Genomic DNA, 230686 nt, shown 5'->3' on the forward strand with positions numbered 1-230686 from the left:
CGCTCTGTTATTGAAACAATTAACGATGAATTAAAGAATATGTGCCAAGTTGAGCATTCAAGGCATAGATCATTTGGCAACTTTATAACCAACCTGATATCAGGGTTGATTGCTTATTGTTTCTTTCCCAAAAAGCCTGCCATCAAATTTGAAACAAGTAATACAAATCAAATTACTCTATTTTAAAATCGAACTCAGGTTAGTAGCGTTACAAAATTAAAAACTAAACTTGGTTTTGTTGCATATTCATTCGAACTCTCATCGACTGCCCCTTCAATTCTATACGATTGGCATGCTGTAAGATTCGATCCATTATGGCGTCACCCAGCGTTGACTCCGCCAAGTAATCATACCATTTGTTGATTGGTAACTGCGAAGTAATAATGGTCGCAGATTTAGCGTGCCTGTCTTCTATGATCTGCATGATGGCCATTTTAGCATGATTATCCAAAGGTTGCAATCCCCAGTCATCCAGGATCAGTAAATGCATCCTTTCAAGCTTGGCTAATTCCTTGGCATATGAACCATCGGCCTTCGCAAGATGAAGTTTTTGCAATAGTTTGGGTAAAGAAAAATAGGCCACCCGTAGGCCCATTTGGCAGGCCTGGTACCCTAATGCCGTGGCGATAAAACTTTTTCCACAGCCCGTAGCGCCCGTTATCAGGACATTTTCACTTCGGGTAATAAAACTTGTATCAGCCAGGCGGAGCATCAGATTTTTATCCAGATTTCTTTCAGATTGGTATTCAATCTCTTCCACGGCAGATTGGTACCTGAACTTGGCTTGCTTGATGGCGGTTTGCATCTTTCGATGTTGCCTGTGCTCCTGTTCGGCGTGGATTAGATGCGCGACCAATTGATCACTGGTGAGCTGTTTGTCGGCCGGTAAGCTGATGATCGTTTCAAAAGCCTGAGCCATCCCGGAAAGGGATAATTGACGCATCTGGTCAAGGGTTGCCTGGTTGTTCATTTTTTTATTCGTTTGATTATTAATTATTTATACGGATTAATACTGAGTAATCATTTATTTTTTATTTGGCTGTTTACTGGTAAGATTCAGCCCCTCTAATATTATCATGAAGCGGAATAATGGGACGCGGGGCTCCATCCGGATCAGTAACAGTGATTTCTTCATCTATTAACTGAATACGATCCAGTTCACGGTCCAGAATGGATTTGATCAGCGTTACCGAGATATGTTTATAGTATAAAGCTCTTTCGCAAGCATCTTCCAGTCGCTGAGCGGTGTAACGTTTAGCAAGGCTCAACACGCCAACACAGGAACGATAAGCCTGTTCCGGGTAAATCCTGAGTCGTAGGATCTCATCAATAGCCAGGCGGGTATTAGGTCCAATTTTATCTGCCTGCTCTTCAAAAAAGATCGGCGACCAGCTATTGATCCATTGATGGCTGGGATGTAAATGTTCTTTTAAAGCGGCCGCCGCGCGGTGGTATAACGGCCTTTGGTAATCAGTCTTTCGTGACATGCAACCCGTTGATGGTTATGGTAGATCTCGACAGATTCATGTGTATAAATCAATTTTACTTGCTTGCCGGTCAACCGGTATGGGACAGAATAATAATGTTTATCTTCCTTCAGCGTAGCATGTCCGTTGGGGTGGACTTTGGATAAAGAGAACTTTTTTAGTTGATAATGCTGTGAAGGCAGCGGCATTAAAGCACCTTGTTCAAGCTCAATAAACCGCTCACGGCGCGAACTTTCTTTTCCCTTTTGTTGAGCATCATTATGAATCTCCAACAGATCTCGAACGGCAGCATTGATTTCTTCAAGGGAATGGAAAATACGGTTACGTAACGGCGCATAAATACGTCCATACAGAATATTGACTGCATTCTCCGCCAAGGCCTTATCTTTTGGTTTTCGGCTGCGGGCGGGAAAAATACAAGTACCGTAATGAGAGGCAAAATCAGCAAGGGTTTGGTTAATCTCAGGTTCGTAACGATCTGCTTTGGTGACGGCTGCTTTTAGATTATCCGGGACAATAGCTTGGGGAACACCACCGTAATACGCAAGTGCATTACTCAGGGCCAGGATAAAATCCTCTTTTCGCTGACTCGATACACATTGAGCGTAGGTAAACTGAGAACAAGGCAGTATGGCCACAAAAAACTCCACTGGTATCAGCTGGCCTGTTTCGATGTCAGTCAGATAAAGTTTATCACCTGCAAAATCTACAAAGAGTTTATCGCCGGCCTTGTGTTCAAGATGCATCGTAACTTTTTGGGAAGCCTGCCACAGGCGGAAGTGGTGGCAGAAGTGACGATACCCAAGCCCTGCCGGGTGCTTTAAGCAATATTCTGTCCACAATGTCATCCGGCTTACACCTACCCGGGCAAGTTCCTTAGGGTAGTCAGGAAACAGAGCATAAAGTACACGGTGAGATGCCGGAACTTCTATTGATGGCGGATTAAGCAACTGATTCAGTTGCTCTTCTGTCCAGGATGAAAAGCTTGACAGGTCTGAATTGTGGCTCGATAACTGTTTCAGGTAGCTATCAAGTGTATTGCGGGAGATCCCCAGGATCCTGGCAATAAAGCGGTTGCTCTTTTTAGAAGCCCGCAGTTCAATGATACGTTTGACTTGGAACATTTGGATTCGCTGGTTGGCCATCGTTTATCTGGCAACGACCGCTATGTTTCAGGTCAGTACCACACAAACTTCAGCAATTACAGCTACCCAATCACACCTCTCAAAAGTGGCTCAGTTTGTTCCTCCGGGAGTGGCTCAGTTTACTCCTCCGAGGGTGGCTCAATTTGCGCCTCTTTTCTCAATTTCGTAAGAAATGAATGAACAGCTACTTCTAAAAAATCCGGTAAATCATCAGGCCAATTAATGTCAAGAATATGTTGAACCGAGCTTGATTCAGCGATAAAAACAGCTTTTTGAGAATCAAAGGAAAGATAGCCCTGCTTGAAAAATCTTTCATCAAAAATCCCACTCGAATTCATGGACACAAAAGTAAGGGGTGTAACTTTCAGCGTATCTTTATCAACTCTTAACCACCTGTAAAGCGCGGATTTATCCGCATTTTGTCCCAAATCCATACGGCGGACTTCGAAAATAAACATTTTATTATTTTCAAAAAAGTAAAGACATTTCAAAGGTACCGGCATATTTCAAAGTAGTGTTTAAAGGGCAAATTAATTAAGATCACAGAAAAACGAAAAAAGCACGAAAGAACTCTTGATACAGAATCATTCCGACATCATGACAATAAGTATAATTAATTACTGAACGGACTCCTTGATTTGATTCACTTGCTGCTGCAAATCTAAAAGCACCTTCATAATCTGGTCCTGATTTGTTGAACTATTGGGAAGCGCCTGACTATGAAAGCTGCGATATTTCCAGATTTCAATAATCTCCTCTGCTTCAACACTGTAAGGTTCATACACAGGATTCAACGAGCGCAGAAGCACACTTGCATCCTGGTTAATAGTCACCTGCTTAAAAACAAAATCCTGTTCCCCTTTTAAAATAACAATGCAGAGCGTACCGGGTTTCAGACTTTTCCAATCCTGTACGTACTCTGTTATCATATCACTTTTCTCGGGAATCGGAAGCATCGAGTCACCCACGGTGGGAAACATACGGAATGTTCCTGATTTTGGTAGATTGGGCAAATTATACCGTGGCAGTTTTGCAAGGTATTCAGGATCACTGTAACCACTGCGGTAACCCGCTTTGGCCTTTACAGGTACGTACTCAACATTTTCCTTGTTCTGCTCATTCAATGTGATGGCAAGAATCCGGATGTTGCTTCCTGTCATGTACACATCATTTCCCGCTTCAAGCTCGCGAAGTTTGAGCTCAGAGAGTTTTGCCAGGTTCACCCGCAGCAGACTATCGACACTGATTTTAAAAAAATCCGAGTAGCGCAGGTAATCATCCGGCTGCGGTGCTTTAGTATGCCCGTTCTCCAGGGCATTAAGCTTCGAGCGCGTTAAAGACAGCTTTTCCGCCAATGATTCCTGGTTCATTTTGCGCCTTTCCCTGAGGAACTTGATGTTGCTTCCGAAAAATATTTTTTGACTATTCATTTTTAGTTTGTTATCATTACAATCATCACATTGATACAAATCGTATCAAATGTAAATTAAATATATCAGTTATGAAACAGATAGCCTTTAAAAACGACATTTTTGACTCCCTGCAAAAGCAGATATTCTCTTTGCAGGGGTTCACCGCTCCTACCCAGGGCAAGCATGTCAATTTTGGGCTGGGACCCGTTGAGGAATGTTTCCCGAACCGGGTTTTTCCGACCGGGGCTGTTCATGAGCTCGTCAGCAGTTCCCCTACGGATGCTGCGGCCACCACCGGATTTATGGCCGGAGTGTTAGGGAAACTGATGCAGGGAGGTGGTTTGTCTCTTTGGATCAGTCAAAAAAGAACCCTTTTTCCACCGGCCCTGAAATTTTTCGGTATCGACCCCGACCGCGTTATTTTTATTGATGTAAAAAGTGAGAAGGATCTTCTTTGGATGACCGAAGAAGCCCTTAAATGCCAGGCGCTGTCTGCGGTTATCGCAGAAATTAAAGACCTGGATTTGACAGCCTCCCGGCGCCTTCAGCTTGCCGTAGAACATAGCCGGGTTACGGGGCTTCTTCACCGCATCAATCCAAGGACCCTTGGAAATACCGCCTGCTCAGCAAGATGGAAAATAACACCTGTTGCCAGTTTTTTGGAGCAGGACATGCCCGGGATGGGCTTCTTCCGCTGGGACGTGCAGCTTTTGAAAGTGCGCAACGGCCAGAGCGGGCAGTGGCAAATCCAGTGGACATCGGGCACCTTTGATCAGGTAGAAAAACAGGCTCAATCGGTACTGGATAAGGATCTATTAAAAACCGGGTAATATGCACAGGCGCTATGTTTCAATCTGGTTTAGACATCTTCTCACCGACCGGTGGGTCATCCGTCATCCCCAGCAAAAGGATACAGCTTTCGTTCTGGCATCGCCGCAGCGTGGAAGAATGGTCATTACAGCCTCTAGTGCCGATGCACAGAAGTTAGGGATTTTTACAGGCATGGTCCTGGCCGATGCCCGCGCTGTGCAGCCCGGTTTACAGGTGTTTGAAGACCGCCCGGAACTGGCAGCAAAACTACTAAACGGACTGGCAGAATGGACTCTCCGGTATTCGCCGGTCGTGGCAGTAGACATGCCTGATAGTCTGATTGTTGATATTACAGGCTGCGCGCATCTTTGGGGAAGCGAAAGGGCTTATTTGAAAGACATCACAAGCCGCCTGCGCGGTTCGGGTTATGACGTGCGGGCTGCCGCCGCAGATACGATCGGCACAGCCTGGGCCATTTGCCGGTATGGAAAAATCACGCCTGTGATTGAGCCCCACACCCAAAAACAGGCATTAGCCCCACTGCCGCCTTCCGCGCTCAGATTAGAACAGACCGTTCTTGACCGGATGAATAAGCTTGGATTCTACCAGATCGGAAGCTTTATAGACATGCCCCGCTCAGTACTTCGCCGCCGCTTCGGTCAGCAGCTATTAATCAGGATCGATCAGGCGCTTGGTGTGATGCAGGAAAATATCGATCCGGTCTGCCCGATCGAGCCTTACCAGGAGCGCCTGCCCTGTTTGGAGCCTATTCGAACAGCACCGGGCATTGAAATCGCCCTTAGAAAATTACTGGAAGCACTCTGCGCCCGGCTTGCCAAAGAAAACAAAGGGCTAAGAAAAGCAGTTTTCAAAGGCTTTAAAATGGATGGTGGTCAGCAGATGATTGAAATCGGCACCAACAGTGCCTCTTGCAACACTGAGCACCTGTTTAAACTTTTCCAGCTTAAAATCTCAAACCTTCGCCCTGATCTGGGCTTTGAGCTTTTTATATTAGAAGCACCCGTGTGTGAGCAGCTTGATGCCCAGCAGGAAACGCTTTGGAATATTTCAGGATCTAGTGATCTGACCCAGATCTCAGAATTGCTTGACCGGCTTACCGGACGCGGCGGTATGGATATCGTTCATCGGTATCTGCCCGATGAGCATTACTGGCCAGAGCGCTCGATTAAAGCTGCTGTTTCACTAGCCGACAAACCCCAGAGTCGCTGGAGAACCGACCGGCCAAGACCTGTGAGTCTGCTACCAACCCCTGAACTGATTCAGGTGGCCGCGCCCATTCCGGATTATCCGCCGATGCTTTTCCGCTATCAAGGGGAAGTTCATCATATTAAAAAAGCAGACGGGCCTGAGCGTATTGAGCAGGAATGGTGGATTCAGGAAGGACTTCACCGTGATTACTACTGCGTGGAGGATCAAAGCGGTGCCCGCTTCTGGATCTTCCGACTGGGTCATTACGGTGAGCATAACCCGGATTGGTTTATACACGGATTTTTTTCATGATAAACACTTGGACGTTATGGGCTACATTGAATTACAGGTAACCTCAAATTTCAGTTTTCTACGAGGCGGATCGCATCCTGAAGAGCTTGTCGAGCAGGCAGCCGAGCTTGGCTTTGAGGCTGTTGCCATCACCGATCACAACACGATGGCTGGTATCGTGCGCGCGCATGCGGCAGCCAAGCTTAAAAATATCAGGCTCATTGTAGGCTGCCGTCTCAATCTTTTAGACGGCCCAAGTCTTCTGGCTTACCCGGTCAATAAAGACGCCTACGCCAGACTTTGCGGTCTTCTCTCTCTGGGCAATCTTCGGACTGAAAAGGGAAAATGTGACCTGTACAGGGCCGATGTATATGCGCACGCAGAAGGGATGCTTTTCATTGTGCTGCCGCCAAATAGTTTGAACGAACGTTTCGAGCTGGATCCTTCCTTTGAGCTGAATCTAATCCACTACAGCAAAGCGCTGGGTGAGAGTTTGTATCTCGGGACAAGCCGCTCTTATCTGGGCGATGACGCAAAAATACTTCACCGTCTAAGCCAATTATCACAGCGGCTTGCTATTCCTATGGTCGCCACCAATGATGTCTATTACCATCACCCGGACCGGAGACAACTTCAGGATGTGATGAGTTGTATCCGGGAAAAATGCACGATCTATAACGCAAGGTTCCTACTGCACCAGAACGCGGAACGTCACTTGAAGACCAGCCAGGAAATGAAGCGGTTGTTTCGCCGTTATCCCGATGCAGTTGCCCGCACTCAGCAAATTGGCCATGCCTGCCAGTTTTCTTTGGACTCGTTAAAATACGAGTACCCGGTTGAAATTACCAGTGAAGGAAGAAGCCCGATGCAGGAGCTTCTATATCTTACCTGGAAAGGGGCAAAAGAATTTTACGGAGAACAGATCCCTGAAAAGATTGTCGCCTCGATCAACCATGAAATGAGCTTCATTAAAGAAATGGATTATGCCGCCTACTTTCTAACGGTATATGATATTGTCCGTTTTGCCCGAGAGCAAAAGATCCTTTGTCAGGGGCGTGGTTCGGCGGCCAACTCGACCGTCTGCTTTTGTCTGGGCATTACCTCGGTAGATCCGACCAAATTTGATCTTCTTTTTGAGCGTTTTATTTCCTCGGCCCGAAATGAGCCGCCGGATATTGATGTGGATTTTGAGCACGAAAGACGCGAGGAGGTCATCCAGTATATTTACAGTAAGTACGGCCGTGACCGCTCAGCCATTGTGGCGACTGTTACACAGCTGCACCAGAAAGGTGCAATCCGCGATGTGGCCAAAGCGATGGGCATGTCGGTTGATGCCATCAACCGGCTATCGGGCTCGATCTGGGAGTTCACCGATGAGTGGTTCGATGGAAAAAAGATCAGCGAGCACGGGTTTAACCCGGATGATCCGCATTTAAGAAAAGTGCTGGATCTGACTGCCCAGTTCATGGGGTTCCCACGGCAGCTTGGCCAGCATACGGGCGGCTTTGTAATCACGCAGGGAAAGATCACGGATCTTTGCCCGATCATTAATGCGCGCATGCCCGACCGAACCAACATTGAATGGAACAAGGATGATATTGATGCGCTGGGCTTTTTAAAAATTGATGTGCTTGCCCTGGGTATGCTGACCTGCATCCGCAAGGCCTTTGATCTGGCAAAAAAACATTATGATCTGGATCTGACTCTAGCCAATATCCCTCAGGATGATTCAGTAGTCTATGACATGATCAGCCATGCCGACACGGTCGGGGTATTTCAAATCGAAAGCCGCGCGCAGCAGTCGATGCTGCCCAGACTACGGCCCAAATGTTTTTATGATCTGGTCATTGAAGTGGCAATCGTTCGCCCCGGACCCATCCAGGGAGATATGGTGCACCCGTATCTTCGCCGCCGAAACGGCGAGGAAGCCATCGAGTACCCCTCCAAAGAGCTGGAAGATATCTTGGGAAGAACCCTGGGCGTGCCGCTTTTTCAGGAGCAGGCTATGAAAATCGCCATCGTGGCCGCAGGCTTTACGCCGGCAGAAGCAGACGGGCTGCGCCGCAGCATGGCGACCTTCAAAGCCAAAGGACTTGTGGCGCAGTATGAGAAAAAGCTGATGGATGGAATGACTAAAAAAGGGTATAGTCCAGAGTACGCACGGCGCATATTCAAGCAGCTTGAAGGCTTTGGAAGCTACGGATTTCCAGAAAGCCACGCGGCCAGTTTTGCTCTGCTGGTTTATGTATCGAGCTGGATTAAATGCTACTACCCCGAAATCTTTGCAGCAGCGCTCCTAAACAGCATGCCGATGGGGTTTTACCAGCCTGCCCAGATTGTGATTGATGCCCAAAAACACGCGGTTCAAATCAGGCCTGTGGATGTTAACTTATCCCAGTGGGATAATATTCTCGAAGAAAAATCCGGGAAATACTACGCTCTTCGTCTTGGTTTTCGCCAGATCAGAGGCCTTCGGGAAGATGAGGTTTGGACGCTGCTTGCCTGCCGGAGCAAGCCCTATCAATCCATTCACCAGATCAGAGATGCAGGTGTTGCGCAGGCTACGCTTGAAAAACTTGCCGATGCGGATGCTTTCCGCTCGATGGGCATGGACCGAAGAAAAGCGATGTGGGAGGCATCTGCATTAGCAGACAGACCCGTTGGACTTTTTGAAGGGCAAAAATCGCAAAGCGAATTTGAGCCGGCCGTGCAGCTTCCACAGATGAGCGCCTCAGAGCACGTAGTGCAGGACTACGCCTCTACCTCTCTTTCTTTAAAAGCGCACCCGGTAAGCTTTGTACGCGAAAGACTGTCAGCGGAGCGTGCCGTCGCTACCGGGAACCTACCGCATTACAATGACGGGATGATTATCCGGGTAGCAGGACTCGTGCTCGTCCGGCAGCGGCCGGGCACGGCCGGTGGGGTCTGTTTTATAACCATTGAAGATGAAACGGGTTTTGCCAATCTGGTTGTTTTTAAAAATCTTTTTGAAACCTACCGAAAAGAGATCCTTCGTGCAAAACTTTTGATGGTTGAAGGTAAACTGCAAAGAGAAGGAGAAGTTACCCACGTGATTGTCCGCAGGTGTTATGATATGTCCTATCTGCTTCGGGAAATGAACCAGACCAAAGCCGATCCACCTGTGCAGACCCTATCACGGGCAGACGAGAAAGACGAGTATGCGTCTCAGGCTATAAACCGCAAAACCCAGGTCCGAAAGGCAGTGCAGACTGAGATATTTCCTTCGGGCCGAAACTTTAAATAATAACAGGACTATCCTTAACACAACTGTATTACTGGTTTAAAAACGAAAAACAACCGCTAGTTTTTTTTCTAAAATTTGATTTTACTATTTAGCCCGCCCCAGTTATTTCAGTTCCCTATAATCCATTTGAGCTTTTGAACTTGCCGCTTCTAAAAGACCCGCTACGAAAACGCAGCTATTTCCTGGTGGTTCAGCGCTTTAATTGGCCGGGTGTCGCGGCCAGCAAAGGATTTATGGTCACACCCTATCAGCAGCAGAAGCCATCACTAACACATGCACAGACGCTGGATGCGAAACAAGGTCGCATGCTTGATCTACGAGCTGAAATAGAGAAGATCACAAAGTTAATCGATGATCCCAGGTACTTTCTTTTTTTAAATACCTTCCGCGATGCAGACTGGAAAAGTAAAGTTTTGAATCATTATCACAGAAATATTGAAGCGAATGTAAAGATGCATGCTCCGCTTGACGCTCTCGAAGAAATCAGTATTGAACTGACTTTTGATAAGGGGGAATTAAAGGCGATTATCCAAATGCAGGAATCTATCCGGGAATTTAACTTGTGCGATTTAATTAAATAAATCACCTCTCAGATAAATATGCTTCCCAACTGAGCCCAGTCACTATGCACCATCAGGTTAAGGTTAAAAGGATAATAAATGAAAAATTTTGTAATTGATTGATCGATGCCTTTTTCCTAGAGCAATACAAACATCTTTTAACTTCTCAAATAGAACTATATATTAGTATACCTTCATCAGACCCTGAGAAAATACAAGCCGGTTTTATTAATTGAAAATAAGATTGAGAAAAAAAACTATTTTGCACTAATAAATAATACTCAACGAAAATTGCCAAAAAAATGAATGATAGCGGTTTTGAAACTTCCAGTATTCGGCAATTAATAATCAGGGTTACTGGAATTGATATTTTAGGTATTGAAAATTATGAAAAAGACGATTTTAACCAGGATGATCATCAGAAAATTTTGATTCATTTTACTTCCGCAACGTATCCAGACGCTAACTATCAGATGATCATCAGCAGGATTGAATTTGACACGCTCTGTCAATCGAATTTAACTGTTTTTAAAGCTTATTTTGAAAAATTTGCCTTGAATGCTAATCGGGGCCAGGCAAATTAGCCCGCTATTTTTCTATTATAAACCAGATGATGCTACATTTGCCGGGTAATAAACGTAAGATTGAAGATGACAAAGGCGGACACCATTCAAAAAATTGTTGAGAAAACAGGAATTCAAAAAGAAGACGTTGAAAAAACATTGGCATCATTTTTCCTGACCATAAAGGATACGATGAGCAGCGGCGAAAACATTTATTTTCGCGGTTTTGGAAGTTTCACAAATAAAAAAAGAGCAGCCAAGACTGCCCGCAATATTTCTAAAAATACAACAATTATTGTCCCTGCTCATGTGATTCCTCATTTTAAACCTTCTGATGATTTTGTTAGTCAGGTTAAAGAAGGAAATCTTCAGCTGGTGTAAGCGTCAACTTTAAGATTTGGTTTATAAGCCCCGGCGATAGTTCGTCCGGGCTTATATTTAATGATCTTGAATAAGATTGCCAGATTTATTGCCGTGTCCAAATTTTTCTTTGTAACATTTGTTTGCCTCCAAGATTAGAGCTCATACTAAACCGGGAAGTCCAGTGCCAAAAACAGATTGAGTTCTTAGATAAATCGGATTTCATATAATTAAAGTTATTTCTGAGTATCTCAAGATTATCTACTGAGCTAATCTGCGGAAATAAAACTTCCTATTTTATTAGGTCTAACCTTTTATGCCAATGCTTGTCCCAGGTCGTCAAGAAGATCCTGAATATCTTCAATTCCAACTGATAGTCTTATTAAAGATTCATCAATTCCCATTTCTGCCCTTCGTGCCGCTCCCAATTCATGAAAAATTGTTTGGGCCACTGGAATAGCCAGCGTTCTGTTCTCACCTAAATTACTGGATTTGATAATAAGTTGTAATTTGTTCAAAAATGTGATGCTATCAATACCTTCTTCCAAAACAAAACTCATCAGCCCCCCGTAGCTTTTGAATAACTTCGAGGCTAAAGTATGTTCGGGATGACCGACCAAGCCTGGATAGTTTACTTCTTTTACCCCCGATAAACTTTGAAGAAATAAGGCAACCCGCATTGCGTTACTACAAATACGATCCAGCCTCAATGCGATAGTCTCCGATCCGACAGAAATGCTGTGAGCGGCTTCAGGTGATAAAGTTCCACCTCCGTCTCTAAGTCCCCTTTTTCTTATCTGTGTGATTCCGAGCAATTCCGGTTTGATTTGTAGACGCATAGTTTCTGTTATGTTTGCATAGTCAGACCAACGAAAAAGCCCGGTGTCTGTGACGCTGCCCCCCAGAGCATCTCCATGTCCACCTATGTATTTTGTCAAAGAGTTAATAACCAAACCAGCACCTACCAATACCGGCCTGAACAGATAAGGAGAACTCATGGTATTATCAACGATATATAAAATAGACTTCTCTCTACTAAATGATCCTATCCGTTCAAGATCAGCAATCTGCGTTCCAGGATTAGCAATAGTTTCAACAAAAACAATCCTGGTATTTTCCTTGTAAACTGCCTCTACATTCTCAACCGAGGTTGCATCAACATAAGAAATTTCGACTCCCATGTCACTGAATGTGTGTAAAATATTACGTGTATTACCAAACAAGAATTTACTGGCAATGATATGATCACCCGCTTTTACTAAAGCAAGCATTACCGAAGTAATTGCTGCCATACCAGTAGAGAATGCTACGGTTGCCATCCCTTGTTCCATCTGGGTTATCTTATGCTCCAGTGCGATAACCGTTGGGTTTCCCTGTCTTGAATAAGCGAAACCACCAGCTTTGTTTTGAAATACATCCAAAAGACCTTTGACATCTTCATAGCCCCAGGTGACAGAAGTATGAACTGGTTGATGTAAAGCTCCAAATTCCGGTTTTAAATTTCTGTCCGAATGCAGAATGGTGGAAGTAAAACCCTTTTTATTGCTCATTCTTTGATATTTAAGTGGGATTATCTTTATGCACGAATTACTTCGGTATTCTAATATAGAATCTGACAGGTCTATACTAATCAACCTAAGTATTCAACTATTTACTGTATCAATTCCTATTGCATCACAAAACGCAATAGTACAACAAACCTGATAATAATTGCATGCAAAAAGGCGGGATTTATACGGACGATCAGCAAAAGCCAGAAGAGGGAGGAGCCAATAAGATATAACTACGAGTATCAGAAATAATCCCTGTCTGGTTGTCACAATCGACATAATGAGGCAGATGAACCAATTCATAGAGAGATATGGGCGGACAAGAAACTTCCGGTTGAAAAATATACAACTGCTCATAAAACTAAAATAAAAAATAGGCTAGTCTCGATTTTGCAATCGGAATTAAGTTTTCATAAAAGTGCCCCCAGAAAGTGTAATACTTTTGGAGGCACCACAAGTTTTGATAGGTTTTTGCTCTGTCGACTTATTATTTGGTGTTACTAGTCATGCGTTAACTTTTTGGATATTTCTGTAATTAATTGAAAATGAACTATTTAGAATGAAATTTACGTTTTTTGATTTCTTTTAACATAAATTTCTCTGCTATTAAGGCGAGATTACCAACAGAATAAAATGTGTTTTTCGTCAGCTTTTCCTTTTAAAAACCTTTACAAGTTTGAAAATTGGTTCTTCTGCATAACCATGACCAAATAAAATTAATTGAGTGACGAGCATATTTAACGATTTCAACTTAACGCATCAGCAGTAATTACAAATGATTGATTAATAAAGAAATATAATAGGGTTAAACGATTTCTCCAAGTGGTCATTCTACCGCGGAATCCAGTGGTCCGTGTATCCGAATTCTCCCACACTAAGAGAAGTGTGGTTTATAGAATTTAAGGGTCCTGTTAAAATGAGATAACTTTTCAGGTTAACACATTTTAACAGGAGATTAAAAACCTTTTGCCAAAATTCAAAAAGAAAGGCATAAATTTAATCCTGGACTTGTTTTTCAACATAGAAGCACCCTTTTAAAAGTTAGGATGCTTCCTGGAGTCGTGTTTTAAGGGCCTTCATATCCTCGCTAATTTTTTCTTCGACGATTTTGGCATAATCCTGGGTTTGCTTAATTGAGGCATGTCCAAGCATTTTCGACACAGTTTCAATGGGTACCTTATTAACAAGAGTGACTGTGGTGGCAAACGTGTGACGAGCAATGTGGTAAGTCAACGGTTTATCAATACCACATAAATCAGCGATTTCCTTTAAATAGCTATTCATTTTCTGATTACTCAGCATTGGTAGCAATGCTCCAGAATTTTGGCACTGGGGATGGTGCTTGTAAATGGTGAGAATTTCTAGCGCTTTGGGAAGAAGCGGGATATTGGTATCACCATCTGTTTTCTGGCGGCTGGATAAAATCCAGAGCTCACCATCAACACCTGGACCGATATCCGAGGATTTTAATTGCTTGGCATCAATATAGGCAAGACCGGTGTAACAACTAAAAAGAAAAATGTCCCTGACCTGAGAAATTCGGTCAATTGTGAAAGTTTTGTCTTCAACCCGTCGTAATTCCGCGCTGGATAAGGCCATTTTTTTTACCTTATTTTTCTTAAATTTAAACTCAACGAAAGGATCTGACACCAGCCACTTTTTCTTCACACATGCAAGGACAATTTTTTTAAAATTCCCCAAATATTTTACTGTTGTATTGTTACAACAATTCTGGACTGTTCTGAACCAAAATGAATACTGCTCAATAAATTCATAATCCAGTTCTTTGATGGAGATATCGTTTTTCTGGTATTTCCACTGAATGAAGGAGCGCGTGTGCTGAAGACTGGTCTCATATCGTTCATGCGTCCCCTTAGCATACTCCTTTCCGATTAGATCCCGCATCTGATCATTATGAAACTGAAAAAGCTCAATTATCATTTTATTGTCGATCCAGTTACCAGTCAAAATATCCTTGATTGCGGCGGCCGATATCTCATGGCCCCCGTCGATCAATTTCTGTTTGGCTTTGTATACAAGCGCGGTAAATGATTCTAAAAAATTATTAAGTGATTTAGATTCTTCCTTACTTCCCGTAGCCTTACCTGCCACCGCATTCCATTTGTGTGGGTGCCAGAGTCTCTTGGTTGATATTTCCTTGGAACTACCATCGACGGTCAGTCTGAGGTATACATAGCGCATACCCTCCGTGTTTTCTGTTTTGGGTTTCTTTAGGAAAAAGAAAATCCCGAAGCTTTTTTCCAGCATAATACAAGCGTTTTAAGATGAACAAAGTTCGAACTGCCGTGCCTGCAAATCAAGATGTAAATCAGATAAACATCTTTACTGTCAATTAGTTACAGTCATTTGATCGCGTCTTTTTTTCAGAACTAAAGACGCCACGAATGACGCGATTGAATTTTGTGAATTTATGCAAGTTTTGATACATGAATAAAAACAAAAAACCCTGTAAACGATTAATTTACAGGGTTTTAATGATTTTTGATATTGTATTCTGCAGAGAGAGAGGGATTCGAACCCCCGGTAGGTTACCCTACAACGGTTTTCAAGACCGCCGCATTCGACCACTCTGCCATCTCTCTGTGTGTTTCAGCGTATCCGAAACGTGGTGCAAAGGTAAACAGATTTATTTCACCTGCAATAGATGGTTAAAAATATTATTCGAATTTATTTTCTAATTTTTTTATCCATACCAATAACTACTTCTTTCTTAGGCTCTTGGTAGGCTACTGCCCAATAAAAAAATAATACGATTATAAAAATGTTACACGCCGTATTTATAAATTTAATAAGTCTGACTTATTCCTTCATATCAATCTCAATAATTTCCTGGCTCATGTCCGTTACCTTATACTTTTCATCGGTTCGCAAACCAATCACCCACATAATATCCCCGTTGCCATTACTTAGAATTTTCACTTTTTGCTTTTGATTTATATTTATTTTCAGATCTATTAATAAGTCGCTAACCTTTTTTCTTTTCCCCTTCATTCCAAATGGGCAAAAAGTATCTCCTTTAACCCAGTTTCTGATTGTTATAGGGAATATTATTTTACTGGCATCGAAAAAGACTGAACGTGTTTTCTTATCAATATTGAGTTCTTCTGTTTTTAAAATTTTTCTTATTTCCAAAATTAACCCGCCGGTTTTAAATATTCCTTTCGGATGATCAATTATTAATTCATGCTCATCCACAGAATTTTCTCTTTTTGAAACTACAAAAGAATATCTGTCTTTCAAAACCTGATGCGACAAGGAATAAAACACTTTCCCGGATATTCCTTCGGCGGCCGAAAATATTTCCTGTACCTGTGTGTAACTAAAATCGAAATCCTGTAATATGAACCATAGCCTGTAAGTTGGTTCTGGCGAATTTAAAAGCTCCTTTATAGAAATAACCAAACCTTCCCCGGCATTTTCGGTAACACTATTTCGCCAGTCTTTTAGGAAATGGTTCAGCAATATATCCGCCGATCTGAGTCGCTGGGACGTTACACCAAATGTCTTTTCAAGAGATGGGTTCATTTTCTTCAAAACCGGAATGACTTCATGCCGTATCATATTCCGTTTATAATTGTCACTTAAATTGGAGCTATCTTCCCGATAAGTAAGATGATTATCAATGATATATCTCAAAATATTTTCTTTGGAAGCAAATAATAAAGGGCGTATGACCTGTTGATTCAATACCGAAATACCATGTAACCCGGCGAGCCCGGTTCCTCTTGTTAAATTTAGCAGCACCGTTTCAAAAGCATCATTGGCGTGATGTGCTGTGGCGATAAAATTTATATTTTGAGATTTTCTCAATTCTTCAAACCATTCATAACGTAATTCCCTGGCGGCCATCTGTGTGGAAATCCTTTGTTCAGCAGCAAATTTTTTCGTCTCAAACCGGGTTCGAAAAAATGGAAAAGCATATTGTTCAGCAAGTTTTTTTACAAATAATTCATCCTCATCCGATTCTTGATCTCTAAGTCCAAAATTGCAATGCGCAATGGAAGCAGAAAAACCAGCCCTGTAAAACAAATGAGCTAAAACGATTGAATCCGCTCCTCCGCTCACTGTTAAAAGGGTTGATTTCTCAGATATATCCAACTTTTGTTGGTTAATAAAAGTTAAAAAAGACTCCAACATGATCTGAAGAGATGTATTTGGTGTAATTTTGGCAAAATATCAACAGATATCTTTTACCGCAAGCACAATGAAAAAGGTACAATTACCGGTTTCAAAGGTAAAAGAAACCATAGCAACATGAAGAAAAAATTATTTATAAAAGTTTGCAACCCTTTTAAACTTTTACGCGTCATATCTATCAAAGATCAGATAATAAGATTGGCGTTCTTTGCTATATTATTTGCTTCGCCTTATGTAATGGCGCAGCAGGTTTCACCCCAGCCAAAAACCGGGCAACAATCTGATATTGTGGAACTTTTGAAATCTGATGAACTTGAACTGATCAGTGAAAACGGAGTAGATAGCCGCCGTGTAACGAATGGGGTTTTCAAACACAAAGGTGCGTTGATGTATAGTGATCTTGCCATACAAAATGTTAGTACCAATATCATTGAAGCCTACGGAAATGTCAGGATTGTTCAGGGTGACACAATCACAGTAACAGGCGATACCCTTCATTATTTTGGTAACACAAGGTATGCAATCGTAAGCGGCCGTAAGGCCGTTTTGAAAGATAGAAAAAGTACGCTGACCACCCGTAAAATTGAGTATGACATGGCAAACGGCATTGCATACTACAAAGTTCCGGGACGCACCGTGGATGTAGAAAACGTCCTTACCAGTAATGAGGGGATTTATAATACGAATACGAAAGAATTCAGGTATTATAAAAAAGTAAAACTGGTCAATAAAAAATATACACTCACGACCGATACTTTACTTTATAATTCCGTCACAAAATGGTCTTATTTCAATGGCCCAAGTAAAATTGTGAATAAAGACGGGACGCTGTTTAGTAAAAAAGGGCAATATAATTCCTTAACCGGGGAATCTGTCTTCCAGACAAGGACCACCGTTGATAACGATACTTACACACTAACAGCAGATTCGCTTTTTGTTGAAGGGCAAAAAAATAATGGTCAGGGCAAAGGAAATGTTGTCATGGTAGCCAAAAAAGATAATACAATTCTGAATGGAGACCATGGTTTTTACCGCAAGGCAGAGGGTTTTTCGAAAATATACGGCCATGCCTACGTAAGGAATGTGGTTCAGAATGATACATTGTACATACGAGCTGATACTTTGTATTCTTTTGAAAACAAAAGGGACAGCACACGAAGGCTCGTAGGTGAGAAAAACGTCTATATATATAAATCAGATTTTCAGGGAAAGTGTGATTCAATAAGTTATAACACAGCCGATTCCACAATTTTGTTTTTCAAAAAACCAATTCTGTGGAGTAGCCAGCATTATCAAATGGAAGGTGATACCATTAGTGCTTTTCTTGTCAATAATGCGATACACCGGATGTTATTGAGAAGTAAAGCATTTGTCATTACAGAAGATACCCTGGTTTCACAGTTTAATCAGGTAAAAGGGCGAACGATCAATGCTTATTTTGCTGCTGAAAGTAAGTTAAAACAGGTTTTAGTAGATGGCAATGGCGAAAGTGCCTACTATGCAATTGACGATAAAGAAAAAATGATAGGCTTGAATCGAGTGGAGTGTGGAAAAATGAACCTTCTTTTCGTGGACAACCGTGTAAACAGGATTGCTTTTATCACAAAACCAGATGGAAAGTTAATTCCGCCACGGCAAATTAAGCCCGCAGAAAGGCAATTAGACGGTTTTAACTGGCGAATCACGGACAAGCCAACGAAATTACAAACATTATGGCTCGAATAATTTAATATAAGCTAACTAGCCAATTTCAGGCACGATTATTTTAAATTGAAAAATAAAAGTGCCCAGTCAAACAATATATTTTGAAGTTCCAATTTTTTCTCTATATTTTTGTAATGTACTTTTTAATGAGCGTGAAAGAAGTTATTAAAAGTATTCTGTTTTACAGCTATGAAAAGAACTATACTCTGTCTTACTATATGCATTTTATTTGCCTGGACCGGAATTCAGGCACAATCTACCGCTAACGGTAGCAGGCTAAACATGTCTCCGAAAAAGAAAACCTTAACAACCGGACAATTGAAATTTTCTCATGTCCCTGAGGTGCTTAATTATAAACCGCTTTCCGTTCAGAAGCCTATGGCACTGAATAATTTTTACAGGACACTTTTATTTTCAAACACCGCGTCTGTTGAAAGTACGGCTGTATCTACAACCGAAGTTGTTGAAAAAAATGTTGAAAGGCGATCTCCCGGAATTGAATCATCAACACGTGCAGAAGAACAATTATATACAAGTGACAAAATTACAGTATCAAATGTATACCCCAATCCGGCCAGTGAATACGCCGAGGTTGACTATACAATTTCTGCTGATTTAAGAGACGCCAAATTAATTGTTTACAATGTACTTGGGTCGCAAATGGCTGAATATCCACTTGTAAAAAATGATAACAAACTTCGTATAAATACCCGCGAAATGTCCACAGGCTTATATTTTTATCAACTGGCACTGGAAGGAAAAAAGGTTGCAACAAAAAAAATGCTTGTTCGCCATCAGCAATAGAATTAACAATACTATAATCGGCTACACATTCGTTAAGGATGTTGTAGCTTTTTTATTATCTTTGCAGCTATTATGCTAAAAAACAATTTTGCAAGTTACTTCTTGCTTATTTTTGCCGTACTTTTCATTACTTCCTGTAGTAAATTTTCGAGATTACAGAAGACTGGCACAGACCAACAAAAGTATGACGCCGCCATGACTTATTATAAGAAGGGCGACTTTTACCGTGCGGGACTTCTATTTGAAGAACTTATTCCCTTACTTAAAGGGAGTAACGAATCTGAATTAGCGCAGTTTTATTATGCCTATACCCAGTATCAGCAAGGCCAGTATAATACAAGTCAGTTCCTATTCAAAAAGTTTTACGATACGTATGCCAGAAGCGATTTCGCTCAGGAAGCATTATATATGCATGCGTTTTCGTTGTATAAAGATTCTGCTCCGCACAATCTTGACCAGGCTAGTACATTTACCGCTATTTCAGCAATGCAGGATTTTGTAAACGCATATCCTCAGAGCACATTCCGTGACGAATGTACACGATACATCCTTGAACTTCGTCAAAAATTGGAATTGAAAGCATATGACAAGGCGAAATTGTATTACAAAATTAGTGAGTTCAATATGATGTCTCTCAAAGCGGCCGTTATTTCAATTGATAATTTCCGCAAAGATTTTCCGGATTCTCAATATAATGAAGAATTATCTTACCTTAAAGTGGAATCGCAGTATAATCTGGCAACAAACAGTCTTAACCAGAAGCAAAAAGACCGGTATACAGATGTTGTAAAATATTATAAAGAGCTTGTCGACAAATACCCGACGGGAAAATATCTTCGAGATGCTGAGAAAATGTATGATAACAGCATAAAGGAACTTGGAATCATTGCCGCAGCAGAAAAAGAACGCCAGAAATTACTGGAAGTTCAGCCAGACTCAGGTTCGAAGCCAACCAAAGTTACAGCTTCAACGGCTCCTGAACAAAAACAGAACTAAAACAACCGGTTTACCGGTTCTATATAAAGATTTTCAAACTATATCATCAAAGTAAGCATGGCAACGAATCCATCCATCATTACCCGCGACACGGACAAAATAGCTGACGTAACGGGGAATTTATATGAGTCGGTATCAATAATCTCTAAAAGAGCTCGTCAGATATCAAGTAAAATGAAAGAGGAACTCAATAACAAGCTTGCTGAGTTTGCATCCGGCGTTGACAATCTGGAAGAAGTTTTTGAAAACCGTGAGCAAATAGAAATCTCTAAATTCTACGAACGTATGCCAAAGGCTGGCAGTATGGCTATCGATGAATTTATTGATGGAAAAACGTATCACAGTTATAGAGATACTACCGAAGAATAAGATTTATTTTTCTGATAATAAAACCAGTCGTAAACATTAATTTTGTTTGTACGACTGGTTTTTATGTTTGTCAAAAAACTACTCTCCTATTGTACTTAACATAAACGTGCTTTTGCATTTAACAGGTTGGATTTAAAAGGCAAAAAAATATTGCTTGGTGTTTCTGGCAGCATTGCTGCGTATAAATCAGTTTTACTGGTAAGATTACTTGTAAAAGAAGGAGCAGATGTACAGGTAATCATGACAGATTCCGCACATCAGTTTATTACTCCCCTTACACTTGGTACACTTTCAAAACGTCCCGTATTTACGACTTTCACCCAATCAGAAAACGGCACCTGGAATAATCACGTCGAACTAGGCTTATGGGCCGATATGATGATTATTGCTCCCGCAACAGCGCGAACTCTTGCCAAATGTGCTACTGGAAATTGTGATGATCTATTAACAGCCACATATCTTTCTGCCCGCTGCCCGGTATTTTTCGCACCGGCAATGGACGTAGATATGTATCGTCATCCGTCGACACAAAAAAATATTGAGACTCTTTTGAGCTATGGAAATAAATTAATTGAAGCAGAATTTGGTGAGCTCGCAAGCGGTTTGGTTGGAGAAGGGCGATTGGCAGAACCTGAAAAGATCCTTTCTCGTATCGTCAGTCATTTTGCAGCAAGTCCGGTTGCTAAAACCAAAAATGTACTCATCACAGCTGGCCCGACAGCCGAACCCATAGATCCGGTTCGTTACATCAGCAACCGATCTTCGGGAAAAATGGGATATGCTATCGCCAAAGCGTTTTCAGATGCGGGAGCAAAAGTAAGATTAATCAGCGGCCCAACCAATTTACCCGTTCCTAATGGCGTGTCAATTACAAAAGTTGGAACTGCCAAAGAGATGTTTGAAGCAACTCAAAAATATTTTTCTCAGTTTGATCTTGTCATTTTTTCCGCAGCTGTGGCCGATTATACTCCCCTATCTGTTGCAGATCAAAAGATAAAAAAACAAGGGGAGGAGATGAAACTTGAATTGATCAAAACCACCGATATAGCCGAAACTCTTGGAAAACAAAAAAGAAACGGCCAGCTCCTGATCGGATTTGCATTGGAAACCGAGCATGAAATGGATTATGCTCTGGACAAATTACGACGCAAAAATTTCGACTATATTATTTTGAATTCCTTAAACGATGCGGGATCAGGATTTGCACACGATACCAACAAAATTACCGTTATTGATAAATCAGAAAACGTTCTTAGTTTTCCATTAAAATCAAAACAGGAAGTGGCACAAGACATTTTAAATATTATTCTGAATAAATGGAGCGAAGTATGAAAAGGTTATTATTTCTTTTTTGTTTTACAACGGGTATTTTTTCAGGACGTACCTATGCTCAGGAACTTCAATTTACTGTTAGTCTTAATTATGACCAGCTCGTAGCGCAGCAAAAAACAGATCCTGCGTCCATGACAAAGCTTCAGAGTTATATCAGCGATTTTTTAAATAATACCAGCTGGACAAGAGAAACATTTAAAAAAGATGAAAAAATAAAATGCAAACTGAACATCAATCTGACGAGGTCAGTGACTCAAGGTGCTTATGAAGGAACCGCACAATTAGTTATTGCGCGCCCGGTTTTTAATTCCAGTTATGAAACTGTACTTTTCAATTATGTTGACAGAAGTTTCACTTTCAATTATTTGCCTACTGCTCAGTTATATTTTAACGAAAACAGCTATACGGACGAACTGCCTTTCATTCTGGCTTTCTATGCCTATACCGCATTGATTTTTGATTTTGATTCTTTCAGTAAACTGGGCGGCTCTCCCTATATGCAAAAAGCATTCAATTTGGCGAATCTGGCTTCCAACGCTTCGTCTCCCGGGAGAGGCTGGGATACCCGTAAAAGTGCTGATTCAAGAAACAGATATTGGCTGATCGAAAATTTGATGAGCCAGCAGTTTATTCCTTTTCGTGAAGGATTATATGCCTATTATCGTCAGGGGCTTGATGTCGCAACCGAAAATCCTGCTCAAACGCGAACAAAAACAATGGAGTTGCTTACTTCTATCAAAACGGTTGCCCAGCTCAGGCCAGGAAGTGTTGTTGTAAATTCATTTTTCGATTCCAAATCTGATGAAATATACAGTATTTTAAAAGAAGCAAATCCGGAAGAACGCAAAACCGCACAAACAATACTCGTGAGTTTGGATCCGTCTAAAACACAGCTTTATCAAAAACTTTCGCAGTAATACAGCCATTATTATTTCATATCAAAATCGATAAGCATGAGTAAACGCCTGATTCGAATTGCTTCAAAAAATATAGCATCCGAATTAACAAACCTTGCAGGACTCAATCTTAATGCGATATTGCAAACTGGAAATACCTATTTTGGGAAATTAATTTCCGTTACAAATGAGCATCTGACCATATTGGATACCCGCCAGCATACGCATAGGCTAGCCATCCGGGATTTGTTTGAAGTAGTTTATGATCAAAAGAACCAGAAGTAAATACGGTTCCATTGCAATTTTTATCTTTGCCATGGGTGTCACTACATTAAAAAAACGTTCAAGAACTACTTCCGTTTCCTATTTGTTGATAACATAACTATATTCGTGTCAAAGACGAACTATTTCGAATCTATTCGGTCTTGTTCTCACCCACTTTGACAATCTGCTTACAAAGGCATGCTCTCAAATTTACTTATTAAAAATTACGCCCTGATCAAGCAACTGGAAATGTCGCCTGATCCGGGATTAAATATTATTACAGGAGAAACGGGCGCAGGTAAATCCATTATGCTTGGCGCGATTGGTCTTTTACTTGGCAATCGTGCCGATGTGAAATCTCTTTATGATCCGGCTGAAAAGTGTATCATTGAAGGCAGTTTTGATTTATCAGGCTATGACCTGGCTCCGAATTTCGAAGAAGAAAATCTTGATTTTGCTCAGGAATGTATTGTGCGGAGAGAAATTTCCGTCGCAGGAAAATCACGCGCCTTCATTAATGACACGCCGGTTAACCTGGATACGCTGAAAAGAATCAGCAGTCAGCTTCTTGACATACATTCACAGCACGATTCGATTTTACTGGGAAGCAATGAATTTCAATTGCAGGTAGTGGATACTTATGCCGAAAATTATGGTCTGCTTCACGCTTACCGTAAACATTTCCAGGCTTACAGGGAAGCTGCAAAAGCATATGATTCTTTGCAGAAAGAAGCGGTTCAAATGCGAAAAGCTTTTGACTATGACCAGTTTTTACACCAGGAATTAGCCAATGCAGACTTGCGTGGCGATGAACAAACTCAGCTGGAACAAGAGTTAACGATACTTGAAAATGCTGTTGAAATCCGTGAAAAGTTGCAATTAGCCTACTCATATCTTGACAATCCAGATGGTTCGATTCTGGATTATCTCAAAAACACTGTCACTGCAATTTCCCAGGCAAGCCGTCTCGTACCGGCTTATGATTCCTTGAGAGAAAGGGCTCAGAGTTGCCTGATTGAACTGCGTGATTTAGCTGATGAAATTGACGGAGTAAGTTCTTCCGTAGAAATCGACGCAGGCAGAAGCCAGCTTGTTCATGAACGTCTGGATCTTATTTATACCTTACAAAAAAAGCATCATACAACCACGGTTAGTGAACTTCTTAAAATTCAGGAAGAACTGGAAAATAAAGTTGGTACTGTTTTAAATCTTGATGAAGCTTTACTAAAAGCAAAACAAAAAGCAGAAAAGACAGAAGAAGTCATGCTGAAAAGTGCGGCTAATTTGTCCAAAGAACGCCAGAAAGTCGTCAAAACCATTGAGAAATTAATTATTGAACGACTGATAGAATTAGGTATTCCTAATGCTGCTTTATCAATAAAAATCATAGAAATTCAACCAACAAACGACGGTATCGACTCCATCGCTTTTCTGTTCAGTGGTAATAAAGGTACGCCATTGCAGGAATTGAGACAGGTAGCTTCGGGTGGTGAATTTTCTCGTTTGATGATGGTGATCAAGTATATTCTGGCAGACAGGCGAAAACTTCCTACCATTATTTTCGATGAAATTGATACAGGTGTTTCCGGAGAAATAGCCAAAAAAATGGGAAAAATGATGATTAAAATGTCTGATAATCATCAGATTATTGCCATCACGCATTTGCACCAGATTGCCAGCAGCGGCAAAGCACACTATTTTGTTTATAAAGATCATTCCTCTGCAAAAACAGTTAGTAAGATAAAAAAATTATCTGTTGACGAACGTGTAATGGAAATTGCACAAATGATCGGCGGGCACAATCCGACAGAATCCGTCATAAATAATGCCCGTGAAATGATTTCAAAAGATTAATAATTATCGGATAACCCTCATAAATTTAACATCATGAAACAATATGTACTCGCGTTAGGGCTTGGATTTTCTCTTTTGTCCTGTAATAAAAATGCCGATAAAGTCCTCGAACTTGAAGGCGAAGTGATGACCATCCACGATGCTGTGATGCCCCAGATGGATGATATCATGACCCTCAAATCCAAACTTTCCAAAAAAATTATACACATGGATAGTTTACAAAACGAAGGAGTTGCCGGCAATACAATCGCGGAAGAACGTATCAAAGCCACGGAAATTAATCAGAAACTGAACGAATCTGATAAGCTGATGATGGATTGGATGCATGAATACCGTGGAGATTCAGCAAAAAAACTTAAACCGGAAGAAGCAATTCTCTATTTCGAGTTGCAGAAAAAAAAGATTATTGACGTAAAAGAAATTACTTCCAAAAACATACAGGAAGCAAAAACATTTTTAGATTAAAATATATGAGAAGCTTGGGAAATATTGGTTATAGCAAATTAGTTGTCCTATTTGTGGTATTGGGGTTGATGTCAGGTTGTGATAGTGGCAACAAGAAATTACCAATATTGGGAGAACGGGATTGGGTGACCAAAAAAGTAGATGGAAAGGAAGTGACAGATACGATTTATAACGTAATTCCTACCTTTACTTTTACAAATCAATATGGAGATACAGTAACTGAAAAAATTGTTAAGGATAAAATTTACGTTACCGATTTCTTCTTTACTTCCTGCCCCACCATTTGTCCCGTTATGAAAAGACAAATGTTGAAAGTTTATAAAGAATTCAAGGACAATCCGGACGTGATGATTCTTTCCCATACCATCGACCCGGAACATGATACGCCTCAGGTTCTGAATAAATTCGCAAAAGATTTGGGCGTTGAAGGTAAGCAATGGCAATTTTTGACAGGCCCGAAAGAAAAAATATATGAGATTGGACAGAAAAGCTATTTGTCAGCAGCTCAGGAAGACAGAACTGCGGAAGGAGGCTTTTTGCACAGCGGAGCTTTTATTCTGATCGACAAAGAAAAACATATACGCGGCATGTATGATGGAACAACCGAAGAAGGTACCCAGAAACTGATTCAGGGGATTAAATCGTTATTAGAAGAATATAAAAAATAGAGTGCCCTGCGACACCTTAAATTCATGATAAAGAAATTAATATTTTCCCTATCCGTCTTCACCATTTTTTCATGTCAAAGTGAACAAGAGCTGAAAACCGAACAGTATTTTGCCGAAGGGTATCAAATCTACACGATGAATTGTGCAAATTGCCATCAGGCCGATGGTAAAGGAATGGCAAATTTGTACCCTCCATTGGCTGGATCAAAAATAATTCAGGACAAGCCTGCAATGGCCTGCATTATGCGATATGGTATGAAATCAACAATTGAAGTTAACGGAAAACCGTTTAATCGGCCGATGCCTGCAAATCCAAAATTACAGGAGTTGGAAATTGCCGAAGTAATTACATATGTTAATATGAAGTGGGGCAAAGACAGCATTTATACACCTATTGCCACGGTAACAAAAGCGCTCATCGATTGTGTTGAACGTTAAATTTCTTTGAACTTCATTTTAAATGTACCTTTCCTAAATTTTATGTGCGAAAAATCCTGATCGGCGTCCATTCCGTTTCCGTTAATTATATCTTTTGTTACGGTATTTTTCACGGAAACGAATTTATCCGTAAACACCTTTCTGGTATCAGGGCTCCAGGTTAATTCAGTTGTAGTTAGCAATTCCTTTGTTAAGGACTTTACAACTCTAACATTTCCCTTGACAATATAAACGTTTTTCCGCTGATCAAACCGGCCGGAATCCGCCCGTAAACGTGTAACGACTGTTACACCTAAAGGATCATAAAAGTTGATATTGATTGTGTCGGGAAAAATCTTGTCATTATTTTCATATCGAAGCTGCTTCGGTGTTTTCAGTAAAACCTTCATCAAGCCCTGTTCGCTATATTTTAGTTCAACACCATTTGTTATTTCAACAGGACCTGTGTAGGGTTTTCCTTTTTTCTTATCACTGGGTTCACAGGCAATGAAAAAAAATCCGGCAAGTGCCAGAATACAAAAAGGAGATATAAATCTATCTCCTTTTTGAAAGTACCGTACTATTACTTTAATAGCCAACATGCGTATAGGCTTATTGTTAATCAAGTTTTTGTTTTTCAAACCATCTTTCTCTTAGCGTAAGCCCGAGAACAACCTTTCCATAACGCTCACGCACCATACCAGTCCCAAGTACTCCGCGTTGGCCACCGACAAATGAAAGTGTAATAAAATTCTGATACCCGCGCCCCATCGGTAAAGTAAAACCAAGACTCACATTGGTATCTTTTATATTTTTTTCATTAATTGTATAAGGTGTATTTCCATGACTGAAACCGGCGCGATATCTTACATTATCCAAGTAACTCAGAGAACCAAATTTAGGTGTATACTCAACGCCAACATGAACGCGGTTTACATCTTTCAATCCATCATTACCAAGAGATTTGTCATAATTTCTGTATCCGGTCCATCCTTCATGGCTGAAATCGGCTGCGAGGGTAAGTTTGTAAGGCCATTCAAAACTAAATCCTACCTGATAATTTGCAGGGAGTGTGACACTTCCTTTTCTGTTTTTAACAAGCGTATCGGGTGCAATTACAGGAAATGAGCTCTGTAATAACTCAAATGCTGTGGTTCTTTCGGCATTCAGTTTTGTCCCAACTCCATAAACACCTCCAAGATTTAAATTCAGCTTGTTGTTCTTTTTAAGCGGAAGCCTTAAAGCTGCGCCACCACGGAAAGAAATATCCTTATAAACTGTCCGATCGCTTACACTTACAAGATATCCGGATCCATCACCAATACTCGCTTCCGACGCCGTTCTGACATTACCAAAAAAGTAAGAGGCCTCTAAACCCAGGCTAAGATACTTACCTATTTGTACAGCATTGGTAAAGGATGCTTTATTTACACCGCCTTTTCCGCTCGTTGCATAATCGGCAAATAAATTCGTACCGGCAACATTTCTTACATCTGTATTTTTAAAATCAACAAAACTGTAAGGTTTAACACTGATACCCAAAGTCCAGCGGGGCGCTACCGGAAAAGCCAAAGCAACATACGCCAGGTTTCCTCCTGCATTACGCTGGTTATTAGCACCGGATACAATCTTTTTATATTGCCCGATTCCACCAAAATCAAGGGTAGTATATTTGTTTCTAACCCATAATGCAGGGTTAAGGTTGTTAATTTCAAAACTGCTGGCAGAACTTACATTTGCCTGCCCCATACCTGAGGATGATGCAAATGCATCTGTATAAAGTTCGCCCATACCAAGAGATGAATATGGCGAATTTCCTAATCCCTGTGCATTAACTTTTGAAATTAAGGCCGAACAATTGCATCCGAGCGTGATGGCTATCGTGAGTAATCCTATTCTATTGTAGAGCGACATTATATATTAAAATTCTGTTCAGTCCTATTAATACCAGTTCCGGCACTGCAAATATGGGCGGTTTCAGGCTACTTTCAAAAAAAGGTACATCTCCGCCGCATATAACTACGCACAAAGATGGTATTTCGTTTCGGTACCTGTTAATTATTCCTTCAATCTCAGCCAAAGTACCATTCATGACTCCACTTTGAATAGCATTTTTTGTGCTTTTCCCAACGAATTCAGGATTTTTTTCGGGATCAAATAATGGAAGTCTTTTGGTAAACGTATGAAGGGCGTTAAATCGCATCCTTACGCCAGGAGAAATTAATCCTCCCCTGAAAATTCCGTCCCGATCTACCAGGTCATAGGTAATACTGGTACCCATATCAACAACCAGTACATCTTTTCCCGGAAACATCCAATTGGCACCACTAGCAGCTGCAATTCTGTCGGCTCCCAACGTATGCGGTGTCTCATAATCCTTTTGTATGGGTACCGGCAAAACACCAGTCAGATTTAAAACATCCACATCCACATCGCGATCCAAGGCTTCCAGAAATTCATTTAACGGCCTGTTTACCGACGAATATATAATACGTTCAGGCAACTCAGCACGTATCATATCAATGAGTACTGTAAAACTCAGACGTGTTTCATAACGGATTAAATTATCCCCCAGAAACCATCCAATTTTGGAATACGTATTACCAGAATCGACTACCACATTCATATTCCCACAAAAGTCCTCTTTTCTTGGCAGAAATACTAACGTTCTCTAAAAGACCGGCGGCCATTTACCTAAATTTTAACATGAATTAACGTTTTTCACCAAATAGAGGGTAAAACGATTTGGAAATAACAAAAACACTTTGTACCTTCGTTTTAAGTAAAAAAACACCCCTGTATTATTCCGTTATGTTTGGCTTCCGTTAGCTCTCAAAACTAGCGAGAAAAATACTCTGAGAAATTATTACACACTACTTTTTCTATTAAATTGCAGAATTTCCTGGTTGATCCATCATAATTTTATCCTGTTTGGCTCGTCTTTTATTAAGACTTGGCAAATAAATATATCCACGCATTAATGACCATCACGTGACACGAGACCTGCGTTCTCCTATCAATTTTCCATCTATATTCACTATCCCATTAATCATCTGGTAAAGTTTATCTTTACTGTATATCTTCTGTATGCTTACAATTGATGAATTGAACCTTAAGCTTTTATCTGAGCTGAAAGAAATAGCGGGACAAAGCGGCATTCAAGACTATGCCAAACTCCCCAAAAAAGAATTAGTGTCAAGAATTATTGCACAGCAAAACGTTGCTCCAGAGTCAGAATTGACAAGTGAAGCAAACCAGACTGACGATTCTGCTGGTGATGAGCCTAAGAAAAAAAGAGCCAGACGTACTGAAACCCCCGTTTCTGTCAAAGCGATCAATGTTCGTACCAATAAGCCGCTAAAAGAAACTAACCGTCCTTCACCCGCTCCTCTTTTTGACACCACACCAAAAACGAGCGAACAACCGACCATAACCGAAGAAGCTCCTGCTATTATTGCTGAGCCAGCTAAGAAGTATGAAGCGCCAGCAAGGAAATTTGATAATTCAAGAAAATCCGAAGTTTCTAAAAATAAGGATTCAGGTCGTGAACTGGATTCGGTTGAAGATACACTGGATGACCTGGGGCGTGAAGATGTGACTCCAGTAGCTGAAAGTACGTCGCAGCCTGAAAATTCTTCTCAGGCTGATAACACGGAAGCTGCCCAAAGCGCTCCTGTAAATACCGGTTCAAGTGAAGAAACACCAGCACAGCAGGCCGGAGAGAATAACGAACGCCAACCACAGCAAAATTCTTCTCCAAGAGAAGATCCATCGAATAAAATCAAGCGCAACTATAACAATTATGTCCGTGAATTTGACGGTCTGATTATCAATGAAGGCGTTTTAGAGATTATGCAGGATGGCGGTTATGGTTTCCTGAGATCCGCTGATTACAACTATCTGGCCAGTCCGGATGATATATATGTTTCGCCTTCGCAGATTAAATTATTTGGTCTTAAAACCGGTGATACTGTAAAAGGCCAGATTCGTCCTCCGAAAGAAGGAGAGAAATATTTCGCTTTACTTCGTGTTGAAACGGTTAACGGCAAAACAACAGAAGAAATCAGAGACCGTATTCCATTCGAATACCTTACTCCTCTTTTCCCTGAAGAATGTTTAAGATTGAGCAGCCGTCCTGATCAATATTCAACGCGTATTCTTGATCTTTTTGCGCCGATTGGAAAAGGACAGCGTGGGATGATCGTTGCGCAGCCAAAAACGGGTAAAACGGTTCTTTTGAAAGAAATCGCCAACGCCATTACACGTAATCACCCTGAAGTATTTTTATTAATCCTTTTGATTGATGAACGTCCGGAAGAGGTTACAGATATGCAGCGCAGTGTACGTGCTGAAGTTATTGCTTCTACTTTTGATGAGCAGGCTGACCGTCACGTGAAAGTAGCGAGCATTGTGCTTGAAAAAGCGAAAAGAATGGTAGAATGCGGACATGATGTGGTTATCCTTCTGGATTCGATCACGCGTTTAGCCCGTGCATATAATACCGTGGTACCTTCTTCCGGGAAAATTCTTTCCGGTGGTGTGGATGCCAATGCTTTGCATAAACCAAAACGATTCTTCGGAGCAGCAAGAAATGTTGAAAATGGAGGATCGCTTACGATCATTGCAACAGCATTGATTGATACAGGTTCCAAAATGGACGAAGTTATCTTTGAGGAATTCAAAGGAACAGGTAATATGGAATTGCAGCTGGATCGTAAACTTTCAAACAAACGTGTATTCCCTGCGATTGACGTTATGGCATCAGGAACGCGTCGTGAAGATTTACTGCTTGACAAGGAAACACTTAAAAAGGTCTGGATTTTAAGAAAACATATGTCTGATATGAACGCCATGGAATCCATGGATTTTTTACTCGACCATATGAAGGGAACCAGAAACAATGAAGAGTTTTTAATATCAATGAACAGATAAAAAAAATAGCCCTGATTGCATTGTGTCAGGGCTATTTTTTTATTTAATCGTTTGTTGCATACAGTTGTAGAGGAATTATATTGTGACCGAATAGATTTTTTCAGTCAAAAAGTAAATTAAATCCCTACAACACATATGTCAAACAACAAAACAATCTGGTGGTTATTACTTATTGGCTGGATGGCTGGCTCGGCCTACTGGCACGTTTGTAAAATTAAGCTCCTCTGCGATGCACCACTTACAAGCTCAACTGTTATTTCAACAACAGCCCCTGCGATTTCACCATTAACAATCGTTGATGGAACCGAGCTCAATCTAACTTCTTCCGGAAACTTCGGGTTTGCAAAATCTGGTGCCAATGCCAATTTTAATGGCGTACAAGCAGAAATTGATTCCCTGGCTTTATTTGCTGCTGCTAATCCTGGAAAAATGATTACGATTACCGGCTCGTATTCGTCACAGGAAACCAATGCAACCACTTTCCCTAATCTGGGAATTGCCCGTGCAGCGGCTATTAAAAACTATTTTACCAGCAAAGGTCTAGCTGATTCTATTTTTGTTTTGAACGGTCAATTAAATGACGGTATCGTTTTTAGTCCCGACTCACTTCACGGCGGCATTGATTTTACTTTTGCCAAAAGAATTGCAGTTACTGAAAACGATCTTGCGAATGAACAGAAATATGAAAGTATTTTTAAACCGCTGGATCTGTATTTCCCAACCGCAAGCACAGAATATATTAAAACCGGAGAAAATCAGAAATTCCTGATTGAGGCTAAAAAGTTTTTATCTGAAAATAAAGACAAAAAATTACTTTTGACCGGTTATACCGATAGCGACGACAGTGCAGAATGGAATTTGAAACTTTCTAAAAAGAGAGCGGAAATCGTAAAGGCAAAATTTGTTTCGCTGGGAGTTCCTGCCGACAGGATTTCAACCGATGGCAAAGGCGAAGCTGATCCTAAAGCTTCCAACAATACACCGGAAGGTAAACGTGCCAATCGCCGTGTTACCATTGTTGTCCAATAGCTATTTTATTACTCAAAACACATTATAACATGTTTCAATTAAATCCTCTTGCAAATCCTGACGCTTTGTGGCAGCATATTTTGATGCTCGTTGTGGCGGCAATTCTCGGATATATTATTGGCTATCTAACGGGTAATTCTGTTATCACCCAACTTGAAAATGAACTTGGCCGATTGGACAGTGATCTGGAATATTGTAGAATTCAGAAAAAGGTACAAAAAACGGCTTCTAATACAACCCGTGAAGGTTTTACCGGCATTGCTGTTGCAACTGAAAAAGTACAGCATGATGACTTGAAGATTATCGAAGGTGTGGGCCCAAAAATCGAAAGTGTTTTGAATACTGCGGGAATCTATTCATTTTATCAATTAAGTCAGAAAACGCCTGAACAGATCTCGGCAATTCTTTCGAGTTCTGATTCCCGTTTCCAGGTACACGATCCCGCTACATGGCCACGTCAGGCTGAACTGGCTTCCAAAGGAAGTTGGGATGAATTGAAGGCATGGCAGGATATCCTCAACGGCGGCCGCGAAGAATAGTCTAACTGATCAATCTTTTAAGATAACGATATAAGAAATCATGATGCTTTTACAACTCAATCCATTCAGTAAGCCTGTGGCTATTTCTGAAATATTAATTCTGCTGATCATCGCAGCTTTTGTCGGGTGGCTTATTGCCCGACTGATTACAAACGGACGTATACGAGTACTCCGTGAATCAATTTCTGAAAGGAAAATTGAACTTGCCGACTGCCGTGCTCAGCAGCTTGAATTTAAATCTGTTGAAACAACACTGGTAGGTAAGGCTTCCAAAACAGTTTATCCAACTGCAATACAGGCAGATCCTGCAAAAGCGGAAGACTTCAAAATAATTGAGGGAATTGGACCTAAAATTGAGGAGCTTATTAATAAGGAAGGTATTTACACGTACGAACAGTTGTCGAATACCAATCCTATAAGAATATCCAATATTCTTAAAAATGCCGGACCACGTTTTCAAATGCACGATCCAAGCAGCTGGCCACAACAGGCAAAGCTTGCAAATGAAAAAAGATGGCAGGAATTGCAAATCCTGAAAGACAAATTGATTGCAGGGAGACAGTAATAAAATTTTCTCTTAAAACAAAAAATCCGCTCTCGTTATGAAAGCGGATTTTTTCGTTAAAAATTATTTCAATTATAAACCAACAACTGTACGCTGGATGAATTGAGTCAAATCACTTCCAATTAGGAGTCCCTGCGACAAAAGTGCAAGATCATAAACTTGTTTTGCCAGCGATTTTTGTTCTTCTTCATTTTCAGTATTCAAAATACGTCCGATTATCGGATGGTTTGCATTTACTGAAATTGTGTACATCAAAGGCATATTTCCAAACATCGACGGCTGTCCCGAAGAAGCCTGCATATCCGTCATACGACGCATAAATTCAGGGAAAGTAATTACTACCGGCAATTCATCGACCGGCATTGCCTCAATCTGAACATTACCTGCTTTGCTATTTACAACAGCTTCAAAAAGCGTTTTAGCCTTGTCAGATTCTTCTGTTGACAGAATGCTCTCCAGCGTTACGTCTTTTTCGATCAGCTTGTCAAGCGTATCCGCATCCACACGTTTAACCTGGATTTTTTCAACCTTTTGTTCCAACGCATTGATAAAATGAGAATCAATTACGCTTGTCAAAAGAAGAACGTCATAACTGCGTTTTTTTGCTGACTGAATGAAGGCATCCTGTTTCTTTTCATCCGTTGTATACAACCAAACCTGCATTTCATTTTTGTCGGTCTGATTTTCTTTAACGGCCTCTTTGTATTCTTCAAAGGTGAAATATTTGCCGTCAACATTTTTTAACAAGCAGAAATCCTTCGCTTTTTCATAGAATTTCTCATCGCTGATAATTCCGTATTTTACGAATAATCCAATGTCATCAAATTTTCCTTCAAATCCGGCGCGGTCATTTTTGAAAATTTCAGATAATTTATCCGCTACTTTACGCGTAATATATCCGTTAATTTTCTTTACATTCCCATCAGCCTGAAGATAACTTCTTGAAACGTTCAAAGGAATATCCGGAGAATCGATTACACCGTGTAATAGTTGAAGGAAATCAGGAACGATATCTTTTACTTCGTCCGTAATGAATACCTGACGACTGTAAAGCTGGATTTTTTCGCGTTGCCCCTGGAAATCGTTTTTCAATTTTGGAAAATATAGAACTCCCGTCAGATTGAAAGGATAATCCACATTCAAATGGATCCAGAATAACGGATCCTCGCTAAAAGGATAAAGTTCTTTGTAGAAAGAAATATAATCTTCATCTGTCAGATCCGATGGATTTTTTGTCCAGATCGGGTTTGGATTGTTGATGATCTTGTCTTCAAATTCAATCTCGATCGGTAAGAATTTACCATATTTATCAAGAATTCCTTTCAGGCGATCTTCTTCTAAAAATTCTTCCGAATCGGCAGCGATATGAAGAATAATATCTGATCCGCGATCCGCCTTTTCGGCTGATGTTAATTCATATTCGGTCGATCCGTCACATATCCAGCGAACAGCTTCCGAGCCATCTTTGTAGGATTTGGTAATAATCTCAACATTTTCCGCAACCATATAGGCCGAGTAAAATCCAAGACCAAAGTGACCTATGATTCCTTTGTCACCTTTCCCGTCCTCACCTTTGTCTTTATATTTTTCAACAAATTCGGTAGCTCCTGAAAAAGCGATCTGATTGATATACTTTTTAATTTCATCGGCAGTCATACCGATACCGTTATCGCTGATAGTAATGGTTTTAGCTTCCTTATCAAGCTTAACCACAACTTTCAGATTTCCAAGTTCACCATTGAACTCGCCATAAGAAGCAAGTTTTTTGATCTTCTGACTTGCATCAACAGCATTTGAAACTAATTCACGCAAAAATATTTCGTGGTCCGAATAAAGGAATTTTTTAATGATCGGGAATATATTTTCGGTATGAATGCTAAGATTTCCTTTTTCCTGAATCACTGATTCCATAATTTTTATGTTTATTGAATATTATATTTTAGAATTATTTTCTCGTTTGCAATACTGTATAAAAATTTGCGTTCCAATAAGAATTATGACGAAACCAGTATGACAGATTGTCAGCACAGAAGCACATTTATTGATATCTGTTTGAAGTTGGTTACTGCGAGGCTTTTTAGTAATTTTGCATTCTCTACATTTTATAAAAAGAAAAACATTTTGACAATCAGTTAATACTGAAACACGAATTAAAAACCATGAATCTAATTAAAAAACTATTTGTCGGTCTGGCACTTATCGCAGCAGTATCGGGCTGTACAACCACGAATTCAATTCCATTTACAAACTATACTGTTTTTACTGAAGACCTGCGCAAGGATCTGGAAAATGCGGGAATTCCATTGAGTAAAGTTCAGTTTTTCAATGACAAGGCAATTACAATCCGCAGGGAAGTGAGTGACCCGAATGATATCAAAGTAAATCCTGAGGGGAAAATCAGTATTAATAATGGTAAAAGTATCCAGACTATTAACGTGCGTCTTTTCACTCCTGGTGTAGCACTTGGATCAAGCAGCGGAGCTATTTCTGTTTCCTGGGATGATACTCAGACTGATAAAAAAGGTATGAAATTCAATTTGAGCGGACAGAATTATTTCCTTGATATCCTGCCTAACAATAAATTTAGCTACAAAGACCGCACGTTTGATCTTCAATCCGGAAACGGAGCTCGTCTTTTTGTTAGCAAAGATTTATTGAAACAGGTAAGCAATCAGCGTGAAACATTGAAAGGCCGTAAAGTAGGTCAATAAGAATATCAGGATTAAAATAAATAAGACGGATCGTTGAGCTCAAAGCTTTTCGATCCGTCTTTTCTTTTGTTTTATACTATCAATTCATATGAAAGTTTTGGCCCTTTGTTTTTAAAATTTTAGGGTCATTAATAATCCTTGAATTTTTGATCAAAACCAGAATAATCAGTCCTAAAACCACCGCAAGTGCAATCTGTAAAAATGAAAGCATAGCAAAACCCGAAAAATCAGTTTTAGATTTTAGCATTAATTTACTCCCTACGTCTGACTGGATTTTGGCAAGTTCGTTAAGATGAATAACTGAATTTTGAAAGGCAACAGCTCCTTCTCCCTCAAAAATTTGTTTAGCCAACACGAGATTACCGGCTTTCTGATTTTCTATAATTTGCTTTTCCAGTAAAATATACGTGCTGAGTTTATTTTTCAAATCTGAAAGAATTATGGCTTCCTCCTATACCAGATACGTTTTTTCAAATGCTTTGGTCAACGAATCCAAATTTTTATCGTACTGAATTAAATGGAATAAAATAGCTGGATGCTCCGTAACGTCTTCCGAAAAAAGATATTTTTCCAGGGAAAGCCGTTTGTTATAAACATTTTCAGTGAGGTAAATAATCGTTGTAGCCGGAATAAGCCTGTCCTCATAAATGGAGGATAACGATTTATCAATTCCGTTAATGTTATTTCTGGATAAAACAGTTCCCAGAACTATGACAACCATAATTCCGCCCAGAAGCAAACTGGCTTTGAGTTTTTGCTGAATAATAAATGACCATTTCATTGCTGAGAAATTCAGATGAATAATTAAACTTTCAACTTAAATCTACAAATTTATTGACATATGACGAGATCTAAACTATTATATTAAAGAAAGAAAAATCATAAACAAAAAAAGACCAACCTGAAAGTTGGTCTTTGATATTATGCCTTATAAAAATCCTAGTTATTTTCACCTCCTCCTTTTACATCTGAATTGGAAACCGAGCGCGTTTTACGCTTGGGCGCGTCGAAACTCATTTTCCCAATGGTATAGCTAAAAGTTATCTTAAAATTTCGATTGTAAAGTTGCGTTTGACTGGTTTGCCCAAAAATCGGTGATTGAAGATCCGAAGTAAATCTTACACCTTTCGTCATGAAGTTTTCAGCACCAAAGCCAATACTTCCTTTTTTGTTATTGAAATCTCTTTTGAAGCCAAGCGAGTACATATAAAATCCGGTTCTTGAACCTTGCAATTGCACTTCCTTACCCCGATAAAAAGCAAAAGCCTGTAATCCCCATCCCTTTTTCAAGGAAATCTGAGACATGATCCTTCCACCATAATTGAATCCGGAGTTACTAACCGGTACAGAAATACCAGATTCATTTGTAGTTTGTCCCTCCATATGTGATTGCAATAAATCAATACTTCCATTAACTGTCCATTTTGAAGTCAGATAAACGTTGGCAAAAACGTTGGCACCGTACGCACGCTGCTTACCAATATTTTCATAGGTGGTAACAATGGCACCGGCAAGTGTATCAATGGTAGTCCGAACCTGCGTGATCGAATTATTTGTATTACGGGCGAAAACGGAAATATTCAGATAAGTCTTTTTGATGTTGGTGCTCAAACCCGCTTCAAAGTTGTTGGTAAGCTCAGGACTTAATGATGGATTTCCCATGCTGATGCTTTGCGGATTTGCAATGTTTACATTTGGATTTAGCTGCTGAATACCGGGACGCTGTAATCTTCTGTTATACGCGACTTTAATTGTAGTGGCATCCGTAACATTTTTAGAAAGATTTATACTCGGAACCAGGTTTCCATAACTTGGGATTGATATCTTCCCCTTATCGCCCATATCGGCACTAATTCCGGTATATTCGTAACGTGTTCCGGCTTTGATCGTGTATTTATTTTTTGTTGTCAAAGTGTAAGAAACGTAACCGGCAGCAACATTCTGATTATAATTCAAAGTACCGGAAGGGTTGTTCGGATTGATTGTAAAATCGCCTGACTCACTTGCCATCAGATATTTATAATCACTGTTTACCTTACGGAAAATTCCTTTTGCACCAAATTCCAGTAACTGGTTTTTCTTAATTGGTGTTTGGTAATCCGTTTGAAGCGTAAATTCGTTGTTAGAATTCCCGTTGACATTTTTCAGTCGGCTACCTACATTTCCACTCGTATTTAGAATATCGGTATTGAAATTATTCGTCAGATTAGTACGACTGTAAAGTGTGGAAAAACTCCATTCCTGCTGAGGTTTGAACGTACGTACATAATCTACGTTCATGTCAATAGTTCCCGAAAGGTCTTTGCGGTCCACTTTACGTTGTGAACTTGCAGTAGCAACCGAATTTGTTAACTGATCGATAAACAGATTTTGCTTTTGGATAAAGTTTCGGGTTCCATAACGTACACCGGCTGAAAGTGCCTGATTTTTGCCCAGGTCATAATCAAAACCCAAAGAATATTGTCCGAATATACCTCGGTCCTTGGCATTCGAATTTTGTTTGGTAGAAAAAATATCACTTCCAGATTTTGTATCCTGATCCAGTACCGATGTAGCTTTATTATAAAATGCCCGACCAAATCCTCCCAAGGTAAAACCCATTTTTCCTTTACGATAACTTCCATTCAAACCAAGATTAGTACCGCGGTTTCCAACTCCGGAATCAACATTGAGCGTCAGTCCTTGTAAGTTATTTTTCTTGGTAATAATGTTGATAATCCCGCCTGATCCTTCCGCATCGTATTTTGCGGAAGGTGAAGTGATCACTTCTACGGATTTAATCATATCGGCCGGAATCTGTTTCAGCGCATCGGCCACATTGCTGGCAATGATTGTTGAAGGCTTATTATTAATCAAAACACGAATGTTGGAACTTCCGCGTAACGAAACATTTCCATCCAAATCAACCGATAACATTGGCACTTTTCTTAAAAGATCTGATGCGTCGCCACCTTTTGAAGTAATATCTTTTTCTGCGTTATAAACCAGTCTGTCTACTTTTTCCTCCACCATTGACTTTTCACCGGTAATCGTTACTTCGTCCAGAGTTTTAGTATTTGCCGACATTTTGATCGTTCCCAAATCAACATTTTTACCGCTCTCTACGACCACAGTTATAGATTTATCTTTAAATCCGATGAATGAAAACAACAATTTGTATTTTCCAGCAGCAACGCCCGTTATTTCAAATTTTCCTTTGTCATCCCCTACTGCTCCGTCAAGCACTTTGTTGTCTGAAAAATTAACCAGAGCAACACTTACAAATTCAACCGGTTTCGCAGCCGCCGAATCTGACACTAATCCCGAGATTTTAGAATTACCCATGGGTATGACAGCAGTCTTCGAAATATTTGAAGGTGCCAACGGACCCTGTGCATTACTTAAATGTGCCTGTAAAAATAAAATTAAGACAAGAGCTGTTACTTTAAAACGCATTAAAAAAAATCTTCTCATGGTTGAATAATTAATTGTCAGGAGGGTCAGTTTTGTTCTTGAACACATTTCCCGACACAAAGAAATAATATGCATTTCACATCTATTCAGGAAATAGACCAGCAACTCGATTTTGTCTACCAGTAGTACTTTTCGCCTGACTAATTTTGCCATTCACAAAAAGGAAACGGCCTCGAAAACCCTGAAATATAATTTTACCAGTACTGGCACAATATTAATAAAGAGAGGTTTATCTCGAAGTGTGTTGCAGACCAGAACACTTTTGTTCTTATTTTTGAGAAAATTAATTTTTAACCCAGGTCTTTTTTACTCCTATTAAGATTTTCTTTCAATGAATGATGTTATCATAGATTTCAGCAAAGTTCACCAGATAAAACTTTTTGGCATTACCATTCTGGAACCTTCAACTGTTATTTCCAGCCTGTTGATGGCTATTGTCTGCTTTTACGCGTTTGTGCAATTGGGCAGACTTGCGCGTGTGCACCGGATGTATAGTCAGATACGATATTTCTTTCTGTTTATGGGAATTGCCACAGTAATTGGCGGTGTTTTGGGACACGGATTTCTGTATATAACCGGACAACCCGGTAAAATCCCCGGATGGTTTTCCAGTATGATAGCGGTGGCCTTGTTTGAAAGAGCTGCAATCTGGCATATTAAACCCCTTTTAAAACCAAAATTCGGCTCCTGGCTCGGATATCTTAATTATTTCGAGTTAACGCTGTTCTTTGTTTTGACATTAGTTACGCTCAATTTCGTAGTTGTTGAAATCCATGCTTTTTACGGGCTGTTTCTGATGTTGTTTATGATTGAAATTTATGTTTACAAACACAAAAAAGATCCGGGAAGTGTCAACATTTTTATAGCAACCGGGCTTGGTGCATTGGCAGCAGGCTTTCACGCACTAAAATTTAGTTTCGGACCGTGGTTTAACTATAACGACATCAGCCACATTCCAATGGCTGCTTCAATCTGGTATTATTATCAGGGAGCCAAACACATGACCTTTTACGGCACTCCTGTGATTGAGCCGGAAGAAATTGAAAAGTCGGAAGTGGAAAACTAGAATTGTAAAAAATAAAAATCCTCCAATTTTATCATTCCTTCTAAGGATAAAATTGGAGGATTTTTATTTGGGGGCCGCCTTAACCTATTATTTATTAGGCTGCGGCGTGTAACGAAGATATGGTTTTACAATACGTAAACCTTTTGTAAATTTCTTTTCTGCATCTTCTGTACTTACAGAAGGAACAACGATCACGTCTTCCCCATCTTTCCAATCTGCTGGTGTAGCCACAGAATAGTTTGCAGTTAACTGAAGTGAATCAATTACACGAATAATTTCATTAAAATTACGTCCGGTTGAGGCCGGGTAGGTAAGCGTAAGTTTAATTTTTTTGTCCGGACCGATAATAAATACCGAACGAACTGTTGCTCTTTCGCTTGCATTTGGGTGAATCATATCATACAATTCAGCGACTTTGCGTCCCTCATCAGCAATGATTGGAAAATTAACAACGGTATCATTTACTTCATTAATATCCGGAATCCAGCGGTTGTGAGAATCTATATCGTCAACACTTACAGCTAATACTTTAACATTACGTTTCTCAAATTCACCGCTTAAAAGTGCAGTTTTACCAAGTTCAGTGGTACATACCGGCGTAAAATCGGCAGGGTGAGAAAATAATAGTCCCCAGCTCGTTCCTAACCACTCATGAAATTTTATTGGTCCTTGTGTAGTATTTGCCTCGAAATCCGGGGCAATATCTCCTAATCGAAGTGACATAACTAAATAGGTTTAAAATTGAATTGATAATCTACTAACATTATAGACTTTAACACAAAAGTAGATAATAAGTTTTAAATTAAATACTTATTCTTATCGTGCGTCAAAGGGAAAATCCTATTAAAATCAAAAACAAAAATTAGCGAAATCCTTAAAAGATCCAATTTTAACCTCATTTTAAGCTAGGTTTAATTGTGTTTTAATTAAATTGAGGCTCCTTTGATATTGAAATAACAAAGGATTGTAAGAAGAAATTTTCTTATCAGGAAAAATGGTTCGGTAAGATTCAAGTAGGAAAAATTATGTTAATCTGTCAATATTAAAATGCAACAAGTTGTAATTAAAAACGGCCACTAATTAGAGGCCGTTTTTTTTATTCAACACAAAATCTTAGTGAATATTATATTCTTCCAATTTCCGGTAGAGCGTTGCAATTCCAATTTCGAGTAATCTGGCGGTTTCTGCCTTATTTCCTTTGGCGTAATTCAGGACTTTCTGAATATGCAGTTTTTCAATACTTTCCATTGAAAATGCAGAAAGCTGACCGTTTTTCGCAGCCGGTTCGGATTGTTGGATTTCGAAAGGTAAACTTTCTATATCAAGCTGATCATCACTTAAAATCACGGCCCGTTCAATTACATTTTTCAATTCACGAATGTTACCAACCCATTTATAAACTTCCAGTTTTTTGAGAAATTCATCCGTATAAGTCAACTTTTTTTTATTCATTTTTGCTGAAAACTGATGGACAAAAAATTGAAGTAACGGTTCTATGTCCTTCACTCTTTCCCGAAGCGGCGGAAGCTGAATCTGAAAAACATTTAATCTGAAATACAAGTCCGACCGGAACCTCTTTTCTTCACTCTCTATCTTCAAATCGCGATTCGTAGCCGCTATTAACCGAAAATTAGATTTTGTTGTTTTCGTATCTCCAAGTTTAATAAATTCATTTGTTTCCAATACCCGGAGAAGTTTAGCCTGTAATTCGAGCGGCATTTCTCCAATTTCATCCAGAAATAAGGTGCCGTTGTTGGCTTCTTCTATTAACCCTTTTTTATCTTTATTGGCACCAGTAAAAGCGCCCTGTTTGTATCCAAACAATTCACTTTCGAGAATATCTTTCCCAAAAGCTCCACAGTTCAGAGCAACAAACGTTTTTCCAGCCCGCTGACTGGCTTGATGAATTCCCTGTGCAAAAACTTCTTTTCCCGTCCCCGTTTCTCCTGTAAGTAACACGTTGGTGTCATTAGGAGCCACTTTTTGGGCTAACTCAATGGCTTGCTGAATTGATTTTGATTTACCAATCACCGACTGAAAAGAAAATTTATCTTCAACCCTTTTTTCCAGTTCTTTAACACGCTTTTGTAATTGTACTTTTTCGATAGCGCGGTGCAAGAGTGGAATAATCTTGTCATTATCATCTCCTTTTACGATGTAATCAAAAGCACCGTTTTTCATGGCCTGCACGCCATCTGCAATGTTCCCATAGGCCGTCAGCAAAATCACCTCAACCTGAGATTTTTTCTGTTTGATTTTAGAAACCATATCCACTCCGCTTCCGTCAGGAAGTTTTACATCACATAAAACAACATCAATATCATTTATTTCAACGCTTTTTAAACCTGATTTACAATCTCCTGCTTCAAGTACATCAAAGCCTTCTGATTTCAGAATTCTAGCCAAAAGAGCACGAAGTTTTTCTTCGTCGTCAATAATTAATACAGTTTTCAAGGCGTTTTTATAGGATTGAGTAAGAGATCAAATGTAAGATGAATTCGGGAGTGTGCCTATTAAAATCCTGGTTTGCTAATAGGGATTTCTTATATTTTTAAAACAGAAAAGGGAAAGACACTTAGAATAGCGTCCTTCCCTATTTATATTTTTATAGAACAATTATGCTTTTAAACCAGCTGCCGCAGCTTCGTCAATAAACCAGAGAAGTTGTCCTTTTGCTGGTTTGATAACCTGTGAAGGATACTTATCAGGTTCAAATTCTCCTTCCAAAACATGCTTCAAAGTTTCTGCTTTTCCTGTCCCAACAGCCAAAAACACAACTGCGGCTGATTGATTGACAACGGGAGCCGTAAGCGTAATACGGTACATATCCTGAGCCGGTAAGAAGAAAGAAGTTACCCACGCATCTTTTTCATGTATCACAGAGGTCCCCGGAAATAAAGACAAAGTATGTCCATCATCTCCCATGCCCAGTAATACAAAATCAAACGTTGTTTCCTCGCCTTCAAAATACTGCTTTAATATTTTTTCATATTCCGCAGCAGATTCTTCCGCTCCGATATCCGTACGCATCACATGGATATTTTCAGCTTTCACACCTACTTTATCCAGAAGCTCATCGTACGCCATTTTAGCATTATTACGTGAATCTTCAAAAGGAACGGCTCTTTCATCACCCCAGAAAAAATGAATTTTTTCCCATGGAATACTTTCATTGTATGGTTTGGCGGCGAGTAAAGTATAAAGAAGCTTCGGCGTGCCGCCACCTGAAAGAACAAAAGTGAACCGATCCTTTTTCGTCAATACTTCGTTTATGTAATTACTGATCCATTCGGCAAGCTCTGTGCTCAACTGTACGGAGTCATTGGCAATATGAAGTTGTCCCATAGTTTGATATTTTTAAGCTGACGGTGTATTAATCCATGCATGCCCTTCGCGCGCAATTAACTGATCGGCTGCATCCGGGCCCCATGATTCCGGCGCATAATTTGGAAAATCAGCTGGTTTGTTATTTTCCCAGTTTTCCAAGATCGGCATAATAACTTTCCAAGCCGCTTCAACCTGATCGCCACGCATAAATAGTGTTGCATCGCCTTCCATTACATCCAGAAGTAAAGTTTCATAAGCCTCAGGCGCATGATCTTTTGACGCATCGTCATAACTGAAAGTCATATTAACCGGATCAAGTGTCATCGTCTGACCAGGACGTTTCACCTGAAAACTCAGGCTGATATCCATTTCAGGTTGAATACTGATCGTAAGTTTATTGGAATGCCAGATATCCTCAGCTTCTGACGGGAATGCATTATGCGGGGCAGATTTGAACTGCAAGGTAATGTGGGTAGCTTTCTGATTTAAATATTTCCCGGTACGGACGTAAATCGGAACACCCTGCCAGCGCCAGTTATCAATATAGAATTTTGCAGCAGCAAAAGTATCAATTGCCGATTCAGGATTAACGCCTTTTTCCTCACGGTACCCAACTACTGCTTCGCCTTTTTTGGTACCGCTTGAATACTGTCCGCGAACCGCATGCTCATGAACTTTGTCCGGAGAAATCCTTCGAATTGCATTAAGCACATCTACCTTTTTATTCCTGATCTCATTAGCATCGAAAGAAACCGGAGCTTCCATCGCTACCATGCACAGGATTTGCAAAATGTGGTTTTGAACCATATCACGCAACGCACCAGAATTTTCAAAATAGCCACCACGACCTTCCAAACCTACACTTTCCGCAGCTGTGATCTGAATATGATCAATGTAATTCCGGTTCCAAAGCGGTTCGAACAAAGCATTTGCAAAACGCAAAGCCAGGATATTCTGTACCGTTTCTTTTCCCAGATAATGATCAATCCTGAAAATCTGCTCTTCCTTGAACATGCCGGAAAGCAGTGCATTCAATTCATGTGCACTTTTTAAATCATGTCCAAAAGGTTTTTCAACCACAATTCTGGTACAATGAATATCACTGCAAAGATTAAGTGCACCAAGTTTGGTCGCAATAGAAGGTACTAGCTGCGGAGCAACGGCCAGATAAAAAATCACATTGGGATGCTGGCCCCATTCTGCTTCTTTTTCTTTTACAAGATCCGTTATTTTATGATAAGCTGCTGCATCATCTCCATCCATTTGAAGATAGGAAACATGCTGGCTGAAATCTTCCCAATGCTCATTTTGCTCATCTTTCCGTCTGGAAAACTTCGTAATTCCATCCAGCAAATGACCGTGGTATTCTTCATTACTATAAGCACTCCTCCCGATACCTGCAATTGCAAATTTTTCGGGCATCCATTCGTCAAGGAAAAGATTATAAAGCGCTGGTGTTAATTTTCTATAATTTAAATCACCGCTGCCTCCAAAAATAAATAATATAGAAGCAGGCGGCCTCTTACTAGTTTTCATAAAAGTTACTTTTTAATGATTCCATTCCGTGTGGAAAGAGCCTGAAATATCAGTGCGCTGGTAGGTGTGAGCTCCAAAATAATCACGTTGCGCCTGAATAAGATTTGTCGCCATACGTTCAGTACGGTACGCATCAAAGTAAGCAAGTGACGACATAAATGCCGCAGCCGGAATACCACTCAAAGCAGCCTGCGCAACTACCGCACGTGTGTTGCCCTCAGCAGATTTCACAAGAGATGCAACACCTGAATCCAATAAAATGTTAGACAAATCCGGCGACTGTTTGTAAGCCTGTGTAAATGTTTCCAACAAGGTTGAACGGATGATACATCCACCACGCCAAACACTTACTACTTCCGGCAAAGGAATATCCATAGCAAGTTCTTTCGATGCCTGATAAAGCATGGCCAAACCTTGGGCATAACTTAATATCGTAGCAAAATATAATGCATCATGAACCTGCTTAACCCATTCCTCAATCGAAACGTTAAGCGCTGCGCCCGATTCATTATACAATGCTGAGGCTTTCACTCTTTCATCTTTATAACCTGAAATTGTACGCATCGCAACAGCAGTATCAATCACTGGAACGGCAACAGGCAATTCCATAGAATCTTGTGAAGTCCATTTGCCGGTTCCTTTTGAACCTGCTTTATCCGAAATCACATCCAGTAAACGTGCACTTGTTTTATCATCATTTTGCAGGAAAATATCGGCGGTAATTTCTACCAGAAAAGATTGAAGCGCACCTTCATTCCATCTTTTGAAAGTTTCATGAAGTTCGTCATTGCTAAGTCCTGCATGTTTCAATAAGGTATATGCCTCACTGATCAACTGCATAATAGCATACTCAATACCATTATGAACCATTTTGACATAATGTCCGGCACCTTCTTTTCCAAGATATGCCACACAAGGCTCACCATTTACTTTGGCCGAAATTGCTTCAAGCAAAGGTTTTACATGGCCATACGCTTCAATATCACCACCAGGCATAATGCTTGGACCGGTACGCGCACCCTGCTCACCGCCGGAAACACCAACGCCCATGAAATGAATGTCTTTTTCACGCAGATATTTAACCCGGCGTAAAGTATCCGTATAATGCGAATTTCCACCATCAATTATTATATCACCTTTTTCAACCAAAGGCAATAAAGATTCTATCACATCGTCAACCGGCTTTCCGGCTGGCACAAGCATCATAAGCTTGCGCGGACGTTGTAACTGCTGCACCATATGTGCAAGATCCGGAACTCCTTTTACGGTAGTGCCTTCTGTTGCCGCTGCTTCCAGCGCAGCAGTTTTGGTTTCGTCCTTATCAAAACCAATAACAGAAAAACCGTGATCAGCTGTGTTCAGTAGCAGGTTTCTACCCATTACTCCCAACCCAATCATTCCAAAATCGAAGAGGTTATTTGACATAAATTAAGATCTGTTGAAACAAGAAGCCGTAAAAATAGGCTTTTTTCATACTGGTTTTACGATTTTAGAGCTTCTTTGGTTCATGATCCAGGAAAAGGTTTGTTTTTAATATTATTAACAGGTCTAAATTTTTCGGTTGGATATCAAAATTGAAATACTAATAACAGTTTAAAATATTGATATACAAATGTTTGCAATTTCTGAATTTGAGTATACTATTTTGCAAGTAAACAGGCTAGGTCAAAATTCAATTTATTTCTATTAAAGCAAATATTGGTTGAGATTATGTCGCCCTGCGCGGGCCTCCCTTTAAGGGTTAGGCATCACTAATTTTTTCATTTCTATAATAATGTCATCCCTTCGGGATTTTTACTTCGGTTATATCTTGATGCATATTATCGCCTCACCGAAAAAAGCACTTAAAAATAAAATCATTCAAGGAAATAAATTTTGAATACCAGGGATCCAATCCCGACGGGATGACAGTATTATAGCAAAAAAACCTCAATAATCTGCGCCTAAACCCCAAAGGGGTGACATAATTATATTAATAAATTCCTGAACCCCGACCAGCGGGAAATATTAATTCCTGACATTCCAATTGTCAAACAATCCACATAAAACAAAAAAAGCGAAAACCGGAGACTTCCCAATTTTCGCTTTTCTAATTATTTCAAACAAAAGACTACTTTTCTTTCAGAAATTCTTTTTGTTTTAATATTCTTTCAAAAACTTTAACATCATGTTCCGAAGTAAAAATTGAAAATGGAAGCTGTACAAACTGACCTCTTGAAATGATCATAATGTAAGAATCCTCGTTCTTATAAACTTCCTGAATTTGTTCCCATTTCATGATGCTGCCTTCTTTTGCATTCATTTTCATCAAAATCTGACGGTTGTCAATTTCGTATGAAAACTTTTCAAACATGGGCTTATACTGAGCAAGTTGTGTAATCCCCGTGAATTGAACAACCCAGAACAAAACGTAAAGTAGAGAGGCAACAACAATAACAATATAAATCCAGTAATTTGGATAAACATCTGTAAGACTTACAACTGCGTTTATAAGAAGCAAAGCAACAGGCAATAACACCCATTTAATCTGCGACTTAAAGAAATGCTTCATGGCAATGGTAATATATGTCTTCGTTGGCAACGCATACCTTTTCGTGCGAACCGCTGCCGGATTCGTAGGCATTTGATAAACAGGCTGGTGTTTGTTCACCGATACTTTGGCCATAATTCCTTTAAAAATTAATCAATTTCTTTATTTACTAAAAATTGCTGCACGTCGTGACGATTTAGCAACCACTAAATGAATTACAAAGTTAGAAAAAAGCTGTCGACTTATCAGAAAGCAGACGAAATAAATAGCTTGGAGAGCTTTTAGGTCTTAGTGATTAGCTTTTGGAGGTGGCACTAAGTAATAAAAAGCAAAAGTTTATCATCCGATATTTGAAAAATTTACGTTCTTTAAGATATCAAATTCCTATGAGCCCAAAACTGACAGCCGATTGCCGAAAGCCGACTGCTAAATAAACATTCAATCATAAATGAGTTTTCTTTTTCCGTCATTCTTGTGGGGTTTACTGGCCATATCGGTTCCGATAGCCATTCATATATTTAATTTCCGGCGTACAAAACGTGTTTATTTTACCAATGTCGCTTTTCTAAAAGCGGTAGAAACACAAACACGCTCGATCCGCAAAATAAAACACTGGCTGATTCTGGCTGCTCGTACTTTGGCAATTATTTGTTTGGTACTTGCCTTTGCCCAGCCTTTTTTGCCGGGTAAAAACGATGCCGCGGTAGACCGAAAAGGGATAACAAGTTTGTATCTTGACAATTCGTTCAGCATGCAAAATGAATCGAACAGCAAACGGTATCTTGATATTGCCACAACAAGACTGAATGATTTGCTGGGATTATTTAAAAATGCCTCATCATTACAGCTTGTTACAAACGATTTTTCGTCTCAGGAACAAGGCCTTTATCCGGCTGAAAAAATCAGAGATCGGTTTACAACAATCGGACTTTCGCATACATCCCGTACTTTGGAGCAGATTTACAAGCGTCAGGAAAATCTGGTTACAAAACATCAGAGCACAGGTAAAAACCAGTTTTTCTGGTTTTCTGATTTTCAGAAAAGTACAGCAGGCGATTTGTCCAAATTAAAAACCGATACGGTGAACAGGCTTTTTCTGGTACCTGTGCAGGCCGTTGCAGAGAAGAATGTATTTGTAGATTCCGTCTGGCTGAATACGCCTTTCATCCGTGAATTACAGAACAATATTCTTTTTGTAAAAGTGAGCAATTCAGGTAGTGAAGAGGCAAAAAAGATTGTTTTGAAATTAAGTCTGGATAATACGCAGTCGTCAACAGCATCGGTTAATGTGCCAGCCAATGGAAGTGCAATTGCTAAATTTAATTTCAATCTGAAAGGAAAAGGCTACAAAAAGGGAAGAATCACTTTTGACGATTTTCCGGTGACTTTTGACAATGACTATTATTTTGTTTTAAATGCTTCTCCGCTTATTCGTATTCTTCATATATATGGACAAAAGCAGGAAGGTAATTATATTGATAATGTCTATGCAAATGACAGTTTGTTTGCGCTTCAAAGTTATTCAGCACAAAATGTAGATCCCGGCCTGATCAAAAATTCTGATATGGTAGTGCTCGAAGGTGTTGAACAGCCGGGTGGTACTTTGGCTCAGGAGATTCAGGATTTTGTACGAAAAGGTGGCAGCCTTACCGTAATTCCTCCTTCCCTGCCCAATGCAACAAGTTATGTTTCATTGCTGCAAAGTTTTGGAGTTAATGGGTTGACCTCCGAAAAGAATACTTCTCATGAGCTAATTGCCATAGCAGCGCCCAACCGGAATAATCCATTTTTTAGTGACGTTTTTGAAGAATCGGTCCGGCAGGAAATAAATTTGAATTTACCTTCCGCATCGCCAACCTGGAATTGGACGAATGCGGGACAATCACTTTTGTCGCTACGCAGCGGCCAGCCTTATCTCAATCAGATTTCGGGAGGAAAGGGGAAAATATATTTATTTTCGGCTCCGTTGAATCCAGAGTTCGGATCCATGGCGCAGCATGCGATTTTTGTCCCGATCATGTATAAAATGGCGGCGTTAAGCGTAAGAGCTCAACGCACGGCTTTCACATTTGATGAAAATCCGATTGCGCTGACTGTTACCAACGAAAGTCAAAATACGGTTTACAAATTGAAGCGAAACAAAACGGAACTGATTCCTTCCCAAAAAATCGTAGGAAATCAGCTTTTACTGGAAATCCCACAAGGCGACCAGCTTGGAAACGGACTGGATGCAGGTTATTTTGAATTGATCAAAGACAATAAAACGGAGCAATTAATTGCCCTGAATCATAGTAGTGGAGAATCCCGTCTTGATTACTATTCACCGGCTGAACTGAGAAATATTTTTTCAGGCCAAAAAAATGTACAGGTTTTTGACAAAATTGATGATGATGCTTTTGCAAAAGAATTTCAACAGCAAAATTTTGGAACCAGTCTCTGGAAATATTTTTTATATGCCGCACTTTTGTTTTTGCTAGTCGAAATCGGCTTAATCAGGTTTATGAAATGATTTAAAGTAGGCTAAGTAGCTTATCCAATCGCGATTATTGGTGCAAACAGTTTTAAGTTCGCAGTTTTTCCACCAATTTTGCACAAATACAATCGAACTACTAAATGCTTTCATCCCGAATAGGTATTCTTGGCGGTGGTCAATTAGGACTTATGCTTTTGCAGGCCGCCATAGACTGGAACCTTGATATTCACATTTTAGATCCTGACGCAGAAGCGCCCTGCCGCAAAATTGCCCCGAAATTCACACAAGGTTCTTTGCAGGATTATGACACTGTTTACCAGTTTGGTAAGAATCTTGACGTTATCACCATTGAAATAGAAAAGGTAAATGTTGAAGCGCTGGAAGCTTTGGAAAAAGAAGGAAAGAGGATTTATCCCCAGCCTTCGGTAATCCGCAAAATCCAGGACAAAAGAATCCAGAAACAATTTTACCTTGAAAAAGGACTTCCGACTGCAGAATTTGTCTTAACAGAAAATCGCGAGGATGTACGAAATTTCATTGATTTCCTACCTGCTTTTCACAAACTTGGACGCGATGGTTATGACGGTCGCGGCGTGCAACGTGTGACATCCGAAGCCGATATTGAAAAAGCGTTTGACCAGCCCGGATTACTGGAAAAAGCGGTTGCTTTTGAAAAAGAGCTGGCCGTAATCGTTGCCAGAAATCCGTCAGGAGAAATTAAATGTTTTCCTACCGTGGAAATGGTTTTCCACCCTGAATTAAATCTCGTCGAATATCTTTTTGCACCTGCGGAAATCAACGCAGAAACCGATCAGAAAGCACAGGAAATTGCTAAAAAAACAGCAGAATCTTTTGGGATTGTGGGTTTGTTGGCAGTTGAATTATTTTTAACAGCTGATGACGAAGTACTTATTAATGAAGTGGCTCCACGCCCGCATAACAGCGGCCACCACACAATCCGCGCCAACGCAACTTCACAATATGAACAACATTGGCGGGCTATTCTGGATCTGCCTTTGGGTAGTACCGAAACCTATGCGCCGTCTGCAATGGTGAATTTATTGGGTGAAGATGGTTTTGAAGGTCCGGCAGTATATGAAGGAATGGAAAAGCTACTGGCAACGGATCAGGTTTTTCCGTTTTTATATTGGAAAGCGATCACCAAACCTTTCCGGAAAATGGGCCATATAACCATCATGGATCACGACCTGGCTTCGTTAAAAGCTAAGGTAGATTTTGTTAAAAAGAATATCAGAGTAATAAGCAGTTCTCAAATTGAAAAATAATAATTGCCGTTTTAAAAGGTGATTGATAAAATATAAAAAAATGGTAGGAATAATCATGGGAAGCCTGTCGGACCGGAAGGTAATGCAGGAAGCAGCAGATGCACTAAACGAGCTTGGAATAGCGTTTGAAATGGAAATTGTTTCCGCGCACCGTACACCTGAAAGAATGCTTGAATATGCTGCCAGTGCACGTCAGCGGGGTTTGAAAGTAATTATTGCCGGTGCTGGCGGAGCAGCGCATTTACCCGGAATGGTAGCTTCACTTACCTCTTTGCCCGTTATTGGAGTACCGGTTTTGTCGAGTAATTCCATTGATGGCTGGGATTCTGTTTTATCGATTTTACAAATGCCTTCGGGCGTTCCGGTTGCCACAGTAGCCCTGAACGGTGCAAGAAATGCAGGAATTCTTGCGGCACAAATAATCGGAGCGAGCGATACTAATGTTGCTAACCGACTGGATATCTTTAAAGAAGGATTGAAAGAGAAAGTCGCTGCGATGAATAAGGAATTAAAAAATGAAGTTGTAAAGTAACGTTGGTTTATTATTTTCGTATCAAGTAAAGTCACTGTCAATTGAATCATCAATAAACTATGGAAGACGAAAGCCCAAAAAAACGAAACATACGTCCTACCGAAAAATCCAACCTGCCAATTATTACTTTATTTGTGTTGGTATTGTTGGTTTTGGCAATGCTTTATGTAGGCTATGAATACGTTTCTGATGATTCCACAAATTCCGAAGAGCTGACTTCAACAGTTAAGGATACCACTGAGGATAAAACAGTTACCGAGGAACCCGTTGCAGAAGAAGAATCCGAAGATCCCGTAATCAGGAAAAAACCGAAAGCAACCGAAGAAAAGGATAAAGAAAAAACGAAGGAAAAAGAGAAAGACAAAAAAGAGGAGCCTAAGAAAATGGAAGATGCCAAAGTAGTGGCTTCAAAAATTGGTGGCCGGGAAATTACACGCACCGTAAAAGGTGGTGAAACTTTCTCTTCTCTTGCCAGTCGTTATAATCTTACGACAGAAACGCTAAAAGCTTTGAATCCATCAATTACAGAATTAAAATCAGGAGACAAACTCAAAATCCGCGTGAAGGCAGTGCATACCGTTGGCGCCGGTGATATTTTAAAAGTGGTTTCCGGAAAATATGATGTAAGTAAGGAAGCTATCATGAAGGCGAATGGAAAAACAAAAGATATAGCCAGTCGTGGTGAAGAGCTTGTCATTCCTTTTCCTACGAAGAGATAAAAAAAATGACCCCGATTGCTAAAATCGGGGTCATTTTGAACATCAATTTAAAAACTTCCTGGTCCTCCGCCTGGTCTCGCTCCACCGCCTCCACCTGGAAATCCGCCACCCATTCCGTCAAATTCACGACGTCTTTCAGAATTATTATTCGCTGGCGCTTTACCAAAATTTCTCAATGTGTAAGTGAAGGTAAGCATCGCATATTGTGTCAGAACACGGCTTGTAACATCCTGCACGTAGGTTTCTGTTACGTTACGGGCGATACTGTTGTTTTGTTTCAGAATATCAAAAACTGTAAGTTTCAATTCACCAGCGTTATTTTTCAGGAATTTCTTACCAAAACTTGCATTCCATAAGGTAAAGTTCTGATTATAACCGGCTCCCAAACCGCGATACGACTGGTTGTTAACATCGCTTTGAAAAAGAAAACCTTTACCAAAAATCCAGTTAACGCGGCCCGTAATACTTGACGTGAAATAGTTATTGTTAAGCGTAGGCTGAATTGAGTTCCGAACTACGTTATAATTACCTGAATACGAAGCCGTAAAATCCAGTTTCTCACTAATATTACTACTCAAAACCAATCCCTGGCTGTAAGCATACGTGTTGGAAAAATTAGAAACATTGTTGATCATACCCGGAGCACGCACGTAATTAAAACCCGAAGTCAGGTTAACATTCAGTTTAATTTTAGAGATCGGTTTACCGTAAGCGATTAAAGTTCTTGCGTTCCAGCTTCCGTCCATGTTGATCGGCGCCGTCAGTTTAGCTCCTTGTTCCAATACAATCCCACTTGGCAAAGTTGTCGGCTGCTGTGCTATCAAAGTCGAATTTACGATGGCGTTATTTGTTTGGGTAACAAAAATCATTGCATTCAAGCTGTAAGGATGATTCGCACCGGCAATCGAATAACGCATATTCATAGTATTGCGATATTCCTGTTTCAAATTTGGGTTACCCGCTGTCAACGAAAGCGGATTGCTGTTATCCACTACATTTTGCAGCTGGGAAATTGATGGCTGATTGGTAGAGCTGCGGAAAAATGTTCGGAATTGCGTACCCGATTTCGACCGGTACGTAAGCATTAAGTTTGGCAGAAAATTAGTGAAAGTATGATCCACTTTTTCATTGATAGGCGATAATTGCTGACTGTATAATCCGGTATTCTGGAAATCAATCCCAACATTTCCAGACCAGTTATTTTTTCGGTAACGATAACTCATACCGGCACGGTTCGTTGTATAACGATTGTCAAAACTGTTTGACAGCAAGGAATCAAGTTGTGTGTAAGAGTTTCCGTCCGGCAGGATATTATTGTAAGTTTCCTTATCCGAATTGCTGTTACTTACCGTTAAACCATAATTAAATTGCAATTGTCCGGTACTGCTGATTGGCTCGGTATAGACCAGATTTCCACCCAAACTCACTGCATTAGAAGATGTGTAATTCTTCTGATCAATTGTGTCACCAGGCATTTCCAAATTCGTAAAATACTGGTTTTTAGAATATAATTGCCCGTTTCCACTCTTATCGTTTATCTGTGTATTGAAGTTGAATGAAAGCGTTCTGCCTTTTTTTTCAAAAGAATGACGGAACAAAAGATCGTTTGTGAAATTATATCCGTGATTTTTATTGGATTGATCCGTAGCTGTACTATTGACCGCTGAACCGTTACTTAAAGAAGTAAATCCATCTTTTAACGTTCCGGATTGATTGTTCTGAAAACTCAAACGAGGAGTGAAAATCAACATATTCTTTTTGTCGATCGTATACTCGACTCTGAAATTCATACGATGATTTGTGTTTGTTGAACCAGAAGTGTTTGATTCTTTATATAGTTGTTTACCGTAATAATCCTGGTTCGTATTCTGAAAATTGTTGTTACTCGTCCTGTTGAAAAAATAGCTTCCGGTAACATCAACTTTATTCCCAAATTTGTTGGCATAATTTAATCCGAAAGAATTCGTCCCGGTCAATCCGCTCTGGTTTCCTACCAGAAAGTTACTGGACGCTCCACCAGCTCCTCCTCTTCCTCCGCCACCACCGCTACTTCCCGACACACCAAGCAAATCCTGGTTTGAAAAGTTTTGAACATTTATATTATTGGTAAGACCAATAACCGAGATTCTTTGATTTTTATTAAAAAAGCTCATATTTCCACCTGCCTGATAGCGGTCGTCCAGGCCATATCCTGCATATACTTTCCCAAATTGTCCAACTCGACTGTTTGCTTTTGTTACAATATTAATTGTTTTCTGGCCAGTGCCGTCATCAAAGCCAGTAAATGCAGACTGATCACTTAACTTGTCAAAAACTTCAATTTTGTCAACAATTTCGGCGGGCAATGATTTTAAAGTTAATGCAGCATCATCTCCAAAAAACGGTTTTCCATCCACCAATACTTTATTAACCGTTTCACCGTGTGCCGTAACCGTTCCGTTTATTACGGTTATACCAGGCATTTTCTGAATTAAATCTTCCGTGGTTGCATCCGGATTTGTTTTGTAAGCGGCGGCATTGAATTGTGTGGTATCACCTTTCTGCTCCGTTGCCGCAACCTGACCAACAACTTTCACCTCTTTCAAATTCGATACCGCTTCTGAAAGCAAAAATGTACCGGTATTTTGAACGTCATCAGAAATTTTAATCACTCTTTCGGAATCCTTATAGCTCAGATAAGAAACCTTAACGCGATAAGATTCTTTGACAAGACCTGAAACCAGAAATTTTCCGTTTACATCCGTCGTTACATACTCCGGTTTCGCATCCGGAGTATTACGGCTTACTGCAACATAAGCTCCAACAACCGGCGAACGACTGGTGCTGTCAAGTACAGTCCCTGTGATTTGAGAAGTTTGCGCCTGAACAAAACCTGGCAGCGCCAAGTTGAGTATCAATAATACGGATGCAAATATAGTTTTCATGATTTCTGGTAAAGGTTTCTGAAACGTTAGAGCCACATTTATTTAAAAAGTTTAACCGTCCGCTCCGCAAACCTAAACCAATCTGCAAAAAGGTTATTTCAACCGATGATTGGGCCGAATTTATCGACGGAATTAAATAGAGATTTTTGAAAAAATCTCACAAATTCTAAATACAATTTACTTCAACCATCTCATGTGGAAACATAAATGTCAAAAAAACGTTATCTTGGAATAAAAAAATAACATTATGCAAGTAACCTACACACTGCCTGCCGACTCTTTAAACGAAAACTTTCTTGAACAAGTTAGAGGTAATTTTGCTGGCAAAAAGGTCAATATAATTATTGAAGATGTTACAGACCCTATACATCAGGATCAGTCTGAGCTTTTCAAAAGAATGGAAGCTTTACGTAAAAAAATGGAACATGTTAAAGTTGCTCAGGACTTAGATCTATCTTCAAGATGTTGAAGGTTACAATATTTTAACTCACTTCACATATATAGATATTTCTAACTTTATTACGAAGTACTAAAACTAATTTCCACGCCCAATCATCGATCTGAATGATCAAAATTGACCGTCCAAAATTAGAAGACGCGCCGTCCTGGTATCCTTACTTCTTCAATCTTGCCACCAGGGATGATTTGATTTCAGCTTTACAAAAAAATAAAGAGGATATAATCGAATTAATAAATTCAATTCCTGTGGAACGCGAAGAATTTAAATATGCCGAGGATAAATGGACAACCCGGCAGGTTTTTATTCACCTTGCAGACGATGAGCGGTATTATGCGTATAAAGCATTTTGCTTTTCCAGACAAGTCGATGTATTTCTGGAAGTGCCTCAGGGAAAAGACTACAATAAAGATTTTAATGCAACAGGCAGAACCCTAAAAGATATTGCGGAAGAACTGATTTGTGTCAGAAATGCCACAATCACTTTGTTCAGCCATATGACCAATGAAATGCTGAATTTTAAGTTTCCAAATCAAAAAGAACAATATTCCGCCAGAAGTTTAGGCTGGATGACAGTTGGCCATGCCGTGCATCATTGCAATCTTATACGCGAAAAATATTTGATATAAAGGCACATTCCCCTACTCCACAAAAGAATTTACGAAAATTCCCAATGCCCGATTGATTTGTTGAGGAATGTGCCAAAATGATGTTTTATTTATTTCAACCAGTCTTTCAATAACGCTTCATAATTGTCAAGGAATCTGCGATAGGCCTTTTGTAGTTGAGGCAAAGCCTCAGCCAAAGTACTTGTATCATCTGTTTTTAAGCGCCATTCCGCATCCTTGGCTATTTCTGCCACCTGGGACACGCCCACAGTTCCGGCACTTCCTTTCAACGTATGAAGATTACTTTTAACCGTGGGGATATCTCCGGTTGCAAAAGCCGTAACTGCGCCTTCAACCAGCTCATCTGATTCCATGACAAAATCTTCAAAGACAGATAAAACAAGATCTGCACCGCCAATTCCTTTTAGCTGATCAATAATTTCCTTGTCCAGAATGGGTAAGGAAACTTCCTGAGCAATTTCCTTTTGTTTTGATTCCAGTTTTCGACCTTCCACATTACCCAGTAATTCTTTTACTTTCCATATCAAGTGCTGGGCACGAATTGGTTTGGCAATATAATCATCCATTCCCTGACTCATAAACCGGTCGCGGTCTTCCTTCATCGAATAAGCAGTCATCGCTACAATTGGCGCCGTAAGTTTTGGAAAACGCTTTTTCAATTCCTGCGTTGTTTCAACACCATCCATATCCGGCATCTGGATATCCATGAAAATGATATCATAGTTTTCACCGGAAAGCGTGAGTTTATTTTCAACTTTTTCAATTGCTTCAAAACCACTTTCCGCCAGATCAACAATACATCCCGATTTTTTCAAAATTTCATTCGCAACTTTCCGGTTTACTGCATTATCATCCACCAATAAAATCACCGGGTGAAAATCAGAAAAGACGTTTTCAATAGGCACTTCCTGTATTTGAGCGCTCGAACTAACCTGTGCAATAGAAGTACTTTTGGTTTCAAAAGTAAACCAGAATGTACTACCCTGCCCTACGGTAGATTCAACACCAATTTCTCCATTCATCAACTCACAAAGTTGTTTGGATATAGCTAATCCAAGACCTGTCCCACCGAATGATTTACGTGAAGAATTATCGAGTTGGGTAAAAGAGGTAAATAAAATCTGCTTGTCGATCGCGCTGATACCGATTCCCGAATCCTGAACTTCTACTTTAATCTTGTAAAGTTTACCGTCATTTTTCACCAAAGAAAGGAAGATTTTAACCGCTCCTTTTTCTGTGAATTTTATTGCGTTTGAGGTCAGGTTTGATAAAATTTGTAAAAGGCGCGTCTGATCCGCGATGATGAACTGGGGCAGATCAGCTGCTATGTGGTATGATAATTCATCTCCTTTATTTTTCGCTGTTTGTCCAAACAATGAAACCAGTTTCACCATCAATTCTTCCACAGCAAGCGGTGTTTCATGCAACACCATTTTACCCGCTTCAATTTTAGACAAATCAAGAATATCATTCAAAATATCCAATAAGGTTTCGGAAGAACGCTTGATGGTCATCACATAATCCCGTTGCTCCGGATTCAGTTGAGATTCACCAAGCAAATCAATCATACCGATTACACCATTCATTGGCGTCCGGATTTCATGGCTCATATTTGCCAGGAAGCCCTCTTTTACCTTTAATGAATGCTCTGCATGTTCTTTTGCTTTTAATAATTCCAGCTCATTGCGTTTCAATTCCGTAATATCTCTGGCCAGAACCGCCACTTCAATCGTTTTACCCTTCTCATTCGTAAACATCAACATATTGACCATAAACTGACGTTCTGTCCCGTCCTTGCGATTGATACTTATTTCAAAATTTCGTAAACTTTTTGTTTTCCGAAGGCGGATGAGCGCGGAATGAATTTTTTTCCGATCCTTAAAGAATTCCGTTATTTCATGGCCTATCACTTCATCTGGTGTATAACCCATTCTTTTGAAAACAGACTGACTGACCATCGAAATCCGTCCCTGACGGTCGACTCGGCAATAAATATCCTGTAAGTTTTCAAAAATCCCGCGGAACAATTCTTCACTATGGCGCAGCGATAATTCCGCTTCTTTTCTTCTCGTGATATCACGGGCAATACCGGAAACTTCCTCAATAACACCGTTTGAATACTGGATCGGGTTAAGGTAAAATTCCAGCCACATTTCCCCGCCATTTGCACGATCAATCTTAAATTCAAAATATTGAGGTTCGCCACGCAGTGCCTGACGGTATTTGGTTTCAAGTGCTCTTCTGTTTTTCTGACCAACAATTCGCCAGCCAAATTTTTCCGCATTAATATTTAAAGAAGGACGAACGCCAACCTGGCCTTCAACCAGATCTGCATAATTAAGGTTGAAAGAAGTAAGCTGCAAACTTTTATTAACCGACCAGATAAGGTGCGAACTACTATCAAAAATAGCGTTCAACCGCGCCGCATATTTACTTAACTCTTCCTCACTTTGCTTACGAGCAATCGCCAAAGCAACCTGACCAGAAATAAATTCCAGCAATTCCAGATCACGGGCATCGAACATATTCGGATCGTCATATGATTTTACACCAATGATTCCCGTAACCCGATCACCAATCCTGAGCGGTACGCACAAAAGCAGTTTTGGCGTAACACCATATAAATGAAGACTATTCGTTTTCGCCAGATTTTCAATATCTGTATCAGAAAGAAATAGTGGTTTGTTCGATGCTATGGCATATTCCGTAACGCCATTCCCTAATCTACGTCTTGTAAAACGGACATTTCCCTTGAAATACTGATCGACATAATATGGGAAATACAGATAGCTTTTACTTTGATCATAAAGCGCAATAAAGAAATTCTGAACATCAATAATCTTACCGAGTTCCTGATGAATGGTATGATAAAAATCATCAAGATTTTGCGTATTAACCGTCCAATTGGCAATACTATAATAAAGACTTTGCGCTTTTTCAGCCCTTATTTTTTCGGTATAATCATTTAAAATGCATCGAAAAGCGGTCGGTTTTCCATTATCGTAACGGCAATTAACACTTCCTCCTACAAAAACTTTTTTGCCTTCTTTACTTAAAAAAACAGTTTCAAAATTGGCATTGGCTTTTCCTTCACGGATCAAATCAAGCTGTGCAATCGCCGCGTCTTTATATTGCGGATGCAGAATATCCTGCATGCGCATGGAGGCGGTTTCATCCAGCCGATAACCCAAAACTTCACGCCAGGCTTTGTTAACAAAAATGAATTTCCCATCGATCGCAACGAGTTGAATCAGGTCACTTGTGTTATCAACCAGATCCTGAAGCTGCGCGTTGGATTTGGTGATGGAAGATTCCATCCGACGTTTTCTGGTAATATCATCACCAACCAGCGTGATGTACAAAATCTTGTCATCTTCATTCTGGATCAATACCGAATTAATCGAAAAAGTACGCAGCGTACCCTTTTGTGCCAAAAACGGTACTTCGCGCTGTTCGAGTTTTCGCTTGCCCTGGATACCTTCTTCCAGCATCTGGCTAATCTCGTCCTCTTCATCTTTTGGTACCAGTTTGTCAAAAATACTTTCCCCTATCAAATCAGATTCAAGCCAGCCGGTTTTCTGTATAGCATAGGGACTAATTGCCCGGATTATAAAATCCGGCGTAAAAGTTACCCCGATCAAATTCAAATGTTGCAGTGTGGTGTGTATTGACTGCCAGTCAGTCAGTGATGAAATCATTTCCATAATTTGCCGGAAACCGTATTTTTAAGATTACTTCCTATTCTTTATTCGATAAATCTACGAATTAAGACGTAATTTTGACTCGTGAAAATAAATTATAAAAAACAGAACGATTCGAAAGTTCGTGCCAAGAAACATTTGGGACAACATTTCCTGAAAGACATGAATATCGCCAACAAAATTGTTGACGGTTTGAGTGGACATGGAGGATATAGTAAAGTATTGGAAATAGGTCCGGGAATGGGTGTATTGACGCAGTTCTTGCTTCAAAAATCATCGTATTCAACCTATGTTATTGAGATTGATACAGAATCCGTCGTCTATTTGAAAAAACATTACGAGGAACTGACTCCCCGTATTATTGAAGGTGATTTCCTTAAATACGATACGTCCGAAATATTCCCGGAGCCTTTTGCGATCATTGGAAATTTCCCGTACAATATTTCTTCCCAGATTTTCTTCAAGGTATTACAAAATCCTGATCAGGTTCAGGAAGTAGTTTGTATGCTGCAAAAGGAAGTTGCGCAACGCATTGCTTCTCCTCCCGGAAATAAGGATTATGGAATTCTGAGTGTTTTGTTGCAGGCTTTTTATGATATCACGTACCTGGTATCGGTTCCGCCTGGTGCTTTTGATCCGCCTCCGAAGGTACAATCGGGTGTGATTCGTCTCGCCAGAAATTCAACTAAGTCACTTGACTGTGATCAGAAATTGTTTTTCAGAGTTGTAAAAACAGCTTTTAACCAACGCAGAAAAACACTTCGCAATGCTTTGAAACCGATTGGGGAATTTACCGATCATCCTTTACTTACCAAACGTGCCGAACAACTTAGTGTTGCTGATTTTGTTGAATTAACAATCCTTGCGGAAGGTGTAATAAATGCAAGTCAGCAAGAAAATAACTTGTCGGAAGAATCGTTTTAGATACGTTTTTTCCTACATAATAATTTAACCTCATCACTTTTCCATTACCCCTTTGCCAGTAAAGATTTATGAATTTTGAGTTAACCAAAGAATACGTTGAACAAGTTCAGGAACTGATCGTCACTGAAAATCCCGAAGCCATTCGTACCAAAATGGCCGAGCTTTTCCCTGCCGATATAACGGGTTTGTTGTATGAATTGGATACTAAGGAAGCCAGATATCTTATTAATCAGCTTGATACTGAGCTAGGCGCGGAAATTTTAGCGGCGCTGGATCCCAATGAAAGACGGGAATTTCTGGAAGCTTTTACTTCCGAGGAAATCTCCCGTTACGTCAATCTTTTTGATTCAGATGATGCCGTGGATTTGTTGAACGAACAACCAATCCGCGTTCGGGAAGAAGTTATTGCCTTACTGGAAGACCGGGAACATGCACGTTTCATTCTTGACCTGCTTCATTACGACGAAGATGTGGCGGGTGGTTTGATGCAGAAAGAATTGATAAAAGCCAATGTCAACTGGAACGTAAATCAATGTATTGAAGAACTCAGGAAACAGGCGGAAGATGTTGAAAAAGTATATGCCGTTTATGTTATCGACGATAATGGAATATTGCTTGGAATACTCTCTTTGAAAAAAATCGTACTGGCAAACAAGGATACAAAAATTGAAAGCCTTTATGATAAAGATCTCATTTTTGTTGAAACCTACCGTCCGGCTGAGGAAGTTGCAGAACTTATGCAGCGTTATGACCTTGACGCTTTACCCGTTGTAAATGTTCAGGGAAAACTTTTGGGACGCATTACTATTGATGATATTATCGATGTAATTACAGAACAGGCAAATTCGGATACGTTGGCCATGGCTGGTATTACCGGTGATGTTGAGGAAGATGATACCATTTTCCAGCAAACCCGTGCCCGTTTACCCTGGCTTTTAGTCGGAATGATGGGGGGAATTCTGGCAGCAAAATTCATTAGTTTTTTTGAAGGCGATCTAAAAATAATTCCGGCTATGGCTGCCTTTATCCCCATTATTGGTTCAACGGGCGGAAATGTTGGTATCCAGACTTCTTCGATCATCCTGCAAAGTATTGCTGATAAAACCGGTTTGGATATTAGCGTATGGAGCCGTTTAATCCGTATGTTCGCCGTTGCTTCCATCAATGGACTTATTATCAGCGGAATTGTTTTTGGATTTAATTTATTGATAGGCAATGAATTGCAACTTGCCTTGGTTGTTTCCGCTGCACTTTTATCTGTTGTTTTCCTCGCCTCTTTTACAGGAACCGTTACACCCATTGTTTTGGACAGAATTGGTATAAATCCCGCCGTCGCTTCCGGACCTTTTATCACAACCGCTAACGATTTGATCGGTTATGGAGTTTATTTCGGTTTAGCACATTTGTTATTGCATTTGTAAAAAATGCAAAATTAACATTCACTCAGACTTATCGGAATATTAATTGCCAATCCACCCTCAGAAGTTTCCTTATAGCGAAAATTCATATCCAATGCCGTTTCCCACATCGTTTTGACGACGTTGTCTAATGATACTTTTGCATTTTCAGGATTACTCTGCATGGCAAGTTGTGAAGCTGTGATTGCTTTAATTGCACCCATGGTATTTCTTTCGATACAAGGGATTTGTACCAAACCACCGACAGGATCGCAAGTCATACCCAAATGATGTTCCATGGCAATTTCCGCAGCCATCATACATTGTTCCACTGTGCCGCCAGAAACTTCTGTCAGACCTGCCGCAGCCATGGCTGATGAAACGCCAATTTCTGCCTGACAACCTCCCATCGCAGCCGAAATGGTCGCTCCCTTTTTGAAAATACAACCGATTTCACTTGCAGTAAGCAGAAACCGGATAATATCATTTTCTGTGCCGTTGCAAAAAATAAGATAGTATTGTAAAACCGCCGGAATTACGCCAGCTGATCCGTTTGTCGGTGCGGTAACAACACGGCTGAATGAAGCATTTTCTTCATTAACCGCCAACGCAAAACAACTCAACCAATCCAATGTATATTTAAATCCATGGCCGTTAGAACGAATCGCGGCGATCCATTCATCATAACCGGAATATACCTTTTCGTTCAAAAGTTTCTCGCTTAATGATGCCGCACGGCGTTTTACATGTAATCCCCCAGACAAAATCCCTTCATTATGACAGCCTTCATAAATGCTTTCTTTCATCACCCGCCAGATATTCAGCAGCTCGCTTTTTATTTCCTCTTCACTTCGCCAAACCTTTTCATTCTCATAAATGATATCCGAAATAGCCATCCCGGTTTGTTGATGCCAGTTTAACAGATCCGAAGCATGATCAACCGGGTAAGGCAATCTCACACAAGGACCAACTTCTTCCTGATTTTCTTCCTGAATTACAAAACCTCCACCTACTGAATAATATGTTTCGCGTAGTATTCCATTTTCAGTTATTTCAGCTGTAAAAGTTAATGCGTTGGGATGAAACGGCAGTGACTCCTGCATTTTAAATATGATATCCGTTTTAGGATTAAAATCAATTTCAGAAGTACCGTTCAGAATCAATTTGTTACTATCAGCGATTTGGAATTTGATAGTATCAATTTGTTTCGTATCCATCGTAACCGGATCATACCCACATAATCCCAACTGAACGGCCAGGTCAGTTCCATGACCTTTTCCGGTTTTGGCCAGCGAACCGTACAGATTAACTTTAACAGAAATGACTTGATCCAGACTTGTTATATTTTCCAATAACTTCACAAATAGTTGTCCCGCCCGCCAAGGTCCCAGCGTATGAGAACTCGACGGTCCAACACCGATCTTGAAAATATCAAAAACTGATATTCGCTCTTCTTTCACGGTTGATTTTCCAGCGTTTGATCTATCTGTTACAATCATTGGATACTATTTTTTTTTCAGTTCAAGTAAATCCTTTCTACAATATACAACCGTTAATACGCTGTTTCAAGGTGTTCAGTATTATTTCCTGTTAAATTTGATAATGAAATAAAATTTACTGAAATGTATTCCTGTTTTATTTATCGTTATTTTGCCAGTGCAAGATTTTGTTTGTCAAAGGGAAAAATTTCAGTTTGACATTTCATTTAATAATTCATTTATGATCGCAGTAATTCAACGTGTAAGCGAAGCATCCGTAACCATTGAAGGAAAAGTTGAGGGCAAAATTGATGCCGGATTTTTGGTTTTACTTGGTATAACTCATGAAGACACCAAAGAAGATATCGAATGGCTTGGCAAGAAGATAATCGGAATGCGAATATTTGGTGACGAAGAAGGAAGGATGAATCTCGATTTGAAATCTGTAAACGGGAATATTCTTTTGATAAGTCAGTTTACACTACATGCAAGCACAAAAAAAGGAAACCGACCTTCCTTCATTGATGCTGCAAGACCGGAAGTTGCCGTTCCATTATATGAACAAATGATTGATTTTTTGAACAAAGAGCTTGATAATCCAATTCAAACGGGGATTTTTGGCGCCGATATGAAAGTGGCATTACTAAATGACGGACCGGTAACGATTGTTATTGACTCAAAAAACAGAATTTAATTTTAAGAAATCATGACCCTTGACGAAGCACAACAACAAGTAGATAACTGGATAAAAACCTACGGCGTCCGTTATTTTTCAGAGCTTACCAACATGACCATTTTGACCGAAGAAGTTGGTGAAGTAGCACGGATTATGGCCCGAACTTACGGAGATCAGTCATTCAAAAAGTCTGATATGGATAAAGATCTGGGAGATGAAATGGCGGATGTCCTTTGGGTTTTGATCTGCCTGGCTAACCAGACAGGAATTAATCTTACCGAAGCGTTTGAGAAAAACCTGGCAAAGAAGACTGATCGGGATAAGGATCGGCATAAAGAAAACGAAAAATTAAAATCGTAATCCCAATGAAATCCCGGTCAATCCGGGTTTCACATAAAATCCGACACTCTTTTTTCTCAAACTGATATGCTGGTTGTAATCAGTTACAGCTTTGTTTTTTATCTTTTTGCCGAGAATAGTTTTAATAAAACCTCCAACGACTAAACCTCCACCCAGTGCAAACAAAGCTATTAATGTGCCATCATCGGAGCTCTCATTGACATTAGGATTCCCAATATCATTTACCGCAGAACCAATTGCAACAACATCGGCAATCAAAAATAATCCAACACCACCCAAGGCTATTGCCACACCAGTTTTTTGATCCTTTCTTCCTTTTTGATAAAGCTTATAATCACTGGAATCAACACAACTGAGGCGATCCAGAATTTCCGGGGTTCTTAGATTCCTTCCCTCAATTCTGTATTTATTAAAATGACGATAAATATTTTGAGCGTTCCCAATATTAGTCTTTTCTTTCAAACTGTCTTGCAATATTCTTTTTTCAACAGATTGAGCAGAAATTACATTTTCGAATAAAAGAATAATAGTAAAACATATCAGGAGGGAGTAAAAAGTTTTATTCATTTTTAACGTTGAGGTTATTGATTAGAGGATACAAAAAAAAGCCCATCTTTCGATGGGCCTAATATATTGAAATATTACAGGATTACATATCAAGCAATAATCTCATTGGATCTTCAAGCAACTGTTTTACACGAACAAGGAAGCTAACCGAATCCTTTCCGTCAATCGTACGGTGATCGTAAGAAAGTGCAAGGTACATAATTGGACGAATAACGATTTCTCCGTTTACTACCACAGCACGTTCCACTATATTATGCATTCCCATAATAGCAGATTGTGGCGCGTTGATAATCGGTGTAGAAAGCATTGAACCGAAAGTTCCACCATTTGTGATCGTGAAAGTTCCGCCTGACATTTCATCCAAGCCTAACTTTCCATCACGGGCACGAACAGCCAGACGAACAATTTCTTTTTCAATAGCGGAGAAAGAAAGATCTTCTGCATTTCTGATCACCGGAACGACCAAACCACGTGGTGTAGAAACAGCGATCGAAATATCAGCGTAATCATTGTAAACCAATTCTTCGCCGTCCAGATATGCATTCACAACAGGGAAATCTTTCAAAGCAACCGTAACTGCTTTTACAAAGAATGACATAAAGCCAAGACCAACTTCATGTTTTTCCTTGAACTTATCTTTGAATTTGTTACGAAGATCCATTACCGGCTTCATATCAACTTCGTTGAAAGTTGTAAGCATCGCTGTTTCATTTTTCACAGCCACAAGACGCCTTGCGATTGTCTTACGAAGCGACGACAGTTTTTCACGACGCTGTCCACGTTCACCAGGAGCTGCAACTTTCGCAGGAGCCGATGGTGCCGCAGGTTTTGCTGCTGCCGGAGTAGGAGCTGCCGCAGGTTTAGCACCCGCTTTTAAAGCGTCGTCTTTCATTATTCTTCCACCTGAACCAGAACCGTTCACATCCTTAGGATCGATTCCCTTTTCTGCCAAAATTTTGGCAGCAACAGGAGAAGTATGTTTTTCTGAGTAACCCTTATCAGCCTCAGCGCCATTTGCAGCAGGAGCTGCCGCTACTGGAGCAGCCGGAGCAGAACTTCCGGCACCTACTTCAATCGTACAAATTACTGCTCCAATTGCAAGTGTATCACCTTCATTTCCAACAATCCTCAAAGTACCGGCCGCTTCAGATGGCAATTCAAAAGTTGCTTTATCCGATTCAAGTTCGCAAATGATTTCGTCCAGTTCTACGTGATCTCCGTCTTTTTTGCTCCATGAAGCGATTGTAACTTCTGTGATTGATTCTCCAACCGCAGGAACTTTCATTTCATAAATTTTCACCTCAGCAGCTGGCGTAGGTGCAGCCGGAGCCGCAGCTGGCGCTTTTTCCTCAGCAGGTGCCGGTGCTGCAGGAGCAGCCGCAACTGGTGCAGGCGCCGCCGCAGCAGCACCATTTCCTGATGGATCAATCGTAGCGATCAATTCACCGATATTTAATGTGTCGCCTTCCTGTGCTTTAATATGCAAAACACCTTCCGACTCCGCAGTAAGTTCAAACGTCGCCTTATCAGAATCAAGTCCGCAAATTACCTCGTCCAACTTCACAAAATCACCGTCATTTTTGAACCAGTTCCCTATCGTAACCTCAGTAATTGACTCGCCAACCGGCGGTACTTTTATTTCAATTTCAGCCATTTTTACAGCAATATGATGAACGAATTATGTCTTTTATAACCTGTTGAATACCTATTCAAATGCTCTGCGAATAATCTCTGCCTGTTCCTGGGCATGGATTTTCGAGAATCCTGTTGACGGCGAGGCACTTGAACGACGGGCAATAACCTCCAATGGTTTAGCACCGGCATACATGCGAAGCATGAAAGTCCATCCACCCATGTTAAAAGGCTCTTCCTGTACCCAAAATACTTTCGCATTTTCATAAAGTGCAAGATGTTCGTCGATTTGTTTCTGCGGGAACGGATGCATTTGTTCCAAACGGATAATGGCAACATCATCACGTTTGTCTTTTTGCTGTCTCTCGTACAATTCATAGTACAATTTCCCTGTACACAACAACACTTTTGTAACCTTTTTAGGATCAACAAAAGTATCACCAATTGTTTCCTGGAATGATCCTTTCGTCAAATCTTCAAGCGGAGATACACACAACGGATGTCTTAACATCGACTTTGGTGACATCACGATTAAAGGCTTACGGAATGGGAATGCCAACTGACGGCGCATCATGTGGAAAAAGTTAGCCGGCGTGGTAACGTTCGCAACGATGATGTTATAATCAGCAGATAATTGCAGGTAACGTTCAGGTCGCGCATTTGAATGTTCTGGTCCCTGACCTTCATATCCATGAGGAAGAAGCATCACAAGGCCGGTCCAACGGTCCCATTTCGTTTCACTTGCCGTTACAAACTGATCAATAATTACTTGTGCACCATTGGCAAAATCTCCAAATTGAGCTTCCCAGATTACTAACGCATTTGGATTTGCCATCGAATAACCGAATTCAAAACCCAACACCGCGTATTCTGACAACAAAGAATTATAAATCATGAAAGGCCCCTGGTCTTCCTGAATATGCTCTAAATTGCTGTAAGAAAAATTAGTTTCAACATCATGTAAAACCGCATGACGGTGGGAGAAAGTACCACGCTGAACATCTTGTCCGCTTAAACGAACAATATTTCCATCAACCAGAATTGATCCATAAGCAAGCAACTCAGCGGTAGCCCAGTTTACTTCCCTCTTCTCAAAAATCATTTGTTCCCGATCTTTAAGAAGTTTGTCAATTTGTTTCAATCGCTGGAAATCTTCCGGCGTATTGATGATGGCTTTTCCTATTTTTTCCAGAACTTCAAGAGGAACACCGGTTTCAGGTGATTTCTCAAAATCCGTTGGCGTCGATTTTCTCAGACTATGCCATTCCTGTTCAAGTTTTGGCAGAACGTAAGGCAAAGCCTTTTGTTTTACCATATCAAGACGCTCCTGAAGAAGAGTCTTGAATTCCTTGTCCATATTAGCTGCCAGCTGTGCATCAATATCACCGCGATCTGCCAAAATCTTTTGATAGATTTCGCGTGGGTTCTGATGATTTTCTATTGATTTGTAAAGCGTTGGCTGCGTAAATTTAGGCTCGTCGGCTTCGTTATGGCCATGACGGCGATAACAAACCATATCAATAAAGATATCCTTGTTGAATTTCTGACGATATTCAACAGCAAGTCTCATACAGAATACAACAGCTTCCGGATCATCACCATTTACGTGAAGAACAGGCGCATCAACCACTTTGGCAACATCCGTACAATAAATACTGGTACGTGCATCAACAAAATCCGTTGTAAAACCAACCTGGTTATTAATCACAAAATGGATTGTTCCACCTGTGTAATACCCATTTAGGCCAGACATCTGTGTAACTTCATAAACAATTCCCTGGCCGGCAACCGCAGCATCTCCGTGAATAATCACCGGAAGAACACGGTCGTAATCCGATTCGTACATGCCATCAGCTCTTGCGCGGATATATCCTTCAACTACCGGATTTACTGCTTCAAGATGTGACGGATTAGGAGCAAGTTTCAAATGAACCTGGCTTCCGTTTTCAGCAGTGATCTGGCTTGCGTAACCCATATGGTATTTCACGTCGCCATCTCCCCAAACCTGATCAGGCAAATTACCTTCAAATTCATTGAAGATCTGTCCGTATGTTTTCTGCATCACGTTAGCAAGTACGTTCAAACGACCTCTGTGCGCCATACCGATCATCACTTCCACCACACCCATTTCTGCCGCTTTGTTGATCATCGCGTCAAGAGCAGGAATTGTTGTTTCTCCACCTTCAAGTGAAAAACGTTTCTGACCAAGGTATTTTGTGTGAAGGAAATTTTCAAAAACTACCGCCTCATTCAATTTCGAAAGAATATGTTTTTTCTCATCAATCGAAAAAGACATGTTCAACGCCTCTTTCTCAATTTTCTTCCGTAACCAGTTTTTCTGTTCCCGGTCGCGGATGTAGAGATATTCAAATCCGATATTTCCTGTATAAATCGTTTTTAAAGAATCGACAATTTCACGTAAAGTAGCAGGACGTCCAAAAACTTCGGTTCCTGCTTCAAAAACTGAATCAAGATCCTCAGGTCCCAGACTAAAATCGCTCAATTCCAATTGTGGCTGACGATCTTTTCTCTTCTGTATCGGGTTAGTAGTGGCCAATAAATGACCTCTTGAACGATAACCACGGATCAAATGAACCACCTCCATTTCCTTTCGGATCTGCGATGCATCAACCTTTCCAGGCGTTGCAGTTGCTTTTCCATTGGTGGCGCCATTGGCATGTCCATTGCCGTTGGCGGGGAACTTCTGATAGAAATCGAACCCTTCAAAAAACTTTTGCCAACCTTCGTCTACGGAGGTTGGATCTTGCTTATAGGAATTGTATAATTCCTCTATGTAAGCGGCGTCGGAATTTGCTATATATGTGTATTTATCCATCACAAATGTGATTATTTCATTTACCGCACAAAGTTACGAGACTTATGTAAACAAAACGCAAAAAATCTCCTTTTTACTAAACATGTTCGGAGATATTCACCTTATGTTTACTTCAATACTTCTGGAAGCCATTCGGGTTGGGAACAAACTTCAGCATTAGCTCGTGAATTCCTTTGGGCGCATTGGAAACTATGTTAATTTGTTCAATTTGTCGTGTACTGTAAAAATATCCCAACCTTATATTCTTACCCACCTGAGCCTCAGCAGATAATTGCAAATAATTAATATTCGACCCTCCATATGAATATGCGCCGCCAGCGTGATAAGTTGCACCGATCCCGACTTTCTCACTAAACCAGACACGTCCTCCAAAATCTACCCTCAGTTTGTAATCCTTTTCCTGGACAACAAGAAGATTTGGCAATAACTTCACATCTTCCGCCAGAGGATAACTTCCTCCAAGCATCACGTAAAGAGGACGACGGTAAAAATTAGCAATGCTCTGCTGCCCAAATTTCTGAGATAAAATTTCTGGTTTTGAAACGCCTATAAAAAAATCATCCGAATGAAGCCAGGCACCCAATCCAAAACTACCTAACGCTCTGTTAGTACTGCTCAGCGCTGATTGTGTATCAAAAACAGGTAAAACATTTATGCCACCCTGTCCACCCAAAGCCAATTTCCATTTATCATTTATTCCTAAGTGATAAGCAAAAGAGGCAGAAAAAGCGGTTGTGGTGAAATAACTTGTTTGATCATTCAGTGCCTGGAAACCGATACCAAATTTTCCGTTTGAAATCGTACCATCACCTGCAAAAGTCTGACTGGAAGGAGAATTGGGAATAGTAAACCACTTTCTACGAAACATCGCTGTCATATTAAATGTCTCGCGAACGCCTGTAAATGCCGGATTTATAGCCATCGGATTTTGCAGATATTGCTCATATAAAACTTCCCGCTGAGCAAAAACATTATGATCGTTCAAAAAAAGAAAGGAAACAATCAGCACAGATGATAAAATACTGTTTCGAAAACTTGTTATCATTTTTACTTAAATAAAAGGTTCGGGTTTTGTAAAAAAAATGGCACGAGAATCAATCTCCTGCCATTTCAAATTTCTTTCAAATTATAAAATAACTTGACAAATTTTAAAAATCATATCCCAAAGTAACATAAGGAATCGCTTTGTTTGTCGAGCCGTTATCAACGCCCCATGCATAATCGAATTTAACATAAATACCGAAAACCGTTGTGCGGGCTCCAATACCGTAGCCCATCAAATATGGATTTCTATAATTGGTAACGGTTGCTTTGAAAGGATCTTCAACGCTTCCGATTATTTCTGTATTCAAACTGTTCTTCTCACTGAAAGGTCCTTTTCCTGTCCAGGCTGTACCAATATCACCAAAACCAACAATCTGGAAATTCCTTAAAGTACTCGAAGTGATGGCCCCACGGTATAAATATTTAATCAAAGGGATCCGCAACTCAGCATTTGCCAGCATGTAACTGGTCCCCGATAAACGGTTCAGATTAAATCCTCTCAGGTTTGTAGCAAAGTCAGTAAAGAAAATATCTCGGTTATCTTTTGAGAAATCCAGGGCATTAACACCCGTTGTACGAGAATCTTTTTTGTTTCCAATCCAGTTTTCCATACCTCCCAAAACACTTTGTTTCGCCGCTTTTCCTCCGGAATGACTTGCTGCAACTCTTACCGCAAGTATCAGATCACGGTGGATTTTTTGATAATGCCTGAAATCCAGACTTACTCTGTTGAAACTTTCATTGCTGTTAGATAAACCCATATAGGTGTCATAACGAACTTTGAACCGGGTTCCCTGCATCATATTAAGTCCGTTTGTACGCGTATTATCAAATACATATTCCATTCTTAACGCACCGTAATTTGATTTCAAATCAGGATTTGTCAGAATTAGATCGATATTTCTTGTTGATGCGAACATCGGAGCAAGCGTAAAGCGGCTTGTTGTAGAAAATGGATAGGAAGCTGAAAGTGTTACCTTATTGAAGCGATATTTCTGAGGCGCCACTTCCGAATCAATATACAAAGCTTGTCTGTCGATTCTTACCCCAAAGTCAACACGGCGTGCGTTGTAATTATATTCTGCAAAAAGATTACTGTTCCGGAAATTCGAAGAAATAAACAGCCCTGCTTTGATCACATGATTTTCAAGTAAATCATTCATTGAAATGGTTTGTGCATATCCAAAACCACGAACCGGATCGATGCGCCAGTCTGAACTTGCATCATTGGTAATAAACAACCCTTTGTAATTGTAAGGACCTTTTATAGCAATATTTTCACGTGTTGCCTTAGTTCTTGTCAGTGCCGGGGTAGTTGGGAATGTTCCTCTTTTCTGGCGTGACTCAAAAGTTTTCAGAATTTCTTCATCAAATTCGTAATTATCCGTATCCACTTCACCCTCTTTCAAAGCGAGTTTAGAAGGTTCTTCCTTCACAGGAGCAGAGACAGAATCAGGTTTGGCAACAGCCGAAATAACAGGTTTTGTTTCACTCCCTCCTACCACATCACCTCTAATAAGCGAAGGTGTCTGAAGCGATGCGTTTGCATCAAATCCATTTTTAAATGCCGCGGTGTAATAACCGTCGTTCAAATAAGTATAAGCAATAGCTCCGCCTGATTTCAAAGAAATATCTGCACTTCTGATGTTATAGATATAATTGGTTAACTGCGAGCTTGCATTGGCTGCCTTGTTATATTTGAATACATTATTTACGCCTTTGATATTTGACAAATAATAAACGTCATTTTCATCTGCATATATCGGCGCAACTTTCACCTTTGGATCCAGTGCTGTCAATCTCGTTATAACTTCCGCTCTTGGCGTTCCGTCGTGTTCGAAAAGAGATAAACCGGAAGACATGGTTTTAAAATTCCCTTTATCCGTTCCAAGAGAATCTGTTGGGCGGTTTGAAGCAAATACCACTTTTCTTGATGAACCCTGAACAAATCTTGGCGAAACATCATCATATAAGTCGTTGGTAAGGCCTGTCATTGAAGCACGGGAAACACTTACCAGAAATAAATCATTTTGTCCGTTTTTATCCGCGCTGATCGCAAGCATTGTGCCGTCGTTCGAAACATCCATATCGCTCACCTGATCCAGGCTGCGAAGAACCCGTCTCAGCTTTATTCTTATCTTTTTAGAATCAAGATTTTCATATTGATAAAAATTCTGATGTCCATTTTCGGACGCAAGTATCGAAAGCGTATTATTTCTGGACCAGCCTAAAAGAGGTGCCTGAGTTCTTAACCTGCCACCCATGAAGTCAAGTTTCCCCTGACGAATCAATTTTTTAGAGCCAGATTCGCTATCAAATAAATACACCCTGTAACGGCCGTTCTTCATTTCACTTACTGCCGTCCACTTTTTATCCGGAGAAAGTTTGATTACCGCGTTGGCATCATTGGCAGTCAGTTCGTTCAGTTTGTATTTCCAGACAGGAGCCGGATCTGTGTAAAACTGCTCTGCTTTTTTATTGATATTCAGGTAATAAGCACGCCAGTCTCTTAAAAAACGATTGTAAGAAGGGACGCCTAGTGTGCTGGTAATACTGGTTTGTTCCGTGCGAATGATTCGGGTAAGATTAAGGATATCCGACATTTTATCGCGTCCGTATTTTTCAGCAATATAATTCCAGATCGAGTGCCCGATCAGTGTTGCATCGTTTCCTGTAAGTAAAGTTGGTTTTTTGACATTGCGGTTTTTCAAAAAATCACGCATATAATCGTTAAGTTCCGGCGACCATCCTTCTGAAATATAGGCGGCAGCACCGGTCATAAACCATTCAGGAAGTGTAAGAAGTAGCGAACTTTGAAGCGCTTCTTTCATATTTCCGCCATAAAGCATGTCGTAAACAAAAAGAAGACTGATATCTTTTACCAGTTTTTTCTTGAATCCAATCTGATCACCTGTATACGCAACCTCAACCCGGGACTGTCCCAGGTCCAGTTTTCTTTCATCAAGATTATCAATTTTTGATAACCCCATGTTGCTTTGTTCGAGCTCCTGCGGAGAATTGTAAAGAAATATTTTGACACGGGTATAAGGCGTCCACCCTAAAACATCAGTAATTCTATCGAATTCATTTTCAGCATATTGAGCCGTAAGTTTGGCTATTGCTGTTCCACCCTGATAGTGATAAATTTCGAAATTTGTTGTTCTGAAAATCTTCCAGGTGAAGGTTTTGTTCTGCACGCGGTTTTTGCCGAATACTTCCTGGGAGGGATAACGTTGTGCAATACTTTCGACGCTTACCAAAAGTAACGCGAAAATAGAACCCGATATAGCTAGCTTGTGTATAAATTTTATGCTCATTTTTCTCCTGCTTACTTCAACGGAAATATAACGAAAAATACCTCTTAATATTCACTGCCTCACTCAATTCTTTATGATGGACCAGATATTCTGCTAACTCCTTCGCGAAAAACGGAGCTAATGTGACACCTTTTGTGCCCAGTCCGTTAAATATTCCAAGCCTCGGCTGATCCGGGTGAATTCCCAGCATAGGCCTTCTGTCATGGGAAGAAGGCCGAATTCCGGCAGACTGCCCCGAGATTTTATATGGTACTTTTAATATCGGTTTCAATTTTTCCTCCAACTCCTCCCGTGCGATTTCCGTAATTTCCCAATTCAGGTTTTCCCAGGAATATGTCGCTCCTACCCTGCATGCTGTCCCGGAAACAGGAAGAATAAAAATACCCTGATTGACGATCTGATCTCCCGTTATGTTTTCAATTTCCACTTCGAGAATTTCACCTTTAACGGGTGTAAACGGCAGCCAGCTGAAATACTTATTGTCCTTGGCCAAATATCCCTGACAAAGGATTACTTTATCAAACGTTTTATCTTTCCAAATTACATGTTCTTCTGAAAAAATTAAATCTTTCGCGTCGAACGGTGCTTCTAAAAGCAGATTATTTTTCGTGAAATATTCTGTGCTTTTTTCAAGTAAAACGGGCAAATCGACCCAGCCGGATTGAATTACTTCCATTCCGCCATAAGGCGTATGAACATGTTCAGGAATTATTTCACGTTTAGTATCCTGTATATATGAAGCAATTCCGGGATCTGACGTCCGGGATAAATACGAATTCTGCTCTTCTATGGATCGAAAAGGTCTGTAAATTGACGTTTGATGAATGATTTTAGCATCCAGCTTTTCTTCAAGCCCCGAATAAAAAGTCTGGGCATAAGGAAAAATATCATCCGCCAGCCAGGTTTTCACAAGCTTTTTTCCCGTCAGCGGATTGAAAATACCTGCGGCCACTTTTGAAGAAGATGGTAATGAAGAATCATTAACCACCAGTATTTTTTTACCTGAATTGTGTAAATGCCAGGCCAGTGAAGTTCCTGCAATACCTTGTCCTACAATTAAATAATCATAAAACGAATCGAGATTTTCTGTCATGAAATTTTACTTTGTTTCACGACCACGAAGTACCAGACCAATTTGCTCGTCAGCCAGCCGGACAACCATTTCTACTTGTTCGTCCAATGTCATCAAAGAATTATCAATATAAATCGCATCATCGGCCTGCCTTAATGGACTTTCCGTACGCGTGGTATCGATATGATCTCTCATTTTCAAATTGTCAGCGATTTCCTGCAAGCCAATCAGTTCTCCTTTTTCCAATAATTCAGTCTGGCGGCGCTGCGCGCGGATCATCGGGTCAGCAGTCATGAAAATTTTAAGTTCTGCCTGTGGAAAAACAACCGTTCCGATATCACGGCCGTCCATGACAATTCCTCTGGTTTTTCCCATTCTCTGCTGCTGGGCAACCAATGCGTGACGCACTTCTGCAACGGCACTTACGGTACTCACCTGCTCTGAAACGTACATTTTGCGTATTTCATTCTCAACATTTAATCCGTTGAGATACGTGTCGTTAGTACCTTTTATTTTATCTCTGCGAAAAGTAATATGGATATCGCTTAACGCCTTTTGTATTTCTTTGGGATTGGAAACAGCAATATGATTCTGGATAAAAAACAATGTTACGGCACGGTACATTGCTCCCGTGTCTATGTAGGCATAGTTCAGTTGTTTTGCAACTTGCTTGGCGGTGGTGCTTTTGCCGCAGCTTGAATAGCCGTCAATCGCAACAATTATTTTTGGCATACTTTCAAAGTTTATTAGTTGGCCCAATTACGCAGCCAAAGCAAAAAATGCAACTGGTAATATCTGCAAAAATATAAGAAAGTAAGCGGCAGACGAACTTTTTTACAGACTAACTTTAAAACTATCCTGATATTAATTGATAACTAATTCTCCACTAAAAAGATAACCATACTTCTGGCACCATGCGCACCGATCACCAATGATTGCTCAATATCGGCTGTTTTGGAAGGACCAGCGATAAAACATCCCCAGCCGGTTGTATCCGTTAATCTTTTATAAGCGTCGTGCATGTTATTGACCAGGGCATTTCTTGGAATGACAAATGCCAGATTTTGTGTAATAAAAGGCAGTGCACGGTGTTGCAAATGATTATCAGAAATCCATACCGCGCCGTTTTCTGCTACACCAAACTCCGCCTGCAAAATCGCAACTTCAATCATTTCCAGTTCATGCGGGTCAGCCATTTGTAAGCTAAAATCCGCCCAGTCCGCCAGCTCAGGAATTGTTGTCGCCTTATTGACAACACCCGCATACATTTCGTCAACTTTTATTTTTAAATCAGCAAGCGAATCCACCACGATCACTTCTGTATAAATCGCTTCCAGAATTTCTTTAAACTTTGCTTCTGTATTTTCATAATCACTTTCGTAGGTATATTGAAGCGGCAGAACCGATCCAGTCGGTTTGTTCAGCTTTATTTGCTGAAGAATTTTTTCACGTGAGCTCATAATCTTATCCATGCTTTACTTATTCGCGGTTTCGCACATACCAATCTCTGAAACTTTCCTTCGGCGGCTCCGGCATTTCTCTTTGTTTGAACCAGGGGTTCAAAGAATTGTTTACCATAAAAGGTAAAGTCCTCATCACCGAACGTCCTAACCTGCCTGACCATTGATAAAATCTCGGCTGAGACAAAACCATAGACATTGCTTTCACACCAATTTCTTTCACCTGCGGCACATGTCCGCCTTGAACCAAAACCTGTCTCCATTTATAAAGCTGGTCATGAATGTCGATTTTCACAGGACAAACATTGGTGCAGCTCCCGCATAAAGTACTTGCAAATGGAAGATCTGCGTTTTTAGTCATATCCAGATTGGGCGCCAGAATTGAACCAATCGGGCCAGCGACAGCATTATGATAACTATGTCCGCCGCTTCTTCTATATACCGGACAAGTATTCATACAAGCACCGCAGCGAATACATTTCAACGAATTCCGAAAATCGGCACGGCCAAGCTGCGCACTTCTGCCGTTATCTACAATGACCAAATGCATTTCCTGGCCTTCCCGTGGTGATTTAAAATGACTGCTGTATGTAGTTACGGGTTGTCCGGTTGCACTTCTTGCCAAAAGTCTGAGAAAAACGCCCAGGTGCGCCTGCAACGGAATCAGTTTTTCAAAACCCATGCAAGCAATATGCACATCAGCCAGATGCGCGCCCATATCCGCATTCCCCTCATTGGTACAAACCACAAAACCACCCGTTTCTGCAATAGCAAAATTGACGCCGGTTAAGGCAGCTTTTCTTGTCAAAAACTTATCACGCAAATGTTGTCTGGCCGCTTCCGTCAGATATTGCGGATCGGTTGCTCCGGCATCTGTTCCCAAATGCTCATGAAAAAGGTCACCGATATCTTTTTTCTTTAAATGTATAGCAGGCAAAACAATATGACTTGGCGGCTCATTACGAAGCTGTACAATCCGTTCGCCCAAATCTGTATCGATCACTTCAATTCCGTTTTTAGTAAGAAAATCATTCATATGACATTCCTCGGTAAGCATGGATTTGCTTTTGATCATTCTGTCAACATTATGCTGTTTCAGAATTGCCAATACAATTTCATTATGCTCGGCAGCATCAGCTGCCCAATGCACATGGATTCCGTTTGCTTTGGCATTTTTTTCAAATGTTTCCAGCAGCTCGTCCATATGAGACAGCACATAATTTTTTATCTGAGACGCAGTTTCCCGTAAATTCTCCCATTCAGGCAATAATTTCGAGGATTTATCACGTTTTGTTCGGACAAACCAGAGCGTTTCGTCATGCCAATCTACGTACGATTCATCCTTATTAAAGACGTCCGCCGCGTCCGCATGTTCCATTACAGCTTTTGACATGGTTTTGTTAACAATTAGATAATAGTATTTTATAAAGAATAAGAATTGTACTTTTCACATTCATTGTATTATTTCAAGTTTGCAAATTATTTAATAAACAACTTTTACAAAATCTCAAAATTGCTATTTTATTGTATTGCAATATGTTATACTTTTGAATCACAAAGTTTTTTGATCGGGGCAACAGAGTCTGATCAAAGTTTTATTTAACTTTTTTTAGACACAATTTAATTTTCACTCCTTATGAAAGCCAAAAACACTCTCTTTACAGCTGCCTTGATTGGTATGCTTATATCAGGTTCAGCATTTACAGTGAATGCACAAACCGCCATCGCAACTTCAGATAAAACTGAATCAGCTTCTAACAAGCTTACAGTGCTGCAAGTTAAACCAATGCAATTCAGAGTAGCCTATATAAATCCGGTATCAAATCTTGTAAGTGTACGCATCCTTGATACTGATAAAAATATCCTTTTTTCAGAAAGTCACCGTCCTGAATCAAGCTACGTGAAATATTTCGACCTTTCGACTCTTTTGGATGGTACTTATACATTCGAAATTACGGACGGAAAAGAGAAGGCTTCACAAACGTTTGATATCTTGACTAAAACGAGCCGTGTCGTTTCTTCAATCAACTAAACGACTGACTCTTCTCAGATTCTGATTTCCGTAAAACTTTGTAAAATGCCGGTGCTCAATGATTGGGTACCGGTATTTGTTTTTTAACAGCACTGTTCAAAATCTCGGCAATATGTTTCACCTGCACCGGAGAATTTTTTCTTTTCAAAATTCCTTCCAGATGTAAAAGGCAGCTCATATCAGATCCTGTAATATATTCAGCATGATGTCGGATATGATCTGAAACTCTATCCTTACCCATTTTCACAGACACAGCTTCTTCAGCCACACAAAAAGTCCCGCCAAATCCACAGCATTCATCTTTTCTATCCAGATCAACCAATTCCAAACCATTTACTTTTTTCAAAAGCGTTTCTGGTTTGTTAAAGGGTGCCGCATTCAGCTCAGACATCTGTGAAAGATGCAGTCCACGTTGTCCGTGACAACCCTGATGCAAACCTACACGATACGGAAACTCAGCCTCAATTTCATCGATTTTCAAAACATCGGTTATAAATTCAACCAGTTCATAGACTTTTTTACGAAGTACTTTTGAATCATTCTCCTGGTTTTCAACCTTCAAATGCTCTTTGATATGTAATACGCAACTTCCAGAGGGTGAAACAACATAGTCAAATGCTGCAAATGAATCATAAAAAAGACGGTTGCAATCTTTGGTAAGATGCTCAAATCCCGAATTTGCCATGGGTTGTCCGCAGCAAGTCTGGTTTAGAGGAAAACCAACTTTACAGCCTAATTTTTCAAGTAATTCCAATGTTGCTATCCCAACCTGTGGATAAAACTGATCCACATAACAAGGAATAAATAATCCGATTTTTAAATGAGAATAATCCATGTGTTTTACCAAAATTCAATGGTGGCCATTATTGGATAGTGATCCGAAACTTCGGGATGATTTTTAATCACCTTATATCTTTTCACGCGTACCTTATTATTCATTAATACAAAAATATAATCCATCCGATCGCCGGGTAAGCCTTCATTCCAGGTTTCCATTTGTGATCCCCGAGCTGCATCCTGCCATTTTTTTCGAAAAGAAAAATACGGCTGCTCGTTCGGCCGTGCTCCCATATCCATACCAATTACTACCGGCTGAATACTTCCCTGTAACATCTGGTTTACAAAAGCGGCTTGCAAAGCTCTGTCAACTACGGACGCATATTCCAAACGCGCATTACAAAACCGAAAAGTCAGATTTTTGGTAGGATGAATCAGTCCGCATTGCAAGACCCGCGCATCCGAACCTTTTGTCATTGGCAAATTGAACTTTTGCGTTTTTTCAAAAGGCCATTTAGACAATAGACCAACTCCCTGAGAACCGTGTTCCGTACTATCTGCAACTCCATAGGCGTAATACATGCCGGTTTGAATAGCAAGCTGACGCAACTGAAACTGTACTTTCCCGTTATTTTTTAAACTATCCACCGCCTGTAAGGCAATGAGCTGAGGTGAGTTTTCTTTTATTACTTTCAATATCCCCATCAGATTTGACTCGTCGTTCAAATCCAATCCATGACGGACATTGAAACTCATCACTTTTATCTCAAACGGCCGACGAGGCTGAGAGGATAATAAAGTAATGGCCAAACTTATTAAGCTGATAATCAGTACTAACTTTTTCAATCTATCAAATAGCTAAGTAAAAGGACTCCGGTCAAACCATAATTTAAAACCATTGGGCTGAAAATTGTAATCTGTCTTTGATTTTTTCCAGGAAGTTTCTCCTAACTGTGGTTGAGTATGCTGGTTTTGCTAGTTTTAAAAGTTACTTTTCAATCGGCTAATTCTATTATTTTAAGCTTTTATTTTTATACCAAAGCAAAAATCTGTTCCATTAAGATCCATTTTTCACCTTCTTTTGCTGACGGAAGTGCCTGCTGGTATTTCCAGACAAACTGCTCCCATTCCTGTACTTTTGGATTTGCCGCATCCATGGCATCCTTGTTTTCAAAACTGAAATCATCTTCCGTTTCCATGATCATGAAGAGACGGTTTGCAATCCTGAATATTTCCATTTGTGTGATCCCGGAATCCAGAATACTCTTTGCGATTTCCGGGCGAATAGCTTTATGAAGCGCTTCGTATTCCGCGATCATTTCTGCATCATTTACCAAATCCAGTGCCAGACAATATCTTTTCATTACAACTATATTTCTTTAATCAAGAGAATAAAATTTCACAGCGTTATCGCCCCAGATCTTCTTCTGTTCGTCTTTTGATAACTTAGCAACGTAAGTTGCAAGAATATCTTTCATTGCTCCATATTCAGCAGCAACCAGACAAACCGGCCAATCGGATCCAAAAAGTATACGATTTGATCCAAAAGCTTCGAAAACTGTATCCAGATAGGGAGTAAAATCTTCGTTTTTCCAATTGTACCAATCCGCTTCCGTTACCATTCCGGAAACTTTGCAGGATACGTTTGGTAGTTCGGCAAGTTTTTTGATATCTTTTGCCCAACCTTCAATTTCTCCTTTTTTGATAAAAGGTTTTGCGATATGATCCAACACAAAACGAACGTTCGGCAATTGTTTTACAAAAGTATAGCTGGCTTCCAGCTGCGTTGGATAAACCAGAATATCGTAGGTAAAATTAAAAGCCGCCAGTTGTCTTACGCCTTTGATAAAATCCGGCTGTTCTAAAAAACCTTCAGGTTCACCTTGTACCACATGACGGAAACCTTTTAGTTTTTCAAACTGAGAACAAACTTCAAGGCGATCGTACAAATTATCTGCTCGTAAATCGATCCATCCTACAACTCCTTTGACAAAATCATTGGATTCTGCCTGTTGAAGCAAAAACTCAGTTTCCTGATTTGACTGATCAGCCTGCACTGCCACACAGCCATCAACGCCATTTGCTTTTAATACAGGTTCAAGATCTGCCGGGAGGAAGTTTTTACGTATTTTCTCCATTTCCGGTGTGATCCAGGAATCCCGTTCCTCGTCATAAACCCAAAAATGCTGGTGCGAATCGATTACCATTTTTTATATTTTGATGTAAATTTCGAATGAAGTTTTTGTCAAAAATTCATTCGAAATTCTGAAATTATAATGCTTTCCAGGCAATTGCTTCTTGTCTTTGTTCTCCCAAACCTTCAATTCCAAGTTCTACAATATCCCCTGGTTTCAAATAAAATGGTGGTTTCATACCCAGACCAACACCAGCTGGCGTTCCTGTTGAAATGACATCACCCGGAAGCAAAGTCATGAACTGGCTTAGGTAGCTTACCAAAAACGGCACATGGAAAATCATATCCGAGGTTGTACTATCCTGGATCTTCTTGCCATTTAATGACAACCAAAGGTTAAGATCATTCGCATTTGCAACTTCCGAAGCAGGAACGAAATAAGGTCCGATTGGAGCAAAAGTGTCATTACTTTTTCCCTTCACCCATTGTCCACCACGTTCCAATTGAAATTCACGTTCCGAATAATCGTTGTGAACAGCATATCCAGCAACATAATTTAAGGCATCCGCTTCTTCAACATAACTTGTTTTTTTGCCAATGATCACCGCCAATTCTACTTCCCAATCCGTCTTCACAGAATTGCGTGGAATAATCACCTGATCATTCGGCCCTACCAAAGCAGAAGTCGATTTAAAAAATACAATCGGCTCTTTTGGAAGTTCCGTCGCACCGGATTCATATGCGTGTTTTGCATAATTCATTCCAATACAAACTATTTTGGATGGTCTTGCAATGCATGATCCAAAGCGAAAACCTTTTTCAACACGTGGCGCTGATTCTGAATTGGTTGTAAGCCAATCTGCCAGGCGATTTAATCCATCTGTTGCAAAAAATTTCTCGTTATAATCTTCACCAAAAGCAGAAACATCCAGCAATTCGCCGTTTGTTAGTTCTACACCAGGTTTTTCTTGTTCGTATGCGCCAAAGCGGAAAAGTTTCATAGATTTCTAGGTTTTGTTGTTACACAGAGGAAATAGGAGTTGAAAAGGAGGTACACAGAGTTTTTATAAAAAAATTTACTCAATAAAATAAAACTCTGTGTAACTCTTTTTTGCTCTGTGGTTCTCTGTGTAACCTATAAATAATTAGTTATTTAATTTTTCGAATCCTCCGTCAATCAGGTAATCACAGCCAGTGATAAATGATGCTTCGTCTGAACAAAGATAAAGTGCCAGCGCACCAATTTCCGAAGGTTTTGCCATACGACCAATTGGCTGGGTTTTTGACAGTTTTTCAAACATTTCAGCTTCCTGTCCCGGATAATTTTTTGATATAAATCCATCAACAAAAGGCGTATGAACACGGGCTGGAGAAACGCTGTTACAACGAATTCCATCCGCCAGATAATCACGTGCAACGGATAAAGTCATGGAAAAAACAGCTCCCTTTGCAGTAGAATAAGCAAAACGATCAGGAATACCTACCGTTGCAGCAATCGATGCCATGTTTAAAATGACGCCGCCACCTGCTTTTTTCAAATGCGGAATTGTAGCGAAAAGACAATTGTAAACGCCTTTTACATTGACATTGATGACACGGTCAAAATCTGTTTCTGCCGTATTATCTGCTTTGCCAATATGTGCAATTCCGGCGTTATTTACCAAAATATTGATCGTTGCTTTTTCAGCAATTCCGTCAATAACTCTTACTACATCAGCCTGTTTTGATATATCAATGGCGTGCGCTTCTGCACTTCCACCCTCACTTTTAATATCAGCTACAACCTGATTGGCAAGATCAATATTAAGTTCAAGAATATGGACATGTGCGCCCTGCTTTGCAAAGGTTTGGGATATTGCTAACCCGATTCCGCTTGCGCCGCCGGTCACCAATGCTACTTTACCAGTTAAATCAAACATGTATTTTACAATTTAATAAAAGATCAAGAGTCTATTTGAAAAGACTTTTGATATATAACTTTACTCGATACTTAACGTAACACTCCGGAGTAAATCCCGATCTTCCCAAGAGATATTTCTGGCCCCAAGGTTAAAACCTTGGGTTAATTATATCCACAATCAAATCACACTCAGAAATTACAGAGAAACCCCTCTTTTCCACGGAATAAAATCATCCTGACCTAATTGCTGCGCTTTCGTAAGTTCTCCGCTGGCGACTTTGATCACATATTCCAGTAAATGATCTGCATTTTCTTCCAGTGATTGAGAGCCGTCAACGACTGGTCCGCAGTCAAAATCAATTACATCAGGCATACGGTTGGCCAAAATTGTATTGGTCGCCACTTTCGCTACCGGACAGATCGGATTACCTGTCGGCGTTCCTAATCCGGTTGTAAACAAAATGATATTCGCCCCCGCAGCTGTTTGTCCCGTAGTCGCTTCCACATCATTTCCGGGCGTACAAACCAGCGCCAAGCCGGGAACTGTTGCTCTTTCTGTATAATTTAAAACATCAGATATATAAGCATTCCCACCTTTTTTGGCAGCTCCGGCCGATTTAATCGCATCGGTAATCAAACCATCCTTAATATTTCCAGGCGAAGGATTGAAGGCAAAAGCTGAACCCACGGCTTCGGCTTTTCCTGCATATTCACGCATTAGTTTTTCAAACTTGGCTGCTTTTTCCTCTGTCACACAACGGTTAAGCAATTCCTGTTCAACACCGTTAAGTTCAGGAAATTCCGCCAAAAGCGTTTGTCCACCCAAACCCACAATGATATCCGACAAATGACCTAAAACCGGATTTGCTGAAATTCCTGAAAAACCATCGGAACCTCCGCATTTCAATCCAACATTAAGTTTGGACAGAGGAGCGTCTTCACGTTCCTGTTTGTTCATTTCTGTCAAACCCAAAAAAGTAGATTTAATCGCTCCTGAAACCAAAGAATATTCAGTACCTTTTTGGTGCTCAAAAGCGTAAAACGGTTTATTGAAATTCGGATCACGTTTTTTGATTTCGTCTTCCAAAGTCTGCAATTCCGAATTTTGACAGCCTAAACTCAAAACCGTAATTCCAGCTACGTTCGGGTGCACTGCATACGCTGCAAAAAGTGCACAAAGCGTGTTTGCATCCGTACGTGTTCCACCGCAACCGCCTTCATGTGTCAGAAACTTAATTCCGTCAACATTCGGGAAAGGGCGATTTTTCGTTTGCTGCTCTCTTGTTGGCTCAGAAAAACCACCCAGATTTTGCATCTTCGACATATCACCCGACTGATATGCTTTCAGAAATTCCGCAACCTGTCCGCGGTACATATCCGTTTGTGCATAACCAAGTTCACGCTCAAAAGCGTCTTTCATGATCAGCACGTTTCTGTTTTCACAAAAAACAAGCGGCAGAACCAGCCAGTAATTGTATGTTCCTACGCGGCCATCGGCGCGGTGATATCCTTTAAAAGTACGACCTTCCCAACGGCTTACATCCGGTTGGGTATATAAATAAGGTTGACGATTGGCAGTGCTGTAATCCTGAGAATCGTGTTTTAAATTAAAAGTTGTGATCGGTTCACCACGTTTGATCGGCTGCTTTGCACGACCCACCAAAACGCCGTACATAATAATGGCACCACCTGTTTCTATATCTTCTGTTACGAATTTATGTTTCGAAGAAACACCGTAAGGAAGCTGATAACTTACCCCGTTCCACTCCGCCTCTGCCCCGGTTGGCAAATCCCTCAACGCTACAATAACATTATCAGAGGGGTGAATTTTTAAAAGATTGGACGCCATAGTACTCTCAAGAGAAAATATGTATTAATAAAGTTCATGATTGGTGAATTTGAAATAACCCAACGTAGAAGAATATTCCAGACTGCAATTACACAGACGAAATAATCAGCTTTTACCCGGTTTACCAAAAGCAGCGATCAATTATATATACTGCAAAAGAGCTGAAATAGTACATCCTATTATTCAAAATAAAAATACCAATATTTTCTATTGAATTTTTATACAAATGAATAGAAATATTACAAGGCCATGTTTCACTATTATAGCATATTTTTCAATAATTTTGGCATAAATTAAGTAATTAGTTCAAAAATCCTGACATTATAACTGTGAAACCGCAATTATTGAAAGTACCAAAAGGTTTGCAGCAATCTTTTAGCATCAGAAGAGACGTTGTGCTGTATTTCTACAACCGCTGGCATTATCATCCGGAAATGGAACTGGTTCATATTGAACAAGGATCGGGCACTCAATTTGTGGGCGACAATATTCAGCATTTTCAAAGCGGAGATCTTCTTTTGATCGGATCAAATCTGCCTCATTACTGGCGTTGTGATGAAAAATATTTTCGTGGAGATTCTAAGTTATATGCTCAGGCTACGGTTCTACATTTTTCCGCTGAATTGTTCGGTGACATTTTTAGAAATCTGCCGGAGAATAAATCCATCAATGAATTGCTGGAAAAGGCAAAGTATGGGATGAAATTATCGGGTCAGGAAAACCATCTGGTAAAATCACTATTACAAAATCTGCTCGATCAAAAAGAGGGAAATCCGGTTATTTCCCTTCTCCAGATATTGGAAACCCTGGCGCAAAGCAAGGATGTAAAATTACTTTCCAATAGTCATTACCAGGAAGAATATGACCAATATGACACCGACAGGATTAATCAGATATATAAATATTCACTGGATAATTTTCAGCGAAAAATAACAATTGAAGAAATCGCAGAAGTTGCCAGTATCAGTCCGCATTCCTTTTGCCGGTATTTCAAAAGTCGCAGCAGAAAAACATATTCTCAGTTTTTGCTGGAATTACGTATCGGTCGCGCCTGTAAATTATTGATTGACGGGAAACTGAGCGTGGCGCAAATCTGCTATGAAAGTGGATTTAATAACTTTGCCAATTTTAATAAATATTTCAAAATCCATACTGGGAAAAGTCCGTTGCAATACCAGAAGGGGTACCGGACGAGTCCGGTGCTTTTGTGAGATTTTGTTTTCGAATATTTTTTATAGTGTGACAGTCTCATTACCCGTCCGACGGTAGAAAAAACCGTCGGACGGGTCGCACGCTCCAAAATCTGGTTGGCGAAAGTTGTCTAAAGAATATCAAGTTTTAAAGATGAGGTTTGAGCCATCCGTTGGACGGCTTTTTCCGCCGTCCAACGGGTATTAAAAGCTTCAAAAAGCCATAATGGAAATTCAATAAACCAAAGCATCAAAAATACCCTATTTAAATATAATATCTACCTTGTGCCACCAAAGCCAAACACCAGGACTTAACAGCTAAAATCAACCAATGAAAGCCAACCTTATTAATATATTCGAAAAATCCGTTCAGGAAGCTGAGATTACTATTCAAAACAAAATCATTTCCAAAATCCATATAATAGCAAAAGAAAACCCATCCTTACCCTATATCTTACCCGGATTTGTGGATGCACACGTGCATGTCGAAAGCTCCATGTTAACGCCTTCACAATTCGCCAAACTTTCCGTAGTTCACGGAACCGTGGCGACCGTTTCTGATCCGCATGAAATTGCTAATGTCATGGGTGTTCAGGGAGTGGAATACATGATTGAAGATGGAAAAAGAGTTCCGTTTAAATTTTGTTTCGGAGCTCCGTCCTGCGTTCCGGCTACGATATTTGAAACCGCAGGAGCAGTGGTCGATCCCGAAGATGTCAAAAAATTACTATCCAGCGATGATATCGGTTATCTCGCCGAAGTCATGAATTTTCCGGGTGTTTTGAATGGCGATCCGGATATGATCGCCAAAATAAACTGGGCAAAACATTTCGATAAACCTATTGACGGCCACGCTCCAGGACTTCGCGGTGAAGCAGCGAAAAAATATGCGGAAGCCGGTATGACCACCGATCACGAATGTTTCACTTATGACGAAGCAAAAGAGAAAATTGGCTACGGCGTAAAAATCCTGATCCGTGAAGGAAGTGCCGCACGGAATTTTGATGCATTGATTCCACTTCTTTCAGAATTTCCTGAAATGATCATGTTCTGTTCTGATGATAAACATCCGGACAATTTGGTAGAAGGACATATCAATGTATTGGTAAAAAGAGCACTTGCGCTGAATCATGACATTTGGAATATCCTTTTGGCGGCTTGTGTCAACCCCGTTCAGCATTATAATTTACCTGTTGGATTGCTTCGTGTAGAGGACGCAGCGGATTTTATCGTCATTGATAATATGACTGATTTTAATATTCTGCAAACTTATCTGGATGGAGAATTGGTAGCAGAAAGCGGAAAATCTTTACTTCCGGATCTTCGCAGTAGGCATATTAACCAATTCAACTGTTCTGTTAAAGAAGCAACTGATTTTGCAGTTCCGGTTTCTTCTGTCGAAGGTGATAAAATCCGGGTGATAGAAGCCTTGGAAGGACAATTGATTACACAACTGTTAATTGAAAATTACAAATCAGATGGTGAATTTATTTTATCCGATACTGATCAGGATATTTTAAAAATTGCAGTAGTTAACCGTTACCAAAATACGGCACCCGCGGTTGCATTTATCAAGAACTTTGGGATTAAAGAAGGAGCCATTGCTTCAACTGTCGCACATGATTCTCATAATATCATTGTAGTGGGTTGTGATGACCAAAGTATTTGTGATGCAGTCAATTTACTAGTGGAAGCAAAAGGCGGAGTTTCTGCTGTTGGGTTTGGAGAAAAACATATGCTGGCTTTACCGATAGCCGGACTTATGTCTGATCTTGACGGATACGAAGTGGCAGCAACTTACACACAGCTGGATCAGTTTGTAAAAACGAGACTGAAATCAACTTTGATGTCACCTTATATGACTTTATCTTTTATGGCTTTATTAGTAATTCCTTATATTAAACTAAGTGACCGCGGACTTTTTGACGGCGAAAAGTTTGAATTTGTACCTTTATCTATACAATAGGTTACTAATTGGGGGTTTATAGAAAGATTAACCTATCGGATGTAATTTTTTCTGGAAAATATTTTTTTTATACGTTTTTTTATAAATATATTTACAAGTGTAAAAATGACCCTTATTAAAATTTATATTCCTAACCCCAATTAAATTCCTAACCTTACAATGGCTCACTTACGCTACAAACAAGAAGAAGAACTTTGTTTTTGGGATCAGTTCAGAAAAGGAGACGAGAACGCTTATGCCTGCCTTTATCGCTCGTACGTTCACATCCTTTATCAATACTGTTCACAGTTTACGATTGATAAGCCACTGATTAAAGATTGCATTCACGACTTGTTTGTGGAATTATGGAAAAACCGGGCAACTTTGGGTGACACCACTTCTGTTCGGTTTTATCTTATGGCGTCTATCAAAAGAAAATTGGTACGTCATTTGAACGCGCAACAAAAACATACAAGCAACGAAGATATCCCGGTAGAATATTGGCATATCCACACGCCGTCTCATGAAAATCATATGATTTCTGAGGAGGAATTTGATTCAACCAATCAGCATTTAAATGTTGCGATCAACGGACTTCCGCGCCGTCAGCGTGAAGCTATATTTTTGAAATTTTATATGAACCTTAATAACCACGAAATTGCTGATTTGATGAAAATCAACATCCAGTCGGTATATAATCTGGTTTTTGGTGCATTAGGAAATCTTAAAAAACAAATGACACTGGATCGCCTTACTTTTTGATCTGAAATAATATTATCTGTTTGAGAAAAGCGTAGCATCTGTTACGCTTTTTTCCTTTTTAGGCTTAACAAAAAATACAAATTTTTGATTGTCAATTTGTTATCAATCCAACAAATACAATATTGAATGCTTCATGAACAAGATTTGTTATCTTCATACAACAACAAGCTGAAAAACCTTATTCTCGATTATGATATCACAGATTGCCACACCTCTTGCCGAAAGACTAAGACCACGCATACTGGATGACTATATCGGACAAGAAAAATTGCTGGGCAAAAACGGATCTCTGCGAAGAGCGATTTTACAAAATACAATTCCTTCCATGATTTTATGGGGGCCTCCCGGTGTTGGAAAAACAACGCTCGCGCTTATGCTGGCTGATGCGACCAAGAGGCAATTTTACAATCTTAGTGCGATCAATTCGGGTGTCAAGGAATTAAGAGAAGTTTTGGCCAGACCTTCCGGCCTTTTCCCAGCCATTCTTTTCATTGATGAAATTCACCGTTATAATAAAAATCAGCAGGATGCCTTGCTTGGTGCCGTTGAAAAAGGTCAGGTAACGCTTATTGGCGCAACAACCGAAAATCCATCTTTTGAAATTAATTCTGCCTTACTATCACGCTGCCAGGTTTATATTCTTGAAGCATTTGGTGAGGAAGAGCTAAAAGCACTTATTGATCGGGCACTTACAAAAGATGAGTGGCTGAAAAGTAAAAAAATAACATTCACTTCCTATGATGCATTATTCAGGCTATCGGGCGGCGACGGGCGGAAATTGCTGAACTTACTTGAACTGGTTGTTTTAGCAAAAGGTGATGTCTCAGAAATGGAAATTACCGACGATTGGGTGACAGAAGTTGCGCAGCAAAATATTGCGCGTTACGACAAATCCGGTGAACAGCATTATGATATTATTTCCGCTTTTATAAAATCTTTGCGAGGAAGTGACCCAAATGGGGCCGTTTATTGGATGGCACGAATGATCGTGGCCGGAGAAGATCCTTCCTTTATAGCCAGGAGAATGCTGATCATGGCGTCGGAGGATATTGGAAATGCCAATCCTACGGCTATGATTATGGCCAATGCATGTATGCAGGCGGTGAATGTGATCGGATATCCGGAATGCAGAATTATTTTATCACAAGTGGCGATTTATCTGGCCACTTCTCCAAAAAGTAACGCGAGTTATCTGGCAATTGCTGACGCGATGGAAGCGGCAAAAAACACGGCACATTTGCCCGTTCCGTTGCATTTACGAAACGCACCTACTAAGCTAATGAAGCAAATTGGTTACGGAAAAGAATACAAATATTCCCACGACTTCCCGGGAAATTTTGCCAAACAGAATTTTTTACCGGATGAACTTAAAGGGAAGAAATTTTTCGAGCCTGGTATAAATGCCCGTGAAGAAGAAATTCGCCGGAAATTGCAGCAATGGTGGCCCGACTGGTATAGTTATTGACGGTAATTGTGGATGGTAAGGGTTGATTATCAAGATCTAAGACCTGGAATCACGTTCTTTGGCAAGCTTTTCAGCAAGGCTGGTTAAGTACTGATGATTTTCTGTACCCTGCCCTGATGAAGATTTTAAAATCTCGGTAATCTGTTCAATATTCAAATCATCAACCAATTCTACCAAGTTATCGTAAGTCAGAATCTTGTGACTCTCCAAATTTTCCTTTCGAGAAATTTTAACCACGGGCTTTACCAGAGGTAATTCATTTTCAACTTTTTTAACTTTTAAGTTTTCAGATGTTTTTGTTTCCAGTGGCTCATCTGAAAGTTCTGCTTTTGGAAATGCGTCTTCCAGGCTCTTAATATCGGCATCTGTCTGTTTCCAAATATTCTTGAGTGCCTTGGCTAGCTTTTTCATATTTTCTTTGGTTTCCATTTCCCGGAGCGATTCTTCCAGTTTCTTTTCACCAAAATAACTATTTCTAAGCTCTGTTAGAAATAGTTCCTGGTATTTTATTTTCTTTAAGTTCTTGTCCATAAAGTGTATGACATAATTTGCAATCCAATAAATTCTACAATTGTACAAAAAATTACTATTCAATAACAGAACTAGGACGTTAATATTGTTCACTATTATTGACGAAGAATAGTGCAAAAAGTCATCATTTATCAATATTTTTTTACAAAATAAATTTTATCGCACTCGGGAAATATATCCACAGGTTCCAAAATCCAGCTCTGATGCCAACCAGCGTCTTGTCAGAAATGGGATTTAATAAAAATACCAGTAAAAAACACGTTACATTTAATATATTAATGTGTACGGCTCCTGCTTTTATTGTCGGGAACAATATTGGTATAACATTTAATGATTACGCGTTTTACAATCTTATTTTTAAAAGTTGATATCTATGCCTAACTTTTTTCATCTCGAAGGTCAGAATTTCGCCTTCAATATTGACCGTGTTGATTATTTTATTAGATCTCAGGAAGAACCAACAGAAGAAGGATTGGTTAAGTATGTGATCACGTTTTATTCAAATGAAATTAAAGTCGGAATTTGGGAATACGGTTCGGCAGAAGCCAGGGATAACCAGTTTATGAATCTTGTCACCAAGAAATTCCAATCGTCAGCTACAAAAGATCTTAATATTTTTAAAGGGCAGGTTCCTGCTTTATGATTAGTGTCTTTTCATAAAAAATGGAGTGAAGCAAATTGCTTCACTCCATTTTTTATGAAATGCCCATTAACGGCTCTTCTGAATCTTGTCCTGGTAATGGTTCAGGGCTGATTTCCGGTGCATCCGGCATATATGGTGGCAATTCCGGTTCAGGCACCACTGGTGGTGTTTCAGGTTCGTTTTCCCATGGTGGCGTTTCCGAAGGTCCTTCCGGCTCAGGATATTCCGGCCGTGGTTCCAATGGCGGTGCTTCCTGCGGACTCAACGGATCAGGATATTGATGTCCCTGGCTTACAACAGATTCTTCCGCGGATTCATCAGTCGGATCATATGTCTTTTTCATGGTATTTCAATTTAAAAATGCACTGAAGTATTTCAATGTATTCCATAAAATAACCATGCCCTTTCAACATTTTTTATTCGTTGACTAAGTTATTTTACATGCATTCTAAAAAGATTGTAAAGATTAAATACAGATAATATCTAAAATTCATCTTTTCGCAGCCCAGAAAATTGCATTTTTAAAAAGTCTGGTATATGCCTCATTCTCAAACAAGTCAGGTGAATGCCCCATAAAAATATACACATTTTTCGCCGCGATTTTCGGATTTGTCCATATCACCGGATGATCTCCCATTTTAACCTTTGTGGAATCAGGTATATAAGTGGATTCGTCCACGCGCGCAATCACATGAACATTCGGACGCGGACTCTTATCGTAGGTATACCATTCTTCCGTTTTGATAAAAAAAGAATCCGGAACACCTTTCATGACTGGATGTTTTTTGTCTTCAATTTTCACTTTACCGGAAGCAAAAGTGGAAATGTAGCTCTGGAATCTGATACTACCCATAAAATCATAAAACCAGTTCCACATCGGATAACCGTCAAATTCGCCCAGCAAAGTCGCATGATGGAAACCAATCCAGCCACCTTTTCCCTCTTTTATATACTTTTCAAAAGCAGCGGCAGCGGTTGGCGTCCAGGCGTAAGGAGGAAAATCCAACTGGATAAAAAGCTGGTAATCATTTAGAAATTCATCATTGATTTTTTCTGTATTTTGAATATAATCAACGGTAAAATTATTTTCAGCCGCCAATTTATCCAACCACACTTTTGCAGCTTTTGAATAGGCAATATGATGACCGCCATTTTCAGCAATTGCAAGCACTTTAAAAGTGCCGGATTTTGATTGGGAAAAAGAATTCAGATTAAAAACAGCAGTCAGAATGAAAACGAGAGAAATCAGCCAGATTTTAAAAGATATTTTCATAGTAAAATCAATAGCTTATTTCAGGGATTTATTGATTTCATTCAGCAAATAACCTTTTGGATCTGAGTTATATTCCCAAAACATAACACCCGCCAATTTATTATCAAGCACGTATTTACATTTCTCTGCCACCGATTTTTCATCATCATAACCAATAAAAACTTTCGTTTTTTCATTGTATAAATAAGGCGCATGTGCAACGTTATCGCGATATTCCTTATAGCCTTTTTTATTAACCAGACTGTCCTTGATGTAAGTATAACCATCAATGTATTCCTTGGCAACAGACGTTTCACCAAGTACAGTTTTGGAATCCTTACCCAAGGTAAATGCGCGGCCATAAAATGGAAGTCCAACAACGATTTTACTTGCCGGAACACCTGCTTTCAGATAAGCTTTCACGCCACTATCGGTAGAACGGTTTGATTTAAAACGATCCGTTGGATATAAACCGGCGTGATGCACAACCGTATCGCCCGAAAAAAGATCATAAGTCATCAGGTTCACAAAATCCAGATATTCCTGTGCCTTACCCATTTCAGAATGAGGAATAAATTCTTCCCAACCGGCAACGGCAGTCGTCAAAAGTTTTTCCTGTCCGTCTTCCTTTTCAAAAATATCCAGCTCTTTTCTGATGGCTTCAAACATCAAAGTAAAATTCTGCTTGTCTTCCGGACGATACACATTTCCCGAATCGCCAGGCATTGCCGGATATTCCCAATCAATATCAACGCCATCCAATTTATATTTCCTGATAATATTAACCGAACTTTTAGCGAATTTACCTCTTGAACTCTCCGTCAGAACCGCATCTGAAAAACGTCCGCTCCATGCCCAGCCGCCGATGGAAATCAATATTTTCAAATCCGGATTTACCTTTTTCAACAAATTTAGCTTCCTGAAATTGGTCGAATCCGTTTTTTCATTCGTAAGAAACGCCAGGCCATTTTCGATATTTACAAAAGCGTAATTAATATGCGTCAGTTTCTTGACATCAATTTTATCGGTATCAACAAGCCCGTGAAAACCACCAACGTACCCGATGACGACCGGCCGGGATTCTTTTACTTCCTCTTTCTTTTTAGAGTCGCAGGAAGTTATTTCAAAGCTTAAAAAAGCAACTGCAAAGAGAAAAAGTAAAGCTTTGGGAATCCTGGTTTTTTTAGAAAAAAAATTCATTTGTAACGGGTTTAGAATATGTTATTAAAAAAGAAGAACTCAAATTAAAGAAAAACAACGACAATACTTGCCGTTGTTTTCTTCCTAAATCAGTATTTGTATCGGATCATCCCAAACTCAATGATGGCCATAATTCTTTTCGCCGGCGGTAACTTCTAACGCGAGCTGGTTTTGTTTCGGGGGCAGCGGGCAAGTAGCGTATGGTGTGAACGCACAAGGCGGATTGTAAGCTTTGTTGAAATCCAGTACAACATGGCCATCCGCATCGGGCAGGCTGGTATAAACAAATCTTCCGCCGCCATATGTTTCTTTCTTATTGGTTTTATCACCAAAAAGGATAAAAAAAGTTTCACCTTCACTTAGCGCATCCAATCGATATTCTTTGCCTTTCACATAAAAAACCAATACACCCGGAGATTCCTGCTCGCTAAGCCTTCCAGTCACATCCAGTATCGAAATTTTTCTACCAACTGTCGGTTCAAATTTTGCCTTTACTTTCCAATATTCTGTAATCGGAAAACTTTCGATTCCTTTAAAATCTTTGAGATACGGACTATCCAGATCTTTTAAACGTACCGCATATTTTTCACCGCGCTGGATTACAAACCATCTTAGCGTTTTATGTTTAAGCACAATTTCTTGATCTGAGGGGAAAATTTTCAGCTTGGTGACCAGCTCATTATTCGCATAGATTTCTGCTTCCGGTTTTGCGATCAAAGTTACCTGGCCGTTTTCCAGAATAAATTCCCCCAGGCTTGCCGGACTTCTGTCGGATGGAAAAATAAATTTATTGGAAGCGTCACCACCAAAAGAATTTTTACCATCTTCCAGCCAGAACAGGCCTGCGAGATTGAGATAACCCTGCTCTGATTTAAGCTCGGCAATTCTACCCTTTCTCCATTCCTTTATCTCATTTTCATAAACAGAATCACTTGTGAAACTGGATAATCCCAAACCAATAAAAAGCGCCGAAACAACTTTTAGCAACCGAAATCTTATTTTATATTTCATTTGATCAGGTTTTATATTTCAAATATAAGAACATAAAAACCAATTATTTCCGGCGACTGGCGAATAAATTCTGCCAAATAGGCCTACCGATTTGGGTGCAGTTTTTATCTTTACTGAATTACAAAATTAATTCTATCCACTCCTGTGTTTTTCGTAATCTTATCATAACCGTACACCTGGATTTCGTACATCCCGAGCGCGTTAACATCAAGTATACCTTCAAAAATATTGTCAACCGAAGTGATTCCCAACGTTACATCCTTGTATTTGATCCCATCCTTTTTCACAAGAGCCTTCACCTCAATTTGTTCAGAATCCCAAACACCACCTTTGGTAACTGCACACCCGCAAAGCATAGTCAGGTTAATTTTAATTTTCACTTTTTTCTCCCCCATTTTTTCCAGAATTAAAATTCTGTGTGTCTGCGGTTCAAGGATGTCGAGAATAAAACCCGGCATATCCAGCACAATTCCTTCTTCATCGATATCCTTACCAGGAATTAGCCAGAGTTGTGTGCTGGCTTTTATTGCAGAACTTTTTCTATTAACTGGTGCAATCACCTCAACCGTTACAAAGGTTGGTTCCAGAATATTTATAGAAGCTTCAAATTTTGCAGTTTTATCATCCGTCAAACGATCATTTCTTTTGTGAGGCATTTTCAAAATCAAATCCGTATTTCCCGAGGTGCCGGTTGTGAGGCCCTTCGCGAGAATTTCGCCGGTCATTTCATTTTTTACAATAACGTGTGCACCACCAATTCCGGTACCAATAAACTTGGCATCTTTCGCTTTGGCACGTATTACCAATTTTGTAGGTTGAGCAATTCCGTAAAAAGATAAAAAAGACAGACTGATAAAAAGAAGAATTCGACTGGATTTCATTGTACAGTAAGGTAGATAAAAGATGTATTTCGAGGTGGCGTCCTGATAAAAATACACATTTCATTTTTGTTTACTCATCGCAGTCATTCTTTCTGATTTATATCATATTCTTTCCTTATTTACTCAAATACGGACTAGAAATTATTCGGTATTACATCGACTTTTAATCACAGAAATTTCAATTATTTATTCCCAATAGAAATCCCGAAAGTGATTCGGGAATCATCACGCTTCCGCGTCGCTTCCACAACACTTTCATAAGAATTTTCGAAACTGGTTCTTAAAACCACCCATTTGTTAACTGGAAATTCGAGCGAAATCACTGTATTCCATCGCAAATTGGAAAAATCTGTAATCGCAGGCTGCAAATACGTTAAGTGATTAATTCGGAAACGATCCTTTGCAAATGAATGTCTTCCCTTAACACGGAACGAATTTCTTTGAATTCCAATCGTCGGTAATTCACGAAAATTGGTTGATTCATGCACAATTGCGTTGGTCAGCACCAGTCTGTTTTTACTTGAATTAAGTACGCGATATCCAATTCCGCCACCGGCCAATACCCGCAGTGTAATACCACGTAAGTTGCTCGTTTCCAGATTTCCCAAAGCAAACACATAGGTTTTTCTTTTCTTAAAAACATCTACGAACAAATCCAAATAAGAATCTCTTTCAGCCAGAATACCGTTTTGTTTACCATATGTAAAACGCGGATTTGACGCTATGGAAATGACAGGACCGGTGGCAACGATCTCTGCACGTAAAACCATCAACGTCCGGTTTACATTACCACGCGTAAAATTTCCGTCGCCGATGAACCGATAAGTTAGCGTATCCAGTTTTAAGTAATCCGGCTTTTTTAATGAATCAGGTACTATTATTTTTACAGAATCTGCAATTGACGCACTGTCCCGCGCTGTCTGCTGAGCAAATGAAAACGAATTTACAAGTAGTAAAGCATAAAAAAGCAAACCTGAAAACTGATAGAAAATTATTTTTTTCATAAAATCATTTTTACTAAACGTAATCGCCCAAAGTGCCAAAAAATTATTCCCTCACAGCTCCGGACATTAATAACCTGGCAGATTTGGTTTTCCGGAATTGAAAATATCTCTTCAAACGGAACTAGAAATATGAGCATATTTCTCTAAAATAAGGTTATTTTCACCATCAGAAATTAAACTCCCAGGTTTAATTAATCCCAAGAATTGAGAATAGAATGCTGAAAAAACCAGGCATAAGCGAACGGATCAGTGCGTTAAAACACCATGAAAATGACTATGTATTTGAAGATTTTAATGTTTCAGAACTGAGTCATAATTTTATTTTGAAATACAGTTCTTCCCTCACCGAAACGAGCAGAAGAGGTTTTTTTGATATTCAACCCAAAGTTATTGAGGTTAATTTCGCCACATTTTTGATTACCTCCGGAATTTCCGATCAGTTTATTGTTACTGTCAAACAAACGGAAACCGCACTTCAATTGTCCTGTCCGTGCAGTGCCGATAAAAAAACTCCGTGTGAACATCAGGTTCAGGTTTTATACAACCTGATGGACCGAAGGGATTTGCGAATATTTTTTGATAACAATCTAAGATACAATCAAATAAAACTGGTAGCCAATGACTACGGGCTGGAAAATGAAGGCAGACCAGATGATTATTTCCAACTTGAATATGCCAACAAAACGGTTGATATAAAACCCAGATTAAAGCATCTTTTTGCCGTAAATGAAAGTACAAAAGCGTATTTAAAAGACAATTTAATCCCCAGGCAAAATCCGGTCTTACCAAAAAAAGCAAATCCGAAAGACATTTCAAAAAGGATAATTGTTTTTGGTCAGCATAAATATTACGACCATTTTTATGTAGAGCTTTTTGAAGCGGCCACAACCAAAGATGGGAAATTAAAAAATCCTTTGACCTCTGTCAACCCGCTTGATCTGATATGGAAACTGGAAAGTCCCGAAGAGTTAAAGTTTTATACAGGCGTTTCGAAATTTAGTAACCAATACCGATCCGGGAAATCGGATTCGGATATGGACGGGTTAAAATCACTTGTGAAAAATCCTCTCAAACTGGATGTATTTTACCACGATACCAAAGTGTCCGAAAGTATTTCCGCTGCTTCCCTGATACCTGTTCAAATCCGGACTTTGCCTGTTGATCTCACTTTATTGGTGGATGTAAAGGATAAATTTCACGAGGTTTCCGGACAACTTATTGTGGACGGGAGACCATTTGCTCTGGAAATTCTAAAAATCCGATACAATTATTTCGTCATGATCAATGACACGATGCATTTGGTAGATAATCCCGATGTGCTTCGTGTGATCGATTTTTTCAAGCAAAACAATAATAAAATCCTCGTTCACGAAAGCAAATTTGACGAATTCCAAAATACAATTCTTTCAAAAGTTGAGGATAAAATTCGGGTAACTTATGCTTATCTGAAAACTGCTACGCAAACGCAGCTTAAAGAAAATGGTTTTGAAAGAGAAAATCAACAACTCATTTATTTGTCTGATCTGGATAATTATGTTCTGATTACGCCCGTAATGCGTTATGGAAATATTGAGATTCCAGTTCTGTCCAAAAAGCAAATTTATTCTACTGATAGCAAAGGAAAACCTTTCACGGTCGAGCGAGACGACGAGCTTGAAGTGCAGTTTACTTCAACATTATTAAGGCAACATCCCGATTTTTACGATCAGCTTGGTTCCGATCATTTTTATCTGAGCAAAGAAAGATTTCTGGACGAAGGCTGGTTTCTGGATGCTTTTGAGGAATGGACTAATCAGAATATTATAGTTTTAGGATTTAATGAATTGTCTAATAATAAGTTAAATAAAAATAAAGCAACCGTTTCATTAACTATAAATAGCGGAACGGATTGGTTTAATACCAGCGTTCAGGTGAAATTCGGGAAGGAAATTGCTACACTTAAACATCTTTCAAAATCTATCAGAAACAAGAGCAAGTTTGTAGAACTTGGCGACGGAACGCAGGGTATTTTACCAGAAGAATGGATCGTAAAATTTGCAAAATATTTTGAAGCAGGTGAAATTGCGGGAGAAGTAATTCGTACACCTAAAATAAATTTCACCAGTATTCTGGAACTGTATGAGGATGAAGTGTTAAGTCAGCCCGTGAAAAATGAACTGATGCTGTATACTTCTAAGTTTTCTGATTTTGAATCGATTAAGCATATTGAAGTACCAAAGGAATTAAAAACTTCTCTCCGTGACTATCAGAAAGATGGTTTAAACTGGTTGAATTTCCTGGATGAATTTGGGTTTGGGGGTTGTCTGGCTGATGATATGGGATTAGGAAAAACCGTCCAGATCATCGCATTTATTCTATCCCAAAGAAATAAAGGACATCAAAATACCAACCTGATCGTTGTGCCCACTTCACTGATTTTCAACTGGCAGGCGGAAGTTGAAAAGTTTGCTCCATCGATAAAAATCCATACGGTTTATGGCTCTAACCGTGTTAAAGATCATCAGGATTTCGACGACTACGAGATCCTATTGACATCTTACGGAACGCTGCTTTCTGATATTAAATTCTTAAAAGAATACCGTTTTAATTATATTTTCCTGGATGAATCCCAAGCCATAAAAAATCCTGAATCGCAGCGTTACAAAGCGTCACGTCTGCTTCAATCAAGAAATAAAATTGTGCTTACCGGTACTCCAATTGAGAATAACACTTTCGATCTGTACGGTCAGCTTTCCTTCGCATGTCCGGGATTACTGGGTAGCAAAATTCAATTTAAAAATCACTATGCGATACCAATTGACCGTTTTGAAGATAGCAAACGCGCCAGGGAATTACAGAAAAAAGTAAATCCGTTTATTCTTAGAAGAACGAAGCAACAGGTTGCAAAAGAGCTTCCTGAGAAAACGGAAATGGTTATATATTGTGAAATGGGCGCAGAACAGCGGAAAGTTTACGATTCATATTCTGATGAATTCAGACATTTTTTACTTACCCATAAGGAGAGAGATTTACCAAGGGAGAGTTTGAATATTCTGGCTGGATTAACAAAACTTCGTCAAATTTGCGATTCGCCAGCGCTGATTAATGACGAAGAATATTATGGTGATTCTTCCGCTAAAATCGAAGTGTTAATTGAACAAATTGAAAGTAAAGCACCGCAGCATAAAATCCTGGTATTTTCACAATTTGTAAAAATGCTGGATTTGATAAAAAAGGAACTTGTAGCCCGAAATATTTCTTTTGAATATTTAACCGGACAAACCAGAAACCGGTCAGAAAAAGTACAATCTTTTCAGAATGATGATGGCGTTCGCGTATTTTTGATCAGTTTGAAAGCCGGTGGTGTGGGATTAAATCTGACGGAGGCTGATTATGTTTATCTGGTGGATCCATGGTGGAATCCAGCTGTTGAAAATCAGGCTATTGACAGAAGTTACCGTATTGGACAAAAGAAAAATGTAGTTGCTGTTCGGTTGATTTGTCCGGATACGATTGAAGAGAAAATTATGAAAATGCAAGATTCCAAAAGAGATTTGGCTAACGACCTGGTGAAAACTGATGTGTCGATTTTGAAATCGCTATCCAAAAGTGATTTATTGGAATTGTTATAAAGCTCCGTCAAATGGTTGTGCAGTGAAATACTATGGTGCTCCGCACCTTTCAAAAAAGTCGATTGGAATTTCTTTCTACCGCTCGGCGGACCATATGCAAAATCCGGATAGAATGAGTAAGCATCAAAATTAAAAAAACCTGTCAAAACGGATCATGTAAATCCATCTAAACAGGTTTCCTGTTTTAATAAATTCAATACTTAATCATACTCCACAAATGAATCATCCACGTAACACCACATCCATTTTTCACCCGGTTCGGATGAAATAATTACCGGATGTTCCGTTGCATGAAAATGTTTTGTCATATGCTGTGAAGGCGAATCATCACAACATAATGTGATGCCACAAGTCTGGCAGGTACGCAAATGAACCCATCTACCACCGGTTTTCACACATTCTTCACACTCCCGTTTTTTAGCCGTTTTTATCTCAGTAATCGCACTGATGTGACTACAAATTCCGTCTGCCATTATATTTCGCTTAAATATTGATGAACCATATTGATTGACATAGAACCTTCTCCCACCGCAGAAGTTACCCTATTCATAGCACCCGCACGAACGTCACCGGCAGCAAAAATTCCGGGCGAACTCGTTTCCAGTAAATAGGGATCTCTATCCACTTTCCACACACGTTTGAATTCTTGATAATTATTCATTTCACGACCGGTTTCAATAAAACCTTTGCTATTTTTGATAATTTCCAGACCAACCCAATCCGTATAAGGTTTTGCCCCGATGAATATAAATAAGGCATCAGCCGAAACGGAACGCTGCTCACTTGTATTCAGATCCACCAGCTTCAAACCTTGCAAATGATTTTCTCCGCAAGCTTCCAAAATTTCGGTACAACCCAGAATTGTTATATTTTCTGTTGTTGAAATCTGGTCAATAAGATACTGCGACATTGAAGAACTCAGGTCCGTTTTACGCACAATAACATACACATGATTTGCGAATTTGGAAAGATACATGGCCGCTTGTCCGGCAGAATTTCCTCCTCCTAAAATATAAACTTCCTTATTTCCACAGGAAGTCGCTTCCGTATTGGCTGCACCGTAATAAACTCCTTTACCTGTAAAATCTTCAATTCCTTGCGTTTCTAACTTACGGTAATCTACACCAGTAGTGATCACAACCGCTTTTGCAGTGATTTCCGTGCCATCTTCCAGTACAATAGTTTTGTACTTATCTTTCACTTTTATTTCCTTGACCGAATGCGGCGAAAGAATTTCTGTTCCAAATCTTGTGGCCTGCGTTACAGCTCTTCTCGTCAGATCCGCACCACTTAGTCCTGATGGGAAACCGAGATAATTCTCAATTCTTGAACTTGTTCCTGCTTGTCCACCCGGCGCTTTTCGCTCGATCAAAAGCGTACTCAAACCTTCCGATGCCCCATAAACCGAAGCCGCCAATCCTGCCGGACCCGCTCCGATAATAATCACATCATAAATTTGCTGCTTAACGGTAGCGTTCAAACCAATTTTTGAAGCAATATCAAGTACGGCCGGATTTTTCATCAAGCTTCCATCTTCCAGAATTACAACGGGAAAATCAGCAGTCTCAAATTGATTGGTTGAACAGATCAATTTCCCCTGCTCGCTTGTCTCGATATCCATCCAGGTGTAAGGAATAAGATTCCCGTAAAGAAAATCCTTGATCTGATGAGATTTTGGTGAAAACTGGTAACCAATAACTTTAATCCCTTTAAAATCAGGACGATAATCCGCCTGCCAGTCATTTAGCAAATCATCAATTGCGGGATATAATTTTTCCTCCGGCGGATCCCATGGTTTCATCAGATAATAATCCAGCTGAACGTCATTGATCGCTTTTATTGCCGCGTCCGTGTCCGAATATGCGGTTAGCAAAACACGTTTTGCATCAGGAAATATCTTTTTTGCTTTTTGTAAAAAGTCTACGCCCTGCATTTCCGGCATGCGTTGATCAGAAATAAAAATCGCTACTTCCTCTCCTTTATTTTGAAGATCCATCAAACTTTCCAGCGCCTCTTTTACAGAATCCGTACTCAGAACACGATATGTGTCGCGGTACTTTGTTTTTAGGTCGCGGGTGATGGCCCTTAAAACCTGCGCATCATCATCAATTGAAAAAATAATTGGCAACCCCATATGATCTTATTTACTTAGTGAAGGTTATTATCCATTAATCGGGAAGCAAACGATGAATTCGGTTCTACCCGGCTCCGACGTAACGCTTATCGTTCCTTTGTGTTGTTTTACGATTCTTGTAACAACATCTAATCCTAATCCGGTACCCTGTCCGATCTTTTTTGTTGTAAAAAACGGATCGAAAATTTTCGACTTAACATCTTCCGGAATTCCGGGTCCATTATCAATCACAGACACACATACAAACTCCCTGTCCTGTCTCGTTTTCAATATCAGCTGCGGATTTTCTCTATTTTCCAATGCATCTGTGGCATTGTCAATGATGTTGGTCCAAACCTGGTTCAGCTCTCCGATCATCGCTTTTACAGGAGGCAGAGTTTCATCAAAATCCTCAGTAACCGTAATATTTGCTTTTTTGATCTTATAATTCAGCATTGTCATCGTATTCTTGATGCCCGTCCGGATATCGGCAAATACCTTGTCGCCTCCCCCATCCATGTGGGTAAACGTTTTAACCGAATTAACCAGATCTGAAATCCTTTTTGAAGCGATTCCTATCTCGGAAACCATTCTTTCGGTGGTAAAACTATTGTTGATCCAGATTAATAACGGAGACAGTTTCCCTTCCGGAATATGACTTTTTATTTCTTCAAGATCCTCAATCGAAAGGCCAAATTCAACAAAATTCTCAGCCATGTCATAAACATTTTTGAGACCTGGCTGATCGTCAAGCCAATCTGTAATTTCATCCTCCTTATCGGCCCGTTCCATCATCGTCAAAACCGGACGCTCTTTGTTATCCAGAGCCTTATGAATTTTATCATTCACCTTATTAATATCATCCGTATCCAGACGAATGGAGATCAACTGTTTGAACGCATCAGGAAGGCATTGTAAATGTTTTTCAAGAGAAACCGACCCTCTCACAATTGCTGCGGCCGGATTGTTTAACTCATGCGCCAGACCCGCCGAGAGTTTTCCCAGCGCCATCATTTTCTCATTTTGTTGTTCCAATTCGGTAAATTCCCTGATCCGGGAAGCCATCACATGAACAAGCACCTGAGTCAGTTCATAATGCGTCTGGATCAGCTCACGCATTTTCTCTCTCGGTAGTGACAGAAGCTCAGTCTCTTCCAGACAAACTGCACTGGCAGGCATAACCTTCGCTCTTGAAAAAGGCAAAATTCCAGTGATGTTGCCAGCAACAAGATCGGCTATTTTGGATTTATTATTGTTCTGTAAACGGTAGAGTTCAATTCGTCCGCGAAGTATGATATGAGTATAAACGACAGGTTCATTCAATTTTGCGAAAACATCTCCCTCTTTTAATATCCTGTGTTCACTTTCATCTATAAACCATTGCAATTGACAATCAGGAACTTCCTTTAAAATTTCAATCAATTTCAGGTCTTCAACTGTAACTTCGTTAGTGGCGACTTCCATGACAATTGTATTTTGGATTTGGTTTACAGAAAGGTTGTTGGCAACGCATAAACAGTTAACACCAAAGTTAACAAATCTGTTAGCTGAATTAGAAAAATCGATAATATCGACAACATATACATTGAAAAAGGCTTCACTATTTAAGCAAAGCCTGATTTATTATCCAAGTAAATTTAGAAATTATTTGGTCCACAAACTATCCGTAAAATAATGTTTGCAATCCAGAAAATGTTCAACCAGTTCAAAGCCATTTGTACCGGCCAGTTTTTCAATTTCTGCAATTGTATATTTTTTAGACAACTCTGTCCATATCAACTCATTTTGACGGAATGAATATGTTTTATCAATATTGGAAATGTACACTTCCTGCTGTTTTAAACTAACAAGATAACTTCGAACTTCACCATTGATCGGATTGTAATGCGAATAAAAATCAAAAAACTCTTTCTTGAAATTTGCTCCCAATTCCCGGTTCATTCTTTGTAACAGATTCATGTTGAATGCCTTGGTAATTCCCTGACTATCGTCATAAGCATTTCGGATCGTTGCCGGATTTTTTTGAAGATCAAAGCCAATCAAAAGCTTATCACCGCTTTTCATATGGCTATTAAATTGTTGCAAAAGGTCGTTTGCATCATCTTCCAGATAATTACCGATATTACTTCCTAAAAATAGAAACAACCCCGGCTGCTCCATTTCCGTCAATTCCTCAATCACTGAAAAATAGTTACCCACAATGGATTTGATTTTTAATCCTGGCAGATAACCCAACATATTCGCTTCCAGTTCTTCAATTGCTTTTTGCGAAATATCAATAGGAACATAGGTAAAATCCACATGATTTTCAATAAGCTTTTTTAATAGCTGACGTGTTTTAATACCATCACCGGCACCAAACTCAACGATATTAAATGGCTCGTCAAAGTCGAGTTTTTTGATAATATTTTCTCCCTGAAGAGACAAAATCTCAAATTCACATGGCGTAGGATAATATTCAGGCATTTTCATAATGTCCTGAAAAATTACACTGCCCAAGTCGTCATAGAAATATTTGGATGAAATATTTTTCAAAGGCGCACTTAGTCCTTCGTCAATATCCTGTTCAAAAGTAGAAATAGTGCTGATTGTAGTGGTTTCCATATTTAAGTAAGTTGATGGATAGCTTTTGGCTGTCAGGGGTTGGCTGTTAGCGAAAAAATTGGTTGGGATTAACAGCTAATCGCTAAAAGCCAACCGCTAAAACCTATTTTACCAACCGAATTCCGGTGTATTGCCAGCGTTCGTTGGTGTGAAAAAAGTTACGGTATGTTTTTCTGCTGTGGTCCGGTGATGTTGCTACGGAAGCTCCTCTCAAAACCATGCAATTGATCATAAATTTGCCGTTGTATTCTCCCACAGCGCCTTTTGCTTTGGTGAAATTAGGATAGGCCAGATAAGCACTGTTTGTCCATTCCCAGCGTTTGCCCCAGGAGAATTGGTCCGCAGCAATTTCCCATTCAAATTCAGTAGGCAAGCGCATTTCTTTCCATTGCGCAAAAGCCCAGGCCTCGAAATAACTTACATGTGAAAGAATTGCTTTTGGATTCAATTTTTGCAAACCATCCATGGTGAAATAAAACCACTCTCCGTTTATTTTATGCCAGTACATTGGAGAATCAATAGCATTTTCATTCACCCATGACCAGCCTTCATCCAGCCACAAATTAAAATCCTGATATCCACCCGCATCAATGAATTCTATATACTCCTCATTGCTAACTAGCGCTTTACTAATTTCAAAATCCTGTAAATAAACCTTATGTCGTCCTAACTCATTGTCAAAACTGAAACCTTCGCCTGTATGTCCAATTTCATAAACGCCTTCGGATACATGAGCAAAACCTGTTTCGGTATTAATGTCATCCACCAGATTATGCCCTGGTTTATAAACCGGGAAAGTCGGATTATGACCTAGAATATATTTGATGTCTGTCACCAGCAATTCCTGATGTTGTTGCTCATGATGCAGCCCCAATTCAATAAGCGTCAGCGACTTTTCATCATCAAGCGTTTCAAGCAAGGCATTCATATGCTCATCCACATATTGACGGTATGCGTACACATAGGAAACTTTCGGGCGTGTAATATTTCCCCTGTCCGTGCGCAGTACACGATCGCCTACATTGTTGTAATAACTGTTAAATAAAAAGTTGAAAGTTTCGTCAAAAACACGATACTCAGAAAGGTGATTTTTTAGAATAAAGGTTTCGAAAAACCATGTAGAATGCGCCAGATGCCACTTCGGCGGACTTACGAAAGGTACTGGCTGCGGTACATAATCTTCTGTTTCAAGAGGTTGACAAAGCTGTTCAGTATACTTTCTGACGACATTATATCTTTCCCTAATGTGGGTGGTTTTCATTAGACAAATAAAGTTTTAAATCTGTAATGGTCTGTATATTCAAGGATTGTGCCTGACTTCTGCGCATCATCAGCGCATAGGCATTATTAAAACCAATCGGTTTCAGCCAGCTTAATTTATATTGATTTGAGAATTCTTTTTGAACGTAATTGAAAACCTTGTCCCGGCTGTCAATCATTCCGTCGAGCGTTTTTTTGTCCGGTTTAAGGATCACAAGCAAGCCCGTTCCAGTGTATTCCGGGTACATGTCGATCTCATTATTTGTTAATGCATCAAAGCAAATTTTCGTTCCCCCAAGGCCGGTTCTGGTTACAACTTTCAGTTTTGTATTTCCTTCAATCAGCATTTTGTACATGTTGATCAGGATATATTGCTCGGCAAAAATCTTTGACCCTAATCTTATTACATGCTCACTTGTGGTACTTTGCGGTTTTTTATACAAACCTTTTTCCAACATAAAATCCAACGCAACTTTTTCAGGCAACTGCTTCAAATAATCGACCTTATAGTTTAATTCCGTCATAATGGAATCATTAATTACACCCGAAAGAATATCAAGCGCGGGCTGCAATTCCGGATATTTTTCCAGAACATCCTGCCGAACTAATGGTGCTGCATAATAGGGAGGGAAAATTGATTTGTCATCTTTTAAAGTGACCAGATCGTAAGCCTTTAATCTTCCATCCGTACTATAACCGCTGATCACATCAAGTTTATTTTCAAAAGCCGCTTTATACATCACCGCATCGCTGATCACAACGGTTGGGATGTCCAGTTTGTATTTTGATCTAAGTCCAAGGTATCCATCTTCCCGCCCCATAAATTCCGGCGTAAAACCAGCCAGTACTTTTACCTGAGCGCGCGGAATAATATAAAAAGAAGAACATACCAGCAGAATTATGGGAAGCACAACCGACACTTTCCGCATCGTTTTCAACTTTGCTTTTTGAAATAATGAAAGCAAAAAATCCAGAGTAATAGCCAATAACGCAGATGGAATAGCACCGGCCAGAATCATATTTGTATTGTTCAGCGCAATGCCGCCAAAAATAAATTCACCCAAACCACCTGCAGCGATGTATGCCGCCAGCGTTGCGACACCCACATTAATAACTGTCGCAGTTCTAATTCCGGCCAGAATCACCGGCATAGCCAGTGGCAATTCTACATTGAATAAAATTTGCCATTTATTCATACCCATACCACGCGCCGATTCCGTTATGCCCTGATCAACACTGGTGATCCCGGTATAAGTATTTCGAATTATCGGTAATAAAGCATAAAGAAAAAGCGCTGCAATTGCTGGAAATGCCCCAATTCCCAAAAGTGGAATCATAAAACCAAGTAAAGCAATACTGGGAATGGTTTGCAAAATACCTGCAATACCCAGCACAGCCCAGGCCGCTTTCTTCTTTTCTGAGATCCAGATTCCGAGCGGCAAACCCACGGTAACGGCAATGAGAAGAGAAATGCAGGTTAACCCAATATGCGTGACGGTTTGAGACAGCAATTTATCGGATTGCTGCATCATAAACTGCCAGAGATTTTGCTGCTCCGTCATCGCTTTCTTTTTATTTCCAGGTAAACAGACTGAATTGTCTGTATTGTAATTTCTTTTAAAGAATTACTTTCTTCATCCTTTACACAAAGCTTGTCCTGATTCTTTTCAGATAGCAATTCCATCCCTTCCCACAAACTTTGAGTACTATTTAAAGAAGCAATGGAATACGGTTGAGCATCTGCCAACTCATTCCATATTTTACTGAATTTCAGCGCACTTAATTCAAGCTGTAATCTTTGATGGTTGAAAAAACTTTTGGAAAAATCATTGGTTGGATTGAATATTAATTCGCTGGGCGTGCCGGTTTGCACGATTACACCTTTATCCATCAGGCAAATCTGATCACCTAGTTCAAAAGCTTCCTGCACATCGTGCGTCACCAGAACAATCGTTTTACTTTTCAATTCTGGCAATTCCTGAAATTCTTTTCTGATTCCGGCTCTGGTAATCGGATCCAGCGCGCCGAAGGGTTCATCCATCAGCAAAACCGGCGGATCAGAAACCAGTGCGCGCGCAATGGCAACTCTTTGCTTTTGTCCGCCGCTCAATTCATCAGGATATTTATTGGCGTACTCTGAAACCGGCAGTTTTAGTTGCTCCAACAAAGCCTCCGATCGCGTCCTGATTTTCTCTTTATCCCAACCTAAAAGATTTGGAACAACCGCTATATTTTCAGCAACTGTATAATGAGGAAAAAGTCCATTATTCTGAGAAACATACCCGATACTTCGCCTTAGAATCTCCGGTTTGGAAGAAAAAATATCCTGCCCATTGATCGTAATATTTCCTGACGAAGGCTCAATAAGCCTGTTCAGCATTTTCAGCGTTGTGGTTTTTCCACAGCCGCTTGTACCCAGGAAAACCATAGTCTGGCCTTCCTTTACTTCAAAGGAAATATTTTTGACTGCATGAATACCGTTGAATTCTTTACTGATATTTTGGGCAATGATCATCAGGGCTGTTTAGTATCCGTTTATCATTCCAATAATGAGAAAATTATTTATCCAATGACATAAACAAATTGTTAAGCGATTCGGCATACGTAGGATGCGCAAAAACACCGTTTTTTATTTGTTCATATGTAACGCCGCCAATCATTGCCATTTGAAGGATCGTGACCACTTCCCCTCCTGCCGCTGCCAATACTGATGCACCAAGAATTTTACCCGAATCGGCATCAACGACTGCTTTCATCATACCGCGCGTATCACCCGTTTCAATGGCTCTGGCTACGCTTGTATTCGGAATTGTTGCGACGATAACATTTTTTCCAATCTTTTTAGCTTCCTGTTCCGTAATACCAACACGTCCAAGCTGGGGATCAATAAACATGCAGTAAGGAACAAGGCGATCTTTTGTGGACGCATCACCTTTGTTAATTACATTTTCCTGAATTATCCGATAATCATCATACGCGATATGCGTAAATGCCGGTCCGCCTTTTGCATCTCCCAAAGCAAAAATTCCTTCTTTTGATGTTTCCAGCTTATCATTAACCTGAATGTATCCTTTTTCATTTATTTCAACACCAGTAACATCCAAACCCAAATCGGCCGTATTTGGTTTTCTACCAATTGCTACCAAAACATGTGAACAGGAAATGTTTTTCGAAGTCTCCGCAACACTTAAAAAGAGATTTATACTTCCCTCTTCCTTCTTAATTAATTCGACTTTACAATCGGTTATAATTTCAATTTCTTCTTCCTTAAATATCTTTACAATTTCATCCGCAATATCTTCATCTTCTCGGTGTAATATTCGTTCTGATTGCTCCAAAATCGTCACTTTGCTACCAAAACGACGATACATTTGTCCAAATTCCATTGCGATATAACCGCTTCCAATAATCACCAGATGTTCAGGAATTTCCTGCAATTCCATAATAGTGGTGGAAGTCAGGTATTCAATTTCTTCTATGCCTTCTACCTCTGGAATCGAGGGATATTCACCAACATTCAAAAAAAACTGATCGGCCGTCAAAACCTGAGTTTCGCCCGTATTTAGCTTCACCGTGATCTCTTTGTCTCCAGTAAAAGTGGCTGTCCCATAAATCAGATCCAGGTTTTCAGTTTTCAGAATTCCCTTTTCAGAACCACCGCGCATTCTTAAAACAACCTCATTTTTTCGTCCAAGAATTTCATGGAGATCAACCGTGTAACCACCAACATGAATACCAAGTTTTTCGCTGTTAGCAACTGACCAGGCCAGTTTTGCAGAAGAAATCATCGCTTTTGTAGGCGAGCATCCGTCATTTACACAGGTTCCGCCTACCCATCTTTTTTCAATCAAAGCAGTTTTCATTCCTGCTTCGGCAAGCTTTTTCGAAAGTGGCGTACCTGCCTGGCCGGAGCCGATTACAATTGCGTCGTATTTCATAATGGTGTGGTTCAGGCTTCTATTTTAACACCTTTCCAAAAGGCGATGTAATTCTTAATATTTTGAGCTGCATCTTTTGGCTGAGGATAATACCAGGCGGCATCAGGATTTGATCTGCCGTCAACTTCCAAAGTATAATAAGAAGCTTCGCCTTTCCATGGGCAGGTTGTGTGTGTGGCCGACTCAATCAGATATTCTTTGTTGACCGACTGCAGGGGGAAATAATGGTTATTTTCGATAACGATCGTCTCGTCACTTTCTGCAATTACTTCGTGGTTCCAGATTGCTTTCATGGGAATTATTTTATTGACAGATTTCTAAAATTTGGTAACAACATTTTCAATGATAACATTAAAATTGTGCCTGATAAATTATAAAAAAAGGCAGTATGCTTTAAAGCTTACTGCCTGAACAAATTTTTTCTATCTGCAATTTTTACTATTTCCCCTATCTAGTCTGATAACTTCCAAAAAGTTTGATCATGCGGTCTGGCTGATTTGTTATAATTCCATCCACACCATAGGCAGCCAGCTGGGACATATCTTTTTCTTCATCAACCGTCCACGGCAAAACCAGCACTTTATTTTCATGTGCTTTTTTCACTAACTCTTCATTCACAAGCGTGTAATATGGACTATAAATATCCGGCTTGAAGCCAAGTTTTGTAATATTGTCATCAAAACTATCTTTGTTCATCAACAAAAACGCGAGCTTTACTTTTGCATTTTCCTTGTGTAAAATCTGCAAGGTGCGTGGATCAAAAGACTGAATTGTTGTACGGTTTTCGATTTTCTTCTTTTTGATCACATCCATTACCAGGGAAACAAAAACATCCGGGGCCGGATTAAAAATGCCATCTCCCTGTGGGGAAATTTTGGTTTCCATGTTGTAATAAACAGGTTTCAGTTTATTTTTCTTTACATACACCTCAACACTATCAATTAAATCGGAAAGCAATGGCTTGTAAGTTTTCATTTTCTTTTGCTCCGGAAAACGTGGGTGTGGCTTACTGCCGCCATCAAACTTACGGATGCTATCGTATGACATTTTAAAAAGCGACAGACTTTTTTCTTCACTTTTTGAAATAGAGGAACCGTCAGGCTTCAACATAAAATCCGACGACATATAGGAATCATGCGAAACCACGACCTTTCCGTCGGCGGAAATAACACAGTCAAGTTCCAGCGTTTTGGCACCAAGTTTTACCGCATTGATCATGGATGTTACGGTATTTTCCGGATACAAAGCCATACCGCCGCGATGCGCCTGAACATCCAGTTTTTGTTGAGCGAAAGCGGTTGTGGAAAGTAGGGTTCCGGTAAGTAAGGTTAATAGCAGGTTTTTCATTTTGAATGATTTGATCGATAATTTATTATGGATGGATAATTCGTTACCATAAAATATTGCGGTGCTCCGCACCTTATGAACCATAGGGAATTGCGGCCTTCTACCGCGCGGCGGACCGCAAGTATTTGAGTGCTCTGCACCTATTTCGTTAAGCTATTCTTGATTGAAATTAATAAAGCCGGATCATCGGTATAAATACGTTCAACGCCAACTTTTAGTAATTTTTCCAAAGTTTCGCGGTCATTGACGGTCCAGGTACCAATATGAAGTCCGGCGGATTTTACCTTTTGAACTGTTTCTTCTGTTATACCTTTGTAATGAATGACCAACGTTTCAAATCCCTTTTCCTTTGCGATTTTAATATCTTCTTCCACATTCGTAGTCGGAAGTCTGTCCCAGAACACAGGAATTTTCGGTGCTATTCTTTTTACATCAGACATATATTTCAAGCTTCCATCGTTAAAACCAACCATATTTTCAGCTTTTAACTTTCTCACAATTTCAATTGCTTCCGCAACGCAATCCGCTTTTGGCTGAATAGACAAGTGTGTCTGTTTTTGTTTCATGATCAGTTTTACGGCATCTTCCAGAAGCGGCATATGCTCCGCCGGACATTCCGCTAATGTCTTTCCGTTTCGTGTACGAAAATCAGTAGCGATATCCACTTTTTTCAATTGTTCATACGTTGAATTGGCAATCGCAAGATCGATATCTCCTACCCTTTTGGTTGTCGGATCGTGCAGGACGACGATTTCATTATCCTTTGTTTTGTAAATATCAAGTTCAACCCAATCAACACCCAGATCAATTCCGCTTTGGAAAGCCTGCAACGTATTTTCAGTATACTTGATGGAATTTCCACGATGGGCAGTTACACCACGATGCAGGGAATCGGCTGGGAAATTATCCGCATTCACGGTCATTGAAAATGTAAAAACCGATACTAAGGCCAGAAAAAGTGCTTTATTTTTCATTTGGATTTCAAATTAGTATCCCGCAGATTTTACCGTTGGGTAAAATCTGCGGGATTTATTTTTATTTCAACAACCACATGATACCGTTTACGTCATCGACATTATTGTATTGGGTAATGGCTGAATTGTAATTCGCCGTATTAGCCGACTGTTCTGCCGCCTGATACTTGTAGCGCATAGCGATTTTACCATTATTACCTGTCCCTACACCCGTTTTGAAAACCGGAATGCCCGTTCTGCGCCAGTTGAAATAGGCCTCCAAACCACTGTTCAGATAAAAGGCGATGTATTTTTGCTCTAAAATCTGTTTTAAACCAGCATCATTATTTCCTGCATATTTAACTGTTGCCTGAGCATAATACGCATCATAATCAACATTAACCGTTGAAGAAACATAAGGACCAGCAACGGGCACACCCAACGGAAGAGAATAAACCGTCATCGAGCCTTTTGCCGGGATCGAATAAAAACTCATTGATGCTTTGATACCTGCATTATAATATGCTTCCGCATCTCCCAAAGGTCCTTTTGTAATCCATCCATGGTTAATGGCTTCGGCGATATTAAAACACATTTCTGTGAATCCGATGATCGCGGTTGTTTCTCCCGTATATCCTGAATAATACCGGTACCGGTTGATATAACTCAAAACACCACCGCCATTCTGGCTCGCCAAAGCGCCCATATCCAGTCCGATATCTCCACCTTTGAAAGATGAAAAGTCGGTAGGACTTCCACCGGCTGTAACCAAACCCGGAGCAGGATCCGTGGTAATAAAAACGCGTGGATCTTTGCGATCCGTCAATAAACTTACATAAGTAGAAGTACTGTTGTTCAAGGCACCGTTTGCAAAAGTTTCCTTATTTAGCGGATAACGATTGGTAGGGTTCAGCCACGTATATTTCAATTCATTGGCACTTGTCAGCATGATAGGATATTTTACCGGATCGTTGATGATCATGGCAAATTGCTGAGTAACATTCAAATCAGCGTCGGTAGTCGCCTTTTTGCTCAAATGAATCAGCAAACGCAGACGGAAAGTGTTGACCACTTTTTGCCATGCTGCCAAACTGTTTGAGAAATACATATCACCCGTTAAAGTCACATCGTTTTTTGCGATTAATTGGGTAAGATCCGCATTTGCTTCTTCCAACATTGTCAGGCTGTTTTGGAAAACAGTTTTCTGAGAATCATATTTCGGCATCAAAGCCGTTGCTCCCTGCAAGGCTTCCGACATAGGAATATCTCCCGTTTCAAGGCTCATTTTTGTAAAATAATAAGCTCTGAAAAACTTGCCTAATGCGTGGTATGGATTCAAATCAGCTGCTCCGGAAACCGTCGCCTGTTTTTCCATATTGACAACATTGGTCAGCGTACCGTACAATTGGCTGCCCGCTCCAAAATTGTATTGATTATTTCCAAAGTAGGAATTGTTCTGTAACTGATACTGATTCGTGCGGTCAAGCTGTCCACCCGGCGATTCAAGCATCGTGTTCAAAACCTGGTTGAACAAAAGGGATGCAGGTACATCCGTTGGTTTGTTTGGATTAACGTAGAGATCATCAAAACTTTCCTGACAACCTGTTCCCAGCGACACCAGCAATGCCAATGTTACTATTTGCTTTATATATCTTTTCATTTTCAAATCTTAATTAAAACACAATGTTTAAGTTCACTCCGTAACGGCGTGTCGTAGGCGTTTGCAGGCCGGATGCCGAACTTGCTCCGTTAAATTGCTCTACATCAATACCTTTATACTTATTTCCTTTATAAAAATACAAAAGGTTACGTCCAAGAACTGAAACAGAAACTTTATTGATAAACGTGCCTTGCAACCAGCTTTGTGGCAGGTTATAGCCGATAACGACTTCACGAAGTTTCGCGTAGGTTTTGCTCGTCAACATACCTTCCTGAATTTGTCCATAATACTGAGTCGCCCAGGTTTGTACGGTACTGGTTGATGTATTTTTTGCAAATTTCAAGTCCGAATAGTTGGTTACATTTCCAAGGTTATCGTATTTAATCGCCACTTCATTGGAAACCTGGACACCATCACCAACGTAAGTTCCTTTGTAATTACTAACCCCTGCATTTGTATCATCATCCAATCGTGATTTCCCCAGAGCTCCCTGAACTGTTGCTGCGTTCGCACCACCCTGCATCGTCAGAGAATACAGACGGTTTGAAATAATACCACCTACGCTTCCGTCAAACTGGAAACTCATGGTCATGTTTCTGTATTTGAATCTGTTGTTGACCGACCACATGTAATCCGCATTCATATATCCCAGAAACTGGTTGATCGGATTTTTCAAAGGTTTTCCACCCGCGTCATAAACAATTTGTCCATCCGGCGATTTTACGAAACCTGTTGAATAAAGTTTATCGGTACGATCACCTTTTTTGAAGAAAGTATTGTAGTTGCTCTGTCCCGGAGGCAGTTCACTGTAAACTTCTTTAAACGTTGACCAGTTTGCCATCACATCCCAGGAGAAATTTTCTCTTTTAACCGGCGTACCGTTCAAAGAAATCTCAATACCATTTTTCTTTGTTTTCAATGCATTGATATAATACGAAGCGTAACCAGTTGAAGGAGAAATGGCATTGGCCAAAATTCTCGGCCCGTCGATATACTGGAACACCGTAGCACTCAATCCTAAACGGTTTGCAAGAAAACGCATGTCAATACCTTCTTCAAAAGTTTTACGGTTGAAAGTTTTGATATTCGGATCATAAATACTTCCAGAAGAATTTGCGGCTGTAACGTTATTGTAAGGCTTGCTGGTTGAATAAACAGCCTGCAAAGAATAATCCGGACCTCCGTATGGGCTCAAATAATTGTTTCCATATTGAGAAAATGCAGTGGTTAAAGTTCCTGCTGTTGAACCCGATAATGTGGTATACACATTGAAAGGCGTTGCGCCAATCTGGGTTGCGGTAGCATCACCGTGAACGGTTGCGAACGATCCGCGCACTTTCAGGAAGGAAATAATTTCAGGAATTTTGATATAATCTGAGATCACAGAAGCTCCTGAAACGCTTGGATAAAAATATACATTGCTTCCGTTTGGCAAAGCAGACGACTTGTCTACCCGGCCCGTTGCCGAAATCGTTGCGTATTTCCCAATCGAGGCATCCAAAGAAGCGTAAGAACTGATCACACGCATTTTTGAATTAAAATTGTTTGTCATCAACTGGTTCAAACTGTTGTTGAAGTTGTAGACATTCGGAATAACCAGGTAATCCGTCGATGTAAAGTTTGAGTTGTAATTAAAGTTACGAAGACTACCTCCCACCAAACCGGAAAGGTTGATCAAACGGCCAATGTTATAATTGTAGTTAACCTGCACATCCGTATTGTTCTCAAACATATTACGTCTGTCTTCACGATAATCGCCCTGCCCCAAAGTTCTTGCATAGGTAAATGCACCCCATGGCATTTTCTCAGAACGGAACAGCGAATAAGTTGTGATTTGCGAGCGACCGGTAACGTTTAAATGTTCATCCAGCTTGTAATTCAGCGACATATATCCGTTAATATCCGTTTTGTCATGACCGCGTTTCCAGTCTTCCACCATCATCCACGGGTTGTTATAATGCACGTGCTCAGGGAAAACGATTTTTACATTTTTCTGGCCTGGCTGCCATTTTCCACGAATATCCGGCGCATCCACATTCCATTCATCACCTGTCCATACCGATAAATTGTAAATCAAACTATTGGGTCCGTACGTTACATCCGGCACATTGTCTGAATATGTTTTGTTAAAATTCACGTTGGCATTGAAAGTCAGACGTTTGCTTAACTGATAGGAAGCTGTTGTATTGAAATTCAAAACACGCACGCCGGTATTCGGTACAATTCCTTTTTGATTGGAGTGCGACAAAGAAAAACGCAAGGCATATTTATCTCCCGAAGCGGATAAGTTGATATTGTTTGTCGTCTGAAATCCTGCACGTAAAAAACGATCCAGATTGCTTTTTCCATCCAGATAACCACGGTTTACATAAGGCTCAGGTTTGATATGACCTTTGTATGTTAAATCACCAAAAGTAGTTGTGTAAGTCTGATCCGGCGTGTAGGCTCCGTCATATTGTGGAAGCAACTGACCTTTGAATTTTGGCCCCCAAAGCTGATACTGAGCATCTTGCAAACCTCCGCCAAAACCATCTGCAAAAGCATATTGTCCGTACATACCGCCACCATATTCATGCTGTGTATTCGGAACCGCGATAAATCCTTTATCAACCGAGTTCGTAGAATTGAATTCAACGGTGAAACCTTTCTTTTTTCCGGCCTTTTTTGTGGTGATCAAAATCGCACCGTATTGTGCGCGGCTACCATATAATGCAGCGGCGGCCGGTCCTTTCAAAACTGTATACGTTTCAATATCATCCGGACTGATATTCCAGGTATCCGAGCTGATTGGCACACCATCAACTACATAAAGCGAAATCTGATTTCCTCTCAATAATAAGGAAGGTGAACCCAATAATTCCGGGTTCATGGCTACTGAAAGTCCGGCTACTTTTCCAGTCAAACCTGTGATCGGATTTGAATCTCTGGCTTTTACTAAATCTTCCCCTTTCACTTCCTGAACCGCGTAACCAATACGTTTCACTTCTTTTTTGACCCCCAAAGCTGTCACCACAACTTCTTCCAGATTTGCAGAAGACGGATTTAGTTTAACATCCAGTTTATTATCAGTAGCCGGGTGGATCAAAAATCCATTCACTACCTGCTTTTCAAAACCGATATAACTAAATGTCAAATCGTAAGCCGATCCTTCACGAAGATTATTAAAGATAAAATTCCCGTCGATATCCGAGGTTGTACCACGCGTTTCAGCATTGACAGCTTCTTTCAAAATGATAGAAACACCGATAAGCGGCTGTCCTCTTTCGTCCAGAACGCTCCCTTTCATTTGGGACGTTTGAGCAAATGCAGAAAATGAAGAAACCAGAGCCAACGCACTGATCCACCACTTAAACTGACTTGTAAATTTTTGTAAGGTTTTTTTCATAAAATGTTTTAGTGAAAATTAGGGCAATACTTTTCCAGCCCACATTTTGTGGGGTAAAAATTATTATTTCAGATTTAGGTGAGTAATGTCCGGGTTTTACCGAACACGCTTTTTGAATGGTGTCTTGCCTTTTAAAAGAATGGTTTTACTTTTTTACCGCCAGATTATTTTGAGGAATTATCAATATGTAACCATGTTTAACACGGTGCAAATGTACATGTTTGAACATGTGCAAAATGTTAAAATCGTGCCGGAAATGTTATGAAATTGTTAGCAAAAAAAGCTCATTCAAATAAGTTAAATGATACCTTTAAATAATCCAAAACAAGCAATACTGACCCAAAACCCTAATATTGGATTTAAAATAATTAGTAAAACGGTGGATTACAGAATTTTTACTTTATCTATATAAAGCCGAAAATCAAACCCAAATTGAGTATGCGTATTACCAAAACATTTACTGTTATATTTCTTTTTTGTCTTGTTGTCACTTTTGTAAGCTGTAACAATTCTGCAGGTGACGCAAAAGAGGCGACGGAAAGATTACTTAATACGGACAAATGGCTAATAAGTGAAATTGACGCCAATGATGCGCCGGTTTTTAAAGACGGAAAACTGGTTCAACAATTCGGCGGACCGAGTTTTGAAAGATATATGGAAAACGTGCGGTTTAATAAGGACGGCACTTTTACAGGTTATTTCAAAGGCGAAACAAACCCGATGACTTTGAAGTGGAAAACAAATGACAAAAATATTACCGTTTTTTCAGCTGATTCAGCTGCGGCAAAAGGTGGAGAATGGACGATTGATCCATCCGACGTTTTCAAAGGTTCATTCAGTATGAAAACACAGAGCACGGCTTACAACTATCCGCAAATGACAAGAGTTGAACTGAAATTTAAAAAGGCAGAGTAAGGAAAAGTCAGAGTTCCTGGATCCAAAGATCCTTATAAGCAACCTGTGCTTTCCCGCCGCCATGAATTTGCAGACCTATCAGTCCGCTTTGAGGTATGGATTGATCTTGTTCCGTATAATCTACGGTTTGCGTTCCATTCAGCAGAATCCGGATATGGCGGTTTTCACATTTAACTTCATACTCATTCCAGTCGCCAGGTTTTAATATTTTTTTTATCAGTATTGAATCCGGAGCGATCAGCGTTTTGTTCCGGCGGGATTCGTCATATAAACTTGCCCAGTATCCGTCTCCCAAATCCGCCTGGTAACCGACCATTTCATAATCCGGTTTTTCAGCATGTTTGCTTCTGAATTGTACGCCGGTATTAATAAATCCTTCCGTTCCGGTCAGTTTGAATTTAACTTTCAGATCGAAATTGGCGTAAGTTCTTTTTGTACAAAGAAAAAAATTATGCGGAACAGTTTCCGTTAAAGATCCTCCAATGATGGTTCCGTTTTCGATGCGCCAGGTTTTTGCTGTATCACCTTCCCATCCGTCAAAATTTTTACCATTAAAAAGATTCTTCTGTTTCGCTTCCGGAGAAATTATGAAAGCGGCCAGGAACAAAAAGGCGAAAGGAAGAAAATATCGGATCATAAATTCAGTCGATTGTCGGTCAGCTTATAAAAGCATCAACGATAACATGTTATACCGTTTTGAAACTGGAAATTTCGAAATCCATTTCGCTGTGAATTGGGTAGACCGTCAAAAATTTTAATAATCTCAAAAATCTGACAGCCGAAAGCCGACTGCCGAAGTACCGTTTAAACCAAAAAAAAGGAAGACATGTATCCCCCTTTTTTCTCCCGTCTAAAATTACTAGCCTTCCCTCCGAAGGCCGTACTCAAAATTACTTTTTTGAATCGCTTTTCAATTTAAGCTCTACAATGTTTGCTTTTTGTGGCGCAGTGTAGTTATCGTTTTTAGTAACAATCGCTTTTTGTGGAGCTGGTGTTTCCAACGTAGGAACTGATTCTGGTAAAGCTTTACCAATTGTTGCAACAGTTGCTTTGTCTTCGTTAACTACGATATTTGAAGTTGCATTTGCATAACTAGTGATGGTCATTGCAATCATTGCAGCAGCCAAGATATTTTTTGTATTTTTCATTGTTGTATCTGTTTATTTTATTTTGATTGTGTGACTGTTAAATCATGCACAAATATAATACAATATTCTGATACAATGCGTTCATTGTACATTAGAACAAAATTAAATTCCGTTTGACATATTAAAACCAACTTAAAAATAAAAGTATCTGGATTATTAATAATTGTACTAATCTAATATTTTTAATCTAAAAGAGCCATTCACGATCCACTGAATTCTGCGACGTTCTTCTGTGTTTGATATAAATACTTTTAGCTTCAATTTCATGTCTAGTTTAAACCATTGATCATTGCATATTTAGTACGTAAAACAGAATATTCTATGGCTGTCATGTGGAAGACAATTGTTTGGAGAAAATAAATTGAAAATATTTTTAAAAAATTTTAAAAATATGATTTAACGGTATTTACGCCGTCCATTTTTAGGTCACGAATCAGAATTATCGTAAAAAATATCTTAATTTCGAAGCAAGAGAAATCTGTTTATTTAAACTACTTTACAAAATATTTATCGACTTATTGGGATATCGGGATTTTCCGATATAACTTTGTATTATGGATCAGGTAGAAATCTTCAAAGCGCTATCAAACAAGTCCCGACTGGAAATTCTTAACTGGCTTAAAAATCCGGAATTGCATTTCTCAGCTGAACATCAGAATTCTTCGGGCGTTTGTGTGGGAATTATTCAGGAAAAATCAGGATTGACACAATCCACCATTTCTGAATACTTAACCATCTTAAAACGAGCAGGTTTGATAGAAGCGACGCGCTCGGGACAGTGGACTTATTACAAAAGAAATGAAGAAGCTTTCGCCGCTTTGAGCAAATTGATCGAATCCGAAATATAACTTATCATAAATCGAAAAGTATGAGTTCTGAACAATTATTCAAGCCATTCAGCTTGAAGTCTTTAAATATTAAAAACCGCATTGTGATGGCTCCAATGACGCGTTCTTTTTCGCCAAATGGCATCCCTACTGCCGATGTTGCATCTTATTATAGTAGAAGAGCTGCAGCACAAGTTGGATTGATACTTTCAGAAGGAACTGTAATTGACCGTCCTTCTTCTTCCAATGATGCAAACATTCCTCATTTTTATGGCACAGCAGCATTAGCTGGCTGGAAAAATGTTATTGATGGTGTACATGCGGAAGGCGGAAGTATGGGGCCGCAGATCTGGCACATGGGTGTGATGGCAAATCATCATTCGGGATGGAAGCCATCGGTGCCTTTTGAAGGACCTTCGGAATACAATAACCCGAATCTTAAAAACGGTGTCGCCATGACCGAAGCTGATATTGCTGATACAATTCTGGCATTTGGCCGCGCTGCTGCCGATGCGAAAAAACTTGGGTTTGATTGTGTAGAAATCCATGGTGCACACGGATATCTTATCGACCAGTTTTTCTGGGACGCGACAAATAACCGAACCGATCAATATGGTGGAAAAACATTGGCAGAACGCAGTCGTTTTGCTGTTGAGGTTGTAAAAGAAGTAAGAAAACAAGTAGGTGAAGATTTCGCCATTATCTTACGTCTTTCTCAATGGAAACCGGCTGATTATAATTTTCAACTCGCAAAAACGCCGGAAGAAATGGAATCTTGGCTGCTACCGCTTTCAGAAGCCGGTGTAGATATTTTCCATTGTTCGCAACGCCGTTTCTGGGAGCCTGAATTTGAAGGATCTGACTTGAACTTTGCGGGCTGGGCGAAAAAAATTACAGGGAAAGCTACGATCACGGTAGGTTCAGTTGGCTTGAATGGTGAATTTCTAGCCGCGTTTGCCGGAGAAAGTTCTCAGCCAAGTTCACTGGATGAATTGTTACGTCGCTTCGATAGAGGAGATTTTGATCTTGTGGCTGTTGGCCGCCCTATTTTGGCTGATCCGCATTGGGTTGAAAAAATTAAAGAAAACAAAACAGAAGAACTCGTAGGATTTTCGAAAGAAGCACTTGGTGCTTTGTTGTAAATCTTTTTGAATAAATTTAAAAATCCCGGCCCTACAAGGCTGGGATTTTTTGTGCCTTCGCACCGAATTGCAATCGGGTCGGATATGGTTTAGCACCGATTGCAAATCGGAGTTAACCCTTACCAATCAACTCCAACGGTAGGTGTGATAATTATTGGTAAAAGATCCATCTGAAAAGAGATCAATGACGGCATAACCTGCTTTCGTTTCCTGCGTTTTTCCAAACCAATAATCTCCGCAAACCGCTCCATTGCAGCAATACGCTATATCATTATACACAACCTGATCCAGCAAATGAATATGCCCGCTGATGGCCAGTTTGATATTTTTATGCTTATGAAATAGTTTAACCAGAGCAGCACAATCCGTATGCATCCAACTTCCGGGAACGCGCCAGCTGCCCTCTTTCACATTTTCTCCATCCAAAAAAACACAAGCGGACAAAATTGGAATATGAGAAACAACCATTACAGGTGTTTCTGATGACGTTTTTTTTAAATCTTTTTCCAGCCAATCCATTTGCTCTTCACCAAGCATAGCCGTGTACGGCGATCCATCCGGCTTCAACTGTACACTATCCAAAACGATAAAATGCCAGCCATTCTGGTCAAAACTGTAATGTGGTTTTGTCAATTGCAGCTGATCCATGGCTCTGGTTTTTCCGCTTTCGAAGGCAGAAACACTATGATCCTGACACCAGATATCATGATTTCCCACGCAGGTATATACGGGCAGGGAATTTTCATTTTGTAATACTTTATGATACAAAGCCCACTCCTTCTCCGACTTATCTTTTGTAACATTACGAGAACCCATCACAACATCGCCGCCATTAAAAATCAGATCAGGTTTTATTTCCAGATTTTGAAGTTGGTGCAAACATTTTGTCAGCCCGTGCGCAGCCAGAATATGCGGCTGAATATGGATGTCCGTAAGATGAGCGATGCGTAAGGCACGTTTTGGCGAAGTCGCTACCAGTGATTCTCCCTTTGACAGTACCGGCAAAGAAAATCCGCCGGCCAGTAATCCTATGTTTTTCAGTAAACTTCTACGCTGCATGCCATTCAGGGTTGGTTATACAAAAATCGATAACCAGTATTTCCCTGACGTTTTGTTAGGGTTAAGTTATTGTTATTTAACCTTCTATGATCTTTATGATTAAAAAGTTTCCAACTCTTGTAATATTGTAGTCAATCCCGCGACTAATTATTCAAACACTAGTCCAAGCAAAGTATGGAAAAAGAATTTGTCAGGCTCCTAAATCAACATCGCGGAATTATTTTCAAAATCTGCAAAATTTATTGTCAAAAGGAGGAAGATCGCCAGGATCTGTTTCAGGAAATTGTGCTGCAATTGTGGAAAGCCTTTCCGGCATTTAAACAAGACGCTAATGTGAGCACCTGGATGTACCGGATTGGAATGAATACTGCCATTTCCAATTACCGGAAAGAAAAAATCAGAAAATCACCGGTTTCCTTTTCAAACCTGCCTTACCCCCTGCCCGATTTTTCAGAAACGGACGATTTCATTATAGAAACAGCTCCGCTTTACAAGGCTATTGATCAATTATCGCAAATTGAAAAAGCGTTGGTTTTGCTCTATCTCGATGATAAAAGTTATGAAGAAATGGCTGAAATTCTCGGAATTACGAAATCAAATGTAGGAGTAAAATTAAACCGCATAAAAGCAAAACTCGAAAAATTAATTAAATCATTCCAAAATTAAATCCTTATCAATCATGAATTTAGACGAATTAAAAACGAACTGGAAAACAATAGACGATAAATTTTCTGCCACGCAAAAACTGACTGAACAAATGGTTTTATCTATGATAAAAGAGCAGTCAAAAAGTACGGTAACTAAAATTAAGAACAAGCTTGAAAGCACTTCATTCTTTTTCGGTGGCCTGTTGATTCTCTTTACAGCAATACTTACCGGAAATCCATTCGATTTTGTTCATTGGTTTGAATTTATTCCTACAATTTTATATACGTTTCTGGTCTTTGCAGCACTTAAAATCCTGTTTCAGGAAATTATTTCCATAAGGAAAATCACTCTGACCCAGAGTAATCTCCGTGAAAGTTTACAGAAAATCATAACATTGCAGGAAAGATTTAGGATTGTGATGAATATTATTTGGAAGATCAGTATATGCACCGGTTTTTTGTTTGGAATATCATTAATGATCAAAAACTTTGAAAAATATGGCTTAGCCAAATCTGCCTTATTAATTGGGGGTTTTGCGTTATTCGTTTTTGCCATATTTATTACAGCAAATTCCATTTTCAAAAAACTCCCTGACGCTAGTACAGAAGAATTAAAAATAAATCTCGCCGAACTGGATGCGATTTGAAAAATAATAATTCCTAAAAATTCCCGACCTTTGCAATCCGAAAATTTATCAACAGTAAAAATCAGAATCCCCCAGATGACCGGTTTTAATTAAGGAAATCTGACCTCAAAATATGAAAGTTTGCATTGCTGAAAAGCCAAGTGTAGCGAAAGATATTGCCGAAGTACTCGGAGCAAAGCAGCGAAAAGATGGTTATTGGGAGGGCAACGGCTACCAGGTAACCTGGACATTCGGACATTTTTGCACACTAAAAGAACCTCACGATTATCACGAACGCTGGAAATTCTGGCGTTTGGAAGATCTTCCGATGATTCCTTCCAGTTTTGGCATTAAACTTATCGACAACCCCGGCGCGCTCAAACAATTTGCAGTGATTGAATATCTGGTCAAAAACTGTGAAGAAGTAATTAATTGTGGTGATGCGGGCCAGGAAGGGGAACTGATCCAGCGTTGGGTTTTATTGAAGGCTAAATGTGCAGTTCCCGTAAAAAGGTTATGGATTTCGTCCCTGACCGAACAGGCGATCAGGGAAGGCTTTGAAAAGCTAAAAGAAAGCGATCAGTATAACAATTTATACGCAGCAGGAAGCGCCAGAGCTATCGGCGACTGGTTGCTGGGCATGAATGCAACCCGGCTTTTTACGAAAAAATTCGGGCAAGGAAAAGTCGTCTTGTCTATCGGACGAGTGCAAACGCCAACTTTGGCTGTTATTGTTCAGCGACAAAAAGAGATCAATGCTTTTGTTTCAGAAGAATATTGGGAGCTGAAAACCATTTATCGGGAAACGGAATTTACTGCAACCATTGACCGTATTAAAAAAGTTGAAAAAGCAGAAAAAGGACTTATATACCTTGGTGAACATCCTTTTGAAATTACTTCTTTTGAAAGAAAAGAAGGAAAGGAAGGAAATCCCCGGCTTTTCGATTTGACTTCCTTACAGGTTGAAGGGAATAAAAAATACGGTTATTCGGCGGAAGACACATTAAAATTTATCCAGAATTTATACGAGAAAAAATTCGTCACCTACCCCAGGGTTGATACTACTTATCTTTCCGAAGATTTGCACCCGAAAATCGCCGGAATTTTACAGGATTTGAAACCCTATGCGAACCTGACGGCGGTGCTTCTGGAAAAGCCGATTCCAAAATCCAAAATGGTTTTTGATGACAAAAAGGTAACCGATCACCACGCCATTATCCCGACGGGCGTATTTCCAAATCACGTCAGTCAGGATGAAAAACGGATTTATGATTTGATTGTCAGACGATTTATTGCTGCTTTTTATCCGGAATGTAAAGTCGCGAATACAACGGTTTTGGGGAAAGTTGGTCAGGTTGAATTTAAAGCAACCGGAAAGCAGATTCTGGAACCGGGCTGGCGGGAAGTGTATGCCAATGATGCCTCCGCAAGAAAAGAAGCTGCCGACGAAGAAAGGATTATGCCGGATTTTGTCGTTGGCGAAAGCGGGCCACATGAACCTCGGATTCACCATGGAAAAACATCGCCGCCAAAAGCATTTACGGAAGCAACTTTGCTTCGGGCTATGGAAACTGCCGGAAAACAGGTTGAAGATGAGGAAATGCGGGAAATCCTGAAAGACAATGGAATTGGTCGCCCGTCCACGCGCGCTAATATCATTGAAACCCTTTTCAAGAGAAAATATATTGAAAAGAAAAAGAAGAATTTATTCGCAACCCAAACCGGAATTGACCTGATTGATACCATTCAAAATGAGCTTTTGAAAAGTGCAGAACTTACCGGAAACTGGGAACGAAAACTGCGCTTGATCGAAAAAGGCGAATATTCGATGGAAACCTTCAAGCAGGAATTGATCCAGATGGTTGTTGAACTCACGAAAGAGGTTATGTCCAACCGTGGTGGAACGATCAGCATTGCGCAGGATATTCCTGTTGTTGTTGAAAAAGAGGAAAAAGTAAAAAGAGAGGCCAAACCAAAAGAGCCAAAAGAAGAAGTTTCCATTGAAACACTAACCTGTCCAAAGTGTAAGCAACATTTGTTAAAAAAAGGAAAAACAGCCTATGGATGCAGCAATTTCCAGGCTTGCGGATTTAAAATTCCTTTTGAATTAATGAGCAAAAAATTAACAGACAAACACGTTTTTGATCTTTTGAGCAAAGGAAAAACAGCAAAAATTAAAGGTTTAATCATTCCTGGAAGTGACGCACCTATTGATGCAAAACTAGTCATGAATGGCGATTTCAATATCGGAGTTGAATAATATTTTTTATTAAAATAATATTATTTAAATAAGGATAATCAATAGCAAATTTATTTAGAAACTCCTTCTACATTCTGTTTTGAAGCTTTTTTAAATTCAGTTATTCCCTATACGATTAATCACTACCGGATACTTATTTTTTTCTAAAAAAGTAAAATACCGTTAACTAATTCACTGTTGTTTAACAGGTTAAAACGAAGTACTTTGGATGAACACACAAATCCAGAGCACATTGCACACTTCATTCTACATATTCTTATTATTTTTTCTTCACATTTGCACCTTGTGTTTTGCACAAGTGCGACTTCAAAAAATACTGGTCAATGGAAAGGAAATTTCAGTTGCCAAACGCCCCATTTCCCTGACCGCAGGAGCCAATGATCTGATCCTTGAATTCACTTCTGAAAAAAGAGATTCTATAACCTATTTATATCGACTAAAAGGACTTGAAACTTCATGGATAGCAACCAAATATCCTGTGGCCAGATATCAGGATTTAACCGGAGGGGCATACACATTTGAGATCAAAAGTCTGATTGACAAAAAACTGATTTCAACTTCCAAAATTGGAATTATAAAGAAAAAAGCTTTTTGGAATGAAATATGGTTTATTCCCGCAATCATTTTGTACGCGTTGGTTGTGATTGGTGTTGGTATTTATTTATTTCTTCTATATGATTTTCGGCAGAAACTCAGGATGCAAAGTGTCCGGAATCAAATTGCGGCCGATTTGCATGACGAGGTCGGCTCCAACCTGAACAGTATTGCCATTTTCGTAGAAATTTTACGAAAAAATGCCCCGGCTAATATGTTGCCTATCCTCGAAAAAATAATCGAGAATTCTACCGAATCCGTATCGCTTATGCAGGATACTGTCTGGACGATTAATCCCAAAAACGACAGTATTTACAAACTTTTCGACCGGATGAATTCCTTTGCGTCACAGCTTTTAGCAGGAAAAGATATTGCTTTTGACTTTTCCGTACGTGCCGACCTGAAAAAGATAAACTTCACGATGGATCAGCGAAAAAGTGTCTATCTGATTTATAAGGAAGCCATCAACAACATTGTTAAACACGCCGAAGCAACAAAAGTCAATGTTACGATTGACTGGCTAAAAGATACGTTGGAAATACTGATTGAAGACAATGGCAGGGGTTTTGACACTTCTACAAACTTTGAAGGAAATGGATTACACAACTTTAAAGAAAGAGCTTTGGAATCGGATATTGGGTTAATTATTGAATCGGAAAAAGAAAAAGGAACCCGAATTAAAATGTCTGTCGAGCCCTGAAAAAGGAATTTGGTATCCATAATATTATTGATTTTCCAGGCAAAAAAAACCTGCGACTTTTGAGGCATAGTAAGCGTGTACATTTAAATACCTCCCTGAGGTTTAGCTATGATCCGAGTTGTGCTGTTTGAGGATAATAAAAATCTTAGAGAAAGCCTCGCGCTTTACCTCTCAGGGACTGAAGGGATCTGGTTTTCAGGCGCATTTCCAAACGCAAAAGAAGCGTGGCCACTCATAAAAAAACATAAACCGGATGTGGTACTGATGGATATCCAGATGCCTCAAAGATCTGGCATAGAGGCCATGACGGAAATAAAGAAAAATTCACCGCAAACAAAAGTTTTAATCCAAACCGTTTTTGAAGACGATGATAAAATTTTTCAGTCTATTTGTTCCGGTGCGTCCGGATACCTGATCAAAAGCCCCGATCCTGAAATTTATGTGCAGGCAATCCGGGAAGTTTATTCCGGCGGATCACACCTGAGCCCATCCATTGCCCGCCGGGTGTTGGAAATGTTTCAGCATCAGTTTGTAAAAAGCGAACACACCTACGTAGAACTTACCCAGCGCGAAAAAGAAATTTTGAGCTGTATGGTAAAAGGCCTGAGCTATAAAATGATCGCAGATACCTGCGGCATTGCATTCAGCACGGTAGCAACACACGTGAATCACATTTACGAAAAACTACATGTCAATTCTGCGCCGGAAGCTGTTGTGAAGGCGTTGGAGTGGCGGTTGGTTTGAAAGAAAATTAATAACAAATTTCTAAAATGAAGTCGATAATCAGCTTTCTGTTACTTTCTATTTTTTTTCTTTTCCAACCGTGTATTGCTCAAAATAAGAGTAATATACACAGAGATTTTGCAAAAATTGATATTGCTACAACTCACCGACTTCCCTTTTATTCAGGGCCGTCGAGAACGATAAAAAATATAAAGAACATTCAATTAATTCCCCAGATAACATCCAGGCTCTGTTGGGCGGCGGGAATAGAAATGATTCTAAAACTGTATGATCCTACCATATCAATCCAAAAAATACTAGCCGCCAGAGACAGCTCCTATGTGTATGGTAGCGCCCCTGAAAATTGTAACACACTATTATTTAGTAGTAATGACACGTTATCCCGTGATTGGAATACCCCAATAGATGAAACAGATGAAGAGCCTTTTAAACAAAAAGAAATAGAAACTACTTTGTCCAAATTAGGTTATTTCTCGAATGAAGATGCGCCGGTTCTTGAATGGCCACTCGTAATAAGGCAAATTGATAACTGTCATCCTTTTTTAATATCAATTTACGATTCTGGTCCAAAGGGAGATGATTCAAAAAGACACATTGTTGTGGTCAAGGGATATTGGATTGGACGACGAGGCAATAAGAATCTTATTGTGTATGACCCCTACGGTAATTGTGTGGGGCAGGTTTATTCATTGGATTTTAAATCATTATCAAATCCTGGCAGTTGTAACATGCTTTATAATTATGTTATAAACATAGATAAAAAAACGAATAATCAGTGTCTTGCTTGCAATACACTGATTGTAAACCAAACGACAGAAGAAAGAGACCTATATTTAAGAACAGCATTTAGTCTAAACTCAGATTCCTTACTAGCTAGTAAAAATTCTAATGAATTATTACTCAAAAATGAAATCCCCGTTAAGATAATTTCAGAAAAAAAACTTGAATCCGCAAATGAAATTTCTGATGATATATATGTTGACTTTAAAATTAGAGACATAGTCTTAGATAAAAATACCGTTATTCGGATACAAAAAATCAACAACGCTAAATGGGAAATCCTCAGAGTGATGGAGAATTTTTATGCAACAGAGTTGACTGAAAAACTTCCTAAGGAATATATTATTTCTCCTTCCCTGAATGAAGGCTTTTTTAAATCAAAAATTGATGGAAATCTAACCCCACAATATAATATTAGTGAGAAGCTCAATACTGAAACAATTCTTAAACCTAACGAATTTCAAAAGATAATTAAAGAACAGAATCTCATTAATGCTAACAATGATTCCAGATTCAAATTACAAAGAAATATTTTAATAATTCAACAAAAAGCAACCGATTTGAATGGTTTGATTTACAAACCCCAGTTAGAAGTGTTAAAAGAAAAACTAAACCAGATAATAACTAAATCATATTAAACTTTAAAACTCATCACAACTATGGCACATTTAATAGGAGAAGACCCGCAAGCGATTTTCAGATTTAACATTCTTAAAGCGGAGGTGTTTGAATATTGGGGAGGAGAAAACGAAGAGATAGGCCATCCAATTTACTCCCTTTTACTTATCCGAATGATGTATGAATCTCCAACAAAACACGTAGCGCTTCGAGTCGAAAATTTTGAAGACAAAACCCGGGTAACTGCAAGCTGGATGACTATCGACATAAACCATTTGCCTGCTGACTCGGAAGCCTTAAATGTATTTTATGCCATTCTTGATGAGGCTACCATTGGCTTTATTACTGCAAATAAGAATTTCCCGATCATAAATGCACGATTTGGGAGACATTCTAACGGAAACCAATTTTATGTTTTCTTTAATAAATCGAGCATTAAAGCAAAACTAGGAGGTAGTGGAGCTGATACGGATGGAAGTGGAGCAGTAGTTCGATAACTCAGTTTTATGAATTACTTATCGCCAGAAGAGCAATATTACAATCAGATATTAATTTTTTTCGATGGGGTTAGCCTATTATTTTGGCTAATCCCACTGCCTTTTATTTTAATAAATTGGAAGTATCTCGGTGAACCGTTGAAATTATTTGGCAAATATCTTATCACTACACTCGCATTACATGTTCTGGAACAAATTCATATTTGGACAGTTTTAAAATATGATCCTTATTGGGAGTTTATGAAAAAACTCGACATAACTGATACTAATTTTCTAAATATATCCTATCGTCTCGCATCATACATATTTCTGAGTTTTTTTTATTTCAAAATACTCAATTCCAGAACAAAAGTATCTGTTAATACACTTATCGTAATTCAATGTTCATTTGTAATTATAATCTACTTTTTTATAGACGGCTACAATAAGTTTGGTACAGTCAATTCAACCCTAAATCGAACATTTCAAATAGTACTGCCACTTATTTACCTTAGAAAAATATCAATCTCCAAATTAAATTCCAACATCTGGGAAAACTCATTTGTGCTGATTACAATTGGTCTTTTGGTAACCAATATTTTATCGCTTTGTTTATCTTTTTTTAGCTCAGGGCTTCATGAAGCAAATTTTATTTTATATGTTAAAACAGTTATATTCAGAAATGTAATAAGCCTAATTGGCGAGGTTTTATTTGCCAATGCGTTCATAAATTACAAAACAACCTCGAAGCTAAATAAGAGATAATAAATATAACGAAGTCCAACAGCCAATAATTTACAACTGGCAACTTGTAATGATAAATGATTTTGAAACTTATTTTAAAATCTCTATTTAATTTTACGTATCCCTCCCCAAAATTGTCTATTTCCCCTTCCCCAACTTCTCCCGAAATTTGACCTGTTAAATCAACAGAGTCTCTAAATCATACCATTACAGCCTAAAACGAAATCCGTATTTCCCATGGTTGGAATCCCTATGTCTTTTCAATATCCTTTCTCATTCTCTACACTTTCCAAAATCTCAGACCAATGAAAACGACAATCAAACTTTTCCATGCATTTGCAGTATTCATCCTGCTAGCCTCACTCGCTTCCTGTAACAATGACGATCCGGATCCGGTGACTAAAAATTCGTCAAAAGCAATCAGTTCTTTTAGTTTGGGCTCTTTGAATCTGTCCGTAGCAGCGGTTATTGACGAGTCTGCCAAAACGATAAAAGCGGATTTACCATCAGGAACCGATCTTACCAAGCTGGCGCCAACCGTTACTGTCTCGGATAAAGCTACTGTTTCACCTGCCTCAGGTGTTGTTCAGGATTTTACCAAACCAGTAGTGTATACCGTTACCTCAGAAGACGGAGCCTCACAGGCCTACACGGTTACACTTAAAATCATCGATAACGGTACTGTATATATCGGGAACCTGGATGGTAACTTCTATGCACTTGACGCATTGACAGGTACAAAAAAGTGGGAATTTAAGACAGGAGGAGCCGTTCAAAGTACGCCCACCGTCATGGACGGCGTTGTCTATTTTGCAAGCTGGGACAAAAAGATTTATGCGTTGGATGCAGCTACCGGCACACAAAAATGGGAATCTGCGCCGGGCCTTTTGCAGCCATTTGCAGCTCCTGCAATAGAAAAGGGTTTATTATATTACGGGGGAGAACACTATCTCTTCGCTCTGGATGTAGCCACCGGTGTAGTCAAATGGAAATTTCAGGACGATGAAGTATATGGTTGGGAGGCATCGCCAACAGTTGTAGACGGCATTGTTTATGCCAGTATACGTGGGGGCGGAAGTAAGGTTGGCATTTATGGTCTTGATGCTTTAACAGGAGCTTTAAAATGGAAAGCGGCCAAAACCCATATTACGGAATCTTCGCCGGCTATTGCAAATAATTTACTTTATGCAGGATCTGAATATGAAGGTTTTAATGCATTTGATATTAAAACCGGAGCCACAAAATGGGAATACCCGGATGCCAGTGTTGTCAATTCGTCTCCTACAATATCTAATGGTACTGTCTATTTCGGCAGCGGATTGTTTGGAACGGGAACCAACAAAATTCTTGCACTTAACGCACTGACCGGTGCAAAAAAATGGGAGTATGCCACAGACGAAGGCACGGTATACTATTCGTCTCCATTGGTTGCCGACGGGCTCGTATATATTGGTGGCAAATCAAAACTTTATGCCCTTGATGCCACTTCCGGCGCAAAAAAGTGGATTGTGGAGCCAGAGCAAAATACACTGATTTATTCCGGTCCGGTTATAGCTAACACGCTTGTTTACATTGGTATCGGCAAGAAAGTATATGCTTTCGATGCCCTTAACGGTACAAAGAAATGGGAATATGAAACATCACGGACCATTGATCTCTCCTCTCCCTGCGTGACGGATAAAAACGGCAAAGTTTTTCATGCCGGGATTAGCGGAATGGTGCAGTAGGTATCCATATAATTGTTGATTTTCCCTTCCTCAACTTCTACCGAAATTCGATCTATTGAATAAGAATACACTTTAAATCAATACACTTTATAATCCCATCATCATGTCAACAAAAATCAAACTTGGACCGACACATCTGCTGTGCAGTGATGTGGTTCCTATGAATGATCGCATCGATCATGTTCGTGAAGTTCAATTCAGGCTTCCGAAATTCAAAAAACCACCTACGGTTTCAGCCACCATTTACAGTATCGACAGCCCTGGAAATGTAATTGTAATCTGGAGTATTGAAAAAGATATCAGTGGAATTGAGACCATCATTACCATCTCGGCAACAAGTCCTGATGGCGTTGCTAATCCGTTTAAATATTTCTGCGACTATGTTGTCATTGGTGAAATATAACCGGAATTGAAATACTCCATATAACAATCAATTTTTCATGAACTAAACAATCAAAAAAATGGCAAAGCAATCAGAATTTGAACAGTTACAAGAAAAGTATTATGCAGGCATCGCCCTGGTCATGTTGGGAAAACAATCGAAAGAATTAAAAGTAACCCAGGAATTAATCAAAACCGGCTTTACTTTGATCAACGAATCACAAGGAAAGTTATTGACAACTTACTTTGATGATTTTTGTGGAACACACCCGAAATTCCCCTGGCCGGGAGGTCCATTTGGTCCAGGACCGGATCCTGGACCGATAAAATTATTACTAGGTGCAGAAATCCTTGGTAAGATTGAACGACTAAAAACAGAGATGATATCTGTCGATCTTAATTCTAAAATCGGTGGTATAGCTTCTTATACTATGAATATTTTAATAGAAAAAGTTTGATAGCAATACCACAATTCATCAAGAACTCCTCCCTTATACTTTGAGAAATCCGGAGGAGTTCTTTTTTACTAAAACAGTAAGATTTGATCGCACTCGACCGGTAGTCGAATCAATGAAAATTCTTCATCCAGCGCACTGTTGATCAATATTCCAGCAATCTAAAAGTCAAAAAAAGGTACTGTTTTTCATGTCGGAATAAGTGGATCTCTGCCCTAGTCCATCCATACAATTATTGATTTTTTCGATCATTCATTCTCCTCAATTTTGATATATAAATTATTAACTATCAACACAGTTTATCCATCACTAAACAAACGTAAAGATGAAAAAGCTATCCAGATTAATCGTTGTATTTGTTTTTATTCTTCTGACTACTTCCTGCCACAACGACAGCGATAAGGTTGTAGCGGTTGACAACACACCTGACTACCAAAAGGCCATCGATGCAAAATTTGTTGCGATGGGCTGGGACAAAGATGGGCACGTTCCTCTGACTGGATCGACAACCTCGGCTACTGCTGCAAAAAAAGGCTATGTTCAATATTACACTTATGGAAATGAAAAAACAGCCATTTTTTATTTCGCTGGTAAAGGTGCATTTGTAATGAACGCAGCAGAGTTAAAAACCTATGAAGCAGCAAACCAGGATAAATTCGCAATCATTACCTCAGATCCCAAATCTTGCGGAACAGGCTGTGGTTATAATGACATGATTACGGTGTCCGATAATGCAGAGGGTATTATTCTGCTGGACTTTATAGTTTCGGGTGACTTTTACAAAAAATATAAATCACTTAACCGTTGGGAGGGCGTGTTGGGAGTTCCGTCAGCAAATCAATACAACTGGTCAACGAAAGAGTTTTTACAAACATATAAAAGCCAAAAATTTTCAAAAGGAACTCTCACAGTCGGAATAACCTATCCTACTAACGAAGGACCGGTTGCTATTGACCAACAGTTTTACAGCATTTGGGAAGAATCTATGAAAACCGAAGGCGCACGTTTTTTCGCTGACTGGCCTTTGGGCGACTCACAAGTTTCTCCAACCGGCAAGAGATATCAGCGGTTTAGATGGTTTACAATGTATCAGGCTCAAAATACCGCCTACACGTCAATTTTCCTTGCCGGAATTTATGACAACTACTTTAAAACCGTGGGATATGAAAACAGTAGCTATGGCTCAGCTGTTTCAGGATGGCCAACCTGGTCAGAAGCGAATAAATCCTATCGGCAAAATTACGTCAATGGTAAATGGATCCGGTATAACATGGATACTCAAAAATATGATTTTAGCGGATAAATCATGAAAGTGCTTAAAATATTTGTTGTTTTATTGTTCCTGAATAACGTTCGTTCCACCTCCTGCACAGCACAAAATCAATTCCACTCGGACGTTATTCAGGGTTATGAGTTACAGCTTTCGAACATCACATTTGATTCTACAAGTGGTGATGTATATAGTATTCCGTTACGTAAATATGGGCTGCTGAAATCTAATTATTCGGTCATCGTATCGGTTACTTTAAAAGGTGATTCGACTGAATACCACATTCCAGGCTTGGTAGCAAATCACGATCAATTTAGCCTCATACTTAAAAATGGCAGAAATCATGTAGGTGATACATTGAAGATTATTCGAAAAACGGGAGAAAGACCCATCATCTTTTCTAAAATAAAAATGGTCGCTTTTCGTGGAATAACCACCCGTGGTATTCTCCCTTACAACAAAGCCTTTATTCAATTTGTTGTAAACAAATATTTTCAATCAAGCCCGCCGCCACTGCGTTTGTCCGCTACCTACTATATGTCTGACAATCAATGATAAAATCAGTATTGAAGGCAATCTTATTTGTAAACGGCATTCAACTTTTCAAGTGATGAAACGTACTTTTCTCTGTGCTCATCACTTGAAATTTAAAATCACTAATTGAAATACTTACCACTGATCACTTCAAATCATCTTCCAAATGGCAAACCAAACAACAGATCAGGAGCCGAAAAGGGATATAATTCCCTGCTCCATTAAAATGCTACCCGAAGAAGACTGGATAGCCGCTGCCGCAACGGCGATCAAAATCAACCCATTCAACGCACCTGCCGCAGGTCAATTCCGACAAGCTATTCCTGATGGTGTCATGCCTCCCGAACATTTAGCTGTGCTCACAACCAAGTACTGGGGATTAAACGGAGTACGGCTATCGGTTGGATTTATGGATACCAGCGACACTGCATTGAAAGCAAAGATTCTGTCACACATGAATGCCTGGGGACTTTTCTCAAATGTTCAGTTTTATGAATCGCAGGTGAATCCACAAGTGAGGATCAGCAGAACTCCCGGAGGTGGATATTGGTCTTACCTGGGAACAGATATCTTCCATATCCCGCAGGACAAAGCCACAATGAACCTTGATAGCTTTTCTCTTTCCACGCCCGATTCCGAGTTTTTCCGTGTCGTTCGGCATGAAACTGGCCACACGCTGGGATTCCCTCATGAACACATGCGACAGGAAATCATAGACCTGATAGACCGGGAAAAGGCCATTGCTCTTTTTATGAGTACCCAAGGCTGGAGCAGAGAAATGGTCATTGCTCAGGTACTTACCCCGTTTGACAGTTCGGCATTAATTGCTACCGAACATGCGGATCCCAATTCTATCATGTGTTACCAGCTTCCGGCTTCCATTATGAAAAATGGTGTTGCCATTCCTGGTGGAGTTGATATCGATCAACAAGATGCTGCTTTTGTTGCTAAATTATATCCGAAACGTTCGGGCCCTACATTTTACACATGGAGAGGGTCAGGAACAGTTCAACTCAATATCCCGAACCCTCTGATACATGCAGGCTCAAATGTCAATGTAGCCATTAGCGAGTTCTCCACCGATCCCCGATCAACCCGATTTATTGGTTCTGCCAGAATGGGGGTTTTCAACAGTGCTCCATACGAAGGCGGTGTGAAAGTATGGGCAGAAATTAACTGGTCTAGTCCTATTAATATTTGTTTTGACCTTTTAATTTCTTAACGATCAAAACGGTACCCTCGATTATTTTCAATTTATTGATCCAATTTAAATCTTCAAAATTATGAGCACAACATACCAAGGCAGCAATTTGCCTGTTCAAAATGGTCAAACAATAGATGCTGCACAAATAACTGGCTCCGGAGCTGCCTCGTCACCTGGCCTTGATGTCCAGTTCGCACCAAATTCGGATTGGTTTTTGGTTTGGAAGGGCAATGGTATCATTCGTTTGAATATCAACGTCCCAATCATCCATGCGGGCTCCACTGTTCTGATCAGTCTAAGCGAATTTTCGGACGTTAGCAAGCCTGCCGCAAGTCGCTTTATTGGTTCTGCCCGTTTTGCTATCTATAACATTGCACCAAGAGAAGGCGGAGTTCAAATCTGGGCAGAAGTAAACTGGCCAAATCCTATAAACATTTATTTTAGTATTCTGGTCAGCTGAATTTTATAACGATTTCTGACTTGCCTGGTAGGCGTACAGGAAAAGAAATCGGTGTCGACAGCAAATAATTCATCACCAAGCTAAAATCAATTCCTCATAGAAGGTTCGGAGCTAATGCTTTAAATCTTTTATAAGGTTTTCAGGCATTTGTTTTTTTTTATTTTTTGTTTCCCTGCTTCGCCATTAATACGACTCATACCAACAACAAGGAAACGGTTTCCTTTCAAGTGCTATCAGGGTGAATCGTTTCAAATACCGAGAAAATCACCAGCCAACCCAACTCGAATTATCAACAATTTAAACAAATACAAACATGGAAAAGAAAGCAGAAAACCAGTTTTTAGTATCATTGGACGGCTTACATCTGAGTGAAGACCAGAAGAAAAGGATCAATACGGGGATTCAGGAAATTGTAATGAAAGAGCTCGCGCATATGGATGCTCTGAAAGAATACGGAGTAGGAAAGAAAAAGGGGCCATTTGATTTTGGCGGCCTTCATCCATTTATCTGGGGAATATGGTGGGATGACGCAAGAAACAGAATTATCCAGATTGGAAATGGATTCTGACCAATTAGCAGAAAATTCTCTGGACTGCCCAAGTTACATCGCCAAACCAGGCGCTGATCTGTTTGGTATCCTAAGTGAAAACGGAAAGGTTAACTACTTGCCCGAAAAGATCAGGATCGACAAGACTTTCGTAGAGGAATCACAAAAAGGCAGACCTGCGGAGGAACGTTTCCGGTTTTCAGGTAAATGTATTCAACACGGATGCAACCAATGGGAAAACGGCAAATGCGGATTAATTGAGAAAGTTATTTTTCTTCACCAAAATCCTGTGAGCGCTTCTCTACAAAACTGCGCAATCAGAAATTCCTGCCGGTGGTATGCTCAGGAAAAAGAGCTAGCCTGCGCAAACTGTTCAGGGGTATTCAGAAATAGTGAAACGATATTTTTACAAACGTTGTAAATCTATTTTGTGTCAGAAGGATGCAAAAGATTTCCATCTCTGCGTTCTTCTGACAAATTAAAATATTCATATTTCTCTTTCCGGTCAATAAGTTTTTAATTTTTTTTTAATTTCCATTACAACCTTTTGCGATCATTAACACTCTTTGTATTAGATTTGCATTAGTTTACAACTGTAAATTAAATTTTAGCTATGAAATCATTATTTACAACACTTATTGCAGTGTGCCTGTTTGTATTATGTCTGTTTGAAAAAGAGGCAAAACAGCAAGCGCTTGAAGCACAAAAACTAAGAGAAAAATCATCTGGAAATCAAGTGGTTAGTACTAAAAAAACGTCACTTCCTATTTTCGCAAGTCTCCAAAAAAACAGTTTCATACAAAGTAAGTTTCAGCTTGCAGAGTTCGTTGCGTCTGATTCATTGAGTACAACAGCTCACACGTCCGAATCTCTCTAGATTATATATCCACTTCATCAAATCTATAAAAAGTACCAGATCTGGTCTCAGATTTAGTACTTTTTATATTTTTTTGTTTTTAAACTTCAACTTTTTTATTTTATCACTCACCTAAACACAGGTGGCATATTTGATAAAGTACAAATTTATTTTTGTCCGGTTTGTATCAAATAAATCCAGTCATTTTTAAAGTTATTTGAATTTATAAACTGCTTTTCCCAGAAAAAAATCCAATAATCAATTTTAAACAAAAGTGCCCTAACATAAATAGCAGCCCTTTCGGTTACAATAAATAGTCCTAAAATTGAGAAAAAAATGAGCGTTTATGAGACCTATTAATTCGCTCAGGCTTTTATTCTTTTCCAAACGCGATAATATCTTTTCCTTCCAGTATTTTCTTACTATATCCTTCTGTTGCGGAATTGATCATGGCTAATCCAAGTTCTTTCATTGTACAAAAGCCGGCCGGATAAATTGCACGTCCAATCGGAAATAGCCAACCAATATATTTGTAGAATTTATGAGTGTATTTCATACCCTTGGTAGGTTTGATAAATCCCGGACGAAATGCATAGCTAGCTTTAAAAGGTAATTTTGCCAGGTCATTTTCAGTTTTCCCTTTAATCCGTGCCCAAGCCAACCGGCCATTTTCAGTACTGTCGGTCCCTCCACCGGAAATATAACCAAAAGTCATATCATGGTTAAGTTTGATTAACGTCTCAGCAACGTGCATCGTAAGTGTATACGTCATTTTGTAATAAACTTCTTCTGTAATTCCTACGGAAGTAACACCTAAACAAAAGAAACAGGCATTATACCCGGACAGCTGATTTTCAATGGCCGAAAAATTAAAGAAATCCTGGTGGATTATTTCCTTGATTTTGGGATGTATTATTCCGATTGTTTTTCGGTTTATGATCAAAACTGATTCGACCTGCGGATGAAGCAAACATTCGTGTAACACACCTTCTCCCACCATTCCGGTAGTTCCGGTAATTATTACCCTGATTTTCTTACCACTTGTTTCCATAGGAAGGTTTAGTTTTTTGTAATCATCTGCCAGATTAAAACAAAGGTTTCATCAATTATTTCTTGTTGCTTTGTTGATGACAAATCATTACTGACCAAATATTTGTGGACGCCGTACAGATGACTTCCAAGCAAAGTCGCAATTAAATCAACGGAGAGCGACTTGAACATATCATTATTAATTCCTTCCATTAAAAGACAGGCATATAAACGGGTCTGCTTTTCTTTATCTTCCTCGGAAACTTTTGAGACATGCGGTGAAAAATTAAATTGTTGAATAAAGAAGAATTCATCACGATGGATCAGAGCCCAGTACAGAGATTCTGAGTAAATCGTCTTCATTCTCATTTCCAACGCGTCCTCGTCCTTCACTTTTGACAAAAGATAATAATTTAGATTTTCCTTGATGCCGTTGTATAACGCTACAATCAAGTCTTCCTTTGTATTAAAATAGTGAAACAAGGTTCCGTTTGCAACGCCTGCTTCTTTTGCAATTTTACTGGTTGGCGTACCATGAAAACCAAATTCTACAAAGAGCTTTAACGCAGCTGCCAATATTTCTTTTTCCTTATCCATTTTAAAGACTGACTGATCACTCTATAAAAATAGACAAATAATACATGCTTACAAAATATAAATGAAATAATTCGTAAGTATGTTGATAACGATTTAACATAAACAATTAATTACTCACCCGCTCTTTCTCATCATCCGTTCCATTATTATTATACTTACGTTTTCTGGCAAAAGTATCCTTTCCAAAACGGTAAGTAAAGGCAAATCCGATGCGTTGGGTATCTGTTTTTGTGATCTGAGAAAAGTCGGATTGTTTCAGGCTTACGGATCTGTTGTGATAAACCCATGAGTGAAAAATATCTTCGGCTGAAAGTCGGATACTTCCCTTTCCTTTCCAGATCTTTTTCTGAACCGAAGCATTAACACGATACATTCCGCCCGTTATTGCCTGGCCCGTTATATCACGACTGGCAAAATAACCGCCCAGTTCTGCGTTCCATTTTTTACCCAAAGTCAGGTAATTATTGAATTCAAATCGTACCAGATTTAATTTGATATTCAGATTTTCAGTGTAAACCGCCCCCTTCGTTGTGATGCGCGATAGGCGTAGTGTTGGATTCATATACCACCATTTCGTTGGAGAAACAGACAAGTTAGTATTCAGCAACACCATATAACCCTTGGCAATATTTTCTGGTCTGCTTGTAAAAATACTGTCTACCGCCTGGGTTGTCTGGAAAATCAAATCCGTAAAACGGTTGTAACTCAGCCCCATATTCAGGAATTGTTTGTGCTGATATTTTAACTCTATTCTGTCCTGATACTGCGGCGTTAGTCCAGGATTTCCGGAACTGTATGTATACTGATCTTTGAAAAAGACAAACGGATTAAGTAACTGATAATTAGGACGATTAATTCTCCGAACTGCCATGATCCCAAACGTATTGATTCCTTTATCACCCAGTTTGTAATTAAAAAAAACACTTGGAAAAAGTACCGTATAATTTTTCGTAAAAGTCATTTCTTCAACTACCTCATTTCCCAGTTGTCGGCCACGCGCATGCGTATTTTCAACTCTTACTCCCACTTGCGCACCAAATTTTCTCCAGGCCTTTTGACCATTTAAATAAGCGGCATTTACATTTTCTTTGTATCTGAAATGATTGGATTTACCATTATCCATCGTTTGGGAATTACCCTTGATATCGTAATAATTAAATATAAAATCATTATCAACAATGCTGGATTTGAGCCCGACTTCCATTTTCATTTTGTTTTTAAATGGATGAACATAATCAGCCTTCGCAGTATAAATGTTGATATCAGAGGGAATTTCATACAAAAAACGGGTTCTGCTATTCAATAATCCATCGGGCAAAAAAGCGGTGTTTTCCAAAACCTGATTTGCACTTGTCTTGTATTTCAAATAGTTAACATCAGCCGAAAATTCCCTGCCCGTTGTGTTAAGTTTATGCAGTAAATTCAGGTTAATTCCTGTGTTCGTTCTCTTATCTGTACTTTCAGTGTTTCCTGCCCCTCTTCCATTTAGTTCATTGTCGGCATTGTAATTGGTACTGTTATAATCAAAATCACCATTCCTTGTTCCCCCGTTCAGGTTCACAATTACGCCCAAAGTAGTTTTCGCAGTAGCTGCAAAATCCATCCCGAAATTCGCGTTTCCCAAACTATTTTTATTGATCAGCTTATTGACCAGATTGACTTTCGAAGTGAGTTGATTGGAAGTGTCATAAAATCGTCGGTCATATGTATCCAGACTATAATTCTTTTCAAAACCATATCCCAGATTGACAAACAGGTTCACCTTTTTGTAATTGTAATTCAGGTTAAGCACATCATTGCTCCTGGCATATCTCCCCACGCTTATCCCGGCCGAAACATTTCCTGTAAACCCGCCAGTCTTATTTTTTTTCAAACGAATATTGATAATCGCATTTCCCGAAGCATCATACTTTGCTGACGGATTGTCCATAAGCTCTATCTTATCCAGCATCCCGCCAGGCAAAGATTTTAAATATGCAGCCAGATCCTGCCCGGACATGTACGTGCTCCGACCATCAATCAAAACCAGAACACCACCTCTCCCATTCAGACTTATTTCACCATTACTACCCACCGAAACCCCGGGTGTTTTTTCCAAAACTTCCAGCGTATTGCTCGTAGCGCTGCTGATCATGGCCTCCACATTAATCGTAGTTTTATCAATTTCCTGCACCATAAGAGGTTTTCTTGCCTTTACGGTCACCTCATTCAGCTCAACACTTTTGGCCGGGAGCATGATAATCACAGGCAAGGAAATCATAGGATGAATACTATCAATTGTGAGTGCAACGCTCGTAAAAGGTTTTTGACCAATAGCCGTGATGGACAGTAAATAACTATTGTATTCAAGATTAACAAACTGAAATTTCCCGTTTCCATCTGTAATTTCACCTTTAACCAAACTCGAATCGGCGGCTTTTAGTAAGCGCACCGTCGTTCCGGGAAGTACCTCGTTTTTTGTATCTTTAATTGTCCCGGAAATGGTTCTTTCGGCAGTTTGTGCCCGTACCAAATTTGCAAAAAAAAGAAGCAGGAATACTGTTTTGATCATTTTCATGGCTAAGTGATTTGTGTTTTTCAATTTTGATAAACAAATATTGAATACACGGTCCGCTACATGAAATATTTGTGTTGTACCTTCCCAAATCACTGACAGAATGTGGTTTTTACGTGTCAAAACGTTTTGACATTCTCAGGCTGCTTTCCGTCATGAATTCAGACCATTTCGGCCCATTTATTGATAAGACCAAATTTATGGATTCAGTTTTGCAAGAAGTTTAAACTGAGGCAAACACATTTTACATGAAAAATAGTAAACTTACTGACGACAAAGATCTGATCAGAAACAGTGCATATTTTGTGCTTTCCACCATTGTATCTGTCCCCATTTTTCTGGCTATTGATGCCTTCATAAATGCTATGCACCTCAATGAAGACGAGGCAATTTCCGCGGCAGCTACGGGTTGTTTTCTGGGAGGCGTTTTCCTTGGCCGTTATTGTGCAGAGATCTTGCTGGAACAAATTAAAAAGATTTCAAACCTGCATCTCGTTGCTCTTTTTATAGTGATCGTCGTCAACATCATATGGATCTTTTACCATGCCGATTTCCCCTTTGAAAATCATCCCGCACTCAATTTGCTAATGTATTGGATTCCGTTTTTGGGTGTAAGCGTATTAACGGGAATCCTGATCAAATTTATTCGATTCATGTCGCAAAATGAATTGAAAGAAGCGCAAACTTCCGCAGCAAATAGTCAAAGTGAATTGCATCTTTTGCAGTCGCAGTTAAGTCCTCATTTTTTGTTCAATACGCTGAACAACTTATATGGATTGTCAATTACGCAACATGAAAAAATACCACCTTTATTGCTTCGTTTGTCAGATTTACTGCGTTATTCCGTATATGAGTCCAATCAGAGTTTTGTGCCGTTAAAAGAAGAACTTTCTTATATCGATAATTATATCGAGTTTGAAAAAATCCGGATCGGTGACCGTTTGGTATTAAAAACCGATATAGAAAAAATTGACAATCCAAACATCAAAATTGCACCGATGCTTTTGATCGTTTTTATTGAAAATGCTTTCAAACATTCCAAAAACACGGCGGAAGAGAATATATTTATTGATATATCCCTGAAAACATGGAGCAATTATATTCTATTTTCAATTAAAAATTCTCACAACAAAGCGGCAGTTGAAGAAGGAACAACGATCAATCAAAATAGCGGATTTGGATTAGCAAATGTCAAAAAACGGTTGGAACTTTTATATCCAAACGAGTTTGAATTGACCATTGAAGAAGAGGAAATAACGTACAATGTCAACGTACGATTGAAAATAAAATAATACAGAAGTGTCGGTTATCAAAAAGCCAATCGCCAATACCTAACAGCTCAAAGCCAACAACAAATGACCACATTCAACTGCCTGATCGTAGATGACGAGCCAATTGCAAGGGACATTATCAAAAATTATTGCGGGCATTTACCTTATCTGAATATCGTCGCGGCCAGTGGAAATGCTTTGGAAGCGAAGGCAATTTTGAACCAGCAAAAAGTGGACATATTGTTCCTGGATATCAATATGCCCATTATTGACGGTATTTCTTTTCTGAAAACATTGAAAAATCCGCCTCAGGTTATTTTCACAACGGCGTACAAAGAATATGCTTTGGATGCTTTTGATCTTTCCGCCTGCGATTATTTGCTGAAACCATTTTCGCTCGAACGTTTCCTCATCGCGGTTGATAAAGCAACAGAAAAATTGCAGAATCATTCATCGACGGGTTTGGAAAATAATGAAGTAAAAACAGAGGATTTTATTTTTATCAAAACGGATGGAAAGATTTTCAAAATCCTTTATCCGGATCTTTTATTTGCCGAAGCCAACGGTAACTATACAAAAATCGTCACAACTCAGAACACATTACTTCCTGCTATGAGTTTTTCTGCGATGGAAGAACTTCTCCCAAAATCACTTTTCCTTAGAGTACACCGTTCGTTTATCATCAACAAATCCAGGATCGATCACATTGAAGGAAACCGTGTTTTTATCAACAATATTGAAATACCAATAGGAGGAAATTACCGCGAATCATTTCTGAAACAATTGGGGTTTTCTTCCTGATGTTCTGTTCGATTTGCTAAAAACTATTATTCTGAGTAGTACTTTTCCATCCGGTTTAAAACCAACCAATCTCATAAAGAATGTTAACAGGCTGTAAATAGAGTATCTGAGCAAAACACTATTACTAAATTTAGCACGAACACAAGAAAAGTCAAAAAAGGTTTCTGCGAAAATGTATAATGATCAACTCAAATTTATTAGCCGTTATGAAAAAGTATGTTTTGCTCTGGTGCTTGTTTTTATCATCGACTGCCCTGTTTGCGCAGGAATTGAAAAAAGACAGCATTTCAAAAAAAGTATTGATTGAGAATAAAGATTCTGATAATCCGGGAATTTTATCAGGATCAGATTCTTCCAAAAAGAACAAGTCCAAATTCATTCCTATTCCTAAAAAAGCGGCAATTTTCGCAGCACTTTTTCCCGCTGGCGGACAAATTTATAACCGGGATTACTGGAAAGTACCGCTGGTACTTGCTGCCTTGGCAGGCGGAACATGGACGGCCATTTATTGGCGAATCCGTTACCAGGATTTTCTTACCGGTTACCGTTCTTTCTATAATTTGAGCGATACGGATGATCCAAATTATGGTAATTTAAAAGACGGACTTAATGCTGATTCCCAGTTGCCGGTTTTTTACCGGGGAGGAATTTTAAATGGTGAACGTAACGAAGCGCGGCTTTATAATATCAATCAGGTTCAAAAAGTAAAGAACGATTATCGCCGTTATTTTGAAACATCCGTTGTCGTCACCGCTGCGATTTATGTACTGGCCATTATTGAGGCCAACGTGGCCGCACATTTGAAAACTTTTGATATTTCAGATGATATCAGTTTTCGGATTGAACCTAAAATGAGTCAGCCGCTGATCAAGCAACCAGTTCCGGGAATCAGGCTTGTATTTTCATTTCGCTAAGTCGTAATCTCCTTGGCGAACATAGGTTTATGAATCTTTAAAATTGATAATAATTTTGGAACGATTATTCAATTATACCCGTTTTTCTATTGTAACTATACAAATAGTATAACTTTTTTATAAGTAACAATTGGTTACATATTTATTTTAACAAAGGTTATGAATGTCTTCCAAAGACTTTTCAACAATAAAAAAGGCTTAAAAATGGATATCAAAGAATCAAAAAACATAGCTTATTCTGTACTTGATCTTGCTACTGTTATCGAAGGAAAAACGCCTGCCGATACTTTCAAAAGAAGTCTGGAATTAGCACAAGAAGCAGAGAAACTTGGTTATAATCGATACTGGTTTGCTGAACATCACAATATGATCAGCGTTGCGAGTTCTGCAACTTCGGTACTTATTGGCTATGTAGCTGGTGGTACTTCTACAATCCGGGTGGGCTCCGGAGGAATCATGCTGCCAAACCATTCGCCGCTCGTGGTTGCAGAACAGTTTGGAACGTTGGCTTCCTTATATCCCGGAAGAATTGATCTGGGTTTGGGCCGTGCTCCGGGTACAGATCAGATGACAGCAAGGGCAATCCGGGGTGAAAATTTTAATGCCGTTCATAATTTCCCAACCGACATTGAAACGCTTGAGACTCTTTTCTCAAAAAATAATCAAAATGGTAAAATCCGTGCAATTCCTGGTGACGGGCTGGAGGTGCCGATATGGATTTTAGGATCAAGTCCGGACAGTGCGCGGGTTGCCGCTGCGATGGGTTTGCCCTATGCTTTTGCCAGTCATTTTGCACCGGCCTATTTTCTGGAAGCCATTGAATTGTACAGGAGAAATTTCAGGCCGTCGATCTACCTGGACAAACCTTATGTGATGGCTTGCGTCAATGTAGTAGCAGCCGAAACGGATGCAGAGGCCGAAAAATTATCGACTTCTGTTCTTCAATTTTTCCTTGGCGTGGTTAGTGGAAGTCGTAAACTTTTACAGCCTCCGGTTGACAACATGGATGCTATCTGGAGTATGCAGGAAGAACATGCAGTCAATCAAATGCTGGCATATTCCTTTATTGGCGGACCAGCAAAGTTAAAAAAGAAACTAACCGCATTTTTCGATAAAACGCAGGTTGATGAAATCATGGTAACGTCGCATATTTTTGACCATCAGGCAAGAATTGAATCGTATCAGCTTTTCTCACAGATTGTTCAGGAAATCAATTCGGTTGAAGCTTAAAATATTTGCAGTGAAAAATCAGGGTGCCTCAACAATTGTTAGAGTGCCCTGCTTTTTTATTTTATTTCAAATCAGGAATATACCGTCTGTTCTGCCGTGTAAAACTTATTTTTTGCAGTCTTTTTAATATAGACCAAAAGCAAAATAAACTGGGCAAGTGTTATGCCAATCACCATCGAATCAAAGTCCATAAAACCCTTTTCAACAACTTCTTTTTGATCCCCCGATAAAAGGAAACTAACAAGGAAATTATTCACAAAATGTACTCCGCTTATAAAAGCAAGGCTCTTCCTTTCGAGTACAACAATAGAAGCTAGTACCCCAAAAAGTGTAATTAAAAAGACAGCTTCCAGACCATACTCTACATGTAAAATTCCAAATATTGCCGATCCCAAAAATATCAGGACGTAATAATTCTTTATTCTCAAAGAAAAGCTTTGCAGCAGATAACCGCGAAAAATAACTTCTTCTGCATACGATTGTATGGCTACCGTGACAATGGATACCGGAACTAAATAAACCAAAGTAGTATCAATTCTATTTTCTAAAAAGTATTTCCAGTCATCTTGTTGATTGATTAAAGAACCAAGTATTACCAGGGTTCCCCAAACTAATATTCCTTCCAAAACTTCATTCCTGGAAAAAAAATCAACAAAATTCAATGTTGAAAAATTACGCTTGTGAATTATTCTTATTGCAAAATATATTCCTGTCAACACCAGAAAAAATGCGAAACCTTCCTGAAAACCATTTATTATAGCTTCAAAAATGCTTCCTTTCAGAGCAGTCTGGTCAATAAAAAACGGATCATCTGCGTCAATTATAATATATGAAAGGAATAGCAAGCCTATCAGGACAGTATTGAAGATTAGAAATCTCCACCATTCATTTTTTCCTTTTTCAGCCTGGGCCAAAAATTGATTATCAGATATAAACCCCATTAACACTTGCCTTAAAAAACTATATTAAAACTATTTCTTCATCAGATTTTCAAACAAAAAAACACCATGTTTATTCGCTACAACAATATCCGGCTTGCTATCTCCATTCATATCTTTTACCGTAATGTTTAACCCGGAACCGGAATCACTGTCAATAATATGTTGGGTATAATAAGGTTGTTTGGCGGAATTAAACTCAAACCATAACAAAATCGGTGGGTCGCTGTCACCGGGATCATGGCCGTGATGTGCCAAAAATCTTTTTCCGGTAATGTAATCCTTTCGCCCATCACCGTTCAGATCCGCCATGATTGAAGAATGCGTTTGGGCAGTCGTTTTGCTCATTAAATGGGATACAAAATACAACCGGCCTTTCACATCTGTAATTTGTTCATGCCACCAAACGCCCATAGAATGCGCCGAAGCACTCACCACATCGTTTTTTCCATCGCCATTCACATCCATAATCTGCATATGTGAGCAAGGTTCACCGAGATTTGCGTTATGAAAAACCCAGTTTCCTTCCTTCGGATCTTTTTTCCCTTCAAACCAGCCTTCCATAACCGTGACATCGTTGATGCCATCTTTATTCACATCACCAAAGCCGATTCCATGCGAAAAAGGTTCTGTTCCCGCTGCATTTTCCTTGCTGATCGCAAAACGTTTCCATTCTGTTTCACCTTTTTTCAAAGGCGCCTGCAACCAGATCATTTGTTTTTTAACCTTATCACCACAAAGAATATCAAGCCTGCCGTCGCCATCTACATCAACAAAATTTGGCGACTCATTGGTAATTCCGACACTATCGGCAATGATATGTTTTTTCCAGGTGCCCGGTTTGTTTTGTGGATTTTCAAACCAAAAACCAGGTTTTCCGGGAAAATCAACAATGACAACATCATCCCAACCGTCCAGATTAACATCCATTCCAAGATTCAAAAAGGAATTGCTGTACTCCGTCACAGGATCGAAGTTACGCGAAGGAGCCATTTCATGGCGTGTCCAGTTTGGCGCTTCAAACCAGTAGTAACCGGCAATGATGTCCATTTTTCCGTCCTTATTTATGTCAGCCACAGCAGCGCCTTCTGAAATAAAATCGCCGGTTAATTTTGTCTTTTTAAAATCCTTTGAAGTATCCGGTACTTTCGTTTGGCCATGCGAAACAGGAACACAAAAACTTAAAGAAAGCATTAAGACAACTATATTCCGGCAAATTCCGGTGTATGTGATTCTCATATTTCCCGACTTAATTTTGTTTTTCAAATCCATTTATTTCTCCAAAACCTTACTGATCAGCATCTGGCTTTCATGATTTTCATGAGAGCCGGATTTACCCAGTTTCTCATTCAAATCTTTCAAAACCTTTTTTGATTCATCCGTCCCAATCGCGGCAACACGCTGAATGGTATAAGGCAAAATATTCGGAAGTTTTGCTTTTTCGGCAATTTGTAAAGCGCGTTTCATATCAATAGCGGCCAAAGGTTCGGCTGCATACCAAACCATCAGAGGCAGGTTATGATCGTCCTTATCTTCAACTTTTTGAGAAAGTGCTTCAACAACATCCCAGCGCTGCGCAGGGTCCAGTCGGAGCATAGCGGAAGTCAGGTACAATCTTACTAATGAAGAATTGTCATTTTGTGCCAATGCGGCAAATCGTTTTAAGGTTTCAGGAGACACATTTTTACTTTCTGTCAAAAGCTGAATCGCCCAGCTTCTCACATATTCATTGTCGTTGGCGAGTAAATCTGTTAAATCTTTTTCGGTTAATCCTTTCGTTACGTGAAGTGTCCATAAAGCGCGAAGTTTTCTTGTAGGATCAGGATTTTGGGCCAGCATTTCTTTTAATGCTTTGTGTACTTTTTTATTCGGGCCTCGTTCCTGTAAAATCGTCCGGGCTTGTCTTACGTACCACTCGTTTTTATTAAGCTGATAATTAACCAGTTCCATATCCGAAGCTTTGGACAAATCTACTTTTACCCACTTATCATTTTCATGGGTAATTTTAAAAATCCTTCCCATCGTTTTGTTATGAACATCCGGATTTGGACTGTGACATTGATTTTTATCATACCAGTCGATCGCAAAAACGGAGCCACTTGGGTCATATTTAAAATTCAGCCACTGCGACCAGGAATCGTTCATCGATAGAAAATCATTTCTGTGCGTCGCCTGATATCCTGATCCTTTGCGTTCAAGATGATCGATATTGAGTTTTGCCCCGTTGATATTGTTCATAAAAATCTCGTTACGATATTCCTGCGGCCAGCTATCGCCGCCCAGATAAATCATCGCTCCTGCATGCGCATGACCGCCACCAGCAGAACCCGAGCGGAAATTCCCCGCATGTGGACCGCGCTCTCCTACCCAATGAACGTGATCGGCGATGGTTTTGATATCATCATATGTATACGGATTGAAATGTTTCCCCGCCTGACGCTGATACCGCGCGCCCTGGATAATATGATACATATGCGGGATCACGCAAACGGTAATAAACGGATGCCCGTAATCATTGAAATCAATTCCCCAGGGGTTACTCGAACCTTCCGCAAAGACCTCAAACTCATGAGAAGTCGGATGAAATCTCCAGACACCGGCGTTAATTTTGGTACGTTCGGCATCCGAAGCACCTGGCTTTCCTACATTGGAACGGGTAAAAACACCGTGGGTTCCATAAAGCCACCCATCCGGTCCCCATCTTAAATTGTTGAGAACTTCATGCGTATCATCCACACCCCAGCCATCCAGCAATTTTTGCGGCGGACCGGCAGGTTTGTCATTTTTTGCATCAATCGGGATAAACAATAAATAAGGTGCAGCACCCAGCCACACACCGCCCATTCCAACTTCAATACCACTTACGAGATTTAATCCTTCGGTGAAAACTTTCCTTTTATCCAGTGTTCCGTCACCGTCGGTATCTTCAAAAATCAGAATTCTGTCCCTGCCCTGTCCTTCCGGCGCGGGTACGGGATATGTGTGCCCTTCCACCACCCAAAGTCTGCCGCGGGAGTCAATTGTAAAACTGATCGGGCGAATAATATCCGGCTCAGCCGCTGCCAATGTTATCTTAAAACCTTTGGGAAGTGTCATCGCTTTGGCTGCTTCTATACCCGAAAGTCCTGCATTCAGTACCGGATCCAAAGGCGGCAAAATGATGATATCTTTTTGTTTCAGCTCGTTTGGAAAGTCTGGCCGACTTGGATAAAATAGAAATTCATCAAAATTAATATGCGCCCATTTATCATTTGGTATGTAAGGAATTTGTGAAATCCCGGTTTCGTTATCGATGATACGAATGAATATTTCTTTGTTTTGATAGGCTTGCAGATCAACCACGGCTGGCTGCAAAGTTGCCCTTCCCTGCCCGGTAATATGAAAAATCACACTGTCCGCTCCTGCCAACACAAGTTCCACACGCGTATCCTGCAAAGCCCCACCTGAAACTCTGAAAGCTGCAAAGGGCTGTATCACCTTGAAAGGGACAGAAGTTAAAGTACCGGTAAGTTTGTAATTCGTGGTTCCACCGCTGCTCACGAAATATTTCCCCTCATAGCCGATATGCATTTCTTTTTCATGCACGGGAGACGGATCCTCTGAAAAAAGCGGATTCGTAAACGCATCGCCTGTTGCCGTCCAGTCCTTCAAAGTACCGGTTTCAAAATTAAGGTTTAGTGGCTGCCCATCTTTTGTGGGTAATTTCCCGGCCACTGTTTTATCAGAAATTACACCTTCCACAACTTCAAAACTTCCAACCATACCTGCCGCACGGTGACCCGGAACTGAACAGAAATATGTATCATTTTCCACAGCTTTGAAAACCAGACTTGTGCTGGTTCCTTTTTCAATGATCACTTTACTTTTCAGACCCAATTTTTCAAGAGAAATATCATGCGTCATCAGCTCACCATTGGTAATTTTGATTCGGACGCGATCGCCCTTATTTGCTTTTAAAGTGGGGTTACGGGAGCCATCCGGTGCAAAAAAACCAAGCATGGTTGCTTCCAGCGCGTAATCTCTATCGAAATGTGCGGTATCAGCGAAAGCAGAAGTTTTAGTTTTCTGGGCGCTGCTAAAAGGTTTTGGAACAATAAAAAAGATCGAAAGCAGCAGTGTAAGTAAACGAAATGCAGACATAATAGCGGACTGTAAAGGTGTTAGGAATATTCACTTTCTGATTATTCAAAAAAGTGGATACTAAACAGAAGCTACCCGTCCGATTTGATATAATATGTTAAGAATCAATTTAATGACTAACTAATTAAACAGCTAAAACTAATCGATATTAACATTTTGAGATAAAATATAAGTAAATTATTATTGACAAAACAAAAGATAACCGGCTGTTAATCAGAGACAAAAGTCTAAAAATAACAGCCGGCTAACTTTTAACAGAGATTATTAATTACTTAATCCTCTTCCCGTTTTATGTTGAAGTTCATCGATTCTTTTTGACGCGTCCGCCTTGCTCAGCTTTTCGTCAAATTCCACACCTGCCTCGTCAGAAAGTGTTTTGAGGTAAGAATGCTGCGCACCAGTCATTGGCTCGCTTCCGGTAGTCCATTCGTCCGGATCTTTTACGGTATTGTCTCCACGAATTACCTGGTTTTCAGTTGATGGATTTTCGTTCTCATCTCCCGCTTCTTTATGTGTAGTTGCCATTTTAGTTATGTTGATTTCCTAGCGGGTATAAAAAAACTGAGCCACGATTTTGTACCCAAGACAACCAATTTCCGAAAATTGTGTCCATTAAGTATCCTCTCTTAACTTATATCAAAATGAATCGCATTCAAACAGGATTTTTTGTCATTTTCCTATCGCTATTATTTTCAGGATGTAAAGATCCTGAATCTCAAACTAACGAACCTATCAATGAACCGGCGGGAGGTTCCTATTATTATGTAAAAAACGAGACAGATCTGGATTTGTACGCACAATTTCCGGTACCAACTTATGACAGCAGTATTGACAAAATGATTGATATAGATAGCACAGTTACAATTCCACGACTTGTCACCACAAAACTTTTTGAAGATCTTGGTAACTTTGGGCTGAACCCAATGCCGACTCATACTTTTAAGAATATCAAGTTTTTCAAGCAGACGGATGGAGTAAAAAGTCTGGTTTTTGAAATAAACCCGGTTAAAAACGATCGCTGGATTTCTAAAATTCTTAGTAGAGAAGATTCAGGATATGGCCTGACGGAATATCAGTTTGTGTTGAGAAAAGAAGATTTGTAATGTATTATTGCAAACAAAATCTTAATACCTCCACACTTCTTATACTTTGGTATGAATGAATAAGTTTACAACCGTACAGTTTCATGTTCATTATTAACAGAAAAGGGAACAATCACCGAAATGATTGTTCCCTTTTCTGTTAATAAATTCTGTAAGTTACTTCACCGCATTTCTTGGATCCATAACATTATGCAACTGATATTCTTTCGGTGGTTCGGCACCTAATAAGTGACGAACGAAATAATCCCAGCGACGTCTCATCATATATGGACCAAAGTTCGCATATCCATGGCGACTGTTTGGGAAAATGATCAGGTCATAATCTTTATTCGCTTTTTCCAGTGCTTCAATCACCAGCAAGGTATTGTAAGGTGGCACATTATCATCCATCATTCCGTGTGCGAGCATCAGTTTTCCTTTCAAATTTTTGGCATAAATCTGATTTGCCTGTGCTTCATAATTTGATATTCCCTTTCCATCCTTTTTCAACAAACCAATGTAACGTTCGCCCCAGTCGTCCTCGTAATTCCGGTTGTCCTGGTTGCCCGATTCTGAAATTCCAACTTTGAAGAAATCCGGATAAGTGAACATTGCACAAGCTGTGGCAAATCCGCCTCCGGAATGTCCGTGCATACCAACGCGTGTGGTATCGATCCAGTTATATTTTGCTGCAAGCTGCTTAATTCCCGAAACCTGATCGGGCAAAGTATTCTCAGCCATTTGTCCATAATTCATATCATGGAAACTTTTTGACCGCAACGGATTACTCGTACCTTCCAGTTCAATCACAACAAATCCAAGTTCTGCCAAAGCCTGATTGTCTCTTCTGGATGCAGAAAATGCCCATGATCCAACGCTGCCGCCTTGCGGACCAGGATAAATATAATCTACAAGAGGGTATTTTTTAGTTGAATCCAGTTTTGTCGGCGTGTACATCAATCCGTAGACATCCGTTTTTCCGTCATGTGCTTTTACTGAAAAAGGAATTGGCGCTTTCCAGCCGATGGTTTTTAAACGGCTAACATCTGTTTTTTCCAATTCAGTAACTAATTTCCCACCCATAGTACGCAAAACCGTAACCGGGGCAACATCAGGCTGAGAATAAGTATCGATGAAATAATTTTCCGAAGTTGATAAAGACACTGTATGAAAACCAGCCTCAGGCGTCAGCAGAGTCAATCCTGAACCGTCGAAATTGATTTTGTAAAAATGGCTGAAATACGGGTTACCGGATTCTTTTCCATTTGCCATGAAATAAATCTGACGGCTTTTTTCATCCACTTTTATCAATTGCGTGACTAACCAATCCCCTTTGGTAATCTGGTTTTTAGGCTTTCCCGATGTTGCGTCGTACAAATACAAATGTCCCCAGTTATCCTTTTCCGAATACCAGATTATTTCTTTGCTTGCCGACAAATACCGCCAGCTGATTCCTCTTTGCCCTGATTCAAACTGCGTTGGAGAAGTTTCTTCAAAAATTTCTTTTACTGCACCTGAAACAGCATCAGCCATTCTTACTTTTTCCTCTTTATGATCACGAGACGTTGAAACAAACACTACCTGAGTACCATCCGTGCTCCATGAAACGTCATTTAGCACGCCACCACGGCTGATATCATCACCCATAGTTGACCTGTGAACATCCGCAGGAATTTGCAAACGTATTACTTTGGGCGTTTCAACATTAATAATAACACGATGAAGCATCGCCACAACGCTATCACCCGGCAATGGATATTTCCATGCTTCCAGTTTCGGATGACCTACGTTCGTAGTCACCAAAAACATATCGCCTACTTTCCTTTCATCCTGCTGATAGGTAAAAATCTTTTTGGAATCTGGCGACCAGGATAAAACCGGCTTGTCGCTATGACGCCAGCCGGCATTATCCGTGGCATAACCAAAATCCTTGATTCCGTCGGTAGTTAATTGTATGAGCTGATTTGAAGCTACATCACGAAGCCACAAATTATGCTCTTTGATCAAAACGGCTTTTTTACCATCCGGCGACAAAGATTCACTTCTCGGTTCTTCGTCCGTTTTTACTTTTGTTGAAGCATCTTCTGTAATTTGATATGTTTTCAAATCACATTTCCATTGTTTTCCATCCGCTGAGAAAAGAATCGATTTTTCATCCTTTGAAAAACTAAAACTTTGAAAAGGAAGCATAAAAGCGGTAAAACTTTTTCCGCTCGCAGCCGAAAGAGACTGTGCCAGTTTTGCCTGGTTAAAAGCAGGTAAGCGCGTTCCTTTCAACGCATTTACCAAAATAAATTCACTGCCTTGTGCCGTTAAGGTGCGATACCAAAACCGCTCTCCTGAAATCCATGCAGGTTTCCCGGAAACATTGTCGATGTACTTTTGGGTGTTAGAAGTTAGAAAACTTTCTGCTTTTTGGTAGTCGTTTGCAATCAGCACCGCTTGCTGGGAAAATGCGGAACCGGCTATTAAAACGGGCAAAAAGATTGTAATTAATTTCTTCATATAGGTTAATGCCTGGTAATAGGATGTGAGGTAATTTATTTCAGGACTGCAAAATAAGGATTTTCAGCACGTAAATTCAGGCATACAACAAAAATCGTTTGTACGACAATCATATTTATCACAATTAAAGGTTCTAAACAAAAAAACTAAAACCATTCAAAACGAATAGTCTTAGTTCTGTTAAAAAAAATTGACAAAATAATCCGAAAAATCAGATTCCCATAATGAATGGTTTGTCTTTATTTTCAAGAATCAGGTTTACATTATAACTTTATTCAGGCCAAAAATCCAGTAGAACTTTGGTCAGCGTTTGGTCATTGATATACCCCCTGACCACAAGGCTACCGAATAAATAAACGCAATACAAAACGACTATTAATCCAATCGTTTCTGAAAGTGTTTTCCTAAGAGATTTACATTTTTCATTTCCTCTTTCACGGGTTGTGTTCATACGTTTTCCTAATTAAATATACTTGGTTTAGGTGTTTTTTATTGCTGCATGTAATCCTGGATTTGATCACACGCAGCAATATGAAATTTAATTTTACGACTACATTATGCCGTAATTAAACACATCTTTAAGGGTAGAGAGGGCATATTAATTTCTAAGCAAAACAAGGCACGAATTTGTCAATTACCAAAAAATGAGCATAGACAAAGTGTGTACAAACAAAACGAAAACCGCGATTTTTGAATAAAAACCGGGGTTTTGATGAAATTCCAATAAAATTGTTGCTATATCCGATTACTTACCGTCATCATTCAAATCGCCTTCCTCAACCATTGCCATTTTTTTGTAAAGCCTTGTTTTGGCACGGCGCACACTGGCAGGATCAATATTGAGTAAGGCCGCAATTTCCTTGGTGGAAAGGTTGATATGAAAATAGGCATATAGCCGTATTTCGTTTTTAGTAAGTGAAGGATATTTGGCCAGCAGATTTTCAAAAAAATGAGGATGGACCTGTTCAAAGTGCAATTTAAATTTTCGCCAGTCACCATCCAGGTACAGGTTGCTTTGCAGGATGGATTCTATACTTTTTAACTCCTTATGTTTGCTGTCCGGATACAATTTATGAAGTTCCTGAATCTGTGTTTTTAAACTGGCAAGCAGTTCGTTTTTCTGAACCATATATAAAGTTGTTGAAGCCAGTTCACGCTGGTTTAATTCCAGGCGTTCTTCTAATAATTCGTTTTTTGTTTTTTCGAGCCGGATATCGACATTGATTTTCTGGTTTTCCAATTCGATCAGTCTCTGCCGCAATCCAATTTCTTTCAAATCAAATTCCAACTGACGCGCTTCTATTTCTTTTGCTTTAAGATTTTTGTGAACCGATTTTGTGCGGGCTACCAAAGCTACTGAAAAAGCGAGTGCCTGCGAAATGATAGAAAAATCAGGCATTAATGAATTATTGGTTTCACTAAAACTTACGAAGACATGATACAAAGTGGTCCCCAGCATGAAAATCAATGGCAAAAAATTAGCAACTAAAAAGGGCGTAGAAGCCGGAAGTTTCCGGAGGTAACCTACGACACTGGTGCTCAAAATAATCGCAATCAACAGCAGCGCAAGAATATTATGATAAAGCAAAGTATAATCTTCCAGATAGGCTACAAAGACATTTAATAGTACGATTATCACGGTAACCAGCACATAAACCCATAACCCGATCCTAAGGGCTAAGTCCATTACCGGAAGTTTTTTTCTTGTATTCAGAAAAGCCCGGGTTAATTCTACTACGCCGTACATGATCAATAAAATGCTCCCATGCATCAGCAAATTAGTCAAATCAAAAGAATGCAGCTGTCCGTTTGGCGATACGGTAGAAGTAAAAAGCGGACTTTGAAAAAATATGCCATAAAACCGTTTATAAGCCGTGATATAAAACATACCTCCCAACTGCGCGATCAGATAAAATAATACTGTTTTATCCCTCAGCCCAAAATAAATGTACAAATTGTTTAAAAAGAAAAGGATCAATACGGTTATGGAAGTAACCCAGGACAACCAAACAATATGCTCATTTCTATCAAAATAATCACCTTTTTTTATTTTTATTAAGGGCTCTACCGCGTGTCCAAATGTCCGCAGCACACTTGCATCCATGTTAATATAAATCGCATTTTCAGTTTTCCCTTGTAATACACAGGCCAACTCATTAAGGTTACGCTTACCAATATACGGCGACAGCATACCATTTCGACTGACTACCCACTTTTGGGTATTTTCGTTAAAATAATATAAAGCGTTATCCAGGTTAAAATTTAAGGATATGCTACATCGCTCAGCGTAGTGAAAAGGATTATTGATGCGAATTTTCAACCAAAAGTGAGTTGCATCACCAGATTGCAACGAATCGCCATCAATGAAAACGAGTGAAGTATCCGAAAGTATTTTTTCAAAAGTATAGCCACGATCGGGCAATACTGCGTACCGATTTATTGTAGCAGCAGAACTATCATTGAGAATATAAACAGGTTGTGTAAAAGCTACAACCGGCAAAAGTAAAATGATCAGGAAAATAAAAATCTTATTCAACGCCCGGTGTTACATTTTTTTGAAAAGGTACAAAATAAACTTCGAAAGTTACAGATTTCATACTTTGCGGTCACATTTGGACTTGTATTGAATTTAAAAAGCAACCCTTCCCGAATAATTCCCGTATCAGCTTATAGTGATTAACCATTCTTTTTTTTCAAAATATAATTGAAAATGTCATGAACAAATCAACGGTAACCATCATACTTTATTTGATAGTGACAGCATTAATATTGGACTTATGAAAACATTTCACTTCTAAATTTTTCGTTTCCCAGGTCAAAAGTGACTGGATATTGTTAATTTTGCAAGTGTTTTGCACATGCACAGCCATTGATAAATTTAACATCCCTTTTGACACAGCCTATCTCCACCACAGATACAATTTTCAGCCCTTTTAAAGAATCACTGGGTGCGTATTGCTTTCCCGAGAAATTCACCTTTCCATTTGATTACGAACCACATCCTCTTTCATTACTGGCTGTGGAAAAGCTACAATCACATCTGGCTGATCAGGAAGAATGGGATCATAATTTTGGTTTAAAAGTTGATCAGGAAGGCGCTGTTATTGGAAAAATGTTTGGCGTTTTGGTTGTAAGAACGGAGAACGATGAAATCGGATATCTATCAGCGTTCTCGGGGAAACTGGCTGGCGGAAATCATCACACTAAATTCGTTCCGCCTATTTTTGATGGCATGGCTGACGGCGGCTTCCTGAATACAGGCATGGAAAAACTTTCGATCATCAATCAGCAAATCAAAGTATTGGAAGATAAAAATTCAGATGTACAGAAGGAGGTGGATGCTCTGAAAACAATACGAAAAGCACATTCCGTTTCTTTGCAAAAAGAGATTTTTGACCAGTACAATTTCCTGAATCAGGGCGGTGATAAAAAAAGCCTTTGTGAGATTTTTGAAGATGCGTCCTATAAAAATCCGCCTGCCGGAGCCGGAGAATGTGCCGCGCCAAAATTGCTACAATACGCTTTTCAGCAAAATATGCAGCCGATTGCCATGGCTGAATTCTGGTGGGGGTTATCTCCAAAATCTGATTTCTGGAAACATGGACATTTTTACCCCGCCTGTCGCGAAAAATGCGGGCCCATTCTGAGACATATGCTGGCAGGGATTGAAATGGATGAAAAACCGTTTTAAATTTTTTATTAAATAGATCTGTCTGTCTTCTGAAAATTAAAATGGGTAAAACAAACCCTTTTATCACCTTTGTAAATATCGGCAGATAAACATCTCAATGTATGTGGGCAGAAACATTTTATCCACTTTCCCAAAAGCAAAAATGGAAGCTGGGATTCGGGTTTGCGATTATTTATGTACCCATCCGTATCTACATAAATATTACTTTTTATAGTCAGTCAATTGTAGTCAACAAATTTCCACTTTGGATTATAGAGCTAATCGTGAGTGGCCTATTTTACACATTATGGCTAAATTTTATTGAATGGGTCCAATATTACGTTGTCAGATTCCCCAGAAGTAAATATGTAAGTCATGACAAATTGCTGAGCCAGCTATTGACTTTATTCATTGCCATTGGCCTCGCAGCAATTTTCAATATCGCTTTCCGCGTATTTTGGCACTGGATGGAATCAATCTGGGATCCCCAGCTTTTTCATACAAACTCTCCGGTTGAGTTATTAATGATACAGCAGAAACGGCGTTCAAACAATGGATTGACCGCTATGGCACTCATGGCTGCCTATTATCTGGCCTCAAATGTCCGGGTTTACCAGCACTTGCAGCAAGTACACATTAATGCCGAAAGACTTGAAAAAGAAAATATCAAGGCTCATTTCAATGCTCTGAAAAACCAGGTAAGTCCTCATTTCTTGTTTAATAATTTTAGTGTGTTAAGTACGCTTGTTGAATCAGATAAGGAATTATCCATAGAATTTATCAGCAGACTGTCACAGGTCTATCGCTACATACTCGAACAGTCTGATTTTGACCAGATAAAACTACGCACCGAAATTGAATTTATGGAAACGTATATGTACCTGCTTAAAACCAGATTTGAAGAAAAGATAAATCTGGAAATCCACCTTTCCGAAGCGCAAATAGACACTTATTTCATCGTACCGCTAACCTTACAATTACTGGTTGAAAACGCGGTAAAACATAACCAGATGTCGGTAACTTATCCGCTGGTTATAACAATTTGCATTGAAGACGATTTTTTGGTTATCCGGAATCCGATTCAGCTGCGGGCACCAACCGAGGTCTCGACAGGAATTGGTTTAAACAATATTATTAACCGATATAAATTGCTTGTCAATAAACCCGTTTTGGTAGAAAACCTGCAAAATTTGTTTGTTGTTAAAATCCCTCTTATTTCATGAACGTTCTTATTATTGAAGATGAAACGCTTAGCGCAACAAGACTGGAAAATCTCGTATTGAGGTATGATCCTTCCGCCAATATACTGGCCAAAATACCTTCCGTAAAGGAAAGTATTGCTTGGTTAGAAAACGATAATAACGCCGAACCGGATCTTATTTTTCTGGATATTATGCTGGAAGACGGTATGGGATTCAACATCATTGAACAGCTGAATCTTAAAATTCCGATCATATTTACGACCGCTTATAACGAATATTCCCTGAAAGCATTTAAGGTAAACAGCGTTGATTATCTTTTAAAGCCAGTTCAGCGGGCCGAGCTGGATAGCGCGCTTAGTAAGTTTAAAAATGTGCATTATAACAACAAATATTTCCCGGATCTGAATTTGATCAAATCTTTGCTGCAATCACCACATCAGCATGATAATTATAAAGACAGATTTATGGCATCTGCCGGAACCCGGCTTTTTTGTATAAAAACTGCGGATATTGCGTATTTTACCATCGAACAAAAGGCTACTTTTCTCAGAACCTTTGACGGAAAACATCTGACTATGGATTATAGTCTTGATAAACTGATTCAACTGCTGGACCCAAGCCAGTTTTTTCGGATCAACAGATCGCTGATTATTTCACTTGGCAGTATCAGTTCGATCAATACCTTATCGGCAGGCCGACTTAAACTCGAACTTTCGCCAATAGCCCAGCAGGAAATTTATGTAAGTACAGATCGTATTTCTGATTTTAAACAATGGCTTGGTAAATAATTCCCGATTTTCATTCTTCCCCAAAAAAAGCCCGTTCGACTTCCAAAAGCCGTCATTAAGACTTTTTTATTTTTCCTAAAGCCTCCTTTTAAACACTTTTGACTGAACGTTGTCCGGTATAGAAACCAGACAATTTATTAGTCCATTTATTTTCATTTTGCCTGCTAAATTTTGGAAAAGCTAAACATACATAACAAGTGCATCCTGGCAAGCCTGGAAGCCAATGAGCTGGAATTGCTTTACCCATATAGTGACCGCCTGAGAGTAATCGTGATCCTGGAAGGCAGTGGAAAAGTGACGTTGGATACAGTCTCATCCAGTTATCAAAAAGACAGTATATTCATCCTCCGTGCACAGCAAAATATTAGTTTTCAGACGTTTGTGAAAACAAAAATATTTACCATTATTTCCGGTTCATCACCAAAATCAGCTTTAAAAGACAAACCTTACATAACGACTTTTTCAACGATGTTCGGTCAGATTGAATCGTTGGTTTCCAATAAATCTTTTGTTCAGGGTAAGGTGATGGAGCGGAGTATTGACAGAGAATCTGCAAACCAGATCATTAAACTTATTACGCATGAAATGCAAAACCGGCCGGATTCTAATAAGGAAATTATCAGAAACGGTGTTTTTACATTCATTCACATACTTGACAGAAATATACAATATGTCAGAAAACACATTCCAGTCCTGCAATTTCATCCTGAAACAGACCAAATTCTGGAATACATCAAGCGACAGCTTCAACTTAATAATAAATTTGATATTCAGGAAATTGCTTCCAGTTTTAAAGTATCCGAAGATTGCATCAGTGAAATCCTGATTGCGCGCACAGGTTTTACATTTAAAAAATTTATAGTGAAATATCGTACTGATCTTTTCAAAAGCAAGCTTTTGAAATGGGTGTAGAAGTCCGATGGCTGACTACCAAAAGACAAGGTAAAAAGCTTTACATTAAACCTGTCATTCAACGTTTTGCTATTTCAATTTGCGTACCGATTTCAGGCAAATGCAGGGTTAAACCAGCTTTTTTAAATTCTGCTATCGCCTCGGATTTGTCCAGTTTAATAAATCCGAATGTGTCATAGTGAACACCCAGAATCTGAGTTGTTTTAACAAAATTTGCTGCTTCAATCGCATCCTCCACGCCCATAGTCAAAACATCACCTATTGGAAAAACGGCAAAATCCAGATCAGCCCATTTTGGAATCAGCGTCATATCCAGTGTAAGTGCAGTATCACCGCTGTAATAAAAATTTCCATCAACAGTTTTCAGTACAAATCCACTGGCTACACCAGCATAACTTCCATCTGAAAAACTGGCGGAATGTTGAGCTGAGACCGCTTTTACACTACCAAAATCAAAGGTTGTTTTGCCACCCGGATTCAATGGAAAAACATTTTCGACGCCCTGTGCATTAAAATAATTGTACAATTCCCAAATTCCTACTACCGTTGCACCTGTGCGGTTTGCGATGGGTACTACATCAAGCATATGATCAAAATGGCCGTGGGAGACAAAAATATAATCAGCTTTTATTTCTTCAATGTTAACGTCCTTCGCCAATTCATTTCCTGAAATGTAAGGATCAAATAGAATATGTTTTCCACCTGCAAATACAGAAAAACAAGAGTGGCCGTAATAGGTAATTTCCATAATCTGTTTATTTTAGTTGATTGATTTTAAAACAGCTAACAGCAAATTCCAGACAAATGAGAACGTTGTTAAGTACAAATATAAGTGATTGATAAACTTAAATAATACGAAGTCTAATCCGTTTTCATTTTAGCGAAACAAAATTATCTCAGGGAATACTACCTGAGCTGAAAATCGAAATTTGGTCAATGTATACCGCTCCGCATTTTTTTTAATTAATCAATTATTATACACGTCTCAGAAAAATGTGACTTAATTTGAAGAAATATTAGAATTTTATTCTTTCCAAAAAATTATTGGTAATCTTCGGGTCAAATACTCAAAATCATGGCGGAACTACAACTTACCGGCCTCCAAAGACGGGCTGAAAAATATATCAACAAACAAATAACCTATGCAAAAATGCCAGGCGAGTTTGTTCGTGGCAATTTTATAGGTTATGATAATGAGTCGATAGACCGGGCAGTGATTCAACTTTCCAACGCGGCCGACAGAATTACGATTCCGCTAATGTATGTTGTCAATTATTTCGAGGAGCAGGATGATCTGAAAAGAGATGATGTCAGCAATGAAGGTTACGAAAAACGGCCTGCTTACAAACCGCATAAAAAGTCTTCTTCCATGTAAGATTAAAATAATTTTGCTGTAAAACGATTAACTTCTGAACGGCGAAGAAAGATAATGATGCCATAAAATCATAGTCGCTACGGTCCTATATGGTTTCCAAAACGCAGCCACTTCTAACAGATTTTCACGGGGTGTTTCCTTGGGCAGTTTTTTAGCTCTTTTTAAAGCATTCACTGCCGCCAGGTCACCTACCGGAAAAATATCCGCTCTTTGTAAAACAAACATCAGATAAACATCGGTCGTCCAGTTACCAATTCCTTTCAACGCGGTAAGCTGGCTTCTTACGTCATCATTCGGCAACCTTCCTAAAACATCCAGATCCAGTCTTTTTTCAACCAATGCCAAAGCAAGACTTCTTAAATAAATCGTTTTTTGCCTACTAACATAACAGGCTTTCAACTCTTCATCGCTTAGTTTAAGAATATTTTCAGGCGTTAATGTTATCGTTTTTTCCTGCAATTTCTTCAATGCTGCAAGTGCCGAAGCCAGGGAAACCTGCTGTTCGAGAATGATGTGTACCAGCGTTTCATAGGTGTTAGGCCGCGTCCACATGGGCGGATAGCCGTGGTCCTTTATGATCGCACCCAAATCACTATCCATATCAGCCAGTTGATCACAAATGGTGTGAAAATTCTCTGATGAAAATGTTTCGAAGAACGAATCATTTGCTGGTTTCTCTATTCCCATAAGGAGGTTTGCTTAAAAGTTTTTTCCATGTCTAAAAGAATTGTTTTGTTCGCAATTCCACCGCCAAATCCCACCAATTTACCGGTGGCTCCGATCACACGGTGGCAGGGAGCGATAATGGAAACAGGATTTTTATTTGCTGCTCCGCCAACGGCGCGCACAGCCTGCGGATTCCCGATTTGTTTCGCAATTTGTCCGTAAGTTCTTGTTTCTCCAAAGGGAATTGTAAGTAACGCTTCCCACACTTGCTTTTGAAATTCCGAGCCCTTAAAATCAAGTTTGATAGAAAAAACTTTCCGTTTTTTGGCAAAGTATTCAATCAGCTGTTTTTCAGTTTCCAGAAGAATCGGGTGATTACTATCCTCCAAACCGAAAGTTATTCCGGTCCTTCCAGAATCGTCTTTTTCCCACAAAATCGCAGAAAGGCCTTTTTCACTGGCCACCAATGTTAATTTTCCAACTGGTGATTCTATTGTTTTCAAGTAAGATTCCATTGATTTGCCTTTTAATAAAATAAGAGCAGTTTTAATTTTCCCGATCTTATAAAGCCATTCTGTCCATTTAAAACCGTAATATCAAAAAAATTATTCACTTCAGGTCTTTTGTTTTATATTGAGCTGACTTTCAAATTACCATGTGGCGTTCAGTTTTTGATAAGAAATGGTTACTCGGCTTTGCCTTGGCCGTTATTTACATTCCGCTAAGAACATTCATTAATGTCCAGCAGGATATTTGGTACATTGTCCTGACCAAGCTGCCACTCTTTCTGATTGAAATTCTGGTTAGTACTATTTTTTATACCGGCTGGATTTACATGATTGACTGGGGACTAAAAAAGCTTGCGCAGGTTACCGGCAGCGATAAATCCTCGGAATTTAGTCTTTCCACTCAGCTCGTTACATTGATACCGGCAGTTTTGCTGGCATTACTATTCAACCGGATACTGATTTTTACATGGGCGTTTATGGAATCTTTCTGGGATCATATACCCATGACATTCTCTCACGCTCCCAGGCATTCATTTCCTGTATTAAGTAGCAGATATAAAGCAAATCAGGCTTTGACAATACTTGCCCTGATCTCGGCCTATTATTTATGTGTAAGCAATCAGGTACAGGAGAATTTGAAAAAGGTGCTTGTAGATTCACAAATACTTGAAAAGGAAAACATTAACGCCCGATTTCTGGCTTTAAAAAATCAGATCAGTCCGCATTTTCTGTTTAATAATTTAAGTGTCCTCGCTTCACTTGTAGAATCCCATCCTGAAAAATCAAGTGAATTTATCCATCAGCTTTCCATGGCGTATCGATACATTTTGCAGCAGGCAGAATTGCGGCAGATTAGCCTGAAAGATGAAATGAATTTTCTGGAAACGTATACCTTTTTATTAAGAACCCGGTTCAAAGAAAAGGTCATCATTGAGGCAAATTTATCAACAAAAGATTTGGAAACTTTTTCGCTTATCCCGTTAACATTACAGCTTTTAATTGAAAATGCTATTAAGCACAATACGATGTCGCTCGCGAATCCGCTTCTTGTCAAAATATATATTGAAGAAAAAATGCTGGTAGTAAGTAATCCACTGCAAATCCGCATACTGAGTGAACCGACTACACAACTTGGACTAAAAAATATTATCAATCGCTATAATCTACTTTTGAATAAACAAGTTCTTATCGAAAAAACGACTGAAAATTTTGTCGTAAAAGTTCCTTTAATCGCATGAACATACTTATTGTAGAAGATGAGGAATTGAGTGCAGAGCGGCTTCATAAGCTGATTATGACAATAGATCCATCCATTCATTTACTTGGAATATTCCCATCCGTTTTGCAAACTATTGGTTATTTTGAAAATGAATCGTCCGTAAAACCCGATCTGATTTTTCTGGACATACATCTTGAAGATGGTGACGGTTTCAGGATCATCGAACATCTGAATTTAATGATTCCCATTATTTTCACTACCGCTTTTGATGAATACACGCTCAAAGCATTCAAGACCAATAGTATCGATTATCTTTTGAAGCCTGTCAGTCCGTTGGAGCTACAAGCATCGCTATCCAAATTCAAAAAACTATCAGAGGCTGCTGAAAATAAACGAACGATTATTGAGCAAACATTCGATTCTGAAAAATATAAAGACCGTTTTTTGTGCACAGCCGGCTCACGGTTTTTTACTTTTAAAACGACAGAAATAGCCTATTTTACGATAGAGCAAAGAGCTACTTTTTTACGATTATTCGACGGACGGCATTTTGCCATAGAATATAGTCTCGACAAATTATGCCAGATGATTGATCCGGGACAGTTTTTTCGTATCAACCGGACGATGCTGATCTGCTTTGCTGCCATTAATAATATTCAGATTATTTCGGCAGGCAAATTGAAATTGGAGCTAAATCCGGCTCTTTCAAAAGAAACATACGTAAGTCCGGACCGCATTACAGAGTTCAAAATCTGGCTCGGCAAGTAAACTGACCGGCAATTCTGCGAGTAAAAACAGCTTCTTGAACACTGAAAAATGACATTCAGACAATTCCATTTTTTACCCGTTAGTTTATTTATAAACTTGGTTACAAACAGAATTGTCAGCACAATGCCAGCTATAAAATTTAACGCCCTGAAAAGGTTTCATCTGCTTCAAAGTAAAACCCGAATCTGGGAATCATGCGGCGAGCAGCTCGAACATTACCGGATTATTTTCATTTTGTCGGGACAAGGTAAATTTATCCTGAACGGTGAAATATGCTGTTATTTTCAAAAAGGAGTTATTTTCTTAAAACCAGGACAACAGCCCATTTTCCAGGAAGACAAAGAAACTGAAATATTTGTGGTTGCTTTTGATACCTACCTGGCAGAGGATTTTCAAAAGAAAAAACTGTTCAGTCCGGATTTTGCCGATACATACAAACAATCCGAAAACCTGTGTAACAATTACTTATTAATTCAGGGCCGACCAATTCCAAACGAACGCGACGGAAAAACAATCACGTATTTGATTATTCAAATCCTATTCGAACTTGCTCAGCAACCTGCGTCTCATCTCAAAATGATAAAAGGCTGTATCGATATGATTGTAACTGTTTTGGCAAGAAATAATTACAGAAGTCAACCGGCAGACGAGCATTCTGAAATTGAACTTACCGAGTCAATAATTGACTATATAAAAAGCGAACTTCAACAAAAAAAGACCGTCAGGATACCTAATCTGCTACTGATGTTTAATACCTCCGAGGAAATTCTAAACCTTTACATCATGAACCGTACGGGCATGTCACTGCGGAATTTCATCTTCAAATTTAAAGCTGATCTTTTTAAGGCAAATATGCTGAAGGTTGATGTTGAGGAATTGGTTGGGTATTTGTAGGTTTTTTCGTTTAGCATATCAAAACGAAAAGCTACCCATTTGAGGTAGCTTTTTATCTTAAACTCTATTGTGGAGAATATCGGATTCGAACCGATCACCTCTTCACTGCCAGCGAAGCGCTCTAGCCAAATGAGCTAATCCCCCGATCGGAGTGCAAAGATGTGTGAGAGAATCGGAATAACCAAAGATTTAAATCATTTTTACTTAATATAAAATATGCCAGACAATAAGAATCTGTCAGACAGGATATTAAAAAAGAAAGGAGGCTTATTTTTACAATAAACCTCCTTTCTTTTTTCTTAATATTTTATCTATCCCTTATTACCACCCAGTAATTTTGTAAATAACCAGATAACTAATCCTATAACAGCAATGACAAGGATGGCTCCAGTCCACATTCCACCTTTGAATACACCGCCAATAACTTCACAACTTGTTAGGCCAATTACCAGAAAAAAGACAACGAGGATGTTGATGTAAGCTTTCATGCGTATAATAATTTAGGTTAATTTATATTTACCCATTATTATAAAAATCATTCCACGTTAATTTGTGAGCTTAAATACACAAATCATACCATATTCACAGGAATGAGTTTTTGCAGATCATTTTCCAGCAACATTTCAAAAAGCTTGACGGTCGCTGCAGCATCGCCTTCTGCACGATGCCGGTTTTCAATAAGTATCTGCAAACTTTCGCACAAATTACCCAGACTATACGATTTCAATCCAGGAAAAATTTTACGGCTAAGCTGTACGGTACAAAGCAAATCCCGCTGAAAATATTCATCCAGCGCACCAAATTCTTTCTTTAAAAATCCGTAGTCAAATTTTGCATTGTGCGCTACAAACCAGGCGTCTTTTGTCAACGCGCGAACGGAATCCTGCACTTCCGAAAAAGTGGGTGCATCCTGAACCATCAGGTTATCAATTCCCGTCAGGCGGGTAATAAAAGGGGGAATAAATGTTTCGGGGTTAACGAGGGAATGAAAAAAGTCTACTACTTCCACTCCATTATGACGAAAAACAGCTATCTCAGTTATGCGGGAATTACCACCTCCTCCGGTCGTCTCTATATCAACAATGGCGTACATTACTTACTGAATCTCTGCATAGGTAAATAAAATATTTCAGGGGAATAAATGATAAAAATCTGATCTGATCAACATACTTATTTAACCACAAAAATAATAAAAAAATCCCCGCACCAAGCGGGGATTAGTCTTAATATTCAATTATGCTTTGAAATTTATTCCATTTGAAAAACAACAGGAAGATTAAAACGAACACGCACAGGAATTCCCGATTGACGTCCGGCTTTCCATTTAGGCATTAACTTAATAACACGTTCCGCTTCTTCGTCACATCCAAATCCAATTCCTTTCAAGGTTTGCACATTTTCAATTTTACCATCTGCGCCTACAACAAAGGAAATAAATACACGTCCCTGCACTCCCGCACTCGCTGCCTGCGACGGATATCTTAAATTCTTTCTTAAAAACTCACCCATGGCTGCATTTCCACCCATAAATTCGGGAGCCTGCTCCACGGCAAATAATTCGGTTTCCTTAGGACTTTCCAATCCCACATTAACTCCTTTTCCCGCCGGAGCCTCTGCTTTTGGTGGTTCGATGGTTAAAATATCAGAATTCCCTTCACTATTTTCCTGGCCGGGTAGTGCGTTTTGCAAATCCTCAATGGTTGGAGGTGAAGTTTCTTCCGGCACCATGTGGTCAGGTAAAACTTCATAGTGATCATATTTTACTGTGCTAACTTTTTGCACCGGCTTTACAGGTTCAACAGGCGGCGGAGTGTTAGTTTCCGGTTTTATATCTACCGTTATTAAATCCGCTTCAAATCCAATATCATCTTTCTTAGGTTCAGGAACCAGTCGTGCGTATAAATTGGGCAGCAACATGATAAGCAAGAAAAAAGTTACTCCCATCAACACCGAACGCTGCATGGTTTTATTGTATCCTTTTCTCAATTGATAAGCACCGTAAAGTTTGTTACGGTTTTCGAACACGATGTCATTCAAAGTTTTTTCCATGGCTAATAGATGATTATGTTCAACACTCAGTATATGGAGCGTTTCCGGATCAGCCGTTTCAACAATATTGCTGAAAGCATGCTCAAACGAATCCCCGTCCCAAAGTCTTTCTTCTGCTTCACACGCCAAATGATCCAGTATCTCGGGAAACAACTCCGGATTCAGGCCATTTTTCTTTAAATAATTGCTAAGCAATTCTATTTTGTTATTTTGAAGGCGTTTCATCTGTAAGAATATTTAGGGTATTACAGGATCAGGGAAAAACTAGTAGCCAATGGATAAATACTATTCGGTCGCCATACTTTTAGGCGCTAATAATAAACGGATCGCATCAACAAAGCGTTCAAGATCATCCGTTTTTATACGTGCGGCTTCACTTCCCGGCGTTGTCAACGAATAGTATTTCCGCAACCGTCCGTCTACCTCAACCGATTCTGTAACCAAAAAACCATCCTGCTCCAATTTATGTAAAACCGGATACAGCGCGCCAAAAGTGAGTGCAATCGCCCCTCCTGTTCTTTCTTTCACTTCCTGGGTAATTTCATAACCGTACATACGTTTTTGCTCCGCCAGCAAATTCAAAACGATGGTTTTCAGTGTACCGCGTACGTATTCGTTACTTGTTGTGTTCGTATCCATAATGTTGTTTTTACCTAACAAATATATATAAGTTTTTTATATATACAATAGCAAAATTAAAATATTGATGAATTTAAAGAATTATTCCGGTTAACGTTTATTCATCCGTCAGTGGTATAGACCGATTTATACGTTCTTCCAACGAAATAAAGGTCTCCGTTCTTTGAATTCCGTTTACTTTCTGAATTTTATCATGTAAAATCTCACGTAAATGTCCTGTATCGCGACATACGATTTTTACAAAAATGCTATAAATCCCTGTAGTGTAATGTATGTTAACCACTTCCGGAATTCGTTCCAACTCGGATGCAACCTGCTCATATAAAGAACTTTTATCAAGATAAACGCCCAGAAAAGCACTGATATCCCAGCCCAGTTTAGTCGGATCAATCAGTAGCTGTGAACCTTTAACAATACCGAGTTGTTCCATCTTCTTCATTCGCACATGCACTGTACCGCCGGATACAAATACTCTTTTTCCAATCTCGGTATATGGCAGTGCAGCATTCTCAATCAGCAGTGACAAAATTCTCAAATCAGTGCTGTCTATATCTGAATATTTTTGCATTTAGGGGTTATTTATTGAAGGAATCGCAAGTAATTTAAGCAATTTATCAAAATATCGTAAATTTTTTGATTTTTTTATGCAAATATTTTATATTTAAAACTTAACCGCTTACTTTTGCAGTGTGGTTTCAGAGATGACAATTTATTTGAAAGTTCGGAATACACAAAATATCACATTGTAGGGTGATGAAATTGGCAGCCATGCCCTCCTGTCTCGGGGGTGGTGAATCAGGGATAAACACGGTATAATGCCGACGAGAGTCGACTGGGGTGGACCACCAACAGTATTTTGTATCGCGGCTAACCGCACCGTGGGTGGTTCGAATCCCCCTCCTACAGCAAAAAAAACTTGACAAGCGATTATTTTCGTAGTAGTTTTATTTGGTTTTTAGTTTGTTGATGAAGTGTAATTTGACACGCGGGTTCATTTTGAAGCCTGCGTGTTTTTTCGTTTTAGGGCAGAATATGCCATTTACAGCTCCCTATGGCACTTTTTCCCATTACAATTCCAAAAACTATATACGTTTGCAACGCAATTGATTTTAATAAAAAATCTATTCTTCGTAGATCATTTTCCTCGTCATTCCCCCATCAATCACAAAATTCGCACCGGTTATAAAATTATTTTCAGGATTTGTTAAAAATAAACAGGCCCTCGAAATGTCTTCCGGCTTGCCAACACGGCCCGCCGGATGCTGCTCATGATCTGATATCTTAAGCGCGGCATAATCACCCGTTTCAATCCATCCCGGACTTATTGCATTCACCATAATTTTATCTTTTCCGAGTGAAATTGCCATCGCATGAGTAAGTGCCAGGATACCGCCTTTTGAAGCCGCGTAAGCTTCTGTATTCGGTTCGGACATAAGTGCCCGTGTGGACGCAATATTGATGATAGAACCTCCTCCATTGCCTCGCATAACCTTGGCCACTTCACGACTGCATATAAAAGTGCCCCGAAGATTTGTATTGAGCACATAATCCCAATCTTCCAGATCCAATTCGTAGGGAGATTTACTGCGACCGAGACCGGCATTATTTATCAGAATATTTATTTCACCAAAAGTCTCTTTGACTTTAATCACAGCATTCACGATATCGCCCGGCAATGTCATATCCACAATCTGCGTAGAAACTTCGCCTCCAAGTTCGCGTATCAACTTTTCGGTTTTTAAAAGATTTTCTGCATCCCGGTCAAACAATGCCAGCTTTGCGCCTTCTTTGGCGTAAGCGATTGCAACATTTTTCCCGATACCTTTCCCGGCACCTGTTACAACTATAATTTTATTATCGAACAAACCCATTTCCTTTTCTCTTCAATTTTAATATTTTCAAAAATAATTGTACCAGCAGATTTCACACCTATCTCGCGTATTCAAATGACTCTTATGTAAAAGTCGTTATATGATTAAAGACTTTTGCCTTTCAATCATATAACGACTAAATATTTTTACGTACCGGAGTCTACGTTATTTATTTCCCACCCTTATTCCTTTCATATCTTCCAGTCGCGCTACAATTCCCCAGCCAAAAAAATCATTGGCTACGCCGATAAGTATTTCATTTTTACCTGTTTTAAAAGGAATCGAAAAGGAAGAATTTTCGATAGAACATCTTCCAAAAGGAACTTTCATCATCGGAAGGCCATACGAGTTTTTATCGGTATACAGAAGGCGGCCATTCAGCATTACCCAAACTTCATCACTAAATCCAAGATTGATTTTTTTATTCTGATCTGATTTTGATTCAACATTCAATTTCAGCCACACCATTCTGCGTTTTTCAGCTCCACCAAATTTCCGGGTCAAATTGATCAGCCCCATTCTTTCAGCAGCAATAGTCTCCCATGTTTGATCAGGTTTTGGAATAAAATCATAACTAAAATCTACTTTTTCAGGTGTTTCAAAAGGTTTGCTCACCTGCCAGTTGCGCAGATATCTCGGATCATGTGACGTGAGATCCACACCGGCTACGGCAGGCAGGTTTTCAGTTTCATCCATTTTTATCACAAGATTTGAAATGACAGATTCTCCATCAAACCCGATCGTACCCTTTGAAGTATTGCCTTCCAGTCGCGGAATTTCAAGAATTGGCTTCTGCATATCATTCAAATAAGCTCGCATTTGTGAGCCGGAAATCACAACTTTAACATGATTCCATTTCGTCTTTAGAAGATATCCATTTCCCTGATATTGGCCGAGTAAGTCCCAAAGATTGATGCCAGAAACATGAGGAGCATATTGCACAACATCCATCGCCGTGGAATCCTCACAGGTACCGGTCCTGAAATAAAAACATTCATTTTCTTTATTGTCCTGCCAATGAAAATAAAGCGAGGCAAACATGGCATCCACTGGTATAAAATCATATTCAATAGTGCCATTCACAAAGCTGGTATTTTTTAAAACCACCGTTCCTGCATTTGCAGCAATTTTCATAGACGGCCTGGTTTCATAAGTTTCAAATTGCACTTTCCCGTTTTGGAATTCCCAGTTATCGGCGGTTAAAGAAATCCTGGTGTCTGGTTTGCTGGATTCTGATGTCTTCTTTTTGTCTTTTTTCTGGGCAGAAACGACAAGTGACAAAAGGCTAAAAATGATTAAAAGGAAATTTTTCATGACTATAATTTGGATGGATTTAAAAAAAACTGAAAGGACAAACGAGGATATAATTATTGTTTGGGATTGATAAAAATCCCGGCACCAAGCTCCTTCCCGGCTGATTCTTTTGTCGGGTTCAGATAATCTTTCGGCAAACCGTTTGTTTTTACTTCACTTAAAATCAGCTTACCCGATTTCTGAATCTGGTTTTCGGTGTGCTCATTTTTATCCGCGGGAATAGCGCCATTTTTCGCGTAGTAACCCATAAATCCGTCATTGTTGGTGATCAAAGAATTATTCAAGGTGTATTTTGGAAAAGTATTTTCAGCTCTCAACCAGAAATAAGTACAATTTGAAACGATGTTATTTTTAAAAACGAAATCAGAATCAAACGCTCCGAACCAGACAGCGGCTTCATAAGCTCCGTAAATAATGGAATTGGTAAGAGAAAAATCACGGATGGATTTGAATAAAAGAAGTGCATTTTTGGAGCCATAAAATATGCAATGATCCACGTGCGTACCCGCACCATGCGCCCAGATACTTCCCTGTATCGGCGCAGAATTTCTTTCTCCGATGAAATAACATTGAGAAATATCCAGTCCTTTTAAACTTTCATTTTCTCTGTTAATGGGGTAATAATATTTCACTTCCGGATTTCCATTCCCGATAAACTTTAACCCTTTGAGTGAGATATTATTTGAAGCAATTAAAAATCCGATACTGTGCGGAAACTGGGTAACGGAATTATTGCCCGACACCGATTGAATAACTGGCATTTTCGTAGGTCCCCAATCGGCATCGTCTGGCATTATGGCCGCCTCAATCGTTAGCCAGATTCCTTCATTCCGTATTTTATCAATAGCAACTTTGTCTTTAAGCAGATATAATCCCGGTAATAGTTTAATGTGAATAGCTTCTTTTCCTATGAAACCACCTGCCAGATCCATCGCTTTTTGAATACTGGCCAATGGCATCCGGGCAGTTCCATCACCAGAATCCTGCCCTTTTATGGCGTCAACATAGAGTATTTGCGCACTCAAATTCTGAATAAATAAAAACAGCAGAATCGCTGCCAAAGAAGTTACTTTGTTCATATTTAAAATATTTGTTACTTGATAGAAAGATGTCCGTCAGGAGATAAAAAACCTGTGAGACAAACCTAAGTCCGCTGTTTGTTTTTTCTTTGTTCAAATGAAGTTCAAGTTTTTTCAAGTTATACCAGATTGATTATCAATGCTATCCGATATTAGTGAGCTACTGAGATGTAAAAAGATAATTGAGCGGAAGCTTGATTGGGGACCGTGCGAAAATTGGCAAAGTACTGATTTCGAAAATCTCAATCAGCTTATTCTGGATGAAACCGGCATATCCCTAAGCGTAAGTACACTCCGAAGAATTTGGGGACGTGTGGAATATAACCATTTGCCAAGTGTGACAACTTTAAATACGCTTGCTAAGTTTGCAGGCTTTCAAGATTGGCGGAGTTTTGTAAAAAAACCAGTCGTTCCCAACTTAAATTCACCTGTAAATTTCCCTGAGAAAAATCGACGAATCAGATTTCCGAAAAAAAAACTTGTCTGGATATCAGCAGCCGGTTTTCTGATTGGATTAATCAGTATTCTGGCATTCAGGAATATTGGAAAACCGAAAAAGGAAGAATACACTTTTAGCAGTCAACCAACAACAAGGGAGATTCCAAATTCAGTTATTTTCACGTATGACGCTTCTGATTCTCCCACCGATTCTGTTTTTATTCAGCAATCCTGGGATAGCAGAAAACGGACTTTAATTGATAAAAATCTGAATAAACATACCTCTATTTATTACGAACCGGGATTTTATATTGCCAAACTGATCATTGGCGAAAAGATCGTAAAAGAGCATAAATTAACAATTCCTACAAAAGGCTGGCTTGGAACAATTGATGGAAAAAAGATTCCGGTTTATCTCAAAGATTTTGAATTTGTCAAACCGGATGTCATGCGGTTACCGATTTCTGTGATTACAGAAAAAAATATTTCCATGCAGCCCGAACCTCCGTATGTTCATTATTTCATTGTCGGCAATTTTGATCCGGTTTCTCTAAAAAATTTCTCTTTTAGTACAGCCATAAAACACGAGTACCGGGAAGGTGCCGCAGTGTGTCAAATGGCAAGTATTACCTTGCTTACGGATGATATCCCGATTGTAATACCGTTATCTGTCAAAGGTTGTGTTTCGGAATTAAATATGCTTAGTATTGACAATTATATATCTGGAAAAAAGGCAGATTTATCCGCCTTTGGTGTAGATTTCTCGGTCTGGAATGAAGTATCCTGCAAAACTACCGCTGATAAAATTCAATATTTTATTAATGATAAATTAGCCGCTGAGTATCCGCTTCCAAGTCGCGAAATAAAAATTATTGGTATATCTTATACATTTCAGGGGACGGGCGCTGTAAAAAACGTAAGTTTAAAAAGTGGTGATAAAACAATTTTTGGAGCTTTTAATAACAAAATAATTCTATCAAATAAATGATTATAAAAAACCTAAAAACACACGCTCTCGGATATCTTTTCGCCTTTTTACTCGCAGGTATCCTGTTTTCTTCTTGCTCAAAAACTGAGAAAAAAGTCGCGACTGTGGCTGTACGTGATACGACCATCACGGTAAAAAATTCCTTTACCGAATTATTCGTAGACAGCACAGAGCTCACGAGATTTTTGAAATCTTCACAAAACGATAGTATTTCATCACAGATCCAGAGCTTTTATAACCACAGAAATTATCAGTTCGCCTGGTTTTTTCACGACGGACTTGCGGATTTTGCCACTACTTTTCTGGGTATGCAAAATGATTATATCCATTATTCCGGCGACAGCTCGCTTTATAATCCAGGACTGGTTTCAAGAATTGATTCCTTAAAACAATTGAAATCCGTTAATCCAAAAGATACATCCATAGTCAATACCGAACTGCTTTTAACAGAGCAATTTTTCAAATATTCAAGTCGTGCTTATTCAGGCGATCTCAGGATTAATACACAAGAACTTGACTGGTACATTCCTAGAAAAAAAATCAATACGGAGGGCTTTCTGGATTCTTTACTGAAAAATAAAGGAAAGAATTTATCAGCCTACGAACCTGTCAATAAGCAATATAACTTAATGAAAGAGAAACTATTAAGTTATTACCAGATCAACAAAGATGAAGAGTGGCCAGCTTTGACGGCAGCCACTAAAAAGTATAAAAAAGGAAATAAGTATCCTGATATTCCTGAAATAAAAAGACGCTTATTCGTATTCGGAGATTTGGCCACAGCTGATTCCTCAGCCGTTTTGGATACGGCCTTGGTAAGTGCAGTCAAACATTTCCAGATGCGTTTTGGATTGAAGCAAGATGGCCAGCCAGGCGCTTCCTTTTTCAGGGAAATCAATATCCCGATACAAGAACGTATCCAGCAAATATTGATCAATATGGAGCGCATTCGGTGGGTTCCGGCACAACCGGCAACCGATTATTTACTGGTTAACATCCCGGAATATAAACTGCATGTTTATGAAGAAGGCAAATTACTTTTTGACATGAATGTCGTGGTCGGTTCAGAAGCGCATAGTACGGTTATTTTTTCAGGGACCTTAAATCAGATTGTTTTCAGCCCCTACTGGAATGTACCGACAAGTATTTTGAAGAAAGAAATCCTTCCGGGTATTAAAAAGAATAAGAATTATCTGGCCAAACATAACATGGAATGGAGCGGCGGTTCGGTAAGACAAAAACCAGGGCCGAAAAACTCTCTTGGACTAGTAAAATTTCTATTTCCAAACAGTTACAATATTTATCTTCACGATACCCCGTCAAAAAATCTTTTCGGCGAATCCAGCAGAGCGTTCAGCCATGGCTGTATCAGGTTGTCGGAACCAAAAAAGCTGGCGGAATTTCTGTTGAGAAAAGACAGTACCTGGACGGAAGAGAAAATTACAACTGCGATGAATCTCGGAAAAGAAAAATATGTCCGTCTGCGCGGAAAGGCCGAAATTCCGGTATTTATCGGTTATTTCACAACCTGGGTTGATCAATACGGAAATCTTAATTTCAGAAATGATATTTATGGTCATGACAAAAAAATGGCTGAACGCCTTTTTAGTAAGAATGACCTTTTGTAGAATTCAGCAAAAAAAGCCGGTAGGAAGCCGGCTTTTTTATTCTAAATATTTTGTCCTTAAATGAAACTACAATCCAAATTGTAAAACGTTAAATCTTTCAGCAATACCATTTGTAAGAACCTCTTCAACAGAAGATGCGTCACCGGAAAATGGTCCGGAAGAGCCAATTTTCAATGTAGCCATAGCTGCTCCATATTCTCCCGATTCTTCGATATCACCGCCTTGTATTTTTTTGCTTAAATAACCTGCCATATACGTATCTCCACAGCCGGTTGCATCGATAATTGCTGTTGGTTTAAATGCCGGAATTTCGTGGAATAATCCGTTCTTGAAAATCAACGATCCTTTACTACCAAGTGTAATAATTACTTCCTGAACACCCATATCAGCAAGTGCACGTGCACCTTCCTGAACATCTTTTCTTCCCGTAACCACTTCCATTTCATGCTCATTTGCTTTTAAAATAGAAACATAAGGAAGTGCCTCTTTTTTGTCAGCCCAATCGGTATAAAACACCTTTTTATTCTCAACATATCTTAAAAAACCCTGAATGTCAAGCGATACCAATCCTTTTGAAGACAATGATTTAATAAGGTCGACCGAAATATCATCGGAAAGCAAAGGCCCCAAATGATAGATCTTCGCGTCAATATCCGGCATTACCGAAACATCAAAAGGAGCTGCTTTTTGCAGAACATTTTGCTCTCTGTAATCCTGGTTTTCACTATAAATATTTTCAAAATAAACTGAATGCTCACTTGGTAAAGAGTGTATTTCAATACCATCGGTACGCAAGCCGGTCACGACATTCATTTCACTTTGTGCCAAAGCAGTAATCAGCACATAATTGATATCGAATTGCTGGATAGCCTTGGAAAAATAGAAGGAAGTACCGCCAGGCATGTGTTTAACAGACTTGGTAGTTACTACTTTATCAAGCGTGATGTGACCTATTGTACAGATGTCATACATGATGTTCTAAATAATCGGTGTTAACAAAATATTATTAATGGTAACAACGCTACAAAAGCAGTGCCAGATTTAGTAACTATACCAAATATTTACCATTATTCGAAAACCGCTTAAACGGCATTCATCTTAAACCAACAACATTGGTTTTGTTATAGTTCTTAAAAATCAGCAAATGAATGTCCAGAACTTTAAATCTTGCATTTTTCTACTTAACACACAGCCGGATTTACTTGATTATTGAATAAAACAAAGAAAAAAATAAGCGGACAAAGGAATAAAACAATTCCATCGCCCGCTTAAATAGTATTAAAATATTGCTTTTATTCTTTTAACAACGTCGCCAGATCTTTGATCAGTTTTGCTGTTCCATCCTTTGTCGTGCCATCATACATTCCACGGATATGCCGGTCTTTATCAACCAAAACAAATGCGCCGCTGTGAATATAACCGCCAGCCTGGGAAGAATCTTCCAGCGCACTTACCATATAATGCTTCTGTCCGATGTCATAGATTTTTTCTTTATCACCGGTCACAAACTGCCACATTTTTCCGGTCACACCCAGATCCGTTGCATATTTTTTTAATACTTCCGGCGTATCATGCTCGGGATCAATTGTATGCGACAGGATTTTTACATCCGGATTATCCTTATATTCCTCGTACACGGTTAACATATTCTTCTTCATCACCGGACAAATGGTCGGACAGGTTACAAAAAAGAAATCGGCAACATAAACTTTACCCTTGAAATCCTTATCGCTAACAATTTCCTTATCCTCGTTAATAAAAGAAAAATCCGGGATGGTTGGATATACCGTCTGCTCCGTTTCCTTTCCATCCACAACTTTTTTTGTAACTTCCGGTTCTCCGTAAAAAGGTAATTTTTTCGTTTCGCAACTGCTGAAAAGTACCACCAGGGCAACAAAGCCCACTTTATATAATTTCATTTTATTTTAGTTTTTCCAATAAACTGATTTGCATCCGACAGGCTTTTATTCATTTTCTCACGAACGCATTCTATTTTCTTCTTTTGATCTGCCACGTAAGAAGCTGCCTGAGTTTTGTCCAGTTTTTCCAGTGTATCAAATTTAAATTCGTGCATCCAGTTCATCATCGCCTTATCCGTACTATCGAGCTGAGACGTAAGTTTCAAAGCTTCTTCTTTACGCAATTTCAGTGCTTCGGTGGATTTCAGAGCCAAAAGACTATCTGTGCTTTTCATATCATTTTTAAGCTGTTTTTTCAAATCCATCAGCTTGTCCATATGCGGCATAATGCTGTCATGAATCGCGAGCATCGCCTGTGTTTGATCATTTAAAGGAACTTCCATGTCGTGGTGATGTCCTTCTTTTGTTTCATTTGCTTTATTACAGCTATATAATGAAGTAATTGTCAGCGCAATGATTAGGTATTTTTTCATTTATAATTCGTATTTATTTTAAAACAGACCTAAACTTTAATCAACAAACGCAGGACCGCAGCCACTAAACTACGCCATGATTTTATTCTCAAAAATCATAAATCCTGATAGCGTTAAGAAAATTTGGGCGGCCTTAATATTCGAAATTCAGGTGAAGTATAGCGAGTTAATTGATATTGAAAACAGGCCGTTTCAGATTGGAGCAAGTCACTGCAGACAAATGCAAACTGTGTTTCAATTTGTGTAAAAAGTTGAAAAAGCGGCAAATTCTGAAGTCTTTGTGCTGTTTCCTTATCTTCCTGCTCCTTCTGCTGTTTCAGGATTTTTGCGAGGTAACATTTTCCATAACACATCGCCAGGGGCTGTTCGCGATTTTCACAAAGTGTTCTTGCGATAAATTCCTGATTCAAACGAAAATAAACGATCGTCCCCCACGGACTGATTGTGGGAAGCATGATTGAAAAAAGCAATAAGCCGGCTAGAAACGAACGCATGAAATGAGAAATCAATTAAAAAGTATTACCAATGCCAGGGTCTGAAAGTTGGGCGTTATTGATGAACTGATCATCACTTAATGTTTTCAAAAAGAGGATGATACTCTGTTTTTCAGCAGCAGTCAGAGCGATTCCTACTTTTCCGTTTGGAAGTTTAAAAGTATCATCAAGTGTCGCCATCGACTGCATGTTATCCGTATAATGCGTAAGCACCTGATCCAGTGTCACAAAACGTCCGTCATGCATGTAAGGAGCTGTAAGCCCAACATTTCTAAGACTGGGCACTTTGAATTTATAACGGTCGCTTTCAATTTTCGTAATGCCGTAACGTCCCTGATCGTCGATTTTTATTGGAGGCAAACCATTGTTCCGATAGCTGTAATCTGTAAATAAAGCTCCGCTATGACACGAAGAACAATGTTGTTGAAAAAGTGTCAATCCCGTTTTTTCAGCAGCCGTCAATGCTGCGGCGTCCCCGAGCACATAATAATCGTACTTCGAAGTGGCAGACACCATCGTCATCATAAATTGTGATAATGCCTTTCTGACTCTTTCCGATGTAATTTCCGTAGTTCCGTAGGCAGCCTTAAACATTTTTGGATAATCAACCTGAACCTTTTGGGTGGCAATTGGTGTAGCTTTGAGTTTCACCAGAATATCGTCCATCGTTTCGTCCATTTCCACTTTATTTTGGATAGGAAAAAGAGAAACCGAATCGAGCACATGCACATTTCCATCCCAGAAAAACGAAGTATTCCAGGCCATATTCTGAACGGTTGGAGCATTACGGGTTCCTAACTGATCATCCACACCGTGGCTCAATTCGTGTCCGTGATGTGTAAACGCCGTGGCCTGCTGGTGACAAGTCCCGCAGCCGATGATATTGGTTCGGGATAAAATGCCGTCGTAAAACAAATATTTTCCTAACAAAGCACCTTCAACCGTCAGCGGGTTTTTGGTAAGATCATAAACAGGATCAGGAAAATTTGCAGGCTTCACCCACCGCAAAGGCGTTGGCGCTGTTGGTTCCGGAATGGGATCGGTTGGCGTATCCTTTGATTTGGGTGAACAGGAAATATTCAGTTGCATAACAATAGCCAACGTACAAAAAAGTGTGCTGAACTTTTGTAATACAAGGAATAAGGAACGCGTCATATAATGTTGTTCAACTTTCAATTTTTAAGAATAAGCTTATTGTGCAGAAATATTTGGAGTAATTTCTCCAAAACTAAACATGGATTTATAATTATTGGCCGCGTTTGAGGAGAGCGTAAAATCAAACATGATGCTTGGATTTTTTGCTATACTGATAGGCACCGGCCCGTTAAAAACCTTTTGCACATCACCAATCAGTCGAACTTGCGGAACATTTTCGCTGGACACAATTGCTTTATTTCCTCCAAAATCGAGCTTCACGGTTTTGATATTATTTACGGTTTTGGAATCATAGCCTCCAAAAAAGCCGATGTGATAGTAAAATTTGTTGTTGGCTGATCCTGCTTTTGCCGAAACTCCTTCCAATTTCAAAAAGATATATCCCGAACTCCACGCCCAGTACATACCGCCATCTTCCGGATCGCCAGACGGATCCAGCGCACCAACTCGTTTATCAATTCCTGAAACACTGCGCAAACTATCCACTCCGATAATATATTCCACACCGGTATAATTCCCTTCGGGCAACTGTTTTAATGTTACAATCTGAGATTTCGGATCCGATTCACGGATCAGGAAATAACTGGAATCCTGTGGAATTGTGTAGGTTTTACCATCATCTCGAACCAATTTTATGTTTGAAATAAAGTAGTTTAAGGTAGAAACGGTAAAGTCCTCACCGGAGCTGTTTGTGTATTTGGTACTATCCAATTTCAAATCCTGGGTACCAGATACATTGTCAAATTTCAATGTCAGTTTGCCTGTTCCTGCTACCAGGTCCGGATTATCGGTAACGTCATTTGAATCATCATTACAGGCAACAATGGAAACCGCGCAGATGAATGAAAGCAGGGATAAATAAATCAGTTTTTTCATATTAGCTACAAATATTACGGTGCGTTGCACCTTGGATTAGCGATGTGTTATGGTCTTTTCTACAAGTATTAGTGTGCTCTGCACCTTGCATTAAATTCTGATTTGACAAATATTCTTAATCTGAATAAGGCGCAGAGCGTCGAAATATTTGTAGTAAGGCAAAAAAACAAATTATAATAAAGGTGCAGCGCACCGCAATCATTTAAATATATCTCCTATTTGAAAACGGCTAAACAAATGAATTAAATATAAATCCAGCCCCGAATACACCATTAATTTTATGTTAAAACGCAGACACTTTCGGAGCTGCAAGCGTTGGATTGATTAAAAACTTTTCATCATCCAGACTTTTAAGAAATGCAATCACTTTTTTCTTTTCTTCCTTCGAAAGTTTTATCCCGGTTTTGCCATTTTCCTGTATCAAAATCGGATCCAGCGTTTCCGATTTTATCACATTTTCCGAATAATGGTCCATCACTTCCTCCAGCGTTTTAAACCTGCCATCGTGCATATACGGCGCTGTAAAGCCAATATTTCTCAAACCCGGAACCTTGAATTTGTATTTATCCTTGTTAAGTCTTGTCACGTCAAATCGTCCGGTGTCGTCTGTTTTCAATGGTTTCAATCCATTATTTTTAAAACTATAATTGGTAAATAATTCACCGGCATGGCAGGTTGCACAGTTCTTTCTAAAAATCACCAATCCTTCTTTTTGATCAATATTTAAAGCATTATCATTTCCTGCAACATACTGATCATAAGGAGAATCGACTGAAACCATCGTAACCATAAACTGCGACAACGCTTTCATCATTCTTATTGAATTAATTTCATTCGTTCCAAAAGCCGCTTTGAACATTTCAGGATAATTGACTGAATTTTTGCCCCGTGTTTTTTTTATTTTGGTAATGACATTGTTTACACTTTCACCCATTTCAACCGGATTTTGAACTGGATTAAAAGGAACAAAATCAAGATCATGAACACCGCCGTCCCAAAAAAACACAGGATTCCAGGCCATATTCTGAATAGCCGGAGAATTGCGCTTGCTAAGCTGACCATGAATTCCCAGACTAAAACTTTGTCCCTGATGTGAAAAGGCCGCTTTTTGAATATGGCAACTTCCGCAGCTTATCTGATTGGTTTTGGACAAAACCGGATCATAAAAAAGTGTTTTTCCCAAAGCAACGCCTTCAACGGTCAATGGATTTTTTGACAAATTATAAACCGGATCAGGAAAATTCGCAGGTTTTTCCCATTTCAAAGGTGTTGGTTTCCAGGCTTCTGTTTTCGAGTTTTCATTGGTGTGGCAATTAAAAAGCAAAAAAGGCAAAATCATCGTCAGTACCTGGTGAAAAATCCTGGTATGACGGGCAAATCGTAAAACTTTTAGGACTGTTGATTCCACAGTTTAGCGGGTTGCGGCTAATTCAGTACCGCATTCAGGTAAAGTATATAGTAATTGAAGAATACAGAAATATTCAGACGGATTAAACCAATCGTAAACAGATACTGCGTAAAAATAAATCACTTAAACAAGTGGCGGATGGAAAATATCGGATGCCGGATTATGGGCGGTAAGCGAAGGATGGAATTGATATTGAACAAAAGAACGGAGTTTAAACGGATTTTGCAAAGGACTAAAAATCAACATTTTATTATCCATAACCTGATATAGGAGATGAGACAAATAATCGTTTTCCGCTTGTCGCTCCTCTTTTTCTCTGGCTTCTTTTACTTTTTTGGTAAGGTAACATTTACCGTTACACAAAAGAATCGGTCTGTCGCGGTTAACACATAAATTGGCGACGATGTAATCTTTGCGAACTTCAAAATCCAGATATAACAGCGGTAGCACCCATGCTTTTATCAGCATCAGTGTGAGCAAGCTCATGGCTATCCATTGTTTTTTTGAACTTTTCAATTCTTTAAAGCATAATTTGACCTTCAACAATTCGAAGAACACAAATATAAACACGAAAGCTTCATAACGATAAGCCGAAGCAGGATATTTCAGATTTTAAATTTCAAAACTGTGCTTTAAGAATTGCAACGAAATGCTGGATTTCAACGAACTTAATGTTGAAAGGACATTACTTTGTCATAAATTTTAATTGTAATTTTATATAAAATATCGTAGGATTGCATAACCTAAATTTAACCGGCACCGCTCTTAAACCTTCAATGCCCAATCCTATCGACTCAAATCAGGATGATTCTGAACTATGGAGTGCTTTTCGCGCCGGAGATGATGTAGCGTTTGGAAAAATTGCAAAACAATATTACCGGAGCCTTTTTGGTTACGGCGTCAAGTTTTCAAAAGACCGAGAGTTTGTAAAGGATTGCATACAGGATCTTTTTATGGAATTGTGGGCAAAACGGGAAACAATTGGTGATACCGCTTTTGTAAAATTTTATCTTCTCAAATCCCTTCGCAGGAAAATTCATCGCGAAAGTTTGAAACAACCCTGGCTCACGGACGACGACGATCTTGATTTTGATGCTGAAAACCTTGGTGAAAATTCTATTGAGCAGCAAATCATTGACATAGAAACCAGTGAAGCCTTGCTAAAAATGCTCAATCAGCAAATCAATCTATTGACCAAACGCCAGCAGGAAATTATTTATCTCCGCTTTTTCGAAAGTCTGGATAATGAGTCCATCGCTCAGGTTATGTCCATTTCAAAACAGGCCGTTGCCAATCTCCTCTACCGCACCATACAAGAATTGAAAGATCGTTTGTAACCTAAAACTGTCAAAAATTTCGATTTCAAACTTTTTTCAAAAAAAAGTGAAATTTTTTGATTATTTCATGTTAGCCGCTGCCTATGTATTAATAGAAGCCAATAATAACATGAATCAATACCACGAATATAGTCTTGAAGATTTTGTGCTGGACGCCCGCTTTCAGGAGTGGGTCCGATACAGACGTGCTCATGATGTTACTTTTTGGGAACAATACCAAAAAGAGAATCCCGCGCAAGTTGGGGAAATGACGCGTGCACAAACATTATTGCAAAGTGTTTATAAAAATTACGAAACGCATCTTGACGATAACGAGATCGATTTTGAAATTCAGGAACTGCTGAGCAAAGTGCGCGCAACTAAAACAGAACGTATTTCCGAAGAAACGAAAAATCCGGAATCGGAAAGTATCATCAATATATTCAGTCGTAATTCAATATTCTGGGCTGCTGCAACCCTTGTTTTGATGCTCGGTTTGGGTTGGTTATATCAGCATAATCAAGTGGCCCAAAGCAGTTACGATAGGTTGACCGACGGAAAATCATTAAAGGAAGAAAAAAATGAAACAAAGTCGTCAAAAATTATTTCGCTTTCAGACGGCAGTCAAATTACACTGACTCCAAATTCTAAAATCAGTTTCCCTGAAAAATTTCTGGTAGAAAAACGGGAGGTTTATTTATCCGGACAAGCTTTCTTCCATGTTTCAAAAGATCCGAAAAGACCATTTCTTGTGTATGCCAATGCGCTGGTCACCAAAGTTTTGGGAACGAGTTTTACCATCAATGCACAAAACCGGGCTATAAAAACGACAGTTGAAGTAAAGGAAGGAAAAGTTTCTGTTTTTCGGCAAGCCGATTTTACGGATTCAAAAAACCAAAAAGCGTTGCAATCAAAAGGAATGGTATTGACTGCGAATCAGAAAATGGTGTATGAGAACGAAACCAGCAATATGCTTAAAACGATTAGCGACAATCCTGAAATTGTTTCAACCGTAAGTTCCACAACTTTTAATTTCATAAACACACCCGCCTCAGAAGTTTTGACAGATATGGAAAACGCCTACCAGGTTGATATCATATTTGACAAAGAACTGCTGCGCGGCTGTCCTGTTACAGCGTCTCTTTCAAAACAATCGATGATTGAAAAACTTGATATTATCTGTGAAGTTATTGAAGCCCGCTATGAAATGCTGGACGGGAAGATCGTCGTATATAGTAGAGGTTGCAGAAATTAAACTAAAATATTCTTTTAAACCCTATCTCAACATTTATGTAAAAAACGAAGTATTATTAAAAAAAAGAGTCGGATAATGCTACCAACATCTCCGACCCTCGTTAAATCCCCCAAGTTGCTTTCGGAACCAACATGACATCCTTCGCAAAAAGGATGCAGGGGATCGTTTTACCAAATCTAACCTCAATAAAACATTTCAAATGTATGAAAGAAGCGTGTAATTTTCAAGTTATTCTAAGAGCCATGCGTATCTCGCTCTATCAGGTTATTATTGCAATATGGGCTTTGGGTAACGCCAATGCGACGGAAGGAAATGCCCAGACGTTATTAAGTAAGAAAATCAGTGTAAACCTGAATAATAAAGAAGTTGAAAATGTACTTCAAAATATTGAAAAACAGATTAGCGGAAAGTTTGTTTTCAGCAGCAAAATTATCAGAGGAGAACGCAAAATAAACGTAAGCGTTAAAGACCAGCCGCTATATAAAGTACTTGACGAAACACTGAAACCGCTTGACCTAAGTTACAGAGTTACTGAAAATCTGATCATTATCAGCAGGACTTCAAAGGATGGAGCGCAATCTCTTTCTTCTGTCAAAAGCAAAGCGCCCAATTTTACCGTTTCAGGAAAAATCAAAGATAGTAAAGGTGAAACGCTGGGTGGTGTTACAGTGCTTTTGAATTATAAAAGTAATGGCGTCGTAACGGATATCAACGGTGCGTTTTCATTTGTAGATATTCCTGAAGGAAGTTACACGCTGACAATTAGTAGTATTGGATTTACTAGTGTCAAAAAAGAAATCCAGGTAATCGGTGGCGATTTACAGGTTGATGTAGAATTAAAAGACGATATACTTCAATTGCAGGAAATTGTTGTAACAGGCGGAAATCCTAAAAAGAAAATCGAAAGCAGCGTTGCAATTACGACGATCAATAATAAAGATATCCAAACAAGAGCGCCGCTGAACAGCACGGATCTTTTGAAAGCAATTCCAGGTTTGACCGTAGAAAGTACAGGTGGCGACGGACCGGGAAATGTTTGGGTTCGCGGGTTTCCTCAGCAGGGTGGTTACATATTCCTTGGGATTATGGAAGACGGATTACCAGTTTTGCCGACGGGTTACAATTCACTTCCTTCTGTGGATCAATATTATAAGACAGATTTAACCATACGTAATATTGAAGCTGTAAGAGGTGGAAATGCTTCGATCGTTATGGCTAATACGCCGGGTGCAGTTATAAATAATCTAAGTTACACGGGTGCTGAGAAAACCTACGGCAAGTTTAAAGCAACTACCGGATTATCTCAGGGGTTATATCGTTTGGACGGCAACGTGGGTGGAAAAGTAAACAGCAACATCCGTTATAACATTGGTGGTTTTTACAGAACTGATAAGGGAATTGTTTCTCCGGGTTATACTGCCAATCAGGGTGGACAGCTGAAAGGAAACATGACGTATAACTTCAAAAACCAGAAAGGATTTGTTCGGGTCTATGGAAAATATCTTAACGATAAAGTACAATGGATGCTTACCAGTTATTACCCTTATGACGGCACAGGAAAACCTACGAAAAGCAGTTCATTTGATATGGTAAGTCAGTCTTTGGCAACTATTGATACAAAATTTAGTTACAAAAGCGCTGATGGCGTAACCAGAAATTATGATATGTCTGACGGAATGCATACAAAGCAAGGCCAAGGTGGTTTCCAGTTTAATTACACAACAGATCAAGGTTGGGAAATTAATAACAACTTCCGTTACCAGCATACCAACATGAACGTTACGGCCGGAATTCCTGCCAGTAATGTAGCGTACAATGGAACTACACAATACTATTATCTTGATGGAACTGCTGCTTCATTACAAGCGGGCGACAGACTTGTCAATGTTACAGGTGTAACCCAACAATTAAAAGATGTTCAGATTATCGATTATGTTGATTTCAAAAGAAATATGAATAATCACAGTCTGACTTTTGGCGGAGGTATTCATCAGTACAACAGAAATGACGGACCTAATTACAATTTCTCTTATGTTCAGGAATTTAAAGAACGTGCAAGACGACTGATAACGTCACCAACCGCGGCACAAATTACACCGCTTACTTTGGGAACTGTTATCGGAAATACAAGAACAGTATCTGCTTATGCTTCGGATGAAATTACTTTGAATCCAAAATGGAGACTTGATTTGGGAGCAAGAATTGACAACCAGAATGTGGATGGAAAACGTCCGTTTTATGGATACAAAGCAGATGGAACACCAGATTATACAAAGGCATCTACATTAATTATTGCTGATTATACGAAATACTCGATCACCACAACCAACTGGGCAGCAACGGCCGGTTTGAATTACAAGATCAATAACCAGGCTGCGTTGTTTGCAAGAGCAACCCGTGCTTACAACGCACCAAACATTGCAGATTATAACGCAACAGCATATGATCCTGCCAAAATCAAAAAACGTCCGGTTTATCTCGCTGAGCTTGGTTACAAATATGCCAAGAACAATTTCTCTCTTTTTGCATCAGGAAGTTATTCGGCGATCAAGAATGTGTCACTTTCCATCACTGTTCCAACGGTATCTTCCGGCAACCAGACGCTTCTTGCTTTTGGATCTACCAGAACTTTTAGTGCCGAATTTGAAGCATCTTACAAAGTTACCAAATCGCTTAATCTGCGCTTGACAGGAACAATACAGGATTCCAAGTACACCGATTATTCGGCGAGCACAAACACCAACTCAGCTATTGTTGCGATTCTGGGTGATACTACGTACAGTTTTACAGGAAAAAGAACAGAACGTGTGCCGGTTCTTAATACGGAATTGTCTGCTACTTACGATTACAAAAAATTCAACATTTATCTGGCAGGAAGTTATATCGGAAGCCGTTTTACAGCGCCTAGCGATAGCTACAAACTACCTGCTTATGCTTTAATGAAAGGTGGAGCTGGTTATAGTTTCACAAAAAATATCAATGCAAGATTCTGGGTAGACAATTTGCTTAATGCCAGAGTACTTACCGAAGGGGATGTACGCGGCGATCAGTTCCGTAACTTCTCAGCAGTGGAAAAAGGAACAATGATGGCAGGGCGGACTCTTTTGCCAAGAAGCTTCTGGCTTTCACTCGCCTACGAATTTTAATTTGATGGATGGAAAGAAGAGTGTCGAATAGAAATATTCGACATCTCTTCGCTTTTAACTAATTTTTCTTAAAATATTATTATATTTCAAGGTATTTATTAACCTAACTATATGATTGATCCATCCGCAGCTTATCCACGACTATTACAAATTTCAAAAATCTCATTAAAGATTATCTCTCTGGCCTTTCTGGCCGCCTTTACAACGCAGGACAGTCAGCCTAAACCAGATGAAAGCAGGTTCACACCCGTTGTAATCGCTGATAACCTGGACGAACCCATGGTTTTCGAAGTCCTGAAAGACGGTTCTGCTTACATTATTGAAAGAAAAGGTGCATTGAAAAAATATAATGCAGCCACCAAATCTACAGATTTAATCGCCACCATCCCGGTCAACACCAAATATACCAGTGCAGAAGGTGTTGTGAGAGAAGCGGAAGAAGGTCTGATGGGTTTTACAATGGATCCGAATTATGAAAAAAATCACTGGATTTATTTGTACTACGCTCATCCAACTGAGAAAAAACACATTCTGACCCGTTGGGAAATCAAAGAGGAGCAATTGGTTGAAAGTTCCAAAAAAGTAGTTTTGGAAGTAGAAACGCAACGCGAAGTATGTTGCCATACCGGCGGTGGGATGACCTGGGACAAAGCAGGAAATCTATTTCTGACCGTTGGAAACAACACCGGAAATCAAAAGGCCGCACAAACCGACGAACGTGAAGGAAGAAGCAGCTGGGATGATCAGGGACACGCCGGAAATACAAACGATTTGAGAGGAAAAATTCTTAGAATCCATCCGGAAGCAGACGGAACTTACACCATTCCGGAAGGGAATCTTTATCCAAAAGGAACGGCCAAAACCAGACCCGAAATTTATTCCATGGGACACAGAAATCCATGGAGGATCTCGGTGGACAGCAAAACAAATTATGTTTATTGGGGAGAAGTCGGACCGGATGCAAACGAAGATTCGGAAATCGGGCCGAGAGGTTATGACGAAATGAACCAGGCCAGAAAACCGGGAAATTTTGGCTGGCCATGGTTTGTGGCCGATAATCAGGCTTTTCCGGTATATGATTATGCTGCCAATAAGCCTTTGGAGAAAAAAGATCCGCTGCATTTGGTCAATAATTCTCCGAACAATACAGGATTAAAAGATTTGATGCCAACGGCTCCAAACTTTATTTATTATCCATACGGTGTTTCTGAAAAGTTTCCGTTGGTAGGTTCAGGATCAAGAAGTGCCACGGGTGGACCGGTTTATCACAAATCTGATTTTGTAAATCCTAAACGTCCATGGCCTGCTTATTACGAAAACAAATGGATCGCTGCTGATTTTTCAAGGGGCTGGATTATGGCCATCAGCATGAAAGAAAACGGTGATTATGATTCGATGGAGCGCGTACTTCCCTCCTATCACCCGGTTCAGCCAATTGATATAAAATTTGGCCCGGACGGCGATTTGTATATTCTTGAATACGGTAGCAACTGGTTTAGAAAAAGTGATAATTCACGTTTGATCCGGATTGAATATAACGGAGGAAACAGAAAACCGATCGTTCAGGTTTCTACGGATAAAAAAGGAGGAACAGTACCTTTCAAAGCAAATTTATCTTCCGAAGGAACGAAGGATTTTGACGGTGATGCTTTAAAATACAGCTGGAAAATAACAGGCAACGGTGTTGCTCCAAGAACTTTTGCTACTGCAAATCCGATGGTTTCATTTGACAAATCAGGCGTTTATACGGCAAGTCTGACCGTGACGGATTCCAAAGGCGCAAGCAATTCACAATCCATTAAAATAGTTGCCGGAAATGAACCTCCGCAGGTTTCCATCGATCTTCCGGGAAACAAAACATTCTTCTTTTCCGGCAAACCGATCGCTTATGCGGTCAATGTTAACGACAAAGAAGATGGCAGTTTGACGGACGGAAAAATCAAACCATCACAAGTCGCTGTGAGTATCGATTATACGTCGGAAGGATTTGATTATGCCGAAGTTACGCAAAGTCAGCGCAGCGTGGATGCTTCCACACAATTTGCAGTTGCCCAGATTTTAATGAGCAAAAGTGATTGTAAAGTTTGTCATCAACCTAATACAAAATCCGTTGGACCTTCATTTGCGGATGTTTCCAATAAGTACAAAGGCCAGTCCGGAGCACTGGAAAAACTCGTTAAAAAAGTTCGTGAAGGCGGTTCTGGGGTTTGGGGAGAAGTGGCTATGGCGGCTCATCCGGCTCTTCCCGTTGCAGACGCGGAAGTGATTGTCAAATACATTTTGAACAGTACCGATAAAACGCTCAGCACGCTTCCTGTCAAAGGAGAATACAAGCCGGAAATCCCGAAAGGTGATGACGGGAAAGGTTCTGTCATTATCCGGGCAGCATTTACAGACCGTGCGGTGACAGGAGCTAAAACAATTCCGGCCCAAACTTCCGAAGAAATGATCGTGTTGCGCAGTCCGGAAATGAATGCAGCAGAAGCTCCCATTGTAAAAGGTGCAGAACTAAAAGCATTGGGCGTAGCCGGATTGGGTTTCAGTGTAGTTGCTTTTAACGGAAGTTATCTTGGATTCAAACAGATAGATCTGGCAGGTATCAACAAACTTGAATTAAACGCTTCGGCACAAAGAAGAGAAGGCAGTGTCGGCGGAACTGTTGAGGTAAGACTTGACTCTCCGACTGGTCCGGTTGTCGGAACGGAAAAAGTTGAAATCGCACCCGAAGTTGACGTTGCCAAAGTAATGGCAGAAATGGAAAGCGAGAAAAAGAATGCCAAACCCGGCGAAGTCGCAAAGCCAAGGAATCCGTTTGCCAGACCGCCGGTTAAAATTAAAATCAAGGATACAGAGGGCAAGCATGATATCTATATTGTCTTTAAAAATGATTCTGCAAAAGCGATTGAACCTCTGTTATCTTTTTCAAAAATTAAATTTCAGCAGTAAGCTGAAAGATCAAATATTAATTTTCTAATTTATCTTGTATGCATAATAACAGAAGAAATTTTCTAAAAAAAGCTGCTGCACTTACCGCGGGCAGCCTTGCTATACCATACTTATCAAATGCCTCAGGTTTGTCCGATTTATTTGCAGCTGAAAAGCCGGTTGGTATCCAGTTGTTTACAGTCTTTGAAAAAATGAATAATGATCCGAAAGCAACGCTTGAAAAAATTGCTTCCATTGGATATAAGGAAATTGAATCCGCTTTCAGCACAAGGGGCGGTTATTATGGATACAAGCCAAAAGAATTCAAAAAAATTGTGGAAGATCTGGGCATGAAATGGCGCGCACATCATGCCTTAGGCGCTCCTTTCAAAATGCCAAAAGGTGGTAAAATGCCCGTGGGTGCTGACGGGAAACCAATTACAATTCCAACCATGATGAATCTTCGTGACAATTATCAACAATTGGTTGATGACGCAGCTGAAGGAGGATTGAAATATCTCGTATGTGCAAGCACGCCCGTGAGTACTATGGACGAGGTTAAAAACTCTATTGAAGTATTTCAAAAAACAGGAGAAGCCAGTAAAAAAGCCGGAATCGGTTTTGCTTATCATAACCACGCAACTGAATTTGATCCTGTGGAAGGAGGTAAAACGGCGTACGAACTTGTACTTTCTCAAACCGATAAAGACCTGGTAAAAATGGAACTTGACCTGGCCTGGGCAACAAAGGCTGGAAAAGATCCTGTGGCTTTGTTTAAAGAACATCCCGGCCGTTTCCCGTTGTGGCATGTAAAGGATATCAAAAAAGATTTGCAGACTATTACCGAAGTTGGAACCGGTGTGGTAGAATTCCAGAGAATTTTTGAGGCAGCCAAGATTGCCGGTCTGCAATATTTCTTTGTTGAATACGACCTTGCCCCTACTTTTGACACGGTTGAATTGTGTTACAAAAACCTGAAAAAAGTGATCGGATAACATCTTCTGAAATTCCCTGTCAGGTATAAATCTGAAAAGACCATCTCAAAATCATTTGGGATGGTCTTTTTCATTAGTAAAAAACGGATCTATAAATTACAATTTGTACCTCCGAAGAAAGGGTAGCTCTGATTATAAAATCTACGCTCTATATTGATTTAAATTAATTTCATAAAAGCCAGGCGTCAGCACAATCATGTTATGCAGCTTTCATAACCTAGTTAATTTTGGTAAGCAAGGCCATAACAGACTGGTTAGTAACATGAAACAAATACCTATCAGCTGATTTGTATCCGATAGTCGAAATTCTGCAACCATTCATACATAAAATAGCTAGCGGTTTGTTTGATACAGGGATAGTAAAACGGCCTGTAAAGTAAAATCCCAAAATACCAGGCTCAGCATTTTATCCTTTAAGTTTATAATTAACCATTCGAATTTTCTCTACTTCGGTAGGACAAAAAACGGCTATATTATATTCAACTCCTTTATCCAAATGTCTCTTAAAGTCCTGTTCTAACGTAAATCCGCCTTTAAAATAACTCCCGGTTGTGAGCATATTAAGTCTGCCGTTCCTGGCAGGATTAGCTGCAAAAAGCATTATATTTTTTTTATTGTAAACAACTACATAAATGCCACTATGCAAGTTTGAGATGGATGGATACTCATCAGAATAGACCGACAAGGATTTTACAGCCGTGCCTGCGGAGTCAATATTTTCTGTGATTTTTATATTATTATTAATCCTCGCCTTTCTGAGTGACTCGTAGTTTAATTCGTTAAAGACTTCCTTAAAAGTGTATACAGGATTCTTACTGGATTTAATCATATCGCTCAAAACCTTGCTTGCGCCTTCGTAGTAAGAAGTTTGCCAATAAATAATCCAATGATTATTTACATTATAGTTGTACAGGCCCGACAAAAATACGGATTTGTAATTGGCCATTTTTTGGTAATTGGTATAATAACTCAATACGAGTAAAATCAGACTTGCGGCTCCAAAAAATAAACCTGTAAATACTTTCTTTTTAAAAAACATCAGGCAATAAAGGTATACCATGATGAATACAATCATTGAATATATTTTATATCTGCTTGATAAAGTATTCATCGATTCACCCGAGGTTCTCGAATATGCCATTGCAAGTGAGGTTACCCCAATGAAGATTACCATACCGATCCAGAGCAGTTTTGGGTTATTTTCTTTGGCATTATTTCCGGACCTTATCTGTAAAATAAATTGATAGACTCCATACAAAATAAAACCTGTAAAAGCCGCGCCTAACAAAATTGCAGGCATATTCTCTTTGATAAGAGGCGTATTTACGTTCTCCATAAAATCAAATATACCCCCAATAAAACCGAACAAGTTGTAAAGTAAATACGCTGGCTTTTGAAAATGAGTGGCAAAACTAAATGCATTTGTAGCGCTTGATGCCCTGAAATCGTTAAAATAAAGCAGTATGGCCAGGGAAGCCATTCCAGTCCAAATCATCAGATTTTTATATCTTTTCTGATAGATAAGGACAACAGCCCCTGCTAAATAACAAAACATTCCATTCCCAAATGAAAAAGTAGCGACAAGTGCACAGACCGAAGCAACCAAAAATCCCATTCTGGGCTGATAAACAAGTAAATATAACGTCAGCAACCCCAGAAAACATACAGGCATATACACAGTGCTCGCACCGGCCCAGATATTACCTTCATACATGATCGGACTGAAAAGTATGAGCGTTACAGGTATGAGATAGTACATTGAATGACCTGTTTTCTTCAATATTTTACCAAAAAGCACGGTAAGCCCAACGAGAAATAAATTGCCTATTACAATGACAATAATGAAACTTACATTTCCTGTAATCCAGTAAGATATTAATGCTGCAAATCTCGAATATAAGATCCGGTGCTCTACCCATTGCTCGGTAAGCAACCGGAAGCGCTCATTCCAACCTGCTGCATCCTGGAATTGCTGAGTAAATGACATCAAACAGAAAAGATCATCACCATTTGGTATATCAACAGAATTTTTGATGATCAGTATAAAGTAAGATAATATCAGTATTGATATGATCAGTAATGACAATATTCTATGAATCTTCATTCCGGAGATTTTAAGAGTATCTTTCGAAAAGATACCAAGTTTGATATTGAGTCCTCTTATTTAATAAAAAACCCTTCGTGATATTGGTTTTAAATAAAGAAAAAATGATTTACTTAAAACTACAAATACCTGTATGTCAAATAATTAAAAAAATATACGACTTGAATATTTGATTTTCATGCTGAATCTTATACTTTTTTTGCTATGTACATAACTAATTCCCCAATGCTCAAAATCTGTAAAAGAATATTGATTTTACAAGGAAATGGCAAAGCCAATCTCAGATTGTGCTCAAAAAAGAAACTTCATTAAGTGTAGCGTATAGTAGTATTTAAGCCTCAATTACTGTAATTGAAGTATTCCGTAGTAGCACGAATTAAATTATCAGCCCTTATATTTTTTTAAAAATTCAATCGATAAAATACTGAATTAAGTTGTTTGGAAAAGAATCATCAAAAGAAGACAAAGGAATACCGCAACAGGGGGAAAACTTTTTAGCTTGAATAAATAAGACATTCATAATTTTTTTGGGAGAGGTTAGAAAACAATTTTAAATTCAATTTAGACAATTTCTATTGAATAGTCGACTAAAATTAACAAATATTGGATTTCTATTTTAATTTCAAGACATTCTTTTTGCTTTGCTTTCGATCGTTGCGCGAATTCTTTCAATGAGTCAAAATGCATTCAGAAACCAATGAAGTGCCATGACACCCGCCAATCCGGTTACCGAAACCAAAGTTTCCATAACGGACCACGTTTTGAGCGTGTCTACCATTGACAACTGAAAATATTCCCGGAAGAGCCAGAAACCTGTATCATTTACGTGAGAAAACATCATACTACCGGCACCAATACTTAAAACCATCAGGTTCGGATCCACACCGGTTGAAATAAGCAATGGAGCCATAAAGCCGGCGGTCGTTATGCCGGAAACAGTTGACGAACCTACGCAAACGCGGATAAGCGCAGCCATTCCCCAACCCAAAACATAGGGGTGCAATGTTGAATGTTCCATCATATCGGCAATCGACTGATTTACACCTCCATCCGTTAAAACCTGCTTAAAAGCACCTGCACCGCCGAAAATAAGGAAAAGCATGGCTACATCCTTAACAGCATCGGTTAAAAGATTTGTTACTTCCTGCATAGATTTCCCTTGCCGCAAACCAAGGGTAAAAGAGGCCACAAGCACAGCAAGAAACATGCTTATGACAGGTTCACCCGTAAAAAGCAATGTTTTTTTGATCCACGAATCTGTTAAAAAAGGAGTGATGACCGCGCTGGCAGCAATTAAAACCAACGGTAGTAGCAGCGAAAAAAAACTTATGAAGGTTGAAGGTGTTTTATCATATTTAAGGTCCGGGGCAATGAATGCAGGATTGGGAAGTGTTGTATACTTTTTTAATGTTGATCCAAAAAATGCTCCCGATACTAATATGGCGGGTATAGCAACGATGATCCCGTAAAAAAGCGTCGTGCCCATGGATGCATTGAATTGTTTCAAAATGGCCAAGGGAGCCGGATGAGGCGGTAAATAGCCCTGAGTTACAGACAAAGATGCCAACATAGGTAGACCGATATACAGCGCTGGCAATTTGTAACGATAGGCAACAGTGATGACAACAGGCGTCAATAACATAAATCCGACTGAATAGAATAACGGCAAACCTACAATGAACCCGGTAATCATAAAGGCCCACCGTGCGTTGGAAGTCCCTACAAATTCGATTAATTTGAAAGCAATTCGTTCAGCGGCACCGCTTTGAGCGACCAATTTACCCAGCATAGCTCCCAGCGCAATGATGGCTGTAATCGATCCTAAGGTACCGCCGATTCCTTTTTGAATAGAATCAACAATATCCAAACCCGTAAGTCCGAGCGCTAAACCGACACCCACCGTAACAGCCAGAAAAGACAAAAAAGTATTTAACCGGACAATCGAGATGAGCACAATTAAGGCCAAAATACCAATGAGTGTAATCGCTAATGACATTCTTTTCGTTCAGGTTGAAATATCAGTTGATCGGTTTTAAGTAAATAACAAGCTGGTAAAGACTTAATCTACTTACTACATTATCGAAAACATATGAACATTGTCACACCTGATTTTATCAAAAAAATTCTCATTAGCGCAATACTCTTAATTACCTCACTAATACCGATCAGCATCTGTGCCCAGGATTCAAAATTAAAAGGTCAGTGGATTAGTTTTGACAAAGAACTTGTAGAGATTAGCGATACGCTTAGTTCAGCGTCCAATAATATGCTTTCGAATGAAATGCTGGTAAAAGGTCGCTATAATCTTTCGGTATATGGCGATACACTCAGCTTTCAATGGAGGTACACCAGCTCACGGACAAACTTTCGTGTTCAGTATATTGATCGTTACGATCTTAAAATTATTTCTGTCAATGATTCGATTCTAGTGTTAAAACCGGCTTCTGATTTTTCAAAAAAGCTTTTTCAGAACAAATCCATTTTGACATTGAAAAAACGACAATATCTGGTGGATAATAAAATTAAATTTGAAAAAATAGTGTTCCAATCGTCACTTGGAGGTTCAATATTAGTGTTCCAGATTGATAATAAAAAAAATATTTATCTTGAAAATAATCCATCTGGTTATAGTTCTCCCGGCTGGCCAAAAAAGGGTTATTACACAGGCACATTAACTGATAGCCTGTACAACAAGTTAAATATGCTTCTTAAAAACTGTAATTTATGGAATTTACGTTTCAATGATTCCAGCGGAGCCGACGGTGTCATGTACACGATGGTCATTTACTTTAATGGAGAAAAACGATACTTAAAAGCCATGTTCCCTCCCAGAATTGCGGATGACCTTATATTGTTTCTAGCGTTTTTACCTAAAAAAACAGAGCTGACAGCTACTGATGAAAAAAGAAATCTTGATTGGTAAGTTTTATCTTTAACAATTAGAATTGTTTTCTATTCGTCCGACGGTAAAAAAACGTCGGACGAAGCATCCCGTCGGATGGCTTTTTTCGCCATCCGACGGGTAAGAAAACAATTTGTAAACCTTATTTCCCAACAACGACACTCACCATTCCCCTCGCAGGAACCGTCACTTTGATACCATTTTTAGTCAAAGCTGATTTCGCTTTTAAAGTTGCATAATCTGTGGGACCACCTGCTATGCCAGTCGGTGCAGAACCATTGATGATCACTTTTCTGGAAAATTCTCCATTGTCATTACTTCCTTCCAGACTATACCAATAAAAACGGTCGCCTTTTTTAAGATTGTCAAACTTTACCTCGACCGTCTGTACAGAAGCTGAAATATTGATAAGTGACACATTGGCTTCTCCCGATGCAAACGTGGATGCGTACGATTTAATAGCTGTGTTTCCTGTTTGCACCGTAGATTTCACAAGTCTGTCACCCATATTTTTTTGAAGAAAATAAAGATAATAAAATGAAGGTCTGGGTGTCCATTTTGCAACATTTGGCTCGTTTCCATCACTAAAAAGCCCGTGGTCATCCCCTTCCGCCCAATAATTCAGCAGGTCCCACCGGGCTGCCAAACCATATTTATTTAAAAGTGATTCGCCTACAACAAGTGCAGCAAAAACACCGCTCACATTGGAAACCTGTTGTTTCGAGCTTTTTGCCCACATGTTCCACTCCGTCATCGCAATTGGTTTGACTGCTGCACCATTTGCATTTATCGTTTGGGTAACATAATTCATCATTTTCGCAGGCTGAGAAAGCGCAGCACCCAGCACGACCGCGGCCGTTGAATTCTCTTCGTACGGCGTAAAATAATTGTGGACAATATAAAAATCCGGCTGATTATTTGCTTCCGGAAGCATTCCCTGATTCCATGTTTTAACGGTATTGGTTTGCCAGGATTCAGGCACTGATTCATACATCACCGCACCTATACTTATTTTTGCCCCCACTTCCGCCGCAGCTTTCCGCATCGAATCGGCAAAGACTTTAAAGTGCTGAGCATATAGTTTTCCCGTTAAATATTCCGGCTGTCCGTCTTTGTTTTTCGAAAGGTCAATCCGGTATCCCCATTCCCAATCGCCATAATTTTCATTTCCAATTTCCCAGTATTGCGTCCGTCCTTTATCATAACGTACCCAATCTGCGGCCAGATGTGCAGCAGTCGCCACCGGATCCGCACTTGTACCATAACGGGCATACCCGTAATTCATCGTCAAAACGCCTTTACTGTTGCTCTGGCTTAACATATCGTAATAATTATCCAGTGAAGCGCGCCAGTTGTCATTTGTTTTTCCAAAACCATAACCCGGCTCTTTCTTCACATTATCTTTGTCAGTAAGCAGAAGTGGCGCATCGGCCGGTAAACCGCCGGGCTTTGCATTCCAAAAATAAACATCACTTCCACTACCGGCAGGAAAACGGATAATATTGGGTTTCAGATTGGTGATATGGTTCATAAAAACAGGCTCTGTGACCATCGGCGTCATCCAGGTATTGGCGTTATGTCCAAAACTGGTCAGCGGGATTTTTGTGATAACTTCCGAAGCATCCACAGTAACGGTCACAGCTCCTGATGCAGGAATGTCAGATTCCGTAAAACCAGGAATTTGAAAAGTTTTTGGCAGCCATGTATCCAAAAACAACCCCATGGTTTTTGCAGTTTCCGGATCTTTCGCAGGCTTAATCTCCTGCTCTGTTGTTTCCTGATCACCAGAAATTACATCTGTACTTTTACAGGAAAAAGTAACAAGCATTATCCATATCATCAGAACGATACGGGAAAAATATTGCTTTGTAACCAGCATAATAAATTCAGTTTAATCCAGCAATTAAAATTTGGTAAGGGCGTAGGAATAGTGTGAATAAAAGGTAATCGCATACCTTTTATTCACTTATTGACAAGGTAAAGGTTTGTTATCTGAGACCGATGTGATCAAGGTAAACAGAGCCTGACCAGCCGGTTTCCTGGAACATTAATTCTGTAATTGTTGCAGGATTTCCAAGGTCTGATTTACTAAGTTTGTATTCCGTCCATACGCCTTCTTTTAAAACGATTGAATAGGGACTTCCTGTGTTGGCAACCACATTCAGTTTCATTCCATCCGTACCGGCCAAACCATAAACTGAAAAAGTTATCTCTGAATAATTGGTGGTAGCAACACTTGCACCAGCAAATTTTAATGCGCCCCAGGCACCAGTGAAAGTCATTTTTGCAGCATCATTACCATCGCGAACATTGGCAGTACTGGCAAAATCCGCCGTACTTCCCCACCCCCAGTTTGACCAGCCATTTATTATGGCATCTTCATAAATCGCGTATTTCAAAGGAGCAAGATCAGGCAAATCGCCAACGAATTTTAAAGCATCAGCGGATTCTATGGTGATGCCGGAATATGCTATGAGTGTAACTATTCCTTTATTCGCAGTTTTAGGAATTTTCAAAACCAGCTGCGTCGTGGTTTTTGACACAAATTCAGTAATTGGTGCTGTCAGACCTTTTAATAAAACCCCTTGTACCAGGTCCAGATTTGTACCGGTTATGGTCAGTTCTTTTTCTCTTTCAGCCGGATTTGGTGCTATCGATTTCAGCATAGGCAAAGCAATCACCAGATCCTTTTCCGTTTCAATGGTCAATGGTTCTGTACCACCTGCTGAAAAAATCAACGGGCCGGTTTGCGCTCCAAAAGGCACCGTTACGACCAATTCGTTCAAAGTTTGGCTGACGAACTGGATTACCGCCGTGTCTTTTGCAAAACGCACTTCTTTGATCCAGTTTAGATATTGACCTTTGATGGTAATATTTTCTCCCGGACGTGCTGATTCGGGTACTGACTCAATTTTTACGGCAACCTCAAAACTTAAAATTGTTTTCGACACAATATCTCCCGACGCAGTTTTCAAAGTAACCGTTCCTTCCGATGTCTCATTTGGTACAACCAAAACAATCAATTCAGAAGATTGACTTACAAAAGCAGAACTTGGCACGCTTGCATTTTTCAGTTCGATGGCTGTAACCTGATCAAGATTAGTCCCGATAAAACTGATCTGATCACCGGGCTTTACACCGGACGGACCAAAACTTAAAAGCTGCACTTCATCAGTTTTAACGACTTCATTTTCGTTGCAGGCTGTCAAAATACAGACAAACAGGATCATGGAGAGGATTGAAAAAATCCTCTTGGTATCTATTTTTTTCATGTTGATATCTGGCTAGGGCTATTTTTTAATTGTTTTTGGAACCACACGGAAATTGTCAAGCGAAATATCCGCATCAAGATCGCCGCCGCCGTGAAATAGTAACCGGGTGTAATAGCCAGCCGGACTTACCGCCATTTTTACACCTGCCGCTTCGTAGCTTGCAGCAATCTGTTCAAAAGGTATAATCACTGTTCTCCACTCGCCTTTTGTGTCATACGGCGGCGCCCATTGGTAAGCGTCCGTCACAAAATCACTGCTCAATCCTACATTGATTTTCAACATGTTGTTATTATAAGGCTTCACCGTATTTACCTCAAATTTCAGGTTATAATCGGCTGGTTTAAGAATGGCTTCATCCGGGACATTTTTGCTGATAGCACCCATGGCATCCGGCGGACCGCCCGCAACTTCTTTCCAGGCCCATCCGGCAATAGCTTCTTTTACGCGGATATAATTCCCATTAATAGCCACCGGATCACCTTCTCCTGGTTTGGTAACAACATATTTCTCATTCCACCAACCTGTAAAAGGATCGCTGCTCAGGAAAATATTGCGGTTGTCACGGAACCAGAAATCTGATTTTGTTTCACCGAAATTCGTTGTAACAGTAATTTGTCCGGCCGCCGCTCCTGCGGGTACCCGTACCCTGACCGTTTTTGCTTCAACCGAAACAATCTCACCTTTTACCCCACCTGCAAACGTGACGGTCAGAGGCTCATAAAAATAATCTCCGCTGATTGTAGCAACATCACCCGCCGCAACATATTCGCAAGCCATACTGGCCAGGGCCGGCTCACTGATCTGCACTTTAAAATCGTGCTCCAAAACTGCTCCGCCCGAAAATACGATCTTCATTTTGTTCGTGATATCCTTCGGAATAACGCTGGGAATGCTAACCAGAATGGATTTACTCGTTACATAAGTTGGTGTCAATGAGGCTCGCTGGTCATTGAACCAGATTTCCGAAGCGTCCTGTAAATTTTCCCCGACAATCGCGATCAAAGTTCCCTGAAAAGCGCCCACCAAAAGCGAGTCTGATGATTCAGGTTTGGTAACACGGACATAGGTAATACTCGGAGCACCGCCATTTGGCAGATCATCTTCCGAGCAGGAAATTGTAAAAACTGCCATTCCGCATAGTATTGCGAACAGCACAGTGAATTGATATATAGTCTTCATTGAATGATTCTTTTTGATACAAAAACAGAAATTATTTTTTGTAATAATCAACCGCCGGTTTTTGAAGATTAGGCGCCTGGCTCAACTCCGCCGAAGGAATCGGTAAAAGGAAATTTCCGCTGTTCGCAATGATCGTCCGCTCGTTGGTCGCCCACGCTGTTTTGGTAAATGTCCAGGATGTCGGATTCGGAAACTGATCCGGTGCCGTAAAGAAAATTCCACGATCCTGCGAATTTAAAATAGCGTAAGCCTTGGTTGGGTTGTAATAATGAAGACTAACCAGATCGTACCACGCCATACCCTCCATCGCAAACTCGACAGTTCTTTCTTTGAAAATCACGTCAAAAGTTAAAGGATCTTCAACAGCAGGGAGTCCGGCACGCATGTGCACTTTATTAAAATAGGCAAGTGCGGTCGGGTCCGTAGTCGATGCATTATTTCCCAAAACAGCCTCTGCGTAAATCAAATACATCTCGGCGAGACGCATCATATAGGTATCATTTCCATAATTTTGAGATGCTGCCAATCCACCAACATCCTTCGCTTTTCCGGTGATGTATTTTTTGATAGAAAGGAAATTATTATCTGAACCTGTGAAAGGAAAAATCAGCTTTTGTTCTCCTCCCGGAATAGTCTGGGTGATCTCAGGATAAGAAGCACCCGGAAGCATGAAAGTCGCTTTCAACCTTTGGTCCAGCGTTCTCCCCTGCATACCGGTCGCAGTCGCTTTGATCCCGTCATATTGGCTGATCATCCACCATGTTGCACTTTTGTCCCCTCCCCAACCGTCTCCGTTGCCAATGTCAGAACTGTAAGCCAGGTAAGCAGGCGATGTATTTTGCGTTCCGTATGCGCCGGGAGAATACACCCATTGCAGCGAAAACAGAGATTCCGGGTTGTTATCATAAGGAAAAAGAAAAAGGTCCGAATAGTTTTTCATCAAAGAAGCTCCACTCTTTGTAATCACCCGTTCCGCATAATATTTTGCGCTGTCCAAAAACATCTGACTTCTTTGTCCGGATCCATTTGATTCCACACCGGAACGATTCAGATAAAACCTTGCAAGCATACCTTCTGCCGACCATTTTGTAATTCTTCCCGGGCGGATCGGCGTTTCAGGCAGATCATTTGCGGCTAAACGCATTTCACTGGTTATGAATTTCCAAACACTTTCCGGCGTATTTCTGGTTACGGTGGTATCTGACAAAAGTTTTAAATTATCCTCAATAACCGGCACAGCGCCCCAGTTCATCACCAGAAAACGGTAGGCCAGTGCACGAATAAAACGTGCTTCAGCAATAGCCATTTTTTTAACAGTCGGCGAAACGGCTGTTCCAGCAAACTGGTTGATGTTATTGATCGCAAGATTTGACTGGCCGACTACAATGAAAAATGATCGCCACGCGGAACCGTTTTCAGGTGTGTTTCCTGTTGTATTGAAAAGTACATTCCCCCGGTCATTATAAGCAGAAAACGCAGTTCCCGCCCGAAAATCGCCAAGATTGTAGGATGCCTTGTCGTTATAGTCAAACCAGACTTTGCTATATAATAGCGCAGTAGAGGCTAATACCTGGTCGTCGGTTTGATAAAAACTGGCATCTACGATCGAATCTGTTGGAGGCCTTTCCAGAAAATCTTCCTTACAGCCCGATAAAATAAAAACCGGGATCAATACCGCAATCCAGTAGTATATATGTTTAATCGCTTTCATGTTTTTCAAAAATTAGAAGTCTAAACCCAAACTAAAAGTATAAACCGGAGTTAATGGATAACGTCCATAATCCAGACCAATCGCCTGATTTCCAGCGCTCGCATCTCGGGACACGTAGGCTCCAACCTCCGGATCAAATCCGGTATATTTTGTGAACGTTAAAACATTTTGCGCACCAAAACTCACCCGGGCTCCTCTTACGATTTTTTGTTTTGATAAAAATGCAGCAGGAACATTGTAGGTCAGCGACACATTTTTCAGCCGGATAAAAGAACCGTCTTCTACCCATTTGTCTGTGTGGCGTGTGAAATTTCCGTTTGGTCCATTGGAAATTCTGGCCACGTCCGTTCCCGGATTTGCCAGTACCACTTCCCCAGATTCATTGGTAATCGGCTTTGCATAATCCATCGCATGAACCAGAAGATTACGGCTCAGATTGATATTGCTTGCATTGGTATTAAGCTTGCCAAGATAATTGTAGATATCATTTCCATAGGTACTGGTGAATAAAACGCTTAGGTCAAACCCTTTGTAAGAGAACGTGTTAGTCAGACCGGCAAATGCTTTTGGCCATGGATTTCCGATCGCCGTCTGGTCATTTTCATCAATTTTCCCATCCCCGTTCAGATCTTTAAATTTCACATCACCCACCCAGATATTGTCGACATTCGTCGGGTAACGATTTCCGTTGTTGTCCACCGGCACCGCACTGGCATCAATTTCCTGAATCGACTGAAAGATTCCTTCCTCCTGGTATCCTCTGAAAAGCCATGGTGCTTTACCCACTTCCGAACGCTGCGTCCAGTCCTGCATCCACCACGAGGTACGATCTACGAAAGCGTTTTCAGAATAGAACGATTTGATCTTGGTTTTAAAACTTGAAACGTTAAAACTGGTTTCCCATTTGAAACCACCTTTGTTGATGTTGGTCGTGTTGATCGTAAAGCCAAAACCTTTGTTCTGTAACGCACCAATGTTGACCGTTGGTGAGCCTACTGCACCGTTTCCGTTTGTTCCCATATACCAGGGAAGCGGTTTTTCCATCAAAAGGTTGTCCGTATTTTTGACGTAATAATCGAACTCAAACTGGATCCGGTTATCAAGCAAACCTACGTTGATACCAAAGTTATTCGTTTTGGTTTCTTCCCATTTAAGTCCCGGATTACTATATTTTGTGGGCAGAAATCCTGTTGAAGTTGGCGTTGCGCCAGTCCCCATAGGAGAATAAATTCCGCCACTTCCTCCCTGATTTCCAGTGATTCCGGTTTCAAATCTCAGTTTCAGGTCGCTGATTGCCGGTACATGGAAAAACGCTTCCTGTGAAACTCTCCATGCGGCCGAAACCGATGGAAAAAAGCCCCATTTATTATCTGCTCCAAAATTGGCAGAACCATCCCGGCGCACCGTTCCCATTACGATATATTTGTCAGCATAATTGTAATTAAGCCTTCCCAGATACGATTCCATCGCCCAGTTTCCCGAACCGCCTGAGTTGCTCGATGTAAGCGCGTCTCCTGCGGCCAGATCGTGAATGTCATTGGTCAAAAATCCTGTTCTGGTTGCACCTACATTTTTCCAGTCAGATTCCTGTGCTTCATGGCTTACCATCACGTTGATATTGTGTTTGCCAAAAGATTTTACATATTCCAAAAGCTGATTCCAGTTCCAATACGTATTTACACCCGTGCCGTTGGTAAGCGCAGCTGAAACATTTTTTGCCCAGCCGATTGAATACGTCGGGATGTAATAAGTTGAATTTGAATAGCCAACATTGGTATTAAAGGAAGACCGAAAATTCAGTCCTTTTGCAATTTCAATACCCAGATTTAACCCGCCCAAAAATTGTCTTCTCAACAATTTGTTCGTGGTAAGGTTTGCAATCGCAATCGGATTAACAGGCGCAAACTGGTTGGCACCGTTATTAAGATCACCACCGCCCCAGGATCCGTCCAGGTTTTTTACTGGTACTTGCGGCGTTAACTGCAATGCGCTGGCAATGACATTTTCCTGACTCGTTGTCAGGTTATCATTGGTTTGGTTGAAGCTCAAATTTGCTCCAAGTGTCGCCCATTTTCTTGGTTTGTTATCAAGATTAAGACGGAAACCATAACGGTTGAAACCAGAGCCCAGCGCAACGCCATCCTGTTTCAGATATTCACCCGACAAATAATAAGTGGTTTTATCATTTCCACCGCTCAAACTAAGCTGGTGTTTGTTCATCGGCGCGCTTTTAAAAAGCTCTTTTTGCCAATCTGTACCTTTTCCCAGCAAAGAAGGATCGAGAAATTCTGCTGGTGTATTTCCACCGGCGAGCTGATGATACTCACCCACCATTTGCGCATATTGCTGCAAATTCATTACGGTAAGCGGCTCAGGCGCTGTTTGCACACTATATTGATAACCATATGATATTTTAGTATCACCTGCTTTCCCCCGTTTGGTCGTCACGAGCAATACACCGTTTGTAGCGCGTGAGCCATAAATTGCCGTTGCGGAAGGACCTTGCAATACTTCGATTGATTCAATATCAGCAGGGTTTAATCCAGCAAGCGGATTTGACGAACTTTGTGAACCATAAGCAACAGAAGTTCCTGGAATCTGCACGCCATCTACCACATAAAGCGGTTCATTGCTTCCACTAATGGAGTTTACACCACGGATATTAACTGAAATACCGCCGCCCGGCTGGCCGGAGTTTTGCGTAACATACACACCCGCCGCTCTTCCCTGAATGGCTTGTTCAATCGTGGTATTAACGGTTCTTCCAATATCTTTTGCAGAAACGGAAGTTTGCGCTGTGGTAAGATCGGCTCTTTTCATTTGTCCATAACCGACAACGACCACTTCTTCCAGTGCTTTGGTATCAACCAGAAGCGTTACGTCTAAAACGCTTTTAGTACCAACCGGCACTTCTTTCGGTAAATATCCAACGAAAGAAAATATTAAAACCGAACTTGTACCCGGAACTGAAAGTGAAAATCTTCCGTCAGCGGAGGTCGTTGTTCCTTGCGGCAAACCTTTGATCACAATACTAACGCCTGGAAGCGGTTCACCTTTATCATCCGTCACTTTACCCGAGACATCAACCGCAGTGAGCAGATATCCCGATACTCTGTTGGATAAAAGGCTTGTCGGGCCGATATCACTTTTTGCCAATACAGCCGTTGGAAGGCTTTCCTGTGTATTTACAGGTACATTCGTTTCAGCTGTGGGTTTTCTCTTTTTTACAACAATCGTTTTGTCGATAATGGAATAACTCAGCGGCTGGTTTTCGAATACGCGGTCCAGTACCGATTTCAGTTCTTCTCCATTGACCCGGATATTTACCGGCAAGGTATTTTTCAACAAGCGGTTGTTGTACAGGAAATTGTATCCTGTTTGCTTTCTGATTTCATTAAATACTTTTTCAAGACTGCTATTATTTTCATTAAGTCTAACGGTCTGGGAGTATACGCCCGCGCTGACTTGCATAAAAGCTACCAGAAAAAGCAAAGCGGTGAGCTTCATAATTCTTGCTATTTTGAGTTTTGAGCCTCCAGGAAGCGATCTCTTTTTTGAGCAGACGCCGCCTGAAATTATGCGGGCAAAGCCGCATTGATAAAGTAAAGCATATTTCATACTTTTACATTGTTGAGGTTAATTGTACATGTTTCGTGTTTCGCAATAAATACCGGGCTGGATTTTTAACCTGAATCTTTCTGCTGTACTTTTTTCCTGCCAGGGAATCAAGTTTGGCTGATTCCACTTCGGACTCCACTCCGAAGTGTTTTTTTTGGTCATCCGGCAAACTTCCGTCAGCTGTCGTCCATTTTTTATGTTTTGGTTAAAAGGTTTGAATTGTAGTACGATGTGGCTAGTTTTTTATTCCAGAGCTGTAACTTCCACTTTTTTGTTTTTTATAGTAAATTTCACTCCGCCACCTTCTTCCAGAATATTCAGCACACTGGAAATCGCAACTTTTTTGGAAACATATCCGGTAAACTGGTCCTGCGGAAGCGGCCCGCTATACACAACATCCAGATCATACCACCTTGAAAGCTGGCGCATTACCTCCTGAATATCGGTATCTTTAAATTTGAAATAACCTTTCTGCCAGGCTACCGCACTTTCGGTATCAGCTTTCTCCACTGATATAGCGGCTTGTTTCGGCTTAACAATAGATTGTTCACCCGGTTTTAACCTCACAGTTTCCAAAGAGACTTTTCCGTTTGCAATCGTTGAAACTTTTACGCTGCCTTCCAGCAATGTTGTTTTTACGACAGACTCATCTCTATAAGAATTTACATTAAAATGTGTTCCGATTACTTCAATCATCTGGTTATTGGAAACCACCCGAAAAGGAACGCGCTTGTTATTAAGGCTCATACTTGCCACTTCAAAATATACCTCACCGGTAATCTCGACTTTTCTTTCTTCCGCACTAAAAACAGCGGGAAATCGGATGGAGGACAAAGAATTCAGCCAAACTTTGGTACCGTCTGAAAGGCTGATCTGGTATTGACCTGCTTTCGGTGTTGTGATCTGGTTGTAGATTCCAGACTTATTTGGAACCTGATGTTCGCCTGTTTTTTGCTTTCCATAAACCAGCTGCCCGTCCGTCACCTTATTAATTTTTATACCGGATTGACTGGCAATCTGCCCATCGACTGCTTCATTCAAATTAATTACCGATCCATCAGACAGTGTTAGCATCGCTTTATTTCCTCCCGGTGCGGCATCCGTCGAAACTACCTCGCTGGCAATCTCAGTTTTTGATACTGATTTATGCAGAACTACATAATAACTCCCGATGCCCATAAGCACCAACACCGCGGCAGCAGCAAATCTTCGGAAATTCCACCAAATACTAACAACTTTGATTTCCTCTTCATTGTCCAAAATTTCATCGGCATCAAGCTGATCGATCCTGGCTTCAATTTTCCCGATCAGATCTGCGTGATTATCGAAAATAACCGATTCGGTATTATTATTTAAAAGAAGCTGGTAACGATCCATCACTTTCCTCGCCTCACCCGGGGAGATAGCATTGAACCATATCAGAAAAGCCTGGTGCTCTTCTTCGGTATGGCGGTTTTCCGCATACTTTTCCAGAAAGGGGTAGTAATTTTCTTCCATATAGTGAGAAGACGGATTGGCTTGATAAAAGAACCCCTCACTATTGAAATTATTTTTACTTTTTTTTGAACTTATTGAATACCAGACAAGAAATACATGAAAATTACCATATCCGTTGTCATTTCGCCATGTTTCCGAAGATACTCTTTAACAAAACTGGTGGCAGCGTAAAGTTGTTTTTTCACAACCGATTTCGAGATTGAAAGCTTCTCGGCAATCTCATCCAGCGATAATTCTTCTTTTGTTTTAAGCTCAAAAATCTGTTTTCTTTTTTCAGGAAGCTGGTTAATAGCATCCTGTGCAAGCTGAAAATATTGACCGTAGATAATTTCTGAATCCGTCTGAACTGTGCTTTCCTCAGAAAAAGGGCCTGTCAAATTTCGATATCTATTTTCCGTCTGCTCCCTTCGCAGATGATCCATCAAAAGATTTTTTGCTGTTTTAAAAATATAGGGCTGAAAGGATTGTACATACAAAAGACCTTCTTTTTTTTCCCATATCTTCACAAAAACATCCTGCACAATTTCTTCGCTAAGCTCCCTTGACCTTGTAAAAAGAAAAATATACCGGATCAAAGAAGAAAGATGGCAAGTATACAAACTTGCAAAAGCCTCCCTGTCGCCACTTGCGCAGCGCTCCAAAAGCCCTCTCTCTTCTGTAAATTCGGTCATGGGTGGATTTACCGTCAAAATATTTTCATGCATTAAAATATAAAATCATTAAGCTGGCAATCAGGATTTGACATTTGTGTCTTTAAATAAAAATCAAATATTATATTTATTCTGCAATTAGTTCTATTGAAGTTAAAATATTCTTATTAGAATGGAAAGAAACCTAAAATAATAATCTCCTCACAAAATACAGGCTTGTATGTTTAATGGATAAAAAAGTATTATTAAATATTCCCAATTGGAGTGAAAGGTCTTTTTAAAAGAATATGCATGAATCCGGAAGCCGGGGCGGTGAAGTAATCTAATTAAAAAACAAGTTATTTTCTGTTGAAATCATGATTGTCACGCCTAAAAAAAGCAAAAGTATAAGGATCTCAACGATTGATCGTCATGGTCCTTATACTTCACTTAAAACTGCAATTAAAAAGCCGATTTTTATTTCACCCGTTTTGCTATTGCATCAAACATACCTAACAAACTGCCTTTAAGATTGTCTTCATCAACTTTTTTCAGGTTGATCGTTACATCATAACCTTGCGTGTTAAATGCCAGATCTAATAAATCAGCACTTTCGTCAACTGTCACAGGTACTTTTTCACCCGTTGGCTCGGCAGGATTCGACATCTGCCCAGTCAATTTACCATCTGTTCTCACCAGATCTATAATCATTTTGGAATCTCCGTTTGGCGTTCCTATGACGGTAACTTCCCACTTACCGGCAAAAAAATCAGCCAGTGCCATGGATTGAGAATTACCGTTAAAAACAACGCCCAGTGTTAAAAACAAGCAGATTAAGTTTAATTTTCTCATTGTTTTGTTTGTTAAAATTGATGTTAAACAGTTATTATAATTATTGTTTGAAATGCTTCTTTATCCGGATAAGCGTCCTCTGCAATCTATTTCAAGCGCATAAGAATCATTGATAACTTATTTTAATCCCTTCACGCGGTTGGATTCTTCTTTTCCTATCATTTGAAAAGATTTTTCATATCCAGGAAAATTAAGGCTGCATATTTTCCAAAAGCTTAAATTCAGCTCCTACAATGATCATCAGTGAGTGCTCCTCTGCTTTGGGATTTACAAAAACCAAATAAACATCGTGTAGATTTGAATCTGATTTTTCCGGATTCTTAATGGGTATTTTAAGCGTAGTTGTCTTAAAATCCAATGCTTCCGACGGCTCCAGAAAATCGGATACCCCAAGTAAGCTACCCGTTGGACTATCCATTCGTAATTCCACCTTCCCCCCTGCTGCATTTAGCTGAGCCTTAGGAGCCATTGCCAGTAATTGTAAATCAGCGATAGCATTTAAGTCAATTTGTTTTAGAACCATGTAGGCACCGGGCTTGGAGGCTATGGCCAGATTCATGCCATTGTTGGAAACCTTCATGATGTTATCATAGTGGTCAAAACCATGCACATCTATTTTTGAATTTCGAAGTAAAAATGACTCTTCTGATTTTACAGATGGAAGGCCGCCAGCACCAGCATCTTCGTAAGCAGCTCTGACAATATAAATACCCTTTCCTTTATCACCGGCCGGGACTTTCGCAACATAAGAACCTTTTACAGGCAACGATTTTTCTTTGGATTTTTCATTTGTAATGTTCATAATGTACTTAACCATTTCCGAAGCATCAGCACCCGATAATTGGGGATGCGCCGCCATTGGTGTTTCACCCCAAACGCCGCCGCCGCCGGAAATTACTTTTTTGGTCAGTTTTTCAACCACCGAATTATCGCCTTTATACTTTGCAGCTACTTCACTATAAGCAGGACCGATCGACTTTTTGTAAGCACTATGGCACGCCTTACAATCACTAGCTTCAATTAATTTTTTCCCGTTCGCAAAAAGGGCGCTGGCATCCGCAGAACGATGTCCCTGAGCAACAGCGATCTTGTCAAAACCCTCCGGCAGATAGTCGATATTGACTGCAACCTGCTCCGGATCGATACCATTATTCAATGTACCGTCTTCTTTGTCACTTACTCTAATATCATAATGAAAAGGCTTGTTCGCTGCATAAAACGATTTATTGCTACCCGGCATTTCCAGACTTAAAACGGGTGGTTCATTCCCAACTGTAATTTCCATTGACTGAGCGCTGATACCTCCTTTGCCGTCGTTAACAGTCAATGTTGCTTTGTAAATACCCGTTCTGGTCAGTGTCAGGTTTGCATCAGAAGTGTTTACAACTTTTTGAAAACCATTTTTTGAGGAAATTTTCCAGGAATACTTCAACTCGTCATCATCGGCATCAATCGTACCTTTGGCGTTAAGTTTAAGAAGCATCGGCGCTGAACCGCCCATTTTGTTTGCTGCAATTTGCAGCTTAGGTTTGCGATTTCCCCCGTTATACTCAATCCTGATCAGCCGGGCATCGTTGTTGGCAGAAAACCAGCCTGTTCCGTATTCCAGCATGTACAAATCCCCGTTTTCGGCAAACTCCATATCCATAGGATTAGAAAATTTGTAGCTGGGCATAAAGCGTTCCATGGATTCGTAATTACCAACTTTGTCCATTGTTACCGCCATAATCCAACCTCTCATCCAGTCGTAAGAAAGCAGCTTACCATTGTAATAATCCGGAAAAACACCCGGTGCTTTTTTGAATTCATCAACATAAAAAACAGGCCCTGCCATTGCATTTCTTCCCCCGCTCCCTACCAATGGAAATTCTTTTGATACTGCATAAGGATACCAGATAAATGCTTTTTCTGCCGGAGGAAGCACCTTCAAACCCGTATTATTAGGGGAAGTATTGGAAGGTGCATTTGCATCCCATTTCTCCAAAGACTTTTTATTCGCAAAATCGTACTTGTTGTAAGCTTTATTGTCTCCTACAAAATGCGGCCAGCCAAAATTTCCCGCCTTACGCGCCTGTCCGACCTCATCATGGCCCGCAGGACCTCTGGAGGAATCGGGCTTGGATGCATCCGGGCCAACCTCTCCCCAGTATACGTAATTTGTCTTCTGGTCTACGGAAATACGGAAAGGATTTCTGTGTCCCATGGTATAGATTTCAGGACGGGTCAGGGCTGTGCCTTTTGCAAAAAGGTTACCTTCCGGAATCGTGTATGTTCCATCAGGTTGCGGTTTTATACGTATAATTTTACCACGAAGATCATTGGTATTCGCAGATGATTTCTGTGCATCCCATGCGCTTCTGCCCTCTTGCTCGTCGCTTGGACTGTAACCGTTGGAACCATGCGGATTGGTATTATCACCGGTTGACAAATACAGGTTACCTGCTTTATCCCAGGCAATTGAACCACCTGTATGGCAACATTCCTCCCGCTGGGTGGGTATATCCAAAAGTATTTTTTTTGATCCCATTACTAATTCGTCACCTTTCAGCTCAAACCTGGCCAATACATTTTTGGGCTCTTCCGGGGTGGAATAGTAAAGATAAATCCAGTGATTTTGAGCGAAGTCAGGATCTTTGTTAAGGCCTAAAAGCCCGTCCTCAGCCGTCGTCTCTTTTCCTTGTTTATTTTTGTATTTTAAACTGACCGGGATTTTAGCAATCGTTTTCAGTTCCTTCGTTTTTGTATTGTAAATCCGTAAATCTCCTTTGCGCTGAATGAACAGAATTCTACCATCGTTCAGGACGCTCAGCTCCATCGGTTCATCCAGTTTTTCTTCAAGTATCACTTTTGTGAAACGGTTTTCTTCGGGTTTGGATTTTGTATAATCGAGTAATTTTGGCGCATCTCCACCAGCTGCATACTTAATTCCAGCCCATAGGTGATTTATAAAAAGGGGCTCGGAGAATGTTTCATCCGTATGTCCCATGGCTGTATAAAATGAGCGTCCGCCGTCAAAATCCTGATACCAGCTGATTGGATGAAAATCAGGATTTTTACCGCCCTGGTAACTTTTTTCGTCAATATTCAGGACCACATTTATTTTGGGAGAAATATCTTTGAAGCTGTAAAACTCATCCTTACGTTCAAATTCATCCGGCATTCCCTGCGTAGCCCAATGATTTCTTTGCGTCACGATAAATTTTCCATTTTGCACATTGCTGGGAGTCATTGGATGATCCAGAAAGTACGCTCCGGCCAATTTTCCGTACCAGGGCCAGCCGTATTCAGTATCCGTGGCCGCATGAATGCCCACATATCCTCCTCCCGCCTGAATATAACGTTCAAAAGCAACCTGTTGCTCATCATTTAAAATATCGCCCGTGGTATTCAGAAATACTACTGCATTGTACTTTTTAAGATTTTTGTCATTGAACTGTGTTGCATCTTCGGTAAAAATCACAGTAAAACTTTTTTCCCTCGCCAGCTTTGTCAGCGCTATTTTACCAGCTCCAATCGATTCATGCCTGAACGATGCAGTTTTGCTAAAAACAAGAATGTTAATCGCAGGCGTCTGGCCATAAGCAAAATGACATGATAGATATAAGCTCAGGCATATCAGCCTGAATAAAGTCTGTTTTACATACATCCTGAAAAGCATTTAATTTATGGATAAGCAAAAGTATAATTTTTTTCTATATTGTCTATAAATTAGACAATAAATATTTTTATGTTATAAATTTGTATTATACAAGTTACAGTGATTTAATTCTTATGTTTCGCAGTCCCACTGACTATGAACAGTTCTGATCTCAATAATTATCATCCGTGTTCGTCAGAAAACAGTAATTTCGTTACCGCTATAAATCAATAAGCATGCATAATCTCAGTGAACAGAATTTTATTCAACAGCTCTCGATTGATTGCGTCATTTTCGGTTATCGCGACAAAAAACTTCAGGTTCTGGTCAACAAGCTCAATTTCAACGGGGATTTCTGGGCTTTGCCTGGTGGTTTTGTTTATCATGATGAAGATATTGACAAGGCTGCCAACAGAATTCTTCAGGAAAGGACGGGAATAAGCGAAATTTATCTGGATCAGTTTTACGTTTTTGGTAACGCTAAACGGAAAAATCTCAATTTTATCGATGCGTTAATTGCATTAAATCCTCAAATGCTATTGAATGGTGAGAAAAATAAAGAAGAGTACGACTGGTTTACCAAAAGATTTATTTCCATCGGATATTATGCACTTGTTGATATAAACAAAGTAGTGCCACAAAAAACTGATCTTGATGAGTCAATTCAATGGATCGACGTGCGGGAGTTGCCCCAGATGATCATCGATCATAATGCGATTGTCTCAAAAGCACTGGAAAGCGTCCGGCTTAATCTTGACGAAAAACGCCTGGCTTTTAACTTACTTTCTGAAACCTTTACCATGAAAGAAGCTCAGGAGCTTTACGAATCCATTTTCGACAAACCGTTCGCCCGTAATAATTTCCAGAAAAAAATCCTGGATCTGAATGTTTTGGAACGGCTTGAAAAAAAGTTTACAGGCGCGGCTAACAAAGCCCCTTTTTTGTATCGGATAAAAAAATAACAGAATAATATCTCAACCGTAATGTGAATCCAAACGTATTATCAATCACAAACTACTGTAAATGAATAATTAAATGATTCAAAAATAGACTAATGACTGCCGGAATTGAGTAGCTGAACACAGGAGAAGGAGCTGAAATTAGTTTGCAAAAACGATTGTTAATCCATGGAAAATATAATTGAAAGGATTGCTTTCAGCACAAAATATTTAAAAATGATTGCGGTTCATTCCTAAGCCCTGAAAATCAAATCCAGTAATTGACTGCGGAAATAAATTACACCATCAAAAAAGGCCGGAAGAAAATCTTCCGACCCTAAAAAACAATTAGACTGTTAACTATTCTAAAATTTGATGAGACTCAATGGCTGAAAGAGCCTCAGTAATTCCGGTTCTTTGTTTCCTTAACAGCTCAATATGGTCAGCATGTTCTACATAATCCTCCAGTGCAGAATCATATTTTTCAAGGGCAGCCTTTTCGCCGGTTACAATTGCCCCCAGTATCGCTGCATCTTCTTTACTGCTTAGCGCCTGTTTAATGTCAATCCATGTACGGTGCAGCGCCCCTAAGACACCACCTTCTTCATTTGTTGACTCACCTCCGTGTGTAGCGATATGGCTTTTCAATTCTTGTGCATAAACTGACCTTTGTGCGGAATATTTAGCAAAAAGCGCTTTAAGTTCAGGATTATCAGTTGCCTCAGCAGCAGACTCATAACCTTCTTTTCCGTCGTTAATGATGCCTACAAGATCTTTAAGATCGCTGATAATTTCTTTGTCGTTTTCCATAACTTTTTTTTGTTGATGATGATATACATACTCGTATCAATCTTAAACATTAAAAAATTATGCCGGATTTTACATTCCTTTTAATTTACCCAAATTGAGAATAATAATTTGCCTTAGTATGGAAATGTTTTGCAATAATGGTTGATTTTCTTTTAGCACTGGAAGTCTAAAAATCAATTTACCTGTTTCGCTGGACACTAATCCGTTTACCAAAGTGGAGTCCAGATTTTTGAACAAAACATAAGAAGAAAATGCCAGGGGTTTTCCAGTTCCCCTATCTTTAAGCTGGCCTGAAACGGTAAGATTATTTTGTTCAAGTGCCGAAAAAAAGTCAGCCAGTACAAAAAGAAAACGGTAAACTTTTCATCAAAAATATATTTGTCAAAGGAATTCAATTGACAAATATATTCTCTTGTAAATTAGTACCCCCCCGGTGAAATTTCATACTGCCTTTCTAAGACAATACTAAAATCTGATAGCTTGGTTCATACCGATTACCTAATTTAGCGATTTGTCCTATTCTGGTATTACTTTCAGATGCTAATGAACGAACAAGTTGAGATCCCGCAAAAATTCCGTCTTATTTCATTAATGTTCTCGAGACAAAAATGGGCTTTGGCGGCGGGTATCGTCTGCATCTACCTCCCGATACGGATCTTTATCAGTAATGATGAATTTAACACTGCAATTTTTTTGAACAAGGCTCCATTCTGGTCCATTGAATTCCTTGTCAATTTAATATTTTTCAGGTTATGGATTGGTATGATAGAGTTGATACACCGATTTATAGACTGGATCGAACCCTCTTTTGCAATGCGCCTACCCAGACAGCTTTTCACTTACGTTACCGGACTCTTTCTCGCTATTTTGTTCAATATTGGTTTCATATTTTTCTGGATTCAAATGTCAAACTTTTATAGTAACGAGTTTGGTATCAATATCCAAAGATCATCTTATGAAAAAACCCCGTTTGCTCGCAGGCAAAGGACCAAGTCCAATACCGGCCTGACGGTCATGGCCATGATTGCCACGATTTATATGGTATCGGTCAAAAAGAGTAACGAGCACCTGGAACAGGCCAGGACAAGAGCTGAAAGACTGGAAAAAGAAAATCTGCAAACCCGCTTTCTGGCACTTAAAAACCAGCTAAGCCCTCATTTTTTATTCAACAGCCTTAGTATCCTGACTTCTTTGATTGAAAAAAACCCTCAGCAATCAGTCATTTATGTCAACCGGCTTTCCAGATCCTACCGTTATATTCTGGAACATTCACAAGATGAAACCGTTACCCTCAAAAAAGAGCTCAATTTTATCGAAGCCTATGTTTTTTTACTTAAATCGCGGTTTGAGGAAAAACTGGAAGTTATTGTCGACATTCCGGTAGAATATCAGAACCAATTTAAAATTGCGCCACTCACTTTACAATTACTGATTGAAAATGCAGTTAAACATAATCAAATGTCAGCCGAACAACCACTGCAAATTTCGATTGTATCGGATAAGGCATATCTGACGATCAGCAATCCGATCCACAGGCGAAAACAAGACATTGTATCCATTCAGGTGGGTCTTAAAAATGTGGTACGGCGCTACGCGTTGCTTACCAAAAACCCCGTAGCTGTGAAAGAAGAAAATGGCTGCTTCACTGTTAAAATCCCGTTGTTGACATGAAAGTACTCATTATTGAAGATGAGAGCCAAACTGCAAAAAGGCTCGAAGACTTGATCCTGCGATACGATCCTACGATCAGGCTTCTGGGCATTATCCCTTCGGTTCAAAAAACGCTGGCCTATTTTGACAAGCCACAGGCTATCATGCCAGATCTTCTTTTTATGGATATACACCTGGAAGATGAACTCAGTTTCAGGATTCTGGAAGAATTAAAATTTGTTATTCCTGTCATTTTCACCACCGCTTTTGACGAGTACGCGTTGCGTGCATTCAAAAATTTCAGTATTGACTATCTTCTAAAACCTATCGATTTTGAAGAGCTTTGTGAAGCAATTGAAAAATTTAAACTTATTGTTTCTACTGAACTAAAAACAAACCGTTTCGATCCGCTTCTGGAAAGTTTCAGTCAGGCTGCATATAAAGACAGGTTCATGGTCTCTTCCGGCACACGTCTGAAAAGTATTCCAGTCACGGCGGTTGCCTATTTTTCTTACGAAAGAAAAAATACGCTGCTCAATACTTCCGACGGAAAATATTACTCACTTGATTACAGTCTGGATAAATTACTGGAAGTAATCGACCCGAAACTGTTTTTTCGCGTCAATCGCACCCACATCGTCGCATTGACGGCAATTGTCAACATCAACCAATTTCCATCTGGTAAACTACTGGTTCAACTTGACCCGGAAACGCGTGACGAAGTGTTTCTAAGTGCTGACCGTACCTCAGCTTTCAAGGCCTGGCTTGGGAAATAGTCCGAAATCGCTTTTAGGTTAGAAGTTAAAATTCTGGCATTCAGCCATAATTTTCCGGCACTCAATATCCCGCCTTCGACTTCAAAAATTATTCTTTTCTATATTATTCACAGATTGAACTGATCTCCTGAATTTATTTAAAAGAACTTTGACCATGTATAAGCAATTATCAGAATCTGTAAAACTTCCGGACGCGTATTTTTCAAAAATAGAACTTGGCACGATCGCCACCATCAGTTCAGGATGCACCAATTTGCTTCATGACTGGCCACAGGAACAGTTACAGCCCTGTATGATCATTGAAAAAGTAATTGAAAACACGCTGATCCTGCAAGGGCCAAAATTCGTCCGGATTACTGAACGTGAAAGAAGAAAGTTCTTGTTTCGGAGCGGCGATATCATTTTCAAAAACCGGACAAATCCCCGGGAGTTTGGTAAATCTACATTATTCAACCTTAACGAGGAAGTACTTCACACCAGGTACCTTCGTATCAGGCCAATGGAAGGTATCGACGGTGAAATGTTAAATCAGGCCTTAAACTTGCTTCGCTACCGCCAGCAGTTCAAAGAATTTTCAACGCATACCAGTAAGCTGTCATTTATAAGCATTGAAGACCTGAAACGACTACCTGTACCAGGTATACGGCTTTAAGATTAATCAACTTCACTACTAACGTCTGGCATTTTCAGTTTAAATAGCTAGTTTTTCGCTGGCAATATCCCGTTGATGGTTGTGAAAATTAAGTGTTGCAAATAATATCCGCACAGCTTTAAACGTCTACCGAACCGTAATGCAAGCCGGCTCCAAAATTGAACAACGCATAACCTTTTGGCTCCATGGACTTTACCCCGTATATACCTTTATATTAATCCAAAGCCTGATCAACAAAAAGGCTGATGCTTTTTTTCAACCCGGTATGTGATATGATCATTGGTTTATTTGATACTTCCAAAGCGTCATTTATGGCATCGTTGCTGCAATGTGCAAGGTCAACAAGCATACCAGGCCTGTAGTATTGCATGCTTTTCATAGCACATTAAACTGCTCTAAATTTGCTTTACTGCAAAAAGAACTAATCATTAATTCAGCTTGAGTGCTCCTTACTGAAATGTTTACGCAGGCTGATCTGATGCAGCATACCTCATTCGTTTGTGGGATTTACAAAAAGGCACTTTATCGCTATTGGGAAAGCAAAAAGGCTTTGGTAGACACAATTGTATTTAGACAACTATATTAGATCAGGGATTCATTTATTTTTCAAGGTTAAAAAATTTAAATGCGTCTTTGGTGATGATCTTACAGTTTTCAGCCAATTCTTCAAGATTGCAGGCAACACTTTCAATAATCAATTCTGAACCTCTGTGTATTTCGAGAAGATTAAGAAGCAGAATTTGAGATTGAAGAACATTGGTTTTTCCTTTTAGATTATTAAAAGTCTTAAAAGCAAATTCACGATCAGTACTAATCAGAAACCTGCCGATTTCCCGCCTTCCATGTAAGGCTTTCATCTCGACAACAATTTGATAAAATGTTTCCATAGTTTATTCCTTCGACTTTTTGATACTCAATTATTAAATGATGGCGAATATGTTAACTTTTAAATATAATTGGCCTGCGTTCCCGCAGGCCAATCTGCCATCATTTCATTTAGCCAATCTCGATCAGACGAGGGCCCTTTTGCTTGGCTTCCTCTTTCTTTGGAATAATTAATTGAAGTAGACCATTTTCGTACCTTGCCACGATCCCTTCTTCGTTAACCACATCCTTTGGAAGGATGAAACTTCTCTGAAATGACTGATAGCTGAATTCTCTTCTGGTGTACCCATCATGCTGATTTTCTTCCTGATGTTCTTTTCGGGAGGAAATGGTAAGCAAATTATTATCAAGTTGGATTTTAAAATCCTTCTTGTCCATACCAGGTGCTGCTACCTCTACTCCGAAGTTCTCAGCATTCTCCTTGATGTTTACAGACGGAACTGTGGTCTGTGTAGATGAAAAATTACTGTTGTCCCAGTTAAAAAGTTCACGGCCAAGGAAATCGTCGACCAGCGCTGGGATTGCAGAAAATGAATTCCGGTTCCTTTTGATAATTGACATGACTATTATCTTTTAAGAGTTGAACAATGATTAAATCTGCGGATGCACCGTGCATCTGGTTGCTTTTTATCAAACTTTATTCCATTAATATTCATCGGGCTTGTTTGCGAATAAATTTAAAAACACTATGACATTTTTTCTCTTCCTGACATAAATTCTGACAGTTTTCTGCTTTTTAAAAAGAAAAAATAACTGACAAAATTTCAGATTCGGTGACATTGTAGTGATCAACAGGTTCAGCATCTTTTTTTTTCGAACATTCGCTTCTGGCTGGAATTAAATCTTGAACTTTGCCATGGCATGTAGCGCACATGGGATTCCAGCGCAACAAATATCCTGGTTCACTGGGACTAAAAAATATCAGGAAAATACAGAAAGCAAAAAATAGCAAAGCCCAAAAATACCTTAACTTTAAAACAGATAAATATCAGGCTGCTTAAAGATAATAGATGGCAGATTTAAAAAGGGAAGGTTTCCTGAGACAATAGTGATTACTGGAAATGGTCACAAAACATTATCTGCGCTTTCACGTATATGTCGAACCAAACAAACAAATACTCAACTAATTGATATTAAATAAAAAAAATAATTAAGTAGTACCTGGCTTTGTATAGTCAAAGAAATTTCAAATAGAGCTATGACCATCCAGTACACTAAAAAGCAGATTGCTTAAAAAAAGGCCAGTAAAATTCTTCTGATCCGGTCCGGTCACGTCAGTCAATTTAGGAAGGTAGTTACTGAAAAACTGCTGATGATGCGCCGTCTCGATCAGTGTGCTACTCAACGATCTGGGGTATTGATAGTCAGGGTTATATTCAGTCACTATGCCCGCAATCTTCGCGCACAAATCTTTATAGGGCTTAAATACTTCCGATTTATTGATCTCCTTCACTTCTTTTACCAGGTATACTTTGCTGCTTTCTGAGATGACGATCTGATTCAGATATCTTTTATTGTATTCCATCGAACCGGAGCTGTCGGGAAGTTCCTGGGTTAGCAGCTCCACGATTGTCTGCAATTTCACCCTGGTATCTGTAAGGTTCTGCAAACGGAACATGACCAGAAACTCCATATAACTCCAGTACCAATTAAGAATATACAGCAGCAATCGGTGTTTATTCTCGAAATACCTGTAGACAGTAGCCTCCGTAGTGTTGACTTCTACCGCAAGCTTCTTAAACGTAAAGTGCTCAAAACCTAATTCATAAATCAGATCGATCGCACTTTTTACCATCTGTTTACCCAGCTCACTACTTTCCGGGTCTTTCAAAAAGACCTTTTCGTTTAAATGAAAACTTAGCTGAAAATCCATATACTATCGTTTATCCAACGAAAATAGTAAAATATTTATCAACAATAGCTATTCTATCAAAAATAATATTTAACTTTATTTTGCAATAGTAATACTATTATAAAATAAAGCAATGTTATATTTGCAAATCTTAAAAACAATCATCTATGGAAAAGGTCAATCCTTTTAAAAGATTATGGAACCTGATCTTGCTCGACCGGCCTGATATTGGTGCAATTTACTTTTATGCAATGCTGAGTGGCCTTGTCAACCTGAGCCTACCTCTTGGTATTCAGGCCATTATCGGATTTGTATTAGGAGCATCTATGGTGACTTCCATTTATGTACTGATCATCCTGGTGGTGGCAGGCGTAACCGCTGTTGGTATCCTCCAGATCAATCAAATGAAAATTATTGAAAAAATCCAGCAGAAAATATTTACACGTTATGCTTTCGAGTTTGCGGATAAAATCCCGCGTTTTGATTTGATTAAAACGGATGGATTTTACCTTCCTGAAAAAGTGAATCGTTTTTTTGATGTACTCAACGTACAAAAAGGCCTTTCAAAACTGCTGCTGGATGTTCCGGTGGCAAGTATTCAGATTGTTTTTGGTCTTATTTTACTAGCCCTTTACCATCCTTTTTTCATTGTATTCGGCCTAACACTGATCTTTGTGCTAACACTGATCTTTCGGTTAACCGGTGCAAATGGTCTGAAAACCAGTCTACAAGAGAGTGTCAATAAGTATAAAACAGTGGGATGGCTTGAAGAGATGGCCAGGGTGATAAATCCATTTAAACTGGGCTATGATACCAACTTTAATCTGGAAAGGACAGATACCTATGTAAACAGATATCTGAATTCGCGCACGGACCATTTTTCTGTACTGCTTTTTCAATATAAAACCCTTGTATTTACCAAGGTCATCATTACTACTGCTATGCTTGCGGGTGGTTCTTATCTTTTACTCGAACAGCAACTAAACATTGGCGAATTCATTGCAGCGGAAATCGTGGTATTGACGGTGATCAATGCAGTAGAGAAATTAATCGTTAGCCTGGATAGTGTTTATGATGTGGCTACGGGACTCGAAAAGCTGGCCACCGTTACTGAAAACCTCTCTGAGCGAGAAGGTGATCTCACTTTACAATCTACCCGAAACGGAGTCAGCATCGACCTGACTGATTTTTCTTTTTCATTCCCTAATGATAAAAAGATTTTCAGCAATGTCAACATTCGCATTCCTGCCGGGAGTCTGGTGGGAATTTCCACCGCCGGGATGACGGGTAAATCCACGTTTCTGAAAATCCTGGGCGGCCACTTTCAGCATTTCTCCGGCTCACTGCTGATCGACAAAATTCCACTTAGCAATTACCAGCTTTCAGCACTTAGAGAAAGAATAGGTATGTGCCTCAATCAGAAAGATATATTCATCGGTTCCGTTTGGGAAAATATTATTGTGGGCAGAAATCACATCAGTTCCCATCAGATTATTGATCTGGCTGAAAGAATAGGACTTTCCGGTTTTCTGGATTTATTGCCGGAAGGCTTTCAAACACAGGTTGACCCTGATGGAAAGAACCTCCCCAGCCAATATATCAAGCACATTTCCCTGCTTAGGGCATTGCTGAATAATCCCGACCTTTTACTTCTGGAAGATCCGTGGGAAGGACTGGCGGGACACGAAAAACAGAAAATGATGGAATATCTGTTGGGCAGACCTAACCGGGCATCCATTGTGGTTGCCGTCAACGACCCCGAATTCTTACAACAGTGCGACTATCGTATCATACTTACCAATGGAACAGCAACACTAACCCGAAACATAGAAAATGGATCAGGCAACATATAAAATCCCACTCAAATCCTTTGATGCAATTTACCTCCATGATCACAACAACAAGGTCATTTATTGGTTTTTTGGCATTATCATCCTGCTTGTACTAGGTCTTTTTTTACCATGGACCCAGAACATAAAAGCCAAAGGTGATATTACATCGCTCTACCAGGAACAGCGCCCCCAAAATATCAACTCTCCTATTCCCGGCAAAATCGTCAAATGGTCAGTCAGAGAAGGCGATTTTGTCAAAAAGGGTGATACGATTATGCAGATATCCGAAATCAAAGAAGATTATCTGGACCCTAATCTTGTCGGTCGAACCCAGCAGCAGGTGGAGGCGAAAAAAGGTTCCATTCGTTTCTATAAAGGAAAAGCAGCCACTTCGGTATCACAAATGGAAGCATTGCAGGCCGCCAAAAACTTTAAGATACAGCAACTCAAAAACAAGATTGCCCAGCTCAATAACAAATTAACGGGCGAGCAGGCTGAACTGGAAGCAGTTGTCAATGAATTTAATCTGACAAAAGATCAGTATGAACGGCAGCAGAAAATGTTCGAGCAGGGCCTGGTTTCCCAAACCCAGCTTCAGCAGCGCAATACCTCTTTTCAGAATGCATTTGCCAAAAAGATAACCGCTGAGAACAAAATCGCCCAGACCAGGCAGGAAATGCTCATTGTAGAGATCGAACAAAATGGTGTCCAGCAAGAGTATTCCGAAAAGATCAGCAAAGCGGAAGGTGACAGGTTACAGAGCATGGGCAATATCGCAACCGGGGAAGGCGAAATGGCAAAGCTGGAAAACCAGGTGGCCAATTATACGATCCGAAACGGCATGTATGTGATCCTCGCACCACAAGACGGACAGATTGTTCAGGCTAATAAGTCAGGAATAGGTGAAATACTCAAAGATGGGGAACGCATCACGGTCATCGTCCCCACCCGGGTAAATTATGCGGTAGAGATGTACGTACGCCCGGTAGACCTTCCACTTATAAGCATCGGACAAAAAGTAAGGTTTATGTTTGATGGCTTCCCGGCCATCGTATTCAGTGGCTGGCCCGAAAACAGTTATGGCACATTCGGAGGGAAGGTAGTTGCTTATGAACACACCATCAGTGCGAACGGATTGTTTAGAGTGCTGATAGCCGAAGATGCTGAGGACCGCCCCTGGCCACAACAGCTGAAACTCGGGACTGGTGCACAGGGCATCGCATTACTGAAAGACGTGCCGGTATGGTACGAGCTCTGGCGTAACATCAATGGGTTTCCGCCCGACTATTACACCCTGAAAGACACGGTATCGAAAGATAAAAACAAAGAAAAATGAAATTCAGCCTCTTCATGAAAAGTTTGGCCATACATTTGACAATGATCTTTGGGCTGGCAATCTGCAATCCTACCACTGCTCAGGATTCAACGATGACACTGACAGCGGCACAGGTGCTGGAACTGGTGAAAAAATTCCATCCTGTTGCAAAACAAGCAGCTATACATATAGACAAAGCGCAGGCCGACGTGCTGATCTCACGCGGCGGCTTCGACCCTGTTGTGGGCGCTTACATGGCCCGTAAGCGCTTTGACGGCACCAACTATTATAACAGAACTTCACCAGAAATTGTAGTTCCTACATGGTATGGGATTGAAGTACACAGCGGAATTGAAAACTATACCGGAGAGCGGCTAGACCCGACAATGACAAAGGGCAAGTCTGCATTTCTCGGTGTGAGTATTCCCCTAGGCAAGGATCTTCTGATGGACAAAAGGCGTGCGTTTCTGAAACAGGCCCGGATTTTCAGATCCATGGCCGACACCGAACAAAGACTGGCCTTAAACGACTTGTCAATGGATGCCATGGAGGCCTACTGGCAGTGGGTAAACAGTTACAATCAATATCTTGTTGTGCAGGCCAATGTGGCTGTCAATACACAACGGTTGGATTTTGTCAGGAAGTCGTTGCTAAACGGAGAGCGTGCGGCCATTGACACCATTGAGACACTCGCTCAACTACAAAGCTTTCAATATCAACAAAATCAGTATCAGTTAGAATTTCGAAACGCTGGTTTACAGCTCTCTGCTTTTCTGTGGAACGAAAGGAGTGAACCTTATAATCTGCCGGAGACCGTCATCCCTCCTGCAGACTGGGACAATGAGCAAAATATTAAAGACTTTGACCTTCAACTGGTCAGTCTGCTTTCTGCTGCGGCGCAGACGCACCCCGAATTGCAGACTTATGATTTCAAACTTCGCGCATTGGATATTGATAAAAAACTAAAATTCCAGGAACTATTGCCCAAAGCAGACTTCCGATATAACCACCTCAGCAAAGGATACAATGCTCTGGCGAGCGCGGGAGAATCCGCCATCTTTGATAATAATTACCAGTATGGATTTAAATTTGAAATACCGTTACGACTTTCAGCTGGCCGCGGAGAATATAAAAAGGCAAGGCTCAAAATCCAGGAAACCCGGCTGGGACAAACACAGAAGCGGTTGAATTTGGAAATAAAGGTCAGGCAATACCACAATGAGCTCGTTTACCTCAAAGAGCAGATAGGCTTGCAAAGTCTGAACTATAAAAATTACCAGCAACTGGTAAAAGCCGAAGAGATACGGTTTGAAGGTGGAGAAAGCTCACTTTTTCTGATCAATAGCCGTGAAAACAAGGCACTGGAGGCCCGGCAAAAACTCGTTGAACTCAAGACCAAATATTTCAAAACGGCATATGCTCTCCAATGGAGCGCAGGTTTATTGGATTAAATATTACACAAAACAGCCAAGGCTGCAAGCCACCAGGTTACCTTCACCCTCTGTGAACTACTCACAGAGGGTATTGATGATAGAATTCTTACGGATCATTAATCTGTCAAAATGAATAACAAACACTTCCATCTAAATATATAGTATAATATTATACCAAATATTTTATTTTAATACAATATTGTATTAAAATTGCGGTCAAGATAATTATCCCGACCAGCAAACTACGTTCATGATCGTCCAGACTGCAATATCTATATCCGGTTGGGTAGTTTAATGAGTTTTTTCTAAAATAAACATCAATTCATGCTAAAAGAAGATACTGTAAATCACCAAACAGAAAGCCATCGTACAACCTATTGGGATGAAGAAAAGCAAACTTTTGAAACCCATATATCGCCAGCGACCAATAACGAGCTGGATGATGAAAAAAAAATGGAGTTGATCGCCGGACATTTTGCTAAAATCATGCAGGTGCTGGGACTGGATTTGTCAGACGACAGTTTAAGAGACACACCAAAACGTGTGGCTAAAATGTATGTCAAAGAAATTTTCAGCGGGTTAAATCCGGCTAACAAACCAAAGCCAACCCTTTTCAACAATACCTATCAGTACAATCAAATGCTGGTTGAAAAAAACATTGCGGTTTTCAGCAATTGTGAGCATCATTTTGTACCTATAGTAGGAAAGGCTCATGTCGCATACATCAGTAATGGGCAGGTAATAGGTTTGTCCAAACTGAACAGGATCGTCCAGTATTGTTCTCAAAGGCCTCAGGTCCAGGAAAGGCTGACAGTACAGATAGCAGATATGATCAAAGAAGCTATTGGAACAGAAGACGTAGCGGTTGTGATTGACGCGCACCATCACTGTGTATCGAGCCGGGGGATCAGGGATGCAAACAGTTCAACACGTACAGCGCAGTACTGTGGAAAATTCCTGAATGTCGAAACCAAAAATGAATTCCTAAACTATACCGAAAGATGAATTTCAGTGGAAAAAATATATTAGTCGTAGGCGGAAGTTCCGGCATAGGCCTGTCACTCGTTAAATTTTTAAACGAAAACGATGCGGCAGTTTATGTGATCTCACGAAATGAGGCTGGTGTTTTACCTGCTGGTATAAAACACCTTCAAGCTGACATCACAGGCAACACTGAGCCTATCGCAGCCTTTTTGCCTGAGCAATTACATGGCCTGGTATACTCCGTAGGCAGTATCAATCTAAAACCATTTAACCGGCTGACGTCAGACGACTTTCTGAATGATTACCGCATTAATGTTTTGGGGGCAGTACAGATCATTCAGCAATCGCTCAAACAACTAAAAAGTGCTGCCGGAGCCTCTGTGGTTTTAATTAGTTCTGTTGCTGCCAAAACCGGCTTGCCTTACCATGCAAGTATATCCGCGGCAAAAGGTGCTGTGGAAGGCCTGGCACTATCGTTGGCCGCTGAACTGGCGGCGCAGCAAATACGGGTGAACGTAGTCGCTCCATCTCTGACCGATACCCCAATGGCCCAAAACCTGTTAAGCACTCCTGAAAAAAGGGAAGCATCTGCAAAAAGGCACCCGCTGGCAAAATACGGTCAACCGGAAGATGTCAGTCAGGCAATCGCATTTTTACTTTCAGATGACAGCAGCTGGATTACCGGGCAGGTTATTGGCATTGACGGTGGTATGGGCAAATTAAAAACATCGTAATATGACAAGTATCAGTCGTGACCAGATTACTGCAATGGAAAAACATTACAGGATTAGTCTGATCAATAGTGTAGTAGGTTATAAGTCTTTAAACCTGTTGGGCACAGCAAACAAAGATGGCGTGACAAATCTTTGTTTAATTAGTTCCGCTTTTCATTTAGGAGCAAATCCCCCTCTCTTGGGCATGGTCATCAGGCCGGAGCGCGAACACAACGATACCCTTAAAAACATCAAAGCAACAAGCCAGTATACCTTGAACAATGTTTTGCCTGAATGGTACAAAAAGGCCCATCAAACCAGTGCAAGTTATCCATCCGGAGAATCAGAATTTGATAGCTGTGGATTTAAAGAAAAATATGCTTATGGTTTTACAGCGCCCTTTGTTGAGCAGTCAACGGTTCGGATCGGTTTGCAGCTTCGACAAATCATAGATATGGAAATGAATGGTACTACCATTGTCATTGGCGAAATTATTGAAAT

197 protein-coding genes, 2 tRNA genes and 1 pseudogene (1 of these 200 cut by a window edge) are annotated in these 230686 nt (G+C 39.8%); 92 read left to right on the forward strand and 108 right to left on the reverse strand.

What is annotated here, in order from left to right:
- The coding region (locus FZF08_RS00005; protein WP_304487026.1) for a transposase at positions 1 to 186 on the forward strand (186 nt) is incomplete at its 5' end.
- A gap of 37 nt (positions 187 to 223) precedes the next feature.
- Here FZF08_RS00005 and istB read toward each other — a convergent pair.
- The 5 genes from istB to FZF08_RS00025 all read right to left on the reverse strand — a co-directional run bounded on the left by istB (position 224) and on the right by FZF08_RS00025 (position 4062).
- The gene (istB, locus tag FZF08_RS00010) at positions 224 to 970 is read right to left on the reverse strand and encodes an IS21-like element helper ATPase IstB (protein WP_159466587.1); all 747 of its coding nucleotides are present in this window, start codon (positions 968 to 970) and stop codon (positions 224 to 226) included.
- A 73-nt stretch (positions 971 to 1043) separates the two neighbouring features.
- Positions 1044 to 1487, reverse strand: coding sequence for a hypothetical protein (locus FZF08_RS31675; protein ID WP_229216355.1), 444 nt, complete (start codon positions 1485 to 1487; stop codon positions 1044 to 1046).
- Positions 1430 to 2632, reverse strand: coding sequence for an IS21 family transposase (gene istA, locus FZF08_RS00015; RefSeq protein ID WP_229216356.1), 1203 nt, complete (start codon positions 2630 to 2632; stop codon positions 1430 to 1432). Before istA ends, FZF08_RS31675 begins: the two co-directional genes overlap by 58 nt.
- Positions 2633 to 2751: 119 nt before the next feature.
- Entirely contained in the window at positions 2752 to 3090 is a 339-nt protein-coding gene (locus FZF08_RS00020) for a hypothetical protein (protein WP_159466588.1), read from the reverse strand.
- A gap of 159 nt (positions 3091 to 3249) precedes the next feature.
- The gene (locus FZF08_RS00025; protein WP_159466589.1) at positions 3250 to 4062 is read right to left on the reverse strand and encodes a helix-turn-helix domain-containing protein; all 813 of its coding nucleotides are present in this window, start codon (positions 4060 to 4062) and stop codon (positions 3250 to 3252) included.
- A 71-nt stretch (positions 4063 to 4133) separates the two neighbouring features.
- On the opposite strand from FZF08_RS00025, the gene FZF08_RS00030 reads away from it, so the two are divergent.
- The 6 genes from FZF08_RS00030 (at position 4134) to FZF08_RS00055 (ending at position 11123) form a co-directional block, all read left to right on the forward strand.
- Positions 4134 to 4874, forward strand: coding sequence for an ImuA family protein (locus FZF08_RS00030; protein WP_159466590.1), 741 nt, complete (start codon positions 4134 to 4136; stop codon positions 4872 to 4874).
- Position 4875: 1 nt separating this feature from the next.
- On the forward strand, positions 4876 to 6375 hold the full coding sequence (locus FZF08_RS00035; RefSeq protein WP_159466591.1) for a DNA polymerase Y family protein: 1500 nt from the start codon (positions 4876 to 4878) through the stop codon (positions 6373 to 6375).
- A gap of 16 nt (positions 6376 to 6391) precedes the next feature.
- Positions 6392 to 9619 (forward strand): error-prone DNA polymerase, encoded by a 3228-nt coding sequence (locus FZF08_RS00040; RefSeq protein WP_159466592.1) that lies wholly within the window; start codon positions 6392 to 6394, stop codon positions 9617 to 9619.
- A 140-nt stretch (positions 9620 to 9759) separates the two neighbouring features.
- Positions 9760 to 10200 (forward strand): hypothetical protein, encoded by a 441-nt coding sequence (locus tag FZF08_RS00045; RefSeq protein ID WP_159466593.1) that lies wholly within the window; start codon positions 9760 to 9762, stop codon positions 10198 to 10200.
- A 281-nt stretch (positions 10201 to 10481) separates the two neighbouring features.
- Positions 10482 to 10763: a hypothetical protein gene (locus tag FZF08_RS00050; protein WP_159466594.1), complete on the forward strand. Its 282-nt coding sequence runs from the start codon at positions 10482 to 10484 to the stop codon at positions 10761 to 10763.
- A 66-nt stretch (positions 10764 to 10829) separates the two neighbouring features.
- Positions 10830 to 11123 carry an HU family DNA-binding protein gene (locus FZF08_RS00055; RefSeq protein ID WP_159466595.1) on the forward strand — a complete coding sequence of 98 codons (294 nt, stop codon included), beginning with the start codon at positions 10830 to 10832 and terminating at the stop codon, positions 11121 to 11123.
- Between the two features lie 293 nt (positions 11124 to 11416).
- Here FZF08_RS00055 and FZF08_RS00060 read toward each other — a convergent pair whose 3' ends face one another.
- From FZF08_RS00060 to tilS, 4 genes are all read right to left on the reverse strand, one after another.
- Entirely contained in the window at positions 11417 to 12652 is a 1236-nt protein-coding gene (locus FZF08_RS00060; protein WP_159466596.1) for a cystathionine gamma-synthase family protein, read from the reverse strand.
- Between the two features lie 1041 nt (positions 12653 to 13693).
- A complete protein-coding gene (locus FZF08_RS00065) occupies positions 13694 to 14920 on the reverse strand; it encodes a site-specific integrase (protein ID WP_159466597.1) in 1227 nt (408 codons plus the stop codon).
- A gap of 250 nt (positions 14921 to 15170) precedes the next feature.
- Positions 15171 to 15255 (reverse strand) — tRNA-Ser (locus FZF08_RS00070).
- 217 nt (positions 15256 to 15472) lie between these two features.
- The gene (tilS, locus tag FZF08_RS00075; protein WP_229216357.1) at positions 15473 to 16810 is read right to left on the reverse strand and encodes a tRNA lysidine(34) synthetase TilS; all 1338 of its coding nucleotides are present in this window, start codon (positions 16808 to 16810) and stop codon (positions 15473 to 15475) included.
- Between the two features lie 117 nt (positions 16811 to 16927).
- On the opposite strand from tilS, the gene FZF08_RS00080 reads away from it, so the two are divergent.
- The 11 genes from FZF08_RS00080 (at position 16928) to FZF08_RS00130 (ending at position 26600) form a co-directional block, all read left to right on the forward strand.
- Entirely contained in the window at positions 16928 to 18535 is a 1608-nt protein-coding gene (locus FZF08_RS00080; protein ID WP_159466599.1) for an OstA-like protein, read from the forward strand.
- Between the two features lie 261 nt (positions 18536 to 18796).
- Entirely contained in the window at positions 18797 to 19318 is a 522-nt protein-coding gene (locus tag FZF08_RS00085) for a T9SS type A sorting domain-containing protein (RefSeq protein WP_229216358.1), read from the forward strand.
- Positions 19319 to 19390: 72 nt separating this feature from the next.
- The gene (locus FZF08_RS00090) at positions 19391 to 20314 is read left to right on the forward strand and encodes an outer membrane protein assembly factor BamD (RefSeq protein WP_159466601.1); all 924 of its coding nucleotides are present in this window, start codon (positions 19391 to 19393) and stop codon (positions 20312 to 20314) included.
- A gap of 57 nt (positions 20315 to 20371) precedes the next feature.
- Complete coding sequence (locus FZF08_RS00095; protein WP_137339414.1) at positions 20372 to 20683, forward strand: DNA-directed RNA polymerase subunit omega; 312 nt, start codon at positions 20372 to 20374, stop codon at positions 20681 to 20683.
- 126 nt (positions 20684 to 20809) lie between these two features.
- The gene (coaBC, locus tag FZF08_RS00100) at positions 20810 to 22015 is read left to right on the forward strand and encodes a bifunctional phosphopantothenoylcysteine decarboxylase/phosphopantothenate--cysteine ligase CoaBC (RefSeq protein WP_159466602.1); all 1206 of its coding nucleotides are present in this window, start codon (positions 20810 to 20812) and stop codon (positions 22013 to 22015) included.
- Complete coding sequence (locus FZF08_RS00105; RefSeq protein ID WP_229216359.1) at positions 22012 to 22932, forward strand: DUF4835 family protein; 921 nt, start codon at positions 22012 to 22014, stop codon at positions 22930 to 22932. The genes coaBC and FZF08_RS00105 overlap by 4 nt, the downstream gene beginning before the upstream one ends.
- 36 nt (positions 22933 to 22968) lie before the next feature.
- Positions 22969 to 23196, forward strand: a complete 228-nt coding sequence (locus FZF08_RS00110; RefSeq protein WP_159466604.1) for a hypothetical protein — start codon at positions 22969 to 22971, stop codon at positions 23194 to 23196.
- 177 nt (positions 23197 to 23373) lie between these two features.
- Positions 23374 to 25029, forward strand: a complete 1656-nt coding sequence (recN, locus tag FZF08_RS00115; RefSeq protein WP_159466605.1) for a DNA repair protein RecN — start codon at positions 23374 to 23376, stop codon at positions 25027 to 25029.
- A 33-nt stretch (positions 25030 to 25062) separates the two neighbouring features.
- Positions 25063 to 25494: a viral A-type inclusion protein gene (locus FZF08_RS00120; protein ID WP_159466606.1), complete on the forward strand. Its 432-nt coding sequence runs from the start codon at positions 25063 to 25065 to the stop codon at positions 25492 to 25494.
- 68 nt (positions 25495 to 25562) lie between these two features.
- Complete coding sequence (locus FZF08_RS00125) at positions 25563 to 26162, forward strand: SCO family protein (protein WP_229216403.1); 600 nt, start codon at positions 25563 to 25565, stop codon at positions 26160 to 26162.
- Between the two features lie 24 nt (positions 26163 to 26186).
- Complete coding sequence (locus tag FZF08_RS00130) at positions 26187 to 26600, forward strand: cytochrome c (RefSeq protein WP_200836998.1); 414 nt, start codon at positions 26187 to 26189, stop codon at positions 26598 to 26600.
- Here the strand turns inward: FZF08_RS00130 and lptC are convergent.
- From lptC to FZF08_RS00145, 3 genes are read right to left on the reverse strand one after another with little or no spacing between them, the layout of a single operon-like run.
- A complete protein-coding gene (gene lptC, locus FZF08_RS00135) occupies positions 26597 to 27181 on the reverse strand; it encodes an LPS export ABC transporter periplasmic protein LptC (protein ID WP_159466608.1) in 585 nt (194 codons plus the stop codon). The genes FZF08_RS00130 and lptC overlap by 4 nt on opposite strands.
- A 16-nt stretch (positions 27182 to 27197) precedes the next feature.
- A complete protein-coding gene (locus FZF08_RS00140; protein WP_229216360.1) occupies positions 27198 to 28493 on the reverse strand; it encodes a hypothetical protein in 1296 nt (431 codons plus the stop codon).
- On the reverse strand, positions 28477 to 29205 hold the full coding sequence (locus FZF08_RS00145; protein ID WP_159466609.1) for a type III pantothenate kinase: 729 nt from the start codon (positions 29203 to 29205) through the stop codon (positions 28477 to 28479). The genes FZF08_RS00140 and FZF08_RS00145 overlap by 17 nt, the downstream gene beginning before the upstream one ends.
- 461 nt (positions 29206 to 29666) lie before the next feature.
- Between FZF08_RS00145 and rho the strand changes: the two genes are divergently transcribed.
- The 4 genes from rho to FZF08_RS00165 all read left to right on the forward strand — a co-directional run bounded on the left by rho (position 29667) and on the right by FZF08_RS00165 (position 33644).
- Positions 29667 to 31511, forward strand: a complete 1845-nt coding sequence (gene rho, locus FZF08_RS00150; protein ID WP_159466610.1) for a transcription termination factor Rho — start codon at positions 29667 to 29669, stop codon at positions 31509 to 31511.
- A 135-nt stretch (positions 31512 to 31646) separates the two neighbouring features.
- Complete coding sequence (locus FZF08_RS00155; protein WP_159466611.1) at positions 31647 to 32540, forward strand: OmpA family protein; 894 nt, start codon at positions 31647 to 31649, stop codon at positions 32538 to 32540.
- A gap of 29 nt (positions 32541 to 32569) precedes the next feature.
- Positions 32570 to 33079, forward strand: a complete 510-nt coding sequence (locus tag FZF08_RS00160; RefSeq protein ID WP_159466612.1) for a hypothetical protein — start codon at positions 32570 to 32572, stop codon at positions 33077 to 33079.
- Positions 33080 to 33119: 40 nt separating this feature from the next.
- Positions 33120 to 33644 (forward strand): hypothetical protein, encoded by a 525-nt coding sequence (locus FZF08_RS00165; protein WP_159466613.1) that lies wholly within the window; start codon positions 33120 to 33122, stop codon positions 33642 to 33644.
- Positions 33645 to 33716: 72 nt separating this feature from the next.
- Here the strand turns inward: FZF08_RS00165 and htpG are convergent, their stop codons facing one another.
- Positions 33717 to 35555, reverse strand: a complete 1839-nt coding sequence (gene htpG, locus FZF08_RS00170; protein WP_159466614.1) for a molecular chaperone HtpG — start codon at positions 35553 to 35555, stop codon at positions 33717 to 33719.
- Between the two features lie 248 nt (positions 35556 to 35803).
- Here htpG and FZF08_RS00175 point away from each other — a divergent pair, with 248 nt between their 5' ends.
- Positions 35804 to 36355 (forward strand): hypothetical protein, encoded by a 552-nt coding sequence (locus FZF08_RS00175; protein WP_159466615.1) that lies wholly within the window; start codon positions 35804 to 35806, stop codon positions 36353 to 36355.
- A 79-nt stretch (positions 36356 to 36434) separates the two neighbouring features.
- Here the strand turns inward: FZF08_RS00175 and FZF08_RS00180 are convergent.
- A pseudogene (locus tag FZF08_RS00180) lies at positions 36435 to 37136 on the reverse strand (MCP four helix bundle domain-containing protein).
- A 158-nt stretch (positions 37137 to 37294) separates the two neighbouring features.
- A complete protein-coding gene (locus FZF08_RS00185) occupies positions 37295 to 39808 on the reverse strand; it encodes a TonB-dependent receptor domain-containing protein (protein WP_229216361.1) in 2514 nt (837 codons plus the stop codon).
- A 331-nt stretch (positions 39809 to 40139) separates the two neighbouring features.
- Here FZF08_RS00185 and FZF08_RS00190 point away from each other — a divergent pair, with 331 nt between their 5' ends.
- Positions 40140 to 40874: a DUF6962 family protein gene (locus FZF08_RS00190; protein WP_159466616.1), complete on the forward strand. Its 735-nt coding sequence runs from the start codon at positions 40140 to 40142 to the stop codon at positions 40872 to 40874.
- A gap of 87 nt (positions 40875 to 40961) precedes the next feature.
- Here FZF08_RS00190 and FZF08_RS00195 read toward each other — a convergent pair whose 3' ends face one another.
- The 6 genes from FZF08_RS00195 to FZF08_RS00220 form a co-directional block, all read right to left on the reverse strand.
- A complete protein-coding gene (locus tag FZF08_RS00195) occupies positions 40962 to 41597 on the reverse strand; it encodes a peroxiredoxin (RefSeq protein ID WP_159466617.1) in 636 nt (211 codons plus the stop codon).
- 390 nt (positions 41598 to 41987) lie between these two features.
- Complete coding sequence (locus FZF08_RS00200) at positions 41988 to 43328, reverse strand: sigma-54 dependent transcriptional regulator (RefSeq protein ID WP_159466618.1); 1341 nt, start codon at positions 43326 to 43328, stop codon at positions 41988 to 41990.
- A gap of 162 nt (positions 43329 to 43490) precedes the next feature.
- Positions 43491 to 44219, reverse strand: coding sequence for a 6-phosphogluconolactonase (gene pgl / locus FZF08_RS00205; RefSeq protein ID WP_159466619.1), 729 nt, complete (start codon positions 44217 to 44219; stop codon positions 43491 to 43493).
- 12 nt (positions 44220 to 44231) lie between these two features.
- Positions 44232 to 45737, reverse strand: coding sequence for a glucose-6-phosphate dehydrogenase (zwf, locus tag FZF08_RS00210; RefSeq protein ID WP_159466620.1), 1506 nt, complete (start codon positions 45735 to 45737; stop codon positions 44232 to 44234).
- Positions 45738 to 45749: 12 nt separating this feature from the next.
- Entirely contained in the window at positions 45750 to 47162 is a 1413-nt protein-coding gene (gene gndA, locus FZF08_RS00215) for an NADP-dependent phosphogluconate dehydrogenase (RefSeq protein ID WP_159466621.1), read from the reverse strand.
- Between the two features lie 685 nt (positions 47163 to 47847).
- Positions 47848 to 48402 carry a YcxB family protein gene (locus FZF08_RS00220; RefSeq protein ID WP_159466622.1) on the reverse strand — a complete coding sequence of 185 codons (555 nt, stop codon included), beginning with the start codon at positions 48400 to 48402 and terminating at the stop codon, positions 47848 to 47850.
- A gap of 313 nt (positions 48403 to 48715) precedes the next feature.
- Between FZF08_RS00220 and FZF08_RS00225 the strand changes: the two genes are divergently transcribed.
- The 4 genes from FZF08_RS00225 (at position 48716) to FZF08_RS00240 (ending at position 53277) form a co-directional block, all read left to right on the forward strand.
- Positions 48716 to 50776, forward strand: coding sequence for a BatA domain-containing protein (locus FZF08_RS00225; RefSeq protein WP_159466623.1), 2061 nt, complete (start codon positions 48716 to 48718; stop codon positions 50774 to 50776).
- Between the two features lie 104 nt (positions 50777 to 50880).
- Positions 50881 to 52026 carry a 5-(carboxyamino)imidazole ribonucleotide synthase gene (locus FZF08_RS00230; protein WP_159466624.1) on the forward strand — a complete coding sequence of 382 codons (1146 nt, stop codon included), beginning with the start codon at positions 50881 to 50883 and terminating at the stop codon, positions 52024 to 52026.
- Between the two features lie 40 nt (positions 52027 to 52066).
- On the forward strand, positions 52067 to 52558 hold the full coding sequence (gene purE, locus FZF08_RS00235; RefSeq protein ID WP_159466625.1) for a 5-(carboxyamino)imidazole ribonucleotide mutase: 492 nt from the start codon (positions 52067 to 52069) through the stop codon (positions 52556 to 52558).
- A gap of 59 nt (positions 52559 to 52617) precedes the next feature.
- Positions 52618 to 53277: a LysM peptidoglycan-binding domain-containing protein gene (locus FZF08_RS00240; RefSeq protein WP_159466626.1), complete on the forward strand. Its 660-nt coding sequence runs from the start codon at positions 52618 to 52620 to the stop codon at positions 53275 to 53277.
- A 47-nt stretch (positions 53278 to 53324) separates the two neighbouring features.
- On the opposite strand, the gene FZF08_RS00245 is transcribed toward FZF08_RS00240, so the two are convergent.
- The gene (locus tag FZF08_RS00245; RefSeq protein ID WP_159466627.1) at positions 53325 to 56201 is read right to left on the reverse strand and encodes an outer membrane beta-barrel protein; all 2877 of its coding nucleotides are present in this window, start codon (positions 56199 to 56201) and stop codon (positions 53325 to 53327) included.
- A gap of 247 nt (positions 56202 to 56448) precedes the next feature.
- Between FZF08_RS00245 and FZF08_RS00250 the strand changes: the two genes are divergently transcribed.
- Positions 56449 to 56670: a hypothetical protein gene (locus FZF08_RS00250; RefSeq protein ID WP_159466628.1), complete on the forward strand. Its 222-nt coding sequence runs from the start codon at positions 56449 to 56451 to the stop codon at positions 56668 to 56670.
- Positions 56671 to 56765: 95 nt separating this feature from the next.
- Positions 56766 to 57287, forward strand: a complete 522-nt coding sequence (locus FZF08_RS00255; RefSeq protein ID WP_159466629.1) for a DinB family protein — start codon at positions 56766 to 56768, stop codon at positions 57285 to 57287.
- An 89-nt stretch (positions 57288 to 57376) separates the two neighbouring features.
- On the opposite strand, the gene FZF08_RS00260 is transcribed toward FZF08_RS00255, so the two are convergent.
- On the reverse strand, positions 57377 to 60991 hold the full coding sequence (locus tag FZF08_RS00260) for a PAS domain S-box protein (protein ID WP_159466630.1): 3615 nt from the start codon (positions 60989 to 60991) through the stop codon (positions 57377 to 57379).
- 87 nt (positions 60992 to 61078) lie between these two features.
- Here FZF08_RS00260 and rsmA point away from each other — a divergent pair, with 87 nt between their 5' ends.
- Together rsmA and mgtE are read left to right on the forward strand one after the other, a co-directional pair.
- Positions 61079 to 61912, forward strand: a complete 834-nt coding sequence (rsmA, locus tag FZF08_RS00265) for a 16S rRNA (adenine(1518)-N(6)/adenine(1519)-N(6))-dimethyltransferase RsmA (protein ID WP_159467277.1) — start codon at positions 61079 to 61081, stop codon at positions 61910 to 61912.
- 68 nt (positions 61913 to 61980) lie between these two features.
- The gene (mgtE, locus tag FZF08_RS00270; RefSeq protein WP_159466631.1) at positions 61981 to 63333 is read left to right on the forward strand and encodes a magnesium transporter; all 1353 of its coding nucleotides are present in this window, start codon (positions 61981 to 61983) and stop codon (positions 63331 to 63333) included.
- A gap of 11 nt (positions 63334 to 63344) precedes the next feature.
- Here mgtE and FZF08_RS00275 read toward each other — a convergent pair whose 3' ends face one another.
- Complete coding sequence (locus FZF08_RS00275; RefSeq protein ID WP_229216362.1) at positions 63345 to 64808, reverse strand: L-serine ammonia-lyase; 1464 nt, start codon at positions 64806 to 64808, stop codon at positions 63345 to 63347.
- 220 nt (positions 64809 to 65028) lie between these two features.
- Here FZF08_RS00275 and dtd point away from each other — a divergent pair, with 220 nt between their 5' ends.
- Together dtd and FZF08_RS00285 are read left to right on the forward strand one after the other, a co-directional pair.
- Positions 65029 to 65481, forward strand: coding sequence for a D-aminoacyl-tRNA deacylase (gene dtd, locus FZF08_RS00280; protein WP_159466632.1), 453 nt, complete (start codon positions 65029 to 65031; stop codon positions 65479 to 65481).
- 12 nt (positions 65482 to 65493) lie between these two features.
- Entirely contained in the window at positions 65494 to 65823 is a 330-nt protein-coding gene (locus FZF08_RS00285) for a nucleotide pyrophosphohydrolase (protein WP_159466633.1), read from the forward strand.
- Here the strand turns inward: FZF08_RS00285 and FZF08_RS00290 are convergent.
- The 9 genes from FZF08_RS00290 to FZF08_RS00330 form a co-directional block, all read right to left on the reverse strand.
- The gene (locus tag FZF08_RS00290) at positions 65812 to 66390 is read right to left on the reverse strand and encodes a hypothetical protein (RefSeq protein ID WP_159466634.1); all 579 of its coding nucleotides are present in this window, start codon (positions 66388 to 66390) and stop codon (positions 65812 to 65814) included. The two genes, FZF08_RS00285 and FZF08_RS00290, sit on opposite strands and share 12 nt — an antisense overlap.
- 82 nt (positions 66391 to 66472) lie before the next feature.
- Positions 66473 to 68044: a 2-oxoglutarate dehydrogenase complex dihydrolipoyllysine-residue succinyltransferase gene (gene odhB / locus FZF08_RS00295; RefSeq protein ID WP_159466635.1), complete on the reverse strand. Its 1572-nt coding sequence runs from the start codon at positions 68042 to 68044 to the stop codon at positions 66473 to 66475.
- Positions 68045 to 68095: 51 nt separating this feature from the next.
- A complete protein-coding gene (locus tag FZF08_RS00300) occupies positions 68096 to 70858 on the reverse strand; it encodes a 2-oxoglutarate dehydrogenase E1 component (RefSeq protein ID WP_159466636.1) in 2763 nt (920 codons plus the stop codon).
- A gap of 112 nt (positions 70859 to 70970) precedes the next feature.
- On the reverse strand, positions 70971 to 71903 hold the full coding sequence (locus tag FZF08_RS00305) for a PorP/SprF family type IX secretion system membrane protein (RefSeq protein WP_159466637.1): 933 nt from the start codon (positions 71901 to 71903) through the stop codon (positions 70971 to 70973).
- A 103-nt stretch (positions 71904 to 72006) separates the two neighbouring features.
- Positions 72007 to 75219 (reverse strand): hypothetical protein, encoded by a 3213-nt coding sequence (locus FZF08_RS00310; RefSeq protein WP_159466638.1) that lies wholly within the window; start codon positions 75217 to 75219, stop codon positions 72007 to 72009.
- 16 nt (positions 75220 to 75235) lie between these two features.
- Entirely contained in the window at positions 75236 to 76312 is a 1077-nt protein-coding gene (locus FZF08_RS00315) for an FAD-binding oxidoreductase (RefSeq protein WP_159466639.1), read from the reverse strand.
- 6 nt (positions 76313 to 76318) lie between these two features.
- The gene (gene cmk, locus FZF08_RS00320) at positions 76319 to 77023 is read right to left on the reverse strand and encodes a (d)CMP kinase (protein ID WP_159466640.1); all 705 of its coding nucleotides are present in this window, start codon (positions 77021 to 77023) and stop codon (positions 76319 to 76321) included.
- Positions 77024 to 77166: 143 nt separating this feature from the next.
- Positions 77167 to 77763, reverse strand: a complete 597-nt coding sequence (locus tag FZF08_RS00325; RefSeq protein ID WP_229216363.1) for an LUD domain-containing protein — start codon at positions 77761 to 77763, stop codon at positions 77167 to 77169.
- 7 nt (positions 77764 to 77770) lie between these two features.
- The gene (locus FZF08_RS00330; protein WP_159466642.1) at positions 77771 to 79144 is read right to left on the reverse strand and encodes a lactate utilization protein B; all 1374 of its coding nucleotides are present in this window, start codon (positions 79142 to 79144) and stop codon (positions 77771 to 77773) included.
- Between the two features lie 243 nt (positions 79145 to 79387).
- Between FZF08_RS00330 and FZF08_RS00335 the strand changes: the two genes are divergently transcribed.
- Entirely contained in the window at positions 79388 to 79783 is a 396-nt protein-coding gene (locus tag FZF08_RS00335) for a hypothetical protein (protein ID WP_159466643.1), read from the forward strand.
- 55 nt (positions 79784 to 79838) lie between these two features.
- Here FZF08_RS00335 and FZF08_RS00340 read toward each other — a convergent pair whose 3' ends face one another.
- From FZF08_RS00340 to FZF08_RS00370, 7 genes are all read right to left on the reverse strand, one after another.
- On the reverse strand, positions 79839 to 80618 hold the full coding sequence (locus tag FZF08_RS00340; RefSeq protein ID WP_159466644.1) for a (Fe-S)-binding protein: 780 nt from the start codon (positions 80616 to 80618) through the stop codon (positions 79839 to 79841).
- A gap of 5 nt (positions 80619 to 80623) precedes the next feature.
- Positions 80624 to 81406, reverse strand: coding sequence for an endonuclease/exonuclease/phosphatase family protein (locus FZF08_RS00345; protein WP_229216364.1), 783 nt, complete (start codon positions 81404 to 81406; stop codon positions 80624 to 80626).
- A gap of 185 nt (positions 81407 to 81591) precedes the next feature.
- A complete protein-coding gene (locus tag FZF08_RS00350; RefSeq protein WP_159466645.1) occupies positions 81592 to 81924 on the reverse strand; it encodes an L-rhamnose mutarotase in 333 nt (110 codons plus the stop codon).
- A gap of 15 nt (positions 81925 to 81939) precedes the next feature.
- A complete protein-coding gene (locus FZF08_RS00355) occupies positions 81940 to 82767 on the reverse strand; it encodes an amidohydrolase (RefSeq protein ID WP_159466646.1) in 828 nt (275 codons plus the stop codon).
- Between the two features lie 64 nt (positions 82768 to 82831).
- Positions 82832 to 83695, reverse strand: a complete 864-nt coding sequence (locus FZF08_RS00360) for a fumarylacetoacetate hydrolase family protein (protein ID WP_159466647.1) — start codon at positions 83693 to 83695, stop codon at positions 82832 to 82834.
- 144 nt (positions 83696 to 83839) lie between these two features.
- Positions 83840 to 84613: an SDR family NAD(P)-dependent oxidoreductase gene (locus FZF08_RS00365; protein ID WP_159466648.1), complete on the reverse strand. Its 774-nt coding sequence runs from the start codon at positions 84611 to 84613 to the stop codon at positions 83840 to 83842.
- A 177-nt stretch (positions 84614 to 84790) separates the two neighbouring features.
- Positions 84791 to 86443, reverse strand: coding sequence for a UxaA family hydrolase (locus FZF08_RS00370; protein WP_159466649.1), 1653 nt, complete (start codon positions 86441 to 86443; stop codon positions 84791 to 84793).
- Positions 86444 to 86772: 329 nt separating this feature from the next.
- Between FZF08_RS00370 and FZF08_RS00375 the strand changes: the two genes are divergently transcribed.
- The 4 genes from FZF08_RS00375 (at position 86773) to FZF08_RS00390 (ending at position 91805) form a co-directional block, all read left to right on the forward strand.
- Positions 86773 to 87654, forward strand: coding sequence for an AraC family transcriptional regulator (locus FZF08_RS00375; RefSeq protein WP_159466650.1), 882 nt, complete (start codon positions 86773 to 86775; stop codon positions 87652 to 87654).
- Between the two features lie 310 nt (positions 87655 to 87964).
- A complete protein-coding gene (gene ade, locus FZF08_RS00380; protein ID WP_159466651.1) occupies positions 87965 to 89599 on the forward strand; it encodes an adenine deaminase in 1635 nt (544 codons plus the stop codon).
- A 159-nt stretch (positions 89600 to 89758) separates the two neighbouring features.
- Complete coding sequence (locus FZF08_RS00385; RefSeq protein ID WP_137339464.1) at positions 89759 to 90340, forward strand: RNA polymerase sigma factor; 582 nt, start codon at positions 89759 to 89761, stop codon at positions 90338 to 90340.
- Between the two features lie 190 nt (positions 90341 to 90530).
- A complete protein-coding gene (locus FZF08_RS00390) occupies positions 90531 to 91805 on the forward strand; it encodes a replication-associated recombination protein A (RefSeq protein ID WP_409012624.1) in 1275 nt (424 codons plus the stop codon).
- A gap of 36 nt (positions 91806 to 91841) precedes the next feature.
- Here the strand turns inward: FZF08_RS00390 and FZF08_RS00395 are convergent, their stop codons facing one another.
- Entirely contained in the window at positions 91842 to 92336 is a 495-nt protein-coding gene (locus tag FZF08_RS00395; RefSeq protein WP_159466652.1) for a DUF892 family protein, read from the reverse strand.
- Positions 92337 to 92709: 373 nt separating this feature from the next.
- Here FZF08_RS00395 and FZF08_RS00400 point away from each other — a divergent pair, with 373 nt between their 5' ends.
- Positions 92710 to 92979 (forward strand): hypothetical protein, encoded by a 270-nt coding sequence (locus tag FZF08_RS00400; RefSeq protein WP_159466653.1) that lies wholly within the window; start codon positions 92710 to 92712, stop codon positions 92977 to 92979.
- Between the two features lie 52 nt (positions 92980 to 93031).
- On the opposite strand, the gene FZF08_RS32180 is transcribed toward FZF08_RS00400, so the two are convergent.
- The 6 genes from FZF08_RS32180 to FZF08_RS00430 all read right to left on the reverse strand — a co-directional run bounded on the left by FZF08_RS32180 (position 93032) and on the right by FZF08_RS00430 (position 98327).
- Positions 93032 to 93322, reverse strand: coding sequence for a hypothetical protein (locus tag FZF08_RS32180; protein ID WP_304487027.1), 291 nt, complete (start codon positions 93320 to 93322; stop codon positions 93032 to 93034).
- A gap of 147 nt (positions 93323 to 93469) precedes the next feature.
- The gene (locus FZF08_RS00410; protein WP_159466654.1) at positions 93470 to 94252 is read right to left on the reverse strand and encodes a ThuA domain-containing protein; all 783 of its coding nucleotides are present in this window, start codon (positions 94250 to 94252) and stop codon (positions 93470 to 93472) included.
- 15 nt (positions 94253 to 94267) lie between these two features.
- Positions 94268 to 95431 (reverse strand): glycoside hydrolase family 18 protein, encoded by a 1164-nt coding sequence (locus FZF08_RS00415; RefSeq protein ID WP_159466655.1) that lies wholly within the window; start codon positions 95429 to 95431, stop codon positions 94268 to 94270.
- A 117-nt stretch (positions 95432 to 95548) separates the two neighbouring features.
- Positions 95549 to 96442 (reverse strand): DUF1684 domain-containing protein, encoded by an 894-nt coding sequence (locus FZF08_RS00420; protein WP_159466656.1) that lies wholly within the window; start codon positions 96440 to 96442, stop codon positions 95549 to 95551.
- 110 nt (positions 96443 to 96552) lie between these two features.
- Positions 96553 to 97323 carry a hypothetical protein gene (locus FZF08_RS00425; RefSeq protein ID WP_159466657.1) on the reverse strand — a complete coding sequence of 257 codons (771 nt, stop codon included), beginning with the start codon at positions 97321 to 97323 and terminating at the stop codon, positions 96553 to 96555.
- Between the two features lie 182 nt (positions 97324 to 97505).
- Positions 97506 to 98327: a DUF481 domain-containing protein gene (locus tag FZF08_RS00430; RefSeq protein WP_159466658.1), complete on the reverse strand. Its 822-nt coding sequence runs from the start codon at positions 98325 to 98327 to the stop codon at positions 97506 to 97508.
- Positions 98328 to 98542: 215 nt separating this feature from the next.
- Between FZF08_RS00430 and FZF08_RS00435 the strand changes: the two genes are divergently transcribed.
- Entirely contained in the window at positions 98543 to 101938 is a 3396-nt protein-coding gene (locus FZF08_RS00435; RefSeq protein WP_159466659.1) for a DEAD/DEAH box helicase, read from the forward strand.
- Positions 101939 to 102138: 200 nt separating this feature from the next.
- Here FZF08_RS00435 and FZF08_RS00440 read toward each other — a convergent pair whose 3' ends face one another.
- The 13 genes from FZF08_RS00440 to FZF08_RS00500 form a co-directional block, all read right to left on the reverse strand.
- Positions 102139 to 102411, reverse strand: coding sequence for a UBP-type zinc finger domain-containing protein (locus tag FZF08_RS00440; RefSeq protein WP_159466660.1), 273 nt, complete (start codon positions 102409 to 102411; stop codon positions 102139 to 102141).
- Positions 102411 to 104072 (reverse strand): response regulator, encoded by a 1662-nt coding sequence (locus FZF08_RS00445; protein WP_159466661.1) that lies wholly within the window; start codon positions 104070 to 104072, stop codon positions 102411 to 102413. Before FZF08_RS00445 ends, FZF08_RS00440 begins: the two co-directional genes overlap by 1 nt.
- A gap of 27 nt (positions 104073 to 104099) precedes the next feature.
- Positions 104100 to 105515 (reverse strand): ATP-binding protein, encoded by a 1416-nt coding sequence (locus FZF08_RS00450; RefSeq protein ID WP_159466662.1) that lies wholly within the window; start codon positions 105513 to 105515, stop codon positions 104100 to 104102.
- A 180-nt stretch (positions 105516 to 105695) separates the two neighbouring features.
- Positions 105696 to 106655: an L-histidine N(alpha)-methyltransferase gene (locus FZF08_RS00455; RefSeq protein ID WP_229216365.1), complete on the reverse strand. Its 960-nt coding sequence runs from the start codon at positions 106653 to 106655 to the stop codon at positions 105696 to 105698.
- 103 nt (positions 106656 to 106758) lie between these two features.
- Positions 106759 to 107916 (reverse strand): ergothioneine biosynthesis protein EgtB, encoded by a 1158-nt coding sequence (gene egtB, locus FZF08_RS00460; protein ID WP_159466663.1) that lies wholly within the window; start codon positions 107914 to 107916, stop codon positions 106759 to 106761.
- A complete protein-coding gene (locus tag FZF08_RS00465) occupies positions 107897 to 109477 on the reverse strand; it encodes an ABC transporter permease/substrate-binding protein (protein ID WP_159466664.1) in 1581 nt (526 codons plus the stop codon). Before FZF08_RS00465 ends, egtB begins: the two co-directional genes overlap by 20 nt.
- Complete coding sequence (locus FZF08_RS00470; RefSeq protein ID WP_159466665.1) at positions 109474 to 110430, reverse strand: ABC transporter ATP-binding protein; 957 nt, start codon at positions 110428 to 110430, stop codon at positions 109474 to 109476. The genes FZF08_RS00465 and FZF08_RS00470 overlap by 4 nt, the downstream gene beginning before the upstream one ends.
- Before the next feature lie 43 nt (positions 110431 to 110473).
- A complete protein-coding gene (locus FZF08_RS00475) occupies positions 110474 to 111853 on the reverse strand; it encodes a mercuric reductase (RefSeq protein ID WP_229216366.1) in 1380 nt (459 codons plus the stop codon).
- 11 nt (positions 111854 to 111864) lie between these two features.
- Positions 111865 to 112146, reverse strand: coding sequence for a DUF427 domain-containing protein (locus tag FZF08_RS00480; RefSeq protein WP_200836999.1), 282 nt, complete (start codon positions 112144 to 112146; stop codon positions 111865 to 111867).
- Between the two features lie 154 nt (positions 112147 to 112300).
- On the reverse strand, positions 112301 to 113200 hold the full coding sequence (locus FZF08_RS00485; RefSeq protein ID WP_159466666.1) for a glycerophosphodiester phosphodiesterase family protein: 900 nt from the start codon (positions 113198 to 113200) through the stop codon (positions 112301 to 112303).
- Positions 113201 to 113340: 140 nt separating this feature from the next.
- Entirely contained in the window at positions 113341 to 114174 is an 834-nt protein-coding gene (locus FZF08_RS00490) for a glycerophosphodiester phosphodiesterase family protein (RefSeq protein ID WP_159466667.1), read from the reverse strand.
- A gap of 61 nt (positions 114175 to 114235) precedes the next feature.
- A complete protein-coding gene (locus FZF08_RS00495; RefSeq protein WP_159466668.1) occupies positions 114236 to 115813 on the reverse strand; it encodes a SusD/RagB family nutrient-binding outer membrane lipoprotein in 1578 nt (525 codons plus the stop codon).
- 13 nt (positions 115814 to 115826) lie between these two features.
- Positions 115827 to 119198, reverse strand: coding sequence for a SusC/RagA family TonB-linked outer membrane protein (locus tag FZF08_RS00500; protein WP_159466669.1), 3372 nt, complete (start codon positions 119196 to 119198; stop codon positions 115827 to 115829).
- Positions 119199 to 119636: 438 nt separating this feature from the next.
- On the opposite strand from FZF08_RS00500, the gene FZF08_RS00505 reads away from it, so the two are divergent.
- Entirely contained in the window at positions 119637 to 120113 is a 477-nt protein-coding gene (locus tag FZF08_RS00505; protein WP_159466670.1) for a hypothetical protein, read from the forward strand.
- A gap of 7 nt (positions 120114 to 120120) precedes the next feature.
- On the opposite strand, the gene FZF08_RS00510 is transcribed toward FZF08_RS00505, so the two are convergent.
- Complete coding sequence (locus FZF08_RS00510; protein ID WP_159466671.1) at positions 120121 to 120750, reverse strand: DUF1080 domain-containing protein; 630 nt, start codon at positions 120748 to 120750, stop codon at positions 120121 to 120123.
- Between the two features lie 253 nt (positions 120751 to 121003).
- Positions 121004 to 121261, reverse strand: a complete 258-nt coding sequence (locus FZF08_RS00515) for a hypothetical protein (protein ID WP_229216367.1) — start codon at positions 121259 to 121261, stop codon at positions 121004 to 121006.
- A 554-nt stretch (positions 121262 to 121815) separates the two neighbouring features.
- Here FZF08_RS00515 and FZF08_RS00520 point away from each other — a divergent pair.
- Both FZF08_RS00520 and FZF08_RS00525 read left to right on the forward strand, forming a co-directional pair.
- Entirely contained in the window at positions 121816 to 122109 is a 294-nt protein-coding gene (locus FZF08_RS00520; protein ID WP_159466672.1) for a helix-turn-helix transcriptional regulator, read from the forward strand.
- A gap of 20 nt (positions 122110 to 122129) precedes the next feature.
- Entirely contained in the window at positions 122130 to 123230 is a 1101-nt protein-coding gene (locus FZF08_RS00525) for an NADH:flavin oxidoreductase (RefSeq protein ID WP_159466673.1), read from the forward strand.
- A 126-nt stretch (positions 123231 to 123356) separates the two neighbouring features.
- Here FZF08_RS00525 and FZF08_RS00530 read toward each other — a convergent pair whose 3' ends face one another.
- A complete protein-coding gene (locus FZF08_RS00530; RefSeq protein WP_159466674.1) occupies positions 123357 to 124289 on the reverse strand; it encodes a metallophosphoesterase in 933 nt (310 codons plus the stop codon).
- A gap of 174 nt (positions 124290 to 124463) precedes the next feature.
- Here FZF08_RS00530 and FZF08_RS00535 point away from each other — a divergent pair, with 174 nt between their 5' ends.
- From FZF08_RS00535 to FZF08_RS00615, 17 genes are all read left to right on the forward strand, one after another.
- Positions 124464 to 124955 carry an RNA polymerase sigma factor gene (locus tag FZF08_RS00535; protein WP_159466675.1) on the forward strand — a complete coding sequence of 164 codons (492 nt, stop codon included), beginning with the start codon at positions 124464 to 124466 and terminating at the stop codon, positions 124953 to 124955.
- 13 nt (positions 124956 to 124968) lie between these two features.
- Positions 124969 to 125583, forward strand: coding sequence for a hypothetical protein (locus FZF08_RS00540; protein WP_159466676.1), 615 nt, complete (start codon positions 124969 to 124971; stop codon positions 125581 to 125583).
- Positions 125584 to 125695: 112 nt separating this feature from the next.
- Positions 125696 to 127822, forward strand: a complete 2127-nt coding sequence (locus tag FZF08_RS00545) for a type IA DNA topoisomerase (RefSeq protein ID WP_159466677.1) — start codon at positions 125696 to 125698, stop codon at positions 127820 to 127822.
- A gap of 208 nt (positions 127823 to 128030) precedes the next feature.
- A complete protein-coding gene (locus tag FZF08_RS00550) occupies positions 128031 to 129116 on the forward strand; it encodes a sensor histidine kinase (RefSeq protein ID WP_159466678.1) in 1086 nt (361 codons plus the stop codon).
- A 108-nt stretch (positions 129117 to 129224) separates the two neighbouring features.
- Positions 129225 to 129860 carry a response regulator transcription factor gene (locus FZF08_RS00555; protein WP_137339495.1) on the forward strand — a complete coding sequence of 212 codons (636 nt, stop codon included), beginning with the start codon at positions 129225 to 129227 and terminating at the stop codon, positions 129858 to 129860.
- 26 nt (positions 129861 to 129886) lie between these two features.
- Positions 129887 to 131278: a C39 family peptidase gene (locus FZF08_RS00560; protein ID WP_159466679.1), complete on the forward strand. Its 1392-nt coding sequence runs from the start codon at positions 129887 to 129889 to the stop codon at positions 131276 to 131278.
- A gap of 21 nt (positions 131279 to 131299) precedes the next feature.
- On the forward strand, positions 131300 to 131755 hold the full coding sequence (locus FZF08_RS00565) for a hypothetical protein (RefSeq protein WP_159466680.1): 456 nt from the start codon (positions 131300 to 131302) through the stop codon (positions 131753 to 131755).
- 1028 nt (positions 131756 to 132783) lie between these two features.
- The gene (locus FZF08_RS00570; protein WP_159466681.1) at positions 132784 to 134205 is read left to right on the forward strand and encodes a PQQ-binding-like beta-propeller repeat protein; all 1422 of its coding nucleotides are present in this window, start codon (positions 132784 to 132786) and stop codon (positions 134203 to 134205) included.
- Positions 134206 to 134308: 103 nt separating this feature from the next.
- Positions 134309 to 134608 (forward strand): hypothetical protein, encoded by a 300-nt coding sequence (locus tag FZF08_RS00575; RefSeq protein WP_159466682.1) that lies wholly within the window; start codon positions 134309 to 134311, stop codon positions 134606 to 134608.
- 58 nt (positions 134609 to 134666) lie between these two features.
- Entirely contained in the window at positions 134667 to 135044 is a 378-nt protein-coding gene (locus tag FZF08_RS00580; protein WP_159466683.1) for a hypothetical protein, read from the forward strand.
- Between the two features lie 322 nt (positions 135045 to 135366).
- Complete coding sequence (locus tag FZF08_RS00585; protein ID WP_159466684.1) at positions 135367 to 136344, forward strand: hypothetical protein; 978 nt, start codon at positions 135367 to 135369, stop codon at positions 136342 to 136344.
- Between the two features lie 3 nt (positions 136345 to 136347).
- Complete coding sequence (locus FZF08_RS00590) at positions 136348 to 136866, forward strand: hypothetical protein (protein WP_159466685.1); 519 nt, start codon at positions 136348 to 136350, stop codon at positions 136864 to 136866.
- A 145-nt stretch (positions 136867 to 137011) separates the two neighbouring features.
- Positions 137012 to 138067 carry a M12 family metallopeptidase gene (locus FZF08_RS00595; protein ID WP_159466686.1) on the forward strand — a complete coding sequence of 352 codons (1056 nt, stop codon included), beginning with the start codon at positions 137012 to 137014 and terminating at the stop codon, positions 138065 to 138067.
- 61 nt (positions 138068 to 138128) lie between these two features.
- Positions 138129 to 138509, forward strand: coding sequence for a hypothetical protein (locus FZF08_RS00600; RefSeq protein ID WP_159466687.1), 381 nt, complete (start codon positions 138129 to 138131; stop codon positions 138507 to 138509).
- Positions 138510 to 138822: 313 nt separating this feature from the next.
- Entirely contained in the window at positions 138823 to 139077 is a 255-nt protein-coding gene (locus FZF08_RS00605) for a hypothetical protein (RefSeq protein WP_159466688.1), read from the forward strand.
- A complete protein-coding gene (locus tag FZF08_RS00610) occupies positions 139067 to 139477 on the forward strand; it encodes a hypothetical protein (RefSeq protein ID WP_159466689.1) in 411 nt (136 codons plus the stop codon). Before FZF08_RS00605 ends, FZF08_RS00610 begins: the two co-directional genes overlap by 11 nt.
- A 192-nt stretch (positions 139478 to 139669) precedes the next feature.
- Positions 139670 to 139933 (forward strand): hypothetical protein, encoded by a 264-nt coding sequence (locus FZF08_RS00615; RefSeq protein WP_159466690.1) that lies wholly within the window; start codon positions 139670 to 139672, stop codon positions 139931 to 139933.
- A 352-nt stretch (positions 139934 to 140285) separates the two neighbouring features.
- Here the strand turns inward: FZF08_RS00615 and FZF08_RS00620 are convergent, their stop codons facing one another.
- The 3 genes from FZF08_RS00620 to FZF08_RS00630 form a co-directional block, all read right to left on the reverse strand.
- The gene (locus FZF08_RS00620) at positions 140286 to 140963 is read right to left on the reverse strand and encodes an epimerase (RefSeq protein ID WP_159466691.1); all 678 of its coding nucleotides are present in this window, start codon (positions 140961 to 140963) and stop codon (positions 140286 to 140288) included.
- Positions 140964 to 140971: 8 nt separating this feature from the next.
- Positions 140972 to 141538, reverse strand: a complete 567-nt coding sequence (locus FZF08_RS00625; RefSeq protein WP_159466692.1) for a TetR/AcrR family transcriptional regulator — start codon at positions 141536 to 141538, stop codon at positions 140972 to 140974.
- 106 nt (positions 141539 to 141644) lie between these two features.
- Positions 141645 to 144095: an outer membrane beta-barrel protein gene (locus tag FZF08_RS00630; protein ID WP_159466693.1), complete on the reverse strand. Its 2451-nt coding sequence runs from the start codon at positions 144093 to 144095 to the stop codon at positions 141645 to 141647.
- Between the two features lie 245 nt (positions 144096 to 144340).
- Here FZF08_RS00630 and FZF08_RS00635 point away from each other — a divergent pair, with 245 nt between their 5' ends.
- The 4 genes from FZF08_RS00635 to FZF08_RS00650 all read left to right on the forward strand — a co-directional run bounded on the left by FZF08_RS00635 (position 144341) and on the right by FZF08_RS00650 (position 148308).
- A complete protein-coding gene (locus tag FZF08_RS00635) occupies positions 144341 to 145384 on the forward strand; it encodes a sensor histidine kinase (RefSeq protein ID WP_159466694.1) in 1044 nt (347 codons plus the stop codon).
- Positions 145385 to 145447: 63 nt separating this feature from the next.
- Positions 145448 to 146164 carry a LytTR family DNA-binding domain-containing protein gene (locus FZF08_RS00640; protein WP_159466695.1) on the forward strand — a complete coding sequence of 239 codons (717 nt, stop codon included), beginning with the start codon at positions 145448 to 145450 and terminating at the stop codon, positions 146162 to 146164.
- Between the two features lie 206 nt (positions 146165 to 146370).
- Positions 146371 to 147078, forward strand: a complete 708-nt coding sequence (locus tag FZF08_RS00645) for a DUF5683 domain-containing protein (protein WP_159466696.1) — start codon at positions 146371 to 146373, stop codon at positions 147076 to 147078.
- A 204-nt stretch (positions 147079 to 147282) separates the two neighbouring features.
- The gene (locus FZF08_RS00650) at positions 147283 to 148308 is read left to right on the forward strand and encodes an LLM class flavin-dependent oxidoreductase (protein ID WP_159466697.1); all 1026 of its coding nucleotides are present in this window, start codon (positions 147283 to 147285) and stop codon (positions 148306 to 148308) included.
- Positions 148309 to 148379: 71 nt separating this feature from the next.
- Here FZF08_RS00650 and FZF08_RS00655 read toward each other — a convergent pair whose 3' ends face one another.
- The 4 genes from FZF08_RS00655 to FZF08_RS00670 all read right to left on the reverse strand — a co-directional run bounded on the left by FZF08_RS00655 (position 148380) and on the right by FZF08_RS00670 (position 153911).
- The gene (locus FZF08_RS00655) at positions 148380 to 149249 is read right to left on the reverse strand and encodes a CPBP family intramembrane glutamic endopeptidase (RefSeq protein ID WP_159466698.1); all 870 of its coding nucleotides are present in this window, start codon (positions 149247 to 149249) and stop codon (positions 148380 to 148382) included.
- A gap of 30 nt (positions 149250 to 149279) precedes the next feature.
- Positions 149280 to 150485 (reverse strand): VCBS repeat-containing protein, encoded by a 1206-nt coding sequence (locus tag FZF08_RS00660; protein ID WP_159466699.1) that lies wholly within the window; start codon positions 150483 to 150485, stop codon positions 149280 to 149282.
- 33 nt (positions 150486 to 150518) lie between these two features.
- Positions 150519 to 153386 carry a PVC-type heme-binding CxxCH protein gene (locus FZF08_RS00665; RefSeq protein ID WP_159466700.1) on the reverse strand — a complete coding sequence of 956 codons (2868 nt, stop codon included), beginning with the start codon at positions 153384 to 153386 and terminating at the stop codon, positions 150519 to 150521.
- A 264-nt stretch (positions 153387 to 153650) separates the two neighbouring features.
- Positions 153651 to 153911: a DUF3072 domain-containing protein gene (locus FZF08_RS00670; RefSeq protein ID WP_159466701.1), complete on the reverse strand. Its 261-nt coding sequence runs from the start codon at positions 153909 to 153911 to the stop codon at positions 153651 to 153653.
- 116 nt (positions 153912 to 154027) lie between these two features.
- Between FZF08_RS00670 and FZF08_RS00675 the strand changes: the two genes are divergently transcribed.
- Complete coding sequence (locus tag FZF08_RS00675; protein ID WP_159466702.1) at positions 154028 to 154489, forward strand: hypothetical protein; 462 nt, start codon at positions 154028 to 154030, stop codon at positions 154487 to 154489.
- A gap of 156 nt (positions 154490 to 154645) precedes the next feature.
- Here FZF08_RS00675 and FZF08_RS00680 read toward each other — a convergent pair whose 3' ends face one another.
- Together FZF08_RS00680 and FZF08_RS00685 are read right to left on the reverse strand one after the other, a co-directional pair.
- Positions 154646 to 156973, reverse strand: coding sequence for a DPP IV N-terminal domain-containing protein (locus FZF08_RS00680; RefSeq protein ID WP_159466703.1), 2328 nt, complete (start codon positions 156971 to 156973; stop codon positions 154646 to 154648).
- A gap of 745 nt (positions 156974 to 157718) precedes the next feature.
- Positions 157719 to 159509: a 7TM diverse intracellular signaling domain-containing protein gene (locus tag FZF08_RS00685; RefSeq protein WP_159466704.1), complete on the reverse strand. Its 1791-nt coding sequence runs from the start codon at positions 159507 to 159509 to the stop codon at positions 157719 to 157721.
- Positions 159510 to 159863: 354 nt separating this feature from the next.
- Between FZF08_RS00685 and FZF08_RS00690 the strand changes: the two genes are divergently transcribed.
- From FZF08_RS00690 to FZF08_RS00705, 4 genes are all read left to right on the forward strand, one after another.
- Positions 159864 to 160664 carry a pseudouridylate synthase gene (locus FZF08_RS00690; protein WP_229216368.1) on the forward strand — a complete coding sequence of 267 codons (801 nt, stop codon included), beginning with the start codon at positions 159864 to 159866 and terminating at the stop codon, positions 160662 to 160664.
- Between the two features lie 101 nt (positions 160665 to 160765).
- A complete protein-coding gene (locus tag FZF08_RS00695) occupies positions 160766 to 161866 on the forward strand; it encodes a sensor histidine kinase (protein WP_159466705.1) in 1101 nt (366 codons plus the stop codon).
- Positions 161863 to 162633 carry a LytTR family DNA-binding domain-containing protein gene (locus FZF08_RS00700; RefSeq protein WP_159466706.1) on the forward strand — a complete coding sequence of 257 codons (771 nt, stop codon included), beginning with the start codon at positions 161863 to 161865 and terminating at the stop codon, positions 162631 to 162633. Before FZF08_RS00695 ends, FZF08_RS00700 begins: the two co-directional genes overlap by 4 nt.
- Positions 162634 to 162804: 171 nt before the next feature.
- The gene (locus FZF08_RS00705; protein ID WP_159466707.1) at positions 162805 to 163545 is read left to right on the forward strand and encodes a hypothetical protein; all 741 of its coding nucleotides are present in this window, start codon (positions 162805 to 162807) and stop codon (positions 163543 to 163545) included.
- 58 nt (positions 163546 to 163603) lie between these two features.
- Here the strand turns inward: FZF08_RS00705 and FZF08_RS00710 are convergent, their stop codons facing one another.
- Entirely contained in the window at positions 163604 to 164293 is a 690-nt protein-coding gene (locus FZF08_RS00710; protein WP_159466708.1) for a metal-dependent hydrolase, read from the reverse strand.
- A 327-nt stretch (positions 164294 to 164620) separates the two neighbouring features.
- Here FZF08_RS00710 and FZF08_RS00715 point away from each other — a divergent pair, with 327 nt between their 5' ends.
- Positions 164621 to 164920 carry a hypothetical protein gene (locus tag FZF08_RS00715; protein ID WP_200837000.1) on the forward strand — a complete coding sequence of 100 codons (300 nt, stop codon included), beginning with the start codon at positions 164621 to 164623 and terminating at the stop codon, positions 164918 to 164920.
- Between the two features lie 27 nt (positions 164921 to 164947).
- On the opposite strand, the gene FZF08_RS00720 is transcribed toward FZF08_RS00715, so the two are convergent.
- Together FZF08_RS00720 and FZF08_RS00725 are read right to left on the reverse strand one after the other, a co-directional pair.
- Positions 164948 to 165607, reverse strand: a complete 660-nt coding sequence (locus FZF08_RS00720) for a DNA-3-methyladenine glycosylase (protein ID WP_159466709.1) — start codon at positions 165605 to 165607, stop codon at positions 164948 to 164950.
- Positions 165598 to 166101, reverse strand: coding sequence for a methylated-DNA--[protein]-cysteine S-methyltransferase (locus FZF08_RS00725; RefSeq protein WP_159466710.1), 504 nt, complete (start codon positions 166099 to 166101; stop codon positions 165598 to 165600). Before FZF08_RS00725 ends, FZF08_RS00720 begins: the two co-directional genes overlap by 10 nt.
- Before the next feature lie 140 nt (positions 166102 to 166241).
- On the opposite strand from FZF08_RS00725, the gene FZF08_RS00730 reads away from it, so the two are divergent.
- The 3 genes from FZF08_RS00730 (at position 166242) to FZF08_RS00740 (ending at position 168976) form a co-directional block, all read left to right on the forward strand.
- On the forward strand, positions 166242 to 167333 hold the full coding sequence (locus FZF08_RS00730; RefSeq protein WP_159466711.1) for a sensor histidine kinase: 1092 nt from the start codon (positions 166242 to 166244) through the stop codon (positions 167331 to 167333).
- Positions 167330 to 168082, forward strand: coding sequence for a LytTR family DNA-binding domain-containing protein (locus FZF08_RS00735; RefSeq protein WP_159466712.1), 753 nt, complete (start codon positions 167330 to 167332; stop codon positions 168080 to 168082). The genes FZF08_RS00730 and FZF08_RS00735 overlap by 4 nt, the downstream gene beginning before the upstream one ends.
- A gap of 123 nt (positions 168083 to 168205) precedes the next feature.
- Positions 168206 to 168976 carry a hypothetical protein gene (locus tag FZF08_RS00740; protein WP_159466713.1) on the forward strand — a complete coding sequence of 257 codons (771 nt, stop codon included), beginning with the start codon at positions 168206 to 168208 and terminating at the stop codon, positions 168974 to 168976.
- Positions 168977 to 169046: 70 nt separating this feature from the next.
- Here the strand turns inward: FZF08_RS00740 and FZF08_RS00745 are convergent.
- The 9 genes from FZF08_RS00745 to FZF08_RS00780 form a co-directional block, all read right to left on the reverse strand.
- Positions 169047 to 169120: transfer RNA gene (locus FZF08_RS00745), tRNA-Ala, on the reverse strand.
- Between the two features lie 167 nt (positions 169121 to 169287).
- Complete coding sequence (locus FZF08_RS31485) at positions 169288 to 169464, reverse strand: hypothetical protein (protein ID WP_200837001.1); 177 nt, start codon at positions 169462 to 169464, stop codon at positions 169288 to 169290.
- 83 nt (positions 169465 to 169547) lie between these two features.
- Positions 169548 to 170069: a PolC-type DNA polymerase III gene (locus FZF08_RS00750; protein WP_159466714.1), complete on the reverse strand. Its 522-nt coding sequence runs from the start codon at positions 170067 to 170069 to the stop codon at positions 169548 to 169550.
- A gap of 155 nt (positions 170070 to 170224) precedes the next feature.
- Positions 170225 to 171250: an energy transducer TonB gene (locus tag FZF08_RS00755; protein ID WP_159466715.1), complete on the reverse strand. Its 1026-nt coding sequence runs from the start codon at positions 171248 to 171250 to the stop codon at positions 170225 to 170227.
- Between the two features lie 60 nt (positions 171251 to 171310).
- Positions 171311 to 171664, reverse strand: a complete 354-nt coding sequence (locus tag FZF08_RS00760; protein ID WP_159466716.1) for a PadR family transcriptional regulator — start codon at positions 171662 to 171664, stop codon at positions 171311 to 171313.
- Positions 171665 to 171761: 97 nt separating this feature from the next.
- Positions 171762 to 172232 carry an Lrp/AsnC ligand binding domain-containing protein gene (locus tag FZF08_RS00765; RefSeq protein WP_159466717.1) on the reverse strand — a complete coding sequence of 157 codons (471 nt, stop codon included), beginning with the start codon at positions 172230 to 172232 and terminating at the stop codon, positions 171762 to 171764.
- A gap of 553 nt (positions 172233 to 172785) precedes the next feature.
- Positions 172786 to 173535, reverse strand: a complete 750-nt coding sequence (locus tag FZF08_RS00770) for an SDR family NAD(P)-dependent oxidoreductase (RefSeq protein ID WP_159466718.1) — start codon at positions 173533 to 173535, stop codon at positions 172786 to 172788.
- 165 nt (positions 173536 to 173700) lie between these two features.
- Positions 173701 to 174849, reverse strand: a complete 1149-nt coding sequence (locus FZF08_RS00775; protein WP_159466719.1) for a hypothetical protein — start codon at positions 174847 to 174849, stop codon at positions 173701 to 173703.
- A 53-nt stretch (positions 174850 to 174902) separates the two neighbouring features.
- Complete coding sequence (locus tag FZF08_RS00780) at positions 174903 to 175928, reverse strand: hypothetical protein (protein WP_159466720.1); 1026 nt, start codon at positions 175926 to 175928, stop codon at positions 174903 to 174905.
- A 139-nt stretch (positions 175929 to 176067) separates the two neighbouring features.
- Between FZF08_RS00780 and FZF08_RS00785 the strand changes: the two genes are divergently transcribed.
- Positions 176068 to 177354 (forward strand): hypothetical protein, encoded by a 1287-nt coding sequence (locus tag FZF08_RS00785; RefSeq protein ID WP_159466721.1) that lies wholly within the window; start codon positions 176068 to 176070, stop codon positions 177352 to 177354.
- Entirely contained in the window at positions 177351 to 178982 is a 1632-nt protein-coding gene (locus FZF08_RS00790) for a murein L,D-transpeptidase (protein WP_159466722.1), read from the forward strand. The genes FZF08_RS00785 and FZF08_RS00790 overlap by 4 nt, the downstream gene beginning before the upstream one ends.
- Positions 178983 to 179048: 66 nt before the next feature.
- Here FZF08_RS00790 and FZF08_RS00795 read toward each other — a convergent pair whose 3' ends face one another.
- The 8 genes from FZF08_RS00795 to FZF08_RS00830 form a co-directional block, all read right to left on the reverse strand.
- Entirely contained in the window at positions 179049 to 179954 is a 906-nt protein-coding gene (locus FZF08_RS00795; RefSeq protein ID WP_159466723.1) for a PfkB family carbohydrate kinase, read from the reverse strand.
- 320 nt (positions 179955 to 180274) lie between these two features.
- Entirely contained in the window at positions 180275 to 180901 is a 627-nt protein-coding gene (locus tag FZF08_RS00800) for an SCO family protein (RefSeq protein ID WP_159466724.1), read from the reverse strand.
- Entirely contained in the window at positions 180898 to 181374 is a 477-nt protein-coding gene (locus tag FZF08_RS00805) for a viral A-type inclusion protein (protein WP_159466725.1), read from the reverse strand. Before FZF08_RS00805 ends, FZF08_RS00800 begins: the two co-directional genes overlap by 4 nt.
- A 113-nt stretch (positions 181375 to 181487) precedes the next feature.
- Positions 181488 to 181829 (reverse strand): hypothetical protein, encoded by a 342-nt coding sequence (locus tag FZF08_RS00810; protein ID WP_229216369.1) that lies wholly within the window; start codon positions 181827 to 181829, stop codon positions 181488 to 181490.
- Between the two features lie 54 nt (positions 181830 to 181883).
- Positions 181884 to 183023, reverse strand: a complete 1140-nt coding sequence (locus FZF08_RS00815) for a cytochrome-c peroxidase (RefSeq protein WP_229216370.1) — start codon at positions 183021 to 183023, stop codon at positions 181884 to 181886.
- 36 nt (positions 183024 to 183059) lie between these two features.
- Entirely contained in the window at positions 183060 to 183899 is an 840-nt protein-coding gene (locus FZF08_RS00820; RefSeq protein ID WP_159466727.1) for an MbnP family protein, read from the reverse strand.
- 283 nt (positions 183900 to 184182) lie between these two features.
- Entirely contained in the window at positions 184183 to 185307 is a 1125-nt protein-coding gene (locus FZF08_RS00825) for a cytochrome-c peroxidase (protein ID WP_229216371.1), read from the reverse strand.
- A gap of 123 nt (positions 185308 to 185430) precedes the next feature.
- Complete coding sequence (locus FZF08_RS00830; RefSeq protein ID WP_229216372.1) at positions 185431 to 185793, reverse strand: hypothetical protein; 363 nt, start codon at positions 185791 to 185793, stop codon at positions 185431 to 185433.
- A gap of 290 nt (positions 185794 to 186083) precedes the next feature.
- Here FZF08_RS00830 and FZF08_RS00835 point away from each other — a divergent pair, with 290 nt between their 5' ends.
- From FZF08_RS00835 to FZF08_RS00855, 5 genes are all read left to right on the forward strand, one after another.
- Positions 186084 to 186644 (forward strand): RNA polymerase sigma factor, encoded by a 561-nt coding sequence (locus FZF08_RS00835; RefSeq protein WP_159466728.1) that lies wholly within the window; start codon positions 186084 to 186086, stop codon positions 186642 to 186644.
- A gap of 46 nt (positions 186645 to 186690) precedes the next feature.
- The gene (locus FZF08_RS00840; RefSeq protein ID WP_159466729.1) at positions 186691 to 187878 is read left to right on the forward strand and encodes a FecR family protein; all 1188 of its coding nucleotides are present in this window, start codon (positions 186691 to 186693) and stop codon (positions 187876 to 187878) included.
- A 203-nt stretch (positions 187879 to 188081) separates the two neighbouring features.
- Positions 188082 to 191024, forward strand: coding sequence for a TonB-dependent receptor (locus FZF08_RS00845; RefSeq protein ID WP_159466730.1), 2943 nt, complete (start codon positions 188082 to 188084; stop codon positions 191022 to 191024).
- 111 nt (positions 191025 to 191135) lie between these two features.
- Positions 191136 to 193970 (forward strand): PQQ-dependent sugar dehydrogenase, encoded by a 2835-nt coding sequence (locus tag FZF08_RS00850; RefSeq protein ID WP_159466731.1) that lies wholly within the window; start codon positions 191136 to 191138, stop codon positions 193968 to 193970.
- A 38-nt stretch (positions 193971 to 194008) separates the two neighbouring features.
- On the forward strand, positions 194009 to 194944 hold the full coding sequence (locus FZF08_RS00855) for a sugar phosphate isomerase/epimerase (RefSeq protein ID WP_159466732.1): 936 nt from the start codon (positions 194009 to 194011) through the stop codon (positions 194942 to 194944).
- 406 nt (positions 194945 to 195350) lie between these two features.
- Here FZF08_RS00855 and FZF08_RS00860 read toward each other — a convergent pair whose 3' ends face one another.
- Positions 195351 to 197048, reverse strand: coding sequence for a hypothetical protein (locus tag FZF08_RS00860; protein WP_159466733.1), 1698 nt, complete (start codon positions 197046 to 197048; stop codon positions 195351 to 195353).
- Between the two features lie 676 nt (positions 197049 to 197724).
- Positions 197725 to 199044, reverse strand: coding sequence for a gluconate:H+ symporter (locus FZF08_RS00865; protein WP_159466734.1), 1320 nt, complete (start codon positions 199042 to 199044; stop codon positions 197725 to 197727).
- Between the two features lie 93 nt (positions 199045 to 199137).
- Between FZF08_RS00865 and FZF08_RS00870 the strand changes: the two genes are divergently transcribed.
- Positions 199138 to 199971 carry a hypothetical protein gene (locus tag FZF08_RS00870; RefSeq protein ID WP_159466735.1) on the forward strand — a complete coding sequence of 278 codons (834 nt, stop codon included), beginning with the start codon at positions 199138 to 199140 and terminating at the stop codon, positions 199969 to 199971.
- Positions 199972 to 200092: 121 nt separating this feature from the next.
- On the opposite strand, the gene FZF08_RS00875 is transcribed toward FZF08_RS00870, so the two are convergent.
- The 9 genes from FZF08_RS00875 to FZF08_RS00915 form a co-directional block, all read right to left on the reverse strand.
- Positions 200093 to 201829 carry an alpha-L-arabinofuranosidase gene (locus FZF08_RS00875; protein WP_159466736.1) on the reverse strand — a complete coding sequence of 579 codons (1737 nt, stop codon included), beginning with the start codon at positions 201827 to 201829 and terminating at the stop codon, positions 200093 to 200095.
- A gap of 109 nt (positions 201830 to 201938) precedes the next feature.
- Positions 201939 to 203222 (reverse strand): hypothetical protein, encoded by a 1284-nt coding sequence (locus tag FZF08_RS00880; protein WP_159466737.1) that lies wholly within the window; start codon positions 203220 to 203222, stop codon positions 201939 to 201941.
- Positions 203223 to 203240: 18 nt separating this feature from the next.
- The gene (locus FZF08_RS00885; RefSeq protein WP_159466738.1) at positions 203241 to 204401 is read right to left on the reverse strand and encodes a glycan-binding surface protein; all 1161 of its coding nucleotides are present in this window, start codon (positions 204399 to 204401) and stop codon (positions 203241 to 203243) included.
- A gap of 31 nt (positions 204402 to 204432) precedes the next feature.
- Positions 204433 to 206112 carry a RagB/SusD family nutrient uptake outer membrane protein gene (locus FZF08_RS00890; RefSeq protein WP_159466739.1) on the reverse strand — a complete coding sequence of 560 codons (1680 nt, stop codon included), beginning with the start codon at positions 206110 to 206112 and terminating at the stop codon, positions 204433 to 204435.
- 12 nt (positions 206113 to 206124) lie between these two features.
- Positions 206125 to 209730, reverse strand: a complete 3606-nt coding sequence (locus tag FZF08_RS00895) for a TonB-dependent receptor (RefSeq protein WP_229216373.1) — start codon at positions 209728 to 209730, stop codon at positions 206125 to 206127.
- 243 nt (positions 209731 to 209973) lie between these two features.
- Complete coding sequence (locus FZF08_RS00900; RefSeq protein ID WP_159466740.1) at positions 209974 to 211227, reverse strand: FecR family protein; 1254 nt, start codon at positions 211225 to 211227, stop codon at positions 209974 to 209976.
- A 71-nt stretch (positions 211228 to 211298) separates the two neighbouring features.
- Positions 211299 to 211931 carry an RNA polymerase sigma factor gene (locus FZF08_RS00905; protein ID WP_159466741.1) on the reverse strand — a complete coding sequence of 211 codons (633 nt, stop codon included), beginning with the start codon at positions 211929 to 211931 and terminating at the stop codon, positions 211299 to 211301.
- A gap of 402 nt (positions 211932 to 212333) precedes the next feature.
- A complete protein-coding gene (locus FZF08_RS00910; RefSeq protein WP_159466742.1) occupies positions 212334 to 212708 on the reverse strand; it encodes a hypothetical protein in 375 nt (124 codons plus the stop codon).
- Positions 212709 to 212898: 190 nt separating this feature from the next.
- Positions 212899 to 216354: a ThuA domain-containing protein gene (locus FZF08_RS00915; RefSeq protein ID WP_159466743.1), complete on the reverse strand. Its 3456-nt coding sequence runs from the start codon at positions 216352 to 216354 to the stop codon at positions 212899 to 212901.
- A 227-nt stretch (positions 216355 to 216581) separates the two neighbouring features.
- On the opposite strand from FZF08_RS00915, the gene FZF08_RS00920 reads away from it, so the two are divergent.
- Complete coding sequence (locus FZF08_RS00920) at positions 216582 to 217307, forward strand: NrtR DNA-binding winged helix domain-containing protein (RefSeq protein WP_159466744.1); 726 nt, start codon at positions 216582 to 216584, stop codon at positions 217305 to 217307.
- 336 nt (positions 217308 to 217643) lie between these two features.
- On the opposite strand, the gene FZF08_RS00925 is transcribed toward FZF08_RS00920, so the two are convergent.
- The gene (locus FZF08_RS00925; RefSeq protein ID WP_159466745.1) at positions 217644 to 218093 is read right to left on the reverse strand and encodes a PA2169 family four-helix-bundle protein; all 450 of its coding nucleotides are present in this window, start codon (positions 218091 to 218093) and stop codon (positions 217644 to 217646) included.
- Positions 218094 to 218636: 543 nt separating this feature from the next.
- On the opposite strand from FZF08_RS00925, the gene FZF08_RS00930 reads away from it, so the two are divergent.
- The 3 genes from FZF08_RS00930 (at position 218637) to FZF08_RS00940 (ending at position 221171) form a co-directional block, all read left to right on the forward strand.
- Entirely contained in the window at positions 218637 to 219764 is a 1128-nt protein-coding gene (locus FZF08_RS00930; RefSeq protein ID WP_159466746.1) for a sensor histidine kinase, read from the forward strand.
- Entirely contained in the window at positions 219761 to 220519 is a 759-nt protein-coding gene (locus FZF08_RS00935) for a LytTR family DNA-binding domain-containing protein (protein WP_159466747.1), read from the forward strand. The genes FZF08_RS00930 and FZF08_RS00935 overlap by 4 nt, the downstream gene beginning before the upstream one ends.
- A gap of 154 nt (positions 220520 to 220673) precedes the next feature.
- A complete protein-coding gene (locus tag FZF08_RS00940; protein WP_159466748.1) occupies positions 220674 to 221171 on the forward strand; it encodes a hypothetical protein in 498 nt (165 codons plus the stop codon).
- Positions 221172 to 221385: 214 nt separating this feature from the next.
- Here FZF08_RS00940 and FZF08_RS00945 read toward each other — a convergent pair whose 3' ends face one another.
- The 4 genes from FZF08_RS00945 to FZF08_RS00960 form a co-directional block, all read right to left on the reverse strand.
- Positions 221386 to 221541, reverse strand: a complete 156-nt coding sequence (locus FZF08_RS00945) for a membrane dipeptidase (RefSeq protein WP_200837002.1) — start codon at positions 221539 to 221541, stop codon at positions 221386 to 221388.
- A gap of 229 nt (positions 221542 to 221770) precedes the next feature.
- Positions 221771 to 222058: a hypothetical protein gene (locus FZF08_RS00950; RefSeq protein WP_159466750.1), complete on the reverse strand. Its 288-nt coding sequence runs from the start codon at positions 222056 to 222058 to the stop codon at positions 221771 to 221773.
- A gap of 109 nt (positions 222059 to 222167) precedes the next feature.
- Entirely contained in the window at positions 222168 to 222617 is a 450-nt protein-coding gene (locus FZF08_RS00955) for an Hsp20/alpha crystallin family protein (protein WP_159466751.1), read from the reverse strand.
- Between the two features lie 625 nt (positions 222618 to 223242).
- On the reverse strand, positions 223243 to 223929 hold the full coding sequence (locus tag FZF08_RS00960) for a TetR/AcrR family transcriptional regulator (RefSeq protein ID WP_159466752.1): 687 nt from the start codon (positions 223927 to 223929) through the stop codon (positions 223243 to 223245).
- Positions 223930 to 224075: 146 nt separating this feature from the next.
- Here FZF08_RS00960 and FZF08_RS00965 point away from each other — a divergent pair, with 146 nt between their 5' ends.
- The 6 genes from FZF08_RS00965 to FZF08_RS00990 all read left to right on the forward strand — a co-directional run.
- Positions 224076 to 225761, forward strand: a complete 1686-nt coding sequence (locus FZF08_RS00965; RefSeq protein ID WP_159466753.1) for a peptidase domain-containing ABC transporter — start codon at positions 224076 to 224078, stop codon at positions 225759 to 225761.
- A complete protein-coding gene (locus tag FZF08_RS00970) occupies positions 225742 to 227076 on the forward strand; it encodes an HlyD family secretion protein (RefSeq protein ID WP_159466754.1) in 1335 nt (444 codons plus the stop codon). The genes FZF08_RS00965 and FZF08_RS00970 overlap by 20 nt, the downstream gene beginning before the upstream one ends.
- Positions 227073 to 228506 (forward strand): TolC family protein, encoded by a 1434-nt coding sequence (locus tag FZF08_RS00975; protein WP_229216374.1) that lies wholly within the window; start codon positions 227073 to 227075, stop codon positions 228504 to 228506. The genes FZF08_RS00970 and FZF08_RS00975 overlap by 4 nt, the downstream gene beginning before the upstream one ends.
- Before the next feature lie 306 nt (positions 228507 to 228812).
- Positions 228813 to 229493 carry a GTP cyclohydrolase I FolE gene (folE, locus tag FZF08_RS00980; RefSeq protein ID WP_159466755.1) on the forward strand — a complete coding sequence of 227 codons (681 nt, stop codon included), beginning with the start codon at positions 228813 to 228815 and terminating at the stop codon, positions 229491 to 229493.
- Complete coding sequence (locus FZF08_RS00985) at positions 229490 to 230206, forward strand: SDR family NAD(P)-dependent oxidoreductase (protein WP_159466756.1); 717 nt, start codon at positions 229490 to 229492, stop codon at positions 230204 to 230206. The genes folE and FZF08_RS00985 overlap by 4 nt, the downstream gene beginning before the upstream one ends.
- 1 nt (position 230207) lies before the next feature.
- Positions 230208 to 230686, forward strand: the 5' portion of a protein-coding gene (locus tag FZF08_RS00990; protein ID WP_159466757.1) for a flavin reductase family protein. It continues 166 nt past the right edge of the window; 479 of the gene's 645 nt are visible here — the first part of the coding sequence; it begins with the start codon at positions 230208 to 230210; its stop codon lies off the right edge, out of view.

Source organism: Dyadobacter sp. 3J3, from assembly GCF_009801115.1.
Taxonomy (GTDB): Bacteria; Bacteroidota; Bacteroidia; order Cytophagales; family Spirosomataceae; genus Dyadobacter.

Coding starts and splice junctions, on each gene's coding strand:
- istB (WP_159466587.1), bottom strand. CDS start 970: ATGAACAACCAGGCAACCCTTGACCAGATGCGTCAATTATCCCTTTCC.
- FZF08_RS31675 (WP_229216355.1), bottom strand. CDS start 1,487: ATGTCACGAAAGACTGATTACCAAAGGCCGTTATACCACCGCGCGGCG.
- istA (WP_229216356.1), bottom strand. CDS start 2,632: ATGGCCAACCAGCGAATCCAAATGTTCCAAGTCAAACGTATCATTGAA.
- FZF08_RS00020 (WP_159466588.1), bottom strand. CDS start 3,090: ATGTTTATTTTCGAAGTCCGCCGTATGGATTTGGGACAAAATGCGGAT.
- FZF08_RS00025 (WP_159466589.1), bottom strand. CDS start 4,062: ATGAATAGTCAAAAAATATTTTTCGGAAGCAACATCAAGTTCCTCAGG.
- FZF08_RS00030 (WP_159466590.1), top strand. CDS start 4,134: ATGAAACAGATAGCCTTTAAAAACGACATTTTTGACTCCCTGCAAAAG.
- FZF08_RS00035 (WP_159466591.1), top strand. CDS start 4,876: ATGCACAGGCGCTATGTTTCAATCTGGTTTAGACATCTTCTCACCGAC.
- FZF08_RS00040 (WP_159466592.1), top strand. CDS start 6,392: ATGGGCTACATTGAATTACAGGTAACCTCAAATTTCAGTTTTCTACGA.
- FZF08_RS00050 (WP_159466594.1), top strand. CDS start 10,482: ATGAATGATAGCGGTTTTGAAACTTCCAGTATTCGGCAATTAATAATC.
- FZF08_RS00055 (WP_159466595.1), top strand. CDS start 10,830: ATGACAAAGGCGGACACCATTCAAAAAATTGTTGAGAAAACAGGAATT.
- FZF08_RS00060 (WP_159466596.1), bottom strand. CDS start 12,652: ATGAGCAATAAAAAGGGTTTTACTTCCACCATTCTGCATTCGGACAGA.
- FZF08_RS00065 (WP_159466597.1), bottom strand. CDS start 14,920: ATGCTGGAAAAAAGCTTCGGGATTTTCTTTTTCCTAAAGAAACCCAAA.
- tilS (WP_229216357.1), bottom strand. CDS start 16,810: ATGTTGGAGTCTTTTTTAACTTTTATTAACCAACAAAAGTTGGATATA.
- FZF08_RS00080 (WP_159466599.1), top strand. CDS start 16,928: ATGAAGAAAAAATTATTTATAAAAGTTTGCAACCCTTTTAAACTTTTA.
- FZF08_RS00085 (WP_229216358.1), top strand. CDS start 18,797: ATGTCTCCGAAAAAGAAAACCTTAACAACCGGACAATTGAAATTTTCT.
- FZF08_RS00090 (WP_159466601.1), top strand. CDS start 19,391: ATGCTAAAAAACAATTTTGCAAGTTACTTCTTGCTTATTTTTGCCGTA.
- FZF08_RS00095 (WP_137339414.1), top strand. CDS start 20,372: ATGGCAACGAATCCATCCATCATTACCCGCGACACGGACAAAATAGCT.
- FZF08_RS00105 (WP_229216359.1), top strand. CDS start 22,012: ATGAAAAGGTTATTATTTCTTTTTTGTTTTACAACGGGTATTTTTTCA.
- FZF08_RS00110 (WP_159466604.1), top strand. CDS start 22,969: ATGAGTAAACGCCTGATTCGAATTGCTTCAAAAAATATAGCATCCGAA.
- recN (WP_159466605.1), top strand. CDS start 23,374: ATGCTCTCAAATTTACTTATTAAAAATTACGCCCTGATCAAGCAACTG.
- FZF08_RS00120 (WP_159466606.1), top strand. CDS start 25,063: ATGAAACAATATGTACTCGCGTTAGGGCTTGGATTTTCTCTTTTGTCC.
- FZF08_RS00125 (WP_229216403.1), top strand. CDS start 25,563: ATGTCAGGTTGTGATAGTGGCAACAAGAAATTACCAATATTGGGAGAA.
- FZF08_RS00130 (WP_200836998.1), top strand. CDS start 26,187: ATGATAAAGAAATTAATATTTTCCCTATCCGTCTTCACCATTTTTTCA.
- lptC (WP_159466608.1), bottom strand. CDS start 27,181: ATGTTGGCTATTAAAGTAATAGTACGGTACTTTCAAAAAGGAGATAGA.
- FZF08_RS00140 (WP_229216360.1), bottom strand. CDS start 28,493: ATGTCGCTCTACAATAGAATAGGATTACTCACGATAGCCATCACGCTC.
- FZF08_RS00145 (WP_159466609.1), bottom strand. CDS start 29,205: ATGAATGTGGTAGTCGATTCTGGTAATACGTATTCCAAAATTGGATGG.
- rho (WP_159466610.1), top strand. CDS start 29,667: ATGCTTACAATTGATGAATTGAACCTTAAGCTTTTATCTGAGCTGAAA.
- FZF08_RS00155 (WP_159466611.1), top strand. CDS start 31,647: ATGTCAAACAACAAAACAATCTGGTGGTTATTACTTATTGGCTGGATG.
- FZF08_RS00160 (WP_159466612.1), top strand. CDS start 32,570: ATGTTTCAATTAAATCCTCTTGCAAATCCTGACGCTTTGTGGCAGCAT.
- FZF08_RS00165 (WP_159466613.1), top strand. CDS start 33,120: ATGATGCTTTTACAACTCAATCCATTCAGTAAGCCTGTGGCTATTTCT.
- htpG (WP_159466614.1), bottom strand. CDS start 35,555: ATGGAATCAGTGATTCAGGAAAAAGGAAATCTTAGCATTCATACCGAA.
- FZF08_RS00175 (WP_159466615.1), top strand. CDS start 35,804: ATGAATCTAATTAAAAAACTATTTGTCGGTCTGGCACTTATCGCAGCA.
- FZF08_RS00185 (WP_229216361.1), bottom strand. CDS start 39,808: ATGAGAAGATTTTTTTTAATGCGTTTTAAAGTAACAGCTCTTGTCTTA.
- FZF08_RS00190 (WP_159466616.1), top strand. CDS start 40,140: ATGAATGATGTTATCATAGATTTCAGCAAAGTTCACCAGATAAAACTT.
- FZF08_RS00195 (WP_159466617.1), bottom strand. CDS start 41,597: ATGTCACTTCGATTAGGAGATATTGCCCCGGATTTCGAGGCAAATACT.
- pgl (WP_159466619.1), bottom strand. CDS start 44,219: ATGGGACAACTTCATATTGCCAATGACTCCGTACAGTTGAGCACAGAG.
- zwf (WP_159466620.1), bottom strand. CDS start 45,737: ATGAAAACTAGTAAGAGGCCGCCTGCTTCTATATTATTTATTTTTGGA.
- gndA (WP_159466621.1), bottom strand. CDS start 47,162: ATGTCAAATAACCTCTTCGATTTTGGAATGATTGGGTTGGGAGTAATG.
- FZF08_RS00220 (WP_159466622.1), bottom strand. CDS start 48,402: ATGGCCAAAGTATCGGTGAACAAACACCAGCCTGTTTATCAAATGCCT.
- FZF08_RS00225 (WP_159466623.1), top strand. CDS start 48,716: ATGAGTTTTCTTTTTCCGTCATTCTTGTGGGGTTTACTGGCCATATCG.
- FZF08_RS00230 (WP_159466624.1), top strand. CDS start 50,881: ATGCTTTCATCCCGAATAGGTATTCTTGGCGGTGGTCAATTAGGACTT.
- purE (WP_159466625.1), top strand. CDS start 52,067: ATGGTAGGAATAATCATGGGAAGCCTGTCGGACCGGAAGGTAATGCAG.
- FZF08_RS00240 (WP_159466626.1), top strand. CDS start 52,618: ATGGAAGACGAAAGCCCAAAAAAACGAAACATACGTCCTACCGAAAAA.
- FZF08_RS00245 (WP_159466627.1), bottom strand. CDS start 56,201: ATGAAAACTATATTTGCATCCGTATTATTGATACTCAACTTGGCGCTG.
- FZF08_RS00250 (WP_159466628.1), top strand. CDS start 56,449: ATGCAAGTAACCTACACACTGCCTGCCGACTCTTTAAACGAAAACTTT.
- FZF08_RS00255 (WP_159466629.1), top strand. CDS start 56,766: ATGATCAAAATTGACCGTCCAAAATTAGAAGACGCGCCGTCCTGGTAT.
- FZF08_RS00260 (WP_159466630.1), bottom strand. CDS start 60,991: ATGGAAATGATTTCATCACTGACTGACTGGCAGTCAATACACACCACA.
- mgtE (WP_159466631.1), top strand. CDS start 61,981: ATGAATTTTGAGTTAACCAAAGAATACGTTGAACAAGTTCAGGAACTG.
- FZF08_RS00275 (WP_229216362.1), bottom strand. CDS start 64,808: ATGATTGTAACAGATAGATCAAACGCTGGAAAATCAACCGTGAAAGAA.
- dtd (WP_159466632.1), top strand. CDS start 65,029: ATGATCGCAGTAATTCAACGTGTAAGCGAAGCATCCGTAACCATTGAA.
- FZF08_RS00285 (WP_159466633.1), top strand. CDS start 65,494: ATGACCCTTGACGAAGCACAACAACAAGTAGATAACTGGATAAAAACC.
- FZF08_RS00290 (WP_159466634.1), bottom strand. CDS start 66,390: ATGAATAAAACTTTTTACTCCCTCCTGATATGTTTTACTATTATTCTT.
- odhB (WP_159466635.1), bottom strand. CDS start 68,044: ATGGCTGAAATTGAAATAAAAGTACCGCCGGTTGGCGAGTCAATTACT.
- FZF08_RS00300 (WP_159466636.1), bottom strand. CDS start 70,858: ATGGATAAATACACATATATAGCAAATTCCGACGCCGCTTACATAGAG.
- FZF08_RS00305 (WP_159466637.1), bottom strand. CDS start 71,903: ATGATAACAAGTTTTCGAAACAGTATTTTATCATCTGTGCTGATTGTT.
- FZF08_RS00310 (WP_159466638.1), bottom strand. CDS start 75,219: ATGAGCATAAAATTTATACACAAGCTAGCTATATCGGGTTCTATTTTC.
- FZF08_RS00315 (WP_159466639.1), bottom strand. CDS start 76,312: ATGACAGAAAATCTCGATTCGTTTTATGATTATTTAATTGTAGGACAA.
- cmk (WP_159466640.1), bottom strand. CDS start 77,023: ATGCCAAAAATAATTGTTGCGATTGACGGCTATTCAAGCTGCGGCAAA.
- FZF08_RS00325 (WP_229216363.1), bottom strand. CDS start 77,763: ATGGATAAGATTATGAGCTCACGTGAAAAAATTCTTCAGCAAATAAAG.
- FZF08_RS00330 (WP_159466642.1), bottom strand. CDS start 79,144: ATGTCAAAAGCTGTAATGGAACATGCGGACGCGGCGGACGTCTTTAAT.
- FZF08_RS00335 (WP_159466643.1), top strand. CDS start 79,388: ATGAAAGCCAAAAACACTCTCTTTACAGCTGCCTTGATTGGTATGCTT.
- FZF08_RS00340 (WP_159466644.1), bottom strand. CDS start 80,618: ATGGATTATTCTCATTTAAAAATCGGATTATTTATTCCTTGTTATGTG.
- FZF08_RS00350 (WP_159466645.1), bottom strand. CDS start 81,924: ATGAAAAGATATTGTCTGGCACTGGATTTGGTAAATGATGCAGAAATG.
- FZF08_RS00355 (WP_159466646.1), bottom strand. CDS start 82,767: ATGGTAATCGATTCGCACCAGCATTTTTGGGTTTATGACGAGGAACGG.
- FZF08_RS00360 (WP_159466647.1), bottom strand. CDS start 83,695: ATGAAACTTTTCCGCTTTGGCGCATACGAACAAGAAAAACCTGGTGTA.
- FZF08_RS00365 (WP_159466648.1), bottom strand. CDS start 84,613: ATGTTTGATTTAACTGGTAAAGTAGCATTGGTGACCGGCGGCGCAAGC.
- FZF08_RS00370 (WP_159466649.1), bottom strand. CDS start 86,443: ATGGCGTCCAATCTTTTAAAAATTCACCCCTCTGATAATGTTATTGTA.
- ade (WP_159466651.1), top strand. CDS start 87,965: ATGAAAGCCAACCTTATTAATATATTCGAAAAATCCGTTCAGGAAGCT.
- FZF08_RS00385 (WP_137339464.1), top strand. CDS start 89,759: ATGGCTCACTTACGCTACAAACAAGAAGAAGAACTTTGTTTTTGGGAT.
- FZF08_RS00390 (WP_409012624.1), top strand. CDS start 90,531: ATGATATCACAGATTGCCACACCTCTTGCCGAAAGACTAAGACCACGC.
- FZF08_RS00395 (WP_159466652.1), bottom strand. CDS start 92,336: ATGGACAAGAACTTAAAGAAAATAAAATACCAGGAACTATTTCTAACA.
- FZF08_RS00400 (WP_159466653.1), top strand. CDS start 92,710: ATGCCTAACTTTTTTCATCTCGAAGGTCAGAATTTCGCCTTCAATATT.
- FZF08_RS32180 (WP_304487027.1), bottom strand. CDS start 93,322: ATGAAAAAGACATATGATCCGACTGATGAATCCGCGGAAGAATCTGTT.
- FZF08_RS00410 (WP_159466654.1), bottom strand. CDS start 94,252: ATGAAAATATCTTTTAAAATCTGGCTGATTTCTCTCGTTTTCATTCTG.
- FZF08_RS00415 (WP_159466655.1), bottom strand. CDS start 95,431: ATGAATTTTTTTTCTAAAAAAACCAGGATTCCCAAAGCTTTACTTTTT.
- FZF08_RS00420 (WP_159466656.1), bottom strand. CDS start 96,442: ATGAAATATAAAATAAGATTTCGGTTGCTAAAAGTTGTTTCGGCGCTT.
- FZF08_RS00425 (WP_159466657.1), bottom strand. CDS start 97,323: ATGAAATCCAGTCGAATTCTTCTTTTTATCAGTCTGTCTTTTTTATCT.
- FZF08_RS00430 (WP_159466658.1), bottom strand. CDS start 98,327: ATGAAAAAAATAATTTTCTATCAGTTTTCAGGTTTGCTTTTTTATGCT.
- FZF08_RS00435 (WP_159466659.1), top strand. CDS start 98,543: ATGCTGAAAAAACCAGGCATAAGCGAACGGATCAGTGCGTTAAAACAC.
- FZF08_RS00440 (WP_159466660.1), bottom strand. CDS start 102,411: ATGGCAGACGGAATTTGTAGTCACATCAGTGCGATTACTGAGATAAAA.
- FZF08_RS00445 (WP_159466661.1), bottom strand. CDS start 104,072: ATGGGGTTGCCAATTATTTTTTCAATTGATGATGATGCGCAGGTTTTA.
- FZF08_RS00450 (WP_159466662.1), bottom strand. CDS start 105,515: ATGGAAGTCGCCACTAACGAAGTTACAGTTGAAGACCTGAAATTGATT.
- FZF08_RS00455 (WP_229216365.1), bottom strand. CDS start 106,655: ATGGAAACCACTACAATCAGCACTATTTCTACTTTTGAACAGGATATT.
- egtB (WP_159466663.1), bottom strand. CDS start 107,916: ATGAAAACCACCCACATTAGGGAAAGATATAATGTCGTCAGAAAGTAT.
- FZF08_RS00465 (WP_159466664.1), bottom strand. CDS start 109,477: ATGACGGAGCAGCAAAATCTCTGGCAGTTTATGATGCAGCAATCCGAT.
- FZF08_RS00470 (WP_159466665.1), bottom strand. CDS start 110,430: ATGATCATTGCCCAAAATATCAGTAAAGAATTCAACGGTATTCATGCA.
- FZF08_RS00475 (WP_229216366.1), bottom strand. CDS start 111,853: ATGAAATACGACGCAATTGTAATCGGCTCCGGCCAGGCAGGTACGCCA.
- FZF08_RS00480 (WP_200836999.1), bottom strand. CDS start 112,146: ATGAAAGCAATCTGGAACCACGAAGTAATTGCAGAAAGTGACGAGACG.
- FZF08_RS00485 (WP_159466666.1), bottom strand. CDS start 113,200: ATGAAAAACCTGCTATTAACCTTACTTACCGGAACCCTACTTTCCACA.
- FZF08_RS00490 (WP_159466667.1), bottom strand. CDS start 114,174: ATGAAAAATAAAGCACTTTTTCTGGCCTTAGTATCGGTTTTTACATTT.
- FZF08_RS00495 (WP_159466668.1), bottom strand. CDS start 115,813: ATGAAAAGATATATAAAGCAAATAGTAACATTGGCATTGCTGGTGTCG.
- FZF08_RS00500 (WP_159466669.1), bottom strand. CDS start 119,198: ATGAAAAAAACCTTACAAAAATTTACAAGTCAGTTTAAGTGGTGGATC.
- FZF08_RS00505 (WP_159466670.1), top strand. CDS start 119,637: ATGCGTATTACCAAAACATTTACTGTTATATTTCTTTTTTGTCTTGTT.
- FZF08_RS00510 (WP_159466671.1), bottom strand. CDS start 120,750: ATGATCCGATATTTTCTTCCTTTCGCCTTTTTGTTCCTGGCCGCTTTC.
- FZF08_RS00515 (WP_229216367.1), bottom strand. CDS start 121,261: ATGAAAAATACAAAAAATATCTTGGCTGCTGCAATGATTGCAATGACC.
- FZF08_RS00520 (WP_159466672.1), top strand. CDS start 121,816: ATGGATCAGGTAGAAATCTTCAAAGCGCTATCAAACAAGTCCCGACTG.
- FZF08_RS00525 (WP_159466673.1), top strand. CDS start 122,130: ATGAGTTCTGAACAATTATTCAAGCCATTCAGCTTGAAGTCTTTAAAT.
- FZF08_RS00530 (WP_159466674.1), bottom strand. CDS start 124,289: ATGCAGCGTAGAAGTTTACTGAAAAACATAGGATTACTGGCCGGCGGA.
- FZF08_RS00535 (WP_159466675.1), top strand. CDS start 124,464: ATGGAAAAAGAATTTGTCAGGCTCCTAAATCAACATCGCGGAATTATT.
- FZF08_RS00540 (WP_159466676.1), top strand. CDS start 124,969: ATGAATTTAGACGAATTAAAAACGAACTGGAAAACAATAGACGATAAA.
- FZF08_RS00545 (WP_159466677.1), top strand. CDS start 125,696: ATGAAAGTTTGCATTGCTGAAAAGCCAAGTGTAGCGAAAGATATTGCC.
- FZF08_RS00550 (WP_159466678.1), top strand. CDS start 128,031: ATGAACACACAAATCCAGAGCACATTGCACACTTCATTCTACATATTC.
- FZF08_RS00555 (WP_137339495.1), top strand. CDS start 129,225: ATGATCCGAGTTGTGCTGTTTGAGGATAATAAAAATCTTAGAGAAAGC.
- FZF08_RS00560 (WP_159466679.1), top strand. CDS start 129,887: ATGAAGTCGATAATCAGCTTTCTGTTACTTTCTATTTTTTTTCTTTTC.
- FZF08_RS00565 (WP_159466680.1), top strand. CDS start 131,300: ATGGCACATTTAATAGGAGAAGACCCGCAAGCGATTTTCAGATTTAAC.
- FZF08_RS00570 (WP_159466681.1), top strand. CDS start 132,784: ATGAAAACGACAATCAAACTTTTCCATGCATTTGCAGTATTCATCCTG.
- FZF08_RS00575 (WP_159466682.1), top strand. CDS start 134,309: ATGTCAACAAAAATCAAACTTGGACCGACACATCTGCTGTGCAGTGAT.
- FZF08_RS00580 (WP_159466683.1), top strand. CDS start 134,667: ATGGCAAAGCAATCAGAATTTGAACAGTTACAAGAAAAGTATTATGCA.
- FZF08_RS00585 (WP_159466684.1), top strand. CDS start 135,367: ATGAAAAAGCTATCCAGATTAATCGTTGTATTTGTTTTTATTCTTCTG.
- FZF08_RS00590 (WP_159466685.1), top strand. CDS start 136,348: ATGAAAGTGCTTAAAATATTTGTTGTTTTATTGTTCCTGAATAACGTT.
- FZF08_RS00595 (WP_159466686.1), top strand. CDS start 137,012: ATGGCAAACCAAACAACAGATCAGGAGCCGAAAAGGGATATAATTCCC.
- FZF08_RS00600 (WP_159466687.1), top strand. CDS start 138,129: ATGAGCACAACATACCAAGGCAGCAATTTGCCTGTTCAAAATGGTCAA.
- FZF08_RS00605 (WP_159466688.1), top strand. CDS start 138,823: ATGGAAAAGAAAGCAGAAAACCAGTTTTTAGTATCATTGGACGGCTTA.
- FZF08_RS00610 (WP_159466689.1), top strand. CDS start 139,067: ATGGATTCTGACCAATTAGCAGAAAATTCTCTGGACTGCCCAAGTTAC.
- FZF08_RS00615 (WP_159466690.1), top strand. CDS start 139,670: ATGAAATCATTATTTACAACACTTATTGCAGTGTGCCTGTTTGTATTA.
- FZF08_RS00620 (WP_159466691.1), bottom strand. CDS start 140,963: ATGGAAACAAGTGGTAAGAAAATCAGGGTAATAATTACCGGAACTACC.
- FZF08_RS00625 (WP_159466692.1), bottom strand. CDS start 141,538: ATGGATAAGGAAAAAGAAATATTGGCAGCTGCGTTAAAGCTCTTTGTA.
- FZF08_RS00630 (WP_159466693.1), bottom strand. CDS start 144,095: ATGAAAATGATCAAAACAGTATTCCTGCTTCTTTTTTTTGCAAATTTG.
- FZF08_RS00635 (WP_159466694.1), top strand. CDS start 144,341: ATGAAAAATAGTAAACTTACTGACGACAAAGATCTGATCAGAAACAGT.
- FZF08_RS00640 (WP_159466695.1), top strand. CDS start 145,448: ATGACCACATTCAACTGCCTGATCGTAGATGACGAGCCAATTGCAAGG.
- FZF08_RS00645 (WP_159466696.1), top strand. CDS start 146,371: ATGAAAAAGTATGTTTTGCTCTGGTGCTTGTTTTTATCATCGACTGCC.
- FZF08_RS00650 (WP_159466697.1), top strand. CDS start 147,283: ATGGATATCAAAGAATCAAAAAACATAGCTTATTCTGTACTTGATCTT.
- FZF08_RS00655 (WP_159466698.1), bottom strand. CDS start 149,249: ATGGGGTTTATATCTGATAATCAATTTTTGGCCCAGGCTGAAAAAGGA.
- FZF08_RS00660 (WP_159466699.1), bottom strand. CDS start 150,485: ATGAGAATCACATACACCGGAATTTGCCGGAATATAGTTGTCTTAATG.
- FZF08_RS00665 (WP_159466700.1), bottom strand. CDS start 153,386: ATGTCTGCATTTCGTTTACTTACACTGCTGCTTTCGATCTTTTTTATT.
- FZF08_RS00670 (WP_159466701.1), bottom strand. CDS start 153,911: ATGGCAACTACACATAAAGAAGCGGGAGATGAGAACGAAAATCCATCA.
- FZF08_RS00675 (WP_159466702.1), top strand. CDS start 154,028: ATGAATCGCATTCAAACAGGATTTTTTGTCATTTTCCTATCGCTATTA.
- FZF08_RS00680 (WP_159466703.1), bottom strand. CDS start 156,973: ATGAAGAAATTAATTACAATCTTTTTGCCCGTTTTAATAGCCGGTTCC.
- FZF08_RS00695 (WP_159466705.1), top strand. CDS start 160,766: ATGTGGGCAGAAACATTTTATCCACTTTCCCAAAAGCAAAAATGGAAG.
- FZF08_RS00700 (WP_159466706.1), top strand. CDS start 161,863: ATGAACGTTCTTATTATTGAAGATGAAACGCTTAGCGCAACAAGACTG.
- FZF08_RS00710 (WP_159466708.1), bottom strand. CDS start 164,293: ATGGAAATTACCTATTACGGCCACTCTTGTTTTTCTGTATTTGCAGGT.
- FZF08_RS00715 (WP_200837000.1), top strand. CDS start 164,621: ATGGCGGAACTACAACTTACCGGCCTCCAAAGACGGGCTGAAAAATAT.
- FZF08_RS00720 (WP_159466709.1), bottom strand. CDS start 165,607: ATGGGAATAGAGAAACCAGCAAATGATTCGTTCTTCGAAACATTTTCA.
- FZF08_RS00725 (WP_159466710.1), bottom strand. CDS start 166,101: ATGGAATCTTACTTGAAAACAATAGAATCACCAGTTGGAAAATTAACA.
- FZF08_RS00730 (WP_159466711.1), top strand. CDS start 166,242: ATGTGGCGTTCAGTTTTTGATAAGAAATGGTTACTCGGCTTTGCCTTG.
- FZF08_RS00735 (WP_159466712.1), top strand. CDS start 167,330: ATGAACATACTTATTGTAGAAGATGAGGAATTGAGTGCAGAGCGGCTT.
- FZF08_RS00740 (WP_159466713.1), top strand. CDS start 168,206: ATGCCAGCTATAAAATTTAACGCCCTGAAAAGGTTTCATCTGCTTCAA.
- FZF08_RS31485 (WP_200837001.1), bottom strand. CDS start 169,464: ATGAAAGCTTACATCAACATCCTCGTTGTCTTTTTTCTGGTAATTGGC.
- FZF08_RS00750 (WP_159466714.1), bottom strand. CDS start 170,069: ATGTACGCCATTGTTGATATAGAGACGACCGGAGGAGGTGGTAATTCC.
- FZF08_RS00755 (WP_159466715.1), bottom strand. CDS start 171,250: ATGAAACGCCTTCAAAATAACAAAATAGAATTGCTTAGCAATTATTTA.
- FZF08_RS00760 (WP_159466716.1), bottom strand. CDS start 171,664: ATGGATACGAACACAACAAGTAACGAATACGTACGCGGTACACTGAAA.
- FZF08_RS00765 (WP_159466717.1), bottom strand. CDS start 172,232: ATGCAAAAATATTCAGATATAGACAGCACTGATTTGAGAATTTTGTCA.
- FZF08_RS00770 (WP_159466718.1), bottom strand. CDS start 173,535: ATGGGTTTGTTCGATAATAAAATTATAGTTGTAACAGGTGCCGGGAAA.
- FZF08_RS00775 (WP_159466719.1), bottom strand. CDS start 174,849: ATGAAAAATTTCCTTTTAATCATTTTTAGCCTTTTGTCACTTGTCGTT.
- FZF08_RS00780 (WP_159466720.1), bottom strand. CDS start 175,928: ATGAACAAAGTAACTTCTTTGGCAGCGATTCTGCTGTTTTTATTTATT.
- FZF08_RS00785 (WP_159466721.1), top strand. CDS start 176,068: ATGCTATCCGATATTAGTGAGCTACTGAGATGTAAAAAGATAATTGAG.
- FZF08_RS00790 (WP_159466722.1), top strand. CDS start 177,351: ATGATTATAAAAAACCTAAAAACACACGCTCTCGGATATCTTTTCGCC.
- FZF08_RS00795 (WP_159466723.1), bottom strand. CDS start 179,954: ATGTATGACATCTGTACAATAGGTCACATCACGCTTGATAAAGTAGTA.
- FZF08_RS00800 (WP_159466724.1), bottom strand. CDS start 180,901: ATGAAATTATATAAAGTGGGCTTTGTTGCCCTGGTGGTACTTTTCAGC.
- FZF08_RS00805 (WP_159466725.1), bottom strand. CDS start 181,374: ATGAAAAAATACCTAATCATTGCGCTGACAATTACTTCATTATATAGC.
- FZF08_RS00810 (WP_229216369.1), bottom strand. CDS start 181,829: ATGCTTCCCACAATCAGTCCGTGGGGGACGATCGTTTATTTTCGTTTG.
- FZF08_RS00815 (WP_229216370.1), bottom strand. CDS start 183,023: ATGACGCGTTCCTTATTCCTTGTATTACAAAAGTTCAGCACACTTTTT.
- FZF08_RS00820 (WP_159466727.1), bottom strand. CDS start 183,899: ATGAAAAAACTGATTTATTTATCCCTGCTTTCATTCATCTGCGCGGTT.
- FZF08_RS00830 (WP_229216372.1), bottom strand. CDS start 185,793: ATGAGCTTGCTCACACTGATGCTGATAAAAGCATGGGTGCTACCGCTG.
- FZF08_RS00835 (WP_159466728.1), top strand. CDS start 186,084: ATGCCCAATCCTATCGACTCAAATCAGGATGATTCTGAACTATGGAGT.
- FZF08_RS00845 (WP_159466730.1), top strand. CDS start 188,082: ATGAAAGAAGCGTGTAATTTTCAAGTTATTCTAAGAGCCATGCGTATC.
- FZF08_RS00850 (WP_159466731.1), top strand. CDS start 191,136: ATGATTGATCCATCCGCAGCTTATCCACGACTATTACAAATTTCAAAA.
- FZF08_RS00855 (WP_159466732.1), top strand. CDS start 194,009: ATGCATAATAACAGAAGAAATTTTCTAAAAAAAGCTGCTGCACTTACC.
- FZF08_RS00860 (WP_159466733.1), bottom strand. CDS start 197,048: ATGAAGATTCATAGAATATTGTCATTACTGATCATATCAATACTGATA.
- FZF08_RS00865 (WP_159466734.1), bottom strand. CDS start 199,044: ATGTCATTAGCGATTACACTCATTGGTATTTTGGCCTTAATTGTGCTC.
- FZF08_RS00870 (WP_159466735.1), top strand. CDS start 199,138: ATGAACATTGTCACACCTGATTTTATCAAAAAAATTCTCATTAGCGCA.
- FZF08_RS00875 (WP_159466736.1), bottom strand. CDS start 201,829: ATGCTGGTTACAAAGCAATATTTTTCCCGTATCGTTCTGATGATATGG.
- FZF08_RS00880 (WP_159466737.1), bottom strand. CDS start 203,222: ATGAAAAAAATAGATACCAAGAGGATTTTTTCAATCCTCTCCATGATC.
- FZF08_RS00885 (WP_159466738.1), bottom strand. CDS start 204,401: ATGAAGACTATATATCAATTCACTGTGCTGTTCGCAATACTATGCGGA.
- FZF08_RS00890 (WP_159466739.1), bottom strand. CDS start 206,112: ATGAAAGCGATTAAACATATATACTACTGGATTGCGGTATTGATCCCG.
- FZF08_RS00895 (WP_229216373.1), bottom strand. CDS start 209,730: ATGAAATATGCTTTACTTTATCAATGCGGCTTTGCCCGCATAATTTCA.
- FZF08_RS00900 (WP_159466740.1), bottom strand. CDS start 211,227: ATGGAAGAAAATTACTACCCCTTTCTGGAAAAGTATGCGGAAAACCGC.
- FZF08_RS00905 (WP_159466741.1), bottom strand. CDS start 211,931: ATGCATGAAAATATTTTGACGGTAAATCCACCCATGACCGAATTTACA.
- FZF08_RS00910 (WP_159466742.1), bottom strand. CDS start 212,708: ATGAGAAAATTAAACTTAATCTGCTTGTTTTTAACACTGGGCGTTGTT.
- FZF08_RS00915 (WP_159466743.1), bottom strand. CDS start 216,354: ATGTATGTAAAACAGACTTTATTCAGGCTGATATGCCTGAGCTTATAT.
- FZF08_RS00920 (WP_159466744.1), top strand. CDS start 216,582: ATGCATAATCTCAGTGAACAGAATTTTATTCAACAGCTCTCGATTGAT.
- FZF08_RS00925 (WP_159466745.1), bottom strand. CDS start 218,093: ATGGAAAACGACAAAGAAATTATCAGCGATCTTAAAGATCTTGTAGGC.
- FZF08_RS00930 (WP_159466746.1), top strand. CDS start 218,637: ATGAACGAACAAGTTGAGATCCCGCAAAAATTCCGTCTTATTTCATTA.
- FZF08_RS00935 (WP_159466747.1), top strand. CDS start 219,761: ATGAAAGTACTCATTATTGAAGATGAGAGCCAAACTGCAAAAAGGCTC.
- FZF08_RS00940 (WP_159466748.1), top strand. CDS start 220,674: ATGTATAAGCAATTATCAGAATCTGTAAAACTTCCGGACGCGTATTTT.
- FZF08_RS00945 (WP_200837002.1), bottom strand. CDS start 221,541: ATGCAATACTACAGGCCTGGTATGCTTGTTGACCTTGCACATTGCAGC.
- FZF08_RS00950 (WP_159466750.1), bottom strand. CDS start 222,058: ATGGAAACATTTTATCAAATTGTTGTCGAGATGAAAGCCTTACATGGA.
- FZF08_RS00955 (WP_159466751.1), bottom strand. CDS start 222,617: ATGTCAATTATCAAAAGGAACCGGAATTCATTTTCTGCAATCCCAGCG.
- FZF08_RS00960 (WP_159466752.1), bottom strand. CDS start 223,929: ATGGATTTTCAGCTAAGTTTTCATTTAAACGAAAAGGTCTTTTTGAAA.
- FZF08_RS00965 (WP_159466753.1), top strand. CDS start 224,076: ATGGAAAAGGTCAATCCTTTTAAAAGATTATGGAACCTGATCTTGCTC.
- FZF08_RS00970 (WP_159466754.1), top strand. CDS start 225,742: ATGGATCAGGCAACATATAAAATCCCACTCAAATCCTTTGATGCAATT.
- FZF08_RS00975 (WP_229216374.1), top strand. CDS start 227,073: ATGAAATTCAGCCTCTTCATGAAAAGTTTGGCCATACATTTGACAATG.
- folE (WP_159466755.1), top strand. CDS start 228,813: ATGCTAAAAGAAGATACTGTAAATCACCAAACAGAAAGCCATCGTACA.
- FZF08_RS00985 (WP_159466756.1), top strand. CDS start 229,490: ATGAATTTCAGTGGAAAAAATATATTAGTCGTAGGCGGAAGTTCCGGC.